General features: G+C 44.1%; 218 protein-coding genes and 1 riboswitch (2 of these 219 cut by a window edge). Of the genes, 97 read left to right on the forward strand and 121 right to left on the reverse strand.

The window, feature by feature from the left end; translation table 11 throughout:
- The 4 genes from AC2A4J_RS01485 to AC2A4J_RS01500 all read right to left on the reverse strand — a co-directional run.
- Positions 1–159, reverse strand: partial view of a carbohydrate ABC transporter permease gene (locus tag AC2A4J_RS01485; RefSeq protein ID WP_484174619.1) — the start only. Its footprint begins 708 nt before the window's first position; the window shows 159 of its 867 coding nt (coding positions 1–159); it begins with the start codon at positions 157–159; its stop codon lies beyond the left edge, outside the window.
- 123 nt (positions 160–282) lie between these two features.
- The gene (locus tag AC2A4J_RS01490; RefSeq protein WP_484174620.1) at positions 283–1,638 is read right to left on the reverse strand and encodes an ABC transporter substrate-binding protein; all 1,356 of its coding nucleotides are present in this window, start codon (positions 1,636–1,638) and stop codon (positions 283–285) included.
- A gap of 57 nt (positions 1,639–1,695) precedes the next feature.
- Positions 1,696–2,706 carry a LacI family DNA-binding transcriptional regulator gene (locus AC2A4J_RS01495; protein ID WP_484174621.1) on the reverse strand — a complete coding sequence of 337 codons (1,011 nt, stop codon included), beginning with the start codon at positions 2,704–2,706 and terminating at the stop codon, positions 1,696–1,698.
- A gap of 253 nt (positions 2,707–2,959) precedes the next feature.
- Positions 2,960–4,258, reverse strand: a complete 1,299-nt coding sequence (locus AC2A4J_RS01500) for a methyl-accepting chemotaxis protein (protein ID WP_484174622.1) — start codon at positions 4,256–4,258, stop codon at positions 2,960–2,962.
- Positions 4,259–4,590: 332 nt separating this feature from the next.
- Between AC2A4J_RS01500 and AC2A4J_RS01505 the strand changes: the two genes are divergently transcribed.
- Both AC2A4J_RS01505 and AC2A4J_RS01510 read left to right on the forward strand, forming a co-directional pair.
- The gene (locus AC2A4J_RS01505; RefSeq protein WP_484174623.1) at positions 4,591–4,893 is read left to right on the forward strand and encodes a type II toxin-antitoxin system RelE/ParE family toxin; all 303 of its coding nucleotides are present in this window, start codon (positions 4,591–4,593) and stop codon (positions 4,891–4,893) included.
- Positions 4,890–5,189, forward strand: coding sequence for an addiction module antidote protein (locus AC2A4J_RS01510; protein WP_205113106.1), 300 nt, complete (start codon positions 4,890–4,892; stop codon positions 5,187–5,189). Before AC2A4J_RS01505 ends, AC2A4J_RS01510 begins: the two co-directional genes overlap by 4 nt.
- 21 nt (positions 5,190–5,210) lie before the next feature.
- Here the strand turns inward: AC2A4J_RS01510 and AC2A4J_RS01515 are convergent, their stop codons facing one another.
- Genes AC2A4J_RS01515 through dgt form a run of 5 tightly spaced genes read right to left on the reverse strand, consistent with a single transcriptional unit; the run spans position 5,211 to position 8,884 of the window.
- Positions 5,211–5,813, reverse strand: coding sequence for a DNA-3-methyladenine glycosylase I (locus tag AC2A4J_RS01515; protein WP_484174624.1), 603 nt, complete (start codon positions 5,811–5,813; stop codon positions 5,211–5,213).
- Between the two features lie 3 nt (positions 5,814–5,816).
- Positions 5,817–6,215 (reverse strand): GFA family protein, encoded by a 399-nt coding sequence (locus tag AC2A4J_RS01520; protein WP_484174625.1) that lies wholly within the window; start codon positions 6,213–6,215, stop codon positions 5,817–5,819.
- A 5-nt stretch (positions 6,216–6,220) separates the two neighbouring features.
- A complete protein-coding gene (locus AC2A4J_RS01525) occupies positions 6,221–6,676 on the reverse strand; it encodes an N-acetyltransferase family protein (protein WP_484174626.1) in 456 nt (151 codons plus the stop codon).
- A gap of 29 nt (positions 6,677–6,705) precedes the next feature.
- Positions 6,706–7,344, reverse strand: coding sequence for a Vat family streptogramin A O-acetyltransferase (locus AC2A4J_RS01530; RefSeq protein ID WP_484174627.1), 639 nt, complete (start codon positions 7,342–7,344; stop codon positions 6,706–6,708).
- Positions 7,345–7,357: 13 nt separating this feature from the next.
- Positions 7,358–8,884 carry a dGTPase gene (dgt, locus tag AC2A4J_RS01535; protein WP_484174628.1) on the reverse strand — a complete coding sequence of 509 codons (1,527 nt, stop codon included), beginning with the start codon at positions 8,882–8,884 and terminating at the stop codon, positions 7,358–7,360.
- A 213-nt stretch (positions 8,885–9,097) separates the two neighbouring features.
- Between dgt and AC2A4J_RS01540 the strand changes: the two genes are divergently transcribed.
- The 8 genes from AC2A4J_RS01540 to AC2A4J_RS01575 all read left to right on the forward strand — a co-directional run bounded on the left by AC2A4J_RS01540 (position 9,098) and on the right by AC2A4J_RS01575 (position 17,565).
- Entirely contained in the window at positions 9,098–10,783 is a 1,686-nt protein-coding gene (locus tag AC2A4J_RS01540; RefSeq protein ID WP_484174629.1) for a phosphotransferase, read from the forward strand.
- Positions 10,776–11,717, forward strand: a complete 942-nt coding sequence (locus AC2A4J_RS01545) for a GAK system ATP-grasp enzyme (RefSeq protein WP_484174630.1) — start codon at positions 10,776–10,778, stop codon at positions 11,715–11,717. Before AC2A4J_RS01540 ends, AC2A4J_RS01545 begins: the two co-directional genes overlap by 8 nt.
- A complete protein-coding gene (locus AC2A4J_RS01550; RefSeq protein ID WP_484174631.1) occupies positions 11,714–12,814 on the forward strand; it encodes an HprK-related kinase B in 1,101 nt (366 codons plus the stop codon). Before AC2A4J_RS01545 ends, AC2A4J_RS01550 begins: the two co-directional genes overlap by 4 nt.
- A gap of 49 nt (positions 12,815–12,863) precedes the next feature.
- The gene (locus AC2A4J_RS01555; protein ID WP_484174632.1) at positions 12,864–14,189 is read left to right on the forward strand and encodes a metallophosphoesterase; all 1,326 of its coding nucleotides are present in this window, start codon (positions 12,864–12,866) and stop codon (positions 14,187–14,189) included.
- 5 nt (positions 14,190–14,194) lie between these two features.
- Complete coding sequence (locus AC2A4J_RS01560; protein ID WP_484174633.1) at positions 14,195–14,464, forward strand: amphi-Trp domain-containing protein; 270 nt, start codon at positions 14,195–14,197, stop codon at positions 14,462–14,464.
- Between the two features lie 152 nt (positions 14,465–14,616).
- On the forward strand, positions 14,617–16,602 hold the full coding sequence (locus tag AC2A4J_RS01565) for a HAMP domain-containing methyl-accepting chemotaxis protein (RefSeq protein ID WP_484174634.1): 1,986 nt from the start codon (positions 14,617–14,619) through the stop codon (positions 16,600–16,602).
- Between the two features lie 104 nt (positions 16,603–16,706).
- The gene (locus AC2A4J_RS01570; RefSeq protein WP_484174635.1) at positions 16,707–16,949 is read left to right on the forward strand and encodes a DUF1272 domain-containing protein; all 243 of its coding nucleotides are present in this window, start codon (positions 16,707–16,709) and stop codon (positions 16,947–16,949) included.
- Positions 16,950–17,094: 145 nt separating this feature from the next.
- A complete protein-coding gene (locus AC2A4J_RS01575; protein WP_255827441.1) occupies positions 17,095–17,565 on the forward strand; it encodes a hypothetical protein in 471 nt (156 codons plus the stop codon).
- A gap of 79 nt (positions 17,566–17,644) precedes the next feature.
- Here the strand turns inward: AC2A4J_RS01575 and AC2A4J_RS01580 are convergent, their stop codons facing one another.
- The 4 genes from AC2A4J_RS01580 to rarD all read right to left on the reverse strand — a co-directional run bounded on the left by AC2A4J_RS01580 (position 17,645) and on the right by rarD (position 20,349).
- Complete coding sequence (locus tag AC2A4J_RS01580; RefSeq protein WP_484174636.1) at positions 17,645–17,854, reverse strand: hypothetical protein; 210 nt, start codon at positions 17,852–17,854, stop codon at positions 17,645–17,647.
- Between the two features lie 13 nt (positions 17,855–17,867).
- A complete protein-coding gene (locus AC2A4J_RS01585; protein WP_484174637.1) occupies positions 17,868–18,635 on the reverse strand; it encodes an ATP-grasp domain-containing protein in 768 nt (255 codons plus the stop codon).
- 157 nt (positions 18,636–18,792) lie between these two features.
- A complete protein-coding gene (locus tag AC2A4J_RS01590) occupies positions 18,793–19,230 on the reverse strand; it encodes a hypothetical protein (RefSeq protein ID WP_484174638.1) in 438 nt (145 codons plus the stop codon).
- A 219-nt stretch (positions 19,231–19,449) separates the two neighbouring features.
- Positions 19,450–20,349, reverse strand: coding sequence for an EamA family transporter RarD (gene rarD, locus AC2A4J_RS01595; protein WP_484174639.1), 900 nt, complete (start codon positions 20,347–20,349; stop codon positions 19,450–19,452).
- A 171-nt stretch (positions 20,350–20,520) separates the two neighbouring features.
- Positions 20,521–20,683: riboswitch (FMN riboswitch) on the forward strand.
- Between rarD and AC2A4J_RS01600 the strand changes: the two genes are divergently transcribed.
- Positions 20,668–21,729: a DMT family transporter gene (locus AC2A4J_RS01600; RefSeq protein ID WP_484174640.1), complete on the forward strand. Its 1,062-nt coding sequence runs from the start codon at positions 20,668–20,670 to the stop codon at positions 21,727–21,729. (Overlaps the previous riboswitch by 16 nt.)
- A 99-nt stretch (positions 21,730–21,828) precedes the next feature.
- Here the strand turns inward: AC2A4J_RS01600 and AC2A4J_RS01605 are convergent, their stop codons facing one another.
- Positions 21,829–22,359 (reverse strand): REP-associated tyrosine transposase, encoded by a 531-nt coding sequence (locus AC2A4J_RS01605; protein WP_484174641.1) that lies wholly within the window; start codon positions 22,357–22,359, stop codon positions 21,829–21,831.
- Between the two features lie 874 nt (positions 22,360–23,233).
- On the opposite strand from AC2A4J_RS01605, the gene AC2A4J_RS01610 reads away from it, so the two are divergent.
- Positions 23,234–24,136, forward strand: coding sequence for an EamA family transporter (locus AC2A4J_RS01610; protein WP_484174642.1), 903 nt, complete (start codon positions 23,234–23,236; stop codon positions 24,134–24,136).
- 1 nt (position 24,137) lies between these two features.
- Positions 24,138–25,118 carry a GlxA family transcriptional regulator gene (locus tag AC2A4J_RS01615; RefSeq protein ID WP_484174643.1) on the forward strand — a complete coding sequence of 327 codons (981 nt, stop codon included), beginning with the start codon at positions 24,138–24,140 and terminating at the stop codon, positions 25,116–25,118.
- A gap of 249 nt (positions 25,119–25,367) precedes the next feature.
- Here AC2A4J_RS01615 and AC2A4J_RS01620 read toward each other — a convergent pair whose 3' ends face one another.
- The 3 genes from AC2A4J_RS01620 to AC2A4J_RS01630 form a co-directional block, all read right to left on the reverse strand.
- Positions 25,368–26,177, reverse strand: coding sequence for an N-acyl homoserine lactonase family protein (locus AC2A4J_RS01620; RefSeq protein WP_255827450.1), 810 nt, complete (start codon positions 26,175–26,177; stop codon positions 25,368–25,370).
- 223 nt (positions 26,178–26,400) lie between these two features.
- Positions 26,401–27,555, reverse strand: coding sequence for an iron-containing alcohol dehydrogenase (locus AC2A4J_RS01625; protein ID WP_484175082.1), 1,155 nt, complete (start codon positions 27,553–27,555; stop codon positions 26,401–26,403).
- Between the two features lie 39 nt (positions 27,556–27,594).
- Complete coding sequence (locus AC2A4J_RS01630) at positions 27,595–29,034, reverse strand: NAD-dependent succinate-semialdehyde dehydrogenase (protein WP_484174644.1); 1,440 nt, start codon at positions 29,032–29,034, stop codon at positions 27,595–27,597.
- Positions 29,035–29,364: 330 nt separating this feature from the next.
- On the opposite strand from AC2A4J_RS01630, the gene AC2A4J_RS01635 reads away from it, so the two are divergent.
- The 4 genes from AC2A4J_RS01635 (at position 29,365) to AC2A4J_RS01650 (ending at position 35,327) form a co-directional block, all read left to right on the forward strand.
- Positions 29,365–30,711, forward strand: coding sequence for a sigma-54 interaction domain-containing protein (locus AC2A4J_RS01635; RefSeq protein ID WP_484174645.1), 1,347 nt, complete (start codon positions 29,365–29,367; stop codon positions 30,709–30,711).
- Positions 30,712–30,953: 242 nt separating this feature from the next.
- Complete coding sequence (locus AC2A4J_RS01640) at positions 30,954–32,165, forward strand: MFS transporter (RefSeq protein ID WP_484174646.1); 1,212 nt, start codon at positions 30,954–30,956, stop codon at positions 32,163–32,165.
- A 188-nt stretch (positions 32,166–32,353) separates the two neighbouring features.
- Positions 32,354–34,504, forward strand: a complete 2,151-nt coding sequence (locus tag AC2A4J_RS01645; RefSeq protein WP_484174647.1) for an FAD-dependent oxidoreductase — start codon at positions 32,354–32,356, stop codon at positions 34,502–34,504.
- Between the two features lie 4 nt (positions 34,505–34,508).
- On the forward strand, positions 34,509–35,327 hold the full coding sequence (locus AC2A4J_RS01650) for a DUF547 domain-containing protein (protein ID WP_484174648.1): 819 nt from the start codon (positions 34,509–34,511) through the stop codon (positions 35,325–35,327).
- On the opposite strand, the gene AC2A4J_RS01655 is transcribed toward AC2A4J_RS01650, so the two are convergent.
- Positions 35,322–36,236 carry a LysR family transcriptional regulator gene (locus AC2A4J_RS01655; RefSeq protein WP_484174649.1) on the reverse strand — a complete coding sequence of 305 codons (915 nt, stop codon included), beginning with the start codon at positions 36,234–36,236 and terminating at the stop codon, positions 35,322–35,324. The two genes, AC2A4J_RS01650 and AC2A4J_RS01655, sit on opposite strands and share 6 nt — an antisense overlap.
- Before the next feature lie 129 nt (positions 36,237–36,365).
- On the opposite strand from AC2A4J_RS01655, the gene AC2A4J_RS01660 reads away from it, so the two are divergent.
- Positions 36,366–37,091 (forward strand): sulfite exporter TauE/SafE family protein, encoded by a 726-nt coding sequence (locus AC2A4J_RS01660; protein WP_484174650.1) that lies wholly within the window; start codon positions 36,366–36,368, stop codon positions 37,089–37,091.
- Between the two features lie 2 nt (positions 37,092–37,093).
- Here the strand turns inward: AC2A4J_RS01660 and AC2A4J_RS01665 are convergent, their stop codons facing one another.
- The 4 genes from AC2A4J_RS01665 to AC2A4J_RS01680 all read right to left on the reverse strand — a co-directional run bounded on the left by AC2A4J_RS01665 (position 37,094) and on the right by AC2A4J_RS01680 (position 41,147).
- Positions 37,094–37,945, reverse strand: a complete 852-nt coding sequence (locus AC2A4J_RS01665) for an ABC transporter permease (RefSeq protein WP_114413163.1) — start codon at positions 37,943–37,945, stop codon at positions 37,094–37,096.
- Entirely contained in the window at positions 37,945–38,793 is an 849-nt protein-coding gene (locus tag AC2A4J_RS01670) for an ABC transporter permease (protein ID WP_114413162.1), read from the reverse strand. Before AC2A4J_RS01670 ends, AC2A4J_RS01665 begins: the two co-directional genes overlap by 1 nt.
- A gap of 115 nt (positions 38,794–38,908) precedes the next feature.
- A complete protein-coding gene (locus AC2A4J_RS01675; protein WP_484174651.1) occupies positions 38,909–40,057 on the reverse strand; it encodes an extracellular solute-binding protein in 1,149 nt (382 codons plus the stop codon).
- Between the two features lie 16 nt (positions 40,058–40,073).
- Positions 40,074–41,147: an ABC transporter ATP-binding protein gene (locus tag AC2A4J_RS01680; RefSeq protein WP_484174652.1), complete on the reverse strand. Its 1,074-nt coding sequence runs from the start codon at positions 41,145–41,147 to the stop codon at positions 40,074–40,076.
- A 185-nt stretch (positions 41,148–41,332) separates the two neighbouring features.
- On the opposite strand from AC2A4J_RS01680, the gene AC2A4J_RS01685 reads away from it, so the two are divergent.
- The 4 genes from AC2A4J_RS01685 to AC2A4J_RS01700 all read left to right on the forward strand — a co-directional run bounded on the left by AC2A4J_RS01685 (position 41,333) and on the right by AC2A4J_RS01700 (position 44,527).
- Positions 41,333–42,130 carry an MBL fold metallo-hydrolase gene (locus AC2A4J_RS01685; RefSeq protein ID WP_484174653.1) on the forward strand — a complete coding sequence of 266 codons (798 nt, stop codon included), beginning with the start codon at positions 41,333–41,335 and terminating at the stop codon, positions 42,128–42,130.
- Positions 42,127–43,188 carry a LacI family DNA-binding transcriptional regulator gene (locus tag AC2A4J_RS01690; RefSeq protein ID WP_255827462.1) on the forward strand — a complete coding sequence of 354 codons (1,062 nt, stop codon included), beginning with the start codon at positions 42,127–42,129 and terminating at the stop codon, positions 43,186–43,188. The genes AC2A4J_RS01685 and AC2A4J_RS01690 overlap by 4 nt, the downstream gene beginning before the upstream one ends.
- Positions 43,178–43,948: an inositol monophosphatase family protein gene (locus AC2A4J_RS01695; RefSeq protein WP_484174654.1), complete on the forward strand. Its 771-nt coding sequence runs from the start codon at positions 43,178–43,180 to the stop codon at positions 43,946–43,948. Before AC2A4J_RS01690 ends, AC2A4J_RS01695 begins: the two co-directional genes overlap by 11 nt.
- Before the next feature lie 63 nt (positions 43,949–44,011).
- Entirely contained in the window at positions 44,012–44,527 is a 516-nt protein-coding gene (locus AC2A4J_RS01700; RefSeq protein ID WP_114413156.1) for a YgjP-like metallopeptidase domain-containing protein, read from the forward strand.
- A 73-nt stretch (positions 44,528–44,600) separates the two neighbouring features.
- On the opposite strand, the gene AC2A4J_RS01705 is transcribed toward AC2A4J_RS01700, so the two are convergent.
- Together AC2A4J_RS01705 and AC2A4J_RS01710 are read right to left on the reverse strand one after the other, a co-directional pair.
- Positions 44,601–45,266, reverse strand: a complete 666-nt coding sequence (locus AC2A4J_RS01705; protein WP_484174655.1) for a 7-cyano-7-deazaguanine/7-aminomethyl-7-deazaguanine transporter — start codon at positions 45,264–45,266, stop codon at positions 44,601–44,603.
- A gap of 192 nt (positions 45,267–45,458) precedes the next feature.
- A complete protein-coding gene (locus tag AC2A4J_RS01710) occupies positions 45,459–45,956 on the reverse strand; it encodes an HPP family protein (RefSeq protein ID WP_484174656.1) in 498 nt (165 codons plus the stop codon).
- Between the two features lie 112 nt (positions 45,957–46,068).
- On the opposite strand from AC2A4J_RS01710, the gene AC2A4J_RS01715 reads away from it, so the two are divergent.
- Complete coding sequence (locus tag AC2A4J_RS01715) at positions 46,069–46,623, forward strand: TetR/AcrR family transcriptional regulator (RefSeq protein ID WP_484174657.1); 555 nt, start codon at positions 46,069–46,071, stop codon at positions 46,621–46,623.
- 24 nt (positions 46,624–46,647) lie between these two features.
- Here the strand turns inward: AC2A4J_RS01715 and AC2A4J_RS01720 are convergent, their stop codons facing one another.
- The 4 genes from AC2A4J_RS01720 to AC2A4J_RS01735 form a co-directional block, all read right to left on the reverse strand.
- The gene (locus AC2A4J_RS01720; protein WP_484174658.1) at positions 46,648–47,505 is read right to left on the reverse strand and encodes a PA4780 family RIO1-like protein kinase; all 858 of its coding nucleotides are present in this window, start codon (positions 47,503–47,505) and stop codon (positions 46,648–46,650) included.
- Between the two features lie 105 nt (positions 47,506–47,610).
- Entirely contained in the window at positions 47,611–48,519 is a 909-nt protein-coding gene (locus tag AC2A4J_RS01725; protein ID WP_484174659.1) for a hypothetical protein, read from the reverse strand.
- Positions 48,520–49,133: 614 nt separating this feature from the next.
- The gene (locus tag AC2A4J_RS01730) at positions 49,134–50,207 is read right to left on the reverse strand and encodes a GGDEF domain-containing protein (RefSeq protein WP_484174660.1); all 1,074 of its coding nucleotides are present in this window, start codon (positions 50,205–50,207) and stop codon (positions 49,134–49,136) included.
- A 90-nt stretch (positions 50,208–50,297) separates the two neighbouring features.
- Entirely contained in the window at positions 50,298–51,551 is a 1,254-nt protein-coding gene (locus tag AC2A4J_RS01735) for a DEAD/DEAH box helicase (RefSeq protein WP_484174661.1), read from the reverse strand.
- A gap of 302 nt (positions 51,552–51,853) precedes the next feature.
- Between AC2A4J_RS01735 and AC2A4J_RS01740 the strand changes: the two genes are divergently transcribed.
- Both AC2A4J_RS01740 and AC2A4J_RS01745 read left to right on the forward strand, forming a co-directional pair.
- Complete coding sequence (locus AC2A4J_RS01740) at positions 51,854–53,524, forward strand: GGDEF domain-containing protein (RefSeq protein ID WP_484174662.1); 1,671 nt, start codon at positions 51,854–51,856, stop codon at positions 53,522–53,524.
- 416 nt (positions 53,525–53,940) lie between these two features.
- Complete coding sequence (locus tag AC2A4J_RS01745; RefSeq protein WP_484174663.1) at positions 53,941–54,906, forward strand: carbohydrate porin; 966 nt, start codon at positions 53,941–53,943, stop codon at positions 54,904–54,906.
- A gap of 234 nt (positions 54,907–55,140) precedes the next feature.
- Here the strand turns inward: AC2A4J_RS01745 and AC2A4J_RS01750 are convergent, their stop codons facing one another.
- From AC2A4J_RS01750 to gss, 4 genes are all read right to left on the reverse strand, one after another.
- The gene (locus AC2A4J_RS01750; protein ID WP_484174664.1) at positions 55,141–56,526 is read right to left on the reverse strand and encodes an MFS transporter; all 1,386 of its coding nucleotides are present in this window, start codon (positions 56,524–56,526) and stop codon (positions 55,141–55,143) included.
- Between the two features lie 101 nt (positions 56,527–56,627).
- On the reverse strand, positions 56,628–59,033 hold the full coding sequence (locus AC2A4J_RS01755; RefSeq protein ID WP_484174665.1) for a glycoside hydrolase family 3 C-terminal domain-containing protein: 2,406 nt from the start codon (positions 59,031–59,033) through the stop codon (positions 56,628–56,630).
- Positions 59,034–59,047: 14 nt separating this feature from the next.
- Positions 59,048–59,701: a TetR/AcrR family transcriptional regulator gene (locus AC2A4J_RS01760; protein ID WP_484174666.1), complete on the reverse strand. Its 654-nt coding sequence runs from the start codon at positions 59,699–59,701 to the stop codon at positions 59,048–59,050.
- Between the two features lie 157 nt (positions 59,702–59,858).
- Positions 59,859–61,736, reverse strand: coding sequence for a bifunctional glutathionylspermidine amidase/synthase (gene gss, locus AC2A4J_RS01765; RefSeq protein WP_484174667.1), 1,878 nt, complete (start codon positions 61,734–61,736; stop codon positions 59,859–59,861).
- 254 nt (positions 61,737–61,990) lie between these two features.
- Here gss and AC2A4J_RS01770 point away from each other — a divergent pair, with 254 nt between their 5' ends.
- Positions 61,991–63,067: an alkene reductase gene (locus AC2A4J_RS01770; RefSeq protein ID WP_484174668.1), complete on the forward strand. Its 1,077-nt coding sequence runs from the start codon at positions 61,991–61,993 to the stop codon at positions 63,065–63,067.
- Between the two features lie 72 nt (positions 63,068–63,139).
- Here the strand turns inward: AC2A4J_RS01770 and madM are convergent, their stop codons facing one another.
- Both madM and madL read right to left on the reverse strand, forming a co-directional pair.
- Positions 63,140–63,907, reverse strand: coding sequence for a malonate transporter subunit MadM (gene madM / locus AC2A4J_RS01775; protein WP_484174669.1), 768 nt, complete (start codon positions 63,905–63,907; stop codon positions 63,140–63,142).
- 9 nt (positions 63,908–63,916) lie between these two features.
- Positions 63,917–64,318: a malonate transporter subunit MadL gene (madL, locus tag AC2A4J_RS01780; RefSeq protein WP_255827480.1), complete on the reverse strand. Its 402-nt coding sequence runs from the start codon at positions 64,316–64,318 to the stop codon at positions 63,917–63,919.
- Between the two features lie 697 nt (positions 64,319–65,015).
- Between madL and AC2A4J_RS01785 the strand changes: the two genes are divergently transcribed.
- Both AC2A4J_RS01785 and AC2A4J_RS01790 read left to right on the forward strand, forming a co-directional pair.
- A complete protein-coding gene (locus AC2A4J_RS01785) occupies positions 65,016–66,029 on the forward strand; it encodes a methionine aminotransferase (protein ID WP_484174670.1) in 1,014 nt (337 codons plus the stop codon).
- 442 nt (positions 66,030–66,471) lie between these two features.
- Entirely contained in the window at positions 66,472–68,724 is a 2,253-nt protein-coding gene (locus AC2A4J_RS01790) for a bifunctional diguanylate cyclase/phosphodiesterase (protein WP_484174671.1), read from the forward strand.
- Positions 68,725–68,768: 44 nt separating this feature from the next.
- Here the strand turns inward: AC2A4J_RS01790 and AC2A4J_RS01795 are convergent, their stop codons facing one another.
- Both AC2A4J_RS01795 and AC2A4J_RS01800 read right to left on the reverse strand, forming a co-directional pair.
- Complete coding sequence (locus AC2A4J_RS01795) at positions 68,769–69,176, reverse strand: GFA family protein (RefSeq protein WP_484174672.1); 408 nt, start codon at positions 69,174–69,176, stop codon at positions 68,769–68,771.
- Positions 69,177–69,205: 29 nt separating this feature from the next.
- Positions 69,206–69,481, reverse strand: coding sequence for an Lrp/AsnC family transcriptional regulator (locus tag AC2A4J_RS01800; RefSeq protein ID WP_110574507.1), 276 nt, complete (start codon positions 69,479–69,481; stop codon positions 69,206–69,208).
- Between the two features lie 461 nt (positions 69,482–69,942).
- On the opposite strand from AC2A4J_RS01800, the gene AC2A4J_RS01805 reads away from it, so the two are divergent.
- Positions 69,943–71,223, forward strand: a complete 1,281-nt coding sequence (locus AC2A4J_RS01805; protein ID WP_484174673.1) for a sensor domain-containing phosphodiesterase — start codon at positions 69,943–69,945, stop codon at positions 71,221–71,223.
- Between the two features lie 216 nt (positions 71,224–71,439).
- The gene (locus tag AC2A4J_RS01810; RefSeq protein ID WP_114412052.1) at positions 71,440–72,729 is read left to right on the forward strand and encodes a dicarboxylate/amino acid:cation symporter; all 1,290 of its coding nucleotides are present in this window, start codon (positions 71,440–71,442) and stop codon (positions 72,727–72,729) included.
- Positions 72,730–72,832: 103 nt separating this feature from the next.
- Here AC2A4J_RS01810 and AC2A4J_RS01815 read toward each other — a convergent pair whose 3' ends face one another.
- Positions 72,833–73,873: a zinc-dependent alcohol dehydrogenase family protein gene (locus AC2A4J_RS01815; protein ID WP_441806161.1), complete on the reverse strand. Its 1,041-nt coding sequence runs from the start codon at positions 73,871–73,873 to the stop codon at positions 72,833–72,835.
- A gap of 140 nt (positions 73,874–74,013) precedes the next feature.
- On the opposite strand from AC2A4J_RS01815, the gene AC2A4J_RS01820 reads away from it, so the two are divergent.
- The 3 genes from AC2A4J_RS01820 (at position 74,014) to AC2A4J_RS01830 (ending at position 77,403) form a co-directional block, all read left to right on the forward strand.
- On the forward strand, positions 74,014–74,475 hold the full coding sequence (locus tag AC2A4J_RS01820) for an Lrp/AsnC family transcriptional regulator (protein ID WP_255827486.1): 462 nt from the start codon (positions 74,014–74,016) through the stop codon (positions 74,473–74,475).
- 215 nt (positions 74,476–74,690) lie between these two features.
- A complete protein-coding gene (locus AC2A4J_RS01825) occupies positions 74,691–75,143 on the forward strand; it encodes a PA2169 family four-helix-bundle protein (protein WP_255827487.1) in 453 nt (150 codons plus the stop codon).
- A gap of 271 nt (positions 75,144–75,414) precedes the next feature.
- Complete coding sequence (locus AC2A4J_RS01830) at positions 75,415–77,403, forward strand: BCCT family transporter (protein ID WP_255827488.1); 1,989 nt, start codon at positions 75,415–75,417, stop codon at positions 77,401–77,403.
- A gap of 86 nt (positions 77,404–77,489) precedes the next feature.
- On the opposite strand, the gene AC2A4J_RS01835 is transcribed toward AC2A4J_RS01830, so the two are convergent.
- A complete protein-coding gene (locus AC2A4J_RS01835) occupies positions 77,490–79,142 on the reverse strand; it encodes a diacylglycerol kinase family protein (protein ID WP_484174674.1) in 1,653 nt (550 codons plus the stop codon).
- Positions 79,143–79,277: 135 nt separating this feature from the next.
- Positions 79,278–80,147 (reverse strand): LysR family transcriptional regulator, encoded by an 870-nt coding sequence (locus AC2A4J_RS01840; protein ID WP_255827490.1) that lies wholly within the window; start codon positions 80,145–80,147, stop codon positions 79,278–79,280.
- A 133-nt stretch (positions 80,148–80,280) separates the two neighbouring features.
- Between AC2A4J_RS01840 and AC2A4J_RS01845 the strand changes: the two genes are divergently transcribed.
- Positions 80,281–81,492 (forward strand): MFS transporter, encoded by a 1,212-nt coding sequence (locus AC2A4J_RS01845; protein ID WP_484174675.1) that lies wholly within the window; start codon positions 80,281–80,283, stop codon positions 81,490–81,492.
- 35 nt (positions 81,493–81,527) lie between these two features.
- On the opposite strand, the gene AC2A4J_RS01850 is transcribed toward AC2A4J_RS01845, so the two are convergent.
- The 5 genes from AC2A4J_RS01850 to mtgA all read right to left on the reverse strand — a co-directional run bounded on the left by AC2A4J_RS01850 (position 81,528) and on the right by mtgA (position 89,515).
- Positions 81,528–83,456 (reverse strand): B12-binding domain-containing radical SAM protein, encoded by a 1,929-nt coding sequence (locus AC2A4J_RS01850; RefSeq protein WP_484174676.1) that lies wholly within the window; start codon positions 83,454–83,456, stop codon positions 81,528–81,530.
- A gap of 135 nt (positions 83,457–83,591) precedes the next feature.
- Positions 83,592–84,005 carry a universal stress protein gene (locus AC2A4J_RS01855; RefSeq protein WP_484174677.1) on the reverse strand — a complete coding sequence of 138 codons (414 nt, stop codon included), beginning with the start codon at positions 84,003–84,005 and terminating at the stop codon, positions 83,592–83,594.
- Between the two features lie 186 nt (positions 84,006–84,191).
- Entirely contained in the window at positions 84,192–85,322 is a 1,131-nt protein-coding gene (locus AC2A4J_RS01860) for a glycerate kinase type-2 family protein (protein ID WP_484174678.1), read from the reverse strand.
- A gap of 163 nt (positions 85,323–85,485) precedes the next feature.
- Positions 85,486–88,461, reverse strand: coding sequence for an NAD(P)-dependent oxidoreductase (locus AC2A4J_RS01865; RefSeq protein ID WP_484174679.1), 2,976 nt, complete (start codon positions 88,459–88,461; stop codon positions 85,486–85,488).
- Between the two features lie 376 nt (positions 88,462–88,837).
- Positions 88,838–89,515 carry a monofunctional biosynthetic peptidoglycan transglycosylase gene (gene mtgA / locus AC2A4J_RS01870; RefSeq protein WP_484174680.1) on the reverse strand — a complete coding sequence of 226 codons (678 nt, stop codon included), beginning with the start codon at positions 89,513–89,515 and terminating at the stop codon, positions 88,838–88,840.
- A 203-nt stretch (positions 89,516–89,718) separates the two neighbouring features.
- Here mtgA and AC2A4J_RS01875 point away from each other — a divergent pair, with 203 nt between their 5' ends.
- Positions 89,719–90,441, forward strand: a complete 723-nt coding sequence (locus AC2A4J_RS01875) for a metal-dependent hydrolase (RefSeq protein WP_484174681.1) — start codon at positions 89,719–89,721, stop codon at positions 90,439–90,441.
- 33 nt (positions 90,442–90,474) lie between these two features.
- Here AC2A4J_RS01875 and AC2A4J_RS01880 read toward each other — a convergent pair whose 3' ends face one another.
- Positions 90,475–90,858, reverse strand: a complete 384-nt coding sequence (locus AC2A4J_RS01880) for a SpoIIAA family protein (RefSeq protein ID WP_484174682.1) — start codon at positions 90,856–90,858, stop codon at positions 90,475–90,477.
- Between the two features lie 316 nt (positions 90,859–91,174).
- Between AC2A4J_RS01880 and AC2A4J_RS01885 the strand changes: the two genes are divergently transcribed.
- Positions 91,175–92,275 carry a methyl-accepting chemotaxis protein gene (locus AC2A4J_RS01885; RefSeq protein ID WP_281270055.1) on the forward strand — a complete coding sequence of 367 codons (1,101 nt, stop codon included), beginning with the start codon at positions 91,175–91,177 and terminating at the stop codon, positions 92,273–92,275.
- A 49-nt stretch (positions 92,276–92,324) separates the two neighbouring features.
- Here AC2A4J_RS01885 and AC2A4J_RS01890 read toward each other — a convergent pair whose 3' ends face one another.
- On the reverse strand, positions 92,325–92,474 hold the full coding sequence (locus AC2A4J_RS01890) for a DUF2256 domain-containing protein (RefSeq protein WP_484174683.1): 150 nt from the start codon (positions 92,472–92,474) through the stop codon (positions 92,325–92,327).
- A 54-nt stretch (positions 92,475–92,528) separates the two neighbouring features.
- Positions 92,529–93,125, reverse strand: coding sequence for a hypothetical protein (locus tag AC2A4J_RS01895; protein WP_484174684.1), 597 nt, complete (start codon positions 93,123–93,125; stop codon positions 92,529–92,531).
- Between the two features lie 291 nt (positions 93,126–93,416).
- Here AC2A4J_RS01895 and AC2A4J_RS01900 point away from each other — a divergent pair, with 291 nt between their 5' ends.
- Positions 93,417–94,469, forward strand: a complete 1,053-nt coding sequence (locus AC2A4J_RS01900; RefSeq protein WP_484174685.1) for an AI-2E family transporter — start codon at positions 93,417–93,419, stop codon at positions 94,467–94,469.
- 167 nt (positions 94,470–94,636) lie between these two features.
- Here AC2A4J_RS01900 and AC2A4J_RS01905 read toward each other — a convergent pair whose 3' ends face one another.
- On the reverse strand, positions 94,637–96,241 hold the full coding sequence (locus AC2A4J_RS01905; RefSeq protein WP_484174686.1) for a response regulator: 1,605 nt from the start codon (positions 96,239–96,241) through the stop codon (positions 94,637–94,639).
- A complete protein-coding gene (locus AC2A4J_RS01910) occupies positions 96,234–97,325 on the reverse strand; it encodes a cobalamin-independent methionine synthase II family protein (RefSeq protein ID WP_484174687.1) in 1,092 nt (363 codons plus the stop codon). The genes AC2A4J_RS01905 and AC2A4J_RS01910 overlap by 8 nt, the downstream gene beginning before the upstream one ends.
- Positions 97,326–97,590: 265 nt before the next feature.
- On the opposite strand from AC2A4J_RS01910, the gene AC2A4J_RS01915 reads away from it, so the two are divergent.
- Both AC2A4J_RS01915 and AC2A4J_RS01920 read left to right on the forward strand, forming a co-directional pair.
- On the forward strand, positions 97,591–98,292 hold the full coding sequence (locus AC2A4J_RS01915) for a transposase (RefSeq protein ID WP_484174688.1): 702 nt from the start codon (positions 97,591–97,593) through the stop codon (positions 98,290–98,292).
- Between the two features lie 218 nt (positions 98,293–98,510).
- Complete coding sequence (locus tag AC2A4J_RS01920; RefSeq protein ID WP_484174689.1) at positions 98,511–98,822, forward strand: EamA family transporter; 312 nt, start codon at positions 98,511–98,513, stop codon at positions 98,820–98,822.
- A gap of 291 nt (positions 98,823–99,113) precedes the next feature.
- Here the strand turns inward: AC2A4J_RS01920 and AC2A4J_RS01925 are convergent, their stop codons facing one another.
- The 6 genes from AC2A4J_RS01925 to AC2A4J_RS01950 form a co-directional block, all read right to left on the reverse strand.
- Complete coding sequence (locus tag AC2A4J_RS01925; RefSeq protein ID WP_484174690.1) at positions 99,114–100,262, reverse strand: hypothetical protein; 1,149 nt, start codon at positions 100,260–100,262, stop codon at positions 99,114–99,116.
- A 68-nt stretch (positions 100,263–100,330) separates the two neighbouring features.
- Positions 100,331–100,522, reverse strand: coding sequence for a DNA polymerase (locus AC2A4J_RS01930; RefSeq protein ID WP_484174691.1), 192 nt, complete (start codon positions 100,520–100,522; stop codon positions 100,331–100,333).
- 874 nt (positions 100,523–101,396) lie between these two features.
- The gene (locus AC2A4J_RS01935) at positions 101,397–101,855 is read right to left on the reverse strand and encodes a hypothetical protein (RefSeq protein WP_168825382.1); all 459 of its coding nucleotides are present in this window, start codon (positions 101,853–101,855) and stop codon (positions 101,397–101,399) included.
- A gap of 68 nt (positions 101,856–101,923) precedes the next feature.
- Positions 101,924–104,659 carry a DNA polymerase I gene (gene polA / locus AC2A4J_RS01940; protein ID WP_484175083.1) on the reverse strand — a complete coding sequence of 912 codons (2,736 nt, stop codon included), beginning with the start codon at positions 104,657–104,659 and terminating at the stop codon, positions 101,924–101,926.
- 97 nt (positions 104,660–104,756) lie between these two features.
- On the reverse strand, positions 104,757–105,860 hold the full coding sequence (locus tag AC2A4J_RS01945) for a GGDEF domain-containing protein (RefSeq protein ID WP_484174692.1): 1,104 nt from the start codon (positions 105,858–105,860) through the stop codon (positions 104,757–104,759).
- Positions 105,861–106,090: 230 nt separating this feature from the next.
- The gene (locus tag AC2A4J_RS01950; RefSeq protein ID WP_484174693.1) at positions 106,091–107,155 is read right to left on the reverse strand and encodes a GGDEF domain-containing protein; all 1,065 of its coding nucleotides are present in this window, start codon (positions 107,153–107,155) and stop codon (positions 106,091–106,093) included.
- A 251-nt stretch (positions 107,156–107,406) separates the two neighbouring features.
- Here AC2A4J_RS01950 and AC2A4J_RS01955 point away from each other — a divergent pair, with 251 nt between their 5' ends.
- The 3 genes from AC2A4J_RS01955 to AC2A4J_RS01965 are packed head-to-tail and all read left to right on the forward strand — an operon-like array spanning position 107,407 to position 109,669.
- On the forward strand, positions 107,407–108,369 hold the full coding sequence (locus tag AC2A4J_RS01955) for a homoserine kinase (protein WP_484174694.1): 963 nt from the start codon (positions 107,407–107,409) through the stop codon (positions 108,367–108,369).
- A 60-nt stretch (positions 108,370–108,429) separates the two neighbouring features.
- Positions 108,430–108,993 carry a DUF1007 family protein gene (locus tag AC2A4J_RS01960; protein ID WP_484174695.1) on the forward strand — a complete coding sequence of 188 codons (564 nt, stop codon included), beginning with the start codon at positions 108,430–108,432 and terminating at the stop codon, positions 108,991–108,993.
- A gap of 40 nt (positions 108,994–109,033) precedes the next feature.
- Positions 109,034–109,669, forward strand: a complete 636-nt coding sequence (locus AC2A4J_RS01965) for a LysE family translocator (protein ID WP_255827514.1) — start codon at positions 109,034–109,036, stop codon at positions 109,667–109,669.
- Positions 109,670–109,672: 3 nt separating this feature from the next.
- On the opposite strand, the gene AC2A4J_RS01970 is transcribed toward AC2A4J_RS01965, so the two are convergent.
- Complete coding sequence (locus tag AC2A4J_RS01970) at positions 109,673–110,230, reverse strand: TetR/AcrR family transcriptional regulator (protein WP_484174696.1); 558 nt, start codon at positions 110,228–110,230, stop codon at positions 109,673–109,675.
- A gap of 199 nt (positions 110,231–110,429) precedes the next feature.
- Between AC2A4J_RS01970 and AC2A4J_RS01975 the strand changes: the two genes are divergently transcribed.
- The 7 genes from AC2A4J_RS01975 to znuB all read left to right on the forward strand — a co-directional run bounded on the left by AC2A4J_RS01975 (position 110,430) and on the right by znuB (position 118,837).
- Positions 110,430–111,566, forward strand: a complete 1,137-nt coding sequence (locus AC2A4J_RS01975; RefSeq protein WP_255827516.1) for an efflux RND transporter periplasmic adaptor subunit — start codon at positions 110,430–110,432, stop codon at positions 111,564–111,566.
- Positions 111,567–111,617: 51 nt separating this feature from the next.
- Positions 111,618–114,719, forward strand: coding sequence for a multidrug efflux RND transporter permease subunit (locus AC2A4J_RS01980; RefSeq protein ID WP_484174697.1), 3,102 nt, complete (start codon positions 111,618–111,620; stop codon positions 114,717–114,719).
- A gap of 287 nt (positions 114,720–115,006) precedes the next feature.
- Positions 115,007–115,627 (forward strand): MarC family protein, encoded by a 621-nt coding sequence (locus tag AC2A4J_RS01985; protein WP_110574558.1) that lies wholly within the window; start codon positions 115,007–115,009, stop codon positions 115,625–115,627.
- 114 nt (positions 115,628–115,741) lie between these two features.
- The gene (locus AC2A4J_RS01990; protein WP_484174698.1) at positions 115,742–116,716 is read left to right on the forward strand and encodes a nickel/cobalt transporter; all 975 of its coding nucleotides are present in this window, start codon (positions 115,742–115,744) and stop codon (positions 116,714–116,716) included.
- Positions 116,716–117,222 (forward strand): Fur family transcriptional regulator, encoded by a 507-nt coding sequence (locus AC2A4J_RS01995; RefSeq protein ID WP_484174699.1) that lies wholly within the window; start codon positions 116,716–116,718, stop codon positions 117,220–117,222. The genes AC2A4J_RS01990 and AC2A4J_RS01995 overlap by 1 nt, the downstream gene beginning before the upstream one ends.
- Positions 117,219–118,007, forward strand: coding sequence for a zinc ABC transporter ATP-binding protein ZnuC (gene znuC, locus AC2A4J_RS02000; RefSeq protein ID WP_484174700.1), 789 nt, complete (start codon positions 117,219–117,221; stop codon positions 118,005–118,007). Before AC2A4J_RS01995 ends, znuC begins: the two co-directional genes overlap by 4 nt.
- A gap of 38 nt (positions 118,008–118,045) precedes the next feature.
- The gene (gene znuB / locus AC2A4J_RS02005) at positions 118,046–118,837 is read left to right on the forward strand and encodes a zinc ABC transporter permease subunit ZnuB (RefSeq protein ID WP_484174701.1); all 792 of its coding nucleotides are present in this window, start codon (positions 118,046–118,048) and stop codon (positions 118,835–118,837) included.
- Positions 118,838–118,852: 15 nt separating this feature from the next.
- On the opposite strand, the gene AC2A4J_RS02010 is transcribed toward znuB, so the two are convergent.
- Positions 118,853–120,223 (reverse strand): sensor histidine kinase, encoded by a 1,371-nt coding sequence (locus AC2A4J_RS02010; protein WP_484174702.1) that lies wholly within the window; start codon positions 120,221–120,223, stop codon positions 118,853–118,855.
- Between the two features lie 8 nt (positions 120,224–120,231).
- Positions 120,232–120,897, reverse strand: a complete 666-nt coding sequence (locus AC2A4J_RS02015; RefSeq protein ID WP_484174703.1) for a response regulator transcription factor — start codon at positions 120,895–120,897, stop codon at positions 120,232–120,234.
- A 219-nt stretch (positions 120,898–121,116) separates the two neighbouring features.
- Here AC2A4J_RS02015 and AC2A4J_RS02020 point away from each other — a divergent pair, with 219 nt between their 5' ends.
- Together AC2A4J_RS02020 and AC2A4J_RS02025 are read left to right on the forward strand one after the other, a co-directional pair.
- Positions 121,117–121,584 (forward strand): YbaN family protein, encoded by a 468-nt coding sequence (locus AC2A4J_RS02020; protein ID WP_484174704.1) that lies wholly within the window; start codon positions 121,117–121,119, stop codon positions 121,582–121,584.
- A gap of 80 nt (positions 121,585–121,664) precedes the next feature.
- Entirely contained in the window at positions 121,665–122,255 is a 591-nt protein-coding gene (locus AC2A4J_RS02025; protein ID WP_484174705.1) for a biliverdin-producing heme oxygenase, read from the forward strand.
- A gap of 25 nt (positions 122,256–122,280) precedes the next feature.
- Here AC2A4J_RS02025 and AC2A4J_RS02030 read toward each other — a convergent pair whose 3' ends face one another.
- From AC2A4J_RS02030 to AC2A4J_RS02040, 3 genes are all read right to left on the reverse strand, one after another.
- Positions 122,281–122,472 carry a zf-HC2 domain-containing protein gene (locus AC2A4J_RS02030; RefSeq protein WP_484174706.1) on the reverse strand — a complete coding sequence of 64 codons (192 nt, stop codon included), beginning with the start codon at positions 122,470–122,472 and terminating at the stop codon, positions 122,281–122,283.
- The gene (locus AC2A4J_RS02035) at positions 122,472–123,101 is read right to left on the reverse strand and encodes an RNA polymerase factor sigma-70 (RefSeq protein ID WP_484174707.1); all 630 of its coding nucleotides are present in this window, start codon (positions 123,099–123,101) and stop codon (positions 122,472–122,474) included. The genes AC2A4J_RS02030 and AC2A4J_RS02035 overlap by 1 nt, the downstream gene beginning before the upstream one ends.
- A 75-nt stretch (positions 123,102–123,176) precedes the next feature.
- On the reverse strand, positions 123,177–123,728 hold the full coding sequence (locus tag AC2A4J_RS02040; protein WP_484174708.1) for a gamma carbonic anhydrase family protein: 552 nt from the start codon (positions 123,726–123,728) through the stop codon (positions 123,177–123,179).
- Positions 123,729–123,894: 166 nt separating this feature from the next.
- Here AC2A4J_RS02040 and prlC point away from each other — a divergent pair, with 166 nt between their 5' ends.
- Both prlC and AC2A4J_RS02050 read left to right on the forward strand, forming a co-directional pair.
- On the forward strand, positions 123,895–125,925 hold the full coding sequence (prlC, locus tag AC2A4J_RS02045; protein WP_484174709.1) for an oligopeptidase A: 2,031 nt from the start codon (positions 123,895–123,897) through the stop codon (positions 125,923–125,925).
- Between the two features lie 105 nt (positions 125,926–126,030).
- Positions 126,031–126,291 (forward strand): YheV family putative zinc ribbon protein, encoded by a 261-nt coding sequence (locus tag AC2A4J_RS02050; RefSeq protein ID WP_255827530.1) that lies wholly within the window; start codon positions 126,031–126,033, stop codon positions 126,289–126,291.
- 78 nt (positions 126,292–126,369) lie between these two features.
- Here AC2A4J_RS02050 and AC2A4J_RS02055 read toward each other — a convergent pair whose 3' ends face one another.
- From AC2A4J_RS02055 to AC2A4J_RS02065, 3 genes are all read right to left on the reverse strand, one after another.
- Positions 126,370–128,295: an amylosucrase gene (locus tag AC2A4J_RS02055; protein WP_484174710.1), complete on the reverse strand. Its 1,926-nt coding sequence runs from the start codon at positions 128,293–128,295 to the stop codon at positions 126,370–126,372.
- Between the two features lie 229 nt (positions 128,296–128,524).
- Positions 128,525–129,061: a DUF3750 domain-containing protein gene (locus AC2A4J_RS02060; RefSeq protein ID WP_255827532.1), complete on the reverse strand. Its 537-nt coding sequence runs from the start codon at positions 129,059–129,061 to the stop codon at positions 128,525–128,527.
- A 182-nt stretch (positions 129,062–129,243) separates the two neighbouring features.
- Positions 129,244–129,882 carry an NAD(P)H-dependent oxidoreductase gene (locus AC2A4J_RS02065; RefSeq protein ID WP_484174711.1) on the reverse strand — a complete coding sequence of 213 codons (639 nt, stop codon included), beginning with the start codon at positions 129,880–129,882 and terminating at the stop codon, positions 129,244–129,246.
- A gap of 223 nt (positions 129,883–130,105) precedes the next feature.
- On the opposite strand from AC2A4J_RS02065, the gene sstT reads away from it, so the two are divergent.
- Positions 130,106–131,326, forward strand: a complete 1,221-nt coding sequence (sstT, locus tag AC2A4J_RS02070) for a serine/threonine transporter SstT (protein ID WP_484174712.1) — start codon at positions 130,106–130,108, stop codon at positions 131,324–131,326.
- A gap of 93 nt (positions 131,327–131,419) precedes the next feature.
- On the opposite strand, the gene AC2A4J_RS02075 is transcribed toward sstT, so the two are convergent.
- Positions 131,420–133,054, reverse strand: coding sequence for a methyl-accepting chemotaxis protein (locus AC2A4J_RS02075; protein WP_484174713.1), 1,635 nt, complete (start codon positions 133,052–133,054; stop codon positions 131,420–131,422).
- A 234-nt stretch (positions 133,055–133,288) separates the two neighbouring features.
- Here AC2A4J_RS02075 and AC2A4J_RS02080 point away from each other — a divergent pair, with 234 nt between their 5' ends.
- Both AC2A4J_RS02080 and AC2A4J_RS02085 read left to right on the forward strand, forming a co-directional pair.
- Positions 133,289–134,527 carry an MFS transporter gene (locus AC2A4J_RS02080; protein ID WP_484174714.1) on the forward strand — a complete coding sequence of 413 codons (1,239 nt, stop codon included), beginning with the start codon at positions 133,289–133,291 and terminating at the stop codon, positions 134,525–134,527.
- Between the two features lie 126 nt (positions 134,528–134,653).
- On the forward strand, positions 134,654–135,172 hold the full coding sequence (locus AC2A4J_RS02085; protein WP_255827591.1) for a glycine cleavage system transcriptional repressor: 519 nt from the start codon (positions 134,654–134,656) through the stop codon (positions 135,170–135,172).
- 30 nt (positions 135,173–135,202) lie between these two features.
- On the opposite strand, the gene AC2A4J_RS02090 is transcribed toward AC2A4J_RS02085, so the two are convergent.
- From AC2A4J_RS02090 to AC2A4J_RS02100, 3 genes are read right to left on the reverse strand one after another with little or no spacing between them, the layout of a single operon-like run.
- Positions 135,203–136,756, reverse strand: coding sequence for a cryptochrome/photolyase family protein (locus tag AC2A4J_RS02090; protein ID WP_484174715.1), 1,554 nt, complete (start codon positions 136,754–136,756; stop codon positions 135,203–135,205).
- Entirely contained in the window at positions 136,756–138,261 is a 1,506-nt protein-coding gene (locus AC2A4J_RS02095) for a cryptochrome/deoxyribodipyrimidine photo-lyase family protein (protein ID WP_484174716.1), read from the reverse strand. Before AC2A4J_RS02095 ends, AC2A4J_RS02090 begins: the two co-directional genes overlap by 1 nt.
- Positions 138,262–138,272: 11 nt before the next feature.
- Positions 138,273–139,592 carry a DASH family cryptochrome gene (locus tag AC2A4J_RS02100; RefSeq protein WP_484174717.1) on the reverse strand — a complete coding sequence of 440 codons (1,320 nt, stop codon included), beginning with the start codon at positions 139,590–139,592 and terminating at the stop codon, positions 138,273–138,275.
- A 221-nt stretch (positions 139,593–139,813) separates the two neighbouring features.
- On the opposite strand from AC2A4J_RS02100, the gene AC2A4J_RS02105 reads away from it, so the two are divergent.
- Positions 139,814–140,155 carry a zinc ribbon domain-containing protein YjdM gene (locus AC2A4J_RS02105; protein WP_304941377.1) on the forward strand — a complete coding sequence of 114 codons (342 nt, stop codon included), beginning with the start codon at positions 139,814–139,816 and terminating at the stop codon, positions 140,153–140,155.
- Positions 140,156–140,260: 105 nt separating this feature from the next.
- Here AC2A4J_RS02105 and AC2A4J_RS02110 read toward each other — a convergent pair whose 3' ends face one another.
- Both AC2A4J_RS02110 and AC2A4J_RS02115 read right to left on the reverse strand, forming a co-directional pair.
- Positions 140,261–140,539, reverse strand: a complete 279-nt coding sequence (locus AC2A4J_RS02110; RefSeq protein WP_484174718.1) for a DUF3817 domain-containing protein — start codon at positions 140,537–140,539, stop codon at positions 140,261–140,263.
- Positions 140,540–140,697: 158 nt separating this feature from the next.
- The gene (locus tag AC2A4J_RS02115; protein WP_484174719.1) at positions 140,698–141,165 is read right to left on the reverse strand and encodes a GNAT family N-acetyltransferase; all 468 of its coding nucleotides are present in this window, start codon (positions 141,163–141,165) and stop codon (positions 140,698–140,700) included.
- Between the two features lie 222 nt (positions 141,166–141,387).
- Between AC2A4J_RS02115 and AC2A4J_RS02120 the strand changes: the two genes are divergently transcribed.
- Positions 141,388–142,278 (forward strand): GGDEF domain-containing protein, encoded by an 891-nt coding sequence (locus AC2A4J_RS02120; RefSeq protein ID WP_484174720.1) that lies wholly within the window; start codon positions 141,388–141,390, stop codon positions 142,276–142,278.
- Positions 142,241–143,296 carry a putative bifunctional diguanylate cyclase/phosphodiesterase gene (locus AC2A4J_RS02125; RefSeq protein ID WP_484174721.1) on the forward strand — a complete coding sequence of 352 codons (1,056 nt, stop codon included), beginning with the start codon at positions 142,241–142,243 and terminating at the stop codon, positions 143,294–143,296. Before AC2A4J_RS02120 ends, AC2A4J_RS02125 begins: the two co-directional genes overlap by 38 nt.
- Positions 143,297–143,303: 7 nt before the next feature.
- Here AC2A4J_RS02125 and AC2A4J_RS02130 read toward each other — a convergent pair whose 3' ends face one another.
- Positions 143,304–143,765: a DUF3237 domain-containing protein gene (locus AC2A4J_RS02130; protein WP_484174722.1), complete on the reverse strand. Its 462-nt coding sequence runs from the start codon at positions 143,763–143,765 to the stop codon at positions 143,304–143,306.
- 235 nt (positions 143,766–144,000) lie between these two features.
- Between AC2A4J_RS02130 and AC2A4J_RS02135 the strand changes: the two genes are divergently transcribed.
- Positions 144,001–144,759, forward strand: a complete 759-nt coding sequence (locus AC2A4J_RS02135) for a 5'-nucleotidase, lipoprotein e(P4) family (protein WP_484174723.1) — start codon at positions 144,001–144,003, stop codon at positions 144,757–144,759.
- Between the two features lie 163 nt (positions 144,760–144,922).
- On the opposite strand, the gene AC2A4J_RS02140 is transcribed toward AC2A4J_RS02135, so the two are convergent.
- On the reverse strand, positions 144,923–145,177 hold the full coding sequence (locus tag AC2A4J_RS02140) for a type II toxin-antitoxin system Phd/YefM family antitoxin (RefSeq protein WP_484174724.1): 255 nt from the start codon (positions 145,175–145,177) through the stop codon (positions 144,923–144,925).
- Between the two features lie 212 nt (positions 145,178–145,389).
- Here AC2A4J_RS02140 and AC2A4J_RS02145 point away from each other — a divergent pair, with 212 nt between their 5' ends.
- Positions 145,390–146,718, forward strand: a complete 1,329-nt coding sequence (locus tag AC2A4J_RS02145; RefSeq protein WP_484175084.1) for an IS4 family transposase — start codon at positions 145,390–145,392, stop codon at positions 146,716–146,718.
- A gap of 34 nt (positions 146,719–146,752) precedes the next feature.
- On the opposite strand, the gene AC2A4J_RS02150 is transcribed toward AC2A4J_RS02145, so the two are convergent.
- The 13 genes from AC2A4J_RS02150 to AC2A4J_RS02210 all read right to left on the reverse strand — a co-directional run bounded on the left by AC2A4J_RS02150 (position 146,753) and on the right by AC2A4J_RS02210 (position 163,020).
- The gene (locus tag AC2A4J_RS02150) at positions 146,753–147,883 is read right to left on the reverse strand and encodes an ankyrin repeat domain-containing protein (RefSeq protein ID WP_484174725.1); all 1,131 of its coding nucleotides are present in this window, start codon (positions 147,881–147,883) and stop codon (positions 146,753–146,755) included.
- 180 nt (positions 147,884–148,063) lie between these two features.
- Positions 148,064–149,611, reverse strand: a complete 1,548-nt coding sequence (ahpF, locus tag AC2A4J_RS02155) for an alkyl hydroperoxide reductase subunit F (protein WP_484174726.1) — start codon at positions 149,609–149,611, stop codon at positions 148,064–148,066.
- Between the two features lie 126 nt (positions 149,612–149,737).
- Positions 149,738–150,295: an alkyl hydroperoxide reductase subunit C gene (gene ahpC / locus AC2A4J_RS02160; protein ID WP_255827604.1), complete on the reverse strand. Its 558-nt coding sequence runs from the start codon at positions 150,293–150,295 to the stop codon at positions 149,738–149,740.
- Positions 150,296–150,402: 107 nt separating this feature from the next.
- A complete protein-coding gene (locus AC2A4J_RS02165) occupies positions 150,403–151,482 on the reverse strand; it encodes a response regulator (protein WP_484174727.1) in 1,080 nt (359 codons plus the stop codon).
- Positions 151,483–151,487: 5 nt separating this feature from the next.
- Positions 151,488–155,348 (reverse strand): response regulator, encoded by a 3,861-nt coding sequence (locus tag AC2A4J_RS02170; RefSeq protein ID WP_484174728.1) that lies wholly within the window; start codon positions 155,346–155,348, stop codon positions 151,488–151,490.
- Positions 155,349–155,385: 37 nt separating this feature from the next.
- Positions 155,386–156,546 (reverse strand): ABC transporter substrate-binding protein, encoded by a 1,161-nt coding sequence (locus AC2A4J_RS02175; protein WP_484174729.1) that lies wholly within the window; start codon positions 156,544–156,546, stop codon positions 155,386–155,388.
- Between the two features lie 136 nt (positions 156,547–156,682).
- Complete coding sequence (locus AC2A4J_RS02180) at positions 156,683–157,606, reverse strand: 5-oxoprolinase subunit C family protein (RefSeq protein WP_484174730.1); 924 nt, start codon at positions 157,604–157,606, stop codon at positions 156,683–156,685.
- Entirely contained in the window at positions 157,596–158,300 is a 705-nt protein-coding gene (pxpB, locus tag AC2A4J_RS02185) for a 5-oxoprolinase subunit PxpB (RefSeq protein ID WP_484174731.1), read from the reverse strand. The genes AC2A4J_RS02180 and pxpB overlap by 11 nt, the downstream gene beginning before the upstream one ends.
- A 3-nt stretch (positions 158,301–158,303) precedes the next feature.
- Complete coding sequence (locus AC2A4J_RS02190) at positions 158,304–159,074, reverse strand: 5-oxoprolinase subunit PxpA (RefSeq protein ID WP_484174732.1); 771 nt, start codon at positions 159,072–159,074, stop codon at positions 158,304–158,306.
- Between the two features lie 34 nt (positions 159,075–159,108).
- Entirely contained in the window at positions 159,109–160,416 is a 1,308-nt protein-coding gene (locus AC2A4J_RS02195) for a TRAP transporter large permease (protein ID WP_484174733.1), read from the reverse strand.
- Positions 160,416–160,934, reverse strand: coding sequence for a TRAP transporter small permease (locus AC2A4J_RS02200; protein ID WP_484174734.1), 519 nt, complete (start codon positions 160,932–160,934; stop codon positions 160,416–160,418). Before AC2A4J_RS02200 ends, AC2A4J_RS02195 begins: the two co-directional genes overlap by 1 nt.
- Positions 160,935–161,150: 216 nt before the next feature.
- Positions 161,151–162,122, reverse strand: a complete 972-nt coding sequence (locus AC2A4J_RS02205) for a TRAP transporter substrate-binding protein (protein WP_484174735.1) — start codon at positions 162,120–162,122, stop codon at positions 161,151–161,153.
- Positions 162,123–162,219: 97 nt separating this feature from the next.
- Positions 162,220–163,020, reverse strand: a complete 801-nt coding sequence (locus AC2A4J_RS02210) for a putative hydro-lyase (RefSeq protein WP_484174736.1) — start codon at positions 163,018–163,020, stop codon at positions 162,220–162,222.
- Between the two features lie 173 nt (positions 163,021–163,193).
- On the opposite strand from AC2A4J_RS02210, the gene AC2A4J_RS02215 reads away from it, so the two are divergent.
- A complete protein-coding gene (locus tag AC2A4J_RS02215; protein WP_484174737.1) occupies positions 163,194–164,495 on the forward strand; it encodes an amidase family protein in 1,302 nt (433 codons plus the stop codon).
- A 78-nt stretch (positions 164,496–164,573) separates the two neighbouring features.
- Here the strand turns inward: AC2A4J_RS02215 and AC2A4J_RS02220 are convergent, their stop codons facing one another.
- Positions 164,574–165,482 carry a LysR family transcriptional regulator gene (locus tag AC2A4J_RS02220; protein WP_484174738.1) on the reverse strand — a complete coding sequence of 303 codons (909 nt, stop codon included), beginning with the start codon at positions 165,480–165,482 and terminating at the stop codon, positions 164,574–164,576.
- 168 nt (positions 165,483–165,650) lie between these two features.
- On the opposite strand from AC2A4J_RS02220, the gene AC2A4J_RS02225 reads away from it, so the two are divergent.
- The gene (locus AC2A4J_RS02225; protein WP_484174739.1) at positions 165,651–166,235 is read left to right on the forward strand and encodes a DUF502 domain-containing protein; all 585 of its coding nucleotides are present in this window, start codon (positions 165,651–165,653) and stop codon (positions 166,233–166,235) included.
- A gap of 99 nt (positions 166,236–166,334) precedes the next feature.
- Positions 166,335–167,597 carry a TIGR03862 family flavoprotein gene (locus AC2A4J_RS02230; protein WP_484174740.1) on the forward strand — a complete coding sequence of 421 codons (1,263 nt, stop codon included), beginning with the start codon at positions 166,335–166,337 and terminating at the stop codon, positions 167,595–167,597.
- Between the two features lie 120 nt (positions 167,598–167,717).
- On the opposite strand, the gene AC2A4J_RS02235 is transcribed toward AC2A4J_RS02230, so the two are convergent.
- The 3 genes from AC2A4J_RS02235 to AC2A4J_RS02245 form a co-directional block, all read right to left on the reverse strand.
- Positions 167,718–168,266, reverse strand: a complete 549-nt coding sequence (locus AC2A4J_RS02235) for a porin family protein (RefSeq protein ID WP_484174741.1) — start codon at positions 168,264–168,266, stop codon at positions 167,718–167,720.
- 446 nt (positions 168,267–168,712) lie between these two features.
- Positions 168,713–169,882, reverse strand: a complete 1,170-nt coding sequence (locus AC2A4J_RS02240) for an OmpA family protein (protein WP_484174742.1) — start codon at positions 169,880–169,882, stop codon at positions 168,713–168,715.
- 289 nt (positions 169,883–170,171) lie between these two features.
- Positions 170,172–171,068: an NAD(P)/FAD-dependent oxidoreductase gene (locus AC2A4J_RS02245; protein WP_484174743.1), complete on the reverse strand. Its 897-nt coding sequence runs from the start codon at positions 171,066–171,068 to the stop codon at positions 170,172–170,174.
- Between the two features lie 147 nt (positions 171,069–171,215).
- Here AC2A4J_RS02245 and AC2A4J_RS02250 point away from each other — a divergent pair, with 147 nt between their 5' ends.
- From AC2A4J_RS02250 to AC2A4J_RS02270, 5 genes are all read left to right on the forward strand, one after another.
- Positions 171,216–171,662: an Rrf2 family transcriptional regulator gene (locus AC2A4J_RS02250; protein ID WP_255827617.1), complete on the forward strand. Its 447-nt coding sequence runs from the start codon at positions 171,216–171,218 to the stop codon at positions 171,660–171,662.
- Positions 171,663–171,666: 4 nt separating this feature from the next.
- On the forward strand, positions 171,667–172,377 hold the full coding sequence (locus tag AC2A4J_RS02255) for a helix-turn-helix transcriptional regulator (protein WP_484174744.1): 711 nt from the start codon (positions 171,667–171,669) through the stop codon (positions 172,375–172,377).
- Between the two features lie 26 nt (positions 172,378–172,403).
- On the forward strand, positions 172,404–172,751 hold the full coding sequence (locus AC2A4J_RS02260; RefSeq protein WP_484174745.1) for a hypothetical protein: 348 nt from the start codon (positions 172,404–172,406) through the stop codon (positions 172,749–172,751).
- A gap of 125 nt (positions 172,752–172,876) precedes the next feature.
- Positions 172,877–173,263 carry a VOC family protein gene (locus AC2A4J_RS02265; RefSeq protein ID WP_484174746.1) on the forward strand — a complete coding sequence of 129 codons (387 nt, stop codon included), beginning with the start codon at positions 172,877–172,879 and terminating at the stop codon, positions 173,261–173,263.
- Positions 173,264–173,505: 242 nt separating this feature from the next.
- A complete protein-coding gene (locus AC2A4J_RS02270; RefSeq protein WP_484174747.1) occupies positions 173,506–174,297 on the forward strand; it encodes a DODA-type extradiol aromatic ring-opening family dioxygenase in 792 nt (263 codons plus the stop codon).
- 262 nt (positions 174,298–174,559) lie between these two features.
- Here AC2A4J_RS02270 and AC2A4J_RS02275 read toward each other — a convergent pair whose 3' ends face one another.
- The 3 genes from AC2A4J_RS02275 to AC2A4J_RS02285 form a co-directional block, all read right to left on the reverse strand.
- Complete coding sequence (locus tag AC2A4J_RS02275; RefSeq protein ID WP_484174748.1) at positions 174,560–174,898, reverse strand: hypothetical protein; 339 nt, start codon at positions 174,896–174,898, stop codon at positions 174,560–174,562.
- 19 nt (positions 174,899–174,917) lie between these two features.
- On the reverse strand, positions 174,918–175,811 hold the full coding sequence (locus AC2A4J_RS02280) for a phytanoyl-CoA dioxygenase family protein (RefSeq protein ID WP_484174749.1): 894 nt from the start codon (positions 175,809–175,811) through the stop codon (positions 174,918–174,920).
- Between the two features lie 565 nt (positions 175,812–176,376).
- Positions 176,377–179,418, reverse strand: coding sequence for a tetratricopeptide repeat protein (locus tag AC2A4J_RS02285; protein WP_484174750.1), 3,042 nt, complete (start codon positions 179,416–179,418; stop codon positions 176,377–176,379).
- Between the two features lie 250 nt (positions 179,419–179,668).
- Here AC2A4J_RS02285 and AC2A4J_RS02290 point away from each other — a divergent pair, with 250 nt between their 5' ends.
- Positions 179,669–181,051, forward strand: a complete 1,383-nt coding sequence (locus AC2A4J_RS02290) for a Fic family protein (protein ID WP_484174751.1) — start codon at positions 179,669–179,671, stop codon at positions 181,049–181,051.
- 77 nt (positions 181,052–181,128) lie between these two features.
- Here AC2A4J_RS02290 and AC2A4J_RS02295 read toward each other — a convergent pair whose 3' ends face one another.
- Positions 181,129–181,782, reverse strand: coding sequence for a glutathione S-transferase family protein (locus AC2A4J_RS02295; RefSeq protein WP_484174752.1), 654 nt, complete (start codon positions 181,780–181,782; stop codon positions 181,129–181,131).
- 136 nt (positions 181,783–181,918) lie between these two features.
- Between AC2A4J_RS02295 and AC2A4J_RS02300 the strand changes: the two genes are divergently transcribed.
- The 4 genes from AC2A4J_RS02300 (at position 181,919) to AC2A4J_RS02315 (ending at position 183,474) form a co-directional block, all read left to right on the forward strand.
- Positions 181,919–182,257, forward strand: a complete 339-nt coding sequence (locus AC2A4J_RS02300; protein ID WP_484174753.1) for a LysR family transcriptional regulator — start codon at positions 181,919–181,921, stop codon at positions 182,255–182,257.
- Between the two features lie 57 nt (positions 182,258–182,314).
- Complete coding sequence (locus tag AC2A4J_RS02305; protein ID WP_484175085.1) at positions 182,315–182,803, forward strand: LysR substrate-binding domain-containing protein; 489 nt, start codon at positions 182,315–182,317, stop codon at positions 182,801–182,803.
- A gap of 144 nt (positions 182,804–182,947) precedes the next feature.
- The gene (locus tag AC2A4J_RS02310) at positions 182,948–183,130 is read left to right on the forward strand and encodes a hypothetical protein (protein WP_255827624.1); all 183 of its coding nucleotides are present in this window, start codon (positions 182,948–182,950) and stop codon (positions 183,128–183,130) included.
- A gap of 161 nt (positions 183,131–183,291) precedes the next feature.
- Entirely contained in the window at positions 183,292–183,474 is a 183-nt protein-coding gene (locus tag AC2A4J_RS02315) for a hypothetical protein (RefSeq protein ID WP_255827625.1), read from the forward strand.
- Positions 183,475–183,604: 130 nt separating this feature from the next.
- On the opposite strand, the gene AC2A4J_RS02320 is transcribed toward AC2A4J_RS02315, so the two are convergent.
- The 6 genes from AC2A4J_RS02320 to AC2A4J_RS02345 all read right to left on the reverse strand — a co-directional run bounded on the left by AC2A4J_RS02320 (position 183,605) and on the right by AC2A4J_RS02345 (position 189,718).
- Complete coding sequence (locus AC2A4J_RS02320) at positions 183,605–185,329, reverse strand: ABC transporter substrate-binding protein (protein WP_255827626.1); 1,725 nt, start codon at positions 185,327–185,329, stop codon at positions 183,605–183,607.
- 94 nt (positions 185,330–185,423) lie between these two features.
- Positions 185,424–185,696, reverse strand: a complete 273-nt coding sequence (locus tag AC2A4J_RS02325) for a DUF2160 domain-containing protein (RefSeq protein WP_255827627.1) — start codon at positions 185,694–185,696, stop codon at positions 185,424–185,426.
- An 11-nt stretch (positions 185,697–185,707) separates the two neighbouring features.
- On the reverse strand, positions 185,708–186,580 hold the full coding sequence (locus AC2A4J_RS02330; RefSeq protein WP_441902244.1) for a carbohydrate ABC transporter permease: 873 nt from the start codon (positions 186,578–186,580) through the stop codon (positions 185,708–185,710).
- A 30-nt stretch (positions 186,581–186,610) separates the two neighbouring features.
- Positions 186,611–187,480, reverse strand: coding sequence for a carbohydrate ABC transporter permease (locus AC2A4J_RS02335; RefSeq protein WP_110574667.1), 870 nt, complete (start codon positions 187,478–187,480; stop codon positions 186,611–186,613).
- Entirely contained in the window at positions 187,470–188,627 is a 1,158-nt protein-coding gene (locus tag AC2A4J_RS02340; RefSeq protein WP_484174754.1) for an ABC transporter ATP-binding protein, read from the reverse strand. Before AC2A4J_RS02340 ends, AC2A4J_RS02335 begins: the two co-directional genes overlap by 11 nt.
- Positions 188,628–188,629: 2 nt before the next feature.
- Complete coding sequence (locus AC2A4J_RS02345) at positions 188,630–189,718, reverse strand: ABC transporter ATP-binding protein (protein ID WP_114413324.1); 1,089 nt, start codon at positions 189,716–189,718, stop codon at positions 188,630–188,632.
- Positions 189,719–190,036: 318 nt separating this feature from the next.
- Here AC2A4J_RS02345 and AC2A4J_RS02350 point away from each other — a divergent pair, with 318 nt between their 5' ends.
- Positions 190,037–192,055 carry a sigma-54-dependent Fis family transcriptional regulator gene (locus AC2A4J_RS02350; protein ID WP_255827630.1) on the forward strand — a complete coding sequence of 673 codons (2,019 nt, stop codon included), beginning with the start codon at positions 190,037–190,039 and terminating at the stop codon, positions 192,053–192,055.
- A 187-nt stretch (positions 192,056–192,242) separates the two neighbouring features.
- Positions 192,243–193,664: an EAL domain-containing protein gene (locus tag AC2A4J_RS02355; RefSeq protein WP_484174755.1), complete on the forward strand. Its 1,422-nt coding sequence runs from the start codon at positions 192,243–192,245 to the stop codon at positions 193,662–193,664.
- A gap of 47 nt (positions 193,665–193,711) precedes the next feature.
- On the opposite strand, the gene AC2A4J_RS02360 is transcribed toward AC2A4J_RS02355, so the two are convergent.
- Both AC2A4J_RS02360 and AC2A4J_RS02365 read right to left on the reverse strand, forming a co-directional pair.
- On the reverse strand, positions 193,712–194,113 hold the full coding sequence (locus tag AC2A4J_RS02360) for a RidA family protein (RefSeq protein WP_255827632.1): 402 nt from the start codon (positions 194,111–194,113) through the stop codon (positions 193,712–193,714).
- A gap of 99 nt (positions 194,114–194,212) precedes the next feature.
- Positions 194,213–195,100: a LysR family transcriptional regulator gene (locus AC2A4J_RS02365; protein ID WP_255827633.1), complete on the reverse strand. Its 888-nt coding sequence runs from the start codon at positions 195,098–195,100 to the stop codon at positions 194,213–194,215.
- A gap of 112 nt (positions 195,101–195,212) precedes the next feature.
- Between AC2A4J_RS02365 and AC2A4J_RS02370 the strand changes: the two genes are divergently transcribed.
- The 3 genes from AC2A4J_RS02370 (at position 195,213) to AC2A4J_RS02380 (ending at position 198,104) form a co-directional block, all read left to right on the forward strand.
- Positions 195,213–195,740, forward strand: coding sequence for a DUF7482 domain-containing protein (locus AC2A4J_RS02370; protein ID WP_205113214.1), 528 nt, complete (start codon positions 195,213–195,215; stop codon positions 195,738–195,740).
- A gap of 272 nt (positions 195,741–196,012) precedes the next feature.
- Entirely contained in the window at positions 196,013–196,987 is a 975-nt protein-coding gene (locus AC2A4J_RS02375; RefSeq protein ID WP_484174756.1) for a DUF1852 domain-containing protein, read from the forward strand.
- 58 nt (positions 196,988–197,045) lie between these two features.
- Positions 197,046–198,104: a methionine synthase gene (locus AC2A4J_RS02380; protein WP_484174757.1), complete on the forward strand. Its 1,059-nt coding sequence runs from the start codon at positions 197,046–197,048 to the stop codon at positions 198,102–198,104.
- Between the two features lie 103 nt (positions 198,105–198,207).
- Here AC2A4J_RS02380 and AC2A4J_RS02385 read toward each other — a convergent pair whose 3' ends face one another.
- Complete coding sequence (locus AC2A4J_RS02385; protein WP_484174758.1) at positions 198,208–199,257, reverse strand: peptidase M42; 1,050 nt, start codon at positions 199,255–199,257, stop codon at positions 198,208–198,210.
- Between the two features lie 78 nt (positions 199,258–199,335).
- Positions 199,336–200,286: a helix-turn-helix domain-containing protein gene (locus AC2A4J_RS02390; RefSeq protein WP_484174759.1), complete on the reverse strand. Its 951-nt coding sequence runs from the start codon at positions 200,284–200,286 to the stop codon at positions 199,336–199,338.
- A gap of 316 nt (positions 200,287–200,602) precedes the next feature.
- On the opposite strand from AC2A4J_RS02390, the gene AC2A4J_RS02395 reads away from it, so the two are divergent.
- Positions 200,603–200,872, forward strand: coding sequence for a hypothetical protein (locus AC2A4J_RS02395; RefSeq protein WP_484174760.1), 270 nt, complete (start codon positions 200,603–200,605; stop codon positions 200,870–200,872).
- 145 nt (positions 200,873–201,017) lie between these two features.
- The gene (locus AC2A4J_RS02400; protein ID WP_484174761.1) at positions 201,018–202,331 is read left to right on the forward strand and encodes a methyl-accepting chemotaxis protein; all 1,314 of its coding nucleotides are present in this window, start codon (positions 201,018–201,020) and stop codon (positions 202,329–202,331) included.
- Between the two features lie 88 nt (positions 202,332–202,419).
- Here the strand turns inward: AC2A4J_RS02400 and AC2A4J_RS02405 are convergent, their stop codons facing one another.
- Positions 202,420–203,538 (reverse strand): PA0069 family radical SAM protein, encoded by a 1,119-nt coding sequence (locus tag AC2A4J_RS02405; protein WP_484174762.1) that lies wholly within the window; start codon positions 203,536–203,538, stop codon positions 202,420–202,422.
- 164 nt (positions 203,539–203,702) lie between these two features.
- Here AC2A4J_RS02405 and AC2A4J_RS02410 point away from each other — a divergent pair, with 164 nt between their 5' ends.
- On the forward strand, positions 203,703–204,464 hold the full coding sequence (locus tag AC2A4J_RS02410; protein ID WP_484174763.1) for an AraC family transcriptional regulator: 762 nt from the start codon (positions 203,703–203,705) through the stop codon (positions 204,462–204,464).
- 23 nt (positions 204,465–204,487) lie between these two features.
- Here the strand turns inward: AC2A4J_RS02410 and leuA are convergent, their stop codons facing one another.
- The 4 genes from leuA to AC2A4J_RS02430 form a co-directional block, all read right to left on the reverse strand.
- Positions 204,488–206,164 carry a 2-isopropylmalate synthase gene (gene leuA / locus AC2A4J_RS02415; RefSeq protein ID WP_484174764.1) on the reverse strand — a complete coding sequence of 559 codons (1,677 nt, stop codon included), beginning with the start codon at positions 206,162–206,164 and terminating at the stop codon, positions 204,488–204,490.
- A 113-nt stretch (positions 206,165–206,277) separates the two neighbouring features.
- Positions 206,278–207,336 (reverse strand): FecCD family ABC transporter permease, encoded by a 1,059-nt coding sequence (locus AC2A4J_RS02420; protein WP_484174765.1) that lies wholly within the window; start codon positions 207,334–207,336, stop codon positions 206,278–206,280.
- The gene (locus AC2A4J_RS02425) at positions 207,333–208,316 is read right to left on the reverse strand and encodes an ABC transporter substrate-binding protein (protein ID WP_484174766.1); all 984 of its coding nucleotides are present in this window, start codon (positions 208,314–208,316) and stop codon (positions 207,333–207,335) included. Before AC2A4J_RS02425 ends, AC2A4J_RS02420 begins: the two co-directional genes overlap by 4 nt.
- Before the next feature lie 24 nt (positions 208,317–208,340).
- Positions 208,341–209,192 (reverse strand): ABC transporter ATP-binding protein, encoded by an 852-nt coding sequence (locus AC2A4J_RS02430; RefSeq protein ID WP_484174767.1) that lies wholly within the window; start codon positions 209,190–209,192, stop codon positions 208,341–208,343.
- 297 nt (positions 209,193–209,489) lie between these two features.
- Here AC2A4J_RS02430 and AC2A4J_RS02435 point away from each other — a divergent pair, with 297 nt between their 5' ends.
- Positions 209,490–210,566 (forward strand): MbnH family di-heme enzyme, encoded by a 1,077-nt coding sequence (locus AC2A4J_RS02435; protein WP_484174768.1) that lies wholly within the window; start codon positions 209,490–209,492, stop codon positions 210,564–210,566.
- A gap of 68 nt (positions 210,567–210,634) precedes the next feature.
- Here the strand turns inward: AC2A4J_RS02435 and AC2A4J_RS02440 are convergent, their stop codons facing one another.
- Positions 210,635–212,107, reverse strand: a complete 1,473-nt coding sequence (locus tag AC2A4J_RS02440; RefSeq protein WP_484174769.1) for a methyl-accepting chemotaxis protein — start codon at positions 212,105–212,107, stop codon at positions 210,635–210,637.
- A gap of 188 nt (positions 212,108–212,295) precedes the next feature.
- Here AC2A4J_RS02440 and AC2A4J_RS02445 point away from each other — a divergent pair, with 188 nt between their 5' ends.
- Positions 212,296–212,763: an OsmC family protein gene (locus AC2A4J_RS02445; RefSeq protein WP_484174770.1), complete on the forward strand. Its 468-nt coding sequence runs from the start codon at positions 212,296–212,298 to the stop codon at positions 212,761–212,763.
- Positions 212,764–212,772: 9 nt separating this feature from the next.
- On the opposite strand, the gene AC2A4J_RS02450 is transcribed toward AC2A4J_RS02445, so the two are convergent.
- Positions 212,773–213,384 carry a glutathione S-transferase family protein gene (locus AC2A4J_RS02450; RefSeq protein WP_484174771.1) on the reverse strand — a complete coding sequence of 204 codons (612 nt, stop codon included), beginning with the start codon at positions 213,382–213,384 and terminating at the stop codon, positions 212,773–212,775.
- 138 nt (positions 213,385–213,522) lie between these two features.
- Between AC2A4J_RS02450 and AC2A4J_RS02455 the strand changes: the two genes are divergently transcribed.
- The gene (locus AC2A4J_RS02455; RefSeq protein ID WP_484174772.1) at positions 213,523–214,362 is read left to right on the forward strand and encodes a LysR family transcriptional regulator; all 840 of its coding nucleotides are present in this window, start codon (positions 213,523–213,525) and stop codon (positions 214,360–214,362) included.
- Positions 214,363–214,402: 40 nt separating this feature from the next.
- Here AC2A4J_RS02455 and AC2A4J_RS02460 read toward each other — a convergent pair whose 3' ends face one another.
- From AC2A4J_RS02460 to AC2A4J_RS02470, 3 genes are all read right to left on the reverse strand, one after another.
- The gene (locus AC2A4J_RS02460; RefSeq protein WP_484174773.1) at positions 214,403–214,681 is read right to left on the reverse strand and encodes a putative quinol monooxygenase; all 279 of its coding nucleotides are present in this window, start codon (positions 214,679–214,681) and stop codon (positions 214,403–214,405) included.
- Between the two features lie 12 nt (positions 214,682–214,693).
- The gene (locus AC2A4J_RS02465) at positions 214,694–215,206 is read right to left on the reverse strand and encodes a GNAT family N-acetyltransferase (protein WP_484174774.1); all 513 of its coding nucleotides are present in this window, start codon (positions 215,204–215,206) and stop codon (positions 214,694–214,696) included.
- Between the two features lie 70 nt (positions 215,207–215,276).
- Entirely contained in the window at positions 215,277–216,227 is a 951-nt protein-coding gene (locus AC2A4J_RS02470; RefSeq protein ID WP_484174775.1) for a DMT family transporter, read from the reverse strand.
- A gap of 159 nt (positions 216,228–216,386) precedes the next feature.
- Between AC2A4J_RS02470 and AC2A4J_RS02475 the strand changes: the two genes are divergently transcribed.
- The 4 genes from AC2A4J_RS02475 to AC2A4J_RS02490 all read left to right on the forward strand — a co-directional run bounded on the left by AC2A4J_RS02475 (position 216,387) and on the right by AC2A4J_RS02490 (position 218,381).
- Positions 216,387–216,848: an Lrp/AsnC family transcriptional regulator gene (locus tag AC2A4J_RS02475; protein ID WP_484174776.1), complete on the forward strand. Its 462-nt coding sequence runs from the start codon at positions 216,387–216,389 to the stop codon at positions 216,846–216,848.
- Between the two features lie 82 nt (positions 216,849–216,930).
- A complete protein-coding gene (locus tag AC2A4J_RS02480; RefSeq protein ID WP_255827656.1) occupies positions 216,931–217,365 on the forward strand; it encodes a MarR family winged helix-turn-helix transcriptional regulator in 435 nt (144 codons plus the stop codon).
- A 139-nt stretch (positions 217,366–217,504) separates the two neighbouring features.
- The gene (locus AC2A4J_RS02485; protein ID WP_484174777.1) at positions 217,505–217,927 is read left to right on the forward strand and encodes an organic hydroperoxide resistance protein; all 423 of its coding nucleotides are present in this window, start codon (positions 217,505–217,507) and stop codon (positions 217,925–217,927) included.
- Between the two features lie 145 nt (positions 217,928–218,072).
- The gene (locus AC2A4J_RS02490) at positions 218,073–218,381 is read left to right on the forward strand and encodes a 4a-hydroxytetrahydrobiopterin dehydratase (RefSeq protein WP_484174778.1); all 309 of its coding nucleotides are present in this window, start codon (positions 218,073–218,075) and stop codon (positions 218,379–218,381) included.
- 42 nt (positions 218,382–218,423) lie between these two features.
- Here the strand turns inward: AC2A4J_RS02490 and AC2A4J_RS02495 are convergent, their stop codons facing one another.
- Complete coding sequence (locus tag AC2A4J_RS02495) at positions 218,424–219,032, reverse strand: helix-turn-helix transcriptional regulator (RefSeq protein ID WP_484174779.1); 609 nt, start codon at positions 219,030–219,032, stop codon at positions 218,424–218,426.
- A 227-nt stretch (positions 219,033–219,259) separates the two neighbouring features.
- Between AC2A4J_RS02495 and AC2A4J_RS02500 the strand changes: the two genes are divergently transcribed.
- On the forward strand, positions 219,260–220,276 hold the full coding sequence (locus AC2A4J_RS02500; RefSeq protein WP_484174780.1) for an alpha/beta hydrolase family protein: 1,017 nt from the start codon (positions 219,260–219,262) through the stop codon (positions 220,274–220,276).
- Here AC2A4J_RS02500 and AC2A4J_RS02505 read toward each other — a convergent pair.
- The gene (locus AC2A4J_RS02505; protein WP_484174781.1) at positions 220,273–221,322 is read right to left on the reverse strand and encodes a helix-turn-helix domain-containing protein; all 1,050 of its coding nucleotides are present in this window, start codon (positions 221,320–221,322) and stop codon (positions 220,273–220,275) included. The two genes, AC2A4J_RS02500 and AC2A4J_RS02505, sit on opposite strands and share 4 nt — an antisense overlap.
- 149 nt (positions 221,323–221,471) lie before the next feature.
- Between AC2A4J_RS02505 and AC2A4J_RS02510 the strand changes: the two genes are divergently transcribed.
- Positions 221,472–221,825: a DUF805 domain-containing protein gene (locus AC2A4J_RS02510; protein WP_484174782.1), complete on the forward strand. Its 354-nt coding sequence runs from the start codon at positions 221,472–221,474 to the stop codon at positions 221,823–221,825.
- 13 nt (positions 221,826–221,838) lie between these two features.
- Positions 221,839–222,414, forward strand: coding sequence for a hypothetical protein (locus AC2A4J_RS02515; protein ID WP_484174783.1), 576 nt, complete (start codon positions 221,839–221,841; stop codon positions 222,412–222,414).
- Here the strand turns inward: AC2A4J_RS02515 and AC2A4J_RS02520 are convergent.
- The gene (locus tag AC2A4J_RS02520; protein ID WP_484174784.1) at positions 222,397–223,248 is read right to left on the reverse strand and encodes a LysR family transcriptional regulator; all 852 of its coding nucleotides are present in this window, start codon (positions 223,246–223,248) and stop codon (positions 222,397–222,399) included. The genes AC2A4J_RS02515 and AC2A4J_RS02520 overlap by 18 nt on opposite strands.
- Positions 223,249–223,408: 160 nt before the next feature.
- On the opposite strand from AC2A4J_RS02520, the gene AC2A4J_RS02525 reads away from it, so the two are divergent.
- The 3 genes from AC2A4J_RS02525 (at position 223,409) to AC2A4J_RS02535 (ending at position 225,201) form a co-directional block, all read left to right on the forward strand.
- Positions 223,409–224,131 carry an HPP family protein gene (locus AC2A4J_RS02525; RefSeq protein WP_484174785.1) on the forward strand — a complete coding sequence of 241 codons (723 nt, stop codon included), beginning with the start codon at positions 223,409–223,411 and terminating at the stop codon, positions 224,129–224,131.
- 107 nt (positions 224,132–224,238) lie between these two features.
- Positions 224,239–224,718, forward strand: coding sequence for an N-acetyltransferase family protein (locus AC2A4J_RS02530; RefSeq protein ID WP_484174786.1), 480 nt, complete (start codon positions 224,239–224,241; stop codon positions 224,716–224,718).
- A 9-nt stretch (positions 224,719–224,727) separates the two neighbouring features.
- A complete protein-coding gene (locus AC2A4J_RS02535) occupies positions 224,728–225,201 on the forward strand; it encodes a GNAT family N-acetyltransferase (protein WP_484174787.1) in 474 nt (157 codons plus the stop codon).
- A 79-nt stretch (positions 225,202–225,280) separates the two neighbouring features.
- Here the strand turns inward: AC2A4J_RS02535 and AC2A4J_RS02540 are convergent, their stop codons facing one another.
- Positions 225,281–225,892 (reverse strand): TetR/AcrR family transcriptional regulator, encoded by a 612-nt coding sequence (locus AC2A4J_RS02540; RefSeq protein WP_484174788.1) that lies wholly within the window; start codon positions 225,890–225,892, stop codon positions 225,281–225,283.
- A gap of 172 nt (positions 225,893–226,064) precedes the next feature.
- Here AC2A4J_RS02540 and AC2A4J_RS02545 point away from each other — a divergent pair, with 172 nt between their 5' ends.
- Entirely contained in the window at positions 226,065–227,279 is a 1,215-nt protein-coding gene (locus AC2A4J_RS02545) for an MFS transporter (RefSeq protein WP_255827685.1), read from the forward strand.
- Positions 227,280–227,446: 167 nt separating this feature from the next.
- On the opposite strand, the gene AC2A4J_RS02550 is transcribed toward AC2A4J_RS02545, so the two are convergent.
- Genes AC2A4J_RS02550 through AC2A4J_RS02565 form a run of 4 tightly spaced genes read right to left on the reverse strand, consistent with a single transcriptional unit; the run spans position 227,447 to position 230,325 of the window.
- Positions 227,447–228,175 (reverse strand): amino acid ABC transporter ATP-binding protein, encoded by a 729-nt coding sequence (locus tag AC2A4J_RS02550; RefSeq protein WP_484174789.1) that lies wholly within the window; start codon positions 228,173–228,175, stop codon positions 227,447–227,449.
- The gene (locus AC2A4J_RS02555; RefSeq protein WP_484174790.1) at positions 228,162–228,812 is read right to left on the reverse strand and encodes an amino acid ABC transporter permease; all 651 of its coding nucleotides are present in this window, start codon (positions 228,810–228,812) and stop codon (positions 228,162–228,164) included. The genes AC2A4J_RS02550 and AC2A4J_RS02555 overlap by 14 nt, the downstream gene beginning before the upstream one ends.
- 48 nt (positions 228,813–228,860) lie before the next feature.
- Positions 228,861–229,523, reverse strand: a complete 663-nt coding sequence (locus tag AC2A4J_RS02560; RefSeq protein WP_484174791.1) for an amino acid ABC transporter permease — start codon at positions 229,521–229,523, stop codon at positions 228,861–228,863.
- 10 nt (positions 229,524–229,533) lie between these two features.
- Positions 229,534–230,325 (reverse strand): transporter substrate-binding domain-containing protein, encoded by a 792-nt coding sequence (locus AC2A4J_RS02565; protein ID WP_484174792.1) that lies wholly within the window; start codon positions 230,323–230,325, stop codon positions 229,534–229,536.
- A 333-nt stretch (positions 230,326–230,658) separates the two neighbouring features.
- Between AC2A4J_RS02565 and AC2A4J_RS02570 the strand changes: the two genes are divergently transcribed.
- Positions 230,659–230,686: the beginning of a MurR/RpiR family transcriptional regulator gene (locus AC2A4J_RS02570; protein ID WP_484174793.1), read on the forward strand. Its footprint extends 791 nt past the window's final position; the window shows 28 of its 819 coding nt (coding positions 1–28); the start codon lies at positions 230,659–230,661; the stop codon falls past the right edge of the window.

Raw genomic sequence — 230,686 nt, forward strand, 5'->3', positions numbered from 1 at the left:
GCCGACAAACGTCTTGGTGCCATTGAGTTGAACATCAAAAAAGCTCAGATAAATGTTGAACAGTATTGGGTAAATCACCAGCAAGCCAATGATGCCGACCGCTGGCGCGACCAGTTTCAGGCCGAGCCGAGCTTCGCTTTTTACCAGAATTGAAGACATAGTCGCTTCCCTTATCTATATTTAACCCCACCCTAGCCCTTCCCTTAATAAGGGGAGGGAATAATACAAAGCCCTTAGCGCTCCTCCCCCTGCTAAGGGGGAGGTAGGGAGGGGGTTGAGACTTTATTGACCCATGATGGCTTTCATTTCCGCTTCTGCACTGTCTAGGGCCGCTTGCGGATCTTTTCCTTCAATGGTCACGTCGTAGATCATGCGAGGAATGACTGACTTAGCAAAGATGGCACCAGACGCTGGGAAGGTTTTGCCTTCCACCACAGAGAAAGAGCGAATGTCGTCAAAGCCAGAAACGATCTGTTTCATCTTTTCTGCGCCATAGAGTTTGAATACACCATTTGGGTCTTCCAAATAGGCTGGATCTTCCGCAATGCCTTTTAGCATAGGATTCATACCACCTGGCGCCATGTGGAGGAAGGTGATGTAACTGGCTGGATCGTACATAAATTCAATGAAGTCTTTGGTGGCTTTAGTGTCTTCCGCACTTTTCGTTTTCAGCGCCACAAGACCAGACAAGGTGCCGTAAGATGCGGCGCTTTTGTGAGTGATAATCGGTGCAAACGCGGTGTTTTTCACCAATTCAGGGTCGAAGGTGCCGCCGCTAAGTTCTTTGAAATTTTCCGAAGACAAAGAGCCTTTAGCGACTTCTGCGAGAGCAAGATCATCCATTATGTAAGTGGAATAGAAAAACATGCCCATTTTGCCTTGTAAGTAATAATCACGGGCGCGCCAGTTCTGTGGGCCTGGCGGATTGTATTTAGCTAATTCTTTGTAATATTCGATGGTTTCGAGAGTCGCCGGGCTGTTGAAAACCAAATTGCCTTTGGCATCGAATTCACTGGCATTATTGGATAGTGCCAGTTGAGTAAATACTTGTTCTGTGTAGCTGTCTTGTTTGGTGCCGACCAAAATACCGTACTGATTATTGGCTTTGTCGGTCAGCGCTTTGGCAGCCGTTTCGATATTTTCCCAAGTGTTTGGTGCCGCTAAGCCTTTTTCATCGAACCAATCTTTGCGATACCAAATGCCCTGTATGAAACCATGATAAGGCAAACCATAGTACTCACCAGAAGGTGACGCGAGTGTTGTCAGTGCGCCTTTATGAAAGCGATTCTTGCCGATGTCTTTGATCACGTCTTGGTGTGCTTTTGTGTCGACTACGCCTTCTTCTCCCAGCGCCATGATGATTTCGGAGTTCACTTCAATCAGTTGCGGAGTGGTACCAGCAGCAACGGCAGCGGCCATTTGTGTTGCCATTTCGTTTTCATCAACCGCGACGACTTTGACCGTCACGCCATCGTTTAAAGCTTCAAAGGTGCTGGCAAGTAATTCGATATTTTGTAAGCGATCAGTTTGGGTTTGTGCTGTCCAAAATTCTACTGTGGCAGCGTGAGCGAGCTGACTTATCAGGAGTCCGTTTGCCAGCACTGTGCCGGCGACGAATAGTGACGTTTTAGTTTTCATTGTGGCTTCCTCTTGTTGTTATTTGTCTGCTTCTTACGACTCTAAAAACGTGTGTTATTAAAGTCCTATCGACACAACCCCCGGAGCTAAAACGACTTGTAGGTCCTTCACCGGAGTCCCTTTGATGCGCGCTACCATCATCTGGGCAAGTTGCTCACCTATTAGTGCTGGTGGCGCTTGCTGGATGCTGGTGATCCCCATACTGGCGGTCAGCTCATCTGCGGGTGTATCACAACCAATCACACATACTGTTTTTTCTCTTTCATTAAACTGTGTGTTGTGCAATCGCATGGCCGCCAATGCGGCGGCACGCGCGCTGGTGCTGGTTAGGCAAATCAACGCGGTGATATCTGGGTGCTGGATCAAAAATTCGGCACAAGCGAGGTAACTTTCTTCCTCGTCATAGCCCACTTCTAACCATTGTTCAGACGCAAGAGAAAACCCAACTTGCTCGGCGGCATCTTGAATGCCGCGTCGTCTTTCTTGGGCGAAAAAATACCGATCGCTTACTGACACCACGCCAATTTGACGGTGTCCTTGTTCATACAGGCGGCTAAGGCTTAAATGACCGACTTGGTAATTATCCAAATCCAGCCAAGCAAATTGCGCCGCGCGCTCGGTGCGTCCGTAACACACAAAAGGTACGTTAAGTTTCAGTAAACGATGGACTTTCGGGTCGTTAACCCGAGTGCGAAGGAGTAGAAAACCGTCTTGATCGCCCGCTTTTACTAGGCGTTCAAACTCACTTAATTCCTGTTTGCCGGTATCGATTGCCACCACTTGCAGTAAATAACCCTCTGCTTGCAGCGCATGTCGAGTCCCAGCCAACACCTTCGAAAGAATGGGGTCGAGATATTGCGTGTCTTGGCAAGGAATAATCGCCGTGATCACACGTTTTGCTTGCACCCAGTGCGCCATTTCTGGCCCTTTCAATTGGTAGCCCTGTCGCGCTGCTTCTTTTAGCACACGCTTCTTCGTACTCGGGCTAATGTCTGGGTAATCGTTCAGTGCTCGTGACACCGTGGATACCGACAACTCCAACTGGGTTGCTATCTCTTTAATTGACATAAATTAATTCACTGCACCATTCTTATTGTTACCACTGTCCATCATTCAAGCCTGATTGAAAAGACTTAATCGTGCATTTTGTGACCAGCAATAATTGACGTTAAGACCGAAAATGTTTCGATGCAATACTTTATTTTTGCACAATTAAAGGGCGTTTTACTGAAACATGATATTGCTTGAAAGGAAGTGAAGTAATGCTTGGAGTCAAAGAGCTAACTCGATTTGATTGAGTTAGCTCTTAGGATGAAAAGGGTTAATCCTTCATTTTGTCGACCATTTCGACGAACCTCGCCACACCTGCTGAAATCTCAGTGAGACCTCGTGATACTTCGTTAATACTTTCTTTGCCATGAAGTGCTGTGCCGGTTACTGAGCTCAGCATTTCATCCATTTCATTGATCAGGTTGTGGTTCTTTTCTACAACCGAGGCAATTTCTGCTGTTGCTGTGGCGGTATTGCTGGCCAGTTTACGGACTTCATCAGCCACTACAGAGAAGCCGCGCCCAGCGTCGCCAGCTCGAGCAGCTTCTATCGCGGCGTTGAGAGCAAGCAAGTTGGTTTGATCGGCAATAGAGCGAATGGTGACAACGATGTCTGAAATACTTTTAGATTGGACTTTAAGCAAATCACCTATTTCTGCTGCATCTTTTACTTTGTCTGCAATATCATTGGACGTTTGTACTGATGCATTCAGAATGCTGACGGCATTAGACGATACTTGGCTGGTTTGTTCCGAGGTGGCTGCGGCCAGTTCAATCGCGTTCATCGCATTATTAACGCGTTCTGAAATGTCTGAAGCGAACTTAATGACTTTGTAGACGCGACCTTTTTCATCAAAAATTGGGTTGTATGTCGCTTCTAACCATATAATTTTTCCTTCGCCATCAAAGCGTTGGAAGCGCCCAGATGAATGCTGTCCATGTGCTAATTCGGACCAAAAATTAGGATGTTCTCTGTAGAATTTATCATCACAGAACATTTTATGATGTTTACCAACAATGGCTTTTAGCTCGCATTTCATTGTTCTCAAAAAGTTGTTATTGGCGTGGAGTATATTGCCTTCAGGATCAAACTCTATGACTGCAAGGGAACGGTCTAACGCTGTCAACACCGCATTCTTATTTGCCAAGGATTCTTGTATCGTGGTGATGTCGTTCGCTATTTTGAGTATCTTCGTCACTTTGCCTGTGTCATCGGACACAGGAAAGTAGCTGGCTTCTAGGTGAATAGGTTGCTTGTTTTGCTTAAAGCGTAGAAAAGTACCGTGGAAAGATTTGCCTGCTTTGAGGTCATCCCAAAATGCTTTGTATTCGGTGGACTTTGTATATTCTGCATCACAAAATATACGATGATGTTTACCGACGATTTGTTCTAGTGTGTAGCCCACAGCTTCCAAGAAAATCGGATTAGCATCCAATATAATGCCATTCACATCAAAGCTGATACAGGCAGTATTTTGCTTTATCGCGTTTAACTCATCATGGCACTGCTTTAGTTTTTGATTCTCTGGGGTTGAAGTCGATGGCTTGTCTTTTTTCTTGCTAAAAATCATTTAGGCTGTCCTTAATTATGTTCTTTAACCCACATAGAAACTGTAGTTTTTCATGTTCTTTATCTAATAGTTAAATATGAAAATTACACATTTTTTCCTAAATCAGATTAGATAAAATTAGGCGCTTTTTCTTCAAAAGTAAATTTCTTATATGATATTTTTTGTTAGCTTATAGCGCGTAAACTCCTTCCTCGCTTTATCAATCTTCTTCCGCATAAAACAGTCTTCTGCATGGTCGTTGATGAGTCCCATGGATTGTATGAAAGTGGAAAAAAACATTGAGATTAGGTTAAAAAACAACCATACTGTATTCAAATGGATACGGATTTTTTATGTATGATATTAAACTCACGGATGAGTTCAACCTTTGGCTGCGCCGACTAAAAGATCACTCGACTAGAATTCGTTTGGCTCGCCGCTTAGAAAAGGCGTCACGTGGATTACTTGGCGATGTTAAGCCTGTAGGCGATGGTTTGTATGAAATGAGGGAGCATTTTGGACCAGGTTGGAGAATGTATTACGTTCAACGCGGGACGACTTTGATCATAATGTTGGCTGGTGGCGATAAATCGACGCAAAGCAGAGACATAGAATTGGCTAAACAGCGAGCCACAAAACTGGGTGAGACAAGATGACTTCAATAAAAGAACTGACCAACTTTGATATGGCTGAGCAACTTCGTACCGACGAAGACATTGCCACGTATTTGTCTATGGTGCTTAAAGATGGTGATACTGACGAGCTTATTCATGCACTTGGTCATATTGCCAAAGCACGAGGCATGACTCAGATAGCCAAAGACAGCGGGCTAGGGCGTGAAAGCCTTTACAAAGCCCTCAGATCCGGTTCTCGGCCGCAATTTGACACCATAGTAAAAGTACTTAAATCCCTTAATTTTGATTTGAAAGCCGTGATTCATACGCAAAAATGAGTGCATCAATGGGATGTGTTTTTATGGCCTCACAAACCCCTTCCTTGCTTTATCAATTTCCTCCCGCAGAAAACAGTCTTCCGCATGGTCGTTGATGAGTCCCATGGATTGCATGAAGGCGTATATGGTCGTTGGACCAACGAATTGCCAGCCGCGTTTTTTGAGTTCTTTGGAAAGGGCAACGGATTCTGGACAGGTGGTTTGGGTTTCGGGTGGTGGCAGGGTGTTCTCGTTAGGTTCATAACGCCAGATAAACGCGGCTAGCGAACCTTCTCTTTCGACCATTTCAATAGCGCGTTGCGCGTTATTAATCACCGCAAGAATTTTGCGTTTGTTACGCACTATGCCTTGGTTGTTAAGTAATTCTGCTATTTCTTTCTCACCAAATAATGCCACTTTATGAAAGTCGAAACTCTCGAAGGCGAGACGAAAATTGTCACGCTTGCTCAAGATCGTGCGCCAGCTCAAACCCGATTGAAAAGTCTCTAAGCAGAGTTTTTCAAATAAGCGCTGATCGTCATCGACAGGAAAACCCCATTCGTTATCGTGGTAATGAGGAAAGTCTGGCGCGGTGCTGGCCCACGCGCAGCGGGGTTTATTGTCTGACTCGGTATTTGTACCCATATGCTATGCCCTATCAGACGGATGGTTGACACCATCGGTGGTTTCTATTTCACCAAGATCATAAGGGTTCACTCCTTCAAGACACCCTATGTTGTAGCCGTATAAATCAGGAAAGGATCGACGCTGATGGTGAGTGTAAATTCCACAGTTTGAACAGAAAAAATGCTTGGCTGTGTTGGTGTTGAATTGATAAAGCTTTAACACATCATGGCCTTTTACTATGCGAAGGTTATCTAGCGTGACAGAACCTACGATGGCACCTTTACGACGGCAAATAGAGCAATCACAGCGCCTTGGATTTTCGATGCCGTTAGGCAGAGTTAATTCCAATTCAACTGCACCACAATGACAACTAGCTTTGTGTTTAAGTCTTATCTCTGTTGGGCCGACTTGTTTGATCATGATATTTACCTCTTCAAAGGTTTCAGCAAACACACCACGCGTTCTATTTCGTTAAAGCCAAGTTGTTTGTGAAGGTTCACGCTTTTTTCGTTGGTTATCGGTACGTCGCTTCCAAGTTCCTGAAAACCTTGTTGTTTGGCCCATTCCTCGGCGGCGTGAATCAAGGCTTTGCCAATACCTTGTCCTTGGCAATCCTGTGAAACAAACCAAGCTTCGATGTAAGGCGTGGTTTGCTGGCTACTGCCAGGGACATTGTCGCGAAGGTTCAGCTCGATAAATCCGATCATCTTTTGGGCATCATCAAGCGCAATCAACACCTCTTGTACATTTGGATAGCTTCCATGAAAGAAAGCATCGACTTCCGCTTGGCTGATATCTTTGATTTCTGGTAGAAACTCGATTCTTAGGGCTGACCAAGCGGCGGCGTCTGTTGCTTGTATGGTGCGGATGTTGATGGTCATGTGATTAATCTTCCTAGTACTTGCCTTGATTAGTCGTCTTTGGCGGCATGTAACCGATTCAAATCGGCACCGACAATGGCGTCTAAATGTTGGGTTATTTTCTCGGCGCTCCAGTCCCACCATGCAATGTCTTGTAATGCTTGAATGGTTAGCTCGTCAAAACGGTATTTGATGACCTTGGCAGGATTACCACCGACCACGCTGTAAGCTGGCACGTCTGATGTTACGACGGACTTGCTGGCGATGATGGCACCGTTACCGATTTGTACGCCGGGCATGATGGTGGCGTCGTAGCCGATCCAGACGTCATTCCCTATATTCGTATTGCCTTTGTAGGGTAAATCTCCTGCCTTTGGCGCCGCTTTTTCCCAACCATTACCAAAGATGTAAAACGGATATGTTGAGAAACCTGCGTTGGCGTGGTTGGCACCATTCATAATGAATTTAACGTCTTTTGCGATGGCGCAAAATTTACCGATAATGAGCTTATCGCCAATAAAATCAAAGTGATAAAGCACATTGTTTTCAAAACGTTCTGGCCCATCTGGATCATCGTAATAGGTATAATCGCCAACGATTATATTGTCTCGGGTAATGAAATTTTTGAGATAACCTACTTGTGGGAAGCCCTTCATCGGCTCTTTGTTATCTGGATTGGGTCCCTTCATATTGTCTCCTTTTCTAATCAATCACATGCAAGGCGCGGTATTCGTCGTAGGCGAATTGGTCGGTCATGCCGCTGATGTAGTCTTGAATTAAGCGACAACGAAAGTAAAACTCCCACGTATCGTCGCTGATGGATTCAAGTGTGCTGCCTTTGAAATGAGTTTTGAAGTCAGTCAGAGTTTTGTCTTCGATGGCGGCTCGATAGGCACGAATGTGTTTTTGTGAGAGTTTTCTAAATACTCTCGCCTCGTATGCGGGTGCTTTTATATCGTTGTCTAGAACCTTGTTGAAGCTGGCTCTGTCTAGTTTGAGTAATGGGGCATAAATATCCAGTAGTCCATTGATGATTCGGTAGCCTTGTAGCTCTTGTCCTTCTACTTCAGGCGTGCTGAAGGCGTATTTTCGAGCCACTGTTTTGAGTGTTTCGACCACTGCATGATGATAGCTACCATCCTCAATTAGGGCGTTGTTAAAAGAGCCGTGGAATACGGCATCGATATTGTCGATAAAACGTTTACAAGCGTATTTCGGCAGTTCTTTATTGATGCCTACACGCAGTCCAACAAAGAACATACTGTCGATTTTGTTTTGTCGATACATGGATTCGGCAGAGGCAATAATCTCATCCATCATTTGATTGACTGGCAGTTTGAAATCATCTGATTGGCAAGTATTGATAAATTCTTCACGTAAAATGTTTGGTAAATCCGTAATAGATAAAATGCCTTTCTCTTCGGCATCTTCGATATCAGCCACACCATAAGAAATATCGTCAGCGGCCTCCATTATGTAAGCGAAGGGGGAGCGTCTTCCTTCTTGAATATTTAACGCTTCTCTTAATGCTTTGATAAAGGGCGCTTCACTCAAATAAAAGCCGACCTTTTTTTGTAGGTAATTTTTGTCTGGCTTGGAAGTATCGCCACGACGAGTGTATTTTATAATGCCAGACAGTTGGCTATAGGTGAGGTTGAGCGCAAGTAAACTGTGTACCAAGCGAATGGCTTGAGCGTTACCTTCAAAGTTACAGATGTCACGTTTTAGCGCGGTCAGTTCGTCACTCAGTTGAATCTCTGTGGTATTTTTGTTTTCTTCTTGCTTGGTGAAGCGCGCCAAAAAAGTATCGCAGTGCTTCTCAAACCATTTGATCATTGTGTCTTCGCCAAAGTGACCGAAGGGTGGGTTGCCCACATCATGCATCAGACAAGACATTTCGACGATGGATTCGAATTGGCGGTCTAATCCAGCCAGTCCATATTCCTCTAGCTTTCCCTTGTCTTTCGATAAACTCTGAAATACCAACTGGCTAATGTATCGCCCAACTTGCTGAACTTCCATCGAATGGGTCAAACGACTGCGTACGGCAGCATTGCGCTCAAGAGGAAAGACTTGGGTTTTCTGCTGCAAACGACGAATAGCAGCGGAATTTATAATGCGTCCTCTGTCACTTTCGAAGTCGCCCTGTGGCGCTATTTTTGTGTCGTCAGAATTACGGCTGTTATGAAGGCGGTTAGATCGAATTTTTTGTCTAAAATTAATTGTCATGAAGCACATCCTTGATCTGAAAGCATTTCGTTTCATTCGATAGTAACGATATTTTGGACGATAAGTCATGTTTTAAGTGGTGGTGTTTTGAACAATTAAAGGGATGGTTCGCTTATTTATCATTCAGTTAGATACCGCGTTGTCACAGAAATGTCATCTTGATGCTTTCTACTGTCTGTATAGTCAAAGGTAAAAGTAGTAGGGAAAAATGTTATGCCTTCACCCCCAGTTGTGGCGACTCTGCAAGAGCATGTGTCTTTTCTCTTGCATGAGGTCGAAACACACTGTCATCTCGTTGAGCTTTTTTTTACATCAGGTTCTGTTGAGTTATTGTCGAGCATTCGTGGGCGTCGTGGTTATGTGCAAGCGCTGCGCGAAAAAGCCGATATTGAAACGGCGCGTTTATTAGAACGTCGCAAAGCCAATACCAGTTTTCATGCTCAAGTCAGTGGCATGCATACCTTGGTGATCGCCCTTGAGATGTTGACCAAGCATTGCTTCGATTGTGTCCGTGAGGGCACGCTAGAGGAAGCCTACGAGCATCCGACTGGGCCAGAGTGCCGCAAGTTGGTGAAACGTATCAGACGTGCTTTGCGCTTAGTGAAAGTCGGTGTGAGCGAAAATCGTCGACGAACGGGTATCAAGCTAGGCCGACGCACGCATAAGCTACTGGCAAGCTATAACGAGCTGCAAGCGTTAACTTTGCAAGCGAAGTTCGATCTGAGCGATGACCAACTGCGCGCTGCGATTCTAAGCAATGTCAGTGTGAAACGCCTGATAGAACAATTAGGCGTGGTGGCTGAAGCCTTGATTAAAGCGGATCTTGGCCAAGTGGCGACATTGCAAAATTACCCCCATTTATTGGACAGCGCGACCAACCTAAATTATGACCTGCGAGATTTGAAAGTTCGCCGCTTGGCGTTGACTCGCTCTGGCAGTGCGATTGCGGCGATTACTCATAAGGATGAATCTGGTAAAGAGGTGTTGGCGGTTTACAAAGAAGGCGATCGCGACAAGATTGAAGAAGAAGTGGCTGGCGTGAATCAATGGCGCAATATTGATCCTAGATTAGCCCCTAGCGTTCTTTCTCAAACAGGCACATCTCAAATCAATGGGAAGAGCGATGACAGCAATGGGCAATCGTCTTTATTGATCGAACATATTCCGGGAAAGACCTTGGAAGCTTTGTTACTCGATGGTGACCAAGAGGGCACACAAGCCGCGCTAAAAGTCTTATTTAAAACCCTTAATCAAACATGGAAAGCCAGTCTAACGCCGGAGTCTTGTACGGCGAATTTCATGAAACAACTGCAAAAACGCATTGGCGACAGTCGTAAGGTTCATCCTGAATTTTTTAAAGACGAAGAACGCATTTGTGGTTACACCAGTCTAAGCTTTGATGAGTTAGTACGTCGCGTAGCGGTACACGAAGCTCAATGGCGAGCGCCTTTTTCCGTGCTGACCCACGGGGATTTTAACGTCGATAATCTGATTTACGATGACGCGGAAAAACGTGTGTATTTTATTGATCTGCATCGCGCGTCTTACTTTGATTATGTTCAGGATTTGTCGGTGTTAATGGTCTCTATTTACCGCTTGCAAGTATTAAGTGGTGAGACGCGAACACAGATGATGGAAAGCGCCAAAGAGGTGTATCGCTTTGGTCGACGCTTTGCTGCTCGCCAACAAGATGCCACGTTTGAGGTGCGCTTAGCCGCCGGGCTAGCCCGTTCTTTTGCGACTTCTACACGCTTTATTTTTGATAAAAAACTGGCTTCTCGAATGCATTTACGTGCTCGCTATTTGCTGGAGCGCTTAGCAAAGCTGTCGTCAGAAGAACGCACCACAGAACAAGCCCAAACATTTACCTTACCGCTTAAGGAGCTTTACGTTGAATAAGCCGAAAATCGGGGTCATTGGCATCCCGGGAAAATGGTCCACAGAAGTATTGGCGGATCGCCTTGAAGAGCGAACTGGCTTTCGTGCTGTGATCGATATGAGCCAAGTTGAATTGCGCTTAGACACCAATCAATTGATGTATCAAGACTTGGATTTGATGACGCTGGACGGTTTGATCATCAAGAAGATCAGCGAAGTCTATGCGCCTGCCACAGAAGACCGTATTCATCTGTTGTCTTATGCGGAACGCGGTGGCGTCAAACTGTTTAGCCCAACTCAAAGTGTGGGTAACTTGGTAAACCGCTTAAGCGGTACTCTGGCGTTACAGCAAGGCAATATCCCCATGCCAAAAACGCGTATCACAGAGAACCCAGAACAAGCCTTTGCTACAGTGCGAAAATTTGGCTCCGCGATTTTAAAGCCGCTGTACTCCACCAAAGCCCGCGGCATGATCATGTTAACCCAAGACGACAGCGATGAATTTGTTCGTAACGCGCTGGAAGAGTATCGTCAGAGTCAGTCGATTTATTATATTCAGCAAACCGTGAAACTGGATGGTCGAGATTTGGGCATGGTGTTTGTCGGTGGCGAATACCTTTGTACTTACGCGCGCGTCGGCAATAAAGACTCTTGGAACACCACGATTAATAGCGGTGGCAAGTATGAAAAATTTGAGCCTGATGCCGAGCTGATTGAATTAGGCCGCCGAGCGCAATCTTGTTATGACTTGAGTTTTACCACGGTAGATATTGCCCTGACCGATCAAGGTCCAGTGGTGTTTGAGGTGTCGGCTTTCGGTGGCTTTAAAGGCGCGTTAGAAGGTTGCGATATTGACGCTGCCACTGTGTACGCGGACTTTGTTTTACAGGAATGTGCCCTACAAAAAGGTGTTGTACAAGAAGGCGCATTGCAGAAGAAGGAGATGGCATCATGATTAAAACCCTATTGAACTTGCCCCATGTAAACGAAGCACTCAGTCATTGTGACGAAACGATTCGACTTCATTTTGCCGACTTGTCGGTTATCGTGCATTCCAATGAAGCCATGTTGTTGGCTGGTATTGCCGATTATTATCGTAGTTATTTGAAGACCGAGGCTCACACGACAACGTCTTTGAACTTGTATGTGATGGAGCAAAACGTCGTTGGCGATGAGCTAGATTGGTTAAATGTGCCACGTGAAGAAGGCAAACAAGGCCGTAAAGAAGGCTATCTTGATGTGGCTGGTGGACGTTGGATTAAAAAATTCAAAACCGGTATGGTGTTTTTACAGCGCCCAGATCATGCGGTTGCTGTGGGCCCTTGTGCGTCTAACTTGGCACAAGTTATTAACTTCATTAACAATCAGTTTTTGAATCATTACTTACGTGAAGGCTTCACCTTGGGCCACGCGTCGGCGTTTTGTGTAAATGGCCAAGCTACAGCCATCGCCGCTGGATCAGGCGGTGGCAAGTCCACCTTGATGCTGCGTTGTCTGGAAAACCCTGAGCGTGACTTTCTCACCAATGATCGACTGTTGCTAAAAAAGACAGAGTTTAAGAAAGCTGATGGAGGCACTCAAACCATCGGCTTGGCAAAGCTGCCACGAGTAAACCCAGGCACCTTGTTGCACGCCGAGCGTTTACGTCACATCTTGCCAGAAGCGCGCCAACAAGCCTTGCGCCAAATGCCGCAAAGTGAGCTGTGGTCTTTGGAAGAAAAATACGATGTTCAAATCGAAGATGAATACGGCCCAAACCGTGTTGTTTTAGCTGCAAACCTGTCTCGTCTCATCATGTTGGATTGGTCATTAGACAGCGCTGCGCCGACGCAATTAGAGTCGGTTGATTTGTCGTCTCAGGCTGAAGTCATCGAAGGGTTGCGTAAGCGCCCAGGGCCGTTTTATCAAGATAAGAAGGGTGAGTTTGCCGATCTGAACGCCATTGATTCTGTGGCGCACTATTGTAGTGAACTGGCGAACGTGGACGTTTATCGACTCACCGGCAAGATCGACTTTGATCGTGCATATGAATTAATCGCTGCGTTGGATTAAATGCCACGCGCCTGATTAATGGCTGTTTTAATAGAAAAGGTAATCAACAATGCAAAGCCCCATCCCAACCGTCATAGACCGTCCTCATCATGCTGACATTATCGCTCGTTTACCGAGCGAGTGGACCGCTTGGCCTCGGGATGAAAGCTCGGTAAATAGCCATGTTTTAGAAGCCAACAAAACACCTTCTTTATTCAAGAAAAATAAGCTGCGCTGGCCAAAACGTTCCGTGGTGTTTATTTCTGACCCTCATGCGGATGCTGTGGCTTTTGAAAATTCCTTGATCGCGGCAGGCGTGGCAGAGCGCAAGAAAAAATCGGGCTTGGGGCATCTTTCTCTGACCAAAAAAGGCAGGCAGTCTGAGATTATCGTTGGTGGTGATTGCTTGGACAAAGGGCCGAGTAATCTTGAATTACTGCGTAGTGTCAAACAGCTTTATAAGCTAAAAGCGCGGGTGACTTTATTGGCTGGTAATCATGATTTACGGTTACTGATGGGCTTGTTAGCGTTGGCGCGTAAAAAAGACGTGGGTAATCAGCATTTTTTCGTGCGCATGGGCAAAAAAGTTGTGCCGCTGTTTCGTGAAGTCTTCGATGAATATTTAGCGGATACAAAATGGGATAAGAAAATTCCCGATGAAGACGAGTGTCGAGAGTTGTTATTCCCAGGAGATGACTGGTTTAAAGCGTTCCCATTTCACGCGGCCGGCTTTTTGACTGCAGAAGGCATCGACCGTGAAGTGCGCAAGATGGAATCGAAAAATCACAGTTTCGAGAAACACTGCTTGTCAGCCGGATTGAGCTTACGACAAGTGTATGCGACCTCATTGAAATGTCAGCAGTTGTTTTTGCACAAGAAGGGCGAATTCAATTGGTTTTTCCGCAAGATGGAGTTGGTTGCAAAGCGTGGTTCATTCTTGTTTTTGCATGCAGGTTTAGATGACAGCATGGGGCAAATGCTACTGAAAAGCGGCACCAAGTATGCGAATAAAGCCTTCCATCAGAACTTGAAGCGTCGTGACTTGTTTAGTTTTTACTACAGCTCGATCGCCAACACGTTTAGAACCAAATACCGCGACGCCGACTTACCATTGACTCATCGAGGCGTTAAGGCCATTCACAAGGCCGGTATTCATGTGGTTGTTCAGGGGCATATTAACCGCCAGCAAGGCCAACGAATAACCATCAAAAAAGGCTTGGTACATGTGGAAGCGGATATCACCTTAGACTGCCATTCTCGTACCGCTGAAGGGTTAAAAGGCCACGGTATTGGTGCGACCTTGATTGGTAAAGACACTGGCGTTGTTGGGCTAAGCTGTGATTACCCGACCGCAAAAGTCATTTCGGCCGAAGAACTGCAAGGAATCTACGGATAAGCATTATGAAATCGAAAACAGAATTTAAATACGAAGCCTTATTGGATGCCGACGATATTCAAGATGTCCTAAAAGCCCTGTCAAAAGGTTTGTCGAAAGGCAAACTGGAATTTAACGAAGAAAAAGAAGGCACGTTAACGCTTGATCCAAAAGGTCTAATGCGTCTTAAGGTGCGTGCTTATGAAGATGAAGACAGTCAACAATTCGAAGTCAAAGTTCGTTGGGAGAAACATCCTAAGCGACTTAATAAGACAGCACCAAATATTCAGTCTTGAAGCTGCTTTCCATCTCAAGGAGCGTTTTTAGTTGAGTAAAAGCGCTCTTTTTATATACATTACAAATAAATACAAAAAAATTTGCTTTTTTTGCACATATCCTTCTACTTTTGAATAACGGATGTCTCGTTATTCAATTTGAGGTAAAGGAAATGCTCACCTTTTCAAGAAAGTTATTCTTAGGTTTTTCGGTTGTCATTCTTCTGTTAGCTATTGTCGGCTCCACGTCGTATTTTGCTTTAACTAATACATCAACGGGTTTTGAAGAATACCGCTCTCTGGCGAGAGCGACTAATGCTGTTGGGCGTGTACAAGCGAATATGCTGATGGTGCGTATGGAAGAGAAGAGTTACATAGCAACAGGACATGTGAAAAACAAAGAGGCATTTGATTTTTATTGGGGGAAAACTCAGAACTTAATTGATGATGCATCAAAAGACCTTCATAAACCGGAAGGTAAGAAAATTATAGGTGAGTTGGAAAATTCATTGAAAAACTATGTTGCTGGTTTTGAACAAGTTGTCACGTTCAAAGAGCGAAGAAACGCCTTGTTTAATAATAGTTTGAGTACTGTTGGTCCTGCGATCGAAAGTAACCTGACCCAAATATTAGTTTCTGCAAAAGACGATGGTGATATGGCGGCGGCTTACAATGCGTCATTGGCTACAAGAAGTTTGCTGCTTGCGCGTTTGTATGTGATGAAGTTTCTGGATTCCAACGAGCAGGTAGATGTTGATCGAGTCGATCAGGAATTTTCGGACCTTGATGAACAATTAAAAACCCTAGAAAGTGAATTGAAAAATCCAGCCCGCAGAGTCTTAATAGCTACCGTTATTCAAGATGTAGCGACCTATAAACAGGCATTTTCCGAAATAGTTTCTGTCATCGTCGAGCGTAATGACGTAATCAACAAGACATTAAACCCAGTGGGTGCTGAGGTTACTCAGCTGACAGAGGGCCTGAAGTTAGATATTAAGAAAAACCAAGACATACTTGGCCCACAACTGATAGATAGCAATGAAACCGCCATGTATGTGATTGAGGCGATTGTCGTTATTGCGATTTTACTGGGTGGTGCGATTGCTTGGATGATTACTCGTTCTACCACGTCGCAATTAGGTGGTGATCCTGCGTTGGTAACGAATGTTGTTCGACGTGTCGCTGATGGGGATTTAGAAGTTTATTTGCCGAATAATAACGAACAAGAAGCCAGCTTATATGCCGCGATTCAGAACATGGTGAAGAGCTTAAAGGCCAAAGCGGTTCTAGCTCAAAAAATCGCCGATGGGGATTTGACGGCAAAAGTGGTTTTGGCATCAGACAAAGACAGCCTTGGGCAAGCCTTGCAAGACATGGTGAAGAATTTAAATACGATTCTCATGGATATTCAGAATGCAGGCGATCAAATTGCTGCTGGCAGTTCACAAGTATCAATCTTTAGTCATTCTCTTGCTGAGGGCGCGACTCAACAAAAAGACAACTTACAGACGATTTCGGCGGCATTGGAACAGTTGTCAGTGCAAACCAGTGAAAACGCCGAAAGCGCTAAAGAGGCGAATCTGCTAGCTGATAAAGCTCAAAAAGCGGTCGTTGAAGGCCAAGCACAGATGCGAGAAATGATTACAGCGATGAATGAAATTAAAGGCGCTGGAGAAAGTATTGCTGGCTTCATTAAGACGATTGATGAAATCGCCGAGCAGACCAATTTACTGGCGCTTAATGCGGCGATTGAAGCGGCAAGGGCGGGCGAGCAAGGACGAGGCTTTGCTGTTGTGGCCGATGAAGTGCGTGGCTTGGCTTCTAGAAGCACAGGGGCCGCGGCTGAAACGGCGAAGTTGATACAGCTATCATCGTCTAAGACCGCAAATGGTGTGGCTATTGCTGGAAGCACAAATAAATCGCTTCAGGCAGTGTTTGACGGCATTAGTGAAACATCGGCCATTGTTGCAAAGATTGCCTCTGCCAGCGGTGAGCAAGCTTTGGCGGTGAATGAAGTCACTCAAGCCATGTCTTCTGTTGGTGACGTTGTTGAGTTAAATGCAGCGGGTTCTGTTGAGGGGGCTGCCGCAGCGGAAGAACTCAATGGTCAAAGTACGGCGATGAAACAAACGATGGCGCGTTTTACCCTAGCGAGTTGATCGTTAACTAGCTATTTTCGGTTTATTGTTCGCCACCTATAAGGTTTGGGTGGCGTTTCAATACTTTAGATAGTTATTTTTTCGAGAATGCTGAAGGGTGACGTATGTTAGCGCTAAGACCAAATTGCGAGTGTTGTGATAAGGATTTACCACCGTCGGCTGCAGATGCCATGATTTGCAGTTTTGAATGTACTTTCTGCCTCGATTGCGTTCAGACTAAGCTTCCTAATGGCCGCTGCCCAAACTGTGGTGGCAACTTAGTCTCAAGGCCTATTCGCCCCGCCAATAAACTGGCAAACAATCCTCCTTCTAGTAAACGAGTGCTTTCTGAATGCAAAGCTAAATAGGGCTTGTTTATTGTTTAGAGTACCGAAGTATTGTTGATAATTATTTGCGATAAGTTTTGTTTAAATTATCCTTAGTGTTATTTTAAGTATGCGGCTTACTGTTATCGTTTGAACCGCTATAAAAATAATAACAAGGAGAAGGGCTGTGAAAACGAAAATCACCCTAATGTTTGTCATCGGTTTACTTTGCTCGCCTGCGATGTTTGCAGCGTCCCCTTCCATTAACGAACTGAACTCGTGTCTTGCTCTGGTGGAGTTTGTAGATACCAAACTGGATAACTTTTCCGATCATCATTCCTCGGAAGATATGGTTATCGTTCACCGCGGTTTATCCGGCTATAGAAATTTTTTGCAGGATGACGTGATCACGCCAAAGTTATTAAGCATGTATGGCGGTAACGAAGCGCAAGCCAAGCTGATGCAGAAGCTTTTTGATAGACAAAAAAACACCTTTTTTAAGCACCTTAATGAAAGGTATTCAGAGAAAAAGCTCTTTACAGAATACGCTGCGGCCATAAATGACTGTACGGCTTACACTCGAATCAGAGCGGAAGTTGCCAAGCCTTTGAATGTTGCGCTTGATAAGATGATCGTGATGGCCAGACAAGTGAAGTAATAGTTTGAGTGTTTCAATATAAAAAAAACAGCCATGTGTGCGGTGATGCATCTTGGCTGTTTTTTTTATGAACGTTTTTTTATCGTTTATTGTAGCAACGTGTTAACTCAGAAAATTGATAAAAATAACTGCCAGCGCTAATGGGTTTACAGCTGTCTTTGAACGCGATTTCTTGCTCGTTATAAAGCATTTTTACCAACAAACTACCCGTTTGATTGCGATAAACATCCCATTGAATGTTAGCACTGTATGGCGCTACCCAACCGCCATGCCAAGGGTTGGTAGCCATTTTGGTCGACAAATTAAAAACCGATTGGTTGATCTGTGAGTGTGGCGGTTGATAATAAATGCTGTTCATTGAGGTAATTAAGCAGCTCTGTATTCACATCCTGCTGAATCGTTGGCAGTCCTTGATTACCAAAAATACGGTTAATTTCAATCACATAAGGTACAGAGCCTACCATGGCGATATCAAATCCGGCGTGGTTGATGTCCAATGATTCGGCCAAATAAGTCACTAAATCTTGAGCTTCTTTTGGAATCAGCGCGACTTCCACTTGTCCGCCTTGGCTGATGTTGTTATGGAAACCATTGTCAGATTGTAGGCGCCAATAACCGCTAACAATTTTATTGCCCACCCAAATAACGCGCATGTCTCTGTCTATGGGCAGATATTCCTGCGCATACAATACATCGGTTTTAGCAACGTAATCACGCCATTGGCCAATGGTTTCTATCAAAAAAACGCCATTGCCCATGCTACTTTTCGGAATTTTGGCCACAAAAGGCGATGGCATGTCATCCCAAATTCTTTCCGCTTCATAAGGTGTGTTAGCGGCAATAATTGTATAAGGGTGTTGTTGCGGCGCAACGGTGCGAAATGTGCGAGTCATCTCGATTTTGTCGTGACCAATCATGTATGACGCAAGACTAGGAAAAATACGTTTTTTTAGTCCGTGAACCAAGGCTGTAAGTTGCCAGTATTGGGGAAATAACAGCCAATCGGCTTCTTTTATTTCCTCCAAATGATCGTACATAGACTCAGGCTTAATGTACTTAACTTGAGGCAAGTGGAGGGTTCTTAGTGCGTCAAACGAGATGATCTTCATTGTGTAATAATCAGTAGCTAAACATGCCGCGATTGTGAGGCTTGATGGCTAAAAAAGAAACAAAAAAAACACCATGGTCAGACACAAACTTTTCTTAATAAATGTGGCTTAATTTCTACTAATGTTCACGAGGTGCGTATTTAAGGAATACTCCCAAAGAAATCAGCAAGAAGCCTGCACTGACAACAATTGCCACGGGGTAATACAAGTTCCCAGCCATATCGAGTTGGCTATATTTGATCACCATAATCAAGCCTTCTAATGCCATGGCAACACAAACAGTGCCAATAAACCTAGGCAAAGTTCGTCTTAATAAAACAATAACGTCATGTTCATTATCGCTGCCGTATTCCTTATTGATCACCATCGCCAGCTCAAATACAGCAATAGCGATGATGTTGGAATTGATAATCTTAATAATGACTTGGGTGAGGCTTTCGCCGTGATTGTATTCACTGATGGCGCCGGCGAAGCTGGCAATGACAACAAAGCCTGCAAGGGTAAAAAAGATAGTTGAAAATGTTTTGGCAAAGGTTTTTTGGATATTAATATTCATAAGTCATAAATCACCTTGTTGTAGATGCTGCTAACAATAGGGATTCATAACTTAATAACTAGATCATTCAATAGGTTACCGCTGTACTTCCTTGTTTATGACGGGGAGTCGTCAGTCTTTACAAATGAAAGAGCTGAGTAAAAAGATATTAATAAGGTAGTAATATCAAGTCATAGACTTGGCTTTTATCACTACCTCTTAATAAAGCAATTAGGGTGTTCATTTATCAGTAAGGGCTATTTTTGTTTTACGTAGACGGCGAACAGAGTCGAAAATCAGCATAGCCAGTGCTGACCAGATAAGAATAAAGGTGGTGAGTTTTTCTGGGCTAAGCGGTTCGTCGTACAAAAAAACCGCTAGGAAAAACATGCCTGTTGGACCTATATATTGGAAGAAGCCAAGCGTTACCATACTCACGCGATTTGCCGCTGCGGCAAAGCACATTAATGGCACCATAGTGACAGGGCCTGCAGCAAACAGAAGCCAGTTTACATGGGCGCTATTGTCAAAAATATTGGCAGTAGGCGATGGACTGAGTGCTAAATACAAGAGTGCGAAGGGCAGCATAATAGCTGTTTCAATGGCCATCCCAGTGAAACTATCGACGGCAATTTTTTTACGTACCAAGCCATAAAAACCAAATGTTAAAGCAAGGGCCAGAGCGATCCAAGGCAAGGAGCCAAATTGAATGACTTCAAAAGCCACCGCGCAAAAGCACAACACGACCGCCGCTTTACGTACTCTATCGAGCTTTTCTTTAAAGAAAATCACGCCCAGCAAAATACTGATAAGCGGGTTGATGTAATAACCTAAACTGGCACTTAGCATTTGGTTGTTTTGTACCGCCCAAATAAAGGTTCCCCAATTGACACCAATTAAAAGAGTAGAGGCAAGCATGGCTGTGAGCGCTTTACGAGAGCGTAAAACCGTCTTTAAAGCATCGGTATAACGCAGCAGCACGATTAAGACGAGAACAATCACACAAGACCAAATGATTCGGTGGGCTAGAATTTCCTGCGCGGGAACAAACGACATTTCCTTAAAATAAATTGGCGCAATGGCCCAAAGCGTAAAAGCCGTTAATGCGTAAAATATGCCGCTTCTGGAGGAGGTTTGCATTGACGTTTTCCTATTCAATGAATATTTATTTTTGAGTAAAGAGTGTATAGCAATACTGAGTATATGGTCAGGAGTTTGTTGAATATAAAATGGAGAATTTCATTATGGTGATGACCGTACTTATTGCCTAAGTAAGAAGATGGGTTTAAAGTTAATGTATTAATTTTACTTAATCGAACTTCGGGGCGGGGCGAAATTCCCCACCGGCGGTGATTTGACAAGATTGAAGAATCTATCAACAGCCCGCGAGCGCTTTGTTTATTATGAACAAAGGTCAGCAGATCTGGTGAGACTCCAGAGCCGACGGTTACAGTCCGGATGATAGAAGTCGACCAAGTCTTTGTTACGCCTGATGCTTTTCAGGTGTTTCTGAGCTGTGCATTTTTATGTGCAGGCCTTGGTACTATTCGTTCTCATCACCCCTGTGCATCTTATTTATTGGAGAAACCAAAGATGGCAGGTACATTCTTTATCATGATCGCGTGTTTCACGTGGGCACTTGATACCTTGATTCGTTACCCTTTATTGGGAGCGGGTTATTCCACACTGCAAATAGTTCTAATCGAACACCTTACCTTGGTGTTGTTTGTCGCACCTATGCTGTGGCGCTATCGCCATGTTTATCGCCATATGTCGATAAGTGGCTTTTCGTGTTTGTTTTTTATTGGCGGCATAGGCTCTGCCATGGGCACCTTGGCGTTTACAGAAGCCTTTCATTACTTGAATCCAACGGTCGTTATTTTGCTGCAAAAACTGCAACCAATCGTGGCGATTTTATTGGCCTACTGGTTGTTGAAAGAACGTATTGAAGGGCAATTTGTCCGCTGGGCGGCCGTTATTTTACTGGGCAGTTTCGTAATGATGTGGCCGGATTTGCGTCAATTAGGCGATGCCCAATGGCACTATTCCAGTGACGTAAGCAGTATTATGAAAGGCTATGGATACACCTTGATTGCGGTTATTGCTTGGGGCGCGGCGACGGTCTGTGGAAAATACTTGTCTTACCAACATATGCCTGCGAACGCGATTATGTCCGGCCGCTTTGTTGCCGGTTTGTTGGTATTATTACCCATGGCATTAGCGCAGTCTGATACCTTGATTGTCATGAAGCCTGTCGACCTCAGCCTTGCCGTTGCAATGGCCTTACTAAGTGGTTTTATTGGTATGTGGTTCTATTACCAAGGGCTGAAAACGGTTCCCGCGCAACTTGCTACCTTGGCTGAGCTGTCTTTCCCAGTATTCGCCGCCGCTATCAACTGGCTATTCCTTGATATGGGTTTAACTGGCTACCAAATCATCGGCGGCTTGATGCTGATCCTCGGCAACATCGGATTGCGTATGAAAGAGTTAAGAAAGGCTGAGTTAACGGCCGTGGCCTAGTAGCTCTAACACTATTAGTTTTTTCTTCAAATGGTCTGATTGATATTCTTTCAGGCCATTTTTTACACTCGTTCCCACGCTCTGCGTGGTAATGCATAGTTACCAGACTTTACAAATTTCTAGTAGTCCGCTTTCCCCCTCATAATCACGAGCACTCGAATATCGCCAATGACATGCCAAATCGACATATCCTCTTTTGACTGGGTTTTGATGGATATACTCTATTTTTTGCCGCATCATTTCGTCACTTTGAATTAATTGTGGATGTGACCCTTCCTGCCAAAATTGGTACGCGCGATCACCTTTATGCGCTTTTTTATAAAAAGCTAACTGATCTAAAATGGTTTTCACATTATGTTCAATTAAATACGAAATTAATGCTCTGGCTGTAAATGATTTTAATCGAGCTAAATCTTTACCTATTTGCTCACTCTGTACAACTAAATGCAGATGATTTTCCAAAATTACATAAGCGTGTACCTTTAGCCCTTCACGCATTAAAAATGATAAAGAGTCAAAAATAATTGCCACTGTTTGTGGACGTGTAAAAACAGGTATCCAGTGTAAAACAGTTAACGTGACAAAGTGCGGTGCATCTTGCTGAACTATTTTGTATCTACTTCTGCCCATTCGTCATCCTTGAACGTTGTGTATCGGTTTATCCTAATCCCCATGATCTCCGTGGGGATGTGTGCTTGGTGCCTCTACTATGCATTACCACGCGGAGCGTGGGAGCGAGAGTGCTTGCATGTTTTTCAGGTTCGTTTACTCGACTGTTTGGGTTCCTAGTTCCCACGGTCTCCGTGGGAACTCATATGGCATTGAGTCAGCTCTGTATTCATCATTTTTTGTCTCAACAGTCTAAGCAGTCAAGTGTTTTTGTTCTGCAGTAAGTCATATTGCGTTATGGGGGCTTAATTGTCGTGTACTTAGAGTGACGAAATATCCTAATCCCCATGATCTCCGTGGGGATGTGTGCTTGGTGCCTCTACTATGCATTACCACGCGGAGCGTGGGAACGAGAGTGCTTGCATGTTTTTCAGGTTCGTTTACTCGACTGTTTGGGTTCCTAGTTCCCACTGTCTCCGTGGGAACTCATATGGCATTGAGTCACCTCTGTATTTATCATTTTTTGTCTCAACAGTCTAAGCAGTCAAGTGTTTTTGTGCTGCAGTAAGTCATATTGCGTTATGGGGGCTTAATTGTCGTGTACTTAGAGTGACGAAATATCCTAATCCCCATGATCTCCGTGGGAATGTGTGCTTGGTGCCTCTACTATGCATTACCACGCGGAGCGAGAGTGCTTGCATGTTTTTCAGGTTCGTTTACTCGACTGTTTGGGTTCCTAGTTCTCACTGTCTCCGTGGGAACTCATAAATTATTTAGTCTAAGCGGCCAGTATCGTTGAAGGATAGAGTGTCCTTTTTGACCCTACGGTCTGTCCTCGTTTCCCTTTAATTGCCTTTTTATAATGCTTCTATCAAATTTAATGGTGATAGGCATTATGACGTTTAAAGACAGTATTTTGGCTCTGGTGATTATCCTCGCTTGGGGATTAAACTTTGTGGTGATTTCTTTTGGCCTTGGCGAAGTGCCGCCTTTGCTATTGGGTGGACTGCGATTTCTAGCGGTGGCGGCGATCGGGTGTTTGTTGGTGAAACGGCCTAACATTCCGCTGAAGTGGTGGTGTGTATATGCACTACCAATGGGTTTTATGCAGTTCGCCTTTTTGTTTATGGCGATGGCGAATGGTATGCCCGCTGGCTTGGCTTCTTTGGTATTACAGTCTCAGGCGTTGTTTACCATGGTATTTGCGTTGGTGTTTTTGAAAGAAGGTGTGCGTTTGCATCAAGTGTTGGCGATTGCTTTAGCGGGCAGTGGTTTGCTGATGATTGCTGTGGTGTCTGGCGTCAGCGATATGACGTTGTTTGGTTTTATTCTAACCTTGTTCGCCGCAGCGAGCTGGGCGCTAGGGAATATTAGTGCTCGCACTATGAGTCAGAAAGGCTATGCAGTGAATGTGAACATGGTTATTTGGAGTGCTTGGGTGCCGCCATTGCCTTTCTTTGTGTGTTCTTGGTATATGGAAGGGCCTGAATTGATGTATTCAGCTTTGATGAATATTGGTTGGGTGTCTATTGGTGCTCTGGTTTATCTTGCCTTGGTGGCGACTATTTTGGGTTATTCTTTGTGGGGATATTTGATGGGTCGTTATCCAGCGAGCCAAGTTGCACCCTTGACCTTGGGTGTTCCTGTCGTGGGTTTGACCTTTGCAGCGATAATACTGGATGAAAGTCTGTTGCCGCTTCAATGGATCGGTGTGTGTTTTGTATTGATCGGTCTGTTGGTTAATACTTTTGGTGTTCGGCTTTTCGATCAATTCAAAACAACCTTCAAAGGGGTATAAGGTGTCGGTGATAACTAAGATTCAAGTTTATTTTATTATGATGCCGAATAGTGTTTTGCTGGATACGATTGGCCCTGCGGAGGCCTTTCAATATGCAAATCGCTTTGCTGCTGGGGCTGAATCTTTGAGCCAAAGACAATTTGAATTGCATTTTGTTGGCCCTGAAGCAAAGGTTGAAAATACCTTAGGTTTGAATATTCAAGTCGAGTCTTTACCTGATGTTATGGCTGCGAACAGCTGGATCGTTAGTACAGGACTGGCGGGTGATCGTATTGATTTAGAGACGCCTGCTATGGAAGCAACGATAACTTGGTTAGTTCAACAGGCAAATTGTATTGGTCGTTATATTAGTATTTGTGCGGGTACTTTATTGTTTGCTAAGGCTGGACTTTTAGACGGACGAGCCTGTACGACTCACCATATGCATATAGACGAACTCCAAGAGGCAGCGCCTAGCGCTAAAGTGCTTGCTAATCGATTGTTTACCGTAGATGGTGATTTTTATAGCAGTGCTGGTGTGACGGCTGGTATTGATTTGGCTTTGTATCTTATACAAAAGGAGTTTGGAGCGAATTGTGCGAGTCAGGTGGCGCGCCACATGGTGCTGTTCTCGCGTCGTGGTCCGAATGATCCTAGCCAATCTCCGTGGTTAGAAAACCGCAATCATTTTCACCAAAGTGTGCATCGGGTACAAGATGCCATTCAGGTTGATCCTGCTCGGAATTGGTCACTGGAAAGCTTGGCCGACATTGCTCAATGCAGTCCGCGTCATCTCGTGCGCTTGTTTAAAGAAAGTGCTGGCCTGACAACACGTGAATATATTCATAAACTTCGTCTGACTTTAGCGATGCAATTTTTGCAAAGTACGTCTTTGCCAATAGAAGACGTGGCTGAGCGTTGTGGTTTTGATGATCCGAGACAGTTTCGTCGACTTTGGGCGAGACAACATTCGTTCCCTCCTTCTTATTATCGAGCGAAATAAACTAAAAATATCATTGGACCGGAAAACTGGAAAAAGATGTTTGATGTAGGCATTTACAGAGAACTTTTAAGTGGTACATAGTTATTTAGTAAAATTGAACGTCTCTACGTGTTTCATTGTAGGATTAAATATATGCGAATATGAAATAGAGAGTTATCATTATTAAAATGGATAACTCTCTATTTTTAAATCACAACAAGTTCATACTAATGCATATTATTGGTCCAATAATAACTTATTGGACGATTTTTATGACAAGCTTGCCAACGTCTCGGCTGTTATTTGACGAATACTGCCATCAGTTAGTGATTTTGATTGCTTCGGATCGTGTCCATATAAAAGAAATGCCCCTTTTGCTTTTAACTTTTTGAACAAGTCGAAGTTATTCAGCATAGCTTGGGCGTCATTCACAACCATCGCATCGGGTAAGGTCATTTTTTCAAGAGAAGCTTTTAAATAACAAGCGTCCGCTGCGATAACTACTTCTTTTCCATCCACTTTTACTTTAAGGGATTGGTGCCCTGGTGTGTGTCCGTAGCTTGGGATTAAAACGACAGAGCCATCACCAAATAAATCATGTTCACCGTCTATTTCTAGACGGTCATGGCCTAAATCATAATGTCGTGGCACATAGATACCTTTTTCTATGTTTTCTTCATCCTTGGCTGCTTCCCATTCTCGTTTTTGTATAACGATACGTGCATTTGGGACACAAGCATTACCGCCACAATGATCGAAATGTAGATGGGAGTTAATTACATAATTGATTTTTAATGGATCTACGCCGAAGGCTTCTAAACGCTTCGCTACGTCTTCGCCAGGAACAAAATCTACCGTTGTTAATTCTGCAAATCCACCTAATGCATTTTTGACGACATGCTCATCTTCAGACTGAAGGGGGAGTTCTAGACCTGTATCAAATAATACCGTTCCTTTAGGATGCTCAATTAAATAACAAGGTATTGGAATCGCTAAGTTGCCTGTTTCTCCTGCCATAAAGAAACCATAAGGCATTGTAATCCAACCACATGTCATAGCGTATAACTTTAATTCTTCCATTTTAAAAAACCTTTTGTAATTATATTTTTTTAATACTGAAGATTATAAATAAAAGTGACTAATAAGCTTTAAGTCAGATATCTTTTATGTATAAACAAATTTTCATTTATATAAATGAGTAGTTTAGCTCATAATATTTCTCCTTTTCAGAGGTTTCTAATCTCGTTTTGTTGAAATTTTTAAGAAGTATTGCTATTACCCCTTGGTTTAATCATTTTTAGAATCAGAAAGCTGCTTGATACAAAGCCAATGCATCTTCTTCAGTTACGGGAGCAGGGTTGTTGCCTAACAGGCGAGTTTGTAACATGGCGTCTTTGGCAAGTGTTGGTAGGCTTTCTTCGGTGACACCAACATCTTGAAGACGCTGCGGTGCGCCAGATTCGTTCATCAGTTTTTGCATGAAATCGACGAATTTCGCTGAGCGTATTTCCACACCTTCGTCTGAATAACCCAGAACAACATCCGCAAGCTCTGCGTATAAAGGCGCAGCAACCGCCATGTTGTAGCGTAAGACTGGACCAAGCATGAGAGCGTTCGTTAAGCCGTGAGGTAGGTGATAATGACCACCTAATGGATAAGCGAGGGCATGTACCGCTGCCACTGGGCTATTAGAGAAGGCTTGGCCTGCTAAATTTGCACCCAGCAACATAGCTTCACGGGCCGTGCGGTTTTTCCCATCTTGGCAAGCGGTGACTAGGTTTTTGCTCAAGAGGCGCAAGGCTTCTTTTGCCAATGCATCAGATAAAGGATTTTTAAGATGAACCGAAGTGTAGGCTTCAATGGCATGAACCATGGCATCAATACCCGTTGCAGCAGTTGGTAGCGCCGGAAGGCCGACAGTTAATTCTGCATCTAACAGGACGCGATCTGCGTACAATTGCTGAGATACCACACCCATCTTAGTCGTTTCGCCTGTGGTAAGAATGGTGATGTTGGTTACTTCCGAACCTGTGCCTGCCGTAGTAGGAACCTGTACCAATGGCGCTCTTGTGCCAGTGATTTTACCAATGCCGTATAGTTCAGAGAGTGGCTGTTCAGATGTCAGCATGACAGCAACCAATTTGGCGATGTCCATAGAAGACCCGCCACCCAAACCTAAAACAATATCGGTATGGCTTTGTTTACCTTGTTCGACACATTCCATTAGCACGTGTTCTGGTGGATCAGCGACTACATTGTCAAATACCGTTACCGTGAATCCGTGTTTTTTTAGTGAGTCTTTGGTTTGTTCCAATAGGCCACTTTCGTTCAAAAATTTGTCTGTTACGATTAATAAGTTACGTTCTTTGAACCACCCACTAAGCAATTCGCCAAGGCGCTTTGCGCCACCCCATTCAAGGTGCATGGAGCCGGGCGTATTAAAAGAAAAAGGTTTGATGCCGTCAGTCATAATGATCTCCAATTTACTGTTGTTGGCTTATAGGGCACTGCATACGTATTTCATTTCGAGATATTCTTCGATGCCATACTTAGAGCCTTCGCGTCCAAGACCAGACTGTTTAACGCCACCAAAAGGGGCGACTTCGTTTGAAATCAATCCTGTGTTGTGACCGACCATGCCGTATTCAAGTGCTTCTGATACGCGGATCATGCGGCCGTGATCGCGAGTATAGAAATACGCAGCAAGTCCAAAAATCGTATCGTTGGCCATGGCAATGGCTTCTTCTTCGGTATCAAAGGCAAACAACGGCGCCATCGGGCCAAAGGTTTCTTCTTGTGCGACTTTCATCTCAGCCGTAACGCCGGTCAAAATCGCTGGCTGTAGGAATAGCCCGCCCAAGCGATCACCACCAAAAGCAAGTGTCGCGCCTTTGCTGACGGCGTCTTGGATGTGATCTTCTACTTTAGTGATGGCTTTTTCTTCGATCATTGGACCAATGTCGGTGCCAGCTTCAACACCGCTACCTACTTTTAAAGCTTTGACTTTTTCGGTCAGCTTGGCGGTAAATGCCTCGTAAACACCGCGCTGGACTAAGATTCGGTTAGCACAAACACAAGTTTGTCCCGCGTTACGGTATTTAGAAGCCATTGCGCCTTCGACGGCTTTATCAAGATCCGCATCATTAAAGACGATAAAGGGCGCGTTGCCGCCAAGTTCCAAAGAGACTTTTTTGATAGTTTGTGCGCATTGCGCCATCAATAAACGACCGACTTCCGTTGATCCTGTGAAAGACAACTTGCTAACGACTTGGCTGTCGGTAAGAACCTTGCCTAGTTTGCTAGCAGAGCCCGTTATGACTTGAAAAACGCCAGCAGGAATACCGGCACGTTGTGCGAGTTCGCCAATGGCTAACGCAGTAAGCGGCGTTAAGTCCGCAGGACGAACGATCATTGAGCATCCTGCAGCCAGTGCTGGCGCGGCTTTGCGTGTAATCATCGCGGCTGGAAAATTCCATGGCGTAATCGCTGCCGTAACACCGATCGGTTGACGGATAACGGTCAGTCTTTGGTCTGCACGAGGTGCTGGAATCGTGTCGCCATAAATGCGTTTTGCTTCTTCAGCAAACCATTCAATGAAAGAGGCCGCGTAGCCAATTTCGCCTTTCGCTTCGGCTAGTGGTTTGCCTTGCTCTGAGGTCATCAAGAGGGCTAGGTCGTCAGTATTCTCGATCATTAGCTCAAACCAGCGTTTTAAAATCACTGAGCGTTCTTTGGCCGTTAGTGCTGCCCATTTTTTTTGTGCAATGCGAGAGGCTTCGATGACGGCAGGGATTTCCTCTGGGGAAAGGTGAGGGATTTCTGCGATGACTTCACCGGTCGCAGGGTTAGTGACAGGGTGTGTGGTTTTTTCTTTGGCTTCGACCCACTCGCCATTGACTAAGCAGCGGGTTTTTAGAAGTGACATATCCTGTAACATTAGAATCTCCTTTATATTAGTTATCGTGGATTCATGTAAGAAGTGCATGACTTGAATTGTATTTTTGCAATCGGCATACCAAATATTAAGTTTTTATTAAGTGATTGATTTAAAAGATTTTTTATTTTTATCTATTAATTGGTTTGATGAAATTAATCATCAAGAATTTATATTTGATGATTGATTTCATCAAACGACATGTGGCTCTCAAATAAAAATAGATGATTGGGCTGAAATACTTTCTAATACGCCAAGTAGCATGAAACGATTGCTCTTTAGCGGGGGGCGCGCGTTATGCTTAATAGTGAAAATTCGGGAGTAATGAAATAAGTGGTTTTTGATAAAAATTTACAGCGAGTTATCGATGCATTGAGTGATGGTGTTTATATAACCGATGGGAATGGTATAACCGTTACCATGAATAAAGCTTATGAAAGAATGACTGGATTATCAAAGCGTCACTTAATTGGTCTGCATATGTCTGAAGTTGTTAAGGCTGGTTATATCTCACGCTCGGTTTCGCTTGAAGTACTGAAAGAATTAAGTGCTGTTACCATTATTCAAACCATTGGGGATGACCATAAAATATTTGTGTCTGGAACCCCGATGTTTGATGAGCAAGGTCGCATTGAGTACGTTGTTACTACAGCAAGGGATATTACTGAGCTACTTAAAGCAAAACATAAAGAAGAGCAGCTAGACCAACTACTAAAGCTAAAAGAGCTCTACGGAACATCTGCCGTATCTGGGGATAATCAAGAGGCCTTTATCATTAGCTCTAATACTAAGGCCTGTTATGATTTAGCCAAAAAAGTTGCTACCTCCAATGCCAAGATACTTATTCAAGGAGAAACGGGTACAGGTAAAACGCTATTAGCGAATACTATTCACAAATATAGCAAAGTTAGCAATGGGCCATTTATTGAGCTTAATTGTGCGGCGATGCCAGAATCCTTACTGGAGGCTGAGCTTTTTGGATATATGCCGGGAGCTTTTACTGGGGCTTCAGCAAAAGGGCGCATTGGGCTATTGGAAGCGGCTAATAATGGCACTTTATTTTTGGATGAAATTGGTGATTTACCGCTTAGCCTGCAGGTAAAGTTACTTAAGGTAATTGCTGAAAATCGCTTTATCCCTGTTGGAGGAACTGATTTTAAAAGCGTGAACTTTCGTTTAATTTCTGCAACACATCATGACTTAAAAAAATTGGTTGATATTAAATTATTTAGAGAAGATCTACTTTATCGGTTAAATGTCGTGCCAATAACGCTCCCTCCATTACGCGATAGGAAGGATGAAATTGCTCCGCTACTTGAGCATTATATTCAACACTTTAATAGTGCGTATGAATTAGATTGTCATTGGAATCAATATGTCATTGAACAATTAAGTCATTATAACTGGCCAGGTAATATTCGAGAATTAATCAACCTAACTGAGAGATTAGTCGTTACCGCTGATCAGTCATTGATTACGGTTGAGCAACTGCCTGCGGAATTTAAATTAAAAGCTCCTAGTAGTGAGAAGCGACTCCTAAAGTCACAGGTTGAGGCGTTAGAGCGGCACTTGATTGATGAGGCGATAAAAGAGTGTGGCACAACTAGGTCAGCCGCTAATGTACTTGGTATTGACCAGTCAACGTTAGTAAAAAAACAAAAGCGTTGGCGTCAGGATTAACGGTGGAGTAAGGTCAAGCTGTCGTTTTTCAAGCACTTTATCCCTTCTAGTTACTGGCCTACCATTAAGGGCGTGAGCAATTATTTCTACTCCTATGTACTCTCGAGTAAGAAAGTTACTTCATTGCTGTCTATACAAGTCTTTTATGCTTTAGAATAGCGGCCATAATTTGTCCGTCAGGTCAGCTTTTAAGTGCATCTTTTTGGTCGATGGCTTAATTTTCATTCTAATAAGGAAGCGAGATGCCAACAAACTCCTCTTTTCAATCACCAATCACTGAAGCAAAAACCCAATGGCTAAATGTGATTTTGCTCTGGGTTGCGGGTATTTCGGCGGCCATGCAGTTTGCCAAGTTTTCCGTGTCGTTTGATGGTTTGCTTGAGCATTATCAAATGGGTGCAACATCAACAGGCGCGGCGCTTTCCGCAGTGGGGGTTGCAGGCTTGGTATTTGGTGTGTCGGCGGGCATGATCGCCAGTCGAGTGGGTTACTTGAAGGTGCTGGTTGGTGCGTTGTTGTTGGGCGGTGGTTTATCTTTGATCCAATCTACTCTGCCATCTTTTAATTTGTTATTTGTGACACGCATGTTGGAGGGCTTTTCTCAGTTAGGTGTGGTGGTGGCTGCGCCGACTTTGATTGCTAAGTTAAGCGCACCGCAACATAAGTCTTTGACCATGGGCATCTGGGGCACCTTCTTTGGTGTTGCTTTTGCGTTATGTGGCTGGGCGGGAAAAAATATTTTAGATCACTACGGCCTGCAAACGCTGTTTTTAAGTCATGGTGTGTTTATTACCACGATTGGCGTGGTGCTTTTCTTTAAGCTAAGAAAGAACCCTGTATTGGATTTGGTGCCAGTGACAGAGATGCAAGACGGTTTTATTAGGCAAATGATCAAGATTTATCAGAATCCTCGTGCTTTGCTGCCAAGCTGTGTGTTCTTGTTTTATACCTGCACTTTGGTTTCTGTGTTGACCTACGTGCCTGGTTTGATTGGCGATTCCACATTGCAGAAGCTAATGATGGTTGTGTTACCACTCATTAGTACAGGCGGTACTTTTTTAGCAGGTGCTATTGCGCAATATCTCATGCGACCACAGCGTGTTGCTTTGATGGCGTATTTTGGCGTTGCCAGCAGTGCGGTAGTTTTGTCATTAATCAGTGGCTCGGCTGAACTGTTCTGTGTTGTGGTTGGTGTGATGGTGTTGTTTCTAGGAATGGTACCTGGCTCTGCGCTAGCGATGATTCCCACTCTGGCTCGCAACCCAAGTGAGCAAGCGCAAGGTTATGGCTTACTTGCCCAGTTCGGCAATATTGGCGCAACGGTTGGGCCTCCGGCGTTTGCAACGGCAATTGCAGTTTATGGTCTTTCTGGCTTGGTCGTGTTGGTCTTGTGCGTTTGTTGTTTTGGCGTGTTGTTTAGTCTTTTAGCAGGGCGTATAAAAGCCGTTTTATAAACCGCGATTTATTCTTTTGGCCGTGTTTGCTTTAGTCAGGCGCGGCTTCGTTTTCTGCTCTCTGTGGATTATTGAAAAAATAATCCTTCTTGCTGTAATAATTCCAGTCTGTATTCTGTCTAACTACCATTAACGAATTGATTAATTGTATTTTCCCCGAGTCGCAAGGCTCTTTCGGAGTGTGACTAATGAAAAAAATTGGATTGCTGGTACTGATTGCGGCATTGGCAGTGGGCTTTTTCTATTTTGATTTGCACCAGCTATTAACGTTAGAAGGCTTGAAATCGGGCTTGGTACGATTTGAAGAGTGGCGTGCAGTCAGTCCGTTCTTGGTGGGTGGAGGGTTCTTACTCTTATACGTCATTGTGACGGCGTTGTCTTTGCCTGGCGCGGTGATTATGACCTTGGCGGCAGGCGCGCTATTTGGCTTGCTGTGGGGCACTGTGATTGTTTCTTTTGCCAGCTCAATTGGCGCGACCTTGGCTTTTCTTGTGTCCCGTTATCTGTTGCAAGACACAGTACAAAAGCGCTTTGGTGATCGATTAAAGGCGATTAATGAAGGCGTCGAAAGGGAAGGCGCGTTTTATTTATTTACCCTTCGTCTTGTGCCTCTTTTTCCTTTCTTCTTAATTAACTTATTGATGGGGTTGACGACGATTCGTGCTTTGACTTTCTATTGGGTGAGTCAAATCGGTATGTTCGCAGGCACTTTGGTGTACGTCAATGCCGGAACTCAGCTTGGCCAATTGGAGAGTTTGTCGGGTATTTTGTCACCGTCTTTACTGTTGTCTTTTGTCTTGTTGGGTGTGTTTCCGCTTATTGCGAAAAAAATCGTCGATGTGGTGAAAGCGCGCCGTGTGTATGCTGGATTTAGCAAACCAAAATCCTTTGATCGTAATTTGATTGTCATTGGTGCGGGTGCTGGTGGCTTAGTAAGTGCTTACATAGCGGCGACAGTAAAAGCCAAAGTCACCTTGGTCGAAGCCCATAAAATGGGCGGTGATTGCTTAAATTATGGTTGTATTCCGAGTAAGGCATTGATCAAAAGTGCGAAGGTCGCACATCAAATGCGCCATGCTGAAAACTATGGTTTGAACAGCAGTGAGCCGACGTTTTCGTTCAAAAAAGTCATGCAGCGAATCCACGATGTGATTGCGACAATTGAGCCTCACGATAGCGTTGAGCGTTATAGCAAAATGGGTGTCGATGTGGTGCAAGGTTATGCCAAGCTGATCGATCCTTGGACAGTAGAAATTCAACGACATGACGGTGACACGCAACGTTTGACGGCGCGCAGTATTGTGTTGGCAACCGGTGCACGTCCTTTTGTGCCAGATTTACCTGGTTTAGACGAGGTGGGTTATTACACCAGCGATACCATGTGGGAAGCCTTTGCTAAATTCGATGAGCCGCCGAAGCGCCTTGTTGTATTAGGCGGCGGCCCGATTGGTTGTGAATTGGCGCAGAGTTTTGCCCGTTTGGGATCGACGGTGACTCAAGTGGAACGCTCGGCTCGCATTATGGGGCGAGAAGACGAAGAAGTGTCTAAGCTCGCACAAGAAAGCTTAATTCAAGATGGCGTAATCATGCTGACTTCTCACAGTGCCGTGCGTTGTGAAAAAGAAGGCGAGGTGAAGCGTTTGATCGTTGAGCATGATGGACAAGAATCGATCATTGAGTTTGATGCGCTCATCTGTGCAGTTGGCCGCGAAGCGCGTCTGGAAGGTTATGGTCTAGAAAATCTGGGAATTGAAACCAAGGGCACCATTGTCACTAACGATTATCTGGAAACTCTTTACCCGAATATTTTTGCCGCAGGCGATGTGGCGGGGCCATATCAATTTACCCATGTGGCCGCTCATCAAGCTTGGTACGCGGCGGTGAACGCTTTATTTGGTACCTTTAAAAAATTCCGTGTCGATTATCGAGTGATTCCTTGGACGACGTTTGTTGATCCTGAAGTGGCGCGAGTGGGCTTGAGCGAGCAGGATGCCAAAGATAAAGGCATTGCTTATGAAGTGGTGCGTTACGAATTGGATGACTTGGATCGCGCCATTGCCGATAGCGCGGCAAAAGGCTTTGTCAAAGTGCTGACGGTGCCGGGCAAAGATAAGATCTTGGGCGTGACCATTGTTGGCGAACACGCTGGGGATTTGTTGGCAGAATTTGTACTGGCGATGAAACATGGTCTTGGCCTGAATAAAGTCCTCGGCACGATTCATACTTATCCAACATGGGCGGAAGCTAATAAATACGCTGCCGGTGAATGGAAACGCGCCCACGCACCGCAAGGTATTTTGAACTGGCTGGAAAAATACCATGCTTGGCGTCGAGGTTAATGCGATGAAAAAGCTTCGTTTACTGGTTTTGACGTTATTGAGTGTCTTCTTCGCTGGCTTGTTCAGCGCTCAGGTAAGCGCGGCAAACTCATTTGATCATAGTCAATGGGATGCATTGCTAAAACAGTATGTGTTACCGCTCAATGGCGGTCAGGCAAGCCAAGTGGATTATCAAGGCTTTGCCGATGATAAGGCGCAACTTGATCGCTACTTAGCGGATTTGTCTCAAGTAACGCCCCCTGAGTTTGATGATTGGCCTAAAGACGAACAATTGGCGTTTTTGATTAATGCGTACAATGCTTGGACGGTGGATTTGATTCTTACCCAGTGGCCGGATTTGGATTCGATTAAAGATCTCGGCCGCTTTTTTAGTTCGCCGTGGAGTAAGTCTTTTATTCCGCTATTAGGTGAAACGCGATCTTTGGATGACATCGAACATACCTTGATTCGTGGTTCAGATCGTTATCAAGACCCGCGCATTCATTTCGCGGTGAATTGCGCAAGTATTGGTTGTCCTGCACTTCGCAATGAAGCTTATACGGGCAAGCATTTAGATACTCAGCTAGACGAACAAACGCGACTTTTCTTGCAAGATCGCAGTCGAAATCGAATAGATAATGGCAAGTTAGCGCTGTCTTCTATTTTTAAATGGTATCGAGAAGACTTTGAAAAAGGCTGGAAGGGCTATTCATCGTTGGAGCAGTTTTTAATCGATCACGCAGCGGATTTGTCTTTAAACCCTGAAGAGATTCAGAAGCTTAAAGACAAGGATATGACCATCCGTTTTCTAGATTACGATTGGTCGTTGAATCGTACTTTATAAATCGCTTCCCGTGCTGTTAGAAAAGCCTTTCATCATTTCCCAGAATGCGTTCGCTTGCGAACTCTGGGTTTGATGGCGTAAGCGAATCATAAAAATGGGCAGCTGATTCTGTGAGGTAAAATTCTCCACTTCAATCGGCACCAGTTGTCCGTTACTCAATTCTGCCTGAATGCAATGTTTTGGCATGCGCGCCCAACCAAGTCCGTGCACCAACAAGGTTTTTTTCGCTTGAAAATCGTTTACGTACCAGCGTTTGCCTGTTGGTAAAACGTACCTATGGCCATTTTCTGAGGCATTGGCCGTGGTGTCGTTGACCAAAATTTGGGGAATGGCGTACAAGGATTGTTGCTTGATCTTGGTGTCGCTGGCGTTAAGCGTAGCAAGTAATTCTGGGCTGATCACAGCCATCATGGTGATTTTATTCAGTTCGATAAAGGCGTGTCTGTCATCGAGCCCGTATCGTGGGCCAATGGCGATTTCACATTTGTTCTTGGCGAGCTTTTCTTGCACGCCATAAAGGTGATCTGTGGTGATGTCTAAGGCGATATTAGCGTGCTGGTGCTGGTGCTGAAAGGCTTTAATGCGTGACATGCAGTTATCGTCTAACGCCATTTGACTTAAACAGAGCTGCAGTGGCGCTTCTGTGCCTTGGGCGAGGTCATTGCCTAAGTTTTCCAGTTGCAGAGCCTGAGACATGAGTTTTTGGCTTTGCAGGAAAAAGGCATGGCCTTCAGGTGTCAGCGTCGGCCGATAGCTGTTGCGGTCGAACAATAGAAAGCCAAATTGCTCTTCTAGTGCTTTTACGGCCGCGCTAATGCCTGGTTGTGTTTTGTGAATAGCGTCTGCGGCAGAACGAAAACTGCCCGTTTCGACCACGGCAATAAAGGCTCTTAATTGATCCAGTTTCATAATGGCCTCAAGATGATTATTAATTCGAATCGTTTTGATAATAAAACGAGATTATTTATTGTTCATTATTTGCCGTATTATTGCACGCATAAAACGAGTCATGTCGTGAGATATTTGAAGGAGTGAAACGTGGATACTACGATTATTGTGTTGTTTCTGGCTGGATTGATTACCGGCTTTTCTAAGTTTTCTGTTGGCGGCATGGGGTTGCTGGTGTTGCCCATTGTGATGATTGCTGTCCCAGGGCCTGAGGCGTTAGCCATTTTATTACCTCTGTATATTATTACCGATATTATGGCGGTGTTTAGCTACCGATCTAAAATCGCTTGGTCGGTGTTAGCGCGCTTTTTGCCTTTGGCTTTTCTCGGGGTGTTTGTCGCCAGTCATTTCCTTGCGAACATTAATGCGGAACAGTTTGTGAGTTTTCTTGGCGTAATGATACTTGCCATGATTGCGCTTGGATTGTATCTGGATTATCGCCCAACCTCTTTTATGCAGAAGCCGCTTGCGGCTTATTCCATGGGGTTTATTGGCGGGATTGTGACCATGATGGCCAACGCAGCGGGACCGATATTTAGCCTGTTCCTATTGGAGCAAAAGCTGGATAAGAAAACCTATGTCAGTACCCGCGCGTGGGCATTTTTCATTATTAACGTGGTGAAGCTGCCATTTTATATCAGCCTTGGCTTGCTCTCAGTCGAGAGCACAAAAACCAGCTTATACGCAGTGCCTGGATTGGTTATAGGTTCTTTCATCGGCTACCATGTGTTAAAGAAAGTGAACCCAATCCAATTCAAATGGCTAATTCGAATTATGTCGACTGCGGCTGCCTTAAAGCTGTTTTTGTTTTCATAATGTTACTTGCCTAGTTTAGATAGCATCTCAGGTTTCATAAATTTGTGAATGATGACCATAAATAGGATGGACGGCACAAGAAGAATCAATGCGGTGATTGAGGCGATCTGATAGTTTCCTTCCATACTGGCGGTGTACAGCAAAAGTGGCAATGTGCTGATATTCGGCGAACCGACAAAGAAAGTTCCGGTAAATTCGTCTAGTGACTCTAAAAAGACAAAAATACAGCTGGCGATAAGCCCAGGTGCGGCTTGCGGCAATACAATATGAAAGAAGGTGTAGAAAGGCCCTGCCCCCAAATTCCGAGACGCACGTTCTAGCATAGGATCTGTCGATGAAAATGCCGCGACACTGATCCAGATGGAAAACATCAAACCATGAACACTATGGACTATGATCACACCGGGTAAGGTGCCGTTTAAGCCAAATTCATAAAACAGCCGAGCGATGTTCATGTACACGGTTAAGTTTGGAAATGCTTGAGGGATTAAAAACAGTAACATCCAAAAAATACGCAATGGCATACTGCGTTTGGAGAGTGCATAACCCGCCGGTATTGAGACGATCATACAAACCACCACAGTTAATACCGCAATCAGCAAGCTGGTAAATAATGAACCAGATACATCGCTATAAGGATTAAATACTTGCTGCCAATATTTGAATCCCCATTGGCTTGGCAGCGCATGAGGAAAGTACCAACTCTCCGTTACGGTCCAAATCAGTAAGTTCATGATAGGGCCAAATAACGCCAGTGCGAGCAATAAGATAAAGACACATTGTAGCCAGAAGCTGAATCGCAAGGAGCGAATGTTGAACTTGTCTAGCAAGGCTTTATGTTGTGGATAAATCATCAGTTCGCCCCTTTTTCTTTAAGATTTTGGCGCAGATAAAACCAAGCCAAACCAGCGCAAATACAGTAAGACACCAAACCTAGCGCGTTCGCTACGTGGTAATCGCCATAAGAGTTGATGCGGAACGCCATGTCCGCCGTCATCATGGTGGGTGAACCTGTGCCTATCATCAATGGAACGGATAATACGGACATCATGGTGACAATGGATAACACCATGGCAACGCCTAAGGTCGGAATAATTTGTGGCAAGATAATCTGAAATAGAATACGCAAACGTGACGCGCCTAAATTACGAGCGGCACGGATTTGAGAGTCGTCCAAGGCGGCCATGGCGCCAGAGATTAACAAGGTCGAAAAGGCTAATTGCTTCCAGACAAAGGTAATAATGATGCCGCTCCAGCCAAGGAAAGACACGGTGTCCATGGGTGTTAGCAAACCAGAAGCGACAAAGGCATTATTCATTAAGCCATTTTTCGCCAAAAAGGTGCGCATCATTTGCGCGGTGACGATAAAGGGAATGAATAAAGGCAAACGATAAAGAAAGGCCAGTGTTTTCGTTAAAGAACGAAAAGGCGATAAAGTAATCAAGGCGGCGATGGTGATGGATAATACCGCTAAAATGGCGACCGAAATCAACACAATGATAATGGTGAAAAAGATGTCGTTTGAGTAAAGCGCAAAGGCTTTGTTTAAATGGCTGAGAGTGACGCTGCCATCATCTAATGTAATGGCTGAATAGAGCGAAAAGCACAAGGGATATAAAAAGAAAATACCGACCATGAGCGCGGCTGGGGCGATTAACCAAAGAGGGTTCTTTAGTAGATGGCGTGATGTCGTTTGACGCATGTTTATTTCCAATGACCAACACAAGAGAAAATGGCCCCGAGCAGCTTAATATAGGGAATGCGTGCTCAGGGCTTATATTGAGCGATTACTTCGCTCAGTGATTTAGCTCACAAAACTAGTTAGAAACGTTTCGCTCGTAGCCTTCTTTGATGTCATCAAAGTACGGCCCAATCGGGAAGCTTTTGCCATATTTGGATAAATCGTTCGGTGTGATTTCTGCGAACAATTTTTCCCATGTGGCTTTATCCAGCTTAGCTTCTACATAATTCGCATCAATGCCTGGATACCAGTTGAACTGCTTCACAATGCCGTTGGCTTGAATTTCTGGGCTGGTGGCTAATTCAATGAACTCGCGAGCCAGTTGAGGGTGCGCAGCTTTGGTTGGCGTCACGTAGTACATTGGTTGTCCCGGCATACCTGGTGCAATCAAAGAGAGTTTAAGCGATGGTGGAATCTTGCCTTGCTCTTTCCAGCTATAGAACATGTCGACCCAAACTGGCCCCATAAAAATCTCACCACGGTTTAGCATGTCTAACGTGCCTGCGTTGCCTGGTGTGAAAGTGATGTTCTTGTTGAACTCTTTTAGTTCGGCAAAGGCTTTGTCCCAAGAAGACTCAACACTTTTGTCGTACGGCATGGCAGACAATGTATGAGCATCTGTACCATAAGCGTAAATCCAACCTGTAACGAAGCTCACGCCAGACATGCCGTTTTTAATGCCGTTGTAGCCGAAAGATTTAGGGTGTTTTTGCGTCCACTTAACCAATTCGTCATAAGACGTTGGTGGGCTTTCAACGAAATCACTGTTGTAAGCAATGGCGGTTTGGCTATGAAACATAGGCATAACGTAACCATCAACATCGATGCCTAGGGCATTTTTCGCACTGTCTCGGGACACCATTTTGCCAGTGTTAATATCACTGCGATACTTTGCAAGCAGTCCATCTTCAACCAATTCGCCACCAATTTTTTGGTGTACAACGGCCACATCAATGTCCCATTTATCCAAACCGCTGTCATTTTGCGCCGACAGCTTTTCCATGATTTTGTGAGAACCCGCATCACCTGGCCCTGTGCCAACTACGTTCACTTTTACACCCGGGTGCGTTGCTTCAAATTTAGGAGCAAGGTAGGTTTTTACGTAATCCACCATGTTTTGACTGCCGGCAGAAGCCACGTTCAGTGTGGTGTCTGCGTAAGCAAAAGTTGAAAATTGAGTAAGGCCGACAGCGGCAATTACGGCGATATTCGTTTTAGTAAACATGATTCATCCTCATTGATTAAACAGTAACGGCATGGTTTTTTTGATGTTCGGCATGTTCTACGTTTTTAGTGAAAGCATGCAGAGCATCGGTGGGAACGCGTAAAGTAACGGGAGTATTCTCAGGTAGATTCTGGTCGTGATCTGCCTGTATGGTGTGCTTCCCGCAGCGCACACTAATTTGGTAGTTGTTGCCAAAGAACACACTTTGTTCGACGTGGCCGTTGATCACCAAGCCCGTATGGAAGTCATCTTCGTTTGTCGTCGGTTGAGTGGGCAGCAGCTCTGTATTCTCACTACGAAAATAAATGTCTAATGGAGTGGCATGGTTACTCAGGTTTAGACGGAAAGCGTCGTCGTTAGTGGGCCACTCGATATGGTTTTCTGCTCCCATAAAGTCGGCAACGAAGGGCGTACTTGGGTGATGATAAATTTCTTCTGGTGTACCGATTTGTTCGATTTTGCCTTGGTTTAACACGGCGATTCGGTCCGCCATGACCAAGGCTTCTTCCTGATCATGGGTGACTATGAGTGAGGTAAAGCCAAGTTGTTTCTGCAGGGCTTTGATTTCATGGCGAACGCTTAGCCTTACCTTTGCATCAAGATTCGAAAGTGGCTCATCGAGAACCAGCACATCGGGTCTGATCGCCAACGCACGAGCCAGAGCCACTCGTTGACGCTGCCCTCCTGAAAGGGCGGTGACTTTTTCATTTTCTAAACCTTCTAACTTAACGATGCTTAGTAGCTCGGTCACTCGGTTTTCTATTTCTACTCGTTTGGCTTTTTGAACTTTTAGTCCATAACCGATGTTCTGCGCAACGGTCATGTGGGGCCAAAGAGCGTAACTTTGAAAGACCATGGTAATGTTGCGCTTTTCGGCGGGAAGTTGAGAAACGGCTCGGTCACCGGCAAAAATTTCGCCATTACTGACAGGAACGAAGCCGCATAAGGCATTGAGTAGCGTGGTTTTTCCACAGCCAGATGGACCGAGTAAGGCAATCATCTCGCCTTGCTCAACGGTTAAATTGATATTGTCTAAAATCAATTTTTTGCCGTAGCCTGCCTGTAAATTTTTTATGTGTAAGTGCGCCATGCCTTGTCTTTTCTCCAAACCGATAAAACGAGTGTCGGTAGGTTTTTTAAAGTTTTTTTAACAAATGAACACGTGTTCAGTGTTTTGTAAAAAAAATGTAATCTCTAACCGACATTATGGAGGCCTACTTTGTCGGATCTTTATGACAATTTAATTAAGCTAAAAAGACATTTTGGTGAGGCAGTATGAAAATTGACGTGATTGGCAGTGGTAGTGCGTTCTCTAAACGCAACAATACCTCCTCGATTAGAATTATAGATTGTCAGCAAAACCAATGGCTTATCGATTGTGGGCCAACGGTGCCACGTGCGATTTGGCAGAGAAATATTGGTGTGAATGATATTCAGGTAATTTATTTTACGCACATACATCCAGACCATAGCTCAGGTTTGGCCGCGTTGATTAATCAATGGAAAAGCTTCAAACGAACGGAGCCTTTGACTATTTTTTGCCAAGCTGAGCAGCAGCAGCCTCTAAAAGCGCTGGTGGAATTGGCGGTGTGGCCGGAAACTCACGTGTGCTTTGAGATTAATTGGCAGGATATTGCGGACCAATTCGAATGGAAGCACTGGCACATCCGCACAGCGAACACTCAGCATGAAATGGCGAACAAAGCGATTCGAATTGCGGCCGATGACAAAACCTTATTTTACAGTGGTGATGGTCGTCCTACTGCTGCTAGCCAGTCGTTGATGAAAGATGTGGACATGGCCTTTCAGGAATGTGCGTCTTTTGAGGCTTTATCTAATGACTCCTCCCATGGGGATTTGCCCGGTTGTGAGCGCTTGCTTGTGGACACTGGTGCTAAGGCGTTGGGGATTTATCATTGTTTTGATGAGGCGATACCGAGTTTATTGCAAGCCGTGAGGGACATTCCTGACATGTTTTTGAGTCGAGATGGTCTGCTGCTGGATTTAGACGATATTGATCTTAGTCGACATGTCTTTGATTCTCTTTCAATAGGACAAGGAGGCAAGATGTGACCGATTCTCGAGGTGGCCGATCTGTATCTGCCGAAGATGTTGCGAAACTTGCTGGCGTGTCTCGTGCGTCTGTGTCTCGCGTGTTTAGCGATCAAGGCAATGTGGCTCGCGAAACCCGCGAAAAAATATTACAGGCGGCGAATGAGTTGGGTTATCAAGTTAATTTTTTGGCTCAGGGTTTAAACCGTAAACGCAGCCAGTTAGTGGGTGTGGTGGTGGCGCGCTTAAGTGATCCTTTTCGTAGCAGTTTGCTTGAGGGCTTGTTGAGTGAAATTCAGCGTAAGGGCTATCAAGCCCTCGTTACAGAAGTACGTGATGCGGACGAATTGGAAATGACCATTCGGCGCTTTACGCAATTTCGTGTGTCGGGAGTGGTCGTCACATCCGGCCAGCCACCAGTGGAATTGGTTAAAGAGTGCGTACAACATAATATTCCTGTCGTCGGCATTAATCGTCATATGGATATCCCAGATGTGGATTTTGTCTGTTCCGACAATAAAATGGCAGCCGTTCTTGTTGCGGAGCAGTTTGTGCGTTGTGGCTGCTCGTCTATTGCTTGGCTGAATTATAAAGACTCTACTTGGTCTGGTATCAACCGTGGTGAGATGTTTTGTCAGGCCACGGCTGAGATAGGTCTATGTGATGAGAGCGATTTACTTCATATTGTCGCCGACATGGATGGATACGAAGGAGGAAGGCAAGCAGCTCACGTTTTTTGTGCTGAAGGTGGGAAAGTCGATGGTGTGTTTTGTGCTAATGCTCAGCTGGCCTGCGGCTTTTTGGATGGGATGCGAGAAAATGGCTTTGATGCCCCCCAAGATTTTCACATCATTGGCTTTGATAATACGCCGCAAACCGCGCAATACAGTTATCGCTTGACGACGATTCATCAAGATGTCGAGGAAACCGCGAAGCGTGTCTTATCTTGCTTGGAAGCCAGGGGGCAAGATCCCTATATTGATCAAACTATAGAAGAAATACCGGTCAAATTGGTGATTAGAAATACCTCGCCAGACTTTGAATTGACCAGCATAAGGACAAAAGAACATGCAAGATAGCTATCAGATTTTAGAAACCGCAATTAGAGCGGCTGGCAAACGTGCTCAAAGCCTTCGTCAGTCTGGATTGTCAGTAACCACAAAAAGTCGGCAAGATTTTGTCTCTCAGGCAGATGTTGCGGTTGAAGCAGAGTTAAAAGAAGTGATTCGAGGCCTATTCCCAGACGATGGTTTTTTGGGGGAAGAAAGTGGTCTGGTTCAGGCTTCAAACCCAGAAAACAATGGAGTCTGGGTGATTGACCCTATTGATGGCACCACTAATTACGTTCAAGGTATGGACTATTGGTGTGTTTCCGTCGCTTATGTAAAACACAAAGAAATCCAGATGGGCTTTGTTTATGCGCCGGATAGAGAGGAGTTTTTTATTGCCAAGAAAGGTCAAGGTGCGTATTTGAATGGCGTTCAATTAACTATTCATGAGCCTAAAAAAGGTCAAGCACTTCTAGGATTAGGGCGGTCTAATCGCCGACCAGTACAAGAATATTGTGATCTTATCTTGATGTTGGATAAACAGAATATCGAATACCGACGCTTTGGTGCGGGCGCTCTCATGCTGGCTCATGTGTCATCTGGGCTGGCTCATGGCTATTTTGAGTCTCATCTAAACAGTTGGGATGCTTTGGCGGGCTTGCTGTTAATCGAAGAAGCTGGCGGGCGAGTGACAGACTTCCTTAAGAACGATGGGTTGTTAAACGGTAACCAGGTTTGGGCTGCGAGCCCACAGCTGTGGCAAGATTTGAGTCCACTGTTAAGTTCTTGAATGGTGTTTTTTCAATAACTCTGCGAAGATTGTCGGCCTTAAAATACGTGATCGATAGAGTCTATGAGTCAGAATACTGGGTTTAAAAACTATCTTGGCGCTTACAGCGCACAGGTTCAACAGCAAGCACAAACCTTGTTGGACTCGGAGAAGTCTGGTGAGTGGTTATTAAAGAAGTACCCAGTAGCTCACACATTGAATGGCCCTCGAGCTTTGTATGATTATGCGATGGCTTTGAAGAACGATTTTATGCGCAGTTCGCCGCCGATCAGCAAAGTCATTTATGACGACAAAATCCACATTATTAATAACGCGCTTGGCTTACATACTTTTGTCTCTAGAATGCAGGGCAGCAAGCTAAAAGCGAAACATGAAATTCGTATCTCATCTTTGTTTCGGCGTATTCCTGAGCCGTTATTAAAAATGATCTTGGTACATGAGTTGGCGCATCTTAAAGAAAAAGATCACAACAAGGCGTTCTATAAGCTGTGCTGTTATATGGAAGCGGATTATCATCAACTGGAGTTTGATTTGCGCTTATATTTGAGTCATCGAGAACGATTCGGCGACTTATGGTAAGTCATTGAAAGGAAGTGGAGAGCGAACATAAAAAAGGCCTATTCTTGATCAAATAGGCCTTTTTTAAACCATTTTATGCGTTGGCTAGTTTGAAATCTGGCTTAATCGCGGTGAGCTTTTTCGTTAAGTAATTCAATAACACGCCATACATTGGGATAAATAGTCCAAGACTGATAATCAGCTTAAAGCCGAAATCAGCTAGTGCAATAGCTTGCCAATGTTCCGCCATAAAGGCATCTGGGCTTTGGTAGAAGGCGATTCCAAAGAATGCCAAGGTGTCTAATCCATTGCCAAATACGGTTGAAGCTGCAGGAGCGACCCACCATGCTTTTAACTGGCGAAGTCGATTAAATACCTGAATATCAAGAACTTGACCTAGTAAGTATGCCATTAAGCTTGCTATGGCAATACGGCCAACGAACTCGTTGAATGACGAGAGCGCTCCGAAGCCTTGAAACTGTCCCTGCGCAAAGACTACCGATAGCACATAAGACACGATTAACGATGGAATCATCACTAGGAAAATAATTTTTCTAGCTAATGCTGCGCCGAAGATTCTAACGGTTAGATCCGTTGCCAAAAAGATAAACGGAAAGGTAAATGCACCCCATGTGGTGTGAAAACCCGCTACGGTGAAGGGGATTTGTACTAGATAATTGCTTGAAGCAATGATTAGTAGGTGGAACATTGCAAGGTAGCAGAGTGCCTTGCCTTTTTGCTCAGATGTAAACGTACTCATATTGTGACCTTTTTCGTTTGCTTGGGGTGAGGGAACCCAAATTAAAAAGCTCGCTTTTGAATGACGAACTTTCAGCGTTTTCTATTTTAGGCATTTGACCATAAGGTCAAATGCGGAGCGGAATTATACATGAAACGCTTGGTTAAAAAAGAGCCAGCTGTAAAAAATCCTGTAAACCACCGGGTATCTCGTTTATTTAGTGGGCTTGATTGGATAGCCAATGCGAGAGACCCAGTTATGATAAAACCAACCAAATAGAATAATAAGCAGGCAGCCAGATAGAACCGGTGAAAGCAAAAATCCCCAAGATGCATTGATTGATAATACTAAAAGGGGATTCGCGCCTGCGGGAGGGTGTAATGTATTGGTTAGCATCATCAAGGACACACCTACGCCAACACTTACCGCCATTGTGAGTGGCGTCACGTCCCAAAATTGTAGGCTAATAAGCCCTATGGTTGTTGTTAGTAGATGGCCACCAAGAATATTTTTTGGTTGAGCCAATGGACTCGTTGGCAAAGCAAATAAAATGACCATGGTCGCGCCAAAAGGAGCCATGATTCCAAGATACTCTGGTGCAAATTGAGCGCCTTGAGCAATCATAAATATACACAGGGTTGCTCCTATTCCTGCCAAGCCGATAGTGAAAAACCTTGATTGGTAAGATGATCGAAAAAATCTCGATAACATGAATGTATTCCTTTAAGGTTCAAATAATCAGCGGGAGACTGATCAGTCTCTCAGATGGTAGACAAGTCTGTTCACCCATGTCAATATTCATTTTCGGTGAGGGAGAAGAGAAGTGACGAAACCTGATTTATTAATACACACAGCGTTTAAGCTTTTTTATCAACAGGGCATTCATGCGGTTGGTATCAACGCCATTTTGGCTGAAACGGGTGTGGCGAAGAAAACCTTGTATCATCATTTTGCCAGTAAAGAAGCATTAGTTGAGGCGGTGTTGATCTATCGTGATCAAATATTTATGGATTGGTTAACGGCCCGAATGATGTCGGCTGGCGATGGGAAATTCGCTGTTTTAGGCTTGTTTGATGCGCTAGATGACTGGTTTCACGATAGAGTGGACGTATTGCTTCCCTTCAAAGGCTGTTTTTTTGTCAAAGCGAACGGTGAATTTTCTGATCACATGGTGAATGACATTTGCCAGCACCATAAACAAAATATAACGTCTTTTATCCAAGCAAATCTTGTCGGTCATTCATCGGAATTATCTGCAGTTGATTTAGCGCAGAGTATCAGTGTGTTGAAGGAAGGAGCGATTGCCCAAGCTTACGTTGCAGGTGACTTAGATGCGGCCAAGAGGGCAAAAGACATGGCTGTTACCCTCTTGGGATAATAATTCAAATCTGTACCTGATTGATCAGTCTTCATCCTCTGAGCTGTTGATGCGAGCCAGTCTATCTTGCTCTTCTTCAAAGGCATCTTGGATTTCTTGTAAAACAGAGTCCACATCCGCTTCTTCGGTGGGTTCTTCGAAGTGGCCGGTTAACTCCGTGTGTGCGGTCAGCTTGCCTGCTTCAAACAGTGCCCACATTTCTTTGGCGTATTTGGTTTCCAGTAGTTCTGGCGCAAACATTCCGTAGTAGTTGCGCATGTTGTTAACGTCGCGTTCGAGCATCCACTCAGCATTATTGTTTGCAACAGCGTCAACGGCTTGAGGAAGGTCAATGATGACAGGGCCATGAGAGTCCACTAAGACGTTGAATTCCGATAGATCACCATGAATTAAGCCAGCAGACAGCATGCGGACAATGTCTTTAATAATGGTGTCGTGATCTCGTCTAGCTTGCTCTGCGCTAAGCACAACATCATTCAGTCGTGGGGCAACGTCGCCAGTATCATCGGTGACCAGTTCCATCAATAAGACGCCATCGAAACAACCATAAGGCGTAGGGGCGCGCACACCCGCAGCAGCCAAACGGTACAAAGCATCTACCTCGGCGTTCTGCCAAAGGTTTTCTTGTTCATCGCGACCAAACTTAGAGCCTTTTTCCATCGCTCTAGAGCGACGGCTATTACGCACTTTTCGGCCTTCACGGTATTGAACGGCTTGCTTAAAGCTGCGTTTACCAGCGTCTTTATAGACTTTTGCGCAACGGATTTCTGATCCGCAGCGCACCACGTAGACAGTCGCTTCTTTTCCGCTCATTAATTGTCGAAGAACTTCGTCTACTAAGCCATCTTCGATGAGTGGTTGTATTCTTTTAGGGATTTTCATGCGGCTCGTTATACAGTGATTAGATGACAAATGAAACTACCAGAAATACAAAACAGACTTTCTCTCTGGTATAGCGAATTCATTTCGACCTTTTAACTAAAAAAGCTATTGGTTGGAATCTCGCTTTTTATATTCATTCCTTACTAAATGCTCAACCATCTCGTTGATTTTCATGTTTTTTTCTTCAGCTAATGCGTTTAACTTTTGCTTGGTGTTGAGCGTCATGCTGATGCTGTATGGTTTTCTGCCACTCGATTTCTCACGAAACTTTTTCTGGCTCCAAGCTTTTTTCATTTTATCAATAACTAACGCTTTGCGGTCTACGTTATCAGATAAATCAATAGTAGCAATAACCGCTGCTTTTTTCTCTGCTTCTGTGGTCGGAATCCAAGCTTGTTTTAGAGGTCTTTGAGTAATGTTTTGCAGATAAGACCAAGCCCATATCCATTGGACCGAATTATTTTCTTCAAGCCAAGATACGATCGTTTCATCAAAACGAATTTGCTGCCATTTTGCTTTCAATGCTTCAAGTAGCTCTTGTTGCTGTTGTGTATCGGCCTCGCCGTTATAAAAAGCATCCAAAATATCCAGATGCCTATCTGCAACATTATTTCTTTCTGTATTGAATGCTTTTTCAGAGAGTAATGAAAATAGGGGGGCTTTCGTTTGGTCTTGCTCTGATTCTGAAGCTGGGCGTTTGGAGGTAGTTTTTAAGTAACACCACAACCAATTGCATAATCTTTCGTCTTTTTTATCAATCCAACGAAAGTAAGTGGAAGGGAGCTGGCTTGCTTTAAACGCGGTACGCATTTGGGAAGCAAAATTCTGTGGCGCGCGCTTTTTGTTAATTAAGTTTTCTAATTCTCCATTTAGTTTTTTTACTCGTTCCGCTTGAGAATGTCCGCTTAAATTTTTTAAAGACGCACTTCGAATGTTTTTTAATAAATAGTCAGAATAAAAAGCGAGCTCTCTTTCTGACGAGGGGTCAAGAAACTCTATGTTGTCTCCAATCATTCCTCTTATTCCTTTTTGATATTTTATTATTCTTTATTTTCTTTTATTACTGCGTAGTATTTACCGTAAATATTACGTGTATTCTCGTAACCTTACAATAATTTTACAGTGAATTTGTTGATTTAAATCGCTCTTAAATTGTTTTATTTTTAATAGAACTGTCTTAATTGAGGTTTGGTTTTTCTTAGGTGAAAGCCAGGTTTTAGGTATTGAAGTGAGTTGTGAGAAAGGCGGGAGCGTTCTGGTTTTGTGTGGCGAATGATATTGGGTTGAGCGGTTCCACACTTAATTTTGGGTAGGGATTTTGAATATATTGAGGTTACTTAATGTATAAATAACCTTATATATCAATAAGGTTTTTATATCTTTCTATTAATCTCTTTGGGTGTAATTCCTCGCCGCTTGCGGCGCTAATAATGATAGCCAAGATGGTCATTTCGCCTTCGCGGGAATGACGTATGGTCATAACTTAGTGTTATCCAATGAAACACAGATACCTCGCCCCTTAGGGCAGGGTGGTTTATTGGCTGTAGGGATTTAGTGTATTTGGGTGGGGAGGTTAGTACCTATTTGTTGTTTTGTTCGTATGGAAAAGTTTAGGTAAAGACGTTCGCTTAAACTTGGGTTGCTCGAATGGTGTTTCGACCGGATTGTTTTGCATCATAAAGATGGTCATCCGCGATTTTAAAGACACCTTCTTTTGAGGTCGCTTCATCGGAGTACCCAATACCAATACTGATAGTGATGCTTGAAATATCACCTATAACAAGGCTGCTAATGGCAGTTCTTAACTTTTCAGCTAGAGCCATGACTTGCTCAGGTGTTCTATCTAAAGTGAGAATGATAAATTCTTCTCCGCCCCAGCGCCCTAGTATGTCATTTGGGTGAATGGTTCGACTTAGTTTACCTGCGATACTGGTTAGAACTTTGTCTCCAATAAGGTGGCCATGTAAGTCATTAAATTGTTTAAAGTGGTCAATATCCACTATTAAAATAGCATAATTCTTCTTTTTTTCCGCTGAATCTAGGTTAAGCTCATTAAACACCTTCTCAATTCCACGTCGATTTAGTGCTCGGGTGAGTACATCTATATAGGCAAAGTCTTCAAGCATGTCTGCGCGCGCGATAACTTGGTCTGTTTTAACTCTTAATTTGATAACCGTCCACAACAAGAAAATGTAGATAGCGTGAGCTATGGCCATGTTTAATGTGACAACAAGCGCTTCGCCGGTAGTATGGTTTTGTATCAGAGCAAAGTAATGGCCTGTAATGGTTGCAACAAAAACAATAGCGGTTGCTGGAGCGGCCTTTTTGACGTCAAGAAAAAGATAGACGATGACGTAATTTAGTCCGAGCCACTGCGCCGAGTTAGAAAATTGGCCATTACCGGGTAAATGGTGCCAAATACTGCAGCTTATTAAGTAACCTGCAACAACGAGATAGGCAAGATAATGTAAGCTCTGCTGATTGGGGCGTGAAAAGCTAATTAGGTAAATCAGAATAAATGCGGTTATACATATTGGATAAGAGAAGGCGTCAAATACTGCGATAATACCGCTGTAAGCATCAATTGCCCAGATTGAGCTAAATCCTAAAATGCCAACAATCAACAACTGACGAAATAAGGGGGGAGAAATTTGAGCCGTGCTCAACTGTTGGTCAGTATTTGTGTGGGTTTTAATGGTCATTGTTGGGTTTCTAAAATAAGTTGTATGGGAGGTACCATTTCCCTTGGTAACGGCTTTTGAAGAACTATAGCAGAGAATATCAATATAGAGTTAACGGCGACGGCGTGTCTTTGGCTTTTTATCTCTTGAAGGCGAAAGGCCCAGGGCTTTTGCTCGTAACGCTTTTTTAGATGGCTCGCGTTTCTTTTGTGAGTTGGTTGTCTTGTTAAGGTCAGGCTCAAACCCTGGCACCCACTGGACAATGAATTGCTCATCAACCAGCTTTTCCACGTCGGTTAGTAAGTAGTGCTCTTTTTCTGATACGAGTGTTACAGCAAGACCCGCTGCACCTGCGCGACCTGTTCGGCCTATACGATGAATGTAATCTTCGGCATTGTATGGTAATTCGTGATTGATAACGTATTGCAGCTGTTCGATGTCGATACCTCTTGCTGCGACATCGGTAGCGACAAGCGCTCGTACCTTTCCTGCTTTAAAATCGGCTAAGACGCGATCTCGTGCACCTTGGGACTTATCCCCATGAATCGATTGAGTGGCAATGCCATCTTTTTGCATTTCTTTGGCTAAATCATCTGCGCCTTGCTTGGTTCGGGTGAAGATCAGTACTTGTTGCCAGTTTTTAGACCCTATGAGGAATGACAGTAATGCGCTTTTTTGGTCTTGGTCTACTGCGTAAACAGTCTGCTCGACCTTAGATGCCGTTGTGTTCCGGCTGTCTACTTCGATTAATTGCGGATCCTTGAGCAGTGTTTTGCTCAGCGCAAAAATGTCGTCATTGAAAGTGGCTGAGAAAAATAAGGTTTGGCGTGATTCCGGTAATTTCTTCAATATTCTTTGAATATCAATGATAAACCCCATGTCGAGCATTCGATCAGCTTCATCTAGCACTAGAGTTTGCAGGTAGCTTAAGTCAAGGAGGTTTTTCATGATCAGTTCAAGCAACCGACCAGGAGTAGCAACTAATACATCACAGCCTTGTTTAAGTGCGTCAAGCTGAACGTTTATGCTGGCACCACCATAGGCGACAACTGATTGAATTGATAAGTTTGCGCTGTATTTCACGAAGCTGGCATGAACCTGTTGTGCCAACTCGCGAGTCGGTGTGAGCACCAATACTTGAATGCCTTCGGCATTATTTGAGTTTTGCGCTTGTAGAATATGGTGTAAAAGCGGTAAAGCAAAAGCGGCAGTTTTTCCTGTTCCTGTTTGAGCTCCAGCCATGAGATCTTTTCCAGCGAGGACGGCTGGAATCGCAGCAAGTTGAATAGGTGTTGGGTTTGTGTAACCCAGTTCTGTGGCTTGCTGAATGATGTCGTGATGAAGTTTTAAAGACGCAAAGCTCATGGAGGTCTCGCTTATTTTTGAAGAGCAAATTGAGGCCGTTAGTGTAGCACTTTGAGCTTGTGTCGTAGTTGGTTTTTTGACTTCCAAGTTGGAGGCATTTTTGCCAAATGAGAAAAGCAAATGATTCTTGTGTAGGGTTGTAAAAGAAGAGGCTTTTATAGTGACTTATTTTTACAAAATAGGTCTTTTGTTGATTGCTAATAAGTGTTCAATTATCGGGCTGGTATACAGTGGCTCATTTCTTGCTAATGGAAGTGAGTGTTTTGTCAGTCTTTGCTTTTATTAAATGGAATATTGTGGACATGGCTATTAAGTCGCGCTTTTTGATATCGACTACTGTGATATTACTGCTTACAGGTTTTTTTTCTTGGCTTTCGATGCGTGTATTGGCAGAAGATATTATTGTGAGTTGGGTTGGGCGCTATGCAGAGAAGCAGGTGCAATACGATAAAGTGCGAACCCTATTGCCTCTCATCCAAGAGGTGACCTTATCTAAAGAGTTTGCCGAGCTTGGTTCATTAAAAGCATGGGCTAAACAACCGTTTAATGAAGCTCTAAAGCAGCAAGCTCTTCAAGATACGGAAGCATTTCGACATCGCTTTTCAGATAAATCTTACTTTATCGCTTTAAAAGGGAATGAGCATTACTACTATAGTGATGGCAAGCAAACATCGAATTCTGAACTATATCGTTATACGCTTCACCAATATAACCCTGATGATGCATGGTTCTATCAAATTATGGATAAAAGGCTTAACTTGCATTTGAATGTAAACCCAGATGTTGAGTTAGGGCTGATTAAATTGTGGAGTGATGTTTTAATTCGCGATGGCGATGATATTTTAGGTGTCGTCGGAACGGGTTTAGATCTCTCCAACTTTTTACATCAAATGATTGAAAAGCAGGATATTTATTCGGCTATTGTGTTTACCAATAAAGAAGGTTCTATTCAGCTTTATCAGCAAGAAGAGTTAATTGACTACTCTTCTTTAACAAAACAAGCGCAAGAAAAAAGCCTAGTTTTTCAACTATTAGATGATTCGCAATCTCGTACACAGTTAAAACACAGTTTGGCGTTAGCGAAAGAGTCTCCCAATCGAGTAAATACTGCTTCTGTACATAAAGATGGTGTCCGTCAGCTCGCCAGTGTTGTTTACATTCCTGAAATTGATTGGTTTCAAGTGAACTTTATTGATATCAACGGCTTCCTTCCTATTGCCGAGTTTTCAGGTCTTCTGATTGTGCTATTTGTTAGTCTAGTTTGTGCCTTGATTGTGTTTTATGTATTGCTCAACTTGATTGTTATTAAGCCATTAGCCGAGCTAGGCCAGTCTATTCGAACTTTGGGAGAAAACTGTTATCAACCCCCGAAACTAAGTCGATTTGCAGGCTTGGAAATTAAGAAATTGGTGTTTCATTACCATAAAATATCGACCTCTCTTTTGGAATATCAGCAAGAGCTAGAAGAAAAAGTGGCTGAACGAACCAAAGAGTTAAACCGTATTGCTAAGCTTGATCCTTTAACGGAGTTATATAATCGCCGAGGCTTTGAATTACATTTGACGGAATATATGCAGCGTTGGCAGCAAGATCACCACACATTTGGTCTTATTAATGTGGATGTGAACCATTTTAAATCCGTGAATGACCTGTATGGGCATGCTGCTGGTGATTTGGTACTGCAAAAAATTGCGATTTACTTAACCAATATTGTAGGCAATAAAGGGGAAGTGGCCCGTTGGGGTGGGGATGAATTTTTGATACTGGTCAAACTAGATGATTATGAGGACCTAGTCGCGATATCTGAGCAACTGCAGGATGGTCGAGAATCGCTTGTTATCAAGGTTAATGAGCAAAATATTACGATTCGATTTAGCGTCGGCAGTGCATTGGTTGAAGAGGGTGATACATTAGAAAGCCTATTACACCGAGCTGATAATGCTATGTATGCGGTGAAGTTTAATCGTCAGTAATAGAGGCAGTATTTCAAGCACAAGTCCCAGCTATATGCTGGGATTTTTTTTGCTTATTAGAGAGTGATTAATCACAGCTTTGTCTTGTCCAAATGTCTATTTTTTTTGATTTTTACAAAATTACATAATCAAGTAATTTAAAATCATAAAGAAAGCGAAATCTTCCACCTTTACACATTTATTTCTTAATTATTTAAGGTTCAAAATAAATAGTGACATTTAATTTTTTAAAAACTATAAAAAACAATAACTTAAAACCAAAATTTAAAATTTTAAAAAATTAAGTAAAAAATAAGAATTATTATCGTTGTTGTATTGTTGTAATAAAGTTACCTAAATGTATTATTAATTACGAAAACGCACGTTTTTATGAAGCTCTAATTTAAATATAAAAATAACATTCGGGTCTGAAAATTATGAAAAAAACTATTCTACATACTGCCATTGTTGGAAGCCTACTATCTATCAGTGCAGTTCAAGCCGCTCCTTCCTTTGACGGAAATTTTGAGTTGAACACCGATGCTATTTCTAAAGCAGAAGGTGATTCTATCTATAAGCAAGATGGCCGTCTGGAGCTAAACGTGACAGGCAAACACACAATGGGCGATAACTTCTTCGCAGGTAAAGGTTCACTTCTTATTAAAACAACCGGTGAAGCAACGGTTGATGATGCCTACATCAAATTTGGTAACAGTACTTGGGATCTCCAAGCGGGCCGTTTTGAGGCTGTGAATCTGTTCCCAAAAGGCAAAGATACCGTTGTTGAAAACGTTGCTGCTGTAGACGTATATGAAGCGAATATGACTCGTGGCCGTGAAGGCGATGATACTGGTCAGTTTGCTTTACACTTCAATGCGAGCGAAAGTGTTAAATTTGAACTTGCTGCTCTTTATGGTGACCCAAATATCGGGGAAACCACAGAAGATAAAGCGACTGCTATCTCTGGTGTTAGACCTTCTGTAACCTTTGCTGCGGGCGCTGCAACAATAACCGCGGGCTTTGAGAGTGTTAAGTATGATTTAGCGGCAGGCGGTGAAGTTAAAAAATCTGGCTATGCGTTAGTTGCAAACTTTGATGTGGCCGCTGCGAACGTTAATCTTGCGGCTGCTTTTGGCAAAGATGATGCGACGGATGAAAAAGTGACTTCGATCACGGCAAACATGACATATGGTAACTTTGGCTTGGGCGTAATCGCGTCGTCTGTTGATGATGGCGCGAATGATCCATCACTGCTAACCGCTTACGTTGCCTACACTATGCCAGTCTTGGATATCGAAAATGCGACTGTAACCTTAGCAGGTTCTCATTCTACGGCTAAAGATGTTGGCACTGCGAATGACAAAGTGACCGCTGCACGAGTTCGATTTAACTATGGCTTCTAGCGTTTAGTTAAAGGTAAGAGCAATATTGTTGGTTACTCCCTTTTCTGGTGATATTGCTCTTCATCGTGGTTTCTTTCCTGCTTGGTTTTTCTTTTAATACGATTTACCTAATTCCAATTAGACGCCTTTCATCGAATAATCGGCGTCTCATGCATCTTTACGTTATGAAACATTCCCACTCTGACACCATGGTTAAAAAAATGAGCCAAAGCGCCTGAGTGAGAAGAGGATGAGTTACTTAGCCGTTTCAAATAGGTTTGCTTGCTGGCTCTCTTCTGCGTTTAGGTCATCATGTTTTAAATCAGCGAGCACTTTATCGGTTAACTTATAGCTGTATAAAAAGATAACTAGACCAATGGTCGCACCAATTGCATTACCTAGGTTGAGTGCATCCCACATGCCTTGAATGACTTGTGGCGATTGCTGAACGACCACACCGCCAGTGGATTCAACAAATCCGACCATAGCGAGATACCCCATTGCAATAGCGCCACCAACAGCCGTTGTCGCTTTATTAGCGAAGGTTTGAGTAGCAAAGGAGACGGCTTCAAGGCGTTTGCCTGAGCGTATATAGCCATACTCAATACAATCGGTAATGAAAATACTTGGCATAATCAGCGTGACGCCAAGCGCAATGGCTTTAATCATGGTTAGGACAATGAAGGTTTCAATATGTTCGTAACCTATCATCCAAGTAATCACTGACAATATCGCAAGAGCAGCAGAGGCCCAAGCAAATGTGGCGATTTTGCCAACCTTACGAATGCCAATGGGCACTAACGGAGAAGCCAGCATGGCCGGGCCAATCATAGCGAAAAGGAACAAACCGGAAAGAGACGGGTCATTAAAGACATCCCGTGCAATGTAAGGCATTAAGGTGAAAGCAACGTTAGATCCGCCAATAAAAACAAAGGCAAGGATAAACATCAGCAAGTACTTATTGCCAGTGACCGTACCTAATATTTGTTTAAGGGTAGGGACTTCTTGCTCTACTACATGACGTTCTTCCACTTTGCGTATGGTTAACATCAAAATCATGGCTGTTACGCACATAATGACCGCCGCTAAAGTCCATTTTCCACCCAGTTTTTCGACCAGCCAAGGTGCGCTAAGCATGGCGATGACCATGCCGACAAAACCGCCAAAACGCACAAAAGAATAAATGACATTCCGCTCATCTTTATTTTGTGTCATCACTGAACCGATGGCGTAAGCGGGCGCATCCGATACGGTATACAGCATCCCCCAGCCTACGTAGGTTACGAAGGCGTATGTAACACGAAGCCACATTGGTTGTTCTGCAATATAATCGCCAAAAGCAAATATCAAAACGGTAGCAAGCGGAACCGCCCAAGCGATGGCGTTTACCCAAGGCTTGAATTTACCGCCTTTAAAACGGCTTCTTTCTACCATAATGGAGAGTATTGGGTCATTAACCGCATCCCATACTCGGGCTAACAGAAAGATGATACCCACTGTCCCTGCGGATAAACCCAGTACAGAGGTGTAATAAACGCTGATAAATATAGTCACAAACATAAAAATAATGTTTTGACCGGTGAAAAATGTGTAATAGCTAAGCCGTTCACGACGACTGGATTCATAGTTTGTGTTGGACATCTTTGCCTCTTTATTTTTATTGTTTATCAAGCATGCAACCGCCATTACGATCCGATGATGGAAGTAATGACGGTATGGTTAACAGCGTCTAAAATGGCTTTTTAGACGCTTGTTTCCTTTTCATTTAGTGAGGCAATAAGCTGCAAAATCTGACCTTCAGAATATTGCTGACTATTGAACACAGGTAAATTACGTAATGGCATATCCGCCACCATGGATTCCGCCATCAGACGATCGGCTTCCGCTGCAGAGTCATTCTGATCGCCGCCCATCATTTGGGTAAATACAGCAAGCATGCCTTCAAATAGAGGTTTACCTAATGGTTCGTTGGCAATGTCTCCCAAGGTTGAATTCACCGTGTAAGGCGTAATCGGTGTGGGTGTTGGGATGTCGTAACCTAATAAGGCTCTAAAAGCTGCGTCGTTGAAGTCGCGTTTCGCAGGATCAAAATACGTAGCCAAAGCGGGGTTAGGTTGCTCAGCTGCGATGTCGGTTTCTAAGGTGATTATGGCGGTGTCTCGGATGTCATTAACAGAGGAGCCAATGTGAATCTGGTAGTCTCCGCTTTCGGTAACCCAAGTAGCCTTTTCTTTATGCCAGTAGGCAAAGGCTCGATAATCCAGCTCAAACTCGATTTCTTTACTTTCACCTGGCTCTAAGAAAACCTTCTCGAATGCTTTTAGTTCTTTGGCTGGGCGAGGTTGAGAAGGGGATTTCTGTCCCACGTAACACTGTACAACTTCCGCGCCAGCTTTATCGCCCGTATTGGTGACAGTGATTTGGAGCTTAATAGCGTCATTTTCTTTAAATGGTGAGTGATCGCCACTTAGCAAGGTTAAATGGTAATAAGTGAAGCTTGTGTAAGACAAACCGTGACCGAAAGGGAAAAGTGCTTTCGTGCTGGTGGTGTCAAAATAGCGATAGCCAACCCAAATTGCCTCGCGGTATTGCACTTGCTTGGTGGTGCCGGGAAAGTAAGGTTGGCTCGGCGTGTCGTCCAGGTTTGCTGGGAAGGTTTCTGCTAATTTACCACTGGGGTTTACCTCGCCAGAAAGCACTTTAGCCACCGCTGAAGCACCAGCTTGTCCGCCTAGGTAAGCTTCCAGTATGGCGGGTACCTTGTCGACAAATGGTAGAATGACAGGTGCGCCATTTTGCAGCACAACAACGGTTTTGCTGAGCTGTTCGTCAAGCTCGGCGATTAGGTCTAGTTGCACCTGTGGCAGATTCAAGTGCTGGCGATCAAAGCCTTCTGATTCGTATTTTGGCGTCAGGCCTGCAAACAAAAACACCACGTCTGCTTGTTTTGCTAATTCAATAGCTTTGGCTATTTCCGCCGTATCTTCTTTATCATTCAGATGGTAGCCAGCAGTGTAACTGACATTGTCGGCACCAAACTGTTTTTTGATTTCGTCGAGAGGTTGCTCTAGCTTGAATGGATTAATTTTGGAGCTGCCTGCACCTTGGTAGCGAGTGTTGTTGGCTAATGCGCCAATCACGGCGATTTTCTTTCCTGCGGCAACCGGCAATAAATCATCATTTTTAAGCAGCACGCAGGTCTCTTCCGCGATTCGCGCAGCGAGTTCATGGTGAGCACTTAGGTCGGCTTTTACCTTATCGCTTTCTAAAGACGCTTGTGATTTCAGAATCAGTTCCACTACACGAGCAACAGATTTATCTAAGGCTTCCATCGTCAGTTGACCGTTTTCAATGGCGGCAATAATCTTTTGAGTATTCATATCGCCAGAGCTTGGCATTTCTAAATGCTGGCCATTTTTGACGCCTTCTACGCGGTCGTTATTTGCGCCCCAGTCAGTAACAATAATGCCTTCAAAGCCCCATTCGTTGACTAGAATATCGTCGAGTAATTGTTTGTGCTCGGCGGCGTAGGTGCCGTTTATTTTGTTGTAAGAGCACATAACCGTCCAAGGTTGTGTTTGCTTAACGGCTTTCTCAAAAGCAGGCAGATAGATTTCACGTAAGGTTCTTTGGTCGACAATGGCATCGACTGTCATGCGACAATGTTCATGATTGTTCACTGCGTAATGTTTCAGGCTGGTACCTACGCCTTGGCTTTGTACGCCTTTGATCCAAGCGGCAGACATGTCGCCAGCCAGTAATGGGTCTTCAGAAAAGTATTCGAAGTTGCGCCCGCCCAATGGGTTACGTTTAATATTGGTGCCAGGGCCAAGCAATACAGACACCTCTTCAGCGCGACATTCTTTGCCTAGCGCGACGCCCATTTCTTCAATCAGCTTGGTATTCCAAGATGCAGCAAGCCCCGACGCGGTTGGGAAACAGGTGGCTTTTACCGCTGCATTTAGACCGACATGATCACCTTCCCCGGATTGTTTACGCAGGCCATGTGGGCCATCTGTCACCATGATGGAGGGCAGGTTTAAGCGTTCAATTCCATGTAGGTTCCAAAAATCCTTGCCGGTACAGAGCATGGCTTTTTCTTCTAGGGTTAGTTCGGCTAAGAGTTGTTTTATTTTTGTATCACTCATCGTTTCATCCTTTTTTAGATTTGTGGCGATGGCTTCAGACCATCGAGTAGTAGCTGGATTAACACAGGGGTAAGTTTCGGAATGGCCTCTTGTTCAATTTCCATCAGGGCGTCTCGGCGTAGCAGCATACGGCGGAAAAAAGTTGGGACGCTGTTAAATAGTGTGACCGCCAAATAGGCCGCGGGGATGTCAGCGCGAATGCTGCCTTCGGTTTGACCTAGAGAGACAATATCGGTAAGAGAGAGTTTGACTGATTCAGGTAGGAGTTGAGTCAACTTGTCGCGAAACTCTGTTGGTATACGTGATCCTGCATAGTAGCCATCAAATTCGGCAATAAAACGGTCATCGTCTTCATATTGAGGATCTGAATAGGCTTCCATTAACACACCAAGACCAGCGCGAATATTGGAATAATGGTTCGCTTTAATTTTGTCTATGATGCTTTCATAGACGTCGATCTTACGAGTCAGCACTACCACAAGAATGGCGAAGCCCAAATCGTATTTGTCTTGGTAATAGCGATACAAGGTATTACGGCTCATGCCAGTGGCCGCCGCAATGTCTTTCATTTGGGTATCAGCGAAACCATTTTCAATAAAAAGTGTTTCGGCGATATTGATGATTTTGTCCCGAGTGGCCTCGGTTTGGTGAACCATTCTTGATGACATAATAAATGTTACACGTGTTATATTTTTTTATTAATCTAAGAGCTGGTGGAACTCTAGTCAATAATTAATTGCCAAAAAAAACCTTTGCTTCATCGACTGAGGCAAAGGCTTCTAAATAAAAACAATTAAAATCAATAGCTTGAGATGGAACTAATGGTTATTCAATGACTCGTAAAGCCATTAAATCACTGTCTTTGGTGATGACCAAGGTCGGATCAACACGTAAACAGCTACCAGCGTAGTGCCCCGCTACGGAAAAAGTACAGACTTGTGAACGGTAACCTTCAATATCAGGCAGCTTCCATAAGGCTTGGAAAATTTGATCTTGATGAGCAAAACGCCCAGCTGTCTCTTCCATTAAGTCGTCTTCACCATCGTACAAGCTGATGTTAAAGCCACAACGCCCAGCAATAGGTTTGCTCACGTAACCGTTGGTTTTTAATGCATCGCTTAATTCAAATGACGATTCCAATAAATAGGGATGATCGGGAAAAAGCAGCCATAATACCGGTAAAATCGCTTTATTACTGGGAATAAGTGTCCAAAGTGGTTCATATACCATGACGTCTTTACGCAATAAAACGTCGACTAAACGTGGTGCCTCACTGCGAGGTGCATCGGTTTTGTAGTCGCGAAGGCGTTGCTCATCGTCATCGCATTCGGCACGGATTTGATCTAGTGCCGTTTCCCATGCCCAGGTTTTCCATACCCAACGGATTTTGACACCGTCAGCATCGACCACATCACCGTCTTCGTCCCAACTTAAGCTACTGACGCCCTTGATGACTTTGCAATCGAGCCCCGCTTTTTCCATGGTACGCTTCATGAAAAGCGCGTGGTAATTCTCTTCTAAGTCTGTGTCCTGCATGATGTGAATCACACCTTTTACCGCACTGTTTTTCCACGCTTCGATCAATTCATCGACTAATTCTGTCGCAGAACCTTCGCCTTCCGCTACGCCATAATGCGTGGCCCACTTGTCTTGAATAATACCGGCTTCCATGTAGCAAGAGGCTGAGTCGCAGTTGTATTCGTATACCTTGATGCCTTGAGCAGACAGGCTGAAATCAAAGCGTCCGGTGATCATCTGGTTGCGACGGTTGTCCCAAGATTGATGGATTTTAGGCCACAAGGCAGGAGGTATATTAAAGCTAGAAAGCAGATCATCGTTTTGCAGCACATAATCGGTAGCGTGCATAAACAAGGCGTGTAATTCATTGGTCGCGCGTTTTAGTTCTCGTTCAGCGGACTCTGTCATCACCATGTATTTGTAGTCGTCTTCCGGTCGACTGGCGAGTTTGTGCCCGCCCATCATGTCGACAAAGGCTTCTTCCGCTGGATTCGCTATATTTAGCCAAGCACGAGAAGCTTGGCCTTTGTTTGGTACATGGCGAATTTGTAAATCAAACAACGCTGGGTCGTCTGGTTCAATATTTTCTGCGTGCAGGTCATCTTCAGTTTGGATGACCCAGCCCATAATGGACGCATCGCCATAGGAGCAACGCAGCCAATAACCACCATCTTTGCTGATACGCGCATCAAGCACGCGAGAGTAATCTTGGCCTTCTTCCCACACTTGATGGCCGACGTTTTGCTCGACCAAGTATAAGCGATCCGGTAAAACTTTAGTGACAATCGCCACATGGCCGGTAACTTCAAATTCACCGCCTTCGTTCCAAATCAAAAGAGCACCGACTTCAGGATGTCGTAATGAGCCATTGCGAAAGGATTTCAGTGGCAAGCGGCTCTCGTCGGCAATGAGCCGAGCTGACGTTAAACGAAAAATATCATAAGCCATAGCAACATCATCAAAGATATAGCCTTTATTGAGATACAGCCAACGACGGGCAAACTCCACACATTGCCATTTGTACCCCATAAAAATGCCATCTACATAACTGCGATAAGCATGACGGTTGGGTAATTCGTTGTCATCGGCAGAATCGTAATCGGAAGAGTAAACGGGCACATTGCCTGGCGCTATACCTAACAGGGTGCCAAAAGGCGCGATTGGCCTGCTGGAGTCGGATGTCATTAAGTTGAATTCCCTTACATGAAACGTGTTCAAACGGGTAAAAGAAAGGCGACAGCAGTGTCGTCTGATGATCGCAATATAGTCCTTGAAAAGGTGACCTGCAAGCACTCTTGGTGCTTATTTTTTGATCTGTTCTTAAGAGAAGTTTGAACGACTATTCAGGAAAGAAAGTGCACGAGATTGTTTTTTAAAATAACTGCCATATCTAGTGTTTATCCTTTCTATAAAGATTGAAAATTATTCTGGAGTTCACAATGACAAGCACAGCCACAAACCTGTTCAGCCCAGTAAAAATGGGAAACTTAGAGTTACCTAATCGTTTTATCATGGCGCCTTTGACTCGCACACGTGCTCCTGGTCATCAGCCAAATGCCTTGATGGCAGAATATTATGCTCAACGCGCCAGCACAGGGTTGTTGATCACCGAATGTACTATGGTGACTGAGGGAACATCAGCCTTTGGTGATGATCCAGGTATATATTCCGCTGAACAGATCGAAGGTTGGAAGCTAACGACAAACGCCGTTCATGAAAAAGGCGGCCGTATATTTATGCAAATTTGGCATGGTGGTCGTGCTTGTCATCCGTTATTAAATGGTGGCAAAGAAGCGGTTTCTGCTAGCGCGATTGCAATCGATGGTGAAACTCATACACCTGAAGGCAAAAAGCCCTACACGGTACCTCGTGCATTAACCGTGGCCGAAATCAAAGACATTGTGGGAGATTTTCGTCAGGCGGCAATCAATGCAAAAGAAGCAGGTTTTGATGGTGTTGAAATTCACGGTGCCAATGGTTATTTAATTGATCAATTTTTGCGTGAAAGCTCTAACCAGCGCACTGATGAATATGGTGGCTCCTTGGAAAATCGTGCCCGCTTCCTAACGGAAGTGATCGAAGCGGTAACAGAGGTATTTGGCAGTGATCGAGTTGGCTTGCGTCTATCTCCGCTCAATAGTTTCCAAAGCATGAAAGAAGGCGACCCTGTGGCATGGACTCGCTTCTTGAGCGAACATTTAAACCGCTTTAACTTGGCGTATTTGCATTTAATGCGTGCGGACTTCTTTGGCGAGCAGCAAGCTGATGTTGTCAGCGTTGCGCGTGAGGCTTACAAAGGTCATTTGATGGTAAACATGGGCTACTCGCCAGAAGAAGCCAATCAAGTGCTAGCAGATAATCAAGCGGACAGCGTGGCGTTTGGTAAAGACATTCTTGCTAACCCTGATTTTGTCGAACGTGTTCAGGCGGGCGCTGAATTAAACGAGCCTAATCCAAACACCTTCTATACATCTGGTGCCGTAGGTTATACCGATTATCCATTTATGACTGCGTAATACATAAACCTGATGTAGCGAACAAAAAACGCCAAGGCAATTGCCTTGGCGTTTTTGTTTGTAATGGCTAAATTAGCCTGGAAGAATGGTTCTGACGGCTATAAATAAAATAGAAGGCCCCAACAGGCAGCCAAGCGCTGTGTAGAAAGCGGCAGTAATACAGCCATAAGGGACCAGCTTTGCGTCCGTTGCAGCAAGCCCTGCCGCCACACCACTCGATGTGCCCATTAGTCCGCCAAAGATAATGGCCGTTCTTGGGTTATTCAGTCGAATAAGTGGCGCTACAAAAGGCGTCATCACCATCACAAGGATAGATTTCACCAAACCTGCGGCGATAGAAAGGGCAATCACTTCGGAGCTTGCGCCAATGGCAGCGCCTGTGACAGGCCCAACAATGTAAGTAATCGCTCCCGCACCTATAGTCGTTATACTGACGGCGTCGGTATAACCAAACATCACAGCGATAATAGCGCCCACGATAAAAGAAGAAAAAATACCGAAGAAAAGGGCAGTAACACCCGCCATTCCCGCGCGTTTAAGTTCGTCTATCTTGACGCCAAAGCCCGTTGCGACAATGGCAAAGTCTCGCAACATTGAGCCGCCCAGCAGCCCGATACCAGACAACAAAGGAACGTTTACAACGCCTTTACTGCCACCAGTAAATAGACCGCCGAAATACGCCATTGTTAGGCCAAGAAGAATAGCAATAGCGGAGCCATGAATACGCCCATGAGTCAATTTTGCTGAGAGCCAATAGGAGATCCACATAGTGAAACCAATAACAGCAAATCCGGTAATTAAGCTGTATTTCGTGCTAACTAAAAGTAATGATTCGAACATACAGTCACCTTATAGATTGCTGGTTGATTTAGAGGCATTGTCTGACGTCTTATCGCCGCTGCTTCCCATGCGATCAATAACAGGCACCAAAGCAAATGCGACGACAACCGCCATGACACCGGCAAGGATTGCCATTGGGCCACCGCTTAAAGCACCATAAACGTTTTGAGTTGCTGCCATCGCGACAACAACGGGTATGTAGATGGCACTCCAGAACTCGACTCCTTGTTCTGTCTTTGCATCGATGTAACCTTTTTTGTTCAAATAGCTACTGATAAGAATCAGCAGGATCATGGCAATACCAACACCGCCAACATTTGCGGGAAGGCCCATTAAATGACCCAAAATCTGACCTATACTAATTCCTGCTAACGTACATATTGATAATAACGCGACGCCATAAATAATCATTTCTCTCTCCACTCTTATCTTTTTTGTTTTTGGATGAAAATATTGCGAACTGGCTTAGATCTGTGTATTTGCCACCTTGCATTAATCTCACCTCCCTGTGTTTATTGCGCTTCCTTAGGTATTCATAAAATAGCTTTAAGACTTATGTTTTCGATACGCTAGTACGTTCCTCCCTTTAACGTTTTCCGAAATAGCCCTGTAAGAGTGCTGCTATGAGGCATCTCTAGAGCTGTGTTTATATCGCTAGGGCAATGTAAGAATCGAGTGTGTGCGACAATTATTCATTGCCTTCACGAGGTAAGCTGAAACAGAGTAAGAAGTGTTGGATCACTCTCAGGAGAGAGCGCAATTCGGGTGTGAGAGTTCATACAGATACAGCCTCCAATCCCTTGGCTTCTGACTTTTTCAGTCGCGTTTTTCACTCGTTTTTTCCATCCAGAGCGAGCTGATATTTTCTATTTAGATTAACAAGGTAAACTGTTTTTACCCTTTTCTGAAGTAAATTTATCATCGTTTGAATAAGCAACGCTTTACTGCAGTGATTATCAGCATGCCTTTTTTAATAAAATAAGGGTAGAGTCATCACATTGAAATGAGAGTTATTAATAATCTTTGACTCTGGATTATTTTTTCATAGAGAATGGCTTTCAAATTCAGGACTTCCACTGCCCAACCTTATATGATGAGGCAAAACATCGTGACCATCTCTTCTACTCTTACTTCCAAATTACCATCCGTCGGCACCACTATTTTTACCAGAATGTCGGCATTAGCAGCGGAAAAAGGTGCGATTAATTTGTCGCAAGGCTTTCCAGATTTTCCACCTGATGCGCGATTATTGGCGCGTGCCTCGCAAGCGATTTTAACGGGTAATAACCAGTATTCGCCTATGACGGGTTTGCCAATATTACGAGATGCCATTGCGAGTTTGATTGAGCGTCACTATGACCGTCAGGTCAGTGCTTTAAATGAAATTACGGTAACCAGTGGTGCGTCAGAAGCCATTTTTGATGCAATTACAGCGTTAGTGCATGACGGTGACGAAGTGATTCTGTTTGATCCCGCTTATGACTTATACGAGCCAGCGGTGAGCTTAGCGGGCGGTGTTTGTAAGCGAGTGACGTTAACCGCGCCAAACTTTCGCCCTGATTGGCTGGCATTTGCTGAATTACTTACCGATAAGACACGTTTGGTATTAATCAATTCGCCACATAACCCAACAGGAAGTTGTTGGTTGGCAGAGGATTTAGAATCCTTATGGCAAGCTATTGCGAGCCGAGACATTTATGTCCTGTCTGATGAAGTGTATGAATTTATCCACTTTGGTGAATCCGCTGTTAGTGTTCACAAACACGCAGAGCTTTCAAAGCGTAGCTTGGTGGTATCGTCTTTTGGTAAAAGTTTTCACTTAACGGGCTGGAAAGTGGGTTATGTTGTGGCGCCAACGGAATTGACCATGGAACTGCGCAAAGTGCATCAATTTGTGTCCTTCTGCACAGCAACGCCTTTACAGCAAGCCTTGGGAGAACACCTAACCGCTGAACCTGAAGCAAGCACTGGCTTGGCCAGCTTTTATCGTCAAAAGCGCGATGTATTGAGAGGCGCATTAGCTAACAGCCGTTTTAAGCTATTGCCTTGTGAAGGCACCTATTTTCAATTATTGGATTACAGCGCGATCAGTGATTTGGACGACGTGGCGTTTTGCGAATGACTTATTGATCAAGTCGGCGTGGCCGCGATTCCTGTGAGCGTTTTTTACCAGCAAGCGCCAAGAGACCAACGCATAATTCGTCTGTGTTTTGCTAAAGAAGAAATTACTTTATTAGAAGCCGCGAAAAGACTTTCTCAATTGTAAAATTTGGTGAGAGTTTTGAGTGTAATATGTTTCATATTGATTCGTGTTGTATATGTCTTTTTATTTGTCAGATAACTAACGTTATACTGATAATTGTAGGCAATGCATTTATCTCGCTTAATATTGAGGAGTTATTTCTACAACATGCTTGATATGAAGGTATTTTTTTGTAGTAGCAAGGGTATGACCATCTATTATGTTTAACACGTTAAAAGGACGGGTGTACTTTCTTGCTTTCCTTATAATATTTCCATGTTATCTTTTTATATATGAGAGTTTTGGCTACAGCCGAAACGTTGTGAAAGATGAAGTGCTTAAAGCCTCAGACATCGTTTCGTATCAAGTGGCTGATATTCAAGAGCACTTGGTTCAATCTGCGTATGTTTTTTTATCCAATCTTGCCGTCTCTCCCAATTTACAAGACCCCGATTCTGATGACTGCCGACGCTTTGTAGTTGAGTTACTTCCGCTATACAGTAGTTATGTCAACATTGGCGTACCAAATCGTAATGGGATTCTTACTTGTAATGGGATGCCATTATCTCAAGCGGTTGATGTCAGTGATCGCCGTTATATTCGTGACGCGATTAATGGTCAGTACTTTACATCTAGTGGTGTACAAGTAGATCGAGTGACAGGTGTGCCTACGGTTAATTTTGCTTACCCCATTTTAAATCAGCAAAATATAAATGATGTCGTCGGTGCTGCTGTGGTGGTTATTTCGTTAGAGTGGTGGCGCTCCTTTATGGAAAGAAGCCAATTACCTCCGCGCAGTGTTGCGTATATTTTAGATGCTAATAACCAATCAGTGGCAACCTATCCTCCAGGCATTAAATATGTTCCTCCGGCCGAACTTGATCGCTTTTGGCGAGGAGAGGATGGCGTTAGTCGTGTATTTCACAAGCGCCAGATAATGGATGACGAAGGCAATGTACAACTGACTTTCCTAACGGGCGTTGCGGTTGATACAGCGTTAAGTGCCGTAAATAAACGGTACGTTATGGTGACTACGGTATTTTCCGTTTTGATTATATTGGTTTTGATATTGATGCATTTCTTTTTTATGCGCTCAATATTAAAACCGTTAAATGTCTTGACGGACTTGGCCATTCGGTTAGGTCGAAATGAAAAAATGCCGACTAATAGTCCGATTGGGGTTAAGGAAATGGATTACCTACAGCGACATTTCTTGGAAATGGCGTCAATGAAGCAGAAAGCAGAGCAAGACATTATTGAACAGGCTCAAACTGACCGTTTAACCGGCATTTCTAATCGTGATGCATTTAGTCAAATACTCTCTGATTGCTTGGCGCAAGTTGATCCACAACATGGGAAGTTAGCGGTTATTTTGCTCGATCTTGATAATTTCAAAGAAATAAACGATACCCGTGGGCACGAAGTCGGAGATGCTATTTTGCAGCAGATTGCTGACCGCCTCATACAATACCCTTTTTATGCTAAGTGCATTAGCCGCTTGGGTGGGGATGAATTTGTCTTCTTGTTTGATGATCAACAGGTTGATTTATCAAAGGTTCTTATGTTGGCAGAAAATATTCATAGCCTCGTCAAACAACCCTATTTTGTATTCAATGATAATGTGATGGTGTCAGCAAGTTGCGGTGTGGCGGTTTATCCTGATGATGGGCGTGACAGTCGAGCCTTAATGGGGGCCGTGGATCAAGCTATGTATCATGCGAAGGCCAGTGGTCGGAATTGTGTTAAACGCTTTGATTGGAGCTTGCAGCAGGCACTGTTAGATAAAGTCGAGTTGATTAAAGACTTAAATAAAGCGTTAAAAAATGATGAGTTCTTTTTGGTGTATCAGCCCATAGTCGATCAAGCCGGTAAGGCATCAAAATTTGAAGCCTTAATCCGTTGGAATCATCCAGAAAAAGGCCTTGTTAGCCCCGATCAATTTATTCCTGCCGCCGAAGAGTCCGGTCTTATCATAGATATTGGAGATTGGGTCATTCAAGAAGCGAAGACGGCATTATCTACACTACAAATTGCTCGTGGACAGGATGTGCAGATAGGGGTCAATGTATCTCCATTGCAGCTCTTAAATCGCCGTGAAGGTGCCAATGTGTTTTTATCGAGCTTGATGACCGACTCTGGTGAGTCAAATCATGGAACAGATGAAACGAATGGTTTGATAGTAGAAATCACCGAAAATCTATTAATGGAGCTGGATGAGCATACTCGTCAAGTTTTATTAGACTTCAGAAAAAATGGCATACAAGTGGCGTTAGATGACTTTGGTACAGGTTATTCATCATTAGCGTACATAATGAATTACGACATTGATTTCTTGAAAATCGACCAAAGTTTTGTGCAAACACTGGGTCCTGAGTCCTCCTCTTCTTCCCTTTGCGAAGCCATTATTTCCATGGCTCACAAATTGGGAATTACGGTTGTCGCAGAAGGCGTTGAAACCAGACAACAAGCCGATTTATTGTTGCAGTTTGGCTGTGATTATTTGCAAGGATATTACTTTGCGAAGCCATTACGTTTAGAAGAGGCGATTATTTATCCAATTCAGCAAACTCTCTAGCAGCATAAAACAGATGCATAGGCTGCTAGATTATTGCCATCAGGTTAGTTTGGCATAGCGTCGAATGTAGGAATATCGCCTAAGCTCTCATCCCAGTTGCCTTTGCTGTCTAGGAATATGTGCGCCTGTGGCGTTATATCGACATCTGTATCTAAGCAACCTGCCGGTACGACAACCAAACCACGAGCTTTCGCATCGGTAGGGACATTGGAGCCACAAACAGAGCAAAATGTACGAGCAAAGTTCGTGTCTTCTAATCGATAAAAGCTGAGTTTATCTTCGCCGCTTAACCAATTTAACGTAGCGCCTGGAGCAAATAGATTGGCACAATGCGCCGTGCCAGATGTTTTTCTACAACGGCTACAATGACAAAGGAAAAACTTCTTAAATTCCCCTTCTAACTCAAACTTAACTGCACCACACAAACAAGATCCAGCGTGAAGATGACTCATAACAGTTCGCTCCAAAGAGAGTTTTAAACTTAAACGCCGACAGAAAACATGCCTTCTAAATCGTGTTTTGAATAAGCGCGAAACGCCAGCATAGTTTCTGTTTTCAAAATGTTATCGATCTGTGCAAGATGCTGTGTCACCAATTCAGATAATTGATCATTGGTCTGCACACGTGCAATAGCGGTGATGTCGTATGAACCGCTGACTGAATACACTTCAGATAAACCTTCAATAGAAGCCAATTTTTCAGCGACTTGGTTGATGTACTTTTTCTCAACAGAAAGCATGATAATCGCGGTAACCATAGAATGTCCTTTTTGAATTGTTAATGTACGCTGAGACTTGAATGAAAAGAGGTGTCAGCGAATAGGGGAATTAAAGCACCTTAAGTGGCTATTTACAAAGGCGCAAAGAGGGAAGTTAAGTGGATAAATGGGAAAATTAGAATGGTGAAAAAGTGGCTTTAAGGAGGAAGATGACATGTATTGAGTAATACTACCGTCTGAAAAGTGAGAAATATTTAGCCATCAATTTCTATAAAAAAACTTTATAACAATCGCGAATGTTAAATTATCTTTGATCTGTTTACTTAACTATTCATTTGTTTACGCAATAGTTTTGAAAAAAAACGCTAGACTCATTTGATTACATATTGGCGCGGAAAAAATACGGTAAGAGATTTAGTGCTTTTGGTATGCTTTATCTACGTCTTGGGGTGAACTTCATCATGCCTAATACATATAAAACCATTTCTTAGAGGTAGAAGGTGTTCGAGACAAACACAGCAAAAATAAATAATAGCGTCGATTTAATGATGTCTATTTTGGGTGTTCAGAATCAAAGCAGAATGGACGCGGAGCTCTTAGTCAATTCCTTTAGTAACGATTTGGAGTATCTAGTACAAACTATGCGACAGCATCTAGGAATGGATATCGCTTTTTTGTCTCGTTTTCATAATGGTCATCGTGAAATGTTACATGTCGACAAAAAAGACATTTGTAATGGCTCACTCAATAAAGGCCACAAGGATAAAAACGAAGAAACTTATTGCCAGCTAATTGCCGAAGAAAAACTGCCGAAAATTATTCCTGATACATCGCAGAACGAAATCACCAAAGCCTTAGCGGTAACAAAAATTTTAAATATAGGCAGTTATATTGGTGTGCCTATCTATCTCTCTGATGATTCTCTTTATGGCACCTTGTGTTGTTTCAGTGAAAAAGCAGATGAGTCATTGACGAATAAAGATCTTTCTATATTAACGCTGTTTGCTAAGTTTGCGGCGCGTAATATTGAAAAAGATCTGAACGAGAGCCAATTGCATCAGTCTGCAAGAGATAATGTTTTCGATATTATTAATAACAAACGACTGACCGTTGCACTCCAGCCGATTTATGATGTTAAAAGTAAGTGCATTAAAGGTTTTGAGTGTTTATCACGTTTTCAAACCGAGCCATATCGTTCGCCTGATTATTGGTTTAATCAAGCCAATGTGTCTGGTGTTGGTGAAGCGTTGGAATTGTTTGCCATTGAAGAAGCGTTAAGTCTTCTGCCCAGTATTCCAGAGCAATATTACATCACGCTCAATATTTCTCCTAAGTACCTTGCCTCGCCTTATCTTCAAACCATGTTAGACAAAGCCCCTTTGCACCGTATTATTCTAGAAGTAACCGAGCGTGAATCGATAGAAGACTACTATGCATTTCGGAGCGCGATTCAGCCATTTAGAGATCGAGGAATGCGCCTTGCCGTTGATGATGCTGGGGCCGGTTTTGCCAGCTTCCAGCATATATTGGAGCTGGAGGCCGATATCATTAAATTAGATAGAAGCCTAATCGCTAATATCAATTCAGATCATAGAAAGAGAGCCTTGGTTGCCGCCCTCATTGGCTTCGCCAAAGAAACCAAAAGCACAGTATTAGGCGAGGGAGTGGAGACATTAGCGGAGCTAGAAGTGCTGCAAGAATTGGGCGCACAAAAAATTCAGGGTTATTTCTTCTGTCATCCTCTACCGCTTAAAGACGTGCTGGCTTTTTGCGAGGCTTGAAGGCTTGTTTTAAGCCTTTTTTATGGTGTCTATAAGATGTCATTAATGTATGTTTCTTGCTCTCATTCCTCTGTAAAGTGACGCAGTCTTTTCCTTTCAAACCAAAGAAAATGGTTTTTATGCACTATAATGGCATGTACTATGCGTGACTTTTATTTTAGCGCTGCAATAATTTTCTGGCTAAAACAACGATAACAAATGGAATGAGAGAGTCTTATGAATACAACGTTTAAAGTGTTACTTGGGATGGGGCTCGGCATCATTGTTGGCTTGATCCTCAATTTAACGGGGCTAAATGCCGATGGGACATGGGCGAACAGTTACTTAACGGATGGCTTGTTTAAAGTCGTTGGTACTATGTTCGTTAACGCTCTGAAAATGCTTGTTGTACCTTTGGTTTTCTTCTCATTGGTTTGTGGTGTGTGCGGTATAGGTGACATAAAGTTACTGGGAAGGATTGGGTCTAAATCCTTCGTTCTCTATCTTCTGACAACGGCCATTGCCATTGCCGCCGCGCTGACTATTGCCACCGCTTTTGGTATTGGTGAAGGCATGAATGCCGAGTCCTCTGTGACCTTCACAGGGAAAGACTCCCCACCATTATCGACGGTATTGATTAATATCGTTCCTTCAAACCCGATTAGCGCCATGGCGCAAGGTGACATGCTTCCGGTGATCTTTTTCTCAATCATGTTTGGTGTAAGCATCTTAATGGTAGGACAAAAAGCTAAGGTTGTTAGCGATTTCATTGAGTCATTAAACGACATAATGATGAAGATGGTCACCATTATTATGGAAGTGGCGCCGTATGCCGTGTTCTGTCTTATCGCTAGAGCGATAGCCGATTTGGGGATGGATTTACTCGCTCAGTTGTTAGGCTATGTCTTAGTGTTAATTGGCGTCTTGTTCTTCCACTTATTTGTGACTTTGCAAGTGATCCTGAAAGTCTTGTCTGGCTTGAGCCCAATTACTTTCATGAAGAAAATGCGTAACACGCAAGTGTTTGCTTTTAGTACATCCAGCTCAAACGCGACGATTCCTGTTACCTTGCGTGCGGTGACAAAACGCCTTGGCGTGAAAAACTCGGTAGCGTCTTTTACTGTACCGTTTGGTGCGACCATCAACATGGATGGTACTGCCATTATGCAGGGTGTCGCGACGGTCTTTATTGCCAATATTTATAATGTAGAGCTTGGTATGATGGGTTACCTAACGGTGATCTTAATGTCTGTACTGGCATCGATTGGTACCGCAGGCGTTCCTGGTGTTGGCTTGATTATGCTGTCTATGGTGTTTGCTCAAGTAGGCTTACCAATCGAAGGTATTGGCTTGATTTTGGGTGTGGACCGCTTGTTAGACATGATTCGTACTGCGGTTAACGTGTCTGGTGATGCTGTAGTGTCTACTGTGGTTGCTAAGAGCGAAGGACAGTTAGACGAAAGTGTCTACAATGATCCTAATGCGGGTAATCAGTCTGAAATGCATTTAGAAACCAAACAGAGCTAATAACGGTTAGTATCAGAGGATTCTCTGAACAAACGAATCGTCTAAATAGAGAAGAGCGCAGCCCTCAAGGGTAAGTGCTCTTTTTTTACATGCGATACAGAGGTTAAAAACGTGTAACGACAGTCACGCCCGGTGGGTTGATCTTGTCTATGTTGGTTAGCGCTGCAATGGATTCTTCTAGGCTGATGGTGCGGCCAAGTAGTTTTTCTGGGCTGAGTTTTCCTGACTTAATCATCGACAACATGGCATCGTAACGGAACGCCTGCATGCCGTGACTGCCAATAATTTCTAGCTCGTGAGCAATAACCAGATTCATCGGAATGGGCGGTGTGGCTTGATCCGCTAACAGCAAGCCGACCTGAACGTGCTTGCCTAGCTTTTTTAAACTCTTAATGGAGTTTATGCAGGTTGTTGGGTGGCCTAAAGCATCGATTGATACATGAGCTCCGCCACGGGTGATCTCTTTAATTGCTTCTGCTACATCAGCCACGCTGGTGGCATTAATGGTCGCGTAAGCGCCTAGGGCTTTTGCTAATTCAAGTTTGTCGTCTGTCACGTCCACCGCAATCACATTGGCACCAATGCTGTTGGCAATCATGATGGCTGACAAGCCAACACCGCCACAACCATGCACCGCCACCCATTGTCCTGCACTGACTTTACCCTGATCGACAACCGCTCTAAACGAGGTCACAAAGCGACAGCCAAGGCTAGCCGCTGTGGTGAAGTCTATGCTTTCTGGCAAGGTAACAAGGTTCACATCCGCATTGTGAATAGAGACGTATTCGGCAAAAGAGCCCCAGTGAGTGAATCCTGGTTGTGTTTGATTACCACAGACTTGATGATTGCCACCGTGACATTCAGGACAAGAGCCACAGCCGCTAACAAAGGGCACAGTAACTCGGTCACCGACTTTAAAACGCTGAACATCTTTGCCTACGGCTTCAATAACACCTGCAAACTCATGACCTGGAACGTGTGGCAGCACAATGTCTGGATCGTGTCCCATCCAGCCATGCCAATCACTGCGGCAAACACCTGTCGCTTCAACTTTGATCACCACGCCATGATTTTCTGGCGTTGGATCTTCGACATTCATAATTTTAGGTGTGGCTGAAAAGCTTTCGTAGACAACGGCTTTCATGGTGTTCTCCTTTGGTGATCAATACGTCAGCCTAATAGACTACTGAATATAGAAGAAATTACCTTGCTCTTTTCCTTGTATATCGGCGAACTTAAGAAATACTATTTCAGATATTTGGTTTTTAAGAGGGAAATCTTTCAATGAAGGCTTTGGATAAGGTAGACACTGATATCGTTCGACGTATGCAGCAGGACGGCAAGTTGACTAACGCAAAATTAGCCAGCGAACTTTCATTAAGTGAAACACCCTGTTGGCGTCGGCTAAAACGCCTAGAGGAAGAGGGCATCATTACCGATTATCAGGCGAACCTTGACCGACGTAAATTAGGCTTTGGTGTGATGGCATTTGTGCAGTTAACCTGTAATCAGCACGATGCAGAAATCACTCAAACTTTCGAACAGATGATCCAGCAGTGTGACAATGTTTTGTCTTGTCATAACACCACAGGTGAGGCGGACTTCTTGCTGCAAGTGGTTGCCAAAGATTTAGATGATTACAGCCGCTTTGTGGATCAGGTTCTCAGAAAGTTACCTGGCGTTTCAGCAATCGCTTCGAATATCTCCTTGCGAGAGCTTAAAGCATCAACACGGTTGCCAATATAAGTTTGGTTATTGTTTGAGGTGGTGCTAAGTACTCTAGTAACGCCTTTTCAACGTTTATTATGCGGTTTTTCTGAGGGGGGATATCGTCGCGTAGTTTTTTGCAAAAAAGGTGCAGTCTAAGTGCATCTACAGGAATACGGTTGTTTTTAATCCAGCTATCGCCAAGTATGTATGTAGGAACACGGAATAAAAGTAACGCTAATTAGGAGGAACATATGCAAAATCAAACTGCACAAGCCCACCACATTACAGACATTATTAAAGTAATGAACGGCGGTATTGAATTCTACCAAGAAGCGAAAACCAAACTAGACGACACAACTTATAATGCTTTTTTTGACCGCATGATAGGTGCTAAATCCGAATCCGTCGCAGAGCTTCAACCGTTTGCTGTTGTTCAGCAAGGTGAAGTAGAAACCGATACCAATAACTTGGTCAAAGCACGTCAGTCTTACACTAAGTTAATGTCTAAAATCTCCAGCGAATCCACGGCTTTTACCTATGTCGATCAGCTTGAAGAAGTGGAAGACAAGGTGCTAGAAGAGCTTGATCTTGCGCTAGAGAGAAACCAGACTCAAGATTGCGAAGTGACGCTACGCCGAGTTAAAGTCAGAATGAAAGAGTGCCATGATGAAATGAAGGCGCTACAAGTCGCTGCTCAACATTAATTGATATAGGTTGAGAGGCCGCGCTTTAGCCTTTGATTTGCTTTTACCTTATATGGGTGGTATCAAGGCAAAAACTTAGCATAAGCGTTGCTTATTATTGTTAATATTGTAAAGCCAGTATGGATAGATTAGGGATCCATGCTGGCTTTTTTGTGCCTATTTAATGGACACTTTTTCTTATAAAAATATTTAGATGTCTAATTATAATTGGCCTCTCGGGTTGCTATTCCTCTTTTCTTTTGTCAGGGTATAAAAAGAGGAGGAACCTTTTATGACCAATTCACAGAAGACGGCAACGGGGGCAATACTGCTACCGGTATTCATCCCAAGCGTGATTGTTACCTTATTTCTTATTGTTGGAACTCTAAGTAATCCAGAGTTAGCTGGAGAAGTATTTCAAGGTGCATTGGCTTGGGTGACACAAACCTTTGGCTGGTTCTATATGTTGGCCACCGCCATTTTTCTCGTATTTTTGGTTTGTATCGGCTTCAGTCGTTGGGGCAATATACGTTTAGGTCCAGACCATGGAGACCCTGAATACAGTTTTCCCGCTTGGTTTGCGATGCTTTTTTCCGCAGGTTACGGGATTGCCTTGTTGTTCTTTGGTGTGGCTGAGCCTGTCTTACACTTTTCTCAACCACCGAATGCCACAGCCGAAACCATTGGTGCCGCTCGTGAAGCCATGCAGATTGCCTACTTCCATTGGGGGTTACATATCTGGGGCATTTACGGCCTGATGGGGCTGGTTCTAGCTTACTTTGCCTTTCGCCATGGTTTGCCATTGTCGGTGCGCTCTGCACTATACCCCCTGATTGGTGATCGTATTTACGGGCCTATCGGTCATATTGTCGATGTGTTTGCCATTCTCGGTACTTTATTTGGTTTGGCGACCACGCTGGGTTTGTCGGTTACTCAAATCAACGCGGGTTTACATTACCTTTGGGAAGACATACCGATTAACACCACGGTGCAAATCACCGCCATTGGTTTAATTACGCTTGCTGCAATTGGTTCTGTGGTTGCGGGTATGGATAAGGGTGTCAAAAACCTTTCGATTTTGAATATGGGCTTGGCTGTCTTTATCATGGTGATTGTGTTTTTCGTCGGCCCAAGTATTCATATTCTTGATGCCTTCGTACAAAACACTGGCTCGTATCTCAGCAACATTGTAGAGCGTACGTTTAATCTACAGGCTTATACGCAAAGTGATTGGATTGGTAACTGGACGCTGTTTATCTTCGCGTGGACGATTGCTTGGGCACCGTTCGTCGGTTTGTTTATTGCCAAGATTAGCCGTGGTCGTACTATTCGTCAGTTTATCTTCGGTGTGCTTGCGGTTCCGACGCTGTTTACTTTCCTATGGTTTGCTATCTTTGGTGATACCGCCCTGTATTTGATTATGGAGCAGGGTAAAGATGTATTGATTGGCGAAGTGCAAGCCGATCATTCGGTGGCACTATTTCAGTTCTATGATTTATTGCCTTGGTCTACGTTTCTATCTGTGGTTACCGTCTTTTTGATTATTACCTTCTTCGTTACCTCTTCGGATTCGGGGTCCTTAGTCGTTGATTCATTGGCTTCTGGTGGCGCATTAGAAACACCGGTTTGGCAGCGCGTCTTTTGGGCGTCTCTTGAAGGTATCATTGCTGCTACCTTATTGCTGGCTGGTGGGTTAGGTGCCTTGCAGACTATGAGTATTCTGGCGGCACTGCCTTTCGCTATCATCATGCTGGTGGCGGTACTGGGATTATGGCGAGCCTTGGTGATTGAAGGACACCGTGGCGCAGCCGTGGAAGCCGCAGCAACACCAGGACGAGCATTCAGTAATGAAGGCAGCTGGCGTAAACGTTTAAGCACTCTGTTTAAATTCCCTGGTGAAGCCAAGGTGACACACTTTATTAAAGATGTGGTGGAACCGGCGATGGAAGAAGTACAAAAAGAGCTAGCAACTCATGGGTGGAAAGCCAATATCACCCGAGAGGAAAATGGCGTGACGTTCCAGCTAGAGCGTGACGAAAAATTGGACTTCTATTACCAAGTCGTGGCGACAGAGCATGAAATACCAGAGGCGCACAGTGAGAACTCCAAATACGATACGCATTGGCAAGCGGATGTGTATATTCGCAATGGTGCTCTGGGTTATGAACTCTATGGCTGCAGCCAAGATGAAGTCATTCGAGATTTGATTGACCAGCTAGAACAGTACTTCAACTTTGTTGATGCCGCGCCAGGGCAATTGCCTTGGAATACGGTGTCGTAGCTTAATTTCTTAAAGCGCTAAGCAAAAAAAGCCAGCATTGACTCAATGAGTGAATGCTGGCTTTTTATTAAATTGCTTATGCGCAACTAGTTTTGTTTTTCGCTAATAACCGACTCAGGAACGATGACACTTAAGGATTTAGGGCTAACGATGACTTCTAGTTTCTCTGCTTCGCGTTCTTCACCATCCACCACATAATGACCAACTTGACTGATATCCACGGTCACACGTTGTGCGGAACGATGAAAAATACCATTGTTACCTTCTGGTAAGTCGCTGTCTTCGTTTCTGTCGCCCATGCCAAGCATGGCCAATTCCGCTAAGTTCAATATCTGCATACGCTCAGGATCTAACCAAGTTAAATCCAGTTCGCCATCCATAATATTAGGCACACCTTTGCCTTGTGCTAACAAAGTGGTGATAGGTGCGGCGTTAGCAATGGTTAGGCTTGGTGTTTTGATGGTAAAAGGCTCATCGTCATTTAGCTGAATAGTAAACTCATGGACATCGTTCTGCCCAATGGCTTCCCATAAACCTTTCAAGTAAGCGAGCTGACCACTGGTATTCTTTTTACTGCGATCGGCTTTTTCAATCATTTGTTGTTCAAAACCAACGCCCGCCAGCAATAGCATTAACTCACCGTTACAGGTTGCTGTGTCGATACGTTGCTCGCAGCCATCAATTAGATTCAAGCAAATGGTTTCCAATGGCGCGATTTTTGACATGGTGCCGCACAATACATGACTTAACGCATTGGCGGTGCCAAACGGAATAATGCCCAGCTTAATATTAGAGCCCACCATGGCTGCAGCAACCTCGGTGACTGTGCCATCGCCACCGCAAGCAATGATCATATCCGGCGAGGCTTTAACTGCCTCTTTGGCTAATGCTGTGCCATTTTTCTCTGGTGTGGTGGTTTTCACTGTGACATCAAAATAGGCTGATAAGTATCGCAAAATGACGTCTTTTTGCTCTTCCCATTGGCGCGTCCCAGACACAGGGTTGGCGATTAACCAAGCAGAGTTATGCACCACTAACAGCTTATTATCCAAGGCACGTTTTAAATATTTAAACTGACGTTTGTTAAGCCGAGCTGTTTGACGGATTCCACGAATTTTATCCATGATGTCATCGGGGGACGACTTTGGGTTCTGGCTTAGTAAATACGCTGCCATCATAAATACCGAGCGACCACGCCCCAACGCGCAATGTACAACCACCGAACGCCCCGTTTTACGGTGAGTGTGTATCCAGTTCAGCGCTCGATGTATCTGTGTATCGGAAGGAACTGAATGATCAAGTATTGGAACGTTTAAATAATCGATATCAGTTTGATAAGACACCCAATTTAAAGAACTAAATTCTGCCGTTACATCTAAGACGGCATTGATGTTTTCGCTTTTAATTTGGTGAATATCAGAAGGAAATAAACGTCGAGCAAGGTACAAGCCTTCGTCTATTTTTTGCAACGCAGGAACAGAATCCGTGCTTCTTGCCCAGCTATTATAAAGTTGTGTGCTCCACAAAAACGGCATGAATACCCAGCGAATATAAACGGGTACCGAGCCATCGGAGCGTTTACGAAAAATAGTGGGTTTGTTAAGAAGGTAGGCAAGACTGACGGTGAAAAAAGACAAGGCGAACCATGCCCAAGCGAGCTGGAAATAAATATTGCTAGTCATAATAACCAGCAAAATAAACACGGCAGTGACCAATAAATAATAGTTTGGTTTAAACAATACAACTCTCCCTAGAGTCCAGCCATAGTGCAAACAGAGTAACATACTGTTTTTTAAAAGTAAGACAGTAGCCTGTAAAGGTACCGGCAGAAAAAAGAATCTCGCAATAAAATGCAGATTTTGAGCAGAATTGTCTTAGTATCTGGCACCTATCATGAGTGGATTAAAGATCGAGTTTTCGACAATGATTTTTTCTAAACGTCGCGTTGCCTCATTGGCTTTTGGTGATGTGAAAAGCGTCACTTCCATGTCTGGAAGAGTAGGCAAGTCCTCATAAATAGCCAAATCATCTTCTAAAGTATGGTAGGGGACAATACCAATTCCCACGCCAGCACGAACCGCTGCTAGAACGCCTGAACGGCTTTGGCTGGTAAAGGCGATGCGATAAGGAATCTTAGCATTGTCGAGTGCTTCACAGGCAAATTGACGGTGTTTGCAACCCTCTGCAAATACCACCAATGGCAGTACGCTTTGAGTATGAACAAAATGATTTTTTGGCCCAATCCAAACCAATTCGTCACGGCGCAATCGAACGCCGCCTTCGGTATCAGCCAGCATTTCAACTAAAGCAATATCAAGCTTGCCTTTGTCCAAAAGCTCCAGCAAATAATCTGGACGGTAATCACAAACCGCTTCTAGCTCTGCTTCCGGGTAGCTCAAAATGAAGTCCTGCAAAAGTGGAGCAAGCGTGCGGCTGGCGTATTGATCATGAGTTCCCAACCGAACCACACCGCTGATGTCCATATTCTGAAACGAACCCATAATTTGATCATGCAGATTTAAAAGCTGTTGAGCATGCGCTTTTAATTGCTCTCCGACAGCCGTTAATCGCACACCATGTTGACCACGTTCCATAAGTGGGTTGGCGATTAAATCCTCCAAACGATTGAGCTGCATACTAATTGTCGATGGCGCTTTGTGCAGCTGTTTGGCTGCTTCAGTCAGGTTTAGCGTCTCAGCCACCACCATAAAAGTGCGAAGTAAATTTATCGGTAAATCACGCATTGTTTAGTTTTCAATATAGTTGAACGTAGAGTTGAATATTTATCGATTTACCGAATAAAAGCAAGCCCCTAATATGGCGCCATTGATTGTTTTTTATACATGCCTTTAGAGGTGTTTAAGCAAGGAGTTTGTGATGCGCATTCCAATAACATTCGGCTTTAATCAGGTTATCAGTCACGGCTTTGGCGTTTTTTTGTTTGCGGCATTAGTGCCAATGATGCAAGGCTCTGTTGATATAAATAGCTGGCACCTCGCCCTTGCTGGGGCGTTGACACAAGTGTCTTATCTTGTTGGCGCCATGTTATTGGGAGTGATTGGCCCGCGTTTAGATTCGGGTCGATTGTTATTGATCACGGGTAGCTTAACCACGTCTTTGCTGTTTACCATGGCATGGCTAGATAATACGACAATCATGATTTTTGTTCTCACCGTGATGGCGGCGAGCGCGGCAATTAGCTGGGGGTCGATTGTGGAATTGGTCACTCGCTATGGTCGCCCAGATCGAACCGCAACCAACCTGTCTATTGCTTCAAGCGGTACCGCTTGGGGTTATAGCGTTAACGGTTTGATCATTTTACTGATTGTTCCACTATTGGGATGGCGTAGCGGTTGGATGGCTGCATCGGTGCTTGGACTGATTACCTTGTTAGTCACCTTTAGGTTGCTTAAAAGCGTTCGCTCTCAAGCACAGGATCAAGACATTGATGTTACTTTCGCAATGGGCACACGGCAGTTGTTTAAAACCGTATTGCGTGAACGCACTGCTTTTCTTGCTTGCTTGATATTGTTACTGGTTGGTGCATCAACCATGACGTTTACCACATGGTTGAATACCTATTTGGCGGAGTTATCTTTACCGCCAGCATTAGGGGGGTACACCTGGAGCATCATTGGATTAACGGGCATGATCGCAGGTTTCTTTGTTGGAAAGCTGGCGGATAAGAAAGGCCCTAGTGTCACGCTTTTGGTTATTTTTGGCATTTTTGCTTTAGGGTTGTTGGCTTTCACTTATCGCCCCGAGCAGTTTGTTATGCTTGCAGGCTTTGGTTACGGCATGATGTATTTTCCTATTTGGGGCATTATTGCTGGCTGGATAAGCAAACAATACTCTTCCAAAGCGACCATGCAGATCAACGGTATTGGCATGGTGACATTTGGACTGGGTGGTGCTCTTGGCAATGTCTTGGCGGGGATGATTTATGATGCGACTGGTAGTTTATCTAATGTGTATTTGTTGATCTGCGGGCTGGGTGTCGTACTGTTTGTATTAGCAATGTATATCTTCTTGCACGAGCGTCAATCCAATAAGCCTCGCTCTGACAGCTTCTTACAGCCAGAAATCTGAAAGTAGGAGGAGCTGTCTACGAATGATCGTCAGCTTTAATGGCTGACGATCAGGTCGTTCAAGGCTTTAGATATCAAATTCGGTTTTACTAAAGTCGTTTTCACTGGTTTATTAAACCAGAAGTCCATTGGTTGATCAAAACCGATGCCGTGCATGTAGTTGTAGAGCGCTTTTCGCAGTCCGTCGCCTAACATGTCATGATCTGTGCCTGTCGGGTCGGTGAAATCCACATCGTTTTCCGCGAACAAAATATCAGGGCGTTCAGCCAAGGTAATGCCATATTCGTCTGGATTAATACCAATTGGACTGTGCGCTGTGGCTGCAAATCGATGCCAAAAAGCCGATTGAAAGCAGCCTTCCGCCATCATCTGACGTACCATGTCTAATGCATCGATAGTTTCTTGTTCGGTTTGTGTAGGGAAGCCATACATCAAATAAGAATGCACCAGAATGTCCGCATCGCTGAAGGCTTTAGTGACACGAGCCACTTGCTCGACGCTGACGCCTTTTTTCATCAGCTTAAGCAATCGATCGGACGCCACTTCCAAACCACCACTGACGGCGATACAACCAGAATCCGCCAATAACTGACAACGCTCTGGCGTGAAGGTTTTTTCAAAACGAATATTGCCCCACCAACTGATCACCACGCCGCGTTCGATTAAGCGTCTTGCTAAGGCAAACAGCGCCTTTGGCGGCGCGGCTTCATCGACAAAGTGGAAACCCGTTTGTCCGGTTTCTTCGATCAGCTCTTCGATACGATCCACTAGAATATCGGCACCCGCTGCGTCGTAACGGTCGATATAATCCAGTGTCACATCGCAAAAGCTGCATTTGCGCCAGTAACAGCCGTGAGCAATGGTTAACTTGTTCCAGCGTCCGTCGCTCCAGATGCGGTGCATTGGGTTGAGCATCTCGCACAAGGACAAATATTCGGTTAACGGCAAGCCGTCGTAAATGGGCGTACCGACATCGGTTTGGGGAATATCATGCAGCTCGGCGTTTTCATTGTAGTGAACGAATGGTTCGCCATCTTCGTCTTCAGAGAGGAAGTAAGTACGCACTAACTCATCAATTTCGCGCTGGCCGTCAAAAAATTCCAGCAAGGTCATAAAAGGACGTTCGCCATCATCAAGGCAGAGAAAATCGACAAACTCAAACACGCGAGGGTCTTTCAGTGCACGCAGCTCGGTATTGATAAAACCGCCGCCCAATACCACAGGCAGGTCTGGATTAATGCTTTTACAGGTTTGTGCAATACGCAGCGCGCCAAGCATATTACCGGGGAAGGGTACGGTTAACGCCACGACGCTGGGTTGGGTTTCTTCCAAGTACTGCTCGACTAACTGTTCTAGAATCTCAGAGCTAAAGCTCGGCTCGCCCATCAATGTATTATAAAGATCATCAAAGCTTGGGTTGGCTGCGGCTAAACGCTCACCGTAACGGCTTACTTCAAAATACGGATCGACGCCTTGAGTAATCACAGCCGACAAATCATTAATAAACAAAGTCGCTAGATATTTGGCTTTGTCCTGCACACCCAGTTGACCAAAGGCGGTTTTCAGAATATCACCAGACACAGCTTCCATCTGTTCTATGGCATCAAACGCAGGGCCTTCTGGAAGAAAACGTCGAGATGTAATGCGCAGGGCAAGGCTGGAATCTTTGCCTTGTAAAAATCGAATAACGGGTTCAACACAAAGTCGATAGCGATCAAATTCTGCTAGAAAGGTAAAAATGGCATCGGGCAGTTCGTCGTCTTCAAATGATTCGAAGTTGTCTTCTACATGTTGGCGAATAATATCCAGCGCAGGGGCTGTCATCATCTCCAGGAATAACTCAATGGCAGGATCCCTCTGCACTGCTTCATAACCACGAGAGCGCAAAAAGCCAGTCAGATACGCCGTTGCTGGATACGGTGTATTCAGTTGCGTCATGGGTGGAGTCATCAGAAGAACGGTCATAGCCTGCCTTTGCACGTATTAGCGGATAAATAATGCGACATTCTAGCAGTAAAAGAAGCCAGAGCTCTGAAAAATAATACGGATGCTTTTCTTGTTTGAAAGGAGGGGGCGGTCATGCGCCCCCAGAGACTCCATTTAACGTACTAACAGTATTGATTTATCTGTATGGGACGCTAAAAAACTACCATGTGCATGGAAAATATGGTCCTTAAAGGTAGGCACATGTGACGCCATTACCACAAGGTCAACGGGATTTTCGTGGAGCCAATGATTTAGCGATTTGTCCAGATCAGCAGCGGGATCAGAGCAAGGAATGACAACCGCTTCGAACATTACGCCAAATGCCTTTTCTTGAATTTTTGCGTAAGTGTTTAATGTTTCTTCAAACTCTTTAAGGTTGTGTGCGACACCGCTCGGTGTCGATGCCGTAACGGCAAGAAGAAATACCTTTGATGAGTAGAGTTTGGCAAGGTCCCCAGTGATTTTTAACGCTTTATCGAGTTTATCTGTATGAGATAAATCCACTGGCATAGCGATACTTTGATACATAACAAGCCTCCTTTATTATTTTTTAGACTCCCCTTAAGGATAGAAGACTCTGGTTGAAAAGAATGGACTTATTTAGCAAAGATAGGTCAATGTTCAAGGACGCAAAACTGGTTTGTACTCTATTTAAGGTCTCCCAGCCAAAAGCCCAGTCGACTTGAGGCTTCTGGCTAGTAGTTTTGAAAATGCTTAGCGAATAATCGTAATCACAATATCCATGACATTGGTATTGGTTGGGCCTGTAATGAAAATAGCATCCTGTTCACGCAAGTAGGTACCTGCGTCAGCACGCTTAAGCGCGTCACGTACCGCATGCAGATCTTTTGCTGTCGAACCGTCTACAATACCGCCAGCGGCATCTGTGGGGCCATCGCTGCCATCTGTGCCAGCAACAAGGACGAGGATGTTATCCTTCCCCGCGATCTGCTCAGCAATGCCAAGCGCAAGAGCTTGGTTTCGACCGCCACTACCAGGGTTTTCTGGTAGTTTTACCGTTGGCTCACCACCAAAAATGTAAACACCCGGCACCGCATCAAGTAGTTGTTTGCCGATATAGCTAGATAATATTTCCACATCATCATAAAGCGATTCGTTATTTTCCATCACCGTATAGCCAAGTTCTAACGCTTTGGCAGCGGATGCTTGTCGGGCAACTTGGTTGGTGCCAATCAAGGCAACGTTGGCTGTAGAGGGGCAACGCTTAATGGAGCCTGTTCCTGAGCCGATGACACTAATGTCGTCGCCTTCAACATCTGAGATAGCCAATACACGAACGTCAGCGCCTTTAAAGCCTGCTAATAATTTGCCATCCTTCAGAAGAGACGTTTCTTTGCGGCGGGTATTGATCTGGCCGATATTGTAGCCAGCAGCCAGCATTTGATCTGTGAGCTTTTGCCAGTCAGCCAGTGATACGTCATCGGGTAAGGCTTCAGATAGCGCCGATGCACCACCAGAAACGAGCAGTAATAACTGACTACCAGATGACATTTGCGTCACAGTAGAAAGCATTTTTTGGCCAGCATCCAGTGAGTTTTGATCTGGCACTGGGTGTGCAGATTCGATAACGGTCACATTGTTGGCGTCCCACATAGCTTGATCTGTATGGTCGTATTTTGTGACCAACAGCGCTGGGCAGTTGTACTTGAGTGCGGCTAACGCGCCAGCACACATGCCGCTGGCTGCTTTGCCGACGGCTATGATTTGATCTGGCTGAAAGCCTTCAAATTCAGCGACGGCACGGTAGGTTGCATTGTACCCAGCAACGGCATCAATAGCGGCATTGAAAATAGTGACAGCAGATTCTTTATCGTGTGAGCTCAAACTCGTTCTCCTTATTTGCGTAACATGCCAATTACTTGAATCATGGCAGTGATTGCCTTACTAGCATATTCTTTTTTCGCGTAAAAAAAAGCCGCATCAACAGGACATATGTCACGGCGTTGATGCGGCTTATCGAGCTATCTATGTAACTAGATACTACTTATTATTTGCCGAAAGGACCTTGAAGACCGTTCTGAGCAAGTAGCGTACCGTAGATATTTGAGTTCAATACCATCATTTCCGTGTACTCTACTACCAATGCAGCACGCTTGTCGGCATCTTCTGTTGCGTTGATTGCGCCCCAGTACGCTGCCAATTGCGTTGCACTGTCTGCTAGTTGCTTGATCTGCTCAGCAGATAAGTTCGCAACCGAGCTAGCGTTCACTTTACCCACACCGTTTACTGTTTTAGCGCCGCCATCTGTGAAGCCAGCTGGTAGATCGCCTTTTAGGTTCACAACTTTACCGTATTGAATAACAGACAGTAGTTGATCAACCGCTTGCTTCGCACCTTCAACACGAGACACGTGCTCAGTGTCTGCCGCTGCGTGCGGTAGAAGCTCCATTTTGCCGACGTGTTTTTCGTAAATGTTACGGTACGGCACCATAGGACCAGACAATTCGCCAGTAGCTGGGTCTTTAAACAAATCCGCATCGATTGCTGCGTAACGGATTTGGCCGCTTGCTAGTGCTGCGTCTAGGGCTTCGATGTCAACCACTTCACCACGGTCGTAGTTTACTAGCACGGCACCTTGTTTCATTGCAGAGAAAACGTCTGCATTGATGATATCAGAGTTGCTGAACTTGCCAGTATCCGCGTTGAATGCACCTAAGCCAGTGTGTGGGCTAAGTACGTCAGCATCTTGTGCTGCTTCAACAATGCTAGAAGCGTAAGTGAAACCTTCAGACTCGATCCACTTCTGGTGAGCAGGGCGTGCGTAGACTGAAACCTTCATACCAAATGCAGCGCCTAGTTTCGCGACTTCACGACCGATGTTGCCGTAACCAACAACCGCAAGTTTCTTACCTTCAAGCTTAGTCGTTGGGAACTCTGCAAGGTTCTTGCCTGTATCAAAATCACCAGCCACAACGCGATCGTGCATGGCAGACACTTGCAGATCAGGAAGTACTTTAAGCAGCGCTTTCATCGCGGCTTGTGCGGTTGCACGAGAGTTGAAGCTTGGTGTGTTCATCAGTGGTGCAACACCACCTTCACCGTTACCGCCGCCCCAGCTAGCAGAACCCATGTTACCAGTACCCGCACCGATACGTACGCCACCTAGCTCGAACTTAGATTCCGCTGGGAAGAATGTCGCCGCCGCGATCACGGCATCGTATTGACCTTCGCCAGTTTCCGCTAGTAGCTCGTCTTCACGGCTTAGGCTTGGCTGGTAGAAGAAATGCACTTTACCTTTCGCAAGGTCGCCTGCTGCAGAAACAGAACCGAAGTGGAATTCACCGCCTTGAGACTCGATGTAAGCGGCAACTTCACTGCAATCAGCGTTGCCGTCAGCATCGAATACCATACCAACAAGATCAGCAATCAGTACTTTGTAAGCACGGTTTGCATCGTCTACACGTACATCGCCTTCAGCTGACGCTGATACAGCGCTTTCGAATGACTCGCCTTGTTCCGCTAGCAATTCTTCAAGAACCGCGTTTTTCGCACGTAGGTAGCAGTACTGGATGTTTTCTAGTAGCGCCGTGATGTCTTGTGAAGGACGGATACCGCCGATCCATGCACGGTAGTCGCCTGGCGTACCTGGGAATGCGTTTACGTAACGAGCAACGTCTAGACCTTTCTCATGCGCACCGTCAGTATGAGTTATGCCTTCGTAGCCAAGCATTTGCTTAGATTTCGCGATGATACGAGCGTGAACGTCTGCGTCTGTGATGTCACCGTCAGTCACTTTTAGAAGGGTTACCGCCGCACCACGTGAGTCCGTATTGGCGACGCCTAGTTCAAACAAATCGTTGCTGTTGATCCAGTCGTTTACTTGTACACGGTTCGCAGTAGAGCGAGCGTTTAGAGCATACACATCACCGATCATTTTTTCGTTGCGTAGAATCGCAAAAGTCGTTTCGGCAAAGGCTAGCGTGCTGAACGTGTTGATAATGCCGCCCAGCATTTGGTCTTTTTCGGCGTCGTAGATTGGACCAAGGTCCGTTGTTTTCTCGCTTGATAGAGGCTCTTTAGCGTCACGTGGCACAGCGATTTTAAGCTGACGTGGAATCGCCCAAGATGGATCTTTTTGGTTCGCATTGATGCGAGCAAGCGCTGGCTTAGTTAGAGAAACGATAAAGTAACCAGAAATACCACCGATTGCCTTTTGGAACGGCATAAATAGGTTACATTTCGTAAGCACACCGTCTACTAGTTCTTGCGACCAAGGCATCGCACCAAGTAGAGACGTCGCATCAATGACCGCATGATGTTCTTCTGGATTAGCATCAACCCAAGCAAGTAGGTTAGCAATCTCTTGTTCTGTGTAAGTGGTTGCGCCAGTTGTTTCATGGCCCACACCAAAGAATAATTTCACACCTTTTTCTATCAGGAAGTCTGCGCTTGGGATGCTACCTTCGCCTTCAGCGAAAAGAATACGGCTTTCGTCACCGTTCGTCGCGTAGCGTTGTAGCTCAGTTAGCTGAGTTCCCCAAGATTGGCGGAAGAAACCACCGGCTTTACCTTCAACTGATTCTGGCTTAGGTGTATCAACGAAGACGATCTGAGACGGATCGTTTGCTGTCATCAAATGAAGCGCTGCTGCCGTGAAACCACTGTGACCACCGCCTAGACCAACCGCCATGCTGTTCGCTTTAGGGAAGCCAAAGTAGCGGTGAATTTCACGCATCATGTCATTTAAGACTTTATCAGCAGGGTAGCCACGGTGCATACCACGACCGATTTCTGCGGTAGTGAAACTACCAATACGATTGCCTTTATCATCCAATTTTGGGTAGTTTGCTTCTATCCATGCATCGAATTCGAAACGTAGTTGACGCGCATCGACTTCATTCTGAGTCATATCCGTAATAGGACCCACACCGAAGAACTGGTTGCTAGTCGCCTGAGGAGCGCCATTTTTAGTCAGAGAAAGCGCACTGGCGCGAGCGGACTTAAGTTGCTCAATTGAAGTCATTGTTCATTACCTGCAAGATAGTTAAATACGTATGCTCTGGCGTTGTGGCTATTCTAAAACCGGACAAGGGGCTCACTGTCTTTTTTATCCCCCATAGATACTGCTTACATCCATGGCTGGCACCCTAACAGAGCATTGCTTCTTTGTTTAAACACAAAACGACATAAGAAAATCTGTATAACATTCGTTCTAGTGCAGGAGTGTAAGCTTGTTCAACGACACAAAAGTGTTCTGAAAACGCCAAAATAATGCGTTTCTCCTACACATGGACGTATTCCATCGACTTAAAAGCAAAAAAGCGCACTTTATGGCGCAAGGGGAAGGAGAAAACGAGTGGAATGCTCGTATTAGAATGGTGAAATACGAGCGTTAAAGATTATTCAAGAATGGGCTTCAAATAGTCCGGGCCAAGTTGCTGCATTTGCTGTTCAACCCAGGCCACTCTTTGACGAAGGTAATAGGTTAAATTATTAGGATTTCGAGTGCGTGGGCTAGGGAGCATTATTGCCAATTTAGCGGCTTGGTTCATGGTGAGTTTGTTGGCTGAGCGGCCAAAATAATGCTGGCTCGCGGCTTCGACACCATAAATGCCTTGCCCAAACTCCGCTATGTTCAAATACACCTCGAGAATGCGTTTTTTACCCCAAAGTGTTTCAAGGCTCACGGCAAAGCCCGCTTCTAATCCTTTGCGAATAAAACTTCGACCAGACCAAAGGAAAAGATTCTTCGCGGTTTGCTGGGTAATCGTGCTCGCACCACGAAGACCTTGTCCATCATCGTATTGGTCAAGCGCCTTACTTATCGCGGTAAAATCAACGCCGAAGTGATTGGGAAAGCGTTGGTCTTCAGAAGCAACCACGGCGAGTGGCATATAGGGCGGTAGCTTATCAATGCTGATCCAATCTTGAGTGACCGGATAAGGACTTTGCAACATAAACGCTGTGGTTGGTGGCGGTATAAAGCGAAACACCAGTAAAACAAGAATCAGCAATAGCAAAGCACGCCAAAGAATCGTCCAAGCTTTTTTGAAAATACCCTGTTTACGCTTTGCCATTTATGCTCTCTTAATTATTCGAACGAGGCTTTCTAGCCCGCGACAACCAAGAGTATAAACAATAACAGTGGTAAATCTTTAATGAATCTTTAGTTTTTGCTACGCAGACTCTATACCTCGATTCCTGTAGCATTTGCCCACCAAAATTTTACCGTCCGCAACATCGGATTTCACCTTACATCATAGCAATAGGACATTGCCAAATGGCCGACTTTAAAACGCACGTTACTGTGGCTGCCATACTCAGCGCACCGTTGGCAGCCAGCGCCTTTATTATGGGCTTTGCCAATATGAATGAGGCCATTTTTTACGCCTTGGCTGGCACCCTTGGTGGATTACTGCCTGATATCGATGCCGATGATTCTGCCGCTATTCGTCTGATATTTCGGCTCTTTGGCGCCTTGGCTGGTGGTCTGGCGATTGCGTTTGGAATGGATAAACTGATCCATTGGCAGGTACTCGCCTTAGCGATTATCAGTTATTTAGTTGTGCGTTTTCCGATTCGTTGGGCGTTTGAGCAATTCACCATACACAGAGGTACGCTGCACAGTCTGCTGGCTAATATGATGTTTGCCATGCTTGCCGTTCCTATTACTTATCACTTGTTCGCTCTTGAAGCGAAAACTGCTTGGGGTATTGGTGGTTTTATTTTCTTGGGTGCGACCATCCATCTCATACTTGATGAGCTATACAGTATTGAACTGTCTGGCATGCGCATCAAACGCTCGTTTGGCACCGCGATGAAGCTCACCGATTGGGGGGAGCCTTTGGCGTCGCTGGTGTTGGTGCTCTGCTGCGTTGTGGGTTATTGGTTAAGCCCAAGTGCAGAGGCTTGGCTAACCGTCTTTACTTGGTGGCCGGAGAACGTACAGTTATCAGACTGGTTTACACAAGAGCTAAACGAATTACGTCAGCTTTGGGGTTAGAGGGATAAATGGGGTCATAGGATCAAGACTGGCTTATGAAGACATAACCCAGTCTGTCGCTTCTTTCTTACGCTTGAACACCTTAATGTCTGCAGAGATAAACCAGCTAATCACACGAATGAATCTATTTTGCCAACGGCTTTTTCCGTAGATGGCAATGCGATTGAATTCACCGCCCAGTCGCTGACTTAGTAAAAACTCGGACCAAGCGCTTTTCATGCTCCAGCCTTCAAACTCACTAATATCCACCAACAAACCCGCATAAGGGGAATGGATAGTGTACAGCGCCGCCTCTAGCTTAGGCGTGATGTTTTCAAAATCCATGTCACTTGGGTGACCTGAGGTTTTCACATTGAGTAACAGCTTGTCGTTATAACGCTTTGCATTCAGCGAAACACCATTTGTGTAAGTAGACATAATTAGCTCCTAAAAAGCGCTTATCGATAGTGTTACTTTAGAACAAAATTGCCAGTAGGAAAGTTGATTAACTCAGCATAGATTGTCAGCAAGCAGCCTGTTGTTTGCGCTTTTTGCTAAAAGTGTCAGCAAAGACAATAGAAAAAGGGCCAATCAGTAAAACTAAATAGCGAGTGTGACAAGGCTTGTATGTCCCAAGTGGCTATCTCAAAATTGAAATTGGTTAGCGAATAAACAATTATTAAGCTCATCTGTTTTGTGATCTGATTAAATCCTTTAAAAGCATTAATCACAAAAATAAAAATAGGAACTCATCATGAATGCTAGACAGAATGTGCGCTTTATTGGGTTACTGATTGCCGAAATAGTCATTGCCATTGCTTTTACAATACAGCTTGCTTTGACAGATATTATGCCAACAGGTATTAGCTTAATACTGATCTGGTTACTCACCGTAGCGGCAATATTTACCCTATTCATTTATCGAAAATGTACAGGACAACAACATCAAATGCTCCAATCTGTTAGTGATGCATTGGCTAAGCATTCCTCTGATCATACTCCGTTGGCATTACCTAACAATTTGGATGATTTTCCACTATGGATAGATCATGCCATTCACCAATTAACACAGCATAAACATGAAAAACTGCAGACGGCTGAATTAAACACCGTTCCGGCGCTTCATAGTCAAATTGATGAGCTGAGTCAGATTGCCAATAAACAGGAGCAAGATCTGTCAGATATTCTCGAACGTCGTCAGCACAGTGCACCACTCATTCAAGGTGTCGCGGCCAATACCAAAATCATCACTCAAAAGGTAGGAGCCTTGGTGGATGATGCCAATCAAGGTCAACAAAACTTGCAATTGGCTGAGGGTGTTCTTCAAGAACTTATTAACCAAGTCACCTCGACTTCGGACGTGATTAATCTGCTCTCAAATAACTCGGCGCAAATATCTTCTGTTTTAGATGTGATTCGTAGTATTGCCGACCAAACGAACCTGTTGGCACTTAATGCGGCTATTGAAGCGGCTCGTGCGGGTGAACAAGGGCGAGGTTTCGCCGTCGTCGCGGACGAAGTTCGCAACCTAGCGAGCAAAACCCAGCAGTCCACCCAAGACATTCAGGCTATGATTGAAAGCCTCCAAAAAGGCGTAGCGGAGGCAGTTAATAACATCGATGGCAGTGTTCAGTCGGTGCAAAATACCGTTGAATTTACCAAGAAAGCAGGCGTGTCTTTGATTGAAATATGTACTGAAGTGAATGAAATCAACCAACTCGTTAATGAAAACTCCGTCAAGCAAATCAATATTGGTAAATTGGCTGTAGAAGTGAATGAGCGACTGCAGCATCTTAATGAACGAACGCTTGAAGCAAAAGCCCTATCAACACAGCTTCAGGAGACAACCTCTTAGAGTCATTTCGTTAAGTGAATTGTGAGTAGATCTAAATAAAAAAGGTGGACTATTCCACCTCTTTTTTTACTTGGCGTTTGCAGCGTTCAGAGCAGTATTTTACCTGCGGCCAATCCCTTTCCCATTTTTTACGCCAGGCAAATGGACGCTGGCAGACGGGGCAAATTTTTTCGGGTAAATGCGTTTTTTTATGAGTCATGCCTTAGTTACGCAAAGAGTCGTAGGTTGGGATCAGTCAAAATGACCAATCCCACTAAACCACTTGCTGAGAAAGAACACTGCGACGGAATTGCAGGATAACCAATATAATCAAAAAACCTACCGCCAAGCAGAACGGAAACAGCACTGTCGTCACAGAGTAGGCTTCTAGTGCAACCACAGAACACGCATTACGTAAGATCATAATAATGAAGAAAATACGACTGTCTTCAAAAGGGCGGTGATAGACTTTTCGAAAGGTGGGACCAAAACCTATCATATCGATCGTGGTCAGAATCAACACAGCCCACAAGGGATCATTGGTTACGTACCACAGAGGCAAGGATGCCAAGGCAAGAGCCAAACATCCCCAGTCTAATTTAGTGATAGTGGCATCACCGCGCTTTATGTACGCTAAGAAAGCAATGAAAATCGTAATAAAGCCTGATAGCCCAATGGGCCATGCGCCCATGCCGCCTTCGGCTTCTAGCTGAGCAAAGAATACAATGGTCGTGGTGATGCCCCAAATCACCCACGAAAACACATGAGGCTTCACCTTGCCGCGCAAAATCAGCGCAATGTATGGGATAAAACCTGCAAACGCCAACGCAATAGCAATGCCACTAAAAACAAGCTTGATATTTAAATCCATCTACCGCCTTGCTCCATCTCATACCGTAAAACTCGATTCTACCGACTTCATGATGAATTAGACGAACAAAACACGTCAAATTCGCACCAAGATAGGTCGTTTTAGGTGAGTGGTAAATTGGGTTAATAGGTAAGTCGGACTAGGTTGAGTATGCAGGCCAACCTAGTCTGGCATTGGGGAGTGATAGATTTAAAGAAGGGATTGAAAAGCGAACAGGCAATCGTGATGTGTTAGGGTCTATAAGATATTTCTCTATGAAGAGATGTCTATACAAAACGAAGGAGGTGATTGATGGGATCTGAATATAATCATTACATGCGCCGATTATTGGCCACCATAGGCATCATCGCGATCGCGGTCAGTGTTTTTTTATTATTTTGGCACCTAGCGTATGTGCTGGTATTACTTTTTGGCGGTGCGTTATTTGCTGTGTTTTTGGTGGGGCTTGCTAGCCCTTTGCAAGCCTTTATACCGCTTCCTCGGTGGAGTTTAGTATTACTGGTTGCTATCGTGTTTACCGGATTATTATTGCTCGCGGGGTATTTGGCAGGTCCTGCCGTTGCCGATCAAATGGTTCAACTAAGTGAGCAGTTGAGTGGCGGCTTAAATCAGTTGGAGAGCTATCTAAAACAGCAAACATGGGGTGAAGCCTTACTGAAGTGGGCTCAAGAGCAATGGCAGCAAGCGCCTTTGTCGCCAGGAAAGTTAATGGGGCAAGTAACTGGGGCGTTTTCCACCATTTTTGGTGCCTTTGCTGATCTGTTTGTCATGCTGTTTATTGGCTTTTATTTGGCTCTCCATCCAAAACCTTATATCCAAGGTTTTTTGTTCCTCTTTCCGCGAGAAAAGCGGGACCGTTTGAACGAAGTCATGTCTTCCGTTTACCACGCACTAAAATGGTGGTTAATTGGACGTGCAACATCCATGGCGGCTGTCGGTTTATTAACGGCGGTTGGTCTTTGGCTGCTTGATATGCCATTGATCATGGCGCTGGCATTATTGGCAGGTCTATTGTCGTTCGTTCCTTTTATTGGCCCAATAGCCGCAGCTATTCCTGCTATTTTGGTGGGCTTGATAGACAGCCCAAGCCAAGCGCTCTATGTCGTGTTGGTGTATTTCATTGTGCAGCTTTTGGAAAGTAACATTTTAACCCCTTACGTACAGAAACAAGCCGTATCGCTTCCTCCTGCCGTCATGCTCAGTGGTCAAATGTTGATGGGCGCGGTGTTCGGCTTACAGGGCTTAGCGTTATCGACCCCCATGCTGGTATCCATGATCGTTGTCGTGCAAATGCTGTATGTGTGCGATGTGTTGGGTGAAAAGATTCGTCCCTTGGGCCAATGATCTTTGTAAATTAGGGCATGTTGAATTGATGAAGAACTAGGTCGAATACGTATGCTCATTCAGACCAGTCTTGCATTGAGGAATGGTAGGTTTAAAGAATAAATGGAAAAGCTGATGAGTAGGCGTTTCTCATCTATGGAACGAGTGCGGAAGCCAGATCAGAGTACTCAATTTTTATCTGCCCTAATTGTTTTTTGAGACCATGTGTTAAGGGCACTTTCTAGTAGTGCTAAATTGATCGGCTTACTAATAAAATCACACATGCCTACGTCTAAGCAGCGTTTTTTGTCTTCTTCCAATACGTTTGCAGTGAGCGCGATGATGGGAACCTCACGATAGGCTGCCATCTGTTTGATCTCAACGGTGGCTTGAAGCCCATCTTTAACGGGCATTTGCATATCCATAAAGATGAGGTCAAAGTGCCCAGCTTTGCATAAAGTAATGGCTTCTTCACCATCTTGAGCGATGGTGATTGTGACAACGCCCAACCGCTTAAGAAATCCGTTAAGCACAATTTGATTGGTTTTATTATCCTCGGCGATCAGTACCGATAATTGCGAACAATCAACCTGTCCTGACGCATTGTCGCTTTCTTGTATGGGGATAATCTGCTTTTCGGCTTCGCATGCACTCGTCTCAATGGCAAAAAAGAACGTCGACCCTTTTGCGACTTCACTCTCTACTTTGAGTTCAGATCCCATTAGTGTGAGTAACTTGCTGGCGATGGTCAGCCCCAGCCCTGTTCCACCAAATTTTCTCGTAATAGAAGTGTCTGCTTGTGAAAATGCGTCAAACAGCTTTTCGACATATTCTTGCTCGATGCCCATTCCTGTATCAGTCACACTGAACATCACACTTATACTTTCTTTTGGTCCCTTAGAGACCTCCGCAGCCAAGATAACTTCGCCTTGATCGGTGAACTTGATCGCGTTACCGAGCAGATTAATAAGTACTTGCTTGATTCTTGTCTCATCACCGGTGAAGACAATATCTTCCATTTCAAGCTGATTCTTAGTCGATAAGTTAACGCCTTTAGACACAGCTAGCCCTTTAAATAGCAGCTCAAGATCTTTTAACAACTTACTCAACAGGACAGGGCGACTTTCTAGCTCAATTTTATCGGCTTCGATTTTACTCAAGTTGAGAATGTCATTAATTATTACTAATAAGCTCTGCCCAGACGAAGTAATAATATCGAGCATTTCCTGTTGTGAGTCGGTCAAAGGTGTATGCGATAATTGTGTTGCCATGCCTAATATACCGTTCATTGGCGTACGTATCTCATGGCTCATATTCGCTAAGAATTCAGATTTCACTTTAGATGTGCGTGCAGCCGCTTGAGCCTGCGCGCTTAACCGTGAGTTTTCTTCCTCACGTTGTTTAAGGACAGAAATAGAGACTTGAAGCGCAGCGGAACGAAGTAACTCATCATTACTATCATGCATGGAAGGGTGCACTTGAGACGCAATGCTCGTGCTTTGCGCCAGACGAACAATGTTGCCGGAAGCACTGACTTCTTGCTCCACCAAAACAGTTTGCCGATTATTGATATACTCTAAAGGTTTTATGTTTTCGTCACGGCCTGCCCATGACAAGTCTAGCGCTCTCTCTGGCAGTAAACAGGCATCGTAAATTTCTTTGGCTCTGATGCCTTTTGTCAAAATTGGCGCAGCATCAGCAAACTCTTCGGCGAAGCCCGGCGTCCAGTCTAACAAACACTGCTGATCATCAAACACGGCAAAACTACGACTGAAGGGTCGCAACTCATTCATGCAGCATTCCTTGCTTGTTTGTTAATTGTTCCGCAGCCATAGCGGTTCCCAACACGCGTGCACGAATCTTAGCAAACGCTGTTTCGCGAGTGGTTGATACATCATCACAAAACGGGGAAAAGCCACAGTCGTCCGTAGTCCCCAGTTGCCCTAAAGGTATATAGCGAGCAGCGAGTAACACTCGTTGGCAGACTTCTTCAGGTGTTTCAATGTTAGGGTCAATGACATCGATCACACCGATAAAAGCTCGTTGATTTGGTTTTAAATAACGTGCCACTATCTTTAAGGCCCGCTCTGGATTGTCTTCCCCCGCCATGGCAATGTAAAAGTTGCCCGCTTTCAGCTCAAATAGACTCGGCAGCAGCTCAGCGTAATCCACATCCGCACTGTGGGTCGAATCGTGATCCGCACCGGGGCAAGTATGAATGCCAATTAGAGCCCGTTCCTCTTCACTAAAGCGCACTAGCACTCGATTATTGAGCTCTATAAAAGCATTTAATAAACCACCACTTGGATCGAGCTTGACGGCCAAACGTCCTTCGGTAAAATCGATTTGCACTTTATAAGCGCCAGCCTCAAAACAACCACGAATTTCTCTTTCTTGTTCATCGACTAAGTCATTTAAAAAGTCTTCTCGGCTGTAATCCGGCAAACTTTCCGTTGGGTACAATAAGCTTAGGGCGGAGATGGAGATAATAGATTGCTTGACTGGAAGCTCGGTGAAGCTCTTAGCAACGTTAAACGTTTTGTACGCGTTAAGCAAAAAGCGGAATGGGCCTGCTGTAAGGCGTGGTAAGCGCCGCACATGTCCGTCTTGAAAGGGGATTTCGAGACCATCTGGGGCGAGATTCTTAGCGCCTTCTACAGAATATGTGACGAAGTTGTGAGTCTTTCGCTGCTCTCCATCACTTAAAACCGGCGAACCTGTCGCTGCGAACGCGCGAATGGTCTGCTCAATCGCCTCCTCATAGCATGCTTCCATTGCCGCTGAATCTATCTTGCCTTCATCAAATTGCCGCTGCGCCTTCATTAATTCTGGTGATCGAGGGAGGCTTCCGATGGCTTCAGTAGGTAACAACATCATTTTTTAACTCCATTCATAAACGCCCAAACAACATTCAAAATGCTTGTATAAATAGAGTGTAGACCATTCTCTCTTTATGGATAAAAAATTAGCCTATATGCCTAAAAAGTGGAAATTGGGAAATTAGGGTCAGATGAAAATAGAACACTGGTCGCCAGCTTGACTCAATAAGTGTTTACCCTAAGATATCGATTAGCCTGATATTTATGAACAGGATGTTCGTATCAGCGTTTTTTCAGTAAAGCTTATTTCAAAGGAGTGAAATATGGCGAGGCTTCCACGACTTTGTCCAATTGGTATCCCGCAACATATTATCCAACGTGGCAACAACCGCCAAGTGTGTTTTGCCAGTGAAGATGACTTCATCGCTTATGTACATTGGCTAACGGAATACGCTCAAGAGTTTGACGTTAAAGTGCATGCATGGGTCTTGATGACCAATCACGTACATTTACTTGCAACGCCAATGACCGAGGGCGGTATCTCGAAGATGATGCAAGCACTGGGACGCCGCTATGTCCGTTACTTCAACTACACCTATCAAAGAACCGGCACATTGTGGGAAGGGAGATTTAAATCTTGTGTCATCAGTGCTGAGGAATACTTTTTTATCTGCCAGCGATACATCGAACTGAATCCCGTTAGAGCAAATATGGTCGCTCATCCAGCTGACTATAAATGGTCGAGCTATCGCTTTCATGCTCAGGAGTCACTGGATCTACAAAGTGAGCTTTGGCAACCGCATGAACTTTATCTCAAGCTTAGCTTTCAGCAGGAAACGCGAGCGAAGCGTTATCAAGCTTTATTCAAATGCCACATTCCAGAAGAAGAACTCGGACGGATTCGATCCGCTACGCATTCAGATATGGCACTGGGGAATGACAGATTCAAAGAAGAGATTGAGAAGTTAACGGGTAGGCGAGTGACGCCAAGAACGCGCGGTAGGAAACCAAGTCAGATGGATTAAATTTTCATCTGACCTCAATTGCTTGAGAAGTTAACGGGTAGACGAGTGACGCCAAGAAAACGCGGTAGGAAACCAAGTCAGATGGATTAAATTTTCATCTGACCCCAATTGCTCAATTGCTATGAGTCATTGATACCATTAACCGCCGCCCTGTGTTTTGCCTGCTACCACGTGGTGATTCGTCAGGTGAGTTCAGCGGGTGATGGTTTTCACTGTATATGGCGTTGATCGGCTTTGTGTGTGCAACCCTCTTTGGTGTGACGGCATGGCGTGCACCAAGCATGCAGGAATGGGTTTTATTGGCCGTGATCTCGATTATGAGTGTCGCCGCACAGCTTTTGTTAGTGAAAGCGCTAGAGTATGCACCAGCCTCGGTATTACAACCGTTCAACTACAGTTTACTGGTGTTTGCCACCATTATCGGCTTCTTAGTATTTAGCGAACTGCCAGACAGATGGACCATTGTAGGAGCATGCATTGTCATTGCCAGTGGACTGTACGTGATCTACTTACAGCGTACTCACGGATAGTTTTTTATATGCACCCGAATTCCTACAGTCCGACATGGCACTGGGGAATGACAGGTTTAAAAAAGAGATTGAAACGCTAACGGGCAGGCGAGTCTCGCCTATGAAGCGAGGGCGGAAGGGGGAGTCAGACGGATTGATTTTCATCTGATTCAAATTGCTACTGAGCGATATGTACCGGAATATTCGGTAAAAAGAAACGGGGTTTTCTTGGCATCTTTTCCTCCTTGAAGAGAGACCAATGAGTATCTTAAAGGGGTAAGAACTCTTTAGTTATTTAAGCTGATGACTTATTTAAACTTTCATAAAAAGTGCCATTTTTTCTCTTAGTTGTAGCCCAATTTCTTTTCTAGTTTCTGTTTTAACAGATTTAATTATTTCTAAGTATTCAAGAAATTCTGTCGAGTCTGCGAAGTAGTTTGGGTAAGCTTGTTTAATACCTCCGACACTATCAGTAGAAACTAATGCAACTACTGTTTCTATTCGGTCAGATGCTTTTTTTTCTGCATCAGAATAAGATTTCTCTGCAAGCTCGTTTTCACTTTTTTTAAATGTGGTTGTAGCTACTGTTGTTTTTTCTGTGTTTACTTCTATTAAAATGTATCCATCGATTTTATCATTGACTATTTTTGAGTCTACAATCTTTAGTGAGTTTGCAAATGCTCTTAATTTTTTGGTTACATGTAAAGTAAGCTCATATTTTTGTACTTCTTCACACGATTCGAGAAACTGACTATCCAGTGAATATATTTTTCTGGCGTATGCATTGAATTTATCTTTTAGACTAATTTTATCGAAAAGAGGGATTGATTCCATGATTGCGAACTGGATACTTGTATTTTTGAAGAATTCTCCCCAGTTTTCTGTTCCTCTATTTGATTTCAATGCTTGGCCCGTAAACAGATCTACAATCTCTAATGTCGTAGCCCAATCATGTTGAATCTTTGTACGAAGTTGCACCTCGATATTTCGCTTTTCTTCGTTTTTTCCAAATTTTCCAATTAGATGATAACTACGATAACCGTCAGGTTTTGGAGTTTGAATATAGTTTTTATACTTTACTTTTCCTGAAATATCTTTGAATTCTGGGAGTTTTTTTAGTTCTCTAACTATTTTCTCAAGTTTTTTTTGGTTAGATACAATTATTCTACATCCACCTATATCTTGCATATTTCTAAGTTTCATTTCTGGGAAACGTCTTAGTTTTAAAACAATGGATATAAATCGCTTTAGTCTCTTTGCAAAAATAGCATTTTTGTCGATTTTTTTAGAAATAAATGTAACTTTTTTAAGGCATGATTCTAGGGATGTTTCGTGACTAAAACGCCAATATGATAATGTCTCGTAAGATTGTTCGAAAAGGTCATGATCTTCAAAAATGGTGTCTTTGATTAAAGCTTCTCCAGCTTTAATCACTTGTTTGCCAGAATATTTTTTGCTCATCATTGAGTCCTATTATATGGTGGTAGTGTCAAGGGGATAATTAGACTCGAAGCTTAATGCGTCTCATCTCAGTTGTATCCAATGCCCGCTTCTACCAATAAAGGTACGTCAATCTGATTACTATTCTGCATGATGTCGACGATTTTCGTTTGGGCTTTTTCTAGGTCTTTTTCAGCGACTTCGAAGATTAGTTCATCGTGTACTTGCATGATCATTTTTAGGTCTAGGCTGGTGTTTGCTCTATGGGCTGTATGTGACATCCTTGATCCTTAAGTCGTCTTGACGAGCCTGTCAATTTTGCATAGCATTATTCACGAGTGCTTTGGATATCCCTGCTTTTGCAGCCCACCAAAGACAAACGAAATATAAAAAAAGCCATGCATCTGCGTGGTTTTTTTTATTCTAAAGTAATGTATTTCTCATTACGAGAATAAATCACCACAGCCTTCACTATAAGCATCACTTCCTTTTGTCGCTTCCAACATTAGAGCCAACCCGCTTTTTTGTAGCACATCTAAAACGTCTTCTTGTGGTTCGGATCAGAGCGGGTTACTTCCTAAGAAAATCGTTCAGTAGCTAAGATTTTTGTTCAGTTTGGCCGTTTAGCTAAGAAAATTGTTACGCTTTACTGCTTTTGAGTGTCACTTAGAGGGCTCTGCCGAACTTGAAGCAACCGTTAGGAAGGTAGAATTTCATAACGGTCAGTTATATACTTTGTAGTAACACGGCTCCTTTCAATGAGGCTACTTGATGTAGCTGATTTGCTTAGGAGTTTTTTTGTGCTCAAAGAAAGTCAGAAGCCGCTAGGGGCTGCGGGTAAAAAAGCTTTAGATCAGACTATCTTGGTTATTTTACATTCTGCCTGAAGGTTCTTTATCATTGACTGTTTGTTGTCGGTTGCAATACGTTGGTGTCAGTACTAAAATTGATCATGTAGAAGGGCTTAACATATGACTCATTACTGGATTGTCCATATGTTCTCACGCTACCAATGATTCGCCAGTGACATCATTGTTGATGGTTAGACTAAACATTGTTTAGTCACCCTGACCCCAAAGAGCTAAAGGGCTGCCACGAACTATCATTTTTCATTTTAAAAAAGAGCATTTGTCATGCTCTTTTTTTATGCCTGTTTTATATCATTGCGATAACTGTCCCTGGGTGGGATTTTCTATCGTAGGCACTGATAATGTCGTAATAGGTTTTGTCTTTGGATAATCTTAAAATGACCAGCCCCGTCTTGGACTCAATAACCAGCGCGGCGTTTTCGTCTTTCACCGTGTCAACAATGACGGTTGCTCCGTCAGTGATGATAGATTCTATATAGCCCGATACTTGGCTTGGGCAGGTAATGCCAATTTCTTGGCTATGTTTTTCATAGATATGTCTAACACCAAATGCTCCCGATCTTGTTCTTCCAAAACCTGCAAAGCCGACTTTCAATCGAATTTCTAGTTCTGGCCAGTGAGCGTTGTTTTTAGGAAAGGTGCCAAATGAAAGTGAACCGTTCGTTGTCGTAACAAAGGCGTTTTTACTTCGTTTGTGCGACATCCATTCGACTGAAAGGTCGCCATGTAGAATGGTGGTTTCCATTTAATCCCTTAAGTTTAAAGTAGGCTCTTCCTTGAGCCTTGCTCGTATTCATTTGTTATTTTAGAGCCTTAATGCGCCTCGTCCCAGTTGTCTCCAACTCCCGCTTCCACAAGTAATGGCACGTCGATTTTGCTGCTGTTTTGCATTATATCGACGATTTTTTCTTTGGCGGCGTCTAGGTCTTTTTCTGCGACTTCGAAGATGAGTTCATCGTGTACTTGCATGATCATTTTCACGTCTAGGTCGGTGTCTGCTAGCCAGTCGTGCATTTTGATCATGGCCCGTTTGATGATGTCGGCGGCGGAGCCTTGCATCGGCGCGTTGATCGCGGTGCGTTCGGCGGCTTGGCGCATCATGGCGTTTTTCGCTTTGATGTCTGGCAAGTACAAACGACGGCCGTAGATGGTTTCTACATAGCCTTTTTCTTTTGCGCCTTCGCGGGTATTTTCCATGTATTGCTGTACGCCTGGGTAACGCTCGAAGTAGCGTTTGATGTATTTGCCTGCTTCTGGGCGACCAATGCCAAGCTGTTTCGCTAGACCAAAGGCAGACATGCCGTAGATCAAACCGAAGTTGATGGCTTTGGCGCGGCGGCGCTGTTCTGTGGTCACTTCTTCTAAGCTCACTTCGAAGACTTCCGCTGCGGTGGCTTTGTGCACGTCGGTGTCTTTTGTGAACGCGTCTAATAAGCCTGGATCTTGGGACAGGTGAGCCATGATGCGTAATTCGACTTGTGAGTAGTCGGCCGCCACTAACTTGTAGCCTTTAGGCGCGATAAAAGCTTGGCGAATACGACGACCTTCGGCAGAACGAATCGGGATGTTCTGCAAGTTTGGATCAGTCGACGACAAGCGACCTGTGGCGGTAATGGCTTGGTGGTAAGAGGTATGAATACGGCCGGTTTTCTGGATCATTTCTGGCAGTTTGTCAGTGTAAGTGGATTTCAACTTAGACAGGCTGCGATGTTCCATTATCAAGCGTGGCAGTTCGTAGTCTTGCGCCAGTTCTTGCAAGATAGGCTCGGCAGTGGATGGCTGGCCTTTTGGCGTTTTCTTGATAACCGGCAAGCCTTGTTTTTCGAACAAGATGACTTGTAGCTGTTTTGGCGAGCTTAGGTTGAAGCTTTCGCCCGCTTCTTCGTGGGCTTTGATTTCCAGTTCTTGCAGTTTGCCTGCGATTTCGCTGCTTTGAATATGCAGAAGTTCTGGGTCGATCAAGGCGCCGGTTTGTTCCATTTTCGCCAATACCGGAATCAGTGGGCATTCGATGTCTTTGAAAATGCTGACGAGTTCTGGTGTGGTTTCGATTTTCGGCCAAATCGCTTGATGCAAACGCAAGGTGATGTCGGCGTCTTCCGCGGCATAAAACGCGGCGGCCTCTAAGTCGATTTGGTTAAAGGTTTTTTGCTTAGCGCCTTTGCCGGCGATGTCTTCAAAGCTCACATTGGTGTGACCAAGGAACTTGCTCGCCAAGGTGTCCATGTCGTGACGTGAACTCACGGAGTTGTAAACGTAAGATTCCAACATGGTGTCGTAAGCGATGCCGCGCAAGGTGATGTCGTAGTTGTTGAGCACGTTGGCGTCGTATTTTAGGTGTTGGCCGACTTTGGCTTTGCTGTCGTCTTCTAACCAAGGTTTTAGCTGTTCCAGCACCCAATCGCGGTCCAGTTGTTCTGGTGCGCCTTCGTAATCGTGCGCCACTGGAACGTAAGCCGCTTCGCCCACTTCTACCGAGAAGGACAAGCCAACCAGTTCGGCGGCCATGTAGTTCAGCGAGGTGGTTTCGGTATCGAAGGCAACCAGTTCAGCGGCTTGGATTTTTTCCAACCATTTGTTGAAGCTTGCTTTGTCTAAGACGGTTTCGTAGTTGGCTTCGATGTTGGATTTAACCGGTGTTTCCACTTGGCCGTCATTACCAACGGTATCGCTGGCGGTTTCTACGCTTGGCGCTTTGTCTAGGTCAGACAACCAGGTTTTGAATTCTAGCTTGGTGAACCATTCACGCAGTTTTTCTTTGTCGGCTTCGCCGTTTTTCAATTCTTGTGGTTCGAAAGGCAGTTCCACGTCGCATTTGATGGTCGCTAGGGTGTAAGACAGCTCGGCCATCTCTTTGTTGTCTTCCATTTTTTGCTTCATGGTTTTGGAACCACGAAAGCCCAATGCGGCGATCTCGTCTAAGCGCGTGTAGATGTCTTTGATGCTGCCCAACCCTTGCAGCAAGGCAAGAGCGGTTTTTTCGCCTACACCTGGCACACCTGGGATGTTATCGACTTTGTCGCCCATCAGTGCGAGGTAATCGATGATCAGTTCTGGTGGAATGCCGAACTTGTCTTTCACGCCTTGGATGTCCATGACCGTGTTGTTCATGGTGTTTACAAGGGTGACTTTCTCGGTAACCAGCTGCGCCATGTCTTTATCGCCAGTAGAAACCACCACGTCGCGACCCGCTTCGCCCACTTGTTTGGCGATGGTGCCGATGACGTCGTCGGCTTCTACGCCATCGATGATCACCAGCGGCAAGCCCATGGCTTCCACCATGCGGTGAATCGGTTCGATTTGCGGACGTAAGTCGTCCGGCATCGGTGGACGGTGCGCTTTGTATTCGCTGTAGATATCGTCACGGAAGGTTTTGCCCTTGGCATCGAAGATGATAACCATGGGGGAATCTGGATAAGTTTTGATTAGGCTGCGGATCATGCTGATCACACCGCGCGTGGCGTTGGTCGGGTGGCCGTCGCTGGTATGCATAGGTGGAATCGCGTGGAATGCTCGGTAAAGGTAAGACGAACCGTCTACCAAGATCATTGGTGTTTGTGTTGTTGAATCCGTAGCCAAAATAGAACCTCTTTGTGAATCGGCAAATATGAGGTCTATTCTATGTGTTTGAGCGTGTTTTTACAGTCTAAATAGCGGTTTTCTCTGTTTTGATTGTGCTTAAGACGTCATTGTAGGTAGCGACTTGGTCTCGATTATTGGCTTTGGCGTAATAAAGCGCTTGATCTGCTTCATCGAGCATTTGTTCGAGGTGTTCTTTTTGGGTGGTGGTTGATACGCCAAGGCTAGCAGTGACTTTTCCGACCGTTCTATATGGCAATAGACTCAGGGTGTTTTTGAACATTTCGCCTATCACGGGGGTCATGATAGTTTTGGGGTTAACTAATATGACAATAAATTCTTCTCCGCCCCAGCGCGCAAGACAGTGTTCACCCTGATAGACAATACGTAAACGTGAAGCAAACTCCACTAGCACTCTATCTCCAGTGGAGTGTCCTAAGTTGTCATTAATCTTCTTGAAATGATCGATATCGATTAATAGGACGCAAATTGACGTGTTTGGTTGAACATCGGCTAACCATCGTTCTAGTCCGCGTCGGTTATAGATATCGGTAAGAAAGTCTCTACCTGCTACTTCCTCGGATTGTTTTAGCTTAGATGCAACAAAGTCCAGATGACGGATGACTTTTCTTTGATAGGGAAGGATGGCGTAAAGCAATAAACTGGTTGGAATTAACAAAGCCATTAGCTCATACCCTCGCGGGGAATGCATTTCGTCTAGGTGGAAGCAAAAGTAGAGTAGGACAGGTGCCGTTAGCATCCCCCAAATTAGCGCAACGTATTTTTTGTAATCTTGTGGCAGCATGATCATGGCGACAGCGGTTGAAGCCATCATAATGCCGGTTATCGGTGGATACTCATCGACAAAGCGCCAGTAGCCCAGCCAAGACGTGATGATGAAGTAAAAAGTCACAGGAGCTAATGAGATGATGCCTATTATCGCGCAGAGAGTGATGGTGATCTTGGCTCTTTGATAGGGTTTTTGATGAAAATACCCTAGCAAGATAATCAAGATAGCTGCATTTAGGCTTGGGATCAAAACATCAAAGAGGTGTCCGCGCGGAAATAGGCCAAAGAATAACGTAAAGCATAAATTGCTGACACAGAAAGCCATCAGCACTCTATAAATGGTTGCTATTTTGATGTCTTCTTGGAAGCGTTTGTTCGTCATAGTTTGGTTAAGTTACTCTGGATCACCATAAGATTAAATAATAGACGACTTTCGTTTTTTAATATGTTGCTACTTGGTGAATATATGTCGACTAAGTTATCTGAGTTGTAACCAGTGGCTTCGCATAGAATATAAAGTGTGCGCAGAAAAACAGGGGGGTTGTGCTATCTAGTTAAGGCATTATGACGAAATTTATAGTGTTACAGTTATTTGCTTAAACACTGAATGAACTATTCGCCCAATGAATCGCTCACAACTTGGTCTCGGCCCTGTCGCTTTGCATCATACAAACAGCCATCTGCTTGGCTAATGATGGAGTCAATGTCATTGGACTCGATATTGGAGGCAACACCAATACTACAGGTTATGTGGCCAATAAGTGGAAACTGGCTTTCGCGAATTAATTGCCAGCATCGGTTGGCAATGTGCTCTGCTTGGTAACTTGATTGCTCTCTCAGCAAAATGACAAATTCATCCCCACCCCAGCGTGCAAGGCAGCTTTGGTCTGGCAGGCAATCTGCCAAAAGCGCCGCGGCTTGTTTGAGTACGGCATCTCCCGCTTCGTGACCGTAGGTATCATTGATGTTTTTAAAGTAATCAATGTCGATAATGAGCCCGCAGATATTGGTTTTTTTGCCTTTATTGTTTGCAAGCCAGTAGATCAACCCACGGCGATTACAAATGTTGGTTAGTTCGTCATAGTCGGCTTGTCGACGAGAGCGCTGTAAGTTTTCTTCTATTTGCTCGAAGCGCAAGATAAGGTCCCGTTGATAAGATAAAACAATAAGAAACAAGCCCCCTCCCGGCCCAAAGAAAACCATCATTTCTTTACCGCGGGCTGTGTCCAACTCGGTTGGGTGGGTGATTAGATAGACAAGTATTGGGGCGCAAATAGCGGTCCACACAATTAACGTATAGCGTAACCATGACTTAGGAACCATGACCACTAAAACGGCCGTCGCGATCAACATAACACCGCTAATAGGAGGGAATTCATCTACTAACACCCAGCCATTTAAGTGGGCGCTAATGGTGAAATACCAAGCAGGGGGTAAAAAGGCGTAAGCATTCAAAAAGAATAAGGTTTTAATGGTGTTTAAGTGTCTGCCTTTAGGGTCTTTTCGAAAGTAAAGTAACAGGCCACCAATAAATAAACCGCAGCTTGTTGGTACGAAATAGTCGATGAAATGATTCGTTGGAAAAATGTAATTAGATACGCCAATGAAAATGCCAAAGAAACAGTAGAGAGTCAACGCGATGTAGGTTGCTCTAATGGAAAATAGCGATTGTTGCATAAACGTATCCCTGCGGTGTTAGCCTAGCTAAACCTATATATCGAACCGTCAGTCTAGTGCAGTTACTGGTATGGGTATGTAGGTAATTTGTATAAGGAATGTTGTATGCGTGTTACGCATTATAAGAGTTGGGTAGAGGTAATAACTTAGACGAGATTTTTGTGATTACGAATTGACCTTTAGAGGCGAATTGTAGAGCATAGGCACTAATTTTTTCATTTCACCCCTTTTAGACAACAATAGGTAAAAACTTGGCTGTTTACACTTCCCTTTCGGACTCTGACATGCGCGCCTTAGTGGCCGATTATTATTTAGGTGAACTGGTTTCGTTCCAAGGTATTTCCGGAGGGGTAGAGAACACAAACTACTTTCTGACTACCACCACAGGCAAGTACGTAGTGACCTTGTTTGAAGAGTTTGATTTAGACGAAGTTCCATACTTTTTAGATGTTGTTGCCCACCTGAAGCACAAAGGCTTTAATGTTCCTGCGGCTTTGATAGATATTCATGGTGAGCGCTTACGTGAAGTAAATGGTCGCCCGACGATTATTGTTGATTGCTTCCCCGGTGGAGAATTGAAAGGCACGGACGAAACCTCTTGTCGACTAATGGGCGAAGCCTTAGCGAAGCTGCATATTGCGGGGGAAGATTTTCCTGTACATCGCGATAGCCACCGAGGTGTGGCATGGTGGCACAAAACCAGTCAAGCGATTGCTGACGAGTTGGAGCCAGAACAAGCGCAATTATTGTTATCACAAATTGCTGAATTTGATGCATTTATTGCCGAACATCCAGATTTACCGAAAACCACCATCCACGGCGATTTGTTTTACAACAACACTTTGTTTGAAGGCAACAAGCTGTCTGCCATTATCGATTTCTACAATGCTTGCCATTCTTGGGTAATGTACGATTTGGCCATTGTGGTAAATGATTGGTGCTCGGATATGACCACAGGTGAATTGGACAGTGCCAAATATAAGGCGTTAATAAAAGCCTATTTGCATGAGCGTGAAGCCACTCCTGAAGAAGTGCTTGCTTGGCCATATATGTTGAGAATCGCCGCACTGCGTTTTTGGCTGTCTCGTTTGGAGGCATGGCATGGCGCGAAGCATGATCCAGAGCGTTTGGCACAACAGCATGATCCGCTGGAGTTTCAACGTATTTTAGAGGCGCGAGTGCGTTTTACTCCAAGCTTAGTAGAGTTCCAATAAAGCATGATTTTTTTAAAGTGCTGTTTTTATAAAAGGTGTTTTTTTAAAAGGTAACAGTTGATGCGTTTTTTATTGTGTTTGTGTGTTGCCGCTTTTTTTGCTGGGTCAGCCATGGCGCATCCTCATGTTTGGGTAGACTCTCAGTACCGAGTCAAGGTAGATCAAGCGAGTATTGATACGCTTGAAGCGACTTGGAGTTTGGATCTTTTTACCTCTACAAGTTTGATCGCCGAATACGATGTGGATGGTGATGGAGAGCTCAGAGGTCAAGAAAAACTCGACATGATCGAGGTGCTGAAAAGTTTTGATAAGTACGGTTACTTTCTCAAAATAAAGCAAGATGGCGTGGATTTAGTGCCAAAAGGTGTGCGTATTATCGATGTGCGTATTCGAGATCAAATGTTGTGGATTCGCTTGGGCATTGATTTGCCTAATAAAGTGAATCTTGAAACATCGACTTTGAGTTTAGCCTTTGGTGACGATGAATTGTATTTTGCCATGGAGCCTTTAGAAGAGGGCTTGGTGCGTTTATCTGGCGCGCTAGCTGAGACTTGTACGCCTGCTGAACGTGAAGCGACAGAAACATCGGTAGCAGTTTGGGTGGATTTGACCTGTCGGTCTTAGTTTTATGTCGCTGATTGGCGTCTTTTTAAGGTAGAAGCACATGTTAGAACATTTCCAATGGTTGCCTTTCTTAGCCGCAATTACTGTGCTGACGATGAGTCCGGGCGTAGACACGATTTTGGTGATGCGCAACGCGGCGTCTGGTGGCTGGCGTTTGGGCTTTTTGACCAGCTTAGGTATTTGCATGGGGTTATTCGCTCATGCCACCGTGTCCGCATTAGGTCTGTCGGTGATTTTGCTCGGTTCTGCCGGGTTGTTTACGGCGTTTAAATTAGCCGGTGCGGCGTATCTTGTGTATTTAGGTGTGCAAGCCATTCGTAGTGCGATGAAGCCGGTTGGGATGACTTTTAAAGACGCAAAAAATCCGAAAGCATTGACGGCTTGGGCTAGCTTTCGTCAGGGTATTTTATCTAACGTATTGAATCCAAAGCCGATTATTTTTTATATGGCATTTTTGCCGCAGTTTATAGATCCGAGTCATTCGGCATTGGCTCAATCACTTTTCATGGCCTCGCTTCACTTTATCATAGCGATGGTGTGGCAAACGTTTCTTGCGCTTATGGTTCATAAAGCGCGAGTTTGGCTGGCGCGACCAAAAGTGGCGTTCGTCTTAGATGGCCTAACTGGCATATTGTTGTTGGGCTTTGGTGCAAAGCTCGCATTGAGTCAACGCTGAGTGTTAGGGGGCCTTGTATGACTGAGTGCAAACGCCTTCTAGTAACATGGATTCTATGATGTCGATGACTTTTATTCTGGGTACTCGACCTCTTAATTCCGCATCAATAAGCGCAGAGAACAAGCCTTGGCAGCATTCTGTCATGGCGACTGAGCTTATATCAATTCGAAAAACACCTTCTTGCTGACCTCGTAAAAAGAACTTGTCTAGAATGCCTTGTGTTTCGACACAAGCGCCACTTTCGGCTAACGCAGGCTGCCAATATTGTATGATGAAAATGGTTAGCTCTTTATTGGCGTAGTAGTTTTCTAGCAGCTTGCGAATCCCTTCTCTTGGTTCCGCTGTATCTAGATCGGCGTCTCGAATAGCTTCTTGATAAGCCTCAATACTACGTTGTAACAGTCTTTCAATTAGGTTTTCTCGCGTTCGGCAGAAACGATACAAGGTAGCCTTGCTCACGCCGACAGCACAGGATAGCTCTTGCAATGATGCTCGAGGATATTCCACCAAAGCAAGTGCAAGTGAATTCAGCAATGTGTTGTTCGTTTCTTCTTCAGCCATGATCTTTTTCCAAAATTTTTGACAGTTGACTTTTATTTCGACGTAAGTGCAACTCTTCGATATTGGCATTTTACTTGGAATGTCGACGAGATGAAATAAAAAGCTATAAAGAATCAAATGAATCTAAGTTGATTCATTTGAAGTTATTTAGTATCTTACCTATCTTTCCCAGTCAGATAAAATTTTAAGGTACAAAACAATGATACGAATTCTAAAAAATGGACGGACGCTGCTAATGCTGGCGGCGTTATTTGTTGTGTCTGGCTGTTCTTCTAGTGAGCCAGAAGATCAAGCGAGCCCTCCACCTAGTGCAAAAGCGGCGAACGTGATGACCGTGCAACCTATTGAATTTGAAGAAAATGCCATTTTACCAGGAAGAATCGAACCTATTCGTGAGGCAGAAGTACGAGCTCGTGTTCCTGGTATCGTTTTACATAGAACCTTTGTAGAGGGATCTGATGTTAAGGCGGGAGATGTTTTGTTCGAAATTGATCCTGCGTCTTTAAAAATAGCGCTTGATAGCGCGAAGGGTAAATTGGCCATGGCGGAAGCAACGCTGTTCGATGCCAAGATGCTGGTGGATCGTTATGCTCCGTTATTAAAATCTCAGGCTGTTAGTAAGCAAACATTTGATGCGGCTCAAGCGGCTTATTTGAGTGCTAGCGCCTCGGTTGCTTCAGCGAAAGCCGATGTGGCGAATGCCGAACTCAGCCTTGAATATGCAACGGTGCGTGCGCCTATTTCGGGTCGTATTGGGCGAGCGAATGTCAGCGAAGGCATGTTGGTAGGGCAAGGTGATGCGACACTGCTTGCTACTATTCAGCAGCTCAACTCTGTTTATATCGATTTTACTCAGTCTGTGACCGATACCTTGAAATACAAGCAATCTGTAAAAGGTGAGTCTACGCATAGCACGAAATTGATAGCTAGATTAGACGGTTATGACAAGCGCTTTGAAGGTAAGCTGTTGTTCTCTGATAGCCAAGTGGATGAAAAAACCGGCAACGTTGTGTTGCGTGGCTTATTTCCAAATCCAGATAAAGTGCTATTGCCTGGTATGTATGTCCGAGTTGAAGCCGTTCAATCTTATTCTTCAACAGCCATTTTAATTCCTCAGCGTGCCGTTATGCGTGGCAATAGTGGTGCGTTTGTTTACGTTGTGAATGAACAAAATACTGTGGAGTCTCGCTCTATTACAACGGGGTCTATGTCAGAAAATTTGTGGCGTATTACTGACGGTTTAAAGAGTGAAGATAAAGTAATTATTGATAATGCTGCTATGTATCAAGCAGGAGAAAAGGTAATACCTTCCGTTAAATTGGTCTCTAACATTTAGTCCGTTGCTCCTTTTATCTCAATTATTAAGACGTTTTTAGAGGCTTAATGCATGTCTAATTTCTTTATTGCACGACCCAATTTTGCTGGGGTAATTGCAATTTTTATTTTGTTAGCAGGGCTGCTTGCTTTGCCTACGCTACCGGTATCGCAATTTCCAGTGGTCGCGCCACCGCAGATTACGGTAAGTGCAACGTACCCTGGCGCATCAGCTCAGGTATTGGTGGACTCGGTTACTAGTGTGATCGAAGAAGAGCTAAATGGTGCGAAAGGTTTGCTCTATTTTGATTCGTCTAGTAACGCCAATGGTATTGCTCAAATCACGGCGTCTTTTGAACCAGGTACTGACCCAGATTTGGCCCAAGTTGATATACAAAACCGACTTAAAAAAGCAGAAGCGCGTTTACCAAGTAGTGTGATTGCACAAGGCGTACAAGTAGACCAAGCGAGCTCTGGTTTCTTGATGATTTATGCGTTGACCTTCAAGGGGGATGATTCGTCTAAAAGCATCGTTGCCCTGGCCGATTACGCAGCACGTAATATTAACAACAATATTCGTCGTGTGGAGGGCGTTGGTAAGCTGCAATACTTCGGCACCGAAGCTGCTATGCGAGTTTGGGTATCTCCTGAGAAATTGTTGAGTTACGGCTTATCCATTGGTGATGTTAATAACGCGATTAGAAACCAAAACGTGCAAGTTCCTGCGGGCAGCTTTGGTGGTCGCCCTGCGGATAATGAACAAGAGCTAACCGCCAGTTTGGTGGTTAAAGGCTTTTTAGAAGACCCTGAAGAGTTTCGTAATATCGTATTGCGCAGTAGCTCAGATGGCTCTGCCGTGTATCTTAAAGACGTGGCTCGTGTTGAATTAGGTAAGCAAGATTATAACTTTGAGACGCGTCTGAATGGTCGTAAAGCCGTGATGGGTGCGGTGCAATTATCACCTGGTGCAAATGCCATAGAAACGGTGAAAGCGGTGAAAGCCCGTGCTGCGGAATTAGAAGAAACTTTCCCAGACGATATCCAAATTAGCTTCCCGTATGACACCTCTAAATTTGTTAGTGCTGCGATTGAAAAAGTAATTTACACCTTGCTTGAAGCCATTTTGTTGGTTTTCTTAGTGATGTTGCTGTTCTTACAGAATTTACGCTATACCTTGATTCCGACTATCGTAGTGCCAGTGTGTATTTTAGGTACCTTTGCCGTGATGTCTTTCATAGGCTTTTCGGTCAATATGATGACCATGTTTGGTATGGTATTGGCGATTGGTATCTTGGTGGATGATGCCATTGTAGTGGTGGAAAACGTCGAGCGAATCATGGCGGAAGAAGGGCTACCTCCAAAGGCGGCAACAATCAAGGCCATGGGACAAGTGTCTGGCGCCATTGTTGGTATCACCTTAGTGTTGTCTGCGGTGTTTGTCCCGTTGGCATTTATGAGCGGTTCCGTTGGTATTATTTATCAACAGTTTTCTATGTCGCTTGCCGTTTCTATCATGTTGTCTGGTATCTTGGCGCTGACATTTACGCCAGCGTTATGTGCCACTATATTGAAGCCGATCAACACAGAAGAGCATCATGAAAAAGGGGGGTTTTTTGGCTGGTTTAACCGAAAATTCGCGGGCTTAACGCGTCGTTATTCGACACTCAATGGCAAGCTGGTTAATCGCTCCGGTCGTTTCATGTTGGTGTATCTTGTGCTGATTATCGGCCTCGGTTATGCCTATGTGCGTTTACCAGAATCGTTCGTGCCAACGGAAGACCAAGGTTATATGATTGTCGATTTGCAGTTACCTGCAGGTGCTACTTTTTCCCGAACTGATGACACTATGAAAGACGTTGAGCAATTCTTAGGACAGCGTGATGCGGTCGAGAATGTGGTTGCTGTAATGGGCTTTAGTTTCTCCGGAATGGGTGCGAATGCGGGTTTGCTATTTCCGACTTTTACAGATTGGTCAGAACGTGATCAGTTTTTGTTTGATGAAATTGGGGCGTACGGTCAGTTTGCCGGTAGCATTACGGATGGTCGTTCTATGGCTGTGCCTCCTCCGCCGATCGAAGGTATGGGTAATTCGGGCGGCTTTTCGTTACGACTACAAGACCGTAGTAATTTAGGCCGAGAAGCTTTAACGAATGCGCGTAATGTGGTGCTAGGTCAAGCAAACGCGTCTCCAATCATCGCTTATGCCATGATGGAAGGCTTAGAAGACGCACCTCAGCTTAGAATCGATATTGACCGTAAAAAAGCGACAGCCTTAGGCGTGGGTTTTGAATCGATTAATAACGCCGTGTCGACTGCGTATGGCTCAGCTTCAGTCAATGACTTTACCAATGCTGGTCGTTTACAACGAGTGGTTGTGCAAGCCGATATTGCTGATCGTATGACACCAGAGCGGGTGTTAGAGCTGCAAGTGATGAATGACGAAGGTAACCTTGTTCCTATGCGTTCGTTCGCAAGCAGCTTGTGGGAAATAGGACCGGTTCAGGTGTCACGTTACAATGGTTATCCAGCGTATAAAATTTCTGGTAGCCCGATGCCTGGTTATAGTTCGGGGGATGCCATGCTTGAAATTGAGCGCATAGTGGACACTTTGCCAAAAGGCATTGGGTTTGAGTGGACGGGACTGTCTTACCAAGAGAAATCGGCCGGCTCTCAAGCACCTATGTTGTTGGCTATTTCGATATTAGTGGTTTTCTTGTTGTTAGTTGCATTGTACGAAAGCTGGTCTATTCCGTTTTCGGTTATTCTGATTATTCCAATTGGTGCATTGGGTGCGGTTGCGGCGGTGTACCTAACGGGAATGTCTAATGACGTTTACTTCAAAGTTGGCTTGATCACGATTATTGGTTTGTCAGCGAAGAATGCGATTTTGATTGTTGAGTTTGCCAAAGACCTTTATAAGCAAGGGTATTCCTTGAAGGACTCTGCAATTGAAGCGGCTAAATTGCGCTTCCGTCCAATTATTATGACGTCTATGGCCTTTATTCTCGGCGTAGTACCATTAACTATCGCAACGGGAGCCGGTGCAGCTAGCCAGCATTCCTTGGGTGTGAGTGTTATCGGCGGCATGATCTCTGCGACATTATTAGGTGTGTTGTTTGTACCTGTATTCTTTACTTGGGTGCTTGGACGCTTTCAAAAGAAAGCAGAGTCATAAAGCGCATTAATTTGCGTGCGAAAAATGAATGAGTGTTCGAAAAAGCCGACTTTATGTCGGCTTTTCTTTTTGTCATTCACGGTTATTTATTCCTCTTTTATTCTGATTTTTTGCTAGAATTCTCTCATCTGTGTTCTCTTAGAAACGCTTCTTAAATAGAGACGGCTTTCAGGTAGATATTTGCCGTGCCACAAGCGCTGTAAATTGGGTGTGTCCTAGCAATATATGATGGGGCTTTAGATAATAAGCATGCGGCTTTGCTGCCTGTTTCTTTGGTGATTTTTTTAATGAGTTTATTGATCTCGACTTCGATTAAGTTCTTCTTTCTCTTCGCTCCGTTTTTTGTGTTGTCTATGTTTCTTGCGTTAACTCGCGGGGAGTCTTCTGCGTCGCGTCGACAGGTGGCGAATAAAGCCATTATTGCTTCGGTGGCGATATCTATTGTGCTGTTGTTTTTTGGCGGTAGTTTGTTTGCTGTCTTGGGAATCACGTTGGATTCCTTTCGTATTGGCTCTGGTATTCTGCTGTTTATGTCTGCCTTGAGTTTGGTTCGTGATGGTACGCGTAATCATGCGGTGGGTATGCCAAGCGAAGAGCGTGATGACGTGTCGGTTGTGCCATTAGCCGTGCCGACCATTATCGGGCCTGCGACTATCGGTACGATTCTGGTTTATGGTGCTGAATTACAAGGCTGGGATTTATTTATCGGCTTGTGTGGTTTGTTGTTGGCATTGGGCACCTTGGCGATCATTCTGTATTCTGGCTCTTTGATCGAGAAAATGTTGGGCCGAACCGGTTTGAATGTCTTGTCGAAAATTACGGGTTTGATTTTGGCGGCTATGGCTGCGCAGATCTTCATGAGCGGTGTGATGGGATTTATAGAACCCGTCACGACGGCGGTTAGCTAAGCGGTTATAAGTTAAATTTTGTACAAAATGCGGCGTTTCTAGGCTTTGGCTTCTCCTTGGGTTTTAGTTGTTATATCATAACAAAATTCTATCCAATTTCGGTGAGAGCCAATTATGGCAAAGAACGTCGCTTTTTTATTGTTATCTTTTTTATGTCTCAGCTCGCCTCTTTATGCCGCGATGGATTTTGCGGTGTATCAAGACTTTATCCAGTGGGTGATTTCCCAGCAGGCCACCTTTCATCGTGAATTAGTGTCTTTAGTGCGTTCTATTAGTAAGGGCGGCAGTCCAGTTTTGTTGTGGGGATTAATCTCTACCAGCTTTTTTTACGGCGTGTTTCACGCGGCAGGGCCTGGGCATGGCAAGGCGGTGATTTCGGCGTATATGCTAGCGAGTAAAGCACCGTTACGTCGTGGCATTAGCCTCGCGTTTTTATGTGCGGGCGTTCAGGCTGTGATGGCAGTGTTGGTTATTGTGGTACTTAGCCAAGTGTTTTCTTTGGCGGGAAAAGCCATGCAAATCAGTCGTTTCTTTGAAGTAGCGAGTTTTGCAGCGGTTGGCTTTATTGGTGTGTGGATTCTTGTGCGTTTATTACGTGGTCAGTCTGGTTGTGGTCATGATCACTCGCAAGATCACCTAGAGGAGCACCATAATCATTCCCATGAAGGCCATTCCCATGAAAGTCATGGCCACTCGCACAGTCATTCTCATGATCACACTTGCTGTGCACATCATCATGCAGACGAGGCGAAAACCGCTCGTCGAAGTATTTGGGCTATGGTGGCTGCGGTCGGTATTCGTCCTTGTACGGGCGCGATTTTGGTTTTGTTATTCTCTTTGAGCACGGGCATTTTTGTTTGGGGCTTGGTGGCGACTTTTGCCATGGCGTTAGGCACAGCAATTACGGTCGCATCTTTGGCGGGCGTCAGTGTATTTGTGCGTGACACAGGTTTTGCGTTAAGCAGTGAGCATCGCGTTTGGCGACAACGAGTGTCGCGTGCCTTTGGTTTTATTGCCGCTTTCGCTTTGATTATCATCAGTACTTCAATGATTTGGAGTTACTTAAGTAATGTAGGAAGGGCTTTTTAATGAAACATGAAAATTCACATGAGCACGTCCATCATAATCATAATCACAATCACTGTATCGAAAGCGCGTTAAGCACAGCGGAAGCATTGTGCGTCCAACAAGGCCAGCGACTGACGAAAGTACGTCGACGTGCGCTGGAATTGATTTGGGAAAGTCATCGACCGCTTGGTGCGTATCAGCTATTGGCCAAGTTAGCCGAAGAAGGTTTTAATTCTGCGCCGCCAACGGTTTACCGTGCATTGGATTTTCTCCTAGGCGCAGGCTTGATTCACAAAGTGGAATCGATGAATGCGTATCTTGGTTGTGCCCATGCAGACAAAGCCCATAAAGGCTATTTCTTGATTTGCGACGAATGTCACAATGTTATGGAATTTGATTACCAAGATATTCACGCGGCGTTGGTTGAAAAGGCTGCGCATCAAGGTTTTGAGCTGCGTGCTGAAACCATTGAGTTAACAGGTTTGTGCGCCAAGTGTAAGGTGATATCAGCAGGAGCAAGCGCGTGAGTAAACGATTGGTTGCTTTTGACAAAATTGGTATCGCGTTTGATGGCCGAGTGCTGCTCGAAAACATTGATATGACGATCAGTGAAGGGGAGATTGTTACCCTGATTGGCCCAAACGGGAGCGGAAAAAGCACGCTTATTCGCACCTTGCTCGGTCTGCAAGAAGCCACGTCAGGCGAAGTGGTAAGACACAAAACCTTGCGTATCGGTTATATGCCGCAAAAGCTGCATATCGATCCGACCTTGCCATTAACGGTAAAGCATTTCTTGGCCTTGGTGCGTGGTGTTGATAAACAGCAAATCCTTCCTACATTAGAAAAATTGGGCATTGGTCATTTGCTCCAATCCCAAGTACATGTGTTGTCTGGCGGCGAAACTCAGCGTGTTTTATTGGCGCGTGCTTTGTTGAATCGACCGAATTTATTGGTACTTGATGAGCCAGTGCAAGGCGTAGATGTAAATGGTCAGGTGGAACTTTATAATCTGATTGAAGGCATTCGCAATGAGCTAAATTGCGGCGTGCTGATGGTTTCTCATGATTTGCATTTGGTGATGGCAAAAACCGATACTGTGGTATGCATCAATCAGCACGTTTGTTGCTCGGGTAGTCCGCAACATGTGACTGGACATCCAGCTTATCAAGCTTTGTTTGGTGTGCCAGGGGCAGACGAATCCATCGCGATTTATGCCCATCAGCATGATCACGTTCATGATGAACACGGCAGTATTTTGTCAGATGGTGACAAGGCTCATAGCCACGATCATTCTCAGTGTAACCATCATTAATCACACCTAAGTTAGCAGATATTGGAGTTCGTAAAACCATGTTAGATCTTTTGCTCAGAGCCTTGTTAGGCGGATTGGGTGTGGCGTCTGTCGCTGGGCCGCTAGGGGCTTTTGTTGTATGGCGACGCATGGCGTATTTTGGTGATACCTTGGCGCATTCTGCTTTGTTGGGTGTGGCGTTAGGCTTTTTATTAGACATCAATTTGAATCTTGCGATTATTGTTTTATGTGTCGGTCTGGCCTTGGTGTTAGTCACTTTGCAGAAGAAACACATTATCGCTACCGATACCTTGTTGGGGATCTTGGCGCATTCGGCATTGTCGCTTGGCCTAGTGGCAGTAAGCTTTCTCGATAATATTCGAATCGATTTGATGGCCTATTTGTTTGGTGATTTGCTGGCGATTAACCAAGCGGATGTGTATTGGATTTATGGTGGTGGTTTGGCGGTTATCGCGCTATTGGTGACCTTCTGGAAGCCATTGCTCGCCGTTACCGTAAACGAAGAATTGGCAAAAGTAGAAGGTTATCCGGTAGAGGCGATTCGTTTATTGCTGATGTTGCTGGTGGCTTTGGTGATTGCCGTGGCAATGAAAATCGTCGGCGTGTTGCTGATTACCTCTTTGATGATCATTCCCGCAGCAACCGCACGGAAGCTATCGAAGACGCCGGTACAGATGGCGTCGTTCGCTAGCTTGATTGGTTGTCTGTCTGTGTGTGGCGGCTTGTGGGCATCTTATCGCTGGGATACACCAACTGGGCCAAGTGTCGTTGTCTGTGCTGCCTTGTTGTTTCTAGTGGCTTATACTTTGCCGTTTAAACGTTTGCGTTGATGGGATGTTAATTCGTTATTGTGGGTGGGGGAGTTTGATACACGCACAGAGCCCTGGATGCAAATTCGTTAGTATTAATTCACCATTATGTAACGAGACGATCGCTTGAATGAGCGTGAGTCCTAAACCATGGCCAAAGACGTCTTGTTTAGTGGTAAGACGTTTGAAACGCTGAGTAACAAACTTATGGTTCTCTTCTGGGATCCCTGAGCCTTGGTCTGTTATTTTGATATAGGTGTCTTTATGCGATTCACAGATACAAAGGCGAATTATTTTGCTCTGTGGTGCGTATTTAATTGCGTTGTCTAATAAGTTAGCAATGGCTTGGAATATTAATACTTTATCAGCTGTAAAGGTGTGCTTCTTATTTGCGTCAATGTGAAGCTCAATATCGTACTGTTCTGCTAATGGCTGATAGTATTCATACACATCATACAAAATTTCATAGGCATTAATGGTGTCTTTTTGGTGATGGACTTGCCCGGTCTCGACCTCGGATAAGCGCATGATTGACCGAAAAAGCACCTGTATTTGCTCGGTTTCTTTGATTGCTTGCTCAAGTTCTGTAAGTTCTTTTCCTTCTGCTCGTTCTGATATATTGATCAGCTTATGCTGCAGTCGTGTTAGAGGAGTTCTTAGTTCATGGGCGACATGGCTGGTAATATCCCGAACTTCCACCATTAATCTCTGAGTACGAACAAGTACAATATTAATTTCTCGGCTTAGCTGGTCAAATTCATCTTTATTAGTTTCAATGTCTACTCTGACATTGTGCTCACCACTCGCATACCTCTCTAAAGTATTGATGATATTATTAACGCGACGTAAATTATGGCGGCTAAACCGTAAGCTAATTAATAAAATCATGAGTTGTATCACTAAAAGACCTCCTCCAGTCATAAAAGATATGGATTGGGTCTGCTGGTTCATAGGCTTTACATTGTAAGTATTTAAATAAATACCGCCATCTTTTAAAGGGATCAATAGCCCTAATAGTTCTATTTTATTATTTTTAAAAGATATTGTAGCTGGCGGATAATTGATATTTTCTGTTAACTTCAGAATTTGATCTTTTGGTATATTGTTTTCACCTCCTAATAATAGCTTTCTATTTTTATCAAAAATAAAATTGAAGTGGTCTTTTCTTTTGTCTTGGATGTTTTCATTTTTTAATTTCTCAGCTAGCTTTCTACTATCTTCAAAGTTGTCTTTTATGCTTTGAGATTCTATGTTTTCTAATATCATATTTTTTACATGGCTGACCATGATATTTTCTAAAATATAATCACATATGAAAATAGAGGCGGAAGAAACAGATAAACAAATAAAAGCGATAATAATAGCTTGCCTAAAGCTACTGCTGTGGAATAAAGATTTTGTAAGCACAGTCCTGTTTACCCTAAAGCATAGCCAACTGAACGAATGGTTTTAATAATTGGGTTCTTAAACCCATCGTCCAGTTTGTGTCTTAGCTTGGAAAGGTGCACATCTAAAATGTTGGTCTGGGGGTCGAAATGATATCCCCAAGCTTTCTCTAATAGCATGTTACGCGTCACCGTTTGCCCTGGATGTTCAGCAAGAACGTAGAGTAATTTGAATTCTTTGTTAGTAAGATCTATTTTTTTGCCTGACCGTGTTACTTCGTGTTGCTCAAGATCTATCATCATATCTTTGATTTTTATTAGATGGCTTGAAGCAACATTTTTGGTACGAGAGTATAGGCGTTCTAGACGTAAAAGAAGCTCAGTATAATCAAATGGTTTACCTAAGTAATCATCGGCACCAGCTCTTAGACCTTCTATTCGGTCTGATGTTTGGTCATTCGCTGAGAGGATTAATATCGGTGGGTGTGGGATGCTTTCAAGTAGCCTAAGTAATTGTATACCGTCTAACTTTGGTAGAGCTCGGTCTAGCAAAATAACGTCAAAAACTTCTGTTTTTATGAGCTTTAATGCTTTTTCACCATCGTCTACTAGCTTGCATACATGACCTGATACATGCAGTTTACTGCTAATCCAGTGGCTCACAGAGGCATCATCTTCAACAACGAGGATACGCATATCTTCTTATCTCTAGTAAAAAATTAGTAAAGGCACATGAGGATTAATTACCGTAACAGTATTGATAACGATTATCAATACTGTTTGTTTTGTGCTAACAGCAAAGTCCTACTACATGAGTTGATACTTAGGTGCGTTAGTTGGCTATCCTAGCAACTGGGTGCCAAAGAGCTACCCTTCTTTTATTAAGCAATCTTAATGTACTAAAGTTGAGTTGATGTGAAAAAACATACTAATGGTTGTATTTTTTCGATAGTATTTTTTATAGGTTTAATAAAAGAGTTATCTGAGACTAAATCCATGATTGGGAAATGCAAAATACTCGTATACAAATTAGTTGCAGCGCTTAGTTTAATAATGGCGTTTGTGGGTGTTATGGTTCCAGGCATTCCTGCGACTGAATTTATACTATTGTGTGCGTGGTCATCATCGAAAGGCTCCCCTAGAATTCACCGTTTCTTATATAATAATCGATTCACAGGGCCTGCTCTATATAATTGGAATCACGGTAAGGTGATTTCGAAAAGTAATAAAATATTATCATCCTTTAGTATGTTTTTTTGTGCATGTTTACTGGTTTATAGCGATGTTAATGAATACGTTATTATTTTTTCTTTGTCAGGTATGTTTGTTGGTTTTTTATGGATGTGGTCTAGGCCGACAGAAGTAAGAAAGGAAGAGTGTTAGTTTTTCTTAATATAAACAAGATGGCTATTTGAAATGTAAGTTTTTATGATCTCATAAAATAGATTCAAATGAGGTTACATATGAAAACAATCGATAAAGAGCCAGAGATACTGACATTTGCAAAGCGTTTGAAATATTCTACTCGCACTAACCACGATAGTGTCGATTCACTGGTAATGCAATCTGAACCTTTTGCAAACGAAGAAAACTACAGAAGTTTTTTACGCCTACAGCATATTTTCCATTTATCAGTTGCTCCTTTGTATCAATGCAGTGAGCTGCAGGCATTGTTTCCTGGATTAGCTGAATTACCTAGGTTGTCTGCGGTCGAATCGGATCTGAATGACTTGGGTTTAAAGGCTGATGTCGATGCGTCCTTGTTAGCAACGCCGACCGATCTGTATCAAGCTATTGGTTGGCTTTATTGCAGCGAGGGCTCCAATATTGGTGCGGCATTTTTATATAAAGAAACTCAGAAACTGCAGTTTGATGCGGAGCATGGCGCTAGGCATTTAGCAGCACATCCTGAAGGACGAGCGCCGCATTGGCGTAAGTTTGTGGCTCAGCTAGACGCGTTGTCGCTAACGGAAGAGCAAGAAGCACAGGCAGTAAAAGGGGCAATGGATGCTTTTGCATTTTATAAGAAAACACTATCGAGCCTGAATGCCTAAGAGTCTCTCTGAGGCCAGATGAAGATTATTTTTCCTCTGGCTTTTTTACATTGGTATAGGATTTTGATAACCCGCGAATAGTCTCCATTTGTTTGCCAAACTGGCGACAAGGAGTGCAAATTGCAGTGTGCATGGCCAAGTTTATCTTTTCTTTGGCGGATAAAGGGCGGTCCAGTTTCTCCGAGAGCATCTGGGTCGCTTGTTTGCATTTCATCATTACGATGTCTCCTTCTGAAACCAGTGATCTTCTAGACATTCTCGTAAGCGCAGCCGAGCGCGATACAAGGTGACGTTTAGGCTGCTGACGGTTACTTCTTCGTTATGGCAGATTTCAGGTGTGTCCATTTCGAGGAATTCGCGCATCATAAATAATCGGCCGTACTTGGCTGGTAGCGCATCTAAACAAGCATCGAAGATTCGCCAGAAGTGTGTGTTTTCAACGCCATGTTCTGGTTGATCCCATTTTTTGGGCCGCTCATCTTTTTGCCAGTGACCATTTTCTTCGAACAAGTGCTCTATTAATGCGTCGCCATTTAGGTTCGGCCCATCTTCGAGCTGACTGGCTGCCGTGTGGCGTTTTTCTTTGCGCAATAAGTCGATAATCTTGTTCTTCAAAATGGAAAACACCCAAGTCTTAAACGCCGCTTGTCGCGCAAAACGATCAATATTTTGATACGCAGAGATCATCGCTTCTTGTACTGCGTCTTCGGCAATCTGATTGTCTCGTACTTGAAGCCTTGCGAACTTCAGCATCTGTGTACGTAAATCTTCAATAAAAACAGTATCCTGAAAGATGTTTACTGCCGCTGAAGAATCCATCTCAACAGAAACATTCGCATTAGTCATTTAAGCCTCGGAGTGTGTGTAGTCATTAGACGATCTTGGTCTGGCTTTTATTACTATTCAACCGTAATTTTCTATCTATCGGCTTTTTTCAGCTTCAGCTTCAGCCAAGTACTCGTCTTTCAATTTGACATAATTAAGTCCGGCATATTGAAAATATTCGATTTCTTTGGCGCTGAGTGGGCGGATTTGTTTTACCGGAGAGCCCATGTACATAAAACCTGTTTCCAAACGCTTACCTGGTGGCACTAAAGAGCCAGCACCTATGATAACTTCGTCTTCAATCACCGCGCCATCAAGGATGGTCGTTCCCATGCCCACTAAGACTCTGCTGCCAATGGTACAACCATGTAACATTGCCATATGACCGACGGTCACGTCGTCGCCAATTTCCAAAGGGTGGCCTTCAGGTTTGTAAGTGCTGGCATGAGTAATGTGCAAGCAGGAGTTATCTTGAATGCTGGTGCGAGCACCAATACGAATGCGATGCATGTCGCCACGGATCGCCACCAAAGGCCAAACCGAGCTGTCTTCGCCAATGGTGACATCGCCAATGATCACTGCATTGTCATCGACCCATACACGGTCGCCTAGTTGTGGTGTTTTGCCACGGAAAGATTTCATCACCATATACTGCTCTCTTACAGGATTTGATTAATAGAAAGTGTTAATAAATGAAGGAACTATTAACACAATAGCGTTTTATGCATTGAAAAAGTGTTAAGACAACCTATCTTATTAAGCATAGTATTGACCAATGCATTACAGCGTTCAATTTTTTAAAGGATATCATGATATGTCACAGTCTGTATGGGACGCGACCAGCTTACCGAATTTTACCGACGTCGATGTTGCGAACATCGAAGCGGATCTAGAGACACTGCTAAAGCACAATCAAGCAGCCATTGATGCTTGTGTGAGTGAAAACGCCAATCCAACATGGGCAAGTCTTGTTTTGCCATTGGATCAACTTCACGACGACTTAAATAATTTTTGGTCGCCAATCAGCCATTTGAATTCCGTTAAAAATACGCCTGAGTTACGTGCCGCTTACAACGCTTGTTTACCAAAATTGACTCAGTTTTATACAGATCTTGGACAGAACAAAGCCTTGTATCAAGCATACAAGAGTCTTGCTGAAAGTGAGGCGGCGAAAACCCTAAGCCAAGCTCAAAGTGAAGCCTTGGCGCAAACGATTCGTGATTTCGAATTGTCTGGTGTCGGCCTAGAAGGCGACGCCAAGAAACGCTATGGCGAGATCAGCCAGCGTTTGTCTGAGTTGGGTAGTCAGTTTGGTGAAAACGTATTAGACGCGACACAAGCGTGGAACAAACTAATTACCGACGAAAGTGAACTGTCTGGTTTGCCAGAATCGGCTTTGGCACAAGCCAAACAAATGGCCGAAGCCAAAGAAAAAGATGGCTGGTTGTTCACCTTGGATTTCCCATCTTATATTCCAGTGATGAGTTACGCCGACAATGCCGAACTGCGCGAAGAAATGTACCGCGCTTTTGCGACGCGTGCTTCTGACCAAGGTGGTGACATCAAATTCAACAATGCGCCTCTGATTGACGAAATTTTAGAGCTACGTCATGAGATGGCCCATATCCTTGGTTTTGATAATTACGCAGAATTGTCTGTTGCCACTAAAATGGCGGACAATGGCCAGCAGGTTATCGATTTCTTAGACGATTTAGCGAAAAAGTCAAAAAGCTCGGCAGAACAAGATCTTGCGCAACTAACAGCGTTCGCTAAAGACGAAAATGGCGTGGAAAAATTGAACGCTTGGGACATGACCTACTACGCGGAAAAACTACGTCAGCACAAGTACAGTATTTCTCAAGAAGAGCTGCGTCCTTATTTCCCAATGAACAAGGTTTTGTCTGGATTGTTTCACGTGGCACAAACTTTATTCGGTGTGGATATTCGCGAAGAAAAAGAATTTGATAGCTATAACAGGGACTTGCAGTTATTTACGATCAGCAAGGATGGCGAAGACGTGTCTCGTTTCTATTTAGATCCATATGCGCGTGAAGCAAAACGCGGTGGTGCGTGGATGGATTCTTGCCGTACACGTCGTCGTTTAAGCGATAACCGCTTGCAGCTACCGATTGCGTATCTTGTGTGTAACTTCACCCCACCAATTGGCGCTAAGCCAGCGTTATTGACTCACGATGAAGTCACCACCTTGTTCCATGAATTTGGTCATGGCTTGCACCACATGTTGACTCAAGTGGATGTGTCTTCTGTATCGGGCATCAATGGTGTGGCATGGGATGCCGTTGAGTTGCCAAGTCAATTTATGGAAAACTGGTGTTACGAGCCAGAAGCCCTGGCTCACATAGCGGGTCATTACGAAACAGGCGAGCCGCTGCCACAAGACTTGTTAGACAAGATGCTGGCCGCGAAGAACTTCCAATCCGGTATGCAGATGATGCGTCAATTGGAGTTTTCTTTGTTCGACTTCCGTTTGCACATGGAATATCAAAAAGACATTTCAGTTCAGTCTGTCCTTGATGATGTTCGTAGCAAAGTGGCTGTTACCACGCCACCTGAATTTAACCGTTTCCAAAACAGCTTCTCGCATATTTTTGCGGGTGGTTACGCGGCCGGTTACTACAGCTATAAATGGGCGGAAGTCTTGTCCGCTGACGCGTTCTCGAAATTCGAAGAGGACGGCATCTTCAATAAAGATACCGGCGCGCGCTTCCGTGATACCATATTGGCCAATGGCGGCTCTCGTCCTGCAGCAGAATTATTTGCTGAGTTCCGTGGTCGTGAGCCAAGCACCGATGCCTTATTGAGACACAGCGGCATCGCGGCTTAATTTTTTGTACTGCAAGGAAGCAGCGCCTCGCCTGATGGTAATCAGACAAGGCGCTGCTTTTTTATAACGCCGAATTAGGGCGTTACTTTTTTTGAAGGTAGGGTTATGACAGTAAAACGCTTTATCGCAGGGGCGGTATGCCCTCGTTGTAGTGAGATGGATAAGATTCGTGCATGGCGTGACGATGACGCTGAAAAGCAATATCGTGAGTGCGTTGGCTGTGGTTACACGGATGAGCAGTCTACGGTTATACAGGCGCAGCCCACTGAGATTCCAACACGAGTAAACACGCCTCACAGCAGCTCTCCAGAAGCAGAAGAAGTCGTGATTAACTTTATACCGAATCCGGGATCGACTAAGCACTAGCCCCAACCGAGCATATGACAATTAAAAAACGGATTGATATCTCTATCAATCCGTTTTTTTGTATAGCTTAAAGTGTGCTTAGTGATTGACCAGCCAAAGAATGTCTAACGGTTCGATAAGGTTTAATGATGGCAAATTAATTAACTCTTTATCGAGCAAGTTGATTGCTGTGTCTTGGCCGATTAGTTCGCTTAGTGATTGACCAAGCGGCAGATGTTCAAGTGCTATTAGGTGTTCGCTCAGGTTGGCGATGACGAAGAGCGTTTCGTTGCCCATGGTTCGTTTGAAAGCGAATAAGTGTTCGCTGCCGAGTGAGACAAGTTCAAACTCCTGCGCAGCAAACAGCGGATTGGCTTTGCGAATTTGGATCATCTCTCGGATCAGCTGAGCGATTTTGCCCTGTGGTGTGTTGTTGTCATCAGCAAGGGCGAAGTCTTGCTTGGTGAGCTTCTTACGATGCACCCAGCGGCTATCGTCGGCTTTAGTCTGGTCGTTTAGATAATCGTTGTTGTTGAGTACGCCAAGATCGTCGCCTTGATACAATAAGGGAATGCCAGGCATGGCGAAGTTGATGCCGTTCAGGACTCGAATGCGTTTGATGGCATGATCAAGTAATAGAGGATCATTGATGTTGATGGCGTTTTCTACACCCGCCAGAGACGCCAAGGTACCGCAAACACGGCAATCACCATTGACTGGGTTCTCTTGAAAGGGTACACCCGCCGCAAAAGAGCCTTCAAATTGTCCGGTATAGAATTGATTCAAGAAGCGGCGATGGCCGATCCCATCAATGCCAAGACGATCAGAAATGGCGTCATCCCATAACCAGCCAATATCGTCATGACAGCGAATGTAGTTTATCCAAGTGGTATGTTCTGGAATGGTGAAACTGCGTTCAAGGGATTGGTATAACAAGCTGGTTTGGCGTGTTGCTAAACTTTCCCATAACAAGGCCATCATTAATGGATTGTAAGACAGGGTGCATTCATCGGCGCCAATGTATTTGTTGACTTCATCTGGATGAACAATGGCTTCAGATTTAAACACCACTTGCGGTGCGGCAATGTCCAAGCAGGCTTTGAAGGCTTTGATCAGATTATGAGCCTTAGGTAAGTTCTCGCATACTGTGCCTTTTTCTTTCCAGACAAAGGCTAAAGCATCAAGTCGTAAAACATCACAGCCGTTTAAAATGAGATGTAACATTTCTTCTACCACAGCGACAAAAACCGCCGGGTTCGAATAATTTAAATCCCATTGGAATGAGTTAAAGGTCGTCCATACATGACTGTCTAATTCAGGCAAATAGGTGAAACTGCCTCGACGGATCTGTGGAAAAATTTCACGCACTGTCTTATTGTATTCTGTGGCCTCTTGTTCGCCCATGAAATAGTAATAACCTTGGAATTCCTGGTCGCCAGATTTTGCCGCTTCGGCCCAACGGTGTTCGTCTGAGGTATGATTAAAGACAAAATCCAACACCATGCGGATGCCTTTTTTATGCAGCGCGGAAGCCAGGTCTTTTAGGTCTTTGTTGGTGCCCAAATTTGGTGACACGGTGCGATAATCTGAAATCGCGTAACCTCCATCACTGTTGCCCTCTGGTGATAAGTACAGTGGCATTAGATGGACATAATTGATTCCTAACGATTCAAAGTACGGAATCTTATCGATAAGAGAATTTAGATCATCCGCTAGTAAATCCACATACACGGCGATGCCGACATTTTTATTGGATTCAAACCAGAATTCTGCTTTGTCTTTGATCTGGGCTGGACGCTGTTTTTTCTGAAAATAGATAAAAGATTGCAGCAAGACTTTTAGATGATAATGCAAGTCGAAGCATTGTCCATAAAGCGGAAAAATCTGTTCGAAAAGAGGTTTGAAGCCACTTTCTAAACGCTGAATGAAAATGGCTTTTTGCTGGGATGTTAGCTGGCTAAAGTCTAATTCCGCTAATAGGCGCTGTTGTGTTTTTTGTGCTTCAAAAGCGAAATTCATGACCATGATGTTGCCTTGTAAGACGTGCTCGTAAAAAACGACGAGTTCGGATTATTGTTGTCTAGGGAAGATTGGCGTGAAGGGGCGCTCTAACCGCAAGATTAACGCGCTTCGTTTCCTATAAAGAAAACGTAGCCTAAGGACTATGGCGGGTCAATATGGCAACTTTCTAAATACGGACTTAATTTCCGAGAAGTAGGGTATCTCGGAAATTAAAGCTCTCTATTAGGCAAAATTAATTGTCAGCATAACCACTACCAATGGCGCGAAATGGCATATCCAGATCCAGCTCTGGGACTTGTAGGCCAATCCACGTTGGGAATGTGTTGCTGTTAGGCCCAGGGAAGACGGTATATTCGTTTGCCCAAGGATAGCGCTTCACTGCTGCGTCTATTTTCGGAATCAATGCTTCGGCTTTTGGGCCAATAATAGACAGTACTTTTTCTGGTTTCGCGCCAAACCAGTAGCGATCGGGTGTCGCCGTTTTATATTCAGATAACGCTGGAAGTCCTCTGTCTACTCGCCAACCGACCACTTCATGTACCGTGTATTCGGATGCGTTCTTTTCCTTAGTCGCCACCCAAGTATGAACCGCAAACCAACCTCGCCAACTAAAGGCATCGGCGGCATAAAACTCGATGACAGCGTCTTTTTCTGTTTCTGGAGAGGGCGCTATACCAGCAGGCTCTCGGCTTGCAGTACGCCAGTTGTCGTTGGAAGAACAAGCGCTTAAAAATAGTGTGATGAAAATAAGTCCTAGATACTTTGCCATGCTTTGTCCTTGGGCTGTTGGGTATTTAATTGCTATTAACATACGCAAATTTTGGTGTATTTGGGTCACTATTTATGGCTTTGGTTCACTATTCCCTATTTTTTGCCAAGTTCAAAAAATGAGCATAAAAAAACGCCAACGATGTTGGCGTTTTAGTTTTGTACTTCTGAATAGACCTGAAACTAGTTCATTTCAGTAATAAATTCTTCTGTAGAGCGACGGACTTTTTTCAGGTCTTTCAACCAGTCGCCTTCTTCTGCACGGTAACCCAAAGGCAATAGAATCACAGAGCGCAGACCGCGTTCTGTTAGACCTAGGATCTCATCCACTTTAGCAGGGTCAAAGCCTTCCATTGGTGTGCTGTCTACGCCTTCTTCAGCAGCAGCAATCAATGCTGTGCCAAGACCGATGTAAGCTTGGCGGGCCGCGTGTTGGTAATTCACTTCGGCATCACGTGGAGGGTAAGCGCCCAAAATCATTTGACGGTAGTTTTCCCAGCCTTCGTTTTTAAAGCCACGTTCGTCGTTCACTAGGTCGAACATTTTGTTAATGCGTTCTTCTGTGTAGTTATCCCACGCAGCAAATACTAGTAGGTGAGAACCGTCAGTGATTTGTGCTTGGTTCCAAGCATGGGGAACGATGGCTTCACGCAATGCTTTGTTCTTAACAACGATGACTTCATATGGCTGAAGACCACTTGATGTCGCTGTTAGGCGAATCGCTTCTAAAATACGATCTACTTTTTCTTGCTCAACGGCTTTGCTTGAGTCCATTTTTTTAGCGGCATAGCGCCAGTTCAATTTTTCCAACAAATTCGACATTGTAGTTCCTTGATAAGGTTTGTATATGTGAAGAATATTAGGCCAATATCGGTTGAGTACAAGTAGTGCTTTCAGGATGAAATGAGGAAGTTGAATGATCGGTTAAATCTTCGATTTGGTTGATATGTTGCAATAATATCTGCAATTACGCCCTAAAATGGTTCATTTTTGAGTGAGGATGAAGTAAGGTGCGGCCTTGAAAATTTCAATGGACCCCCTTCTAATGACATTTGCTCAAAAACCTTCGCTGTTTCAGCGTTATCTTCGCGGTAGTTTAGTGCTACAAATAGCCATCGGTATCGTTTGTGGCGTCGTTCTGGCTTATGTTGCGCCTAGCATTGCCTTATCGACCAGCCTGCTTGGTGACTTTTTCGTCAAGGCACTAAAAGCCATTGCGCCAATCCTGGTGTTTTTGTTGGTGATGGCATCGATTGCCAATCACAAGCAAGCTCAACAAAGTCATATTCGCCCTGTCATTGCGCTTTATATTGCGGGGACTTTTGTCGCCGCTTTAACGGCTGTGATGTTCAGTTTTGCCTTTCCGACGCAATTAAACTTAGTGTCACCTGATCTAAGCCAAAGTGCACCGCAAGGTATTGGCGAAGTACTGCATACACTGGTGTTTAAAATGGTCGATAATCCAGTTAACGCGTTGGTTCAAGGCAACTACGTTGGCATCTTAACCTGGGCAATTGGCTTTGGCTTAGGTTTACGTCATGCGTCTGAATCGACGAAATCGGCATTGCAGCACATTTCGACCAGTGTGACTGGCATTGTTTCCTTCATTATCCGCTTGGCACCTTTTGGTATTTTTGGTTTGGTTGCCAGCACGATAGCGGCAACAGGCTTCGATGCTCTATTTGGGTATTCGCACCTGTTAGCGGTATTGATTGGCGCCATGCTGTTTATCGCGTTTGTTACCAATCCATTGTTGGTATTCTGGAAAATTCGTCGTAACCCGTATCCTTTGGTCTTTAAGTGTCTAAAAGAAAGTGGCGTGACAGCATTCTTTACCCGTAGTTCGGCGGCTAATATTCCGGTTAACTTAGATCTTTGTAAGCGCTTAGACTTGGATGAAGACACCTATTCTGTGTCTATTCCATTAGGTGCGACCATTAATATGGCAGGCGCGGCGATTACCATTACGGTGTTAACCTTGGCGGCGGTGCATACTTTAGGTATCTCATTGGATTTTGGTACGGCGTTATTGCTTAGCATTATCGCGGCCGTCTCTGCGTGTGGTGCATCGGGCGTGGCAGGTGGTTCTTTGTTGCTAATTCCGTTGGCGTGTAGCTTGTTTAATATTCCAAATGAAATTGCCATGCAGGTTGTTGCTGTTGGTTTCATTATTGGTGTGTTGCAGGATTCCGCTGAGACTGCGCTAAATAGCTCGACTGATGTTTTGTTTACGGCTGCGGCTTGTCTCTCGGATGATAAGAGTTAATTAGATACAGGGCTGTTTTAGAGCAGCAAAAAGAAAGGGAGCTTCGGCTCCCTTTCTTGTTTCTATGGATTACTAGCGAAACGGCTATTCGTTTTAAAGTTTAAACTGAGTAACCAGTTTATCAAGCTGAACAGACAGTTTCTGTAAGTTGGTGCTTGATGCAGTCAGTTCATCTGCTATTTCAGACGTTTCCGTTGTTAGCTGGTTAATCTCTTCGACGTTTTTACTCATGTCATTGACCACAAGAGATTGTTCTTCTGTCGCAGTAGCAACCTGAATGTTCATGTCACTGATTTGGCCAATGTGTGCTGTGATTTGCTCAAGAGCCGTGTTTGCTTCATTTGCTTGACCGACTACTGAGTTGCTTTGATCTTGCCCCGTTTTAATTGTGGCAACCGTTTTAGCGGATTGTTCTTGTAGTTGGTCTATCATTTTTTGAATTTCATCAGTGGAAGCGGCTGAACGGCTTGCCAGATTACGAACTTCATCGGCAACGACGGCGAACCCTCGGCCTTGTTCACCGGCGCGAGCCGCTTCGATTGCAGCGTTCAGAGCCAGCAAGTTGGTTTGTTCTGAGATGCTACGGATAGTATCAAGAATGCTACCAATCGAATCTGTCTGCGTGGCTAATGAACCAATATCTGAACTGATGTGATTAATTTCAGTAGACAGTGCTGTTATGCCTTGGCGTGCTTTGGCAACTAAGCCAGCACCTTGATGAGCTTGTTTGTCGGCTTCTTGGGCTGCTCTTGCTGCTTGAGAAGCGTTCTCTGCGATGTTTTCAACGGTCGCGCCCATTTCATGGATTGCCGTGGCAATTTGCGTGGTACGGTCTCGTTCATTTATGCTGTTTGAATGCGTTGCCTTAGCTTTGGCGGCAACATCATTGGCGGTATGAGCCAGTTGACGAGAGTTGTCAGCGACGTTTTCGATAGCGACACGGACTTTGGTAATAAACTGGTTGAAGTGCTGGGCAATATCGCTAAGCTCATCTTTACCATCAAGATTCATTACTGTGCCAAGGTCAAGCTTATCACTGGCGCTTGAAATATGTTCTTGCAGATAGGCGACACGTTGGTTAAGGCGACGTAATACTAACCAAGCCAACAAGACAGAAGCAGAAAGCGCGATGACAATCAAAATGATCATGTCATTTCGGCTGTTTTCGTAATTTGTTTGGCTTTCAGCGTAGGCTTGCTCGCCTTGTTCAAGCAAATCATCTAGTATTTTATTAACCGCTTTACGCATGACACCGTAGCTGTTGGCATACTTTGTTTTGTAGATTTCTTGAGCGGTGGTTAGGTCATTTTTTTCGATTGCCGACAACATTGGTGCTAACTCGTTGCTTTTAACATTGGCAAATATATCAATGACTTTTTGAACTTCTGCACGCATCTTAGGTGTGACTTGCGCAGCCAATGCTTGATTCAGTGCCATATCCATTTCAGGGATATCTTCTTTGCGAGTTTCTTTGACGCGCGTTAAGGCGCCTCTTTCATCCTGCATTGCTGGAATTTCTTGCAGCAAGATGATGTCGATACCAACTCGCATACGTGGAATACGCGAGGCAACTTCTGCCATTGACCTAAGCGGCGCACTGGTATTTTGAGCGAGTTGTTTGGTTTGTTCTTGGGCATTGGATAAACCGCGTAATCCTGCCCAGCTGATAAGCAAGAGCACCAGGCAAGGTAAGGCGATTACCGAAATGAATTGTGTTTTCAGAGACATTTTATTGAATATCACTATTTGATACCTGCTGTTAGTTATTTTAATTACGCATTTACTACGAAGTTAGGTATTACTTCTCGTTATATAGAACAGAATATGTTTTTTTATTATACAAGATAGTTATTTTTAAAGAGCCTATTTTCTGAGCTCTACTATTAAGTTTTATATTACATTCCAAAAATGACATTTATAAATATCATCGAAGATCTTATTTAATAATTGAAGGAGTTTGTATTGGGCAGTACGTTTCGATCTTTATCCAACCCGAACTATAGGCTTTGGTTTGGTGGCGCAGTCATTTCTAATATCGGTACTTGGTTACAGCGTACAGCACAGGATTGGATTGTCATCGCAGAGCTATCGGATAAAAATGCATCAGCCGTTGGTCTGGTTGTGTTTCTACAGTTTGCGCCACAAATTCTTTTATTGCCTATCACTGGCTGGACGGCGGATCGAATGGATCGTCGTAAGCTACTTTTCATTACTCAGTGCTTAATGGCAGTGCTAGCTTTGATATTGGGTCTGTTGGTCTTGAGCGGTCATGTCGTACTTTGGCAAGTATGTGCTTGCGCCTTCGCGCTGGGTTGTGTGGCGGCATTTGATGCACCTGCTCGCCATGCTTTTGTTTCAGATATTGTTAGCGAAAAAGAACTATCGAATGCCGTTGGGCTCAATTCCGTGTCGTTTAACTCGGCCCGTTTAGTTGGGCCTGCCATTGCAGGGATATTAATTGCACTGATCGGAACTGGTTGGGTATTCATGATCAATGTGTTGTCTTTTATTCCGTTATTAATCGCTCTACAGACATTTAAGAAACGCCTGCCAGCCGTTGTTCCTGACAATAGTAAGGCTACGCCTGATATGGCGAAGTTTTTAGATGGCTTTCGTTATATTTGGCAACACCGTGAGATGGCCGTGATACTAGTGATGTCCTTCTTGGTCTGCAGTTTGGGAATGAACTTTTCAGTGTATTTGTCAGCGATGACAGTGCATGTATTTCAAGGTCATGCGGATCAATATGGCTTCTTAATTTCAATGATGGCGATTGGCTCTATTTCTGGTGCTATGGTGACGGCAAGTCGTCGTTCTTCACCGTCGTTTCGTTTTATGATTTATGTGGCTGCCATGTTCGCTGTGAGCTGTTTTTTGGTGTCAATCAGTACATCGTTTTGGGCATTTGCCGTGCTGCTTATTTTACTTGGGTTGAGTTTGCAGTTATTCACAACGTCAACGGCGTCTTATATGCAGGTGACAACAGAAAAACGTTACCGTGGACGAGTCATGGCGGTGGTTCTCGCAACAGCGTTGGGAAGTACCGCGCTAGGTGCGCCTTTAGTTGGTTGGATTGCCGACTTTTTTGGTGCCAGATGGGCGATTGGTATGGGCAGTTTTTCAGGTGTTGCGGCCGCGTCGCTGGGCTTTTGGTATTTGCGTAGGCAAACTCGAGCTGAATTAGAAAACAAGGCACTTTAGCGGAATGATAAAACTCTAAATGAATTGCAGTCGTCTAGACCGAGTATTTAGTGTATTTTTTATAAATAGCGTCGCGTAAAGCGGTCACTCTTTTGCATAATTCTAAAAAAATTGATGGAGAACATTATGTCACAGCATCTTGTATTGAGTTTTATCGGAGACGACCGTCCAGGCCTGGTTGAGCGTTTGTCCGATACTATTTCACGTCATCATGGTAATTGGTTAGAAAGCCGTATGGCGCATCTTGCGGATAAATTTGCCGGTATTTTAACCTTGTCTGTGCCCTTGGAACATCAAGAGGCACTGGTTGATGCACTGCGTAATTTTGAACAGCTTGGTTTGCATGTCACCGTTGAGTTGGCAAATAAGAAAGCGACAGAAGGATCGACCTTGTCACTGTCTGTTGTTGGCAATGATCGACCAGGTATTGTTAAAGAAGTTTCCCAAGTACTGCATTCATTGATGGTTAACGTCAAAGAGCTTACGACCACTTGTGAACCAGCTCCGATGAGTTCTGACATGCTGTTTAAAACTGATATGGTATTGGCTGTTCCCAAAGATTTGCCGTTATCAGAACTTGAAGTGGCACTAGAAAAAATCAGTAGTGATTTAATGGTGGAGCTATCAGTTAATCAATTTGCTTAATAAATATCACTATTTAAGCGGCTGATGGATTTACAGCGATTCGATGTTTTTTAAGCACCATTCCGCTCTATGTAAGACGGCGCTTTTTTGGGCGTCGTCTTGTTTGTCCCAGTTGCCGTAAATCATGCCAATGCGATGGTTTTTCGCAAGGCGTTCTCGATGCTTGATCATAAAGCGCCAGTATAAGCTGTTCAGTGGGCAAGATTCTTCGCTGGTTTTCTCTTTTACCTTGTAATGGCAATCACCACAGTAGTCGCTCATTTTCTGCATGTAGCTGCCACTGGCTGCATAAGGTTTGGAAGCAATCCAACCGCCATCGGCGAATTGGCTCATGCCACGGGTGTTGGGCAATTCCACCCATTCCAATGCATCCACGTAAACCCCCAAATACCATTCGTCGACCTGCTCGGGCTGAATCTCAGTTAACATGCAGAAGTTCCCCGTGATCATCAAACGCTGAATGTGATGGGCATACGCGTAAGTGAGAGATTGCCCTATGGCGCTGGCAAGGCACTTCATTTTGGTTTGTCCGTTCCAGAAATAACTGGGTAGATCTCGCTCGGCGTTTAGTTCGTTCTGTTGTTGATAATCCGGCATATTGATCCAATAAATGCCGCGCACATATTCTCGCCAACCAAGAATTTGTCGAACAAAGCCTTCTATTTGAGCAATGTCGATATTATTGTTTTCTCGATACGCTGAAATAGCCATTTTGATCACATGCTTTGGGCTAATCAATTTGGCGTTAAGCGCAAACGATAAACGCGAATGGTACAAGCTCCAGCTGTGGGGCGTTTGATTTGTCATGGCGTCTTGAAAGCGACCAAAGTTCGGTAACAAGTGATCACAGAAAAAGGCCAATAAATTCAGTGCGTCTTGGCTGGTAACAGGCCAAAGTAAACTGGATTCAGCGTCACCCATTGAAGGGATATTGTGTCGCTCGATGCGCTCAAGTAAATGTGTTACGTCATGCTGAAAGCACAAGGGCGCTGGAATGTCGTCCAGATCTTGAGCTTTGAGTTTATTGCGATTGGCGATGTCATAGTTCCATTGGCCGCCTTCAGGTTGTCTTTCATCGGCCATTAGAATATTAAAACGTTGGCGCATTTTGCGGTAAAAATGTTCCATGCGAACGGTACTTTTTGCTTGAAAAAAGCGAGGAATATCGTTGAAGGGTAATAAGAAATGCTCGCTATCAACCATGCTAAATATTGGCTTTGAGTGATTGGTGATTAGCTGATGATATTGCTGTAGCACACGAAATTCATCAGGTCGTTGCAGTTCTACGTGGTCAATCTGATGTTGCTCAGTAAGGCTGAATATTACGGCATCTAAGCTTTTTTCCTGAGTGTCATCTAAGGTGAGATAACATACTTCATGGCCGTGTTCTTTGAGCGCACTGGCAAAGCGCTCCATGGCAAGGAAGAACGCACAGAGTTTCTGAATGTGATGTGTGACATAAGTGGCTTCTGGGTGGAGCTCTGCGATCAAATACAGTACACCTTGATCTTGTTCTTTGAACCAAGAATGGGCTGAATTAAGTTGATCACCAAGAATAACGCGCAGCGTGTGAAATGGCTTCATTAGGGCGTCCTTACTTTCGATGGTCTGGATTTTTTCTGACTATTCGAACGCACATGGGTCGCTAAAATACGTTGTTTTTCTTGTTGTACATTTGGCTGTTCACGATATCCCCAGAGTCGATCACGGGCTGCTTTTGCGGCTTCTTTAAGGCTGACAATGGGCGCAGGATAGTTTTCTCCAACGTTGAATTGATACAAGGCTTCCTCCATCGGCGACATTTCCCAAGGAGAGTGTATCAATGGGGCAGGCACTTCGGCCAATTCCGGTATCCAGCGACGGATAAATTCGCCATCTGGATCTTGGTCTTGAGCTTGCTTTACTGGGTTGTAAATTCGAATGGCATTGGTTCCAGTAACGCCAGCCTGCATTTGAAATTGTGGGTAGTGAATCCCTGGCTCAAAATCGAGAAACAGCCTTGCTAGGTGATGCACGCCTAATCGCCAATCAATATTTAGATGATGGCATAAAAAGCTCACCAGCATGGCACGCATACGAAAGTTGATGTACCCCGTTTGGTACAAGGCTCGCATGCAAGCATCAATGATAGGATAGCCTGTTTGGCCTTGTTGCCAAGCGAGTAAATCGGCCTCGACCTGATCATCCTGTCGATAAGGAAAATCGTCATAAGCACGATTAACTGGGTGGCATTCCATGCGGCATTCGCTTTCAAATTTTTGCATGAAATGGCAGTGCCAATGTAATCGAGAGCTCAGTGCGATGAGGGTACGCTTCCAACCAGCCGTGTTCCAACGAGACAGCAGGTCTTGATAGACTTCTCTGATACTGATATTCCCCCAAGCGAGGTAGGGAGAAAGCCGAGTGCAGGCAGAGCGGCTGCTAAGAGGGCTGGAAATAGAACGATAATAGTTTTTCCCTCGCCCTTCATAAAAACTCTCTAAGGTTTTCCAAGCCAGCGTAGGGCCGCCCGTTTGGATACCTTTTTGTGGTGTTTGCCATGAGGTTGGAATCGAAGGCCATTGAGTCTGTATGTCGTACCAGGTTATCGCTTCAAGGTTGATGTCGGCTAAAGGAGCACGCATGATAGTTTGCCAATCATCATCCCAGTTCTTTCTGTTATCTAGTGGTCGTATCACCGCACCAGTTGGTGATTCATGCCAGTATATAGTTTGTTTCTGACACCAAGATTTAACCGCTATATCACGCTCAAAGGTGCGCCCAATGCCAATTTCTTCACTACTGAATAATTTATCAAACTGCGTTGTGTCATGGAGCGCTTCGAGAGCAGATAAGGCTTCTTGCCAAACGATATGTATGTGACCGCCATGCTCGGCAAGCTGGTGATTCATATCCTCTAAGGATTGCCAAACAAAACGCCAGTGGCGCTCGCTGTAATGCGGATCAGCGATAAGGTTAGGTTCAAAGATGTATAGCAGAATAATGGGTCTGTTCTGCGCAATGGCCGATGCAAGGGGCAGATGATCGCTCAAGCGCAAATCTCTCTTAAGCCAAACGACAACGGGTTTTACAGCAATATCCTCAGTCATCCAGTGGTCGCTCATCTGGCCGGATAAATTGGCCAGTCGGCCGCGTCGACCGAATCCAGTTGTGTATCATAGACTTGGCCTTGCCATTTATGAGTAAAATGCCGATTTGGGTCGTATTGTTCGCTTTGTCTTTGCAAATTGAAATGACGGCCGCCTCTAGGGTCCGCTCCGACGCCCGCGATGTATTGCCAGTTGCCCCAGTTTGGGCCGACGCTGTAATCGATCAGTTGTTCTTCAAAATACGCCGCGCCATAACGCCAATCGATGCCTAATTCATAGATCAAGCAGCTGGCAACAATTTGGCGGCCACGATTGCTCATAAAACCAGTTTCATTAAGCTGTTTCATACAAGCGTTAACGATAGGGTAAGGCGTATTACCTTGGCTCCATTTTCGAAAACGCTCAGCGTAATAACTTCCTTGGTTTTGCTTTCCTGTTAAGCCGCTCGGCAAGAAAAGTTGTTTACCATAACGCGTTGCATACCAATGGAAATATTCGCGCCAGAGTAGCTCGAAATAGATCCAATAAGTGGATTCGCTTGCGCCATGATCTCGCTCGTAAACGTCGATACTGGCTTTAATTTGCCTAGCTGACAAACTGCCTTGTGCCAACCATGGTGAAAACTTGGTGGAGTTTTCCCAACCATCTAACTCGTTACGAGTTTCTTTATAACGACTTGGCAAATTGGTCGAGAAATAATCGCTTAGCTGATCAATTGCGGCTTGCTCCCCGCCAGTAAACGCACTTTCGTCTTCTATATTCTTAAGCCTCCAAGGACGAATTCGCTGAATATCAAAAACGGGGGCTGGTGGTAGTTTTTGCAATGCAGGTAAAGGGGGGAAAACATCTATGTTTTCAACTAAGCGACGGAATTTCGAAAATGAATCCGGCAATTTTGCTATATCAAATGGCAGTTGAGAGGGCGTAAATAGACTCAAACCGTGATCCAGATGAACGCGCACGTCAGGATATCGGTTGGCGATGCGTTTTAGTGTTTGTTGTTCGTCCCAGCCGCCGTGGTGGTTGCGGTACAGATGGGCAATTGGTACTTCATTGAGTAATATATTTAAACTGGTGGCGGCATCTAACGTGCTTATAAATAACGTTTGCCCCAAGGCTTGTAATTGCAATGCTAGATTCTGGAGGCCTTGATCTAAAAAACGACGACGATTGGCCGACATGCCTTGTGTTGCATAGCGACTAGGGCGATTGTTATGGGGCTCGTCGCAATAAAGGCAAACAAGATAATCGACCTCTTGCGCGGCTCTGCGTAGCATATTCTGATCCGCGCAGCGCAAATCATCTCCAAACCAAACAACACCCAACTTCATTGCATCTTCCTATCTATATTGTGTCAATTAACCTTAGTACGTATTTAAGAGAATATTGGTTTAATTAAGGTGCAAATTTGTTTTGTCCTGATTACGTGGGATGATTTTGTTGAACAACAGAAAGTTTTTACGGAATTTTTTGCTGGCAGACAAAAACCATAACGAAAATAGGGTTATAATGCGCAAAATTTTCCTGTTTACGTTAGAAGGTAGTGATAAATATGAGTCTTCCAAATTGCCCAAAATGCGATTCCACTTATGTATATGAAGATCAAGCTATGTTGATCTGTCCTGAGTGCGCGCATGAATGGAATCCGAATGAAGTTGTGGTCGATGAAGATGCTCTTATTATCAAAGACATGGGCGGTAACTTATTGCAAGAAGGCGATAAAGTGACGTTGGCGAAAGATCTTAAAGTCAAAGGCTCTTCTCAAGTACTAAAAATCGGCACCAAAGCGACTATTAAGCGTTTTGTAGATGGCGACCATGACATCGATTGCAAAATAGATGGCGGTGGCGAGATGATGCTAAAATCTCAGTTTGTGAAGAAGTCATCTGTTTAAGCTGGATTGACCTCTTATTTGAGATCTGAGCAATAACATTGAAAGCAGAGAAGAAGATTGTCTTTTTCTCTGCTTTTTTATTGCCTCTATGCCTTGAGAAGGGGCTCATTTGTACTTGTTTAAGATTTTCGCTTTAAAAATATAACTACCGAATGGTATCAAGGACGCCGCAAACCCTATCAAAGCGTGTTTTGAAGAAACCCCATATCGAGAGATACTTAACATCAAAAGAATGTTAAACAAAATAAACAACCCACCATGAATCGGGCCAATAACGCTCACATACTCTGGCATATCCATCAGGCGTTTCAATGGCACGGCAATGAAGAGCAGCAATAGAAGCGACGTGCCTTCTAAAATGGAGATAAATCGTAACATTTTCATACTATGTCTCTTTTATTGAAGTGTGTTGAAAGAATGTATTCAGCGCTAATCAGACCCCAGAATAGCATTTTAATTTCATTCTAAGGTCGGATATTTAAGGTGTGGAATAATGCAGGCAGAGGCATTAAGTGTGAGAACCTGCACAGTTTTTTTCTTCCCTATTCAAACTTAAGAGCCATCACTGCTTTCTCGACACCTTTGTCATTCAATCTGTGTATCACTTCAAAATCACGCTTTAAATACAGGTCAATATTGTGTTGTTCGCATTGCAAGTACAGAGCAGAAATACCTAGGTTTTTAGCATGATCTAAGGTGTGTTGAAGAATAGTGCAGGAATGACCTTGCCCACGTTTATCAGTTGGGACAAAAACACCACCGAGCCAATGCTTGTAATCGGGAAATTCAGGATGTTCATGGAACTTCAGTTCTGCCACAGCCAGCAGCTCGTTATGGTCATGTAAGACAAAAGATAGGGGAAGACTCTCTCTGCTTTGTGCCATTGCTGTGACTTTTATCAGAATATCGTCGAGCGAACGGTTAGGTGATAAATGCCCCCATTCATTGAAATACCATTGGGCGATAGCGGGAATAAATTGTTTTTCGTCAGCTAGAAATGAGACTTTCATCATTGTCCCTAATATTTTTTAACGTTTGGTTGTTTATGAGAAGGAAGAAAGATTCACCCTTGCTCATTGAAAAGCTCGATCGCTTACAAAAGTCATCTTTTTTCATCTGTTGTGGCAGAACCTCTAAGTATATGATGAATGAAAGTGATATGGATGTTAACTATTATGGTCCAGTCCAACAGTCTCCTCGATGCTATACCTGTTAGATATTAGAGCGATCTTATGACCCAAAAAAATATTGATAAAGTCATTCAAGTAGAAGCAAATCGGCTGCTTTATAGTCCACTGTCTATTGGTCTTATAATTATACTTATTACGAGTGCCGCTTTAGTTTTTGGTTTTGAAATAAGTACCAACCAAAATCAAAAAGTTATTTGGTGGCTGGTAATGGTCATTTTAGTCGCTTTTCGTTTTATATTAGGTAGGAAATATAAAAAACGTATATCCAAAGAGCCAAAATACGATTTATATTTATTTTCTCTTGGTGCAATCGCTACTGCACTGATGTGGTCTTTTTATACCATATATTTTTACGATCAGGCGAGTGACCTTGAATTGACGGCTACTATGGTCATTGTAGCGAGTTTTGCTAGTGGTTCGGCGAGCATTTTGTCTGCCAATAAATCGCTGTCTATTACGTATATTATTATCTTAGTTTTGCCTTATTCAGTATTACTTAATTTTTCAACCGTGCCTTCATATCAAACACTTGGTTGCTTAGGTTTTTTCTTTCTTATGTCTATTGTGTTATCCGCTTATAAGTCAGCTGAATTTACCAAAGGCGCTATTGCTATAAAGCACCAACACGATCAACTTTTGTCCGAAATGGAGCAAAAAGTCGAAGAAAGAACACAAGCCTATATTACTCTTTCTAATACGGATGCGCTTACAGGTCTTTTTAATCGTAAGGCATTTTTAGAGATGCTGAATAGTCTGATTGAAGATGAACCAGAACAAAAATTGGCTATTTTGTTTATCGACCTAGATGGTTTTAAGGGGATTAATGACACGTTAGGTCATGAAGTGGGAGATCAGGTTCTAACCATGGCGGCAACACGTATTCAAAACTTCAACAGTGAATCTAAGCTTGTTTGTCGTTGGGGGGGGGGATGAGTTCCTTGTTGTATTGCCTCATGAGATTATTGTACAAACCTCTACTTTTGCCCAAGCGTTGATTGAAAAAATATCAGAGCCTTATTTTGATCATAACTATCGAGTGACAATTGGTGCCACTATTGGTATCTCGATTTATCCAGAACACAGCCAGCGTAAAGAGGTGTTAATTCAGCATGCTGATATGGCGATGTATCAACAAAAGCGCCATGCACAGGGCAGTGTAGGTTATTTTAATGAGACTTTGCGTTTGCAACTACAGCGTGAATTTAATTTACGAGACCAATTAATTACAGCGATTGATAGAGAGGAGTTAAGACTTGTTTATCAGCCGATTGTGAACGCTAAAACAGGAAAATCGGACGCCTTTGAAGCCTTACTGCGCTGGAATAGCGCTTTTGGACCAATAGCACCAGATCAATTTATTCCTATAGCCGAGCAATATGGCCAGATAAAAAGCATTGGTTTGTGGGTGCTAGAGCAAGCGTGTCAACAAGCGAAGAAATTTCAACTCATATCTCCGAATCTGACTATGTGCGTCAATGTCTCTGTGGCACAGTTTCAAGATGAGGATTTTGTCGAGCAAATTTCGAATATCTTCCAAAAATATGATTTTGCCCCTTCCGGCTTGAATATTGAAATCACCGAGTCTTTTTTCGCTTCGGATAAACAGGGGTTAATGCAGAAAATTAAAGCATTGCAGGAAATGGGCGTACAGATTTCTATTGATGACTTTGGTACGGGTTATTCTTCCCTTTCTTCGATGCAAGATATGGGCGTCGACATCGTTAAAATTGATAAAAGCTTTGTTGATACCATACAAGGCAGCGGGCTCAGCATTATTACTGCCGTACTGCTTATCGCCAAAGAGTTAAATTATCAGGTGGTGGTAGAAGGGGTCGAGACAGAAGAGCAAGCCAATGTCTTACGAGATCTTAATGTCACCTATTTGCAAGGCTACTACTTTTCTCGACCCATCGAGTCAGAACAAGCGTTAGAGTATTTGGAAGCGTTGTAACTTTTATCTAACAGACTTCAAAAATTTGTAATTCCACTGATGTGGGCTTGCGAACACCGACGCCGATAAAAACTCGCTCGGTAATCCACTGAAAGCGCTCTGAACTGGTTTCAAATTTGGGGACACTGCGAAAATACACGTCTTTTGGGTCTACGAGCTCGCCGTCTTTGATCTTTTGAGTTATTTCAGCAGACGCTACACGCATTGCTTCATTATGGATGTAAATGCGTTCACCTTGGTCTGTTTCAAAGGCGTAGCGAGCATCTAAGTGAGACATTCTTGGTGAAACAATTAGCTGGTAATCGGCACCACCGCCAAGCACCTTGCCTTGCCAGCCGTCACCGGTGACTTTGCCGCCTAGGATAGGAATGATGCGACGTTCGCCGTGAAGGGTTTTACCAATCTCTTGCGGTGCGGCCACCTCGATTTCTAACGTCGCAAAATGTTTAAGCTCTGGTGCTGTGATCATGGATTACCTCATATTTTTATTGTGTGAGTGCTATGGAAGTAGTGTCAAATAATGTACCACTTTACATTAGAGTCTCGCGATGATTTTCCCCTAATGCCTTTGTTGTTTTAAATGAAGTCTATGTCCAAATTGCGTAGATATGAAACGAATAGGTTTGAGCTGTAATTAAATTGGCGTTTAATAAAAAAATATGTCACCTTATCTACCCATAAACAAAAAAGGAGTAGTTCGTTTTATGAAAAAAATTACCACCTCTTTACTCGTAGCGTTACCTTTATTGAGCAGTAATGCCGCGTTTTCAGCAGACCAAGACGTTGTTTGTAAAGCAAAAGAGTACAACATGGCATTGCGTTATCAGCAGCAGTCTGCCGAAGTGATGGCGCTGCAGTTGCAGGCATACCAGTTTGCGACACAGCGTATTATTCAGCTTTTAGCGAATCATCACTCGGATAAAAAGCCTGCTGTGGTGTTGGATTTGGATGAAACAGTGATAGATAACACTCCGTTATTAGTTCGTGATGTAAATAATTGTCACGATTATACTTCTTGGGATACGTGGAGTGATTGGGAGAAAAAAGGCGAACCGACCTTGATTCCAGGTGCAAAAGATTTTATCGATTTTGTCACGCAGCAAGGCGTGAAAATCTACTATATCTCGGATCGTTTTCAAGAGAACAAAGCCGATACACTTAAGACGCTGAAAAAACTGAACCTGCCTCAAGTGGCTAGTGATAATGTGCTGCTTTATACCGAGTCGAAAGAGTCTCGTCGTGAGATTGCCCGTAAAAATCACGATATTATTATGTTAATTGGTGACAGCCTGCATGATTTTGCTGCTGAATTTAAAAACAAAGAATCGACAGATTACCAACGCGGCTTAGTTGCCAAAGAAGCCAAGCATTTTGGTAACGATTGGATCGTTATGCCTAATGCCTCCTATGGCTCTTGGTCGAAGTCAGAGCTAAAAGCATGGGATGAAAAAGCCGCAAAATAATGCGGTCTTAAATTCTGAAAAGCCAATACAGATTGACGTTTGTATTGGCTTTATCGCATTCGTCTTTTAGTAATGATAACGACACTGGACGATATACGGGGTCTTCTTATTTTTTTGCTGCCAGTAAAGATATCTTTTTATGCATTTCCCGCCCAAGATAATATCATTCCTCAATCCGTTCCCTTGTCTGTGTTTTGCCTGCTTCCACTTCGGCAATGGCTTCGTTTAAACGAGAGGCATTTTTTGGACTTGCCATCAAATAGGCCGTTTCTTCATACGCTTGAAAGTCTTCCAAACTAATAAGTACAGCCGGTTTGCCGCCCTGACGAGTAATGAGAATGGGCTTGTGATCGTCATTTACTTTATCAAATGTGCTAGCAAGGTTTGCTTTAAAAGCTGAGTAACTTAGCGTATCCATTAAATATTCCTTCAAGTAAGTACTTGTACTTGTACTTAATTCCAGAACACAATAAAACCGCTATCTAGTTAAGTTAGATGGCGGCTCAAGTTTTGTTTATGTTGGTCAGAAAAGGGGGGTTAACAACTAATGCTGTTCACTTAAGGGTTGAATTTAATTGAATAGCCTCAGAAAATCCGATTAAGCTTTCTTAATCGGATTTTTTTGTGTCTATTCAGCAGTTACTTCTTAGTATAGATGAGCTCCACTCCTTCTCAGATCATTCAACCTTCACTCAGAATGTTCCCGTTGAGTGGATTGAGTCCGCATTAACCCTTTCCTCAAGCGCAAGCATCAGGCGACGACGCTTACCCGAAGACCAAGTGCTTTGGTTGGTACTAGGGATGGCTCTTTTTCGGGATGAAGCGATTGAAGAAGTGGCTAGGCGCTTAAATATCTGTTCAGAAGGCTTAGCATCAAAACAACTTCTTGCCAAGAGTGGCGTATCTCAAGCGAGACAGCGACTTGGTTCAGATCCTATGCAGTGGCTTTTCCAGCGTACAGGTGAGCATTGGGCCAATGAACGATTTGCTCAAGATGATTGGCAAGGACTGCAAGTATTCGCAATAGATGGTGTCGTTTTTCGCACCCCAGACACACCAGAATTACGAGAGCACTTCGGTAGTGCCAGCAATACAAGGGGCAAGCAAAGCGCCTATCCGTTATTGCGCTGTGTTGCTCTGATGAATACGCACTCCCACGTTATTTTAGATGCTCAGGTAGACATTTACCGCAAAGGTGAAACGCCATTAGCAGAAGCGGTGTTAGATAAGATCCCAGATCGCAGTATTACACTCTTGGATCGGAATTTTTGGAGTGCCAATCTCATGCATGCGTTGATGAATGGGGGAAAAGAACGGCATTGGTTAATCCCCAAACGCAGCAATACTGTGTATGAGGTCATTGAAGAATATGGTGAAGGAGATGCATTATGGGGTATGAAAGTCTCCCCACAAGCCCGCAAGAAGAATGCTAATCTTCCTGAATATTGGGATGTACGAGCCATAACTTATGACGTCCAAGGAAAAGCCAAGACGGTACTGACATCACTTCCTATCAGCGACTACCCAGCGGATAAGATTGCTCAACTGTACCATCAGCGCTGGGAAATTGAATTAGGGTTTCGTGACATCAAATCCTCTATGCTCAACAACGCCATTACGTTGCGCAGTAAGAAAATCGATTTAATCTATCAAGAAATGTGGGGGATGTTACTGGCCTACAATATCGTGCGTCGAGAGGCGAGTCATGCGGCCGCATCACATGGTCAACGAGCGAGCGATGTGCGTTTTAAAATGGCGTTTACTTTTATTGCTTCCAATTTGATCGTGATGGCTGCGGCTAAGCCAGAATCGAAGACAGGAATGCGTCTTAAGGAGTTAAGGTCTGGGGTGTGTAATTTGTTTTTAGAGCGAAAGACAGCGAGGCCTAGTCGGCCTCGCATGGTAAAGCAATCAAAGACGAGATATCCGGTATCTCGTAATGCTGTTCCGCTTAAGTGAACAGCATTAGGGTTAACAACCGTTTTTTCTTTCCTTAATAGAGGCCGCCAGCGCCAATGGCACCCATTACATCCAGTATCGAGCCACCGAAGGAGCCGCCACTGTCTTGGTTTTGCTGTGCCTGCTGCTGTAGTGCTCTTTGTTGATTCATGGCTACTTGTTTTTCACGTAGAACTTTAATTTGAGCAAATTTGCCTTTAAAGCTTTCAGGGGTATAACCATCTGCATTTTTGTGTGTTGGGTCTGCCCCTAAATCAATCAAAGTTGCAGCTAATATATTCCGATCAAAAAACTCGGCGTTATGCAGAGGAGTCATACTTTTTGTTTCGTATAGATATGAACCAGAAACGTTAAAGCCAACAATGACTGGAGTGTTATGGGTTATATTAACGTCTGCTCCATATTTCACCAGTATTCTAGCTCTTTCAGAAGACTGCACTTCATCGAGGTAGTTTCCAAGTTCGGTGAGAAACATACACTTTCCGTGGACACAAGAATATCGCATGTTCGCGTCTAGGCCATTTTCGAGTAAAGCGGTTAATAAATTGTTTGTTGTAGACGTGAATACTGACTCATAAAGAGGAGAGCCATATTCAGGTAATTTGTTTGGGTCGCCACCCATATCTATTATTTTTTGTACTGCAATAGCGGTATTTTTCCCATCACGAAAGGTTGGGGCCGGGTTTTTTAGCATAAAAAAGTGCACACTTGGGTAATATGAAATTGTTGAAACGATGTAATGTAAGCAATTGGTGTAGTTCGGAATGTCGTCTGGATAGTGCTCTAATAGAAACTCCATAATCTCAAATTCAGCAACGCCACACGCCAGCTCTGCCGCAGGGATATTGACCGGCGTTCTTTCCCATTCACCACTTGATCCTGAAAACCATATAGATACTTTGTGAGCAGCGTTAATACTAGATAAATATTTCACTGCGTCTAGGTTTCTATTATAGATGGCAGCTTCCATAGCATTAGAATACTCAATAAAGCCAGTTTGTACTATTTTAGATGTTGTAATGTAAGGGCTGTCTCTATGGCTTTTTAACACAGCCATATCATTGTTTTCTATCCCATGAATTATAATGTCTGAATCTTTCTGAACTTGTCCTGCACAACCAGATAACACAATTAGAAGTAGACTAAGGCTAAATAAGCGACTCATAACGAATACTCTTTGTAAGCTATAAGGGTTAAATGTGTACTTAATATTTAATCAGTATAGGTTACGCATGGTGCTCTCTCTACCCTCATTTGGGGGTTAAGTTTTTTTATTGATTCTAGAACACAAAAAACCGCCATCCAGCTAAGCCAGAGGGCGGTTTATATAACTCTAGTTGTTTGCTTAGTTACGAATCAAGTAATCAAATGCGCCTAGAGCTGCGGTTGCGCCGCCACCCATGGAGATGATGATTTGCTTGTAAGGTGTTGTCGTAACATCGCCTGCTGCGAATACACCTGGAATAGAGGTTTCACCGTGGGCGTTGATGACGATTTCGCCTCTGTTCGTTAACTCCAACGTGTCTTTTAAGAACTCGCTGTTTGGTACCAAGCCGATTTGTACGAAGATCCCCGCCACGTCCACAAGGTGTGATTCGTCGGTTAAGCGATCTGTGTATTTTAAACCAATAACGCGCTGACCATCGCCGATTACTTCGGTTGTCATAGCATTTTTGATGATAGTAACGTTTGGCAATGAGTTAGCTTTTTTCACCAATACATCGTCGGCGCGCAAGGTGTCGGCAAATTCAAACACGGTCACGTGTTCTGTGATACCCGCCAAGTCTATTGCCGCTTCGATACCTGAGTTACCACCACCAATAACCGCGGTTCTTTTGCCTTTGAACAATGGGCCGTCACAGTGTGGGCAGTAAGCTACACCCTTGTTACGGTATTCTTGCTCGCCCGGTACGTTCATTTCTCTCCAACGTGCGCCAGTGGCTAACACAACGGATTTACTTTTTAGTATTGCACCGTTTTCCAATTCTACTTCGATGAATTCTTTCTTCTCTAGGCGAACGGCTTTTTGCAGCTTCATTAGGTCAACATCGTAATCCAATACGTGTTGTTCAAGGCCGGCGACCAATTTCGGGCCGTCGGTGGCTTTCACAGAAATGAAGTTTTCAATCGCCATGGTGTCACTGACTTGTCCACCAAAACGTTCAGCGACGACGCCTGTTCGGATGCCTTTACGAGCTGCATAAATGGCTGCGGCTGCGCCTGCTGGACCGCCACCAACAACGAGCATGTCGTAAGGTGCTTTTTCTGCTAACTCGGCCGCTTGTTTGTCTGCTGCGCCTGTATCTACTTTGTTGATTATCTCTGCCAGTGTCATGCGACCTTGGCCAAAGAGTTCGCCATTTAGGTACACAGATGGCACGGCCATGATGTTGCGTTCGTTTACTTCGTCTTGGAATAAAGAGCCATCGATCATGGTCGCGGTAATGTTAGGGTTTAATACCGCCATTAAGTTAACGGCTTGCACAACGTCTGGACAGTTGTGGCAAGAGAGGGAAATGTACACCTCAAAGTTCAATTTAGATGTTAGAGACTTAATTTGTTCTAGGGTCTCTTGTGCCGCTTTGGATGGGTGACCACCCGCTTGTAATAGAGCGAGTACGAGAGAGGTAAACTCGTGGCCCATTGGGATGCCTGCAAAGCGCACACGTGCTGCTTCGCCTTTTGGCGCAATGGCCATTTGCGGCGCACGACCTTGTGAATTTGCATCAACCGTTAGGGTAATTTTGTCGCTTTTAAGCTCGGTAATTTCGCGAGCTAATTCAAGTAATTCTTCTGATTTTGCTGAACCGTTTGTGGACACAGTAATTTCAATCGGATTAACGATATTTTGCAGGTATGTGCCCAACTGCTGTTTTAAGTTTGCTTCTAACATGATGATGAAACCTGTTTGATTGAGTGATTTACTGTGTTGAAGAGCTGTGTTTTCTTCTAGCGTGGAGAGAGAAGAGTGACTCTTTCAGAAGAAAGAGTCACAACGACTGTCTACACAGCAGTTAGCTTAGATTTTGCCAACTAGGTCTAGAGAAGGGGTTAGTGTTTCTTCGCCTTCTTTCCATTTTGCTGGGCAAACTTCACCTGGGTGAGCGGCTACGTATTGTGCTGCTTTTACTTTACGAAGTAGGTCTTGAGCGTCGCGGCCGATACCTTCAGCTGTGATTTCCATGGCTTGGATAGTGCCTTCTGGATCGATCAAGAATGTAGCGCGGTCTGCAAGACCTTGGCCTTCACGCATTACGCCGAAGTTGTTTGTTACGTTGCCAGCTTGATCGCCAACCATGTAGTACTGGATTTTGCCGATTGTTTCAGAGCTTGCGTGCCATGCTTTGTGAGTGAAGTGAGTGTCTGTAGAGACAGAGAATACTTCAACACCGCGAGATTGAAGTTCAGCGTAGTTGTCTGCCACATCGCCAAGTTCAGTTGGGCAAACGAAAGTGAAATCAGCTGGGTAGAAGAAGAATACGGCCCATTTGCCTAGCACGTCTTTTTCAGAAATTTCTACGAATTCGCCGTTTTTAAAAGCCGTTGCATTGAATGGTTTGATTTGAGTGTTGATCATTGTGTTTCTCCTAATGTGTGTTTGAGTGCGTTACCAACAGGACACATATTAGGGAAAACGATGTAATAGTAAAAATTGTTATTAACTAAAGATGTGATTGATAAAAGCTATTTAACGATTATGTCTTCTTCTTTGTCTGGGTGTTGTTGTCGGATCGACAAAATCTGGGGGGTTAGATTGTTAAGTAGAGGAACCAGGTTTGGGTCAAAATGACTGCCCGCACTGTCTTTAATATAGGTAAGAGACGCCTCTAAACTCCATGCTTCTTTATAAGGGCGTTTTGACATCAGCGCATCGAGCACATCTGCAATGGCGACAATACGACCCTCTAATGGTATTTCTTCACCTTTTAAGCCATTCGGGTAGCCACTACCATCCCATTTTTCATGATGGGTAAGGGCAATGGTTTTTGCGATTTGCAGCATTGGATCGTCGTCTTCAGCAAATATTTCGCCACCATAAACCGTATGAAGTTTCATCTTTTCCCATTCTTCTGGTGTGAGCTTGCCTGGTTTTAAAAGAATGGCGTCAGAGATGCCTATTTTTCCTACATCATGCATTGGGGCGGCTTGAAAAATCCGGTTTATCCACTCTTCATTGCCGCCATATTCTTGTGCAATCATGCGTGCATAGTGACTCATGCGAATAACATGAGCGCCAGTTTCATTGTCTTTGAACTCTACCGCACGACCAAGATGATGAATAATGCGGAGCTGGCTGGCTTGCAGTGCCTTGGTACGCTCGTCTACTTTTTTCTGTAACTGTCTATTTTGATCATATAAAGCGAGGTGTGTACGGACTCTGGCACGAACGATAGGCGGACTGATGGGCTTGATAATGTAGTCTACGGCTCCTAAGGAGAGCCCTCTCTCTTCATCTTTGATGTCGTGTTTGGCCGTCACAAAAATAACTGGAATATTAGCTGTTACGGGATTGGCTTTTAATTGTGTGCAGACATCATAGCCATCCATTTCAGGCATCATAACGTCTAGCAGTATAAGGTCTGGACGTGGTGATAAAGCCGCAATTGCTAAGGCTTTCATACCATTTAAAGCGACTTTAACTGTGTACTCATCAGATAAGGACGCAACTAAAACGTCAATGTTTTCTGGCGTATCGTCAACGATCAGGATAGTCGGTCTCTCTAGTGGTTGTGTCGTATTAGATTGCTCAAACGTCTTCATCATGATGTCTACTTCTCAGAGTCTTCTAAATGTTCGATAAGCATAGTTAAGTGTTTTGCTGCCAGTTCAAAGTCGTAAAGTTTTAAGGCTGCGACGACTTTTGCCATCATGGCATAAGCCTCTTTGCTGGCGATATTTGGAAGCAAATTTTGTGCTAGATAAAGTGCTTCCACCACATTTTTATCGATATAAGTGGTTAATTTTTCAATATTCTTTTTTAATTCGTCTTGGTTCATTGACTGTGATGCTGTGGTTTCTTTTTCTACAGCATGGCTATAAATCGTATGCCACGCTCTAAGATCATTTAGGACAATAGTTAAATCCTGTTCTACAGATAACAGTATAGGCGTTATATTGACATTAGCCTCTTCTAAAGCGTTTTCCAATTGGCCGGCCGATGTTGCTAGTTCGATCATACCTAAGGTCGCGGCGGTTCCTTTTAGTGTATGCGCTAATCTATTGGCTAATACAAGATCACCCTGCTTTATGGCCGCGTTACATTCATCGATGAAGGACGTATGTGTTTCCAGAAAACGTGTTAACAGCCGAGTATAAAGTGGTTTAGTTAGTGTTCTTGCTAAACCTAATTCTGCGTCTATGTGCATGCTATCTGGTAGCTCTGCAGTATCTGTATTATCTGGTGATGTAGATACTAATCCTGCGCGAGTGTTATTAATGTTGGGTTTGATCCAGGTGCGCAAGGTATTAAACATGGTGTCAAAATGGATAGGTTTAGCGATGTGATCATTCATTCCAGAGGTTTTAGCGTATTGAATGTCTTCTGCCATTACGTTGGCCGTCATGGCGATAATCGGAATATCCTTGTACTCTGGCATAGTGCGTATTTTTTGGGTTGCTGTGTAACCGTCCATTACCGGCATTTGGCAGTCCATCAAAATACAATCAAAGTGATCGGATCCTAGTAAGTCAATCGCTTCTTGTCCGTTTGTTGCAGAGGTAAATTGAATACCGCTACGTGAGAGTAATTCTTCGGCCAATTCGCGGTTGATTTCATTGTCCTCAACCAGCAACACATTGGCGCCTGCCAGCTCGTAAGAAAATACGATGTCATTACTGTCGTTGCTATTGCCAATAAGCGAAACAGATTGGGGGCCGCATAACTGTATAATCTGATCGAATAGGCTGGATGTCGTGACAGGTTTGGTTAAATAGGCTGCAATCGGTAGCTCTTCGCCCGCTTTGCGAGCTTCCTCTTGTCTATACGCCGTGACCATTATAATAGTGATAGGGGTGGTGTCTTGGGTCTGCTCAAGAATAGCTTTGCAGGTGTCTATACCATCCAGTTCCGGCATTCTCCAATCAATCAACATCAACGGATAAGGCTGAGATTTTGCTTTAAGTGACGCTATGTACTGAACCGCTTCGTGGCCACTGCTACAGGTATGGCAGACAAGGCCAAGCGCTTCTACACTGGCTTTTAAAACCTCTCTGGCCGTGTCATTGTCATCGACAATCATTACTTGGCTTAAATTAGTATGTCTGTTTAATGCATATTGAGAAGCGACATTTTCTGTGGATTGGAATCCCACGGTAAAGTGAAAGGTGCTGCCTTTATTGTCTTCACTTTCGACCCAGATATCGCCGCCCATCAATTGAATCAGTCGTTTTGATATGGCAAGACCAAGGCCTGTGCCACCAAAGCGTCGAGTGGTTGAAGTATCGGCTTGAGAAAAGGATTTGAATAGGTTGTTTTGTTTGTCTTTGCTGATGCCTATACCGGTATCTTGAACCGAGAAGTGGATCAAGTTTTCTTGCTGATCTTGTTTTGAACAGGTGGCGCGGATGATAATTTCACCCTGTTTAGTAAATTTAACCGCATTATTGCCGAGATTAAGCAGGATTTGGCGAAGTCTAGTTGGATCTCCGACGACTTGTTGAGGGACGTTTGCGTCAATGTCTATGATCAGTTCTAGGCCTTTCTCCTCTACTTTAAGTTCAAGTACGTGCGCTACCTTGTGGATAAGGCTAGGCAGGATAAATGGCACACTCTCAATGTCCATTTTGCGCGCTTCAATTTTTGAAAAGTCCAAAATGTCATTGATAATATTGAGAAGCGATTCGGCTGAATGACTGACTTTTTCGATATAACCGCGCTGTTTGTCATTTAAGGAGGTTTGAAGAGCCAAAGAAGACATGCCAATGATGGAATTCATAGGGGTGCGAATTTCATGACTCATATTGGCAAGGAATTCGCTTTTTGCCTGGTTGGCGTCTTCTGCTGCTTCTTTTGCTGTTTGCAACTCTTTGGTTTGCAAGGCAATGTCGTTTTCTAGTTTTTCTTTATATTGTGCGAGTGACTGTTGTGAGATGAACTTTTCCGTCACGTCACGCCAAGAGATAATAGTGGCGGGGCGATCATTAAATGAAATCGATAGAATGGTCATGTCGGCATGAATTAGCTCACCATCTGAACCTTGGAAAACCCATTCTGTTCTGGTGTTGCCATGCAAGGCTACTTGTCTTAAATGACTGTTTAAGCTGGACGAGGAAAGCGCGCCGTCCGCCTGTTTATAGGGGGATATATCGCCTATTTGTTTGCCTAACAAGGCGTCTTTTTCAGAGTATTTGAGTGTTTGAACTGCCGCGTTATTACACTCTACCATTTTGTGATCCATCAGAATCCAGACTGGATCGGGTGTAAATTCAAACATAGAGCGAAAACGTTCTTCGCTTTCGATAAAGCTGGAGAGCTGTCGAGTAACACGACGAGAAATAGCCCAGGCTAATAGTAATAATATAGTGATGGAAATGCCGCTGATCCAAAGAATGCGGGTTTTCACTTCCGTTAGTTGGTTTTCAATCTTTTGGTCTAGATTTTTTGAATTAAGTTGAACAAATTCACCAATTTGATCCATTAACCTTGGTAACGGAGAAAAGGTTTTTTCCAATAAACTGATGAGCTTAATTTGTTCTTCCCCAAGAGTAATATGCTCGGTCCGTTCTTGGAAAAGCCCTTTAGTTCCTAGCTTGATGACTTGTTCTGTATTATCAAAAAAGTAGCCCTCGCCAAAAAGCGTGCTGCCAAGGGCGTTTCTTTCCTGTTGTAACCTTTCTGCTGTTTCTGGATGTACCTTAGCGGATTCAGCGATGACGTAATCTAAGCGATCCAGCGATGACTTAATTTGATTGTCTTTGAGATCCGTGATGACACTTAATGAATTGGAAGCGATCATCACATTTAGTGAAACCTCTAAGGTATTAATGTCTTCCATGGCGGTATTTAGCGCAGACTCAAGGCGCGACAGGCGCAGTTTCAAATACGCTTTAGCAAGGTCATCTCTTTTCTCGTAAGGGGCGGTGTTGTATTGATAGATAAGGAAGTTTTCTTGTAAACGGTTGTTGCCTGTCATGCGATAGGTAAGGCGTTTTAATTGTTGTAGTTGATTTAGTGCTTTACTTTTTAAATTGAGTTCTATTTCATCCAAATCATGCTTTGCGTTGCGAATGTGCCAGTCAGTTATTTGCTTGGCTGTGGCTAGTATATTTGGCCCTTGTTCTGCTAATTCAGAACTGATTTGTTGTGTTTCTGCATCGTTAGACTCGGTTTCAAGCGTCGCAACCGCACGATAATATAAACTAAGATTGTATTGGTTACTGACGGTAGGGACTACACCCTCTAGCAACACTTGGCGAAGCTGGTCGCGGTAAGTAGGGACGATTGCTCTTAGCTCTGCGGAGGCATCTAAGAGTTTCGTTTGCTGACTTCTTAGACCCTGTCTTTGTGCTGTGAGCTCTTGCAAGGTGATGGTTAATATTACTGCGCCTATGATGGACGATATCAAAGCGACGAATGCTAATAACCACACTAGGGGAGATATGGATAAGTGATGTCGATCTAATGTCATCATGATAAGAATCTACTAAGTCTCTCGTTTTAGTGGTGGGTTACTGTATGTCAGCATAAGACAACTCTTTTAATACACCATTGTGGATAAGTTGTATCCAAATATGTCTCTTATTTGGGTTTAGCACAGCAAGTTCGTTTTGTTCTTGAGAATCATGATAACTCTTCGCGAGTTGTTTTAAGCTATCTTCAATCTCTTGGCTGGTAGGCACGTTTTTGAGTGGTAAAAGTGCTTGCCCAACAATGAGTGCATTAATGTAACCTTCAAGTTGCATGGTTGTTGGTGGTGTAGCGTCGCCAAATCGTGCCATATCTTCTTTTAATTGTTTGATAATAGGAGCTTGAGAATTAATAAGCGAAGGTGTGGTTTGCGTGATTAATACTTTCGCCTTGGTGTCGCTAATGTGCGTTTGTAAAGCCTCTAGCCCTGTAAATGAAAAAGCGGAAAACACCGGCGAGATACCAAAGTCTTCAAGTCGCTTGATGAAGTTCGCGCTGGTGTTGTAGGTGCTGACCATAATAATGGCTTTTGGTGTGGGGAAAACGCCTAATACATCGGCAACAGAATGGCTGACTTCATCACTATTTCGCTGATGCCTAATCTGAAGTATTGATGCTGAGTCTTTTAGACCTGCGTCCGTTAGTGCCTCTATTACGCTTGCTAATCCTGCGTCTCCGTAGCTGTCTTTTTGTGCAAAAATAGCCACTTCATCTGGTCTTATCCCCAAGTCATTCACTAAAATATTTACTAAATAGTAGGCTTCTTCTGTATAGCTTGCCCGAGTGTTAAAAATAAAGGGAGAAGATCTCTCTGTTCGCATAGATTGCGCACCAGTGAGGGGCGATATAAGTGGTATATCGTATTTGGATAAAACACTAAGAGACGCAAGGTTCGTCGGTGTACCAACGCTACCTAGCATGGCCTTTACCCCATAATCATTAATGAGAGTGGATACTTGGGAGGGGGTTCTACTAGGTTCATAACCGTCATCTAAGGGGACTAAAGATAGCTGGTAGTTGAGTTTTTTACTGTCATTGATGCGTTTAAAGCCTAACTCGATACCTCGTACGATTTGAGTGCCCATAAAAGTGTTTGGGCCAGTTAGGGGGCCTGTAAAGCCGAAGCGTAATTCCGCTGAATACGCTTTTCCACCTAATAAAAAAAGGCACAGAGCTAGACAAGCAATGACTTTCAATCTCATAAATAGATGCAATCCCGTCGATACTAAAGGCAAAAACCTCGATATATCAGTCTAAGACAAAAACACAGGAATGGAATGAAAGTTTGGTAAGTAAATGTCAAAGCTGGTTACCCAGCTTTACCTCGATGAGATGGTGTCAACGCCACTGAGCGAGTCGAGCCATTTGTAAATGACGCTCTTGCTCCGCTTGGTCAACGGTGATCGGTGTGAACTGAATAATATCCCCCGGCTTTTGCTGCGCTAAAATACTACCGCCAACACGTGTCACACAGCCCATTTTTGGGTAGCCGCCGATGGTTTGTCGGTCTTGCAGCAAGACAATTGGTTGGCCGTCTTTGGGTACTTGGATTGCGCCATAGGCGATACCTTCAGAAATAATGCCTTTTAAGTCGCTGTGAACTTCTTGCCCTTCCAAGCGGTAACCCATGCGGTCTGAGTTTGACGATACTGTGTAATCGCTAGAGAAAAAATTTGCCCGCTCCAAAGAGGAAAAAGACTGGTATTGATAACCTAAAATCACTGGGATTTCTCTGTTGCCATAATTGGGAATCGCTAAGCGTGGCACCGATCTTTGCTGATGATCAGAGTCAGCTTGATACGCTAACATATCGCCTTTTTTTAGCTTGTCACCTTTGCCCGTTAAACCGCCAATTTTTTCACGCATTACCGTGGCAACGCTACCTAGCGTTGGTTCACAAAGAAAACCGCCTTTCACCGCAAGATAAGCACGCAAGCCCCAAATAGGCTGGTGGAAGGCTAAGATATCGCCTTTTTTAATGGCGTAAGTTTGCCAAGGCGTGATGCTTCTATCGTTTAGTGTTGCTCCAAGGTCCGCGCCAGTAATGGCGATGCTAGTGTTGGCTTGTGCTTCCAGAGTGAGCATGCCAAAGGTAATTTCGACTTGTGGGCTATTGTCATGGTTATCGAGCAAAGCATTGCCCCAACGAAAGGCAACTTCGTCCATCGGCCCACCCGTGGTTAACCCAATAGACTGATGGCCGTGACGACCCAAATCTTGAACCAGTGCCAATAAACCGGGTTTAATTACTTTAAAAGCCATCGAGCTGACCTCCTTGTACCAAGAACTCATCTCGAGAAATCGGCTCGAATCGAACCGAGTCCCCCATGGCGATCAGTGCGAGATTTTCACTTCCCCAATCAATTAAATTGACTGGCGTTCGGCCAATAATTTGCCATCCGCCGGGTGTTACGCTGGGGTAAACCGCGGTTTGGTTTTCTGCTAACGCCACGCTGCCAATCGGGACTTTCAAACGAGGTGTGGTTTTTCTTGGTACATGAAGTTCATCGGGTGTATTGCCCAAAAAGGCGAAGCCCGGCGTAAAACCAATGGCGTAGGCGCGGTAGGTTGTTTCACTGTGGCGCTGAATTATTTCCTCAATGCTTAAATGACAGTGCTTGGCAACGTCTTCGATATCAGGCCCGACTTCTTTGCCGTAATACACAGGAATCACCACTTCGCGCTGATCTTTAACTGAAAAATCATTAGGATCAATGGCTTCTATGGTCTGACGAATGGTTTTGAAAATAGCAAAGCGATCAAAATGATCATCGTCAAATACCACTAAAAGCGTGGTGTAAGATGGGACTAAATCCACAATGCCCGCTAACTTCACCAGCTCTTGTGTTACTTGGGCGATGTAATTAGAAGTGGCTTCGCTAATCACCTGACTAAAGGTCAACAAGCAGGCCTGATTGCTGACCATGTCTATGTTTGGAAAATCTTCACAGCTCATGATTTATTTCGCGTTTGTCTTACTTTGGGGAGTAGTCAGCTTTAGTCGATCAACCAGTGCACGGATGCGTGTCACCGCATCCACCGCATGAGCGCCATCGCCATGTACACAAATGGTATCAGCATGGATCGCCAGCTGTTTGCCAGACGCCGTCGTCAAGGTGCCTGTTTCACATAATTGCTCGACTTGTTTTTCGATCAAATCAAAGCTGGCATGAACGGCGTTAGGTTCTTTGCGTGGCATGAGTCGACCTTCGTCTGTGTATAAACGATCAGAGAAGGCTTCAAACCAAATACTCAGGCCGTATTTCTTGGCCATCTGCTTAATTTCAGGGGCTTCTGGTACCGCCATCACCATTAATGGCATGGTGGCATCTAGTTCGCTTACCGCTTGCATCACTGTGTCTAACACAGCGAAATCCGCCATCATGGTGTTGTACAAAGCACCATGAGGTTTGACGTAATCCACTTGGGTGTTTTGGCTTTCGCAGATGCCTTTTAACGCGCCAATTTGGTATTGAATCAACGCCTTTAATTCAGCGGTGGCGATGTCCATATTACGACGACCAAAGCCGACCAAATCTGGATAAGCCGGATGCGCGCCAATGGTGACATTATGTTGTTTTGCCAAGGCAACGGTTTTTGCCATGGTCAATGGATCAGAAGCATGGAAGCCACAAGCGACATTCGCCAAGTCGACAAACGGCATTATTTGATCGTCTAAGCCCATTTTCCATGCGCCAAATGCTTCGCCCATATCGCAATTTAATTTCATCTTTGATTCCTCGTTCTCGTCTACGGCTAAGAGCTTAGTTTTGAGACATGGTTGTTGGTAAATAGGTCACAATTTCAGGAAATACACTGATTAACAGAATAGCCACGCCAATCAGTAAAAAGAACGGCAAAGCGGCTTTTGCTACATACAAAATGTTCTTCCCAGTCAGGGCCTGAATCACAAAAAGGTTGAAACCAACGGGTGGCGTGATTTGCGACATTTCCACCACTAAGACGATGAAAATACCAAACCATAGCAAATCAATATTGGCTGCTTGTACCATTGGCAGAATGACCGCTACAGTCAGCACCACTACAGAAATACCATCCAAGAAACAGCCTAAAATCACGAATAACACGGTGAGGTATAGGATCAATTCCATAGGTGACAAAGACATGCCCGAAATCCACAACGCCAAGGCTTTAGGTATACCTAAAAAGCCCATTGCCAATGTCAGAAAGTGCGCACCGATCAAGATGAAACCAATCATACAAGAACTTTTAACGGCGCCTAATAAGCTGTCCATAAAGCTATGACGACTTAACGAGCCTGTGAATGCAGCAAGTACCAAAGCGCCCGCCACGCCCAAAGCCGCGGCTTCTGTTGGCGTCGTAATACCACCGTAAATAGAGCCTAAAACAAAGCCAATTAAACCCATCACAGGCAATAGTTTGCGCAAGCCTTTAATGCGCGCAGACCAGCTAGTTTCATGGCCTGTTGTTTTAGGTAATTCGTCTTTGTGCAGGTGTCCCCAGATCATGGTGAAGCCCATAAATAAAGACACAAGTAATAACCCCGGCAAAGCGCCAGCGATAAACAAACGTGCGATAGAGACTTCTGCCGCGACGCCATAAACAATCAAAATAATCGATGGTGGAATTAACAGTCCCAATGTTCCAGATCCTGCTAAGGTACCGATGGCCATACGATCGCTGTAACCTTGTTTTCGAAGTTCTGGCAAGGTCATACGCCCAATCGTCGCTGCGGTGGCTGCAGAAGAGCCCGATACCGCAGCAAAAATGCCACAACTAAGAATATTTACATGCAGTAATTTACCCGGAACGCCACCCAACCAAGGCGACAGACCTTTGAATAAATCTTCTGATAAGCGCGTACGAAACAGCACTTCACCCATCCAAATAAACAGTGGTAAAGCGGTCAGTGACCATGCGGTACTTGCCCCCCAGCTTGAGGTCGCGAAAAGCAAATCCACTTGATAGTTTTCGGAAAGAATTAAGCCCAAACCGCCAATGGCAATGAGAGTAAAAGATACCCAAACACCCAGCGACAAAAGGGCAAGCATGGCAAATGCCAGCAGGATAGAAATCCACATCATATCCATTAGATTTCCTCCAAAGACACGGCGTCTTCTTGTTCACTGTAAGTGGGTTGTTTACCACCTAGTACGGAGACTAATGCATCCAAAATAGCTAGGTTGAGTGCGATAACGCCAATGGCAACAGGCAGTTGAGGTATCCAAAGTGGCACAGGAATGTAGCCGTATGACACTTCTTCATAAATATAGGATTCGTACACCATGTAACAGCAGGCATAGGACAAATAGCTCAATAACGCTAAGGACAGGATTAGAATCGTGCCTTCTTGAATCTTGCGAGGTACCGGAGAAAATCGTTGAATCAGCAAGGTAACTCGAATATGGCCGCCTTCACGGAAGGTATAAGCCAAGCCAAGAAAGGTTGATGCCGCAAGTGCATAGCCTGCGAAGTCTTCCGCAGAGGGGACAATAAAACCGAATAAACGACCGACGATTTGTGCTAATAAAAGCGAGGTAATAATAACGATACACAAACCGGACAGCAGGCCAGAGCAGAGGTAAAGTTTTTCTTTTAATTGGCTCATAGTGTTCACTTTTCTGAAGAGCAATTAGAGACCCCCTCCCAGCCTCCCCCTTAGCAGGGGGAGGAGTATTTACTATTCCCTCCCCTTATCTTCAAGGGGAGGGTTAGGGTGGGGTTGTTAGTCTTTCTTTTACCCCCACCTAGCCTCCCCTTAGCAGGGGAGCAATTACTATTCCCTTCCCTTATTTTCAAGGGTGGTGGGGATGTATATAAGTCATTAGTTTTGGTAGCGAGTCAGGATTTCACCAATCTCTTTTGGTGCTTCTGCTTTCCACTCTTCTGTCATTGTTTTACCGATGGCTTTTAATTCTTCAACTAACTGAGGAGACGGGTCTGATACCATCATGCCGTTTTCAACCAAGGTAGCTTTGTCCTTCGCTGCGCGTGCTGCAATTTGAGTCCAACCAGCCGCTTCCGCGTGCTTCGCAGCGTCTAGTACGACTTGTTGAGTGGCTTTATCCAAACGACGGAATGAGCGCTTGTTGACCACCACAATGTTTTTTGGAATCCATGCTTTTACATCTGTGTAGTGATTCACATAATCCCAAGCTTGGCTATCAACACCTGTTGACGGTGATGTAATCATGGCTTGAATGATACCAGTACTAAAAGCTTGAGGAATGTCTGGGGTTTGAATCGTCATTGGTGTGGTGTCCATCAAATCAGCAAGACGAGATTGCGTTGGGCTATAAGCGCGCATTTTCTGGCCTTTTAGGTCTGACAAAGTGTTCACTGCATCTTTGCTGTAAAGGCTCTGCGCTGGCCACGCAACAGTGTAAAGCAACATCATGCCGTCTTTATCAAGTTCTTTAGCAATGGATGGTTTTGCGGCTTCCCACAATTTTTTAGCATCTTCAAAAGACGTTGCTAAGAACGGAATATTGTCGTGTTTGTAAATGGGGTTTTCATTACCCAAAATACCCAAGAACATTTCGCCCATTTGAACCTGACCTGACTTCACAGAACGAGGAATCTCAGTATGTTTTACTAAAGAGCCACCAGAGTGAACAGTAATTTCAAGGTCGCTATTGTCTTTTATTTCTTTCGCAAAGGTATAAGCGATTTGCGTTTGTAGGTTGCCATCACCGTAAGGCGTTGGCATATGCCATTTTTCAGCAAAACTGGCTGTAGAGGTCAGACCGCCAAGAGCGATGCCGCTAACAATTAATGCATTGGATAACTTTGACATAGTAATCGTTCCTATTTTAAGTGTTGTTGTGTGTTTCTTATTATTAATAGCGCGATATTTTTATCTGCGCAGAGCTTCTCAGGTGTTCTTTGTAAGGCTAAAGAACAGCAAGGTCGGTATCTAAAATATCTGTCACCAGCATTTTTCCTGGTGAATGGGTAATGCAAATCGATGGTTTTGCGTTACGAATGGCAACCTGTGGGGTGACTCCACAAGCCCAAAAAACAGGTACTTCTCCGTCTTTTACGTTTACAGCATCGCCGTAATCTGGCTTGCTCAAATCGGTAATACCAATATCTTGTGGTGAACCAAAGTGTAATGGCGCGCCATGAGCTTTTGGGAAACGAGTGGTGATTTGAATCGCTCGAATCGCATCTTTTGGTGTATAAGGGCGCATAGTCACTACCGTGTTTCCAAAAAAACGTCCCGCTGGTACGGTGGCTATATTGGTTTCAAACATAGAAACGTTTACGTCTTCTTCTATGTTTCTTGGTGTAAGACCTGCTTGAGACAAAGCATTTTCAAAAGAAAAAGAGCAGCCCAATACAAAAGCCACCATATCGCCTTGCCATAACTCTTCAATATCGGATCGGCTTTCGACCTTTTCGCCATTGCGGTAAACATAGTATTCTGGAATGTCGTGGCGCATATCAATGTCGTGGCCAAGCTCTGGCATGGTAAAATCGCCGACTTCAGAAACACCGATCAAAGGGCAGGACACCGGGTTTTTTTGGCAATAAAGTAAAAACTCGCTCGCCCAATCTGCTGGCAAAATCACCACATTACCTTGCATCGCGCCTTGCGCTAAACCACTGGTTGGACCTGTATGGTTTTTACTACGAATCGCTTGGCGCAAATTATAGGTTTGTTGCAGTAGTGGTGACTGAGCTGGTTGCATGGAGGTTTTCCTTATTCTTGCCACAATCTGTTAACCAAGAGTAGATCTTGCCTACCTTAAAAGTCTAATCGTGTTTTTTTGGGTTATTTGATCAATTTTTTTTATCAAATATGTGGAAACGATTATTCTCTCTTTGACGAAGTGGATCAAGGGATGTAGTTTCAGGCAAAATAATGACCAATAGTGAGCTAAGTATGACTCAATCAAACGCATCGACTTTTGCTTGGCAGGATCGAGACCTTATTACCCAATGGAAGAGTGCTTTAAAGATTGTTGAGACAAAAGGTCAGTCTGTTTTTACTGAGCATTTTGATTATGTTGAGCCTCAGAAAGGACCGTTGAATGGGGCGATTATTTCAATCAAAGATCTATTTCAAGTACAAGGCTATAAGACTCAAGCTGGATCGGTGTTTATTACTCCTCAGCTTGCTGAGCAAGACGCCGTCGCTGTCGCCAAGTTAAGAACAGCGGGTGCAAGTTTCTTGGGCCACACTAATATGACCGAACTTGCCTATTCAGGATTGGGACTAAACCCTCACTATGGCACGCCGGACAATCCGATTAATGCAGGTCACATTACCGGAGGATCAACCAGTGGCGGCGCGGCCTCGGTCGCTTTGGGTGTAGCGGACGCGGCACTTGGTACAGACACTGGTGGCTCATTACGAATTCCAGCGGCGTTTTGTGGTTTAACGGGCTTTAAACCCTCACAGCAAAGTGTATCAAGGGAAGGTTGTTTGCCCTTATCAGACGCGCTTGATTCAATCGGTCCTATTGCTAATACAGTGGCGGAGTGTGAGTTGCTGTGGCAGGTACTGTCTGGAGCAGAGACTTCATCTGAGACTGCAAAAAGCACAGACCCTTCTCAGCTTTCTCAATTGAAAATAGTGGTGCCAAGTAACTTTGGTTTGAACGATTTGGATGCGCAGGTTGAACAAGGTTTTGCCGAGAAAGTAGCTCAGCTGGAAGCCGCTGGAGTGGTGGTGGAACGACGTTGTGTAGGTGCGCTTGAAACCTACAAAACCTTGCCTGTTTGGCAGTTTTCCGCTTTTGAAAGTCAGGCGTTTTATAGTCAGAATTATGATCTAGACAAAGCAAATATTGACCCACGAGTGGCCTCTCGTATCGCCCGTGCGAACACCATTACTTCAGAAGATTTTCAGCAAACTCAAGCGGTTCGTCAGGCGTTTATTAAGCGGATGTCAGAAGAAGAGCCAAATACGGTTTTCTTGCTGCCAACAGTGGCGGTTGTTGCGCCTAAGTTGTCGGACTTAGCAAAAGATTCTGACTATGATCGTTTGAACCTGTTGTGTTTGCGTAATACGTCGTTAGCCAATGTGTTAAATGGCTGTAGTATTTCTTTGCCATTTCGTTTTCAACAAGAACCCATGGGACTGATGTTGACGGCTGGCAATGGTTTAGATCAGCCGCTTCTTGAATTGGCGAAAGAGATAGAAGTCATTCTGCAAGGTTAGTCATTTGGTTTTAATTTGTGAAAAGCTTGGTCCTTAGTGTGCCAAGCTTTTTTTCGCACTATGGATTTAAAACTGTATTCAGGTGGAGCTTTGTTCTCTGTCGTACTCTTGTGCCGCGATAACCGCAATATTTGTTGCAACTTCCGCTATTGGGTTAAAAGGCTCATCAGAATAAGATGCGGTGAAGGTCAGGGCATTCGGTGTCCACACTGCTCTTATTTTTCGTAGCGTCCCAGCTTCTAATTCTTTTGCGATCATGATGTTAGGTAAAGTGGAAATGCCAACAGAATCAATGGCTAAGCTACGGCAAGCTGCTAATGAAGTGGAGGCAAAGAAATGTGCTGGCGGTCCATCAAGTTCGCGAAATTTATTGTTTATTTCCACGTACGGCTTGGTGGCCCGAGCGTAAGTGATAATGGGCCACTTGGCTAATTCTTCCAAATATAATAAGCGATCTGGCAAGTTTAAATTTGGACTAGCTACCCAAGAAAGAGAAAATGTACAGAGTTCTCGGTTAACAATATTTGGCTCTGAAATCGGCCCCATCAAAAGTCCTAAATCCAATGACCTGTCTTTTATACCATTGGCCAAGTTGCTGGTAATATCAACGGTCATTTCCACATCAAGATTGGGCATGTCCTTGTTGAGCCTTGAAAGGAAGTCAGGTAGCCAAGTATTAACTATGGTTTCTGAAACCCCCAAACGCAGCACACCAGAATACGCAGTAGAAAGCCCCGCTCGCTTTTTTAGCTGCTCGGTCTGGTAAAGAATTTTTTCCACATAAGGGAGTAATTCTTTGCCTTTTGAGGTCAACATAATCGGGCTGGAGCCGCCTTCTCGTTCGAACAGTTTGACGCCTAATTCTTCTTCTAGCCCTGATATCCGAGCTGAAATAGCTGGTTGAGTGGTGTGGAGGCGCTCGGCGGCTTTACGGAAGTTTCCTAAAGAGGCAACCCAAACAAAAGTTTCAAGACGTTTGTAGTTCACGTTATTGCTACCTCTAGTGTAATAAGCAGATAAAAAAGTAAGGATTGTCCAAAAGGGTATAAGGCTAACCAGATTTCAGCAATCTTTTCGTTAAGTCTTACTCGGAGTAATAGGAGTGGCACAAAGCTTGCGGTATGCTGTGAACAATTTTAGAGGATCATTTCAAACATGAATAAATTGATTACGTTATTGCTTAAAGGGCTGGTGGCGGTGTTACCGATTGGGTTAACCGTGTATCTGATCTATTGGTTATTGGCGACGGGCGAAGCGATTGCGCAGCCCTTGTTGTTACTTCTTATTCCTGATGTGCTGTATTTTCCCGGATTAGGTTTAATCGCCACTTTGGGCACTTTGGTGTTGATTGGTTTTTTAGTCAACCTTTATGGTGTTCGTTATTTGGTAAAGCTTAGTCATAACATTTTCGAGCGCATCCCGTTAGTGAAGTCCATTTACGGTGCGATTAAAGACATGATGATGGTCTTTAATTTGGCGGAAAAGAAAGAAATGAAAAGCGTTGTGTCGATTGAATGGAACGGCGCGCAAGTGATTGGTTTTGTGACGGGTGAGCAAACCGGACAGCAGTTGTTTGGCGAGCAAGACTTAGTCGGCGTTTATGTACCGTTAAGTTATCAGATTGGCGGTATGACGCTTTATATATCCCGCGACCGTTTGACTGAGTTGGATATTGGCGTAGAAGAAGCCATGCGTCTGGCCTTGACCGCAGGTGTGCAGAGTAAACCTAAGGCTGAATGATTTAAAGTTTGTATTTCACTAGAAATCATTGGGACGTGAGTCAAAATTCTTTATCATACACTTCTTTTTTTGTAACTCTTTGAAGTGATGTTGGTAAGTATGCAAGAAGCGGCGCAAGCGCAGAAAACAGTTATTGTTGTTGGAGCAGGCCCTGCAGGCCTGATGGCAGCAGAAGGGATCTGTGCCGCTGGCCATCAGGTTCATGTATACGATGCCAAGCCCAGTGCGTGCCGTAAGTTTTTATTAGCCGGTGTGGGCGGCATGAACATTACCCACTCCGAAGCCTATCCAGAGTTTATCCAGCGCTATTACAATAAAGCCGAATGGCTTAATACTTCAATTAGTCAGTTCAATGCTGATGCCTTATGTGAATGGATTCACGACTTAGGTATCGAAACCTTTGTTGGCACATCTGGCCGAGTTTTCCCCAAGGACATGAAAGCCGCCCCGTTATTGCGTAATTGGTTAAAGCGTTTACGTGATGCCGGTGTGCAGTTTCATATGCGCCACAAAATGATCAAGTTGTCAGCCAATGAAGTCGTGTTTGATCATGCTGGTGAAAGTGTGACGGCAAAGGCCGATGCGATTGTGTTGGCAATGGGCGGGGCAAGCTGGCCAAAGTTAGGTTCTGACGGTGCTTGGTCTTCTGTATTGACGGATAATGGTGTCGACGTTGCTCCTCTACAAAGCGCTAACTGCGGCTTTTACAGTGAGTGGAGTGAGCATTTAAAAACAAAATTTGCTGGTAGTCCTCTTAAAGATGTGGCGTTTTCATTTATCTTAGCTGACGGGCAAGTGGTGACGAAAAAGGGCGAGTGCATTGTTACTCAAGATGGTATGGAAGGCAGCCTGATTTATGCGTTTTCTAAATACCTGCGAGATGGCATTAATGACTCAGGCCTATCATCCTTGTTAATGGATTTTTTGCCCCTGCAAAGTGAAGAGCAAGTCATCAAAAAATTGCGTAATACCAAGCCCAAAGAATCTTTTAGTAAGTACCTTAAACGCACGCTGAGTATCACTGGTGTGAAGGCGGTGCTGCTGCATGAGTCGTTTCCTAAAGAAGCCTTCCAGACGCCAGAAACCTTAGCTCGATGTTTAAAAGCCGTGCCTGTCAGTTTTTACAAAACCAAGCCGATAGAAGAGGTAATTTCCAGTGCCGGTGGCGTATGTGAAAGTAGCGTTGATGGAAAGTTAATGCTGAACGCCATGCCTGGTGTTTTTTGTGCGGGTGAAATGTTGGATTGGGAAGCGCCAACAGGCGGCTACTTATTAACAGCGTGCTTTGCGACAGGACACTTGGTCGCTAAAGGCGTAGATGAATTCCTGTCCAGAGTAGAAGATATAAAACACCTAGGCTGAATACATAAAAAAACGCCCAATGTTGCCATTGGGCGTTTTAGTTTTAACGATTATTGAAACTTTCTAGCTAGGGAGTAAAAGACATCCATGTCCGAAAATGATTCGATTGTCTTTTAAAGCTTAATTATTTGAAGCTTGTTGGTTTGGCATACCGAAGCTGTATTGCACACCCACAGACGTCACGTTATCTAAATGGTTGTCTTCAATGTCTTTCACTAGGCGGAAGTCTGCGCGAAGATCCACATCACTGTTAATCGCATATTTCACGCCACCACCTGCGTTAACCAGTAGGTTGTTTGAGTCGCCATCTACGTCTGTCATACCAACCCCTGCTGCAACATAGGGCGTCAGATTAACTGTCGTAAACTCAGGAAGACTGTATAAGCCATCAACGCGGTATTGATCTAGATCGTTGTTACGTCCGCGTTTACTGGCATCTGAATGAAGGTAAGTGGCTTCTACTGCCAGTGGGCTATTTGTTTGGTAGCCGACACCGATTGAGTAAGATGTGTCGTTGCCTGCTTGTCTATCGCCATCTGTGTTGTAGTAGCCGATGCTTGGCGTGACAGTAAGGCCTGGCTTTGGTGTTTCAGCATATGCCATTGTAGCGAGAGATGAAGCAATTAGGACACCACTAAAAAGAGTGCGTTTTTTAAAAGATGTAGACATATTATTTCTCCTAATGAACATAATGTTTTGTTGTTCACTATCTAGATTACGCGGATTTTTATCGGTGAAAAGCCCACCTAAAATGCGTAAAAAATGGGACATGAACACCTGCTACCCAATCATGACGAAAGCTTTACTAAAGTGGTGATATTCAAGCGATTGAGCGATCAAAATACGCTCGAAATGGTGTAGGAAATGCGCTGCTTATTACAGTAAGTTTTCACTTAAAAATGGCAAAAATTAATTGTGACGCGACTAAGTACAATACGTTCACAAAGTGCTCATTATTCAAGAAGTGTCAGTGCAAAACAGGGAAGCAGAGCTGTTTACATCGGCCAAAAAAAACGCCCGATATAAAAATATCGGGCGTTTTTTCGCTTTAGGCGACTTCTCGGGAAAGGTTTTGTTCTGACCTAGGTACGTATTGGTTCCTAGTCGAACGCCTTTTATGCCTCGCTGTTAGAGATGATAGCAACAACACGACGGTTCGCTTCACGGTGTGCGGCTGTATCGTTTTCAACGAAGGGTCTTTCTTCACCGTAACCTATCGCCTCAACCCGAGTGTCTGAAATTTCAAAGGTTCTAATAAGCACATCGGCAATTGCGTTTGCGCGTTTTTCAGAAATCATTTGGTTGTAGCTTGCTGTACCTGAGTCATCGGTATGACCCTCAATGACAACGGTGCTTTCTGGATTGTCTTTAAGGAAGGTCGCGATTTTTTCTATTTCAGGATAAAACTTCTGCTCAACGTTGGTTTTATTAACGCCAAATTGGATGTTAATTTTGCCTGGTGGTTCAGCTAAAGTGTTCGTTTCCTCTGGCGTATCTTCCGTCATTGGTGAGGCCGCAACGGCATCGTCTTGTCCCAGTTTATCTGTTTGCTCAGGCGTGTCTTCGGTCATGGTCGGAGTGGCCATGTTGTCGTCTTGCGCTTGTCCAGAGGGTTCTGAGTAAACAACCTCTGGCTGCTCTGTTTCTTGTGGTTGTATCGCTTGTTGTGGCTCAACGTCTTGCGCTGGTTCGGGTTCTGTTTGAGTGTAGGTTTGCTCGACCGGAGTGTAGCCATCGTCGTTGGAGCTTGAGCTTTTAGATGGGCTGCCAAACGTCATTTGCACACCCAAAGAGGTGACATTATCGAGATGATGATCTTCCACATCATCGACTAAACGAAAGTCTGCACGCAATGAAACCGTATCATTGATTGCGTATTTCAAACCGCCACCAGCGTTAACTTGTGTATTGTTATTGCCACCATTACTAAAATCGGCCGTACCGACACCAGCGGCTAAGTAAGGCGTTAGGTTAAGTGAACTGATATTAGGCAAGTGGTATAAACCATCTAAGCGGTACTGATCTACATCGACGTCAGCGCCATTTTGTTTTGAGTCAGCGTTTAAGTAAACAAACTCGACCGCCCATGGGTTATTAAATTGATAACCCAAACCCAGAGAGTAGGCTTTATCGTCTTTGGTATCTCGATCACTATCCATGTTGTAGTAGCCAATACTTGGCGTTAGGGTGAATCCTTCCTGTTGCTGTGCAAGCGCTAATGTTGAAACTGAAGACGCTGCAATGATACTGCTGAGAAGCGTGCGTTTTGCAATGTTAAAAGACATTGTTTTTATCTCCTGATAAATAGCTTTGTTGGTTGTTCTTTTTCCAGAATAGCGCGTTTATCAGACGTTCAAAATTGACACAAAAATGACCTGAACCCCTTGTGTCATCTACTATTGCGAAATCATTACTTGGTGTTTACCGAACAAGCGTTTTCAACACGGATAAAGAGATTAATGAGCGCTTAAAAGCGTATAAAAGGAGATATTCATTACACGAGATTTTCAAATCGAGAATGAAGAAATGAGGTATCAGGCGTGTGTTGATACCTCATGTAAAGACAAGAACACGTTAATCGTGCATTAATGACTGATGAGCGCCACCACCGGCCATTACACCAGCTGCCGAGGCTAAGGTGGCATTGTGCATTGGGCTGGCGGCATCGCCAGCCGCAAAGACACCTTCTACTGACGTTTGTTTCATGGCATTGGTTTTGATCACAAGACCAAGAGGGCCTTCTTCAAACTCACAGCCTAACTGTTCTGCAAATGGGCTTGTCATATGAGTCTTGGGGGCAACAAAGAGTGCCGCAATACGAATTGTCCTGCCGTCAGCAAGGTAGACAGAGGAAATCTCCGGTGCTCGTCCTAATACTTCTAATATAGGAGTACTTTCAATGGTGACACCTCGTTTCAGTAAAAATTCTCGCTGTTCTTCGTCTGGTTCGTACAGGCCCTGAGTAAAATACGTGGTTGGGCCCCAGTCAGGGATCATACCTGCTTGATGAATGGACATTGGGCTGGTGGCAAGAACACCAAGTGGCTGGTTGCGAACTTCATAGCCGTGGCAATAAGGGCAGTGAATGACGGTTGCCCCCCAGCGTTCTGTTAGACCTGGGATGTCTGGAATCTCATCTTTTAATCCCGTCGCCAAAATGAGCTTCTTACTGGTCAGTATGCTTTTATCTGCGAGCGTAACACTGAACCCTTCAGCGAGCTTTTCGACGCTTGTCGCTTTGCCTTCCACAATACTGGCGGTTGGGTATTTTAGTAGCTGACGATAAGCCTCTTGCTGAATGGCAAATGGTGACACACCATCCAAACCGAAAAATCCATGAGATTCATCCGCGAAGCGATTTCTGGGTTCGCCAGCGTCGATGACAGTGACGGTTCTTTGCCCTCTTACGAGCTGCATGGCGGCGGAAAGCCCAGCAAAGCTTCCACCAATTACGATAACGTCGAGTTGCATTGTTTGTTCCTTGTTTCTGTGTAAGTAGATTGATATTAAGAAACATCATAAGTTACATGATAATGAAAAGTCAACTTACGATACTTTTAATGTTATTTGATAATCTGGGGTAGAATGTAGACATTGCTATTTGCTATGAGAGACCTGATGAGAAAAGACAGCCGTTTATCCCGTATGCTGCACGTACTGATTCACATGGATCAGTTAGATGCGCCAGCGACGTCAGAAAAGATCGCTACAATGCTTAATACCAACCCGGTTGTCGTGCGTCGCACCATGGCGGGTTTACGAGACAAAGGCTATGTCACCTCAGTGAAAGGTCATGGTGGCGGTTGGTCATTGGCCGTCGCCTTGTCTGATATCACCCTGCTAGACATTCATAATGCGCTTGGTGAAAGCTCTGTCTTCACCATAGGACTGTCGGACGAACATACCTCGTGCCCCATCGAAATAGCCGTTAACCAAGCGATTAGTGACGTATTGATTGAAGCCGAAGCGTTATTGTTAGAGCGTTTTCGGGATGTGACATTGGACAAGTTAGCGGTGGGCTTTGCAGATTATCCGCTGAACCAAAAAACCTCTAGCGGAGAGTAAAAACGTGGTTCGTTCTCAACGTTTGCTTGCTCTCATTGCTTTACTGCGGAGTCATCGATATCCGGTATCTGGCCAAACCTTAGCTGACAAGCTGGAGGTGAGTGTGCGAACCCTGTATCGAGATATTGCAACGCTGCAAGAGCAGGGGGCAAATATCCAAGGCGAAGCGGGCGTGGGTTACGTACTCAAGCCTGGCTTTCTGCTGCCGCCATTAATGTTCACCGAGGAAGAAATAGAAGCTTTGGTTCTTGGTGCTCGTTGGGTGGCGCAACGCACTGACAACCAACTAAGCAATGGCGCACAAAATGCCTTAAACAAAATTGCAGCGGTATTGCCTATGGAGTTAAAAGACATGCTCGACGATACGACTTTGTTGATCGGCCCGAGTAAAGAGACGACCACAGATACGGTGAATATGGCCGAAGTTCGCCAAGCGATTCGAGATGAAAAGATTCTTTCCATTGATTATCGAGATTTAAAAGGCAAACACTCTCAGCGCCGTATCTGGCCATTTGCTTTAGGCTATTTCGACGAAGTGCGTGTGTTGGTTGCTTGGTGTGAGTTGAGACAAGAGATTCGAAACTTTCGAACCGATAGAATCTTATCGAGTGAACTAATCAATACTCGTTATGCAACACCTCGTCATGTATTGCTAAAACAATGGCGAGCGACATTGAATCAACTCAGTAAAAGTGATGATTTATTGGATAAATAGTAACTAACCAAGGAAGGGAATAGGTTATGGACATAATCAATCTTGCAAACGAGTTCAAGCGATCTGGCTACTCAGCTGAGTTGAAGTATAAAAACACGGTAATAGCCATTCATAGTTGGACTGGGTCTTTTGAAATCTTGAAGAGCCGCTCTAGAAATATGTACTTTGTATCTAGGTTGATGATTTTTGAGTGGCTTAGTTTTTGCGGGATTATTATTCAAATCCTGATGCAGTTCTATCTGCCAGATTTTCACCTTTGGTTTATTGTTTTATTGCTATTGACTTCAATTTGGACATTTATACGTATCGTAAAAGGCCATTTTATCAATAAGAACTTAGAGCAGTTTTTGGCTGATCGAGGCATTTTGCTTTAAAGCTAGCTTTGACTACTGACAAGATCTGACACTCTGCTTGTTTATTCTCACTTTATCGGGTCAAAGCCTGATGAGAAGTACTAAACTTTTAACGTGAAATATAAACAGCGAATAGGATTATCAGTATGGATCTTTCAAATTTCACCATCTTATATGTGGATAATGTTCAGCGCAGTGTGGATTTTTACCGTCCTTTGTTTGACCGCGAACCTGTGGAGTTAACTGAAGGCTTCGCCTTGTTTGTCTCGGAAACGGGAGCCAAGTTTGGCTTATGGGCGCGAGAAGACGTATTGCCAAAAGCCAATGATGTTCCCGCCGGTAGTATGGAAGTGGCATTAACTCTTGATAACCTGATTACTTTGCAGATTAACTACATCAAATGGCGAGAGCTGGGTGTCGGCATCATTCAAGACCCAACTGAGTTGGATTTTGGTACGACCTTTACTGCGCTTGATCCCGATGGTCATCGTTTGCGTGTCTATACTCCTGAAAAAGCCAATAACGCCTCATAATAAGTGACGAGCTTATTACAAACAAACACCGTCATGACTTATGGCATGAGGTGTTTGTTTTTCTTGATCTAGATGAAATCAAATGCCATTTTCTGCTTTTATTATTAATCAAAGTGAAATGATGGGTTAACCGGATGTATATTGATCAAGCCATGTCACAAGCCTAAACTGATCGCATTAATTAAAGCCAATTTAGTGTTTTTCAAGTTGGCTAACGACTCCAGTTTTAGAGGTGAATGATTATGTTACCCACTTATTTTATTTCTCACGGCGGCGGCCCTTGGCCTTATATCGCTGACATGCGCGCCATGTTTTCCAACCTTGAAGCGTCTTTGGTTCGAATGACACAAGAATTGCCTGAAAAGCCAAAAGCGATTTTGATGATCTCTGGTCATTGGGAACGCAACACCTTTGGTGTGCAGTCTAACCCAGCGCCTGGAATGGAATACGACTATTACGGTTTTCCCGCGCATACTTATGAGGTGAAATACCAAGCCCCTGGCTCGCCAGGGGTGGCCAATCGCGTCGCTGAACTTATTAAAGGCGCAGGCTTTCCAGTGGATCTGGATGATAAAAAAGGTTTCGATCACGGTGCGTTCGCACCAATGGCCGTGATGTATCCAGAAGCAGACATGCCTATGGTCCAGCTGTCACTTAAATCGAACCTAAACCCAGAAGAACATATGGCGCTAGGCCGTGCCTTAGCTCCCTTGCGTGAAGAAGGCGTTTTAATTGTCGGCAGTGGTTTGAGCTTTCATAACCTTGGATTAAGGGGGCCGCAAGCCATTAAACCCTCTACTGAGTTTGATGCTTGGCTACAAGAAACCTTATTAGAATCCGAGCCAGCCGAGCGCAGTGCAAGCATAGTGGAGTGGGACAAAGCCCCATACGCTCGACTTTGCCATCCAAGAGAAGATCATTTGATTCCTCTTATGGTTGCCCTTGGTGCCGCTGAAAATGCGAAAGCAACTTGTGTTTACCACGATGAAGGGATATTTGGCGGTTGGACAGCGTCTAGCTTCCGCTTTGATTAAGGAAGGTGCGAGCAAGTCCTCTTGCCTCAGCATGTGGATAAAAGCCTGTTGTTCGAGGCGAGTGCCGAATGTGAATAGTGGTTCTATTTGCGAGGTGTTCAACAAAGAATACAGGCTTTTAGGCCATGCCCTGCGGGTCTTTCAGAGAAAACGTCACATGTCGTTGCGACTCTTTGAAAGGTACCTACATTCCTTCAGAGTCGCGCCTTATTTGACGGTTTCTCTGAAAGACTGAGGCTTAGTAGACTTATTCGTACCTTCCTTAAGCGTTCTTAGGTTTTTTTGTCGTATATTTTTTGGTGGCTCTAGATCGAAAACCAGATCTAGCGCCAACCTGTTTGATACGACCTTTCATTTCCAACATAGCAATTTTTATCTTCTTATTCGACGTTGCCAGTTTTTTTAATTGCTCGATTTCTTTTAATGCTTCAGCAAACTGCTTCTGCTTAAGTAAAATCTCAACAATTTCCTGCATGTGGTTGATGACTTCCGTGTGGTCCGTGGTGAAGTTAGACAAACTGATTTCAAACGCCTTTCTCGCATTGTTCAATGTCTCATCTGGTTGATCTGTCTGTTCGTCGTTGCGCGTCATTGTGGTCATGAAAGCCTTGGAAGGTAGATTATAATTGGCGTCTAAAATCGAGTCGTAATACTTGTCTCGGAAGATTAGACACATTCGCGGAAAAGGTATGAAGACAGCGCGGATCCAATACGATGATATCACCTGCGATACCGGTCAATGTGACAACCTTTTGTTCGATGTTGTGCAGTGAACTGCCTTCTTTTATGAATCGTTGGATTCGTTGATCAGGGGAGCCTTCTTGAACCAACTCTTGGAACCAAGGGTCTTCTTGAATAAGGGGATCTAACACCTGATCCATAGGCAATAGCGTGACGTCGTTCGGATTATCAAACAGTCCGCTATTAACTGATTCAAAGGCGTTTATTAATGCCTCGTTATTTGATGTCCCGAGTGTTTTAGCCAGACGTTCCGCACGTCGATGAGACCCTGAAATGACGGTTGTCGCCCCCATATCTGTCGTGACATTATCGAGCAACACAAAGACAAATAAACTCCAAGGCTCGGCGTCTCCCACCACACAGGGTTCATCGCAGTGCCAAGATTTATGAGGCACATTCCAAACCGACTCTGAGCCAGGAAAGCTCAATAAAGAATACCAAAGATCTAACGGGCGCCAAGTGTCAGCGCCAAATACTTGATCGATAACCAGTTGGATCGCACGCTCAATATCATCGAGTTTCCCCGAGGCTTTTAAGTCTCGCATAATCGATCCCACACCATTCAGCCGTTTTGCACGAGCGTCTCCGACAGGGTTATTGGCATTGGAAAACCATGTGTTAGGTTCGTCGATATGAATGCCAAACTTGCGGTCAACTTCCTGCCAAAGATGGGTTTGTACATCGGCAACCTTTTCAACATCGATGACATTGGAAAGCTTAAGGACACCCTTGTTTTGGAAGCCTTCAAGTTTAGACAGTTCAGCCGTTGTCATCGAATTATTGCCCTCTTTAGCGATTCAGTGTTTTTTCTATGACGAATAATAGCATTGTGTTTTCTTATGGAAGGCCTTTCGTATAGTCTGTGTGTTCATAACCTTGGGTTAAGAGATCCGTAAGTCATTAAACCGTCTACTGAGTTTTATGCTTGGACAACGTCTAGCTTCCTGTTTAATTAACGCCGCTTTGGTTTGCGTTTATTGGTTTTTTTAGTCGGGCTATTGAATCTAAAGCCAGATTTCGCGCCTTTTTGTTTGATATGGCTTTGTAGTTCTGACATCTCTATTTCTTTTAATGCCTCAGAAAATTATCAGCAATTGCCTTCATGTAATTGATGGCATCTGAGTGATCTTTTGAGAAATTAGATAAGCTTATTTCAAACGCGTTTCACGCATTGTCTAATGTCTCATCGGGTTGATCTGTCTGCTCGTCGTTGTGTGTCATTTTTTTCATGAGAGCCTTGGAAATAGATAAGTGAGTTAGCGCTGCATTTTACTTTATAAGTGCCAGACATATAAAACAAAAAAGTAAAAGCCCATATTGGCTTTTGCTTCGTATCGGCTAACGTCGCTTCGGTATTTTCTTCTTACTGTTTATCGTATTGAGCCGAATGCCTGATTTCCCAGCCTCGCGTTTTATATATTGATCAAGTCTTTTTAGCTCATATTTGAGCACTCTATTTTTTGCTGCTAATTTTCTTAATGATGCTAATTCCTCTAAAGCTGTTTTAAAGCGTTTATCTAACACGAGCGTTTCTGTCATGCCATTTAGAATATTAATAATACTCTTGGGGTTATTTGTGAAACTCTCGATACTAATTGAAATGGCATTTTTAAAGGACATGAATGCTTCTTCATATAGTCTTAAATTTCTGTAAGTACCACCAATATTGTTATAACTTGTAGCGATATCTGGGTGCTTCTCACCGAATAGCTTTCGTTGTAAATCTATTGCTTTTTCTGAGTTTTCTAGTGCTTTCTCATGTTGAGTTAGTTTGTCGTAACAACTACCAATATTATTGTAGCTAATTGCTACATCAGGATGTTGTTCACCGAACAGCTCTAGTCGTAAATAGAGTGCCTTTTTTCCGTGCTCTAGTGCTGCGCTGTATTGACCTAGACTTAGGAATATATTGCCGATGTTACTATAGCTTCTAGCGACATCTGTATTTTGTTCACCAAATAGCTCCAATTGTAACCCGAGGGCTTTTTTACTATTTTGTAACGCCTCGTGAAATTTCCCTAAATTGCTGTAGACAATTCCAATATTGTTATAGTTTATCGCCACATCTCGGTTTTTTTCATCTAAATACCTTCGTCTTATAGTAAGTGCTGATCCTGTATTAATCAGTCCTTGATTCGTTTTACCTAGGTGAATATAAATAGTCCCTAAATCGGTTAATAAATGAGCTTTTAACAGCTGGTTGTCTTTGTTTTCTTCTTTATGCGTATATTCAAATAAGTCTAATGCTTTTAGTAAAAGAGCTTCACTTTGTTGGTACTGTCCAAGGTGCCAGAGTGGATAAGCTTGTAACCATATAAGGGCAATGGCTTGCGACCACTTATGTTGATTAGCTAATTGCTGCCAGTTCTCCAAATGATCTATTTCTGCTTGGTAATCTGCCAGATCTAGGAACTCGTTTTTACGCTTTTCAAACCAGCTAATCATATGTTGGCAGATTTTTTGTCCCCATTCATTCATTGTTTCTAATGTGTGTAGCTCGCGTTGAATCTCTTTCAGTAAACGGTGAATGGCATAGCGGTTATTTTCCGTGGATGATAAAAGTCGAAGTTCTACGCCCAAGGCCAACGGTTCTATTAGTTCGGCCTCTTCTACTGCTAATAATGTTGCCATTAAAGATGTACTCATAGACGCTGTAGCGCTCCAACTAAGTATGCGTAAAATATCTTCTATAAGCGGTGATTGCTCTACCTCTCGCTCTGTCAGCGTTAAAGTTCCAAACAGCCCTTTTTGATGATCGGTAAAACTGGCGTGGTCTTTTGTGGTTAATGCTTTGTCTAAACTGGAATGTAATAGGGTTTTGTAGTTTGCAAAGGTAACGCTTGGAAGGCGTTTTAGGTAGGCCCCCGCTAGCTCAATCGCAAGAGGTAAATGACCTAAAGTTTCCACAATGTCTTGGCAAACTCGCTTGTCTTCGATTGATAATTCAAGGTGTTCGCGGTTCGCTTCTTTTAGCAACAATTCAACGGATTCTTCGTCGCTCAAAAGCGTTAAAGGCAGCACGGTAAAACCGCCGATTGTATTCATTCGGCTGGTTATTATTAGATGAGGTGCTGCGTTTATATTGGGCAAGTAGACTTGAATTTGTTCTTTGCTTTCGACGTTATCAAAAATGATTAAGCAATCTGAACTGTTTTGTAGTTTCTCTCGTGCTTTTGCTAGCAAGTCTGCCGTTTCCAAATGGGGTGAAAACCACTTGGCGTTATTCGCCATGGTGACTAACTGGGTAGAGATGTCCTGATCCGCAGCAATCCACATGACTCCATTGGGGTATTCATCTCTATATCGATACGCGTACTCGACGGCGAGCTGTGTTTTCCCTAAACCGCCCATGCCATTAAAAGAAGCCGCATGGCCAATGCAGGTTTGTTGTCCTGAAACAAGTTGTGTTCTCAGATCTTGTAGAACCTGCTCTCTACCGACGACACCTTCCCCTTTTGACCGAAAAGGCAGATTAAAAACCGGATTGTTGATATCAAAATCAGGTTTGGTGTTTGGTGCTGGCGAAATGGTTGTCGGTAAGGTATTTGTTCCGACAGGCTTTGACTGTTCGTTCTGATTCACTCGTTCAGCATGGCTGGCCAGCTGGTTCAATAACGCGGGTAAATCCTCGTGGTTTTCATAGTTGACAGGAATTAAAGGCAATCCAAGTTTTTCTATTCTTTCACGTTGATTTTCTTTAATTAGAACAAAATGCTTTGGAGTATTTTTATCAAAGATTTTGCTGACGGATTGTAGGGCACCAGCAAAAACCACATCGTCAAAGCTGAAACCAATAAAAATAAACCGGTTAGTGGTGAAATATGTTTTTAGTGTGGCTAGTGCTGCTGCGTATTTTTGCTGGTCTTTATTTTCACTGTATAAATGCGTGTAGCCGTCTGGAGTTAGTATAAGGTTATTTGCATTGCTAATACGACCATGCAAATGCCAAACAGTATGCTGAGTTAGTTTGGTTGAAAGTGAGTTTGCTTGTTCATGAGCAGCTTCAATATCCCAGTGATTTAGGTCTGCCAACATTGGGCAAGCCCAATCTAATACTTTGTCGTAGTTAGTCGTAATGATGAGCGGACAATTTAACCGCCAGATAGACTGCGCTAATGCCAGACTTGACGTTTCACATTGGTCTTTCGTAAATGAAAGTTGTTCTTTTAGAAAAGTATTCCATTCGTGATTTCCTAATGCTTCCTGAGCATAGGTAGCGGCTTGTAGATAAGCGTCATCTTTATTTCTGGCAAGGAATGCTTTGATAAGATCTGCTGTCGGTTTGTCACCGTTATCTCTTACTGTCACAGCACTCCTCTCTAATAACGCGCCCCAGCTAGGAAAAAGAGATTCTTGGGAGCCAGCCTTTTTGACAGACATGGAAACCCCTGCCCCAACGAACGGAATTAATTGACCACTTTTAAGTGCTTCTGTCAGTCCTTTGGGGAGTGTGAATTTCGTCATGAAAACCTTGAAAGTAGAGAAATGAGTCAAGGTTTGATTTTACTGGGAAATCACCATGCATTGCTACTTCATAAAAATGATACCTATCTCAAAATGGTACTTTTTTGAGACAGGTGGTTTTTTCTTTGCTACCTTTATCTCAATTATTCTTGCTTTTGAGATATACATGATTACTTCACCGCCTAAATACTTAATAGAAAATCCTATTACGAAGATTTATAACAATGGGGTGCTAGTGATTGGTTATACGAACTATCTCTCATCGATAGACGTTAAAGGGCGATATCTCCATTTTGATGAGCTCAAACATAGATTACCCAAGCAGTTGAACCCAACATTAGTTTGGTCATTGCTAAAAGAAGCCAGACAAAGACAATCGCAAGATGTTTATGACTCCTTTCTTGGGAAGCGCTTAGCACCTGCTACTTTATTCATGACTCCAACCATTCAAAAAGCCATCAGTGAGACGGATCGAAATACAACAACCGCCGCATTGGAGTGGATGTGTAACAAGATCGGTGAGCAAAAGCATCTAGACTATTTATTGAATGACCTAATTGAAGACGAAGCCATTAGCAGCAGTCAGCTAGAGGGTGCAGCCACCACAACCAAGGTTGCAAAAGACATGCTAAAACGGGATAGAAAGCCCAGAAGCATTGATGAAAAAATGATTCTTGGTAATTTCAGAATGATGAAGTTTGCGTGGGAGCATAGAAGCAAAAACCTCTCGGTTGAATTTATAGAAGAACTCCACCAGATCGGCGTGGAAGGTATAGAAGATAATAAATACAAACCTGGCGTGATTCGAACGTCTGATGATGTGGTGGTAGAGAACAATGACGGTGAAGTGGTTCATACGCCACCCAAAGCCGAATTCTTAAGTAGTCGACTTGATATGTTGGTGAGATGGGTCAATCAGTCACATCATGATGCGGAAAGTTCGGGTTATATCCATCCTTTAGTCAAGGCCATTACGCTGCATTTCCGAATCGGCTATGAACACCCTTTTCATGATGGCAATGGTCGTGTCGCTAGGGCGCTATTTTATTGGTATATGTTTAAAAATGAGTTTGCGGCGTTTCGTTATATTGCAATCAGCTTGTTATTGAAAGAAGCCCCTGTGCAATATGGTAAAAGCTATCTCTATACCGAAACGGACGACATGGATTTAACCTACTTTGTAGACTATCAATGTCGGATTATCACTCGAGCCATCAACAAATTTAAAGCCTCTTATAAGGAGTCTGTAGAGCAAACCGAAGTGTTTAATAGGTGGCTGTGGGATTCTGGTTTGTATCGTCAGTTGACGGATAAGCAGCAGACAGTTTTCCAAGTGGCAAAAAGTCAGAAAGCTGTTTCTTTTACTATTAACAATGTGAAAGACAATTTAGGTTGTTCCTACAACACCGCCGCGACCGTGTTGAACGGATTGGTTGAATTGCAGTTATTTAAAAAAGTGAAAGACGGCCGTGAATGGGTTTATCAAATGTTTGATCAAAAGGCATTAGTTAACTCATGGAAACCTGATGCGAAACAACCTAAAGATTAATTGACCTTTTGATACATTATAAAAAACGAAAGCCATCATTGGCTTTCGTTTTTTATGGAGTTACGAATCACAAAAAATCAAATGGCTTCGCCCACTTCTTCCTCTGGAATGATGTCTGTTTCTGCTAGGGCATCGTTTAACCATGCTTGCATATCTGGGTGCGCTAGCAGAGTTTTGTGATAGGCACTGGCCGCGTCGGATAATGCGATACCGTAAGTTGCAAAACGGAATATAACGGGAGCGAAAAATACGTCGACCAAGCTAAACTCACCAAATAAATAGTCGCCAGTTGGGGCGTGCTTAACACGTAAACTAGACCAAATAGCATCTAGATTTGCGACTTCTTTTTTTGCCGTGTCGCTTAGTTCAACACGACGCTTCGCACGGCAATTCATCGGCATTTCACCGCGAATACCAAACAAGCCAGAATGCATATCGGCGACAACAGAGCGCGCCACGGCGCGGTTGTTTTTATCCTCAGGCCAACCTTTTCCATCTAAATAGTTTTCGTTGAGGTATTCGCAAATGGCAAGAGAATCCCATACGCTCAAGTCGCCATCCACTAAAACAGGTACTTTACCCACAGGAGAGTGCTTAGCCAGTTCGCTATAGAATTCATCGCTGAACAAACGGAGCTTTATTTCTTCAAATGGGATGTCGAAGGCTTTTAATGCCAACCAACCCCGTAATGACCAAGATGAGTAATTTTTATTGCCGATGATCAGTTTCATTGTGGAACGCTCCTATTTGATGTCTCTTTTTCGATGTCTACTTTGTTTAAGAAAAGCATTGTTGCAGCTTGTTTTTGTAACGACTAACGAATAGTTTTGATGTTTCCTATTCCAAACTTTGATAGATGATTTATTTATGGATATTGATGCTCTTCGTAGCTTTATCGCTTTTGTTGATACGGGCAGTTTTACCCGCGCGGCCAAGCAGACTTTCCGTACTCAGAGTGCTATTAGTATGCAGATGAAAAAGCTGGAAGAAGAAACAGGTCATGCTCTGTTTATGAAGGAAGGTCGTAACCTTGGATTGACAGAACAAGGCCAACATTTGGTGAGTTATGCAAGACGTCTGGTGTCTTTGCATGATGAGGCTTTGGGGCACTTTTCAGCGCATCTGCAACATCCGCCGTTGACCATTGGCTGTCCTGATGATTATGCCGAGTCCATATTACCTTCCATCGTGGCCTTGGTTCGTTAGACCTTGCCGCATCAGAGCATACGAATCGTCTGTGATTGCAGTACACAATTGCGTCTTATGCTAGACCAAGGAAAAATAGATGTGGCCATTTTGACTCGCGCGCCAGATGCGGAAGAAGGTTATCTGCTAAAACACGATTCTGGCGTTTGGGTGAAAGGCGATAATAGCCAAGCAGATGACAAAATAAGCACTCAAATAGACTCTCTAATAGAGAATCAAACTCCCTTGTCTTTGGTCTTGTACGAGCCCGACTGTAAGTTCCATAGCACAGCCATTGATGGCTTAGAAAAACAGGGGCGAGCATATCGATTGATGTGCAGTAGTTCCAGTGCGACGGCAATTAAAAGCTTGCTGCGCAAAGGACAAGGTATCAGCGCTATGGCACGATCCAGTGTTTCCTATGGACTTACTATTATTGAAGACTCTAACTTACCTGCTTTGCCTTCTGTGGATATCGTACTGGCGGTTGCTCCGATTCCTCACCCTATGTTTGCTTCTCATTTGGCGGCGGATATCAGCCAGCGTTTTTACCAAAAAAATCATTAGCTGTTGGGTTGCTTAATATTTTTTCGAAAGGATAAAGTCAGCGACCTTTGGATAGTGAAAATTACAGTCATGACTTTGTAAGGCTGAGAGTTGAATGAAAAGTACTTTGCTATGCTCGCTCATTCGTAAAATGAGGAGATAAAAATGAGAGCCACTTTACTTATTATTGCAGTTAGTTTTGTGTCGTTAACCGGTTGCGAGATAAATCGAGTGGGCGGGAAATTTGCTGGCATAGATATTGAGGCGAAAAACGATGATGCTCACAGAGAGAGTGGCAAAGCAGGGGCATTCTGCCCTCCGGGACAAGCGAAAAAAGGCGCTTGTTAGCTGCTGGTGGTTTCTTTTTGGGCTCCGAGAATGATTATTATCCGTACGATTTTCTGTAAATGCTTCAATTTTTTACATAACTTTTCTTATTTATGACAGAGTAATTTCCTAAAGTTGTCTATGGTTAAGTAACTACCATGCAATCTACGGAGAGAACCCGCATGAACAGAAAAGATGACCGTATACAACATTTGGTTAGCTTGCTCGAAAATTTGGAAAAAGTGTCGCTTCAGGATATTGCGCAAATACCGCCTTCACAGCAGCACATATTGGCCGAAAAAATCGAAAGTTTGCAGGATGAGCTAAAAGCCTTGATGTCGGACGACGAGCCAATGACACACTGACGCTGCTATTTTTACTCTGTTGTTCCCCCCCCCCGCACTTTAAATACTTCAAAGGCAATCACCTTTCTATTTACCCACCAAAAAAAGACCGGCCTAAGCCGGTCAAACGTTCAGAGATAATGGCGAGATATTATTCCCAAGAACGAAGTAGGTCGTCATAAGAAACCGTAACACCTTTTGGTTTCTCATTAGCCAACTTCGGTTTTGGTGCGCCAGGTTGAGCCAACCAGTACGCTTCATCACGCGGCTTGTTCATTTTCGGTCCACAGATAGGCTGTACATTAGCGCGTTCTAGACGCTCCATGACTTTATCTTGTGCTGCCGCTAGGCCGTTAAGTGCTTCTTGTGGCGTTGCTTCTCCGCTTGCTGCTTGAGAAATGTACTGCCACCAAAGCTGAGCCAGCTTAGGATAATCTGGCACGTTGATCCCTGTTGGCGACCACTCTTTACGAGCTGGCCCTTTATAGAACTCAACCAAACCACCCAATTTAGGCGCTGCTGCGGCCATTTCAGGAGAGTTGATATCCGACTCACGAATAGGCGTTAGACCGACTAAGGTTTTCTTCAAAGAGACTGTTTTGGACGTTGTGAACTGAGCATACATCCAAGCCGCTAGGCGACGATCGTCTGGTGTCGAGTTCATGAAAGTCCAAGCACCAACGTCTTGATAACCTTTCTTCATGCCTTCTTCCCAGTATGGCCCAACCGGAGAAGGAGCCATGCGCCATTTTGGCGTACCATCTTCGTTTACAACAGGAAGACCTTTAGTAGTCATGTCAGCGGTAAATGCGGTGTACCAGAAAATTTGCTGAGCTACGCCACCTTGCGCTGGCACTGGGCCAGATTCAGAGAAGGTCATGCCTTGTGCTTCTGGTGGCGCGTACTTACGCAACCATTCGACGTATTTGGTTGTTGCGTAAACCGCAGCTGGGCCGTTTGTTGCACCACCACGAGAAACGCTGGAGCCTACAGGTGAACAGGCATCTTTAATACGGATTCCCCATTCATCGACAGGTAAACCATTAGGTGTACCCTTATCGCCAGCACCGGCCATAGAGAACCAAGCATCGGTGAAACGCCAGCCTAGAGAAGGGTCTTTTTTACCGTAATCCATATGGCCGTAAACGCGCTCGCCATCGATGTTTTTCACTTTGTCAGTGAAGAACTCTGCGATGTCTTCATAAGCAGACCAGTTAACTGGCACACCCAGTTCATAGCCGTAAATGGATTTGAATTTGGCTTTTAGGTCAGGACGAGCAAACCAGTCAGCACGGAACCAATAAAGGTTAGCAAACTGCTGTGTTGGTAATTGGTAAAGTTTGCCATCTGGCCCTGTAGTGAAATCCAAACCGATGAAATCCGCAAGATCTAAGGTTGGTAGCGTGAAGTCTTTACCGTCGCCTTGCATCATGTCAGAGATAGGTACCACTTTTCCGTAGCGGAAATGGGTACCGATCAAGTCGGAATCATTCACGTAAGCATCATAGATGTTACGACCAGATTGCATTTGTGTTTGCAGTTTTTCAACGACATCACCTTCTTGAATCAAGTCATGGTTGACTTTGATACCAGTGATTTCAGTGAAGGCTTTCGCCAACACTTGAGACTCGTATTTGTGCGTTGTTAACGTTTCAGACGCGACGTTGATTTCCATACCGCGGAATTTTTTTGCGGCTTCGGTGAACCAATGCATTTCGTCAAGCTGTTGTTGCTTGCTTAGTGTAGAAACGGTGAATTCGGTATCTACCCATTTTTCTGCAGCATCTGAGTATGCGTCAGCCCATAAGGTGGCTGAATGCATCATGACAGCAAAGGGTAAGGCGGCGAGTGCAATTTTTTTCTTATTGTAGTGCATGTTTTACCTCAACTAAGTTTGGTTTTTCTTTTAGGTTTTTAGGTTTGGCTTCCGTGCCAAAAATTTCATCCTTTATTACTGATAAGGACGCTGACTAGCCCCAGCGCATTAGGATAAGCATCCAAAATGCACATAGGACGGTGGCCACCGCGATGTTCACATCCGTTAACGCAACGAATGCAAGGTGGATAAAAGCACTGCTAAGCAGGCCAATGAATAAGCGATCACCGCGTGTGGTGGCTAGTGGTAAAAAGCCACGACGCTCTACGCAAGGTGAGATCAGTTGCCATGTGGTCATACCGACCAAGAGCACAGCAATGCCGATAAAAAACAGGGCAGTAGGTAATGTCCAAGACATCCAAGCCATAATAATTCTCCTTACACTCGACCAAGGGCAAAGCCCTTCGCCACATGGTTACGAACGAAGTAAATGACCAGCATTCCCGGAATAATTGTCAGTACACCTGCGGCCGCGAGCAGCCCCCAATCCATCCCTGAAGCAGACACCGTTCTTGTCATAATGGCGGCAATAGGTTTTGCTTCGACTGACGTTAATGTTCGCGCTAGCAATAGTTCTACCCAAGAGAACATGAAGCAGAAGAAGGCCGTCACACCGATACCTGAGCGAATCAAGGGAATGAAGATACGCACGAAGAATTTCGGAAACGAGTAGCCATCTATGTATGCTGTTTCATCAATCTCACGCGGCACGCCACTCATAAAACCTTCCAGTATCCAAACAGCTAATGGCACAGTGAAAATACAGTGTGCTAGCGCCACGGCGATATGGGTGTCGAACAACCCCACTGACGAATACAGTTGGAAGAAAGGCAGTAAGAAAACCGCAGGTGGTGCCATACGATTAGATAGCAACCAGAAAAACATGTGCTTATCGCCAATGAACTTATAGCGGCTAAAGGCATAAGCAGCAGGCAAGGCAACTAGTAAGCTGATGACCATGTTCATGGACACGTAAAAGATTGAGTTTACGTAACCCATGTACCAGGTTGGGTCGCCAAATATCTTGGCGTAGTTCGCCAAAGTGAAATCCGCTGGGACGAAAGATAACCCGCTAAGAATTTCCGTATTGGTTTTAAATGACATGTTGATTAGCCAATAGATTGGCAGTAATAACAGAACCAAATACAGCACCAAACCAAAGCGACCACGAAGGTGTGCGTTGCGGGTTTTGCGCTCAGCTCGGCTATACACCGGAGCTTGCTCTTTTGTACCTGTATTGTGGCGCGTCATTGATGTTTTTAATTGCGTCATGATCCGCTCCTACTTGTCTTTTTGCATGTTCATGATGGTGGTGTAGAACACCCAACACACGAGCAAGATGATTAAGAAGTACACCAGTGAGAACGCCGCCGCAGGGCCAAGATCAAACTGGCCGATGGCTTGCTGTACCAAGGACTGACTCAAGAAAGTCGTAGAGCTTCCTGGACCACCGCCTGTTAGTACAAAAGGCTCGGTGTAAATCATGAAAGAATCCATAAAGCGCAATAACACACCAATAATCAGTACGTTAGTAAGCTTAGGCAGCTGGATATAACGGAATACCGCCCAGCGAGACGCTTGGTCGATACGCGCCGCTTGATAATAGACTTCAGGAATCGCTCGTAGACCTGAATAGCACAACAAGGCAACCAATGGCGTCCAATGCCAAACGTCCATCAAAACTACGGTTAACCAAGCATCAGTAGGATCAGACGCGTAGTTGTAATCGACACCGATACTACTCATAAAGGCACCGAACAAACCTATGTCGGCACGGCCGAAGATTTGCCAAATTGTGCCTACTACGTTCCATGGAATCAGCAGGGGAATCGCCACCAAAATCAAAGCCAAAGAGGCGCCGCGACCTTTGGTTGGCATCATTAAGGCAACACAAATACCCAGTGGTACTTCAATGATAAGAATGGTGAATGAGTAGATAAATTGACGCAGCAGGGCTTCATGTAAGCGGCTGTCTAGCATCACTTGTTTGAACCACTCAGTGCCCACAAAGTAGCGAGTATAAGGATCAAAAATATCCTGCACCGAATAGTTCACCACCGTCATCAATGGAATGATGGCAGAGAAAGCAACGATGAGGAAAACGGGCATAACAAGGAACCATGCCTTGTTGTTCTCGACTTTAGTTTGCATGGTCGGTCTCCTTATTCTGCTGAGCTGTGTCTGCTTGACCGTCTACATCTACCAAATATTCGTCCACATAGACCTTGGTCCATTGTTCCGGAAAGCTCACATAGATTTGCCCTGAAGGGACCTTTTGGTCTTCGCTCAAGCGCGCCTTCATTACTTGCCCATGGAACATGAAAGACAGAATCTTGTAGGTACCAAGGTCTTCCACGTAATCCACGTTGACAGAAAAGGCGTCGTCATTTTTACCTTCCCATACATGGACAAACTCAGGGCGAATCCCTAAGGTGACCTTGCTGGCTCCCATGGCGCTTAAGCGCGTTAGCATGGCATCGCTAACGGATATTTCATGCTCTCCAAACATCAGCGCCGCTTTTTCTTCATCGTTAGTTTTCAGTTCTGCTTCAAAAAAGTTCATGCCTGGACTGCCGATAAAGTAGCCAACAAACGTGTGTGCTGGGGTTTCGAATAATTCCCGTGGTGTGCCGAACTGGACGATTTGCCCGTTGTACATCACAGCAATTTTATCGGCGAAGGTGGAGGCTTCTAATTGGTCGTGTGTCACATATACCATGGTGATGTTGAACTGTTCATGGATCTGCTTGAGCTTACGACGTAATTTCCATTTCAGCTGTGGATCGATAACGGTAAGAGGCTCATCAAACAAAATTGCTGATACATCGTCACGGACTAAGCCACGTCCCATGGAGACTTTTTGTTTTTGATCCGCTGACAAACCTTTGGCTTTGCGCTTTAGCTGGTCAGACAGTTCAAGAATCTCGGCAACTTCGTAGACTTTCGACTTCACCTTGTATTCTGGTACGCCAATATTGCGTAGAGGAAAGGCCAAGTTATCAAACACTGTCATGGTGTCGTACACCACTGGGAATTGGAAAACCTGCGCGATATTGCGTTCTTCGGGTTTTAATTCGTTAACGCGTTTGCCGTCAAATAAAACCTCCCCGTTAGAAGGTTTTAGCAGGCCCGAAATAATATTCAGTAGTGTGGATTTACCGCAGCCAGATGGGCCAAGTAGGGCAAAGGCACCGCCTTGTTCCCAAACATGAGACATTTCGCGGATGGCGTAGTCTTCTGGCTTGGTTGGATTATCGGTATAAGTATGCGCTAAGGCATTTAAGGTAATAGAAGCCATGATTATTGATCCCTCATTCGTGCTGGGGAATGCACCATCTTGCCTTGAGCATCAAAGGCGTACAGCTTGTGCGTCGGGAAATAGACTTTAATTTCTTGATCCACTTGGTAAGCGTGAACCCCAGATAAATGCAGTACTAAATCAAAATGCGGGTTGTGAACATGCAAAAAGGTTTCTGATCCACTGATCTCCGCCAAATCAACTCGGACAGGCAACTCTAAATCATCGTCAGAGTGCGGCACCAAACCTATGTGCGACGCACGCACACCAAACTGATATTCACCAGGAGTCAGGCGGCGCAAATCGCTGTTCAAACGGAAATGGACAGTGTCGTCGAAAGTGACTTCTTCTTCGCTGACGCGACCAGGAACCACGTTAATTGGTGGTTCAGAGAACATCTCTGCAGTGATAATGTCTTTTGGCTGGTGATAAACCTCAGCAGTTGGCCCCATTTGCAGCAAACGACCTTCGTTTAAAACAGCGGTGTTGCCACCCAGAGCCAAGGCTTCATTCGGTTCGGTTGTGGCGTAAATAGCGATGCAGTTACGGGCTTTGAACAAGGCGCGTAATTCTTGGCGTAGCTCTTCGCGTAATTTGTAATCGAGGTTAACCAGAGGTTCATCGAACAAGATAATTTGCGAGTCTTTCACCAAGGCTCTCGCCATGGCCGTACGCTGTTGCTGGCCACCGGAAAGTTGCAGTGGCAAACGATCAAGGAAAGGATCGATGCGAAGCATTTCTGCGGTTTCACGTACACGGCGGTCGACTTCTTTTTCATCCATCTTTGCCAAGCGAAGTGGCGACGCGATGTTTTCGTAAACCGTGAGGTTGGGGTAATTGATGAACTGTTGATACACCATGGAGATGTTGCGTTCGCGAACAGGCACACCTGTTACGTCCACTCCATTCATGAGGATTTTTCCTTTGGTAGGTCGATCAAGACCTGCCATGAGGCGCATTAGCGTCGTTTTACCGGACAGAGTGCGCCCAAGTAGAACGTTGAAAGAGCCGGGTTCGAGAGACAAATTTACATCATCGATCCACGTCTCGCCTTCAACAACGCGCGATACATTCTGCAGCGTCAGAGACATTGTAAGTACCTTTTTTGTTGTTATTGTTTTCTTGTGTGAACATCTTGTGTCTTTCGCAAGGCTCAAAAATGAACGCACAGTAATTTTGTCTGTATGTTGTAAGTACTTACAAAAGCCGTGCCAAAAATTTTTCTATACTTTTGGTCAGGTATAAATCATTGAAAAATATTGGTTTTATTGTGATTTTTGGTTGGGTTTGGTGGCTTTCACTTTCGAAAAAGGACTGTTCACGAGTGTTCAAAGTGTTTACAGTCTGCCAATCACAGTGAACATTTCATGCACACTCCGAGGGATCTCCTTGAGGTGTTGGAGTAGGAAATGCAAGACGAAGAAGAACAAAAACAACAACAAAGTGCCGCCGCATCTGCCTCCATAGACTCTGGATCGGAAACGAATTTGACGCAAACTCACAAGGAGCGAATTCAAGCGTCTTGGTATCGTTGCGAGCAATTTGGCTTGGATCACAGCAGTCGACCCGATTTCGCGACCTTGCCAAAAGGTTCGTTAACAGATCTGATAGATCAGCATCGTAGCTTGCTCGAAACCACAGAAAACGAAGTGTTGCCGTATTACGAAAATATTCTGAGCAATTCAGCTTGTATGATCGTTTTAGCGGACCGCCAAGGTCATGTATTGAACACTTGGGGGCAACCGCGTTTTGGCAGTGCTGCACAGCATGGTTTGGTAGGCGGGAACCAATGGACCGAAATGGGCGTTGGCACCAATGCGATTGGTACCGCTCTGATTACTGGCGAAGCGATTCAAGTGGGTCGAGATGAACACTTCTTACGTGCTAATCGTTTTATGGTTGGCTCGGCATCGCCTATCTACAACACCAAAAACGATTTGGTTGGTGTGTTGGACATCTCCTCAGATGCGTATCTGCCTCAAGATCATACTTTTGGCATGGTCAAACTTATGTCGTTGAGTGTGGAGAATCGCCTGATCTTTTCCGCCTTCCAGCAAGAGCATTTTATTCTCAGTTTTAATACCAATGTGGTCAGTTTGGACAGTCATTGGTCTGGTATTTTGGTGCTGGATGAAAACGGTACGATTGTCTCTGCTAACCGTCGTGCGGAAGTGGTTCTCGCGCAGGACTTGGCTTTGCTCAACATTAATCAAATATTTGATATCGAAATGCGTGAGATCAAACATCATCCTTTTAGTTTGCCGATGAAGTTGATTGCCATGGGGCGTTATCAGTTTTACGTTAAAGTGATTCCTCCCGTACAGCAAATCATGCGCATACCAGACTTTCGTCAGCGAGCAGATTATGTTGCACCATCACAGCCAGAAGCTATTGTTATGAATGAAAAAAATCCACCCGTTGAAAAGGTGAAGAAGCCGGAAATACTGTCGTCTAAAGCGATTCCAGATAACGTCATTCCATTGGCTGAATTACAACATGGCGACGATCGAGTCGAGCGTTTAGTGCGCCAAGCTCATAAGATTATGGAAAAAGATATTCCTATCTTGATTCATGGTGAAACGGGTGCTGGTAAAGAGATATTTGTACGCAGTTTGCATTATCACAGCTCCCGCGCCAAAGAGATGTTAGTGGCGGTAAATTGCGCGGCTATTCCTGCTGAATTGGTGGAGTCTGAACTTTTTGGTTATGAAAAAGGCGCTTTTACTGGTGCGCAAAATCGAGGCTCCATTGGTCTGATTCGTCGCGCCCATCACGGCACATTATTTCTCGATGAAATTGGTGAAATGCCCATGGCAGTGCAGTCGCGTTTATTGCGAGTTTTGCAAGAAAGAGTGGTCACGCCATTGGGTTCTACCGAAGCCTTTCCGGTTGACATTAAACTGATTTCCGCCACCAATCGCATCTTAAAAGAAGAAGTGAAAGAAGGGCGTTTTCGCCAAGATTTATACTATCGAATTTCAGGTTTGAACATAGAGCTACCCGCTTTGCGTGAGCGCACTGACAAAGCGGCATTGATCAAATACCTTCATGAGCGTTTACGCAAAGAAGAACCAGGCCCAGCTTTGTCGCAAGCTATGTTGGACTTACTGGTGACGCATCCATGGCCGGGAAACATGCGCCAACTCGCTCATGTATTAAAAGTCGGCATGGCAATGGCCGATGAGGAAGAGCTAGAAGAATGGCATTTACCTGATGATTTCTTTGATGACCTCGATGCCATGGGGCAAGTTGATGATTCAACATCATCAAAGGCGGCCAGTGAACAAGATGAACCGTTAGAAGACTTGATACCTAGGCTGTTAAATGAATTCAAAGGCAATGTCTCGCAAACTGCCAAAACCGCTGGAGTGAGCCGCAATACGGTTTATAAGTACGCAAAGTTAAAAGACGAAAATGATTCTATGTAGCAAATTGTAATTATTTGTCTTTGGTTGTCTTTTTTTAGAAATTTATAATGTCTTATATTTCAGTAAGTTAAGGTTGATTAGGTTTTATGTTATGTAGATGACTTATTTAGGTTACAAATGTTATGTATTTTTTCTTTAGTAACTTGTTATAAATGAGGCTATACAAACAAGAGATATTGGAAGTTACATGTCTACAAAATCAAGGATGTTAATAACCGTCATTATTAATTTCTCTTTGGTAGTTATTTTGACCAGCTCTCTATACTTCATAGAAAGTAAGTGGCATCAACAACGAGAATTAGAGTCCAAAGAGAAGATACAGCAGCTATATTTTTCCGAAATGGAAGGTTATTTTAAAGAAGTAGCGAATTTTATTGCTTTCATATCCGTTGGTTATACAGCTAATTGCTCACGCAGTTTTGTTTTACAAATGCGTAAAGAGCTTTTTAACATCCCCGGGTCAATAGAGTTTGGAGTCATTCAGAAAGACGACGATCATGGTGTTGTGGTATGTAACTCTTGGGGCGAAAACGAAAGAATCGAGGTAAGAAAACCATCTCCACATGAGGGGTTCTTGATAACAGGACCTCATACAATCAATTCGTTAGAAATGCCTATTTTTGTTATCAAAAAAACCACAGAAAATTTTGAATTCAATATTTTGATCAAGAAAAGCAGTGTCGATAGATTTTTAAATAATAGTTCAGACATTGTCATATCGATTAATGATAAAGAGCTAGGTGATAAATACCGTAACTCGGATATCATAGATAACCTTTCTTATGTTGTTCCTATAACGGATTCCGTCAAACGCTATAACTTATATTTTGTACCCACAACGCTATTGCTATTTTTAGTATGTATTTTCCTTGTGACACCAAGAATAGTAATACTTCTCGAGAGAAGGTGCATTCGAGGGAAGATAAAACATCATGTTTATTACAATGAATATCAACCTATTATTGATACGAATGATCAAAGCTTGTTCTCTATTGAGGTGTTTTTAAGAAGCAAAGACGGTGTTAATGTTAAAGACAGTATTGACCAAATTAAAAACTTAGACTTATGCGTTGAGTACACCTTATTTCAAATTAATCTGATCAAGTCGAGCTTCAATAAAGCGTTCATTTCTAACAATAGTTTCCAAGTGAATATTTCCAGCTTGCATCTGGAAAGTGATTTTTTTGTTAGAAAAATGCTTACTCTAGAGAATGAGATATGTTCTAGCCTGATTCTTGAAGTCACAGAAGATGAAAACTTAATGCTAGAAAAGAACGTTATTAAAGATCATATGCAAAAATTAAAGCAAAAAGGCTATAGATTCGCAATTGATGACTTTGGTGTGGAATACTCCAGCTTATCCTATGTCTCAGAATTTGACTTTGATATTGTAAAAACGGACAAAATCTTTATAGAAGATAAAGCAAAAAATACCGCTATCTTAAAGTCCATCATCACATTGACCAACGAGCTTGGCATTGTTTGTATTGCGGAAGGCATTGAAACAGAGAAAGACAGTCAAAAAATTAGCCAGCTAGGAATTCACCTTCATCAAGGCTGGTTTCATAGCCGACCGATGAAGGCAGAAGATATTCTTGCTTATTATTAGTTTCTTTTCAGATTATTTATCATCTCAATAAGGTCTTTTGCGCGAGTTTATTTTGACACCTTAGCCACGGCTTCAATTTCAATTAAAATCTCTGGGGAAGCCAAAGAGGCAACGCCAATCCCCGTTAATGCAGGGCGTGAGGTACCTAGTGTGCTGGCGATAATAGGGACGATGTCTTCCATATGGTCTGCAACCTCACCACGCATATAGACTCTTAGCTGCAGGATATTTTCGACTGAGGAATTTGCTTCTTCTAGCACCGTGATTAAGTGTTTTGCTGCATTGGCAGTTTGCGTTTTCATGTCGTGATTATGAGTTTGAAAATCGCTGTCCCAGTCGACTTGCCCTGAAATAAAAACCAATCCCGTATCGTTATCTACCGTGGCTTGTGACATACCTGTTGCTGCACCATCATATAAGGATAGTGGATTAATGCGTTTAATGGACATAATGACCTCTACATAGTGTTTAAAGTGACGCTAGGGTAGAGGTGAGTGGGGCGTTTGGCGATAAAGCTAAGCTTGTTGCTCATACAAGCGAAGATCTTTTTAATGAGCAAATTTCTTCTGGGTGCTATCCAGTAACCAGCTAATTAATGGGTCATGTTTTGCGTTTGGGTGATAGGCAGCTACGACTTGATAACCTGGCGGGTATTTCTCCAATGCAAGCTCAAATAGTCCATCGCACGGTAGTAACCTCGAAGGGATGAATCCCACCATGTTTGACTGCTTTAAGGTCTCTTTCGCCATATGAAAGGACGGGGCGGATACGGCGACATGACGTGGAAATCCTTGTTGTTCAAACCAAGTATCAGCAGAGCCTATAAAGCTGCCAACGCCGGGTGAAACAATGACGAAGTCGTGTGTGGTTAATTGTTCTAGTGATAGGCCATGAGTGCGTTCAATGGATTTATTCGCTGTTACGCATAGGTATTTTTCGGTAAATAACGGCGTTGAAATCAATCCTTCGGGAGCATAGGCGCTGGTGGTAAAAACAATATCTATTGAGCCTTGATGGATTTTTTTGGTTAGGTTGGCGTGTTCGATATTGGTAACGATCACTTTTACTTTAGGAGCGTACTGTCTAAGCTCTCTAATGAGCTCGGTGACGATCACTTCTTGGGTGTAGTCTGTTGCACAGATAACCAGTGTTCTTTCTGCTTCCTGTGGTGAAAACGCTTTTGCCAGAGGGATGCTATTTATGTAGGTTAATATTTTTTCGATGTGTTGCTCTATCTCTTTGGCGTAGGGTGTTGGAATCATTCCATGCCCTGTTCTAACAAAGAGTTGATCACCAAGAATGCTTCTTATTTTTTTAAGTTGAAGACTGACAGCCTGTTGAGAAACACTTAAATGTTCTGCCGCTGCTGAAATATTGCCGAACTGATAAAGAGCGCTTAATGTTCTAAGATGATTTATTTCAAGTTTATCTATCATGCGCGTCTCGTTGGCTATTAGTAGTACAGATAGGTGTATAGATGTTATTAATAGTTGCTAAATGATCGTTTTCAATACTTTTTTCTATGTAAAACACTCTGGAGTGAATGGCATGTTGCGTCAATGTTTCTTAGGGATTATCTGTGTTTTGTCATTAGCTTCTTGCAGTTCTCATTCTATTCAAGATGAACAAACTCGGCAGGCTAGTGTTAGTTTGCCTTTATTACATGGCTGGCATGATGACAAAGAGGTGCTCTACATAACAACCGACGTATCAGACCAAGCGGTGGCCAAAGCCAAAAATGCCAATTATGCGCCTCGGTTACGTGATGCTGTGCCGAATTACCCGAAACCACCCCAAGTGAAAACGGTGCTAGAGCGTGTGTATGCATTTCCGAATCAAGAGCAAGCTTGGAGCGTATTTGCGTCGGTTCCAGAGCCATTAGGTTATGAAAGCCAAGACACTCATTACTCGCCACTTTGGTTGATGTACGTCGTGGTATGGAAAGATCCAAGCAAGGCAACAGAATTGACATCTGAAGAAGCGATTTTTACGGCAGAAGATCAGGGGTTGGTTACCATCGAACGAACCGATGTCGTGCTTAATTGTCCGGTCATTCCGTTTTCTCTTGTTGAATAGCACTCAATTATAGAACGCCCTATTTAGGGCGTTCTTGTCTTTGAATATCCACTCCCAGTCGTTACTTAACACTCCCAATCCTGAGTCTCATCTATCTTATTAAATGAATGAAATTCAATTAATCTAAATTTAATTCATTTTTATTCATGATTATGATTGCGTATAAATGTACTCATAGAGTCATTAGACAGATCGCCAATAATCAAAAACTGGCAAGTGAGAACAAGGAAGAGATCCTTATTTCACTTCAGAAAATAGGATACGAGGTCACCATGAGCAACGATTTTATCTTTACTATTAAGCGTATTTGCTTCGATGAAAACTACCGCCCTGCAGACAATACACGCATCACAACGAACTTTGCGAACTTGGCTAGAGGACAGAGACGACAAGAAAATCTTCGTGACGCATTGAGGATGATTAACAACCGTTTTAATGCGCTGGCGCATTGGGATAATGCAAAGGGAAATCGTTACTCTGTTGAACTTGAAATCATTTCGGTTGATGTTGATATCGAAGGAAAAGGCCAGTCCTTTCCAACCATTGAAATCTTGAAGACGAATATTTTTGATCATCATACTGAGCAGCGTATCGAAGGTATTGTAGGAAACAATTTCTCTTCTTATGTGCGTGATTATGACTTCAGCGTCTTGCTACCAAACCACAACAAAGACCAAGCGGAATTTAGTATTCCTGATAACTTCGGTGAGTTACATGGAAAGCTCTTTAAAAGTTTTGTGACATCGGACAGCTTTAAAGAAAACTTTACTAAGCCACCTGTTATTTGTCTGAGTGTTTCCGACAATAAAACGTACCAGCGTACAGGAAATCAGCACCCAGTTCTGGGGGTAGAATATCAACCAAATGGCACCTCTTTGACCGAGCAATACTTTCAGAAGATGGGCTTACAGGTTCGATACTTTATGCCTGCAAACAGCGCTGCGCCATTGGCTTTTTATTTTGTGGGTGATTTGCTGAACGACTACACCAACCTTGAGCTTATTGGCACCATCAGCACGATGGAAACCTTCCAGAAAATCTACCGACCAGAAATTTACAACGCTAACGCGGTTGCTGGAAAGAGCTATCAACCTAACTTAAAAAACCTCGACCACTCTTTAACGCAAATTATTTATGACCGTGAAGAGCGTAGCCAATTGGCGAGTGAGCAAGGAAAATTTGCTGAGCAGAATTTCATAAAGCCATATCAAAAGGTACTTGAGCAGTGGTCTGCTAATTACGCATAAACGCGACCCTTAATGGTTATTTTTCTAACATTATATTTAATAAACGGCATTCTTTATTATGAAAACAGATATTGAAAAAACAGTTGCTAACAACACACTGCTACCGACTTCAACCGCTGGCAGCTTACCGAAGCCCACATGGCTTGCAGAGCCAGAAACCCTTTGGTCCCCTTGGAAATTGGAAGGTGATCAATTAGTTGACGGCAAACAGGATGCACTGCGCATCTCGCTTCAAGAGCAACAGCAAGCGGGTATTGATATTGTCAGTGACGGTGAACAAACGCGCCAACACTTTGTTACCACTTTTATTGAGCACCTCAGCGGCGTTGATTTTGAGAATCGTCAGACAGTAAGAATTCGTGACCGCTATGACGCGAGCGTACCTACTGTCGTTGGTCCTGTTAGTCGTATCAAGCCAGTTTTTGTTGAGGATGCTAAGTTTTTGCGTCAGCAAACCAAGCAACCGATTAAATGGGCGCTGCCAGGCCCAATGACCATGATTGATACACTTTATGATGATCATTATAAAAGCCGCGAAAAGCTTGCTTGGGAGTTTGCCAAAATTCTCAACCAAGAAGCAAAAGAATTAGAAGCGGCTGGTGTGGACATCATCCAATTTGATGAGCCCGCGTTTAATGTGTTTTTTGATGATGTGAATGATTGGGGCATCGCAACCTTAGAAAGAGCTATCGAAGGTCTTAAATGCGAAACGGCGGTGCATATTTGTTATGGCTACGGCATTAAAGCCAATACGGATTGGAAAAAGACGCTTGGGTCTGAATGGCGACAATATGAAGAAGCCTTCCCTAAGTTACAACAATCCAGCATCGATATTATTTCGCTTGAGTGTCATAACTCCCATGTACCAATGGAATTGCTTGAGCTGATTCGCGGTAAGAAAGTCATGGTCGGCGCAATCGACGTGGCAAACCATGCCATTGAGACACCAGAAGAAGTGGCTAATACTCTGCGAAAAGCGCTGCAGTTTGTCGATGCCGACAAGCTTTATCCTTGTACTAACTGTGGCATGGCTCCGCTGCCTCGTGCCGTGGCAAGAGGCAAGCTAAATGCCTTAACAGCGGCTGCAGACATTATTCGAAAAGAGCTGGCTTTGTAGTATTGATTTGTCTTAATCTATAAAAAATCCCGCTTCGAGTTCATGCATCGAAACGGGATTTTTATGCGTTGCTAATAATAGAAATTAATAGAGGTTGGCGAACCTAAATATTTGATACAACTTTTAGCATATCCAGAAACGCATCCACGGATTCCACTGCAGCGGATTCGTGCATGGTGTGGTAACCAATAGTTGGGATTTGAATGGTCGTGCCATCTACCAAGCCATTTGATGCGGCGATAATGCGGCCAAGCTCTGTACTACCAAGGGAACTTGGCGGCAAGCCTTGCTCAGCACGTTTCGCGTTTTCATTTTCTACGTAACGGTTTTTATACAAGTAACTGATATTATTTTTTTCACACAATTCTTCGAGGAGTTTTGTGCTGTCTTTATTAAATGTGGCGTTGGCGTCTTTTTCCCTAAGTACCAGAAGCTGTTCGTTGGCGGCTTCTACGTTGGGGAAGGGGCTGGTATCAACCACAAACAAGCGGTTAGTTGAGCCACCAAAGCGACGGAACCACTCAAGCAAATAGCGCCAGCTTTTCCCCGCTTCTTCTTGTGCGGTAAAAAAGGCGGTGCCTTTAAAGCCATGATCAAAAAGATGCACCAAAGCCGCCGCTGAAATCACGTTATCAAGTTGGCCTTCTAAGCGATTTTCGACGATCTGTAACTGATCTTTAAAAGCGATTGGTGTTCCTGCAACAACGCCTTCTAAGCCTTCGGTTTCGAAAATTAAGTTATTGCGGAATTCACAAACGTAAGAGCTCTTAATCGTGCCTTTACCACGGTAAACGCCAGACCAAGGTTCGTAAGCGTAGATTTCTTCATGGTTGAAGCGCTCTGTGACTTTGGTCATTAATTCTTCAGAAACCGAGTTGTTCAATAAATCGGTGCGATTTGCTGACACAAAGGCCGCGTATTGGAATTCATTTGGGCCAGTACACACTAAACCGTGACGATCGATATGCGCCGAAAACATAGTGCTAAACGGGTCGCTACCTTGGGCAACTAGCAAGCCTTCATACCAAGTGACCTTTGCCCCTCGCTCTTCCAGTTCGCGTTGTAACACGCGGAAAAATGAATGCTCTGCGCCAACCACACTGGGCGCGCGAATAAGCAGTTTGAGCAGATCGATAAAGTCATCACTAGGCATGCAAATAGGTTCCAATAAAAGAGGTCATATAGCTTAGTTTATAAACGTTAATGTGTGATTTACATAACGTTTTTTTATTTATTTTGATGAAGTTATAGACTTTGGTGGGCAGCCATAAAAACGATTAAAAGCCGCGCTGAAATTGGATGGATGTTCGTAACCTACTGCATAGGCTGTTTGAGCTACCTGATGGCCCGATGTGAGCAATTCCCATGCCTTGTGCATTCTTGCTTCTAATAACAATTTATACGGGCTGGTATTGTAAATGGCATTAAACCCTTGTTTAAGTTTGCTTTCACTAATTCCAATTTTTTGACAGACAAAAGCAATACTCAAAGGTTGGCTCATATGTTGAATCATGAACAGCCGAGCTTGCGCGATTTTATGTTCATCCCCAAGGCTAATGCCTAGACTTTGGGGTTCGATCATAGTGTTTGTTTGAAGTCGCTCAAGCTGTTCGCTAAGTAAGTTGAGCACCAGAATATTTTTTTCTAAAGGTCGTTCAGTATGGGCAGATAACGCTAGATGTATCAGTCTGTTTATATAGTGTTGGGTATTTTTAGACGTTTTTATATGTTGATGTTGGCGAGGTAAAGGAATTTTGTCTGCTTGAAACTCGAATGGGATTTGGTAGCGTTTAAAGACACTGCCGTCCACTAATATTCTTAATTGGCTAGTGGTTTTATTCGCGGCGTATACACGTTTTCCATAGCTGTTACCAAAGGTGGTGATGGTGGTGTAATTAGGTTCAAAAATGAAATCTTCAGTATTGTTCTGCTTTGCCTGATAACGAGAATACCCTTCTAAACCATAGGTAAGGCTGAACGTTGAGGTGTCTTTTTCAATGATACTTTCTTCAATTAAATCTTGGTTTGGGGTGTAACTAGAGTAAGCAATAGCCAGCCCAGGTTCGATAATAAACCTGTCCACATAGCATTCACCCAGTTCGGCCGAAATGCTTTGTCTTTGCCAACCGGATTGTCGTTCGCTAACGCCCGTTAATGCGCTTTTACTCACTCGAAAGACCATGACTTTTCTGCTTTATATGCGATGCAAACGTATTGAATACGAATGTAGACGAAATGAATAAGTAATTAAATGATAATCAATACCAACAAAGTTTATCATCTTTTCCTACCACGTAAAGTACTCATTACGAGAAGGGAAGAGCCTGATGAAACGAAGAATATTACTTACCCCCTCGTTAATCGTCAGCATATTTACTCTGTCGCCTTTGTTAGCTTATGCGCAAAAAGCTACATGGCAAGATGATGCTACTTGGTTTGTAGTGGGAGCATTAAGAGCGTGTTGTCTGGAATTTTATTGAATATGAAAAGAGGAAATTATGAAAAATGATCAACCCAATTTATCGGAGTCAAATGAACTGATAGATCAGAGTTTAACCAAACTACCGCCCAAAAAATGGAAGATGATGTTGCTCGTTTGGGTGACTATTTACCCGTTGTTGAACATCTTCTTTCCTCTACTAAGTCCTTATATTAGCGACTTCTCTTTACCTATCAGGCTATTCATTATGACTGTTGTTATTGTGCCAATTATGAGCTTTATTCTGGGAGGGTTGCAAAAGAAGTTCTTTGCTTGGTTGCGCAAATAAAGAGACAGGGTTGGCTGTGTGCCTAACGTTTTTTTGTAATTAGTACAAAGCTTTTCAGAATGCTACAAAAAAACTATCGTGCTAATGGGAAACATCCGCTACTCTTTAATGCATATTTAATTGTGATTGTTAAGGGAAGCAGTAAATGTTATTTGGAAACAACAAACTATTATCTAAAATTAAAGAGTTAGAAACAGAGCTTGCTTCCTTTCAAGAAACGCAAGCTGACCTTCGACAAGAAATGTTGTATTTTTCCATGACTTCAGACGGAAAAATAGTTGATGCAAATACACTTTTTTTAAAATCCAGTGGTTTTGAGAAAACTGAATTAGTAGGTAAAAACATTAAAGACTTCATTCTTGGTAAGTCTTTAGAAAAAGATCATAGTCAAAAAATGTTGTCTGCAATTAATGGAAAAAAACATTGGCATGGCGCTTTGCAAATAGAAAGTAGAAATGGCAAAGAGGTTTGGTATCGAGCGACGATTCAGCCGAAAAAAGTCGCTGACGGTTCGATTATGCTGGAGTCTTATGCGACGGAACTAACGAGAACGATTTCACACTCGAAAGAAGTGGAAGACATGTTAGCGGCGTTGCACCGATCATCTGCAGTAATAGAATTTAGCCTAGACGGCATTATCTTAAATGCTAACGACAATTTCTTAAAGTGCATGGGATATTCTAAAAGCCAAATAGTTGGCCAGCACCACAGAATGTTTTGTGAACCGAAAGAAGCTGAGTCGCAGGAATATAAACAGTTTTGGCAGCGATTGCGTTCTGGTGAATTTGTTTCAGATCGATTCAAAAGAATTGATAGTCACGGATATGATGTTTGGTTAGAAGCATCTTATAACCCAATACATGACGAAAGTGGCGAACTGTATAAAGTGGTTAAATTTGCTACGGTTATTACCGAACAAATGAATCGTGAGTTTGCGATTTCAGAAACCTCTCAGGTAGCTTACAATATATCTCAAAAAAGCGATCAAGATGCCATCAATGGGAAAAAAGTCATCGAGTCTACTGTCCAAACGATGAATGAATTGTCCACGCAAATGAGCGAGGCAAGCAAGGGCATCTTCGAACTGAATACTCAATCAATGAAAGTGGCTAACTTGGTTGAAAGTATTCGAGGCATTGCCGATCAAACTAATTTACTTGCGCTTAATGCCGCAATAGAAGCTGCTAGAGCCGGAGAGCAGGGTCGGGGTTTTGCTGTTGTTGCTGATGAAGTAAGGCAGCTTGCTTCTAGAACCAGTTCAGCGACAGAAGAAATTATTAGTGTGGTAGGGGACAATAAAAAACTCACAGAACAGGCAGTTTCGCTAATTGAAGAAAGTATGGAAAAGGCTCAGAAAGCCCTCGATCTTTCAACCGAAGCGGGTCATGTGATGAATGACATTCAGGAAGGCGCAAAACAAGTTGTTGATGCGGTAAGTCAATTTAACAACAAATTATAACTCTTCTGGAAGTTCACAACCGCTATGTAAATTCCCCTAAGCGTTTTTCGCTTAGGGGAATTTTTCGTTAAGTAGAGTGCCTCAGTTACTAAAACAACGCCATCTGATCACCTTCTTTTGGCGGAACCGCAAAGTGACGGCAATCGAGATAACTCAGTCGGTTGTCATCCAATCCATACTTGCGTCGCGCCACGTGAAAGCGTTGGTTAATCAAATCCGCAAAAATACCTTCCCCTGTCATGCGCTTGCCAAACTGGCTGTTGTAGAGCTTGCCGCCGCGCATATCCATAATACGCTGCAAAACGTGTTCTGCTCTGTCTGGGTAATGCTGGTGGAGCCAATTCGAAAACAAAGGCGCAACCTCATGAGGCAAACGCAACATGATGTAATTGACGGATTGTGCGCCAACCTCAGCACAGGCAGCAACTATTTCTTCTAGTTCGTTATCATTAATAAAAGGAATCACTGGTGCGACAAGAACCGAAACCGGAATGCTTGCTTCTCGTAAGGTTTTAATCACCTGTAAACGTGTCTTTCCAGACGCCGTTCTGGGTTCCAAAATACGCTTTAAATCGTTATTGAGCGTCGTCACACTGATCGCCACATGAATAAGCTTTTTTTCTGCCATTTGAGTGAGCAAGTCTATGTCTCTGAGTATCAAGGTGCTTTTAGTGATCAGGGAAATGGGTTGATTGTGCGCCAAGGCGATTTCCAATAATTTCCGCGTGATCTTGAGCTGTTTTTCAATAGGCTGATAGGCATCGGTATTAATGCCTAATGCAATGGGTTCGCAGCGATACTTTGGGTGAGCCAGCTCTTCTGCAAATAAAAATGCCGCATTAGTTTTGGCAACCAGCTTGGTTTCAAAATCTAGCCCCGGTGACAAATCCAAATACGCATGGGTAGGGCGAGCAAAGCAATACACGCAGCCATGTTCACAGCCTTTATAAGGGTTTACTGACAGGCGAAAAGGAATATCAGGAGATGAATTGCGACTGATGATGCTTTTCGCTCGTTCGTAGCGAACTTCTGTCTTGGGCGACGAGGTTTCCAGCAAAGCAATCGCTTCGTCGTTTTCGTCCACCTCCACCAAGGTAATTGCAAAGCGCCCCGCCATATTATTGGCTGTGCCACGCCCCTTGATAGGGTTATTGAAAGGCGACTTTTCGCCTTTTTGATCGCTGTTATTGGTAAAAGAAGTAGACATAAAATCACCCAAAATACTGTATATATAAACAGTATTTTGGGTGTTGGATTTTAATAAAGCAAGTTTGTTATTTTATGTTTTTAAGTTTGCTCGCAGAGAGTGTTGAGATCTGCTTGTTGATAGGTACACTCAAATCAATTATCGATGGGTTCTAGGAGCGCTGCGTGTTGTTTCAAAACAATCATTTACCAAATAGTGTTGTGGCTTACGCGCAAGACTATGAACACGGTAAATTCGAGCCTTATCATTCTCATAACTGCGCGCAGCTGATTCACACGTTAAGCGGTGTGATACGTGTGGAGACTCGTTTGGGTAGTTGGGTGATTCCTCCAAACCGGGGGATGTGGATTCCTGCAGGAATTGAACACAGTCTTTATATGACCGGTTTGGTAAAAGTTAGAACGCTATTTATTGATCCTCTTGCGCGGGCCGATTTGCCTCATGATTGCTCTGTTATTGATGTGTCCATGTTGTTAAAGGCGCTCATTATTGAAGCGTTAGAGCTTCCTAAAGAAATTGTTTCGGGCGGTCGTGATGAGCGAATTATTGAATTGATCCTGGACGAATTACGTCGTTTATCAAGCGTGTCTTTCTATGTGCCATTGCCAAGCTCTGACGCTTTGATTTCTTTTTGCGACCATGTCTGCCAGCGCATTGCTCATGATTGGAGTAATGCGGATGGCGCTCATATTTTAGGCATCAGCGAGCGTTCCGTTGCTCGAAAGTTCCAGCAAGAAATGTCGCTAACATTCGCTGAATGGTTGCGGCGGAAGCGCTTATTATTGGCTTTGGAGTATCTTGCTAGCGGCAAAAGCGTCTTAGATACTGCGATTCTGATTGGTTACGATAGTCCCAGTGCTTTTAGTGCGATGTTTAAAAGTCGAGTCGGCGTATCACCGACTGACTATTTACTGCAATCACAATAGGCGTAATGAAAGTTACCGTCTTGCTAAGTTGCTTTGAACAAAGGATGACAAGCGTTGATTAAGGCTTGTAGCGAGGCTTTAGTCGAGTCTTCGTCAATGGCTACCCCAAAGCTTGGCGTAGTTTGAGCGGATTCAATTTGAACATAGCTGACCGCTTTGCTTTTCGTCTGTTGTCCTAAGGTGTGTTCATGAAAGTCACTGATGTTTATCTGCCAGTTAAAACACTTTCTTAACGCATCAAGCATGGCTGACAACAATCCTTTACCTTCGCCAATCAGTTGCCATGCTGTTTCCTGATAGCGTAATGTGGCGCGAATCTCCTGTAATCCATTTGAGCTATGGCTGCGGTAATCCATTAATGTCATTTGGCCTTTGTCATCTGGGCTCAGCCGGTAGGATTCTCTGAATAAACGCCATACATCAGCTAGGGGCATTTCATGACCTGTTTGATCCGTATGATTTTTGACTCTCTTGCTAAAGTCTATTTGTAGTTTTCGTGGCAAAAACAGTCCGTGATTTTCCTGTAATAACCAAGCGGCCCCACTTTTTCCTGATTGGCTATTTACTCGAATGACTTCTTCATAAGAACAGCCAATATCCTTTGGGTCTAATGGTAAATAAGGGATTTGCCAAACAGTTGATGAGGTTGTTTTTTGTGCGGCAAAGCCTTTTTTGATCGCATCTTGGTGTGAACCTGAAAACGCCGTAAAAGCCAAAGATCCAGCATAAGGATGCCGAGGATGAACGGGAAGTTCATTGCACTCTTCCACCAACTCCACGGTGCTGCGCATGTCTGAAAAATCCAAATTAGGATAAACGCCTTGGCTGTAAAGGTTCATCGCCAAGGTGACGAGATCTACATTGCCAGTTCGCTCCCCATTACCAAATAAACAGCCTTCGACTCTCTGCGCGCCAGCGAGTATCGCCATTTCTGCTGTGGCAACGCCAGTTCCTCTGTCATTGTGAGGGTGCACGCTGATGGTAATGTGTTCTAGAGAGGAAAAAGACCTGATGAAATATTCAATTTGATCCGCAAACACATTGGGCGTGTTTACTTCTACCGTAGTTGGAAGGTTCAAAATCATCGGATACTGTTGGCTTGGTTGCCATGTGTTCGCCACCGCTTCGCACACTTCTAAGGCAAAGTCTGCTTCGGTAAAACAAAAGGTTTCTGGCGAATATTGAAGAATCCACTGCGTCTCTGGGTTTTGTTCGCACAACTGTCTAATGTGTTTCACACCTTGCACCGCTAATTCAAGGGTTGCGGCTTTGTCTTGGCGAAAGACGACCTCTCGAAATACGGGGGCGGTGGCATTGTAAATATGCACTATGGCTCTTTTGGCGCCAACCAGAGACTGTATTGTACGTTCGATTAAGTCCGCTCGAGATTGCGTCATTACTTGAATCGTTACGTCGTCTGGGATGTGATCGCCTTCTATAAGTAGGCGAACAAAGTCAAAATCCGTTTGTGATGCGGCAGGAAAAGCGACTTCAATTTCTTTAAAACCACATTCAACAAGATGCTTAAAAAAGGCCATTTTCTTAACATGATCCATCGGATTTGCAAGGGCTTGGTTACCATCACGTAAGTCTGTTGAACACCAACGAGGCGGAGTCGTTAACTGTTTCGAGGGCCATGTGCGATCAGGAAAATCGATAATTTGAGCTGGGCGATATTTTATAGAAGGTTGGGTTAGCATGATGTTTTCTCTCTAGCATAAGACATTGAACCCTTATGCTAGAGAGAAGTATTTTGTCTGTCTGAGCTTCAATTGACAACTATCGTCGCCAAATGGACAAAACAGTCTACAATTTACAAAGAGACGTTACGTTTTTGTCGCATCAAAAAGACGAAGGCGATGCCGCCGACAAGGCCGGTGAGAATGCCGATTGGCATGTCTTCGGGTGGCATGATAATTCTGGAAGCAATGTCCGCTGCGACGAGGAACAGAGCGCCGAATAGCGCCGATAACGGCAGGACTTTGCGATAATCGCCGCCAACTAACAGGCGAACGATATGCGGCACCATCAAGCCGACAAAGCCGATGACACCAGAAAACGCCACCGCCGCGCCAGTCAGCAGCGCGCAGACAACAATCACGATCAGGCGGAAGCGTTCTACGGGAACGCCTAAGGTGCTGGCGCTTTCATCGCCAAGTGTCATGGCGTTTAGATAACGGGCGTTGTAAATCAAATAGCCGGAACCTAATAAAAGTGTGACCAGTGGAAACCAAAGTTGTCCCCATTGAGCCAGCCCTAAGCCGCCGAGCATCCAGAAAATAACGGTATGAGATGAACGGTGATCGCCCATAAAAATGAACAGATTTCCCAAGGCCGTCAGCACAAAGGCGACGGCGACACCGGCGAGAATCAAACGTCCCGCGCTGTGTGCCGAGGAAAAGTTCGCGACGGCCAAGACTAAAAACATTGCACCTAAGGCTCCAATAAAGGCAAACACGGGAACCGTAACCACGCCCAGAATCATGCCCGTATGGAGCAAGGCGATAATCGCGCCTAACGCCGCACCAGAAGACACACCCAATAAATGTGGATCAGCCAAAGGGTTGCGAGTCACGGATTGCAGTGCTGCACCAACAATCGCCAAGGCGCCCCCGACCATGGCGGCAAGCAGTGTGCGCGGCAAGCGAACGGCCCAGATGATGTTTTCGCGCCCCATCGACCAGTTAGGAAGCGTGTTGGTGATCGACAGTTTATGGCCGATCACGCTCCACACAGTGGACTGGCTAATGGACACGGAACCCACGCCAATCGCCACGCCCATTAATAACAGCAGCAGTATGCTCAGCATGATTAACAAAGCGGGCAGCGGAACGCGTCCCATGATGGTGAGCTTTTTCTGGCCTGCTTTCATGACGCGGTTCTAAACGCCTCAGCTAAGCGTTTAATCGCATTAATATTACGAGGACCTGGTGTGGCCTCGACGTATTCCAATACCACGAAATGGTTGTTTTTCACCGCTGGAATATTTTCGAAGGCAGGATTGCTGCGCAAGAAATTGATTTTTTGTTCTGCGGTCACGTCGCCGTAGTTAACAATGACAATCACCTCTGGAGATCGGTCAATGACGGCTTCCCAGCCAATTTGTGTCCAGCTTTTTTGTACATCATCGACGATGTTTTTACCGCCTGCAGCTTCGATCAATGCCGTTGGCATACCGAAGCGACCAGAAGTAAAGGGTTGTTCTTCACCGGAATCGTATACAAAGACTTTCGGTGCTGTTTTTAATGGCTTGAGATTAGCTTGGAAATTCGCAAGGTCTTGTTGATAACCTTTTACTAAGGCTTGGGCTTTTTCTTCTTTGTCAAAAATACGACCTAGGTTGAGTAAATCCACATAAAGGTCATCCATGGAAACTTTTGGTTTGTCCATGATGTGAATGCAGCTTTCGGTTAGCTCGTAAACCTTGATGCCAAGCGGTGCCAAGGTATCAGGTGTGACGCCACCGCCGACACGCATGCCGTAGTTCCAGCCAGCAAAATAAAAGTCGGCATCGGCGCCTAATAGAACTTCTTTGCTTGGGTATTTAGGCGAAAGTTCAGGTAATTCACCAATGCCATTTCGTAGCGTTGGGTCTAGGGTTTTCCAGCCAGAAACACCGGTAAAGCCGACCATGTGATCTTGTAGACCAAGGGCCAACATCATCTCGGTTAGATTCACATCGTTTGATACCGCGGCTTTGGGAGCTTGCTCAAAAGTGACCTCACGATCGCAGCTTTGTACCGTAACAGGATAGCCAGAAGCATTGGCCAAACCTGTCTGTAAAAGCCCAAGTAATGCGCCGCCAATAATTAGTGACGTGTGTTTGATGTGCGTATTGACGTTCGTTGTCATGAAAGTGTCCTGTTAATCATTCCGTTAATCATTGATGTAAAAAGAAAATCTTGGTCGTTGCGTGATGGGGTGTTCATCAATAATGGTGTCCACATCAAATACTTGTTTTATGCGTTGCTTGGTAAAGACATCATTGGGTGGTGCGCAGTCCTGCATTTCGCCGTTTTGCATCACCAGTACTCGGTCAGCGTAAGCGGAGGCGAGGGCTAAATCGTGTAATGACACAACAAGCGTGCAAGGCAGTTTTGCTAATAAGGCCAACACATCAAGCTGGTGACGAATGTCGAGGTGATTGGTTGGCTCATCGAGAATAAGTACATCAGGGCGCTGCGCCAACGCTCTGGCGATCATCACTCGTTGGCGTTCACCGCCAGATAAAGAGTCAAAAGAGCGGTCGGCTAAATGTGCCACATCGAGTAAGGCGAGTGCGCTATCGACGATTTGGGAATCTTCGTCGGAGCGCCCCCAAACAAGAGACTTTGGTGTCAGGCCGATTTCTACCATTTCAAAAACGCTTAGACCAAATTCACCGCCAGCGTCTTGTAACACGGTAGCGATGCGTTGGGCGCATTGACGAGGCGACAAGGACCATAAATCTTGGTCATCAAGTAAAACCGTGCCCTTGGTTGGTTTATTAGTACGATAAAGGCAGCGTAATAAGCTGGTTTTTCCGGAACCGTTCGGCCCAACAATCGCCAGAAACTCGCCAGGATGAATAGTGACGGTTATTGGTTTGAGCAAGGTTTTGTCACGATAAGGCGACCAAGCGACGTCGTTCAACTGCATGCCAGCGGGCTTGCAAGCAGAAAAAAACGCGTAAGAAGTATCGTCTTGTTGGCAGTTATTAGTTGGAGTATTAATGGTTTGGTTGGTCAAGGCGAATAGAGGTCCGTAATATTTATTTTGTTATAATATAACAAAATAAGACATGGACACAATCTGCCCTTTAAAAAACCTGACTATACGGAAGGACGATTGGCTCAACAAGGCCTGTTGGCTGGTGAATTTTCATCTTCACATGTGGGAATTGAATATTGTCTAGATTCTTGCTCAGAACTTGGCGCTTAGGTGTTTCCTAGCTAAACTTTTAAATGCTTTAGGGCGATGTTTTCTTTCTTTATTAAGAAGACTTGTTTGTACCTTCCCTAACTTAGGAATCAGGAGGCGATAAAAATGGCGTATCGTGCTTATCTAGTGTGCTTTTTATTGCATCCGTTTGTTTTGTTTGCTGGAAGTTATCAATGGGATTTGCCTAATTGGATGACGCCTCCGCTGGTGCCTGCTGATAATCCAATGAGCGTAGAAAAAGTTGAGCTAGGCCAGCGGCTTTTTTATGACGCCAATTTGTCTGGCCCAGGTTACATGTCTTGTTCAACTTGTCACATGCCTGAACATTCTTTTTCAGAGCCAAGATCCGTTTCTGTTGGTGTGACTGGGCAGTTTCATAATCGCAATGCCATGGCGATTGTGAATGTGGCCTATATGAAAACACTGACTTGGGCGAATCCTAAGGAAGTGCGTTTAGAAGACCAAGCTAAGGTGCCTCTTTTCGGCATTCATCCGATAGAAATGGGCACTAAAGGCCAAGAAGGCAAGGTTATCTTGTTTCTACAACGAGACCCTATTTATCCAGGCTTATTTAAAAAAGCCTTTCCCGATCAAGATGATCCAATTAGTTTCGATACAATTACCAAAGCGTTGGCGTCTTTTGAACGTACTTTAATTAGTTATCAATCCCCTTATGACGATTACAAATACAATCATAATGGCAGCGCCATTAGCGAGGATGCCAAGCGTGGTGAGGCGTTATTTTTGAGCGTTAGACTGGGGTGTTCTGGCTGTCATTCTGGCGTGAATTTCTCCGATGCTACGAAAGCGTCAGCTTTTCATAATACGGGGCTTTATAACCTAGACGGACAAGGCGCTTATCCAAAAGGTAAGCAGGGCTTGTATGAACATACTGGACAAAGTTCAGACAGGGGACGATTCAGAACCCCGACCTTGCGCAACATCGGCAAAACGGCTCCTTATATGCACGATGGCTCTATCGCGACGTTAGAAGAAGTACTAGATCACTATGGCGCTGGTGGACGTGCCGCATTAAAGGGAAACGCTTCTCCCTTGATATCCGAGAAAATCCATAAATTTGTCTTAACGGCCAATGAAAGACGTCAAATGATTGCCTTTTTAACGAGTCTTACAGACGGCGAATTCATAGAAAATCCGCGCTTTACGACCCCATTTAGATAGCATGAAAGAGACAAAAACCGTCGTAATCGATGATTAAGACGGTTTTTTAGGTTTTAAGAAGCGCTTTATTAAACCGTGAAGCGTTTCACTTGTCCGGCAAGTTCATCGGAGTTGTTTAAAGTCTGATGGACTGAATGGCTAATACGTTTGGATATTTCCATCACATCTTTCGACATGCTGGCAAGATTTGATAAGTTCTCGTTGATTTCGTCAGTGACCTTGCTTTGCTCTTCGGTGGCGCTGGCGGTTTGCGCGGTAAAGTCATAGATTCGCCCTGCGGATGTTTTCACTACGGCAATGGAATCCATGGTTTTACGCGAAAGGGAGACACTGGTGCCGACCATATCGACGCTTTGGGTAATCGAGTTGACCGCATTGCTCACGCCAGACTGTAAATCATTGATCATCTTTTGAATATCTTCTGTGGAATTTTGCGTTTTGCTGGCTAGATTTCGCACTTCGTCGGCAACTACGGCAAAGCCTCGGCCTTGCTCTCCTGCTCGTGCGGCCTCTATTGCCGCGTTTAACGCGAGCAAGTTGGTTTGCTCGGAAATGCCAATGATGACATCCAATACGGACGCGATTTTATCGGATCGCTCAGAAAGTTGATTGATGACGCTGGCAGCGCTTTGGATTTGTGCTGCAAGACCATCTAGTTGAGCAATAGCACTGTCTAATTGTTTTACGCCATCATCAGCAGAGCGATTTAACGCTTCCACTTCTGCCACTGTGTCGGCGGCATTTTGTGCGACTTCACGAGTGGCACCACCCATTTCTTCCACTGCAGTGACCACAAAGTCCAGTGATTGATTTTGACGCTCACTCAGATCCGCGGATTCTGATGCGGACTCACCCAAGTTAAACATTTCTTGGCGGATATGCTCACAGCCAATACGAACTTGGCCAATCAAGCTGCCAAGTCGTGCAACAAAGCTGTCTAGCTCTCGGCTCAATTCGCCTGTTTCATCTGGTTTCACACTATTTATACGACGAGTTAAATCACCATCGCCAGAACTTATTTCGCGTACACCTGACGTGACCAATTTGATGGCTTTTGAAATATTTCGCGGGGCAAACCAAGCAAGCGCGATGCTCAACAATAAAGCGAAAATAGCAAAGATGGCTACAATCACTTTAAAGGTGTTTGTGAATTCGTTGATGGCTTGGTTTTCAAGTTCGGAATGTTTGCTGATCAGCTCTTCAGAGTGATCGTAAAGTGATCGTAATTTGATGAAGTTCACTTGGTTTTCATCAATAAAAAGAATCATAGCCGCATCAGGGTTGTCTTTAACTAATTGGATAATTTTAAGGCTACTGGCCGACCAATTTTTATAAAGAGTATCGAAGTTCGCTAATAACTGGGAAATCTCATTGATATCCGTAGTCAATAGTCGGAATTTTTGCATGCGGTCAAACGCTTGTTTGGCATTTAATAGTGCTAAATCTTCTAGCTCTTTAGCGTTGCTTGAGCTTTTTTCGAATACTAATGTGGCCAAAGCTAGGCGTGATTGATATAAGTCTCTGTCGGCGTTTTGAATCAAAAATGACACTGGATTTTGAAATGTGCAAGCAATGTTTAGGTGGTTTTTTAAACAAATTGTAACTTTTTGCAAAGAACAATGTTGTGGTGAAAACGGCTCTGAGATTAGAGTTAGTATGGCCATACGAAAACTTGAGTGACAGCGATTAGATCCAGAGCGAATAAATTAACCAAAAAGGGAAATGAAACATGTCGGAGTATTTTGCAACGGTTGAGTGGAAGCGTGGTTCACAGGTTTTTTCAGACAAAAAATACAGCCGTGCCCATGAATGGCTGTTCGAAGGCGGTGTCGTTATTCCTGCTTCGTCGTCGCCACACATTGTGCCTTTGCCTATGTCGGTAGCAGAAAACGTTGACCCAGAAGAAGCCTTTGTTGCTTCTATTTCCAGCTGTCATATGTTGTTCTTTTTGGACTTCGCCTCACGCAAAAAACTCATAGTCGAACAATACACAGACCGCGCTGTTGGTACCTTGGCCGTCGGCCCCAACGGCAAACAAATGATGACCGAGGTCGTGCTTCGTCCAACGGTCACCTTTGTGGGTGAAAAGCCAAGCGCAGATGTATTAAAAGCGCTTCATCACCAATCCCACGAAGCCTGTTTTATCGCCAACTCAGTGTTGACCGAAGTTCGAGTCGATGAGGCGTTTTGTGTTTGATTTGTGACGTTAAACCTGAGTAATGGGAATAAACCAATCCAAGTCCTCAATCCCTTTAATCCAACGCTGAATATTTGGATACTCAGACAATTGATAAGCGCCGCCTTCTTCCGCCACGTGGGTGTAAGGGAATAGGCAAATATCGGCAAGAGTCATAGTGTTTCCGACTAAATAAGTGTGTGCGGCTAAGACCTCTTCCATTTGTTTTAACGCGGCGTGACCTTGCTGAATGCGGTCTGGCAGCATGTGTTTCTTTAGCTCCGTCATGGCGTTATGAGTTAACCAAAAACGTGGTGAAGCAATGTTGGGCTCGTGGCTGTATTGCTCCCAAAATAACCATTTATAGACCTTGGCTCTAAGGATCGCATCCGGCGGCAATAGCGAGGAATTATACTGTTCCGCAAGATAGAGAAGCACCGCGTTGCTTTCGCTCAAGCATTGTCCATCATCCAACTCCAATACTGGAATTTTCCCGTTTGGGTTCATCGCCAAGAAAGATTCTGTGTGCGTTTCTCCCTTCGTAATGTCATATTGTTTTAACGTCACTTTCAGGCCTAAGCAAGCGCATAATAAACGGATTTTATAGCCGTTCCCTGAGGGTAAAAAATCGTGCAGAATCATAGTTTCTTCCTTCTTAGTTAATGGCCTGATCTTGCGATAAACAAGAGACAGAAAAAAGCCAATTAAATTGAAGACAGGCATAACGCATTTTGATGAATGCGTTTACGTTAAAGTACGTAGATTAAAGAGAGGATGGCATTGGATACGGAACTATTAAAGACGCTTGTAGCGATTGTTGATCACGGCAGCTTTCAGCGAGCCGCCATGCAAACTTTTCGAACGCCATCAGCGATAAGTATGCAGATGAAACGACTGGAAGAACAAGTCGGCACCGAGCTGTTTTGCAAGCAAGGTCGAGAGCAAGTGCTTACTGAAGATGGCCAACAGCTGGTGCATTACGCACGGCGTATCTTGCAGCTGCAAGAAAGCGCATTACAATCCATCAAAGGTCCACAGCAGGGTGTCTTGCTTAATCTTGGTTGTCCGAATGATTATGTGGCGAATTTACTCGTTGTCGTCATGTCTGTCATGGAAGCTATGTTGCCGAATATTCGCTTTCGAATTCGCACGGGGACATCGGCTGAGCTAAGAGAGCTGATGGACAAAGGCGAAGTCGATTTGGCTTTAGTCACCCGAACACCGAATAGCGACGAAGGTTTGACCTTGTTCCAAGACAAAGGTGTTTGGGTCGCAAAAAAGGGTTTTGATTGGACAAGTTTGCATCCCTTGTCACTAGCGTTATACGAATCCAGCTGTAAATTCCATTCCAGCGCCGTTGATGGTTTGCAGAAGAAAGGCACGGATTATCAGCTGTATTGCGTCACAGCTAATCTCACTCTTATTGAAAGCCTGTTAATGGCCGAAAAAGCCATCTCCGCCATTGCTAGCATCAGCGTGAATAACTCACTGGAAATCATCGAAAGCGATTTATTGCCTGCCTTACCAGCGGTACAAATTGCCTTTTCCCGCTCTGCCTCTGCACCGGATTGGTTAACGGTTGCGTGGATAGAAGAAGTGATTGAGCGGGTGAGAAAATAAATCTAGAGACAGCTTGGGCTATGGCTTGAGTCTAGGCTGTTTAAGCCTCTGTCACCGTATAAAACCGTTCAACATTTCTCGTGACTTTGCCCCAATGGGACGCCTTCACTCGAGCTTGGTGTTTTTCAAACGCGGCTTGGTCGGTGAATTCTTCATAGACAGAAAAGCGTTGTGGGTTGTTTGAATCTCTGGTCACTGTGAAGGTAATACAACCTGCTTCTTGATGAGTCAGCGCGATATGGTTTGGTAACTCTGCCAATACCGCGTCTAGATCTTCTGTTGGTACTTCAATGTGGCCGCTAAGGGTAACTTTTGACATGCTCAGCGCTCTTTATGTATATAGGCTTTGATCAAGATCATACACCATATAAGTGACGGAAAAAGGCAGATGGTCGAAGTGTTTGGTGTCGCCTTTTACGAAGCCAAGTTGTTCGTACCAGTCTTGCAATTGAATGTGTTCGCCGATCACGCCAATGCTGATGAGTTCGAGCTTGTCGGCTTTAGCCTGTTCAATAATGTGTTCTACGAGTTGTGATCCGATACCTTTGCTTTGTTGTTCAGGTAAAACAGATAATCGGTTCAAGTAGGCTTTGCGAACGCCATTGCTCTTTACAGGAACTTCGTAAGCGACACAGGCTATAGGCTGCTGGTCTTCCGTTAAAACAAAGTAGCGCTCGCCGCGTTCAAAATCTTTTTCTACCCAACTACTTTCGCAAAAAGATGGATGTTTCGGGCCGTTGTCTTGGTTGATGCCAAAGCGGTCAGCAACAGGACGGTTGGCCTCACGAATTAGGTGAGCAAGGATGTCCGCTTGATCGGCAAACACTTCTTTTATCTGTCTCATGATTGTTTCCTTTACGCTTTTTAAGACACTTTTTATGTTCTTTCTTTAGGCTCTTTCTTTAGATTTTTTTCTAGGCTCTTTTTTTAGACTTTTTTCTAGGCTCCTTTTTAGGCTCTTTTCTAGGCAAGGCCCAATTAAATTTTACTGCGCTGACGGCCAGTAATATCAATATCACGCCGAGTATTTGCGTTAGGCTAATGTGGGTCGAAAAGGCAAAGTGATCGACAAACAGAGCCGTGATCGGATAAATAAATGACAATAAAGCGATCAAGCTGGTGGGCAGCTTTTGAAAGCTGTCGTACATGATGATGTACATAAATCCGGTTAGCACGGCACCGAGTATCAATAGATCCATCCATTGGCTGGTTTGTGTTGGTAAATTGTCGAAGTCCGCAAAGGGCAAAAGCATAAAGATACCAACGACCACCTGTACCAAGGCCACAAAGGTAGAAGGTACTTGGCTGACTTTTTTCGTCACCAAGGTAGTCACGGTATAAAGTAACGCCGCGCCCAAGGCGAGTGATAAGCCAAATAATGCAGAAGATCCATCGCTGCTTGCTTCACCCGAGAAGAGGGCATTGAGTTCATTTAAATCCAATTCTACGATTAAAAACAGCCCGATAAACGCCAAGGCGAGCCAAAACAGTAAGCTGGCCGATAACTTTTCTTTGGTAACTAACGCACCTGTTATGACTAAAAATAGTGGCTGCATGTGATAGGCCACTGTGGCGATAGAAAAGGGAATGTAATTGAACGAAGCAAATAGAAATATCCAGTTTCCTACTAACGTTATGCCGCCCAAAATAATCATCAGCAAGACACTGCGCTGAAAGTATTCTCGACGAATTAGTCCTGCATAGTAGGCGTAACCGCCTAGAACAACAGCGCCGATGACGCAGCGGAAAAATACTACGTTCCAAAAGGCTTGGCCTGAACTGATAACAAAATAGCCAATGGTGCCAGACAGTATCATGGCTAAAATGAGCTCGATGCTGCCGATTGTGTTGCTGGAACGATTCATTGCTGACTCCTAATGGTGTCCTCTATTTTTTAAGTGCTCCGGTGAGTACCTTTTTTAGAGGAAGTAATCTATGGTGAATAGAATAAATCCGAAAACCTGACTTTGGCAGATATAAAAAGAGATAAATACAACAATAGACTGTATGTATTGGAGGTGAAAATGCGAAATAACCTTAGAAAAGAAGAGTTCGTTTTAGATGGTATTGATACTAAGCTCATTGAGCTACTTTACGTGAACGCAAGGACACCTGTCACCGACTTAGCTCGTGCCGTGGGAATGAGTGCGCCAAGCGTTAATGAACGACTCAAGCGATTGGAAGAAAGTGGTGTGATTGCAGGCTATCGAGTGGAAGTGAACCCTAAGGTGCTGGGTTATAGCTTGATGGCGATTGTGCGTATGCGTCAGCTACCGGGCAAATTGAAAGCCTTAGAAGCCTTAATTAGCTCGATCCCCGAATTTGTTGAATGCGATAAAGTCACGGGGGAAGATTGCTACGTTGCTCGTCTGTATTTAAAAGACATTAGTGAGCTAGACCCGATTCTCGACCGAGTCTCTGAGCTAGCGGATACCAATACAGCTATTGTGAAATCTACCCCAGTGACTCGACGCTTGCTGGTTTAGGGTGTGTTGTTAAGGCGGTAAAAAGGGTAGAATTCTTAATTATTATCGCTATAACTGTTCGTGCAACTATCAATGAGAATTTATGACTTCTGACAATCCCTTATTACTCGACAATCAACTGTGTTTTGCCTTGTATTCGACTTCGCTAGCGATGACGCAGCTTTACAAAGAGCCACTTTCAGCCATCGGTCTTACCTATCCACAATACACAGTGATGTTGATTTTATGGGAACAAGATGGCGTCAGCTTGAAGCATATCGGTAACGCGCTGGGGCAAAAGTCTGGAGCCTTGACACCGGTGATAAAACGCATGGAAGCCGATGGTTTAGTGCAGCGTTTACGGGGTGTGGATGATGATCGAAGCTTGAGTATTGCCTTGACTGAAAAAGGCAAAAAATTACGCGAACAAGGCTTAGAAGTGAATCGCTGTGTGGCGGAAGCTTGCGGGATTAATCTCGAAGAAATTATCTCATTGCGTGAGCAGCTAATCGGCCTTAGAAGAAAACTTACAAAATAGGGGTTGCGCAATAATAGTTATTGCAATAACATAAATTCATCAGCTCAGGTAACTGAGCTTTTATTTAGAGATATTGTTATCGCGATAACTATATTTCTAAATAGCTTATTTTCAATAAACTCATACGAGGAGCAATATTATGGAAGCAGTATACAGTGCAACCGCTACATCGACTGGTGGCCGTGATGGTCGTTCAATCACATCTGACAAAAAATTGGATCTTGCTCTAAGTACGCCAAAAGAACTTGGCGGTGCTGGTGGCGAAGGGACTAACCCAGAGCAGCTATTTGCCGCAGGTTACTCAGCTTGTTTTATCGGCGCATTTAAATTGGTTGCTTCTAAGCAAAAAGTAAAAATTCCAAATGACGTAAGTGTAACGGCGACCATTGGTATTGGTGAAAACCCTAAAGGCGAAGGTTTCACTATTTGTGCAGATTTAGAAGTCGATGTACCTGGCGTAGAAAAAGAGGTTGTTGAGCAATTGGTTGAAGCTGCTCACAAAGTTTGCCCATATTCAAACGCAACACGTGGCAACATTGATGTGAACTTCACTATCAAATAACCATTTTTATTTGCCGTGTTAGTCTTAAGAATCCCTTTTGCATGAATTTGTAGAAGGGATTTTTTGTACGTTTAAATCGTTGCCTTAACCGACTACACTGGCGTTGATACGACACATTTTCTGATTCAAATAGAGGTGAAACAGCATGACACATCGAAAGCTCGAACAGCATGAGATAGAGCAAGCCCTTAACCAGCTAAATGCAGAAGCGTCAGAAGACTGGGCAATAGAAGAAGAAAAACTCAGTAAAACCTTTAAATTCAAAGATTTTCAGCGCGCTTTTGGTTTTATGACCATGTGTGCGATATACGCAGAAAAGAAAGATCATCATCCCGAATGGTTCAATGTTTACAACAAAGTCAGTATTCAACTGACGTCTCACGATGTATCTGGCATTTCCAATAAAGACTTTGATTTAGCTAAGAAAATGGAAGCCTTTGCATTGTCGATATAACCAATATTTCACGGCAACGCATAGGCTTTTCATATAACAGAATTAATTGGTCAAAATAGCGGCCAACAATTGGCTGGAAGTCGGAACTAGGCCCACTTTGATTTCGAAAGGTTTGAACACCTTGTTGATGATTTCTGCCGTGTAATTACCTTTGTCGTTTTCGATTTCTGACAAGGTTTTACGAGAGACGCCACACAGTTTTGTGTAGGCGTCTTGTCTAATGCCTAGAACGTTAACACGTAATTCACGCAACGCAGCACCTTGCGTCATTTCATCCAACAATAAACGCTTGATGATCTGATTAATTGCAATTAACTGCTCTTCTTTTGTCATGGGTTCTAAGCTTTTTGATGCACGCTGACGTGGTGCATCACTGGGTGAAGCGTTTGACTCCTCAACAACCGCACTCGCCGTCGTCGCTGTCTTTTTTAACGGCACGATGGGTTCATTAACGGCTTCTACGACTTCCGATGTTTCCACGACTTTATTTACAGCCTCGACTGGCGCCTTGGCTTTTGCTTCTTTTTTAGCTTTCGCCTGCTTCTTTACTTCCAATTTGTCTTGTTTTTTCTTCTTAAGCTCATTCTTTTTTGACTTTGTTTTATGCTTCTTCATTGGTTGAGCGCTGTCTAATTGTCCTTTCATCTTCATTTTTCGTCTCCGTAGGCTTTAGATAAAGCATAGTTGATAGAGTTAATAAAGTGAGAGTACAGAGCTAATATGACAGATAAGTAACAATAATAAATGAAGTGATTTTATTTTAAGGGGCTGGGTATTTTTTGAATTTATAACGTCCTTAATCCTGTTTTAGGACGCTTTACCAATGTTTTCCTTTCATAGTGACTTCTTTTAAAAGCACTTTGAAAGGAAATATCTCCATGAAACGATTTGCGTGTTTTGTTTTATTGGTCATCAGTTGGGCGGCGAATGCTTCTGCGTATTCGGTGGGTTTTGATCAGGTTCAGTTATACACAGACAGTAATAGACCGTTAAAAGCCAGTGTTTGGTATCCATCACAGACGACCTTTCCTACTGAAAGAATTGCGGAAAACGCGGCGTTTTTGGGAACTAATGTAGTACGAGTGGGAACGCCTTTGGCGGGTAAGTTTCCGCTGGTAGTGATTTCCCATGGTTATCGTGGCAATTGGCGTAATCAGAATTGGCTTGCAACGAAATTGGCACAAGATGGTTATGTCGTGGCGTCACTTGATCATCCTGGAACCACGTCGTTTGATCATTCTGCACAAGCGGCGGCTCAGTGGTGGCAGCGCGCAGGTGATTTATCGCGTTTGTTGGATTGGTTGTTGGACGAGTCTTACCTAGTGCCAACTATCGATGCGAACGATGTCACTGCTGTTGGTCACTCACTAGGCGGCTGGACCGTGATGCTGCTAGCAGGCGCGCAATTTGATCGTGATCAGCTGAAGCAAGAATGCAGCCTGAAAGCGAGTCCTCGTGTGTGTGGTTTAGCGCCTGAATTGGGCTTGGATAAACCGCAAGTCGGCGAACCGAATGGCAGCTTACAAGACACGCGAATCAAGCGAGTGGTTTCATTGGATTTAGGTTTAGCGCGTAGCTTTTCCCGCCAGAGCTTACAGAGTTTAACCACTCCAACTTTAATCCTTGCGGCCGATGTCGATATTGGTGATTTACCCCAAGCGGAAGAGTCTGGCTTTCTCGCCCAATATATCTCCAAAAATAAGCGTCAATACATTGTCTACCCAGACGCCGCGCACTTTAGCTTTATGCAGCTTTGTAAGCCCGGTGCCATTGATTTGATCGAAGAGGAAAATCCAGGCGATGGCATTGTTTGCCAAGACGGCAATGATAGGTCACGAGATGAACTTCATCAGGTGATGTATCAAGACATCATTCGATTTATCCAGGATTCTTAACTCTTCATGTTAGCGCGCCGAAAGGCGCTCGGTGTTTGTTGTGTCACGCGCGAAAACTCTCGATGGAAGTTAGACTTCGTTTGAAAGCCAGAATCCATATAAATCTGGGTAATGGCTTTGTCGGTGGATAGCAGCAGTGCTTTGGCGCGTTCAATACGGTATTCATTCACTACTTGTGAAATGTTGCGACCGTAAACTTGATTGATGGCAGCGGAGATTTGACGCGCTGGAATACAGGCTTTTCTAGCGAGTCTATCAAGCGTTAGGTCTGGGTCGAGAAACACTTCTTTGGTACTCAGCAACACATCTATTTTGTGAATGATGTCTTTCACCTCATCGTCGGTTAACGGATGCTGAGGTTTGTCTTTTGACTCTTCTATAAGGTCTGTTTGTTCATTGTTGCTTGGCGAGTCATGGATATTGGGCGCGATACTTAGGCTCATCATAATAACGGCAACCGACAGCATGGGCAGTAATATCGCATGGCCAATAGCGAGAATAATCAGTGCATGCTCGCCAGCAAAAAAAGAAAAATCGACGGCTAAAGCACCATCAATCATGGCAGACATTAATAGAATAGCGCCGGCGATTCGTTCGGCTTTTAAGGCGTTATCGATGTCGGATAAGCGCACTTGTTCAGGTAGGTTTGATGTTTTAAATGAGGCGCGAATCAATGCAATGCCATAGCCCACATAAAGCAGCGTTAACATTGGGTCTAAAGGTGGTCGCCAGAATGGATAGCTGAAAGACGCCAAGGTAACAAAAATAGGTGGTAAAAAATGCCAAACTTTAAACTTATGGCGCTTATGAGCGCTTGAAAAACAGTACCAAGCGGTAACGGGAATACAAGAGGCCAGGATAGGTTGGATCAGACGAAATAGTGAATAATCAAAACTCCAACGCAAACCAACGACGGTCGTTGTTAGCGCACACAAAGCAATAAAAACAAACGCTGATGGTGTGGTTTCTTCGCGACGAAAAAACAAGACGCCAGCCAAAATAGCTAACAGCAAGGCAACCACAAAAGGTAAGGGAATAGCGATCATTTTGGCTCCATCTTTTATCACTCAGATCTTTATTATGTCCTAGATCCTTATCAAGCACGTCCTTAAACCTGATTTAGGACGCGAATCTTTCTTTCGCAACGTACTTTTAAGCCTTCAATAACTCTTTGGGTTAATCAAAGGAGAAAAGTATGGACTGGTATTTTGATGCGTGGAAGCGTTATGCGCAATTTTCTGGACGAGCATCGCTAAAAGCATTTTGGATGTTCTTCTTGGTGAACTGTTTGATCTCGGTTGTGTTTGTTGTGTTGGAAATAGTCTTTCAATCGACATGGAAAATAGAGGCGCTTTATAGCTTGTTAGTTTTTTTACCCATGCTGTCTTTGACTGTACGTAGATTACATGACACCAACCGTTCCGCTTGGTGGTTGCTGGTGGTTTTGGTGCCTGCGATAGGCATGCTTGTTTTGCTGATGTTATTGGCCTTACCAAGTGAGCCTGACAGCGATTTTGGACATTATCCACAAAATAACGCCTTGCTATAAACAGGAGCCAAACATGAAAGATGTTAATAACTTACCCCACTTATCCACCATGTTATGCTCAATTTTGCTACTTTTGTCGGTTTCTGCTTGCAGTAGTGAAGCAAAAACCACGAATGAAAGTAACTTAGCATTTTCAGATGACGTAAAAGCCGTGGTCTACATAGAGTCGCCGAAAGTTGGGACTTTATTACAGCTGCGAGGCATCGCAGGAAAAGGCGTGTTGATTGCCAAAAAAGACAATCGGCAAGAAGAGCAAACAACTTGTGTTTCTTCATCGATTCGGTTCGCTGCGGGTGATTTTGGCGGTGGCAGCATTGGGATTCAGTCAGCAGAGCCCATTCGACTGCTTATTTACTCCGATAAGGTCGCAGAAAAATTGGTGAGAGGAGATGAAGTCGTCAGCGAGCATTATGTTATTACCGATCAAAACGATGCCCGACTTGGCGACATCAAAATCGAATCTGGTTTAACGCTCAGTTATGGCTTTGTTCTTAACCCCGGCGAATGGTCTTGGTCGTCAGTATTTGGCTTGGATCACCACGATGTGAATTGTAGTCTTAATAGCAATGCGTTAAATCGCCCAACTTGAGACGTTTTTCATACTGTCTAACAGTATCTTTTTTGCCTGTTCGAAGCCGTCAGGCAACGTATTGTTTTTGTGAGATACAAGGTAAATGGGATAAGTAAATTCTGCCGCGCCTTTTACCTTGTGCAACCGTCCTTCTTGCAAATATCGATCAACCACTCGTGTGCGGAAATAGCCGTTTCCGCCTTTCGCTAACATGTATTTGAGCGCCATAGGGCCAAGCGAAAATTGCATCGCTGCTCGGCGGTTAAAAGGGACACAACGATCAAACTGCAGGGTGAATTCTTCTCCCCATTCAATGAATAAATCTGGCGTTTTTCGCTGTTTGGAGACGACGTGAATGAGCTTTTCCTCAATGATCTGTTCGACGATTAAACCGGGTAAATAGCGTGGACTATGAACAATAATGGCATCTACTTCTTGTTTCTGAAGGGATTGATACAAACTGTCAGTTGTCGTCACTTGGCTGTTGATGACTAAATGAGGCATGTCGTCACTCATTGCCAGTAGCCAGTCGATGAGAATCGGGTTCCACAGGCTAATTTCGCCACCAATCCTCAAAGTCTGCTGAGCCTGATAATCTGAAATGCCGCAAAGCTGCTTTGCCTGCTCCCAAGCTTCCAGCATATTTTTCGCCGGGGACACGAAGGCTTCACCACTTTTGGTCAGCTTAGCGCCGGCTCTATTTCGTACAAATAATCGACAATTTAACGCTGATTCTAGTGCTTGTACACGGGCGGTCACTGTGGTTTGAGTAACATGAAGGCGTTCTGCTGCACGGGCAAAGGTGCCAGCATGAATAATTTCGAGAAAGGTTCTGGCTTGTTCAATATCCATTTCAATTTTAAATGCAATTATATTGCATTTAAACCTCATTTAAATTCGTTATACATGAGGCTATTTTAATCACTAAAATGGCGCCGTTACTAGGAAAACACTACAGATTGCTTTAGTTGTTTGAAATCGTTATTTACTTTTGTAAGGCCTCATTGAATAAATGTTCCTCTCATTTTGTCGTAATACTGCTCATTTCATTGGTATTGAAACCAATAAAACCTCCCACTTTGAACGCTTTTTATCAGGTATTACGGCTTGTCTCGCATTAGTTAGTGTTTACTATTTATCGAGTTTGTTTTTATCTCTACCGGATTCATTATTGGTGGTCGCTTCTATTGGGGCCAGTGCAGTTTTGTTGTTCGCCATTCCTCATGGTGCTTTGTCTCAACCGTGGCCCTTTGTTACTGGGCATCTAATATCAGCGCTTATTGGTATTGGTTTTTATCAGGTGTTCGGAGCGTCTTTTGTGACGGGGGCGGCCGCGGTTGGCGTGTCTATTATCGGTATGCATTACCTGCGTTGCTTGCACCCGCCAGGCGGGTCGACCGCACTATCGTGTGTTATCGGTGGTAGCAGCATACATGCGATGGGATTTGAATTTTTACTGTATCCGCTATTGATCAATCTATTAGCGATGCTGGTGTTCGCTTTCATCATCAACAATGGCTTTCATTGGCGACGTTATCCCGCTTCTTTAAATGTTTCGCTCCATCAAGAAATCCATGAACAGCACCTGATTGAAATGGAAGACCTTTATCACGTGCTAGAGCAGGAAGACATTTTTATCGACGTGAGTGCAGAAGAGCTTATGCATATCTTCAACACGGCCAGAGAGCACGCAAAAGAGCGCCATAAAAGACGTGTAGCGAAATTGTCGAGATAGGGCGCTATAGCTCTTATTGATTCATTTCGAGATTGATATCTAATGCAAAAGAGCTAACATGTTTTCGCATATTTATTATTATGTCAGACGTTTAAAAAGGAGTTTTTATGACAGTGTTAATACGCGAAGCCAAACGAGAAGATTCAAGTACCATTCTTAAATTTGTTAAAGAACTGGCCGCTTACGAAAAAGCAGAGCATGAAGTCTTGGCCACTGAGCAGATGATTGAAGACTCTATTTTTTCAGAGCACTCGTCTACCAAAGCGCTCATTTGTGAGAAAGGTGGCAATCCAATTGGCTTTGCCGTGTACTTTTTTAACTATTCCACATGGCTAGGAAAGCATGGTCTATATCTTGAAGACTTGTTTGTGTCACCGTCGGAACGAGGCAGTGGCGCAGGCAAAGCATTATTAAAGCATTTGGCAGGAATTGCCGTTGCGAATGACTGTGGAAGGTTTGAATGGAATGTTTTGGATTGGAATAAACCCGCCATCGACTTCTATGAATCACTAGGTGCAAAGCCTAAGAGTGAATGGCTGGGTTATCAGTTAACGGGTGAGCATCTGACGGCTCTGGCGGATTCTTAAGAGTAGGGTATGGATATTAGGTTTGAACCGATTGATATCGATACACACTTTTCTCAATGTGTGGCATTTAGACGGGATGCTTACTTATGCAGCTTCGGAACGGATGTTGGTTTTGAAGATTCAATCATTGGCTACGAAGCTCTGTTACGACAAAACACGTTAGAAAAAGGTTGGTATTACTTTCATATCTGGCACGAAAGTCAGCTTATCGGTCAGTTGGAGTTTCGATCTTTTTCTAGGTCTGTTGATACTGGTTATGTTCAATTAATCTATTTGATTCCCGAATATCGAAGTTTAGGCTTAGGAGACAAACTGCAAGAATTTATCTGTGTTCAATTGATAGAAGCTGGTTGTACAAAAGCAATGCTTTGCGTGAGTAGGATTAATGAACGTGCATTGCGTCATTATACACGCTCAGGTTGGACGTATTTATTCCCTAACCCTAAAGGTAAAAACATGGATTTTTATCAACTTGGTTTGTAGGGACTGGGATTAGAGACTCTAGTTACCCGATTAAAGCACTTAGCTGGGATTGTAAGCGCTCTTTATCGAATGATACATTCTATTTGGGCTGACACACTTCGATATTCCATAGTTTCATTAATTCAGTAATGGAAGCGTCGAGGTCCGAGGCATCCACTCCATCTCTAGCTAGTATCGATACACCAAGCAGGAAACTATTGAAGGAAATTCCCATAGACTTAGCGTTCGCTTTTTTGGACAGCTCTCCCATAGCGATTGCGCGTTCTACGCATCGCACAAAGCCTTGAAGCGTTCGTGAACGCGAGGCAGTAAGTGGTTCAACAACGTGAGTAAGCTCTGGCGTGGGTGCGCTCATTGTCCCCAAAGACACCATACATCCCTTGGGATGTCCTGATTCACATTGCATTTTTGTCGAGCGACGGAGCGCAAGCTCAACAGCGTCTCTGGGTGGAATCTCGTCGTCCCATAGGGAGTCTGTTACGCATGCATAAGTCTCTAAATAACACTGTACAGCTTCATTGAATAATTCCTCTTTAGAACCGAATGCTGCGTAAAAGCTGGGTGTAGAAATCCCTCCACCAATATTAGCCTTTAGTTGGCTTAGAGAAGTCATTTCGTAGCCATGTTCCCAGAAAAGATGCATAGCTTGCACAACTGCTTTCTGGCGATCAAATGTTCTAGGTCTGCCCATTTTTGCCATTTCTTTCTCCATTTCTTTTATGACTTATATACTACTTGATACATAAGTTATTGACAATATTAGGTGCTTTGTCATACATTTGTATCGATCGATCTATAAGTCGTCACGGAGACACATAAGTGCCAACGTGTAACCCACCAAATTTTTAAAGGACAGTTTTTTTGTGAATAATTCTCTCAATAAAGCAAATGCGGGAGATCCAGATCGCTTACCTATGTCGGCACTGCTTGCATTGGCCATGACCGGATTCATTTGTATCGTCACTGAGACATTGCCTGCGGGGCTGCTGTCTCAGATCAGTGCAGGTCTGGAAATAAGCCAAGCTATGGCAGGTCAAATGGTAACTGCATATGCGTTGGGGTCGTTGCTTGCGGCCATTCCATTGACAATTGCGACACGTGGCTGGAAGCGGCGTAACGTTCTGCTGCTGACCATCTTCGGTTTCTTCGTTTTCAACTCGGTTACCGCTTTATCAAGCAACTATGTTCTAACATTGGTTGCTCGTTTCTTCGCGGGTGTTGCAGCTGGACTTGCTTGGAGTCTATTAGCTGGTTATGCGCGCCGTATGGTCCAGCCCCATCAGCAAGGCCGTGCAATGGCTGTCGCCATGGTCGGTATCCCTCTTGCTTTGTCTTTGGGTGTACCTCTTGGCACATTTATGGGCGCTACTATCGGTTGGCAAACTGCATTTGGCGTTATGTCAGGTTTGGCACTTGTCTTGATCGTCTGGGTGATAGCGAAGGTTCCTGACTATCCGGGACAGTCTGCTCACGAGCGCTTACCGTTGAAGAAAGTCTTCATGAGTCCCGGAGTACGACCAGTACTCTGCGTGGTTATGACATGGATGTTAGCCCACAATATTCTCTATACCTATATTGCCCCGTTTGTTGAGCAAGCAGGGCTTGGAGAACGAATAGACTTGGTTCTACTTACCTTTGGTCTTGCGGCCCTTGTCGGTATTTGGTTTGCAGGCATGCTGGTGGACCGCTATTTACGTACTACCGTTCTAACAAGTCTTTTAGCATTCGCTTTAATTGCTTTGATATTTGGATTTGGTGCTCAATCTCCAGAAATTATCTATATCGGTGTCGCAGTATGGGGCATCACTTTTGGAGGCGCATCCACCTTATTGCAAACCGCATTGGCCGATGCTGCAGGTAATGGTGCTGATGTGGCGCTTTCTATGAATGTTGTTGCATGGAATTCAGCTATTGCCTGCGGAGGTATCCTTGGCGGGATACTGCTTGATTCAGTAGGTGTTAGCTCTTTCCCTTGGTCTCTGTTGGCCTTACTTTCAATCGCATTTTTAATAGCTTGGTCATATCATTCGCATGCCTTTAAATCTGGGGCGCGTATTGGTGGAAGGTCGGCCGTTTAACATTGATTGAAAAATGTCTGATTAAGTAGGCCTAACAATCTAAGGACGTTTGACTAAGTATCATTATTTTCGCGAGCTCTTTGTAGCATCCGAAGGTTTGTATTACTTCGTTTTGTAAAACCACACTCACACTTTGGAGTGTGGTTTTACTTAGCTATCAACGATAGTTAAAGCACTGCCCCAATAAACTGCTTCAATTCATCGGTTTGTGGGTTGGACAAGATGGTTTTTGGATCGCCTTGTTCCCAGACTTTGCCTTGGTGCATGAAGACGACTCGGCTGCCGACGTCGCGGGCGAAGTTCATTTCATGAGTAACTAGAACCAAGGTGATGCCTTCTTTGGCTAGTTGCTCTAGTACCTTTAATACTTCGCCGACCAATTCTGGGTCGAGGGCCGAGGTGATTTCATCACACAGCAATACCTTGGGTGACATGGCTAATGCACGGGCAATGGCAACACGTTGTTGCTGGCCGCCAGATAACTTTTCTGGGAAACTGTCGAATTTTTCTGCCAGTCCCACTTTTTCCAACATGGCGCGAGCCGTTGCTTCGGCCTCGGCTTTGCTTTTCTTCAACACAATCGTCGGCGCGAGCATGACGTTTTCGCCCACTGTCATATGCGGGAAAAGGTTGAAGTTTTGGAAGATCATTCCAACGCTAAGCGCAAGACGACGAACCTGAATGTCTTCTGTGGTGACTTCTTTACCGTCAACGGTAATGCCGCCTTCTTGGTATTGTTCTAAGCCATTGATACAGCGCAGTAGAGTACTTTTGCCAGAACCACTTTTGCCAATAATAGAAACCACTTCGCCAGCTTTGATGTCTAGATCAATGCCTTTCAGCACATGATTATCGCCATAGTATTTATGGACTTGATGTAGGTTAACGAGAGACATTGAATTTTTTCTCCAGATGCTTGCTGTACAAAGACAGTGGATAACAGAGCATGAAATAAATCAGCGCAACTAAGGTGAATATTTTGAACGGCTCAAAAGTAGCGTTATTTAACATGGTGCCGACTTTGGTCAGTTCGACAAAACCAATCACCGATGCCAACGCGGTACCTTTAATCACCTGTACTGAAAAGCCGACTGTCGGTGCGGTTGCCACGCGAATCGCTTGCGGTAAGATAATATGTCTTAGGGTTTGTAAGAAGCTCAAACCCAAACAGCGGCTGGCTTCCCATTGTCCTTTAGGGAGCGTGTCGATACAGCCACGCCAGATTTCAACCAAGAAGGCGCTGGTAAAAAACGTCAGTGACAAAATCGCTGCGCTCCACGCGGAGATTTCGTAACCCAGCATAGACAAGCCAAAGAAGCACAAGAACATTTGCATCAATAATGGCGTACCTTGAAAGAGTTCCACATAAATTTTTACGATGCGCTGCATTATTGGGTTACGTGTCAAACGCATGGCGGTTAATGCCAATGCGACCGTGGTACCGCCGATAAACGCGGCGAGTGATAATAAAATCGTCCATTGTGTCGCAAACAATAGATTGCGCAGAATGTCGTAGTTAGAAAATTCGATCATTGAGTATTCCTCATTTTGCTTTTCATCCCCTTTCTTTTAAAGAATGCCTTAATCGGCTGAACGATAAGCAAATAGGCGTTTTCCTAAAGCGTTGAAAGCAAATCTCAACAAAATAGACAATCCAAGGTACATCAAGGCGGTCACCAAGTAGCTTTCAAAAGCTCGGAAGTTACGTGATTGCACAAGGTTGGCTGCGTAGGTTAAGTCTTGCACCGAGATCTGAGAGATCACCGCAGACCCCAGCATGACGATAATGCATTGGCTGGTAAGTGCCGGATAAATTTTTTCAAATGCCGGAATAAAGATCACGCGCGTCAGTGTTTGGCGAAAGTTCAATCCCAACACTTTTGCTGCTTCTATTTGACCTTTTGAAATGCTGGCAAGACCTGCACGAATGATTTCTGTGTTGTATGCGCCAAGATTGATAGTCAGAGCAATCATGCTGGCTTCCCATGGCGACAACATCATGCCAATAGCAGGGAGACCAAAGAAGATAAAAAACAATTGAACAATAAAGGGCGTATTACGGATCAGTTCCACGTACACACTCACGACTCGTTGACTGGCTCGATTGCCATATTGGCGTACGGTCGCGCAGACCGTACCCAATACCACGCCCAAGATCGTTGTCAGTACAGTGAGTTCAACCGTGGTTTTTAAACCGCTGAGAAACACGTCGCTGTATTGCAATAGATCAGAGAAATACAACATATCGAAAGCCTTATACGCCGAAGCCTTTAGGTAGTGGTGCTTTTAACCATTTCATCGAAATGTCGTTGAGTTCACCCGATGCCAAGGCGCCTTTGATCAGTTCGTTCACTTTAGCTTGCAGAGCCGTTTCGCCTTTTGCCATACCAATGTAGCAAGGGGAGTCTTTCAGCATGAATTTACTTTCTGGTGCGCGTTGTGGCTGACGTTTAGCAATTTCAGCGGCAACCAAGTTACCCGTAGCGATTAAGTTCACTTGACCTGATAGGTAAGCGGTTAGCGTGGTGTTGTTGTCTTCAAAGCGACGTACGTTAACGGATTCAGGTGCGTTTTTCTCAAGCTCTAAATCTTCTACAGAACCACGAGTAACGCCTACTGTTTTGTCTGCTAGCTGGCTGATTTTTGTCACGGCAACGTCTTTAGAGCCAAATACGCCTAAAAAGAAAGGTGCGTAAGGTGTAGAAAAATCGATGGCTTTTTGTCGCTCTGGGTTTTTACCAAGGCTAGAAATGACTAAATCTACTTTTTTCGTTTGTAGGTAAGGAATGCGGTTAGCGCTGGTCACTGGAACAATCTCAATCTTCACGCCCATTTCTTTCGCGATGTAATTCGCCATGTCTACATCGATACCTTGTGGCTTCAAATCTGTACCAATGGAACCAAATGGAGGGAAGTCTTGAGGAACTGCAATACGAATAAGGTTACGATCTTTTATATCCTGTAATACATCAGCCGTTGCGTTTAGTGCGCTAAAGCCCGCTGCAACGATCAATGCTTTGCCTAGTAGTTTGGTCAATCTTTTCATGAGGGGGATCCTATTTGTGTTTTGTGAATGCCTGAAACACAATTTGCAACACCCATGCCAATCTGAAACAAAAGTTTCTTAACTATTGATGTATGTAACAAAACACTGCAAGTCGAGTATGAAATCCATTATCGCAAAGTGTAATAACGACAAGACTTGCAATTAAATGGTGATATTTTGCGCACTAACATGGGGCGATGATGATTTTTTGGTGCGTGATTGCTTTTTTTAGAGATCAAATCGTACAACAAGGTCTTTAAGCAATAATCTAAGTTGGCAGCTCAACGATAATCAATTACCGTAGAGCAAAATATCCCGAATCGAGGTTAACCCGTGGCGACAAAGCAGGATGTGCTATCCC

The sequence above is a fragment of the Marinomonas sp. ATLA20 genome (genome assembly GCF_057180105.1).

Bases quoted from the DNA above. Each gene is read 5' to 3' on its own strand.
- AC2A4J_RS01825 (WP_255827487.1), top strand. From the start codon at position 74,691: ATGCAAAATCAAACTGCACAAGCCCACCACATTACAGACATTATTAAA.
- AC2A4J_RS01760 (WP_484174666.1), bottom strand. From the start codon at position 59,701: ATGTCATCAAGAATGGTTCACCAAACCGAGGCCACTCGGGACAAAATC.
- AC2A4J_RS01565 (WP_484174634.1), top strand. From the start codon at position 14,617: ATGCTCACCTTTTCAAGAAAGTTATTCTTAGGTTTTTCGGTTGTCATT.
- AC2A4J_RS02170 (WP_484174728.1), bottom strand. From the start codon at position 155,348: ATGATGACATTAGATCGACATCACTTATCCATATCTCCCCTAGTGTGG.
- AC2A4J_RS02555 (WP_484174790.1), bottom strand. From the start codon at position 228,812: ATGATCGAATTTTCTAACTACGACATTCTGCGCAATCTATTGTTTGCG.
- AC2A4J_RS02420 (WP_484174765.1), bottom strand. From the start codon at position 207,336: ATGAAAGCAGGCCAGAAAAAGCTCACCATCATGGGACGCGTTCCGCTG.
- AC2A4J_RS02210 (WP_484174736.1), bottom strand. From the start codon at position 163,020: ATGCAACCAGCTCAGTCACCACTACTGCAACAAACCTATAATTTGCGC.
- AC2A4J_RS01550 (WP_484174631.1), top strand. From the start codon at position 11,714: ATGATTAAAACCCTATTGAACTTGCCCCATGTAAACGAAGCACTCAGT.
- AC2A4J_RS01800 (WP_110574507.1), bottom strand. From the start codon at position 69,481: ATGGTTACCGCGATTATCATGCTTTCTGTTGAGAAAAAGTACATCAAC.
- AC2A4J_RS02395 (WP_484174760.1), top strand. From the start codon at position 200,603: ATGAAAAATGATCAACCCAATTTATCGGAGTCAAATGAACTGATAGAT.
- AC2A4J_RS02435 (WP_484174768.1), top strand. From the start codon at position 209,490: ATGGCGTATCGTGCTTATCTAGTGTGCTTTTTATTGCATCCGTTTGTT.
- AC2A4J_RS01900 (WP_484174685.1), top strand. From the start codon at position 93,417: ATGGGATCTGAATATAATCATTACATGCGCCGATTATTGGCCACCATA.
- AC2A4J_RS02355 (WP_484174755.1), top strand. From the start codon at position 192,243: ATGTCTACAAAATCAAGGATGTTAATAACCGTCATTATTAATTTCTCT.
- AC2A4J_RS01945 (WP_484174692.1), bottom strand. From the start codon at position 105,860: ATGACGAACAAACGCTTCCAAGAAGACATCAAAATAGCAACCATTTAT.
- AC2A4J_RS02535 (WP_484174787.1), top strand. From the start codon at position 224,728: ATGGATATTAGGTTTGAACCGATTGATATCGATACACACTTTTCTCAA.
- AC2A4J_RS02530 (WP_484174786.1), top strand. From the start codon at position 224,239: ATGACAGTGTTAATACGCGAAGCCAAACGAGAAGATTCAAGTACCATT.
- AC2A4J_RS01885 (WP_281270055.1), top strand. From the start codon at position 91,175: ATGAATGCTAGACAGAATGTGCGCTTTATTGGGTTACTGATTGCCGAA.
- AC2A4J_RS02060 (WP_255827532.1), bottom strand. From the start codon at position 129,061: ATGGCAAAGTATCTAGGACTTATTTTCATCACACTATTTTTAAGCGCT.
- AC2A4J_RS02035 (WP_484174707.1), bottom strand. From the start codon at position 123,101: ATGACTAATGCGAATGTTTCTGTTGAGATGGATTCTTCAGCGGCAGTA.
- AC2A4J_RS02450 (WP_484174771.1), bottom strand. From the start codon at position 213,384: ATGATTCTGCACGATTTTTTACCCTCAGGGAACGGCTATAAAATCCGT.
- AC2A4J_RS01960 (WP_484174695.1), top strand. From the start codon at position 108,430: ATGCGTTTTTTATTGTGTTTGTGTGTTGCCGCTTTTTTTGCTGGGTCA.
- AC2A4J_RS01930 (WP_484174691.1), bottom strand. From the start codon at position 100,522: ATGTCACATACAGCCCATAGAGCAAACACCAGCCTAGACCTAAAAATG.
- AC2A4J_RS02280 (WP_484174749.1), bottom strand. From the start codon at position 175,811: ATGACAACGGCTGAACTGTCTAAACTTGAAGGCTTCCAAAACAAGGGT.
- AC2A4J_RS01650 (WP_484174648.1), top strand. From the start codon at position 34,509: ATGAAAAAGCTTCGTTTACTGGTTTTGACGTTATTGAGTGTCTTCTTC.
- AC2A4J_RS01850 (WP_484174676.1), bottom strand. From the start codon at position 83,456: ATGACCGTTCTTCTGATGACTCCACCCATGACGCAACTGAATACACCG.
- AC2A4J_RS02275 (WP_484174748.1), bottom strand. From the start codon at position 174,898: ATGACCACAATGACGCGCAACGACGAACAGACAGATCAACCAGATGAG.
- AC2A4J_RS02225 (WP_484174739.1), top strand. From the start codon at position 165,651: ATGAATAAATTGATTACGTTATTGCTTAAAGGGCTGGTGGCGGTGTTA.
- AC2A4J_RS01680 (WP_484174652.1), bottom strand. From the start codon at position 41,147: ATGGCGCACTTACACATAAAAAATTTACAGGCAGGCTACGGCAAAAAA.
- AC2A4J_RS02405 (WP_484174762.1), bottom strand. From the start codon at position 203,538: ATGTCTACTTCTTTTACCAATAACAGCGATCAAAAAGGCGAAAAGTCG.
- AC2A4J_RS02310 (WP_255827624.1), top strand. From the start codon at position 182,948: ATGAGAGCCACTTTACTTATTATTGCAGTTAGTTTTGTGTCGTTAACC.
- AC2A4J_RS02500 (WP_484174780.1), top strand. From the start codon at position 219,260: ATGAAACGATTTGCGTGTTTTGTTTTATTGGTCATCAGTTGGGCGGCG.
- AC2A4J_RS02345 (WP_114413324.1), bottom strand. From the start codon at position 189,718: ATGTCTCTGACGCTGCAGAATGTATCGCGCGTTGTTGAAGGCGAGACG.
- AC2A4J_RS02300 (WP_484174753.1), top strand. From the start codon at position 181,919: ATGGATATTGATGCTCTTCGTAGCTTTATCGCTTTTGTTGATACGGGC.
- AC2A4J_RS01570 (WP_484174635.1), top strand. From the start codon at position 16,707: ATGTTAGCGCTAAGACCAAATTGCGAGTGTTGTGATAAGGATTTACCA.
- AC2A4J_RS01675 (WP_484174651.1), bottom strand. From the start codon at position 40,057: ATGTTTACTAAAACGAATATCGCCGTAATTGCCGCTGTCGGCCTTACT.
- AC2A4J_RS02195 (WP_484174733.1), bottom strand. From the start codon at position 160,416: ATGGATATGATGTGGATTTCTATCCTGCTGGCATTTGCCATGCTTGCC.
- AC2A4J_RS01980 (WP_484174697.1), top strand. From the start codon at position 111,618: ATGTCTAATTTCTTTATTGCACGACCCAATTTTGCTGGGGTAATTGCA.
- AC2A4J_RS02190 (WP_484174732.1), bottom strand. From the start codon at position 159,074: ATGAAATTAAATTGCGATATGGGCGAAGCATTTGGCGCATGGAAAATG.
- AC2A4J_RS02515 (WP_484174783.1), top strand. From the start codon at position 221,839: ATGAAAGATGTTAATAACTTACCCCACTTATCCACCATGTTATGCTCA.
- AC2A4J_RS02270 (WP_484174747.1), top strand. From the start codon at position 173,506: ATGTTACCCACTTATTTTATTTCTCACGGCGGCGGCCCTTGGCCTTAT.
- prlC (WP_484174709.1), top strand. From the start codon at position 123,895: ATGTCACAGTCTGTATGGGACGCGACCAGCTTACCGAATTTTACCGAC.
- AC2A4J_RS02460 (WP_484174773.1), bottom strand. From the start codon at position 214,681: ATGTCAAAAGTTACCCTTAGCGGCCACATTGAAGTACCAACAGAAGAT.
- AC2A4J_RS02100 (WP_484174717.1), bottom strand. From the start codon at position 139,592: ATGAAGTTGGGTGTTGTTTGGTTTGGAGATGATTTGCGCTGCGCGGAT.
- sstT (WP_484174712.1), top strand. From the start codon at position 130,106: ATGACATTTGCTCAAAAACCTTCGCTGTTTCAGCGTTATCTTCGCGGT.
- AC2A4J_RS01875 (WP_484174681.1), top strand. From the start codon at position 89,719: ATGGCCGACTTTAAAACGCACGTTACTGTGGCTGCCATACTCAGCGCA.
- AC2A4J_RS02315 (WP_255827625.1), top strand. From the start codon at position 183,292: ATGAACAGAAAAGATGACCGTATACAACATTTGGTTAGCTTGCTCGAA.
- AC2A4J_RS02305 (WP_484175085.1), top strand. From the start codon at position 182,315: ATGCTAGACCAAGGAAAAATAGATGTGGCCATTTTGACTCGCGCGCCA.
- AC2A4J_RS02085 (WP_255827591.1), top strand. From the start codon at position 134,654: ATGTCACAGCATCTTGTATTGAGTTTTATCGGAGACGACCGTCCAGGC.
- AC2A4J_RS02075 (WP_484174713.1), bottom strand. From the start codon at position 133,054: ATGTCTCTGAAAACACAATTCATTTCGGTAATCGCCTTACCTTGCCTG.
- AC2A4J_RS01590 (WP_484174638.1), bottom strand. From the start codon at position 19,230: ATGAATATTAATATCCAAAAAACCTTTGCCAAAACATTTTCAACTATC.
- AC2A4J_RS02495 (WP_484174779.1), bottom strand. From the start codon at position 219,032: ATGAAGATGAAAGGACAATTAGACAGCGCTCAACCAATGAAGAAGCAT.
- AC2A4J_RS02135 (WP_484174723.1), top strand. From the start codon at position 144,001: ATGAAAAAAATTACCACCTCTTTACTCGTAGCGTTACCTTTATTGAGC.
- AC2A4J_RS02510 (WP_484174782.1), top strand. From the start codon at position 221,472: ATGGACTGGTATTTTGATGCGTGGAAGCGTTATGCGCAATTTTCTGGA.
- AC2A4J_RS02540 (WP_484174788.1), bottom strand. From the start codon at position 225,892: ATGGGCAGACCTAGAACATTTGATCGCCAGAAAGCAGTTGTGCAAGCT.
- AC2A4J_RS02350 (WP_255827630.1), top strand. From the start codon at position 190,037: ATGCAAGACGAAGAAGAACAAAAACAACAACAAAGTGCCGCCGCATCT.
- AC2A4J_RS02365 (WP_255827633.1), bottom strand. From the start codon at position 195,100: ATGATAGATAAACTTGAAATAAATCATCTTAGAACATTAAGCGCTCTT.
- AC2A4J_RS01750 (WP_484174664.1), bottom strand. From the start codon at position 56,526: ATGTCCAACACAAACTATGAATCCAGTCGTCGTGAACGGCTTAGCTAT.
- AC2A4J_RS01695 (WP_484174654.1), top strand. From the start codon at position 43,178: ATGCAAGATAGCTATCAGATTTTAGAAACCGCAATTAGAGCGGCTGGC.
- AC2A4J_RS01855 (WP_484174677.1), bottom strand. From the start codon at position 84,005: ATGTATCAAAGTATCGCTATGCCAGTGGATTTATCTCATACAGATAAA.
- AC2A4J_RS01770 (WP_484174668.1), top strand. From the start codon at position 61,991: ATGACAAGCACAGCCACAAACCTGTTCAGCCCAGTAAAAATGGGAAAC.
- AC2A4J_RS02335 (WP_110574667.1), bottom strand. From the start codon at position 187,480: ATGCAAACTAAAGTCGAGAACAACAAGGCATGGTTCCTTGTTATGCCC.
- AC2A4J_RS01720 (WP_484174658.1), bottom strand. From the start codon at position 47,505: ATGAAAATCCCTAAAAGAATACAACCACTCATCGAAGATGGCTTAGTA.
- AC2A4J_RS01620 (WP_255827450.1), bottom strand. From the start codon at position 26,177: ATGGAAGAATTAAAGTTATACGCTATGACATGTGGTTGGATTACAATG.
- AC2A4J_RS02470 (WP_484174775.1), bottom strand. From the start codon at position 216,227: ATGAATCGTTCCAGCAACACAATCGGCAGCATCGAGCTCATTTTAGCC.
- AC2A4J_RS02490 (WP_484174778.1), top strand. From the start codon at position 218,073: ATGACACATCGAAAGCTCGAACAGCATGAGATAGAGCAAGCCCTTAAC.
- AC2A4J_RS02525 (WP_484174785.1), top strand. From the start codon at position 223,409: ATGTTCCTCTCATTTTGTCGTAATACTGCTCATTTCATTGGTATTGAA.
- AC2A4J_RS01965 (WP_255827514.1), top strand. From the start codon at position 109,034: ATGTTAGAACATTTCCAATGGTTGCCTTTCTTAGCCGCAATTACTGTG.
- AC2A4J_RS02325 (WP_255827627.1), bottom strand. From the start codon at position 185,696: ATGGCTTGGATGTCTTGGACATTACCTACTGCCCTGTTTTTTATCGGC.
- AC2A4J_RS02425 (WP_484174766.1), bottom strand. From the start codon at position 208,316: ATGACAACGAACGTCAATACGCACATCAAACACACGTCACTAATTATT.
- AC2A4J_RS01895 (WP_484174684.1), bottom strand. From the start codon at position 93,125: ATGGATTTAAATATCAAGCTTGTTTTTAGTGGCATTGCTATTGCGTTG.
- AC2A4J_RS02175 (WP_484174729.1), bottom strand. From the start codon at position 156,546: ATGAGATTGAAAGTCATTGCTTGTCTAGCTCTGTGCCTTTTTTTATTA.
- AC2A4J_RS02550 (WP_484174789.1), bottom strand. From the start codon at position 228,175: ATGTCTCTCGTTAACCTACATCAAGTCCATAAATACTATGGCGATAAT.
- AC2A4J_RS01920 (WP_484174689.1), top strand. From the start codon at position 98,511: ATGGCGTTGATCGGCTTTGTGTGTGCAACCCTCTTTGGTGTGACGGCA.
- rarD (WP_484174639.1), bottom strand. From the start codon at position 20,349: ATGCAAACCTCCTCCAGAAGCGGCATATTTTACGCATTAACGGCTTTT.
- AC2A4J_RS01880 (WP_484174682.1), bottom strand. From the start codon at position 90,858: ATGTCTACTTACACAAATGGTGTTTCGCTGAATGCAAAGCGTTATAAC.
- AC2A4J_RS02480 (WP_255827656.1), top strand. From the start codon at position 216,931: ATGACTTCTGACAATCCCTTATTACTCGACAATCAACTGTGTTTTGCC.
- AC2A4J_RS02505 (WP_484174781.1), bottom strand. From the start codon at position 221,322: ATGATCGCTATTCCCTTACCTTTTGTGGTTGCCTTGCTGTTAGCTATT.
- gss (WP_484174667.1), bottom strand. From the start codon at position 61,736: ATGACATCCGACTCCAGCAGGCCAATCGCGCCTTTTGGCACCCTGTTA.
- AC2A4J_RS02265 (WP_484174746.1), top strand. From the start codon at position 172,877: ATGGATCTTTCAAATTTCACCATCTTATATGTGGATAATGTTCAGCGC.
- madL (WP_255827480.1), bottom strand. From the start codon at position 64,318: ATGATTATTTATGGCGTCGCGTTATTATCAATATGTACGTTAGCAGGA.
- polA (WP_484175083.1), bottom strand. From the start codon at position 104,659: ATGATCTTGGTAGACGGTTCGTCTTACCTTTACCGAGCATTCCACGCG.
- dgt (WP_484174628.1), bottom strand. From the start codon at position 8,884: ATGACAATTAATTTTAGACAAAAAATTCGATCTAACCGCCTTCATAAC.
- AC2A4J_RS02040 (WP_484174708.1), bottom strand. From the start codon at position 123,728: ATGGTGATGAAATCTTTCCGTGGCAAAACACCACAACTAGGCGACCGT.
- AC2A4J_RS01730 (WP_484174660.1), bottom strand. From the start codon at position 50,207: ATGACCATTAAAACCCACACAAATACTGACCAACAGTTGAGCACGGCT.
- AC2A4J_RS02370 (WP_205113214.1), top strand. From the start codon at position 195,213: ATGTTGCGTCAATGTTTCTTAGGGATTATCTGTGTTTTGTCATTAGCT.
- AC2A4J_RS01990 (WP_484174698.1), top strand. From the start codon at position 115,742: ATGGCAAAGAACGTCGCTTTTTTATTGTTATCTTTTTTATGTCTCAGC.
- AC2A4J_RS01630 (WP_484174644.1), bottom strand. From the start codon at position 29,034: ATGTTACAGGATATGTCACTTCTAAAAACCCGCTGCTTAGTCAATGGC.
- AC2A4J_RS01950 (WP_484174693.1), bottom strand. From the start codon at position 107,155: ATGCAACAATCGCTATTTTCCATTAGAGCAACCTACATCGCGTTGACT.
- AC2A4J_RS01925 (WP_484174690.1), bottom strand. From the start codon at position 100,262: ATGAGCAAAAAATATTCTGGCAAACAAGTGATTAAAGCTGGAGAAGCT.
- AC2A4J_RS02485 (WP_484174777.1), top strand. From the start codon at position 217,505: ATGGAAGCAGTATACAGTGCAACCGCTACATCGACTGGTGGCCGTGAT.
- AC2A4J_RS01665 (WP_114413163.1), bottom strand. From the start codon at position 37,945: ATGATTTATCCACAACATAAAGCCTTGCTAGACAAGTTCAACATTCGC.
- AC2A4J_RS02390 (WP_484174759.1), bottom strand. From the start codon at position 200,286: ATGGTCTTTCGAGTGAGTAAAAGCGCATTAACGGGCGTTAGCGAACGA.
- AC2A4J_RS02050 (WP_255827530.1), top strand. From the start codon at position 126,031: ATGACAGTAAAACGCTTTATCGCAGGGGCGGTATGCCCTCGTTGTAGT.
- AC2A4J_RS01755 (WP_484174665.1), bottom strand. From the start codon at position 59,033: ATGAGTGATACAAAAATAAAACAACTCTTAGCCGAACTAACCCTAGAA.
- AC2A4J_RS02055 (WP_484174710.1), bottom strand. From the start codon at position 128,295: ATGGTCATGAATTTCGCTTTTGAAGCACAAAAAACACAACAGCGCCTA.
- AC2A4J_RS01605 (WP_484174641.1), bottom strand. From the start codon at position 22,359: ATGGGCAGAAGTAGATACAAAATAGTTCAGCAAGATGCACCGCACTTT.
- AC2A4J_RS01515 (WP_484174624.1), bottom strand. From the start codon at position 5,813: ATGGGTACAAATACCGAGTCAGACAATAAACCCCGCTGCGCGTGGGCC.
- AC2A4J_RS02105 (WP_304941377.1), top strand. From the start codon at position 139,814: ATGAGTCTTCCAAATTGCCCAAAATGCGATTCCACTTATGTATATGAA.
- AC2A4J_RS01655 (WP_484174649.1), bottom strand. From the start codon at position 36,236: ATGAAACTGGATCAATTAAGAGCCTTTATTGCCGTGGTCGAAACGGGC.
- AC2A4J_RS02150 (WP_484174725.1), bottom strand. From the start codon at position 147,883: ATGAGTCGCTTATTTAGCCTTAGTCTACTTCTAATTGTGTTATCTGGT.
- AC2A4J_RS02285 (WP_484174750.1), bottom strand. From the start codon at position 179,418: ATGTCTGTCAAAAAGGCTGGCTCCCAAGAATCTCTTTTTCCTAGCTGG.
- AC2A4J_RS02110 (WP_484174718.1), bottom strand. From the start codon at position 140,539: ATGAAAATGTTACGATTTATCTCCATTTTAGAAGGCACGTCGCTTCTA.
- AC2A4J_RS01830 (WP_255827488.1), top strand. From the start codon at position 75,415: ATGACCAATTCACAGAAGACGGCAACGGGGGCAATACTGCTACCGGTA.
- AC2A4J_RS02375 (WP_484174756.1), top strand. From the start codon at position 196,013: ATGAGCAACGATTTTATCTTTACTATTAAGCGTATTTGCTTCGATGAA.
- AC2A4J_RS01490 (WP_484174620.1), bottom strand. From the start codon at position 1,638: ATGAAAACTAAAACGTCACTATTCGTCGCCGGCACAGTGCTGGCAAAC.
- AC2A4J_RS02030 (WP_484174706.1), bottom strand. From the start codon at position 122,472: ATGATGAAATGCAAACAAGCGACCCAGATGCTCTCGGAGAAACTGGAC.
- AC2A4J_RS02235 (WP_484174741.1), bottom strand. From the start codon at position 168,266: ATGTCTACATCTTTTAAAAAACGCACTCTTTTTAGTGGTGTCCTAATT.
- AC2A4J_RS02180 (WP_484174730.1), bottom strand. From the start codon at position 157,606: ATGGCTTTTAAAGTAATTAAACCCGGTTTATTGGCACTGGTTCAAGAT.
- AC2A4J_RS02130 (WP_484174722.1), bottom strand. From the start codon at position 143,765: ATGATCACAGCACCAGAGCTTAAACATTTTGCGACGTTAGAAATCGAG.
- leuA (WP_484174764.1), bottom strand. From the start codon at position 206,164: ATGCTAACCCAACCTTCTATAAAATATCGCCCAGCTCAAATTATCGAT.
- AC2A4J_RS02520 (WP_484174784.1), bottom strand. From the start codon at position 223,248: ATGGATATTGAACAAGCCAGAACCTTTCTCGAAATTATTCATGCTGGC.
- AC2A4J_RS01540 (WP_484174629.1), top strand. From the start codon at position 9,098: ATGCCTTCACCCCCAGTTGTGGCGACTCTGCAAGAGCATGTGTCTTTT.
- madM (WP_484174669.1), bottom strand. From the start codon at position 63,907: ATGTTCGAATCATTACTTTTAGTTAGCACGAAATACAGCTTAATTACC.
- AC2A4J_RS01500 (WP_484174622.1), bottom strand. From the start codon at position 4,258: ATGATTTTTAGCAAGAAAAAAGACAAGCCATCGACTTCAACCCCAGAG.
- AC2A4J_RS01710 (WP_484174656.1), bottom strand. From the start codon at position 45,956: ATGTTATCGAGATTTTTTCGATCATCTTACCAATCAAGGTTTTTCACT.
- mtgA (WP_484174680.1), bottom strand. From the start codon at position 89,515: ATGGCAAAGCGTAAACAGGGTATTTTCAAAAAAGCTTGGACGATTCTT.
- AC2A4J_RS02065 (WP_484174711.1), bottom strand. From the start codon at position 129,882: ATGTCGAATTTGTTGGAAAAATTGAACTGGCGCTATGCCGCTAAAAAA.
- AC2A4J_RS02565 (WP_484174792.1), bottom strand. From the start codon at position 230,325: ATGAAAAGATTGACCAAACTACTAGGCAAAGCATTGATCGTTGCAGCG.
- AC2A4J_RS02205 (WP_484174735.1), bottom strand. From the start codon at position 162,122: ATGTCAAAGTTATCCAATGCATTAATTGTTAGCGGCATCGCTCTTGGC.
- AC2A4J_RS01845 (WP_484174675.1), top strand. From the start codon at position 80,281: ATGCGCATTCCAATAACATTCGGCTTTAATCAGGTTATCAGTCACGGC.
- AC2A4J_RS01740 (WP_484174662.1), top strand. From the start codon at position 51,854: ATGGCTATTAAGTCGCGCTTTTTGATATCGACTACTGTGATATTACTG.
- AC2A4J_RS02015 (WP_484174703.1), bottom strand. From the start codon at position 120,897: ATGCGTATCCTCGTTGTTGAAGATGATGCCTCTGTGAGCCACTGGATT.
- AC2A4J_RS02380 (WP_484174757.1), top strand. From the start codon at position 197,046: ATGAAAACAGATATTGAAAAAACAGTTGCTAACAACACACTGCTACCG.
- AC2A4J_RS01525 (WP_484174626.1), bottom strand. From the start codon at position 6,676: ATGACCATCAACATCCGCACCATACAAGCAACAGACGCCGCCGCTTGG.
- AC2A4J_RS02260 (WP_484174745.1), top strand. From the start codon at position 172,404: ATGGACATAATCAATCTTGCAAACGAGTTCAAGCGATCTGGCTACTCA.
- AC2A4J_RS02215 (WP_484174737.1), top strand. From the start codon at position 163,194: ATGACCAATAGTGAGCTAAGTATGACTCAATCAAACGCATCGACTTTT.
- AC2A4J_RS02245 (WP_484174743.1), bottom strand. From the start codon at position 171,068: ATGCAACTCGACGTTATCGTAATTGGTGGAAGCTTTGCTGGGCTTTCC.
- AC2A4J_RS01700 (WP_114413156.1), top strand. From the start codon at position 44,012: ATGAGTCAGAATACTGGGTTTAAAAACTATCTTGGCGCTTACAGCGCA.
- AC2A4J_RS01865 (WP_484174679.1), bottom strand. From the start codon at position 88,461: ATGACTTCAATTGAGCAACTTAAGTCCGCTCGCGCCAGTGCGCTTTCT.
- AC2A4J_RS01915 (WP_484174688.1), top strand. From the start codon at position 97,591: ATGGCGAGGCTTCCACGACTTTGTCCAATTGGTATCCCGCAACATATT.
- AC2A4J_RS01840 (WP_255827490.1), bottom strand. From the start codon at position 80,147: ATGCGTGATTTACCGATAAATTTACTTCGCACTTTTATGGTGGTGGCT.
- AC2A4J_RS02560 (WP_484174791.1), bottom strand. From the start codon at position 229,523: ATGTTGTATTTCTCTGATCTATTGCAATACAGCGACGTGTTTCTCAGC.
- AC2A4J_RS02475 (WP_484174776.1), top strand. From the start codon at position 216,387: ATGCGAAATAACCTTAGAAAAGAAGAGTTCGTTTTAGATGGTATTGAT.
- AC2A4J_RS01985 (WP_110574558.1), top strand. From the start codon at position 115,007: ATGAGTTTATTGATCTCGACTTCGATTAAGTTCTTCTTTCTCTTCGCT.
- AC2A4J_RS01645 (WP_484174647.1), top strand. From the start codon at position 32,354: ATGAAAAAAATTGGATTGCTGGTACTGATTGCGGCATTGGCAGTGGGC.
- AC2A4J_RS02230 (WP_484174740.1), top strand. From the start codon at position 166,335: ATGCAAGAAGCGGCGCAAGCGCAGAAAACAGTTATTGTTGTTGGAGCA.
- AC2A4J_RS01820 (WP_255827486.1), top strand. From the start codon at position 74,014: ATGAAGGCTTTGGATAAGGTAGACACTGATATCGTTCGACGTATGCAG.
- AC2A4J_RS02165 (WP_484174727.1), bottom strand. From the start codon at position 151,482: ATGATGAAGACGTTTGAGCAATCTAATACGACACAACCACTAGAGAGA.
- AC2A4J_RS02200 (WP_484174734.1), bottom strand. From the start codon at position 160,934: ATGAGCCAATTAAAAGAAAAACTTTACCTCTGCTCTGGCCTGCTGTCC.
- ahpF (WP_484174726.1), bottom strand. From the start codon at position 149,611: ATGTTAGAAGCAAACTTAAAACAGCAGTTGGGCACATACCTGCAAAAT.
- AC2A4J_RS01935 (WP_168825382.1), bottom strand. From the start codon at position 101,855: ATGGAAACCACCATTCTACATGGCGACCTTTCAGTCGAATGGATGTCG.
- AC2A4J_RS02295 (WP_484174752.1), bottom strand. From the start codon at position 181,782: ATGAAACTGATCATCGGCAATAAAAATTACTCATCTTGGTCATTACGG.
- AC2A4J_RS01815 (WP_441806161.1), bottom strand. From the start codon at position 73,873: ATGAAAGCCGTTGTCTACGAAAGCTTTTCAGCCACACCTAAAATTATG.
- AC2A4J_RS02385 (WP_484174758.1), bottom strand. From the start codon at position 199,257: ATGCCTAGTGATGACTTTATCGATCTGCTCAAACTGCTTATTCGCGCG.
- AC2A4J_RS01510 (WP_205113106.1), top strand. From the start codon at position 4,890: ATGACTTCAATAAAAGAACTGACCAACTTTGATATGGCTGAGCAACTT.
- AC2A4J_RS01970 (WP_484174696.1), bottom strand. From the start codon at position 110,230: ATGGCTGAAGAAGAAACGAACAACACATTGCTGAATTCACTTGCACTT.
- AC2A4J_RS01725 (WP_484174659.1), bottom strand. From the start codon at position 48,519: ATGATTGGAGACAACATAGAGTTTCTTGACCCCTCGTCAGAAAGAGAG.
- AC2A4J_RS01560 (WP_484174633.1), top strand. From the start codon at position 14,195: ATGAAATCGAAAACAGAATTTAAATACGAAGCCTTATTGGATGCCGAC.
- AC2A4J_RS02120 (WP_484174720.1), top strand. From the start codon at position 141,388: ATGACCCAAAAAAATATTGATAAAGTCATTCAAGTAGAAGCAAATCGG.
- AC2A4J_RS01610 (WP_484174642.1), top strand. From the start codon at position 23,234: ATGACGTTTAAAGACAGTATTTTGGCTCTGGTGATTATCCTCGCTTGG.
- AC2A4J_RS01505 (WP_484174623.1), top strand. From the start codon at position 4,591: ATGTATGATATTAAACTCACGGATGAGTTCAACCTTTGGCTGCGCCGA.
- AC2A4J_RS01975 (WP_255827516.1), top strand. From the start codon at position 110,430: ATGATACGAATTCTAAAAAATGGACGGACGCTGCTAATGCTGGCGGCG.
- AC2A4J_RS01705 (WP_484174655.1), bottom strand. From the start codon at position 45,266: ATGAGTACGTTTACATCTGAGCAAAAAGGCAAGGCACTCTGCTACCTT.
- AC2A4J_RS02330 (WP_441902244.1), bottom strand. From the start codon at position 186,580: ATGACGCGCCACAATACAGGTACAAAAGAGCAAGCTCCGGTGTATAGC.
- AC2A4J_RS01795 (WP_484174672.1), bottom strand. From the start codon at position 69,176: ATGAGTCATCTTCACGCTGGATCTTGTTTGTGTGGTGCAGTTAAGTTT.
- AC2A4J_RS01905 (WP_484174686.1), bottom strand. From the start codon at position 96,241: ATGAATGAGTTGCGACCCTTCAGTCGTAGTTTTGCCGTGTTTGATGAT.
- AC2A4J_RS01520 (WP_484174625.1), bottom strand. From the start codon at position 6,215: ATGATCAAACAAGTCGGCCCAACAGAGATAAGACTTAAACACAAAGCT.
- AC2A4J_RS02465 (WP_484174774.1), bottom strand. From the start codon at position 215,206: ATGAGACAGATAAAAGAAGTGTTTGCCGATCAAGCGGACATCCTTGCT.
- AC2A4J_RS02320 (WP_255827626.1), bottom strand. From the start codon at position 185,329: ATGCACTACAATAAGAAAAAAATTGCACTCGCCGCCTTACCCTTTGCT.
- ahpC (WP_255827604.1), bottom strand. From the start codon at position 150,295: ATGATCAACACTCAAATCAAACCATTCAATGCAACGGCTTTTAAAAAC.
- AC2A4J_RS01580 (WP_484174636.1), bottom strand. From the start codon at position 17,854: ATGGCTACCAACCCTTGGCATGGCGGTTGGGTAGCGCCATACAGTGCT.
- AC2A4J_RS02095 (WP_484174716.1), bottom strand. From the start codon at position 138,261: ATGACTGAGGATATTGCTGTAAAACCCGTTGTCGTTTGGCTTAAGAGA.
- AC2A4J_RS02290 (WP_484174751.1), top strand. From the start codon at position 179,669: ATGATTACTTCACCGCCTAAATACTTAATAGAAAATCCTATTACGAAG.
- AC2A4J_RS02250 (WP_255827617.1), top strand. From the start codon at position 171,216: ATGAGAAAAGACAGCCGTTTATCCCGTATGCTGCACGTACTGATTCAC.
- AC2A4J_RS01745 (WP_484174663.1), top strand. From the start codon at position 53,941: ATGAAAAAAACTATTCTACATACTGCCATTGTTGGAAGCCTACTATCT.
- AC2A4J_RS01890 (WP_484174683.1), bottom strand. From the start codon at position 92,474: ATGACTCATAAAAAAACGCATTTACCCGAAAAAATTTGCCCCGTCTGC.
- AC2A4J_RS01735 (WP_484174661.1), bottom strand. From the start codon at position 51,551: ATGAGCTTTGCGTCTTTAAAACTTCATCACGACATCATTCAGCAAGCC.
- AC2A4J_RS02090 (WP_484174715.1), bottom strand. From the start codon at position 136,756: ATGAAGCCATTTCACACGCTGCGCGTTATTCTTGGTGATCAACTTAAT.
- AC2A4J_RS01670 (WP_114413162.1), bottom strand. From the start codon at position 38,793: ATGCGTCAAACGACATCACGCCATCTACTAAAGAACCCTCTTTGGTTA.
- AC2A4J_RS02115 (WP_484174719.1), bottom strand. From the start codon at position 141,165: ATGAAAGTCTCATTTCTAGCTGACGAAAAACAATTTATTCCCGCTATC.
- AC2A4J_RS02240 (WP_484174742.1), bottom strand. From the start codon at position 169,882: ATGTCTTTTAACATTGCAAAACGCACGCTTCTCAGCAGTATCATTGCA.
- AC2A4J_RS01810 (WP_114412052.1), top strand. From the start codon at position 71,440: ATGAATACAACGTTTAAAGTGTTACTTGGGATGGGGCTCGGCATCATT.
- AC2A4J_RS01995 (WP_484174699.1), top strand. From the start codon at position 116,716: ATGAAACATGAAAATTCACATGAGCACGTCCATCATAATCATAATCAC.
- AC2A4J_RS02400 (WP_484174761.1), top strand. From the start codon at position 201,018: ATGTTATTTGGAAACAACAAACTATTATCTAAAATTAAAGAGTTAGAA.
- znuB (WP_484174701.1), top strand. From the start codon at position 118,046: ATGTTAGATCTTTTGCTCAGAGCCTTGTTAGGCGGATTGGGTGTGGCG.
- AC2A4J_RS02340 (WP_484174754.1), bottom strand. From the start codon at position 188,627: ATGGCTTCTATTACCTTAAATGCCTTAGCGCATACTTATACCGATAAT.
- AC2A4J_RS01555 (WP_484174632.1), top strand. From the start codon at position 12,864: ATGCAAAGCCCCATCCCAACCGTCATAGACCGTCCTCATCATGCTGAC.
- AC2A4J_RS02360 (WP_255827632.1), bottom strand. From the start codon at position 194,113: ATGTCCATTAAACGCATTAATCCACTATCCTTATATGATGGTGCAGCA.
- pxpB (WP_484174731.1), bottom strand. From the start codon at position 158,300: ATGAGCTGTGAAGATTTTCCAAACATAGACATGGTCAGCAATCAGGCC.
- AC2A4J_RS02445 (WP_484174770.1), top strand. From the start codon at position 212,296: ATGTCGGAGTATTTTGCAACGGTTGAGTGGAAGCGTGGTTCACAGGTT.
- AC2A4J_RS01530 (WP_484174627.1), bottom strand. From the start codon at position 7,344: ATGAAGGGACCCAATCCAGATAACAAAGAGCCGATGAAGGGCTTCCCA.
- AC2A4J_RS02025 (WP_484174705.1), top strand. From the start codon at position 121,665: ATGAAAACAATCGATAAAGAGCCAGAGATACTGACATTTGCAAAGCGT.
- AC2A4J_RS01600 (WP_484174640.1), top strand. From the start codon at position 20,668: ATGATAGAAGTCGACCAAGTCTTTGTTACGCCTGATGCTTTTCAGGTG.
- AC2A4J_RS01640 (WP_484174646.1), top strand. From the start codon at position 30,954: ATGCCAACAAACTCCTCTTTTCAATCACCAATCACTGAAGCAAAAACC.
- AC2A4J_RS02140 (WP_484174724.1), bottom strand. From the start codon at position 145,177: ATGGATACGCTAAGTTACTCAGCTTTTAAAGCAAACCTTGCTAGCACA.
- AC2A4J_RS01495 (WP_484174621.1), bottom strand. From the start codon at position 2,706: ATGTCAATTAAAGAGATAGCAACCCAGTTGGAGTTGTCGGTATCCACG.
- AC2A4J_RS01910 (WP_484174687.1), bottom strand. From the start codon at position 97,325: ATGATGTTGTTACCTACTGAAGCCATCGGAAGCCTCCCTCGATCACCA.
- AC2A4J_RS01685 (WP_484174653.1), top strand. From the start codon at position 41,333: ATGAAAATTGACGTGATTGGCAGTGGTAGTGCGTTCTCTAAACGCAAC.